Origin of the sequence: Pseudoduganella umbonata (genome assembly GCF_014192225.1) — a bacterium.
In the GTDB taxonomy this organism is placed as follows: Bacteria; Pseudomonadota; Gammaproteobacteria; order Burkholderiales; family Burkholderiaceae_D; genus Rugamonas; species Rugamonas umbonata.
Genome location: NZ_JACHXS010000002.1, coordinates 630665 through 861350 on the forward strand (window position 1 = coordinate 630665; position 230686 = coordinate 861350).

General features: G+C 66.4%; 185 protein-coding genes, 2 tRNA genes, 3 pseudogenes and 1 riboswitch (2 of these 191 cut by a window edge). Of the genes and pseudogenes, 103 read left to right on the plus strand and 87 right to left on the minus strand.

From position 1 onward, the window contains the following. Positions 1 to 997 carry the 3' portion of a tRNA epoxyqueuosine(34) reductase QueG gene (gene queG / locus FHS02_RS07830; protein WP_137314592.1) on the plus strand. It extends 92 nt beyond the left edge of the window, so the window shows 997 of its 1089 coding nt (coding positions 93–1089); its start codon lies beyond the left edge, outside the window; its stop codon occupies positions 995 to 997. Positions 998 to 1126: 129 nt separating this feature from the next. Here the strand turns inward: queG and FHS02_RS07835 are convergent, their stop codons facing one another. From FHS02_RS07835 to FHS02_RS07855, 5 genes are all read right to left on the minus strand, one after another. Then, complete coding sequence (locus FHS02_RS07835; RefSeq protein WP_137314591.1) at positions 1127 to 1981, minus strand: CPBP family intramembrane glutamic endopeptidase; 855 nt, start codon at positions 1979 to 1981, stop codon at positions 1127 to 1129. Next, on the minus strand, positions 1978 to 2478 hold the full coding sequence (locus tag FHS02_RS07840) for a MarR family winged helix-turn-helix transcriptional regulator (RefSeq protein WP_137314590.1): 501 nt from the start codon (positions 2476 to 2478) through the stop codon (positions 1978 to 1980). The genes FHS02_RS07835 and FHS02_RS07840 overlap by 4 nt, the downstream gene beginning before the upstream one ends. Positions 2479 to 2552: 74 nt before the next feature. Further along, a complete protein-coding gene (locus FHS02_RS07845; protein ID WP_229422225.1) occupies positions 2553 to 3287 on the minus strand; it encodes an AAA family ATPase in 735 nt (244 codons plus the stop codon). Positions 3288 to 3305: 18 nt separating this feature from the next. Next, positions 3306 to 3893, minus strand: coding sequence for a response regulator transcription factor (locus FHS02_RS07850; RefSeq protein ID WP_137314589.1), 588 nt, complete (start codon positions 3891 to 3893; stop codon positions 3306 to 3308). A gap of 1 nt (position 3894) precedes the next feature. Next, complete coding sequence (locus FHS02_RS07855) at positions 3895 to 5895, minus strand: sensor histidine kinase (RefSeq protein ID WP_137314588.1); 2001 nt, start codon at positions 5893 to 5895, stop codon at positions 3895 to 3897. Between the two features lie 124 nt (positions 5896 to 6019). Here FHS02_RS07855 and FHS02_RS07860 point away from each other — a divergent pair, with 124 nt between their 5' ends. The 7 genes from FHS02_RS07860 (at position 6020) to FHS02_RS07890 (ending at position 13875) form a co-directional block, all read left to right on the plus strand. Continuing rightward, entirely contained in the window at positions 6020 to 7009 is a 990-nt protein-coding gene (locus FHS02_RS07860) for a TRAP transporter substrate-binding protein (protein WP_137314587.1), read from the plus strand. Between the two features lie 124 nt (positions 7010 to 7133). Continuing rightward, positions 7134 to 7691, plus strand: coding sequence for a TRAP transporter small permease (locus FHS02_RS07865; protein WP_137314586.1), 558 nt, complete (start codon positions 7134 to 7136; stop codon positions 7689 to 7691). Beyond that, positions 7688 to 8974: a TRAP transporter large permease gene (locus tag FHS02_RS07870; protein ID WP_137314585.1), complete on the plus strand. Its 1287-nt coding sequence runs from the start codon at positions 7688 to 7690 to the stop codon at positions 8972 to 8974. Before FHS02_RS07865 ends, FHS02_RS07870 begins: the two co-directional genes overlap by 4 nt. Positions 8975 to 9507: 533 nt before the next feature. Continuing rightward, positions 9508 to 10032 carry a methylated-DNA--[protein]-cysteine S-methyltransferase gene (locus tag FHS02_RS07875; RefSeq protein ID WP_229422224.1) on the plus strand — a complete coding sequence of 175 codons (525 nt, stop codon included), beginning with the start codon at positions 9508 to 9510 and terminating at the stop codon, positions 10030 to 10032. Continuing rightward, on the plus strand, positions 10008 to 10907 hold the full coding sequence (xerD, locus tag FHS02_RS07880; protein WP_137314584.1) for a site-specific tyrosine recombinase XerD: 900 nt from the start codon (positions 10008 to 10010) through the stop codon (positions 10905 to 10907). Before FHS02_RS07875 ends, xerD begins: the two co-directional genes overlap by 25 nt. Before the next feature lie 50 nt (positions 10908 to 10957). Continuing rightward, positions 10958 to 11152, plus strand: coding sequence for a hypothetical protein (locus FHS02_RS07885; protein ID WP_137314583.1), 195 nt, complete (start codon positions 10958 to 10960; stop codon positions 11150 to 11152). A gap of 188 nt (positions 11153 to 11340) precedes the next feature. Then, positions 11341 to 13875: a sensor domain-containing protein gene (locus FHS02_RS07890; RefSeq protein WP_137314582.1), complete on the plus strand. Its 2535-nt coding sequence runs from the start codon at positions 11341 to 11343 to the stop codon at positions 13873 to 13875. 6 nt (positions 13876 to 13881) lie between these two features. Here the strand turns inward: FHS02_RS07890 and FHS02_RS07895 are convergent, their stop codons facing one another. Beyond that, positions 13882 to 14874: an endonuclease/exonuclease/phosphatase family protein gene (locus tag FHS02_RS07895; protein WP_137314581.1), complete on the minus strand. Its 993-nt coding sequence runs from the start codon at positions 14872 to 14874 to the stop codon at positions 13882 to 13884. Positions 14875 to 14912: 38 nt separating this feature from the next. Between FHS02_RS07895 and ybaK the strand changes: the two genes are divergently transcribed. The 7 genes from ybaK to FHS02_RS07930 all read left to right on the plus strand — a co-directional run bounded on the left by ybaK (position 14913) and on the right by FHS02_RS07930 (position 19846). Further along, complete coding sequence (gene ybaK, locus FHS02_RS07900; RefSeq protein ID WP_137314580.1) at positions 14913 to 15404, plus strand: Cys-tRNA(Pro) deacylase; 492 nt, start codon at positions 14913 to 14915, stop codon at positions 15402 to 15404. Positions 15405 to 15517: 113 nt separating this feature from the next. Then, complete coding sequence (plsY, locus tag FHS02_RS07905; RefSeq protein WP_137314579.1) at positions 15518 to 16150, plus strand: glycerol-3-phosphate 1-O-acyltransferase PlsY; 633 nt, start codon at positions 15518 to 15520, stop codon at positions 16148 to 16150. A 135-nt stretch (positions 16151 to 16285) separates the two neighbouring features. Then, entirely contained in the window at positions 16286 to 16945 is a 660-nt protein-coding gene (locus FHS02_RS07910; protein ID WP_137314578.1) for a DsbA family oxidoreductase, read from the plus strand. Positions 16946 to 17087: 142 nt separating this feature from the next. Beyond that, on the plus strand, positions 17088 to 17378 hold the full coding sequence (locus tag FHS02_RS07915) for a DUF427 domain-containing protein (RefSeq protein ID WP_137314577.1): 291 nt from the start codon (positions 17088 to 17090) through the stop codon (positions 17376 to 17378). Then, complete coding sequence (locus FHS02_RS07920; RefSeq protein ID WP_137314576.1) at positions 17379 to 18605, plus strand: metal-dependent hydrolase; 1227 nt, start codon at positions 17379 to 17381, stop codon at positions 18603 to 18605. It abuts the gene before it with no gap. Positions 18606 to 18644: 39 nt separating this feature from the next. Then, positions 18645 to 19538 (plus strand): ion transporter, encoded by an 894-nt coding sequence (locus tag FHS02_RS07925; protein WP_137314575.1) that lies wholly within the window; start codon positions 18645 to 18647, stop codon positions 19536 to 19538. A 131-nt stretch (positions 19539 to 19669) separates the two neighbouring features. Further along, the gene (locus FHS02_RS07930; protein WP_175424833.1) at positions 19670 to 19846 is read left to right on the plus strand and encodes a hypothetical protein; all 177 of its coding nucleotides are present in this window, start codon (positions 19670 to 19672) and stop codon (positions 19844 to 19846) included. A gap of 26 nt (positions 19847 to 19872) precedes the next feature. Here the strand turns inward: FHS02_RS07930 and tsaD are convergent, their stop codons facing one another. After that, positions 19873 to 20904: a tRNA (adenosine(37)-N6)-threonylcarbamoyltransferase complex transferase subunit TsaD gene (tsaD, locus tag FHS02_RS07935; protein WP_137314574.1), complete on the minus strand. Its 1032-nt coding sequence runs from the start codon at positions 20902 to 20904 to the stop codon at positions 19873 to 19875. Between the two features lie 310 nt (positions 20905 to 21214). Here tsaD and nirD point away from each other — a divergent pair, with 310 nt between their 5' ends. Beyond that, positions 21215 to 21625, plus strand: coding sequence for a nitrite reductase small subunit NirD (nirD, locus tag FHS02_RS07940; RefSeq protein WP_137314573.1), 411 nt, complete (start codon positions 21215 to 21217; stop codon positions 21623 to 21625). Positions 21626 to 21668: 43 nt separating this feature from the next. Here the strand turns inward: nirD and FHS02_RS07945 are convergent, their stop codons facing one another. Then, the gene (locus tag FHS02_RS07945; protein WP_137314572.1) at positions 21669 to 22727 is read right to left on the minus strand and encodes a 3-deoxy-7-phosphoheptulonate synthase; all 1059 of its coding nucleotides are present in this window, start codon (positions 22725 to 22727) and stop codon (positions 21669 to 21671) included. A gap of 219 nt (positions 22728 to 22946) precedes the next feature. On the opposite strand from FHS02_RS07945, the gene ybiB reads away from it, so the two are divergent. The 7 genes from ybiB to FHS02_RS07980 all read left to right on the plus strand — a co-directional run bounded on the left by ybiB (position 22947) and on the right by FHS02_RS07980 (position 31282). After that, the gene (ybiB, locus tag FHS02_RS07950) at positions 22947 to 23945 is read left to right on the plus strand and encodes a DNA-binding protein YbiB (protein WP_175424832.1); all 999 of its coding nucleotides are present in this window, start codon (positions 22947 to 22949) and stop codon (positions 23943 to 23945) included. Between the two features lie 188 nt (positions 23946 to 24133). After that, on the plus strand, positions 24134 to 25342 hold the full coding sequence (locus tag FHS02_RS07955; protein WP_137314571.1) for a BaiN/RdsA family NAD(P)/FAD-dependent oxidoreductase: 1209 nt from the start codon (positions 24134 to 24136) through the stop codon (positions 25340 to 25342). Positions 25343 to 25535: 193 nt separating this feature from the next. Continuing rightward, a complete protein-coding gene (gene rpsU / locus FHS02_RS07960) occupies positions 25536 to 25748 on the plus strand; it encodes a 30S ribosomal protein S21 (RefSeq protein WP_005665410.1) in 213 nt (70 codons plus the stop codon). Positions 25749 to 25894: 146 nt separating this feature from the next. Continuing rightward, positions 25895 to 26344: a GatB/YqeY domain-containing protein gene (locus tag FHS02_RS07965; protein WP_137314570.1), complete on the plus strand. Its 450-nt coding sequence runs from the start codon at positions 25895 to 25897 to the stop codon at positions 26342 to 26344. A gap of 101 nt (positions 26345 to 26445) precedes the next feature. After that, on the plus strand, positions 26446 to 28242 hold the full coding sequence (gene dnaG, locus FHS02_RS07970; RefSeq protein ID WP_137314569.1) for a DNA primase: 1797 nt from the start codon (positions 26446 to 26448) through the stop codon (positions 28240 to 28242). Positions 28243 to 28734: 492 nt separating this feature from the next. Then, complete coding sequence (rpoD, locus tag FHS02_RS07975) at positions 28735 to 31008, plus strand: RNA polymerase sigma factor RpoD (protein ID WP_137314568.1); 2274 nt, start codon at positions 28735 to 28737, stop codon at positions 31006 to 31008. 195 nt (positions 31009 to 31203) lie between these two features. Then, a tRNA-Ile gene (locus FHS02_RS07980) sits at positions 31204 to 31282 on the plus strand. A 122-nt stretch (positions 31283 to 31404) separates the two neighbouring features. Here the strand turns inward: FHS02_RS07980 and FHS02_RS07985 are convergent. Further along, complete coding sequence (locus tag FHS02_RS07985; RefSeq protein ID WP_137314567.1) at positions 31405 to 31974, minus strand: PEPxxWA-CTERM sorting domain-containing protein; 570 nt, start codon at positions 31972 to 31974, stop codon at positions 31405 to 31407. Positions 31975 to 32254: 280 nt separating this feature from the next. On the opposite strand from FHS02_RS07985, the gene FHS02_RS07990 reads away from it, so the two are divergent. Then, on the plus strand, positions 32255 to 33538 hold the full coding sequence (locus FHS02_RS07990) for a vanadium-dependent haloperoxidase (protein ID WP_137314566.1): 1284 nt from the start codon (positions 32255 to 32257) through the stop codon (positions 33536 to 33538). Here the strand turns inward: FHS02_RS07990 and FHS02_RS07995 are convergent. The 3 genes from FHS02_RS07995 to FHS02_RS08005 form a co-directional block, all read right to left on the minus strand. After that, positions 33519 to 34322 carry a class I SAM-dependent methyltransferase gene (locus tag FHS02_RS07995; protein WP_137314565.1) on the minus strand — a complete coding sequence of 268 codons (804 nt, stop codon included), beginning with the start codon at positions 34320 to 34322 and terminating at the stop codon, positions 33519 to 33521. The genes FHS02_RS07990 and FHS02_RS07995 overlap by 20 nt on opposite strands. 127 nt (positions 34323 to 34449) lie before the next feature. Beyond that, complete coding sequence (locus tag FHS02_RS08000) at positions 34450 to 34920, minus strand: hypothetical protein (protein WP_137314564.1); 471 nt, start codon at positions 34918 to 34920, stop codon at positions 34450 to 34452. 281 nt (positions 34921 to 35201) lie between these two features. Continuing rightward, entirely contained in the window at positions 35202 to 36026 is an 825-nt protein-coding gene (locus FHS02_RS08005) for a helix-turn-helix domain-containing protein (protein WP_137314563.1), read from the minus strand. A gap of 143 nt (positions 36027 to 36169) precedes the next feature. Between FHS02_RS08005 and FHS02_RS08010 the strand changes: the two genes are divergently transcribed. Next, entirely contained in the window at positions 36170 to 36940 is a 771-nt protein-coding gene (locus FHS02_RS08010; protein ID WP_137314562.1) for an isocitrate lyase/PEP mutase family protein, read from the plus strand. A gap of 51 nt (positions 36941 to 36991) precedes the next feature. Here the strand turns inward: FHS02_RS08010 and FHS02_RS08015 are convergent, their stop codons facing one another. Next, positions 36992 to 38656: a cation acetate symporter gene (locus FHS02_RS08015; RefSeq protein WP_137314561.1), complete on the minus strand. Its 1665-nt coding sequence runs from the start codon at positions 38654 to 38656 to the stop codon at positions 36992 to 36994. Next, positions 38653 to 39015 carry a DUF485 domain-containing protein gene (locus tag FHS02_RS08020; RefSeq protein ID WP_137314560.1) on the minus strand — a complete coding sequence of 121 codons (363 nt, stop codon included), beginning with the start codon at positions 39013 to 39015 and terminating at the stop codon, positions 38653 to 38655. The genes FHS02_RS08015 and FHS02_RS08020 overlap by 4 nt, the downstream gene beginning before the upstream one ends. Positions 39016 to 39231: 216 nt before the next feature. On the opposite strand from FHS02_RS08020, the gene FHS02_RS08025 reads away from it, so the two are divergent. The 4 genes from FHS02_RS08025 to FHS02_RS08040 all read left to right on the plus strand — a co-directional run bounded on the left by FHS02_RS08025 (position 39232) and on the right by FHS02_RS08040 (position 45552). Continuing rightward, positions 39232 to 40479, plus strand: coding sequence for a TerD family protein (locus FHS02_RS08025; protein WP_137314559.1), 1248 nt, complete (start codon positions 39232 to 39234; stop codon positions 40477 to 40479). A gap of 314 nt (positions 40480 to 40793) precedes the next feature. After that, on the plus strand, positions 40794 to 42230 hold the full coding sequence (gene guaD / locus FHS02_RS08030; RefSeq protein WP_229422223.1) for a guanine deaminase: 1437 nt from the start codon (positions 40794 to 40796) through the stop codon (positions 42228 to 42230). Positions 42231 to 42689: 459 nt separating this feature from the next. After that, on the plus strand, positions 42690 to 44042 hold the full coding sequence (locus tag FHS02_RS08035) for a uracil-xanthine permease family protein (protein WP_137314558.1): 1353 nt from the start codon (positions 42690 to 42692) through the stop codon (positions 44040 to 44042). 133 nt (positions 44043 to 44175) lie between these two features. Continuing rightward, positions 44176 to 45552, plus strand: a complete 1377-nt coding sequence (locus tag FHS02_RS08040) for an 8-oxoguanine deaminase (protein WP_137314557.1) — start codon at positions 44176 to 44178, stop codon at positions 45550 to 45552. 72 nt (positions 45553 to 45624) lie between these two features. On the opposite strand, the gene FHS02_RS08045 is transcribed toward FHS02_RS08040, so the two are convergent. Both FHS02_RS08045 and FHS02_RS08050 read right to left on the minus strand, forming a co-directional pair. Further along, on the minus strand, positions 45625 to 46329 hold the full coding sequence (locus FHS02_RS08045) for a GntR family transcriptional regulator (protein ID WP_137314556.1): 705 nt from the start codon (positions 46327 to 46329) through the stop codon (positions 45625 to 45627). Positions 46330 to 46476: 147 nt separating this feature from the next. Further along, positions 46477 to 46956 carry a DUF3016 domain-containing protein gene (locus FHS02_RS08050; RefSeq protein ID WP_175424831.1) on the minus strand — a complete coding sequence of 160 codons (480 nt, stop codon included), beginning with the start codon at positions 46954 to 46956 and terminating at the stop codon, positions 46477 to 46479. Positions 46957 to 47404: 448 nt separating this feature from the next. Here FHS02_RS08050 and FHS02_RS08055 point away from each other — a divergent pair, with 448 nt between their 5' ends. Beyond that, on the plus strand, positions 47405 to 48334 hold the full coding sequence (locus FHS02_RS08055) for a LysR family transcriptional regulator (protein WP_137314554.1): 930 nt from the start codon (positions 47405 to 47407) through the stop codon (positions 48332 to 48334). Between the two features lie 13 nt (positions 48335 to 48347). Here FHS02_RS08055 and FHS02_RS08060 read toward each other — a convergent pair whose 3' ends face one another. The 3 genes from FHS02_RS08060 to FHS02_RS08070 form a co-directional block, all read right to left on the minus strand. Further along, on the minus strand, positions 48348 to 48731 hold the full coding sequence (locus FHS02_RS08060; protein ID WP_137314553.1) for a c-type cytochrome: 384 nt from the start codon (positions 48729 to 48731) through the stop codon (positions 48348 to 48350). Continuing rightward, positions 48728 to 50347: an NAD(P)/FAD-dependent oxidoreductase gene (locus FHS02_RS08065; protein WP_137314552.1), complete on the minus strand. Its 1620-nt coding sequence runs from the start codon at positions 50345 to 50347 to the stop codon at positions 48728 to 48730. The genes FHS02_RS08060 and FHS02_RS08065 overlap by 4 nt, the downstream gene beginning before the upstream one ends. Positions 50348 to 50464: 117 nt before the next feature. Continuing rightward, positions 50465 to 50839 (minus strand): YbaN family protein, encoded by a 375-nt coding sequence (locus FHS02_RS08070; protein WP_229422222.1) that lies wholly within the window; start codon positions 50837 to 50839, stop codon positions 50465 to 50467. Positions 50840 to 51079: 240 nt separating this feature from the next. On the opposite strand from FHS02_RS08070, the gene paoA reads away from it, so the two are divergent. The 8 genes from paoA to FHS02_RS08110 all read left to right on the plus strand — a co-directional run bounded on the left by paoA (position 51080) and on the right by FHS02_RS08110 (position 60279). Continuing rightward, positions 51080 to 51724, plus strand: coding sequence for an aldehyde dehydrogenase iron-sulfur subunit PaoA (paoA, locus tag FHS02_RS08075; protein ID WP_137314551.1), 645 nt, complete (start codon positions 51080 to 51082; stop codon positions 51722 to 51724). Next, a complete protein-coding gene (locus FHS02_RS08080) occupies positions 51721 to 52674 on the plus strand; it encodes an FAD binding domain-containing protein (RefSeq protein ID WP_137314550.1) in 954 nt (317 codons plus the stop codon). The genes paoA and FHS02_RS08080 overlap by 4 nt, the downstream gene beginning before the upstream one ends. Positions 52675 to 52678: 4 nt before the next feature. Further along, complete coding sequence (gene paoC / locus FHS02_RS08085) at positions 52679 to 54877, plus strand: aldehyde oxidoreductase molybdenum-binding subunit PaoC (RefSeq protein ID WP_137314549.1); 2199 nt, start codon at positions 52679 to 52681, stop codon at positions 54875 to 54877. Between the two features lie 91 nt (positions 54878 to 54968). Beyond that, positions 54969 to 55391 carry a DUF4019 domain-containing protein gene (locus FHS02_RS08090; protein WP_137314548.1) on the plus strand — a complete coding sequence of 141 codons (423 nt, stop codon included), beginning with the start codon at positions 54969 to 54971 and terminating at the stop codon, positions 55389 to 55391. A 208-nt stretch (positions 55392 to 55599) separates the two neighbouring features. Beyond that, a complete protein-coding gene (gene coxB, locus FHS02_RS08095; protein ID WP_137314547.1) occupies positions 55600 to 56712 on the plus strand; it encodes a cytochrome c oxidase subunit II in 1113 nt (370 codons plus the stop codon). Then, positions 56709 to 58640 (plus strand): cytochrome c oxidase subunit I, encoded by a 1932-nt coding sequence (gene ctaD / locus FHS02_RS08100; RefSeq protein WP_137314546.1) that lies wholly within the window; start codon positions 56709 to 56711, stop codon positions 58638 to 58640. The genes coxB and ctaD overlap by 4 nt, the downstream gene beginning before the upstream one ends. Beyond that, positions 58637 to 59266, plus strand: coding sequence for a cytochrome c oxidase subunit 3 (locus FHS02_RS08105; RefSeq protein WP_229422221.1), 630 nt, complete (start codon positions 58637 to 58639; stop codon positions 59264 to 59266). The genes ctaD and FHS02_RS08105 overlap by 4 nt, the downstream gene beginning before the upstream one ends. A gap of 137 nt (positions 59267 to 59403) precedes the next feature. Next, positions 59404 to 60279 carry a cytochrome c oxidase assembly protein gene (locus FHS02_RS08110; RefSeq protein WP_137314545.1) on the plus strand — a complete coding sequence of 292 codons (876 nt, stop codon included), beginning with the start codon at positions 59404 to 59406 and terminating at the stop codon, positions 60277 to 60279. Here the strand turns inward: FHS02_RS08110 and FHS02_RS08115 are convergent. After that, on the minus strand, positions 60230 to 61165 hold the full coding sequence (locus FHS02_RS08115; protein WP_137314544.1) for a PLP-dependent cysteine synthase family protein: 936 nt from the start codon (positions 61163 to 61165) through the stop codon (positions 60230 to 60232). The two genes, FHS02_RS08110 and FHS02_RS08115, sit on opposite strands and share 50 nt — an antisense overlap. Positions 61166 to 61357: 192 nt before the next feature. Between FHS02_RS08115 and lpxO the strand changes: the two genes are divergently transcribed. After that, the gene (gene lpxO, locus FHS02_RS08120) at positions 61358 to 62257 is read left to right on the plus strand and encodes a lipid A hydroxylase LpxO (RefSeq protein ID WP_137314543.1); all 900 of its coding nucleotides are present in this window, start codon (positions 61358 to 61360) and stop codon (positions 62255 to 62257) included. A 105-nt stretch (positions 62258 to 62362) separates the two neighbouring features. Here lpxO and FHS02_RS08125 read toward each other — a convergent pair whose 3' ends face one another. The 5 genes and pseudogenes from FHS02_RS08125 to FHS02_RS08145 form a co-directional block, all read right to left on the minus strand. Further along, the gene (locus FHS02_RS08125; protein ID WP_137314542.1) at positions 62363 to 64651 is read right to left on the minus strand and encodes a xanthine dehydrogenase family protein molybdopterin-binding subunit; all 2289 of its coding nucleotides are present in this window, start codon (positions 64649 to 64651) and stop codon (positions 62363 to 62365) included. After that, complete coding sequence (locus tag FHS02_RS08130) at positions 64648 to 65706, minus strand: FAD binding domain-containing protein (protein WP_137314541.1); 1059 nt, start codon at positions 65704 to 65706, stop codon at positions 64648 to 64650. Before FHS02_RS08130 ends, FHS02_RS08125 begins: the two co-directional genes overlap by 4 nt. Beyond that, positions 65703 to 66230 carry a (2Fe-2S)-binding protein gene (locus FHS02_RS08135; RefSeq protein WP_137314540.1) on the minus strand — a complete coding sequence of 176 codons (528 nt, stop codon included), beginning with the start codon at positions 66228 to 66230 and terminating at the stop codon, positions 65703 to 65705. Before FHS02_RS08135 ends, FHS02_RS08130 begins: the two co-directional genes overlap by 4 nt. Before the next feature lie 140 nt (positions 66231 to 66370). After that, positions 66371 to 67337 (minus strand): annotated as a pseudogene (locus tag FHS02_RS08140) (IS1595 family transposase). Between the two features lie 254 nt (positions 67338 to 67591). Beyond that, positions 67592 to 68368 carry a PEP-CTERM sorting domain-containing protein gene (locus tag FHS02_RS08145; RefSeq protein ID WP_175424828.1) on the minus strand — a complete coding sequence of 259 codons (777 nt, stop codon included), beginning with the start codon at positions 68366 to 68368 and terminating at the stop codon, positions 67592 to 67594. 300 nt (positions 68369 to 68668) lie between these two features. Here FHS02_RS08145 and FHS02_RS08150 point away from each other — a divergent pair, with 300 nt between their 5' ends. Then, a complete protein-coding gene (locus FHS02_RS08150; RefSeq protein ID WP_137314538.1) occupies positions 68669 to 70327 on the plus strand; it encodes a methyl-accepting chemotaxis protein in 1659 nt (552 codons plus the stop codon). 18 nt (positions 70328 to 70345) lie between these two features. On the opposite strand, the gene FHS02_RS08155 is transcribed toward FHS02_RS08150, so the two are convergent. Further along, entirely contained in the window at positions 70346 to 73399 is a 3054-nt protein-coding gene (locus FHS02_RS08155; protein WP_137317490.1) for a ligand-binding sensor domain-containing diguanylate cyclase, read from the minus strand. Positions 73400 to 73713: 314 nt separating this feature from the next. Here FHS02_RS08155 and FHS02_RS08160 point away from each other — a divergent pair, with 314 nt between their 5' ends. Then, a complete protein-coding gene (locus FHS02_RS08160) occupies positions 73714 to 75240 on the plus strand; it encodes a DEAD/DEAH box helicase (protein WP_137314537.1) in 1527 nt (508 codons plus the stop codon). Positions 75241 to 75318: 78 nt separating this feature from the next. On the opposite strand, the gene rffA is transcribed toward FHS02_RS08160, so the two are convergent. The 14 genes from rffA to FHS02_RS08230 all read right to left on the minus strand — a co-directional run bounded on the left by rffA (position 75319) and on the right by FHS02_RS08230 (position 94779). After that, positions 75319 to 76449 (minus strand): dTDP-4-amino-4,6-dideoxygalactose transaminase, encoded by a 1131-nt coding sequence (rffA, locus tag FHS02_RS08165; RefSeq protein ID WP_137314536.1) that lies wholly within the window; start codon positions 76447 to 76449, stop codon positions 75319 to 75321. Between the two features lie 13 nt (positions 76450 to 76462). Beyond that, complete coding sequence (locus FHS02_RS08170; protein WP_137314535.1) at positions 76463 to 77167, minus strand: GNAT family N-acetyltransferase; 705 nt, start codon at positions 77165 to 77167, stop codon at positions 76463 to 76465. After that, positions 77160 to 78113: a glycosyltransferase family 2 protein gene (locus FHS02_RS08175; protein ID WP_137314534.1), complete on the minus strand. Its 954-nt coding sequence runs from the start codon at positions 78111 to 78113 to the stop codon at positions 77160 to 77162. The genes FHS02_RS08170 and FHS02_RS08175 overlap by 8 nt, the downstream gene beginning before the upstream one ends. Before the next feature lie 59 nt (positions 78114 to 78172). Beyond that, a complete protein-coding gene (locus tag FHS02_RS08180; RefSeq protein ID WP_137314533.1) occupies positions 78173 to 80167 on the minus strand; it encodes a hypothetical protein in 1995 nt (664 codons plus the stop codon). Between the two features lie 121 nt (positions 80168 to 80288). Then, the gene (locus FHS02_RS08185) at positions 80289 to 82295 is read right to left on the minus strand and encodes a hypothetical protein (RefSeq protein ID WP_137314532.1); all 2007 of its coding nucleotides are present in this window, start codon (positions 82293 to 82295) and stop codon (positions 80289 to 80291) included. 96 nt (positions 82296 to 82391) lie between these two features. After that, positions 82392 to 83642, minus strand: a complete 1251-nt coding sequence (locus FHS02_RS08190) for a glycosyltransferase family 4 protein (RefSeq protein WP_175424827.1) — start codon at positions 83640 to 83642, stop codon at positions 82392 to 82394. Beyond that, entirely contained in the window at positions 83632 to 86859 is a 3228-nt protein-coding gene (locus FHS02_RS08195) for a glycosyltransferase (RefSeq protein ID WP_137314530.1), read from the minus strand. The genes FHS02_RS08190 and FHS02_RS08195 overlap by 11 nt, the downstream gene beginning before the upstream one ends. A 10-nt stretch (positions 86860 to 86869) precedes the next feature. Beyond that, the gene (locus FHS02_RS08200) at positions 86870 to 88222 is read right to left on the minus strand and encodes an FkbM family methyltransferase (RefSeq protein ID WP_137314529.1); all 1353 of its coding nucleotides are present in this window, start codon (positions 88220 to 88222) and stop codon (positions 86870 to 86872) included. 4 nt (positions 88223 to 88226) lie between these two features. Then, complete coding sequence (locus tag FHS02_RS08205) at positions 88227 to 89459, minus strand: ABC transporter ATP-binding protein (protein ID WP_137314528.1); 1233 nt, start codon at positions 89457 to 89459, stop codon at positions 88227 to 88229. Next, the gene (locus tag FHS02_RS08210; protein ID WP_137314527.1) at positions 89456 to 90250 is read right to left on the minus strand and encodes an ABC transporter permease; all 795 of its coding nucleotides are present in this window, start codon (positions 90248 to 90250) and stop codon (positions 89456 to 89458) included. Before FHS02_RS08210 ends, FHS02_RS08205 begins: the two co-directional genes overlap by 4 nt. Before the next feature lie 189 nt (positions 90251 to 90439). Continuing rightward, the gene (locus FHS02_RS08215; RefSeq protein ID WP_137314526.1) at positions 90440 to 91213 is read right to left on the minus strand and encodes a Crp/Fnr family transcriptional regulator; all 774 of its coding nucleotides are present in this window, start codon (positions 91211 to 91213) and stop codon (positions 90440 to 90442) included. A 116-nt stretch (positions 91214 to 91329) separates the two neighbouring features. Continuing rightward, positions 91330 to 91650 (minus strand): VanZ family protein, encoded by a 321-nt coding sequence (locus FHS02_RS08220; protein WP_137314525.1) that lies wholly within the window; start codon positions 91648 to 91650, stop codon positions 91330 to 91332. A gap of 25 nt (positions 91651 to 91675) precedes the next feature. Next, positions 91676 to 92923, minus strand: a complete 1248-nt coding sequence (locus tag FHS02_RS08225) for a tetratricopeptide repeat protein (RefSeq protein WP_137314524.1) — start codon at positions 92921 to 92923, stop codon at positions 91676 to 91678. After that, on the minus strand, positions 92920 to 94779 hold the full coding sequence (locus tag FHS02_RS08230) for an adenylate/guanylate cyclase domain-containing protein (protein WP_175424826.1): 1860 nt from the start codon (positions 94777 to 94779) through the stop codon (positions 92920 to 92922). The genes FHS02_RS08225 and FHS02_RS08230 overlap by 4 nt, the downstream gene beginning before the upstream one ends. 453 nt (positions 94780 to 95232) lie before the next feature. Here FHS02_RS08230 and FHS02_RS08235 point away from each other — a divergent pair, with 453 nt between their 5' ends. The 5 genes from FHS02_RS08235 (at position 95233) to FHS02_RS08255 (ending at position 104643) form a co-directional block, all read left to right on the plus strand. Beyond that, positions 95233 to 96543, plus strand: a complete 1311-nt coding sequence (locus tag FHS02_RS08235) for a FecR family protein (protein ID WP_371870557.1) — start codon at positions 95233 to 95235, stop codon at positions 96541 to 96543. A gap of 289 nt (positions 96544 to 96832) precedes the next feature. Further along, positions 96833 to 99676 carry a DUF4214 domain-containing protein gene (locus FHS02_RS08240; RefSeq protein WP_137314521.1) on the plus strand — a complete coding sequence of 948 codons (2844 nt, stop codon included), beginning with the start codon at positions 96833 to 96835 and terminating at the stop codon, positions 99674 to 99676. A 295-nt stretch (positions 99677 to 99971) separates the two neighbouring features. Continuing rightward, complete coding sequence (locus tag FHS02_RS08245) at positions 99972 to 101945, plus strand: type I secretion system permease/ATPase (RefSeq protein ID WP_137314520.1); 1974 nt, start codon at positions 99972 to 99974, stop codon at positions 101943 to 101945. 2 nt (positions 101946 to 101947) lie between these two features. Then, positions 101948 to 103306: an HlyD family type I secretion periplasmic adaptor subunit gene (locus FHS02_RS08250; protein WP_137314519.1), complete on the plus strand. Its 1359-nt coding sequence runs from the start codon at positions 101948 to 101950 to the stop codon at positions 103304 to 103306. 2 nt (positions 103307 to 103308) lie between these two features. Beyond that, a complete protein-coding gene (locus FHS02_RS08255) occupies positions 103309 to 104643 on the plus strand; it encodes a TolC family outer membrane protein (protein WP_137314518.1) in 1335 nt (444 codons plus the stop codon). Between the two features lie 28 nt (positions 104644 to 104671). Here FHS02_RS08255 and FHS02_RS08260 read toward each other — a convergent pair whose 3' ends face one another. From FHS02_RS08260 to FHS02_RS31205, 3 genes are all read right to left on the minus strand, one after another. Then, a complete protein-coding gene (locus FHS02_RS08260; protein ID WP_137314517.1) occupies positions 104672 to 105076 on the minus strand; it encodes a GtrA family protein in 405 nt (134 codons plus the stop codon). A gap of 6 nt (positions 105077 to 105082) precedes the next feature. After that, a complete protein-coding gene (locus FHS02_RS08265; protein WP_137314516.1) occupies positions 105083 to 105994 on the minus strand; it encodes a sulfurtransferase in 912 nt (303 codons plus the stop codon). 86 nt (positions 105995 to 106080) lie between these two features. Continuing rightward, positions 106081 to 106656: a PEP-CTERM sorting domain-containing protein gene (locus tag FHS02_RS31205; RefSeq protein WP_217496833.1), complete on the minus strand. Its 576-nt coding sequence runs from the start codon at positions 106654 to 106656 to the stop codon at positions 106081 to 106083. 226 nt (positions 106657 to 106882) lie between these two features. On the opposite strand from FHS02_RS31205, the gene dnaE reads away from it, so the two are divergent. Continuing rightward, complete coding sequence (dnaE, locus tag FHS02_RS08275) at positions 106883 to 110422, plus strand: DNA polymerase III subunit alpha (protein WP_137314515.1); 3540 nt, start codon at positions 106883 to 106885, stop codon at positions 110420 to 110422. Between the two features lie 104 nt (positions 110423 to 110526). Here dnaE and FHS02_RS32055 read toward each other — a convergent pair whose 3' ends face one another. From FHS02_RS32055 to FHS02_RS08290, 3 genes are all read right to left on the minus strand, one after another. After that, positions 110527 to 111564: a glycosyltransferase family 4 protein gene (locus FHS02_RS32055; protein ID WP_137314514.1), complete on the minus strand. Its 1038-nt coding sequence runs from the start codon at positions 111562 to 111564 to the stop codon at positions 110527 to 110529. A gap of 179 nt (positions 111565 to 111743) precedes the next feature. Further along, entirely contained in the window at positions 111744 to 111974 is a 231-nt protein-coding gene (locus FHS02_RS08285) for a DUF6139 family protein (protein WP_137314513.1), read from the minus strand. A gap of 313 nt (positions 111975 to 112287) precedes the next feature. Continuing rightward, the gene (locus FHS02_RS08290; RefSeq protein WP_137314512.1) at positions 112288 to 113124 is read right to left on the minus strand and encodes a glycosyltransferase family 2 protein; all 837 of its coding nucleotides are present in this window, start codon (positions 113122 to 113124) and stop codon (positions 112288 to 112290) included. Positions 113125 to 113152: 28 nt separating this feature from the next. On the opposite strand from FHS02_RS08290, the gene FHS02_RS08295 reads away from it, so the two are divergent. From FHS02_RS08295 to FHS02_RS08305, 3 genes are read left to right on the plus strand one after another with little or no spacing between them, the layout of a single operon-like run. Then, complete coding sequence (locus FHS02_RS08295; protein WP_137314511.1) at positions 113153 to 114427, plus strand: O-antigen ligase family protein; 1275 nt, start codon at positions 113153 to 113155, stop codon at positions 114425 to 114427. Next, positions 114427 to 115491: a lipopolysaccharide heptosyltransferase II gene (gene waaF / locus FHS02_RS08300; RefSeq protein ID WP_229422219.1), complete on the plus strand. Its 1065-nt coding sequence runs from the start codon at positions 114427 to 114429 to the stop codon at positions 115489 to 115491. The genes FHS02_RS08295 and waaF overlap by 1 nt, the downstream gene beginning before the upstream one ends. A 16-nt stretch (positions 115492 to 115507) precedes the next feature. Continuing rightward, entirely contained in the window at positions 115508 to 117037 is a 1530-nt protein-coding gene (locus FHS02_RS08305; RefSeq protein WP_137314510.1) for a GGDEF domain-containing protein, read from the plus strand. A gap of 49 nt (positions 117038 to 117086) precedes the next feature. Here FHS02_RS08305 and FHS02_RS08310 read toward each other — a convergent pair whose 3' ends face one another. After that, positions 117087 to 118124 carry a tetratricopeptide repeat protein gene (locus tag FHS02_RS08310; protein ID WP_137314509.1) on the minus strand — a complete coding sequence of 346 codons (1038 nt, stop codon included), beginning with the start codon at positions 118122 to 118124 and terminating at the stop codon, positions 117087 to 117089. Positions 118125 to 118468: 344 nt separating this feature from the next. Between FHS02_RS08310 and FHS02_RS08315 the strand changes: the two genes are divergently transcribed. Beyond that, positions 118469 to 118993: an FxDxF family PEP-CTERM protein gene (locus FHS02_RS08315; protein ID WP_175424825.1), complete on the plus strand. Its 525-nt coding sequence runs from the start codon at positions 118469 to 118471 to the stop codon at positions 118991 to 118993. A gap of 81 nt (positions 118994 to 119074) precedes the next feature. On the opposite strand, the gene rng is transcribed toward FHS02_RS08315, so the two are convergent. The 9 genes from rng to FHS02_RS08360 form a co-directional block, all read right to left on the minus strand. Then, on the minus strand, positions 119075 to 120538 hold the full coding sequence (gene rng, locus FHS02_RS08320; protein WP_137314507.1) for a ribonuclease G: 1464 nt from the start codon (positions 120536 to 120538) through the stop codon (positions 119075 to 119077). Next, positions 120535 to 121155 carry a Maf family protein gene (locus FHS02_RS08325; protein ID WP_137314506.1) on the minus strand — a complete coding sequence of 207 codons (621 nt, stop codon included), beginning with the start codon at positions 121153 to 121155 and terminating at the stop codon, positions 120535 to 120537. The genes rng and FHS02_RS08325 overlap by 4 nt, the downstream gene beginning before the upstream one ends. A gap of 70 nt (positions 121156 to 121225) precedes the next feature. Beyond that, the gene (rlmH, locus tag FHS02_RS08330) at positions 121226 to 121696 is read right to left on the minus strand and encodes a 23S rRNA (pseudouridine(1915)-N(3))-methyltransferase RlmH (RefSeq protein WP_137314505.1); all 471 of its coding nucleotides are present in this window, start codon (positions 121694 to 121696) and stop codon (positions 121226 to 121228) included. 9 nt (positions 121697 to 121705) lie between these two features. Further along, positions 121706 to 122413, minus strand: a complete 708-nt coding sequence (rsfS, locus tag FHS02_RS08335; protein ID WP_137314504.1) for a ribosome silencing factor — start codon at positions 122411 to 122413, stop codon at positions 121706 to 121708. Positions 122414 to 122419: 6 nt separating this feature from the next. Further along, a complete protein-coding gene (locus FHS02_RS08340) occupies positions 122420 to 123100 on the minus strand; it encodes a nicotinate-nucleotide adenylyltransferase (RefSeq protein ID WP_229422218.1) in 681 nt (226 codons plus the stop codon). Next, the gene (gene hemF, locus FHS02_RS08345; protein WP_137314502.1) at positions 123097 to 124005 is read right to left on the minus strand and encodes an oxygen-dependent coproporphyrinogen oxidase; all 909 of its coding nucleotides are present in this window, start codon (positions 124003 to 124005) and stop codon (positions 123097 to 123099) included. The genes FHS02_RS08340 and hemF overlap by 4 nt, the downstream gene beginning before the upstream one ends. Before the next feature lie 19 nt (positions 124006 to 124024). Continuing rightward, positions 124025 to 125293 (minus strand): phosphoribosylamine--glycine ligase, encoded by a 1269-nt coding sequence (purD, locus tag FHS02_RS08350; RefSeq protein ID WP_137314501.1) that lies wholly within the window; start codon positions 125291 to 125293, stop codon positions 124025 to 124027. Between the two features lie 172 nt (positions 125294 to 125465). Next, the gene (locus FHS02_RS08355; protein ID WP_137314500.1) at positions 125466 to 126191 is read right to left on the minus strand and encodes a YebC/PmpR family DNA-binding transcriptional regulator; all 726 of its coding nucleotides are present in this window, start codon (positions 126189 to 126191) and stop codon (positions 125466 to 125468) included. 94 nt (positions 126192 to 126285) lie between these two features. Further along, on the minus strand, positions 126286 to 127104 hold the full coding sequence (locus tag FHS02_RS08360) for a DUF4214 domain-containing protein (RefSeq protein WP_175424824.1): 819 nt from the start codon (positions 127102 to 127104) through the stop codon (positions 126286 to 126288). A gap of 242 nt (positions 127105 to 127346) precedes the next feature. On the opposite strand from FHS02_RS08360, the gene FHS02_RS08365 reads away from it, so the two are divergent. From FHS02_RS08365 to FHS02_RS08380, 5 genes are read left to right on the plus strand one after another with little or no spacing between them, the layout of a single operon-like run. Then, complete coding sequence (locus FHS02_RS08365) at positions 127347 to 128273, plus strand: DMT family transporter (protein WP_137314498.1); 927 nt, start codon at positions 127347 to 127349, stop codon at positions 128271 to 128273. Position 128274: 1 nt separating this feature from the next. Next, positions 128275 to 128688, plus strand: a complete 414-nt coding sequence (locus FHS02_RS08370; protein WP_137314497.1) for a methylglyoxal synthase — start codon at positions 128275 to 128277, stop codon at positions 128686 to 128688. Then, complete coding sequence (locus FHS02_RS08375) at positions 128685 to 129662, plus strand: quinone oxidoreductase family protein (protein WP_137314496.1); 978 nt, start codon at positions 128685 to 128687, stop codon at positions 129660 to 129662. Before FHS02_RS08370 ends, FHS02_RS08375 begins: the two co-directional genes overlap by 4 nt. Position 129663: 1 nt before the next feature. Further along, positions 129664 to 129786, plus strand: a complete 123-nt coding sequence (locus FHS02_RS31830) for a hypothetical protein (protein WP_259772472.1) — start codon at positions 129664 to 129666, stop codon at positions 129784 to 129786. After that, a complete protein-coding gene (locus FHS02_RS08380; RefSeq protein ID WP_137314495.1) occupies positions 129783 to 131291 on the plus strand; it encodes a S41 family peptidase in 1509 nt (502 codons plus the stop codon). Before FHS02_RS31830 ends, FHS02_RS08380 begins: the two co-directional genes overlap by 4 nt. Positions 131292 to 131430: 139 nt before the next feature. Here FHS02_RS08380 and FHS02_RS08385 read toward each other — a convergent pair whose 3' ends face one another. After that, positions 131431 to 132099, minus strand: a complete 669-nt coding sequence (locus FHS02_RS08385) for a DUF4136 domain-containing protein (protein ID WP_137314494.1) — start codon at positions 132097 to 132099, stop codon at positions 131431 to 131433. A 195-nt stretch (positions 132100 to 132294) separates the two neighbouring features. Between FHS02_RS08385 and pepN the strand changes: the two genes are divergently transcribed. The 4 genes from pepN to FHS02_RS08405 all read left to right on the plus strand — a co-directional run bounded on the left by pepN (position 132295) and on the right by FHS02_RS08405 (position 137328). Beyond that, the gene (gene pepN, locus FHS02_RS08390) at positions 132295 to 134958 is read left to right on the plus strand and encodes an aminopeptidase N (RefSeq protein ID WP_137314493.1); all 2664 of its coding nucleotides are present in this window, start codon (positions 132295 to 132297) and stop codon (positions 134956 to 134958) included. A gap of 122 nt (positions 134959 to 135080) precedes the next feature. Next, positions 135081 to 136091: a class 1 fructose-bisphosphatase gene (locus FHS02_RS08395; protein ID WP_137314492.1), complete on the plus strand. Its 1011-nt coding sequence runs from the start codon at positions 135081 to 135083 to the stop codon at positions 136089 to 136091. 118 nt (positions 136092 to 136209) lie between these two features. Then, a tRNA-Thr gene (locus FHS02_RS08400) sits at positions 136210 to 136285 on the plus strand. Between the two features lie 407 nt (positions 136286 to 136692). Then, positions 136693 to 137328 (plus strand): PEP-CTERM sorting domain-containing protein, encoded by a 636-nt coding sequence (locus tag FHS02_RS08405; protein ID WP_175424823.1) that lies wholly within the window; start codon positions 136693 to 136695, stop codon positions 137326 to 137328. 106 nt (positions 137329 to 137434) lie between these two features. On the opposite strand, the pseudogene FHS02_RS08410 reads toward FHS02_RS08405, so the two are convergent. Further along, positions 137435 to 137732: pseudogene (locus FHS02_RS08410) on the minus strand (IS1595 family transposase); the annotation flags it as partial. Positions 137733 to 138338: 606 nt separating this feature from the next. Between FHS02_RS08410 and FHS02_RS08415 the strand changes: the two are divergent. The 15 genes from FHS02_RS08415 to FHS02_RS08480 all read left to right on the plus strand — a co-directional run bounded on the left by FHS02_RS08415 (position 138339) and on the right by FHS02_RS08480 (position 151101). After that, on the plus strand, positions 138339 to 139538 hold the full coding sequence (locus tag FHS02_RS08415) for a GGDEF domain-containing protein (RefSeq protein ID WP_229422217.1): 1200 nt from the start codon (positions 138339 to 138341) through the stop codon (positions 139536 to 139538). Positions 139539 to 139718: 180 nt separating this feature from the next. Then, positions 139719 to 139925, plus strand: a riboswitch (cobalamin riboswitch). Between the two features lie 122 nt (positions 139926 to 140047). Continuing rightward, positions 140048 to 140728, plus strand: coding sequence for an energy-coupling factor ABC transporter permease (locus FHS02_RS08420; RefSeq protein WP_137314489.1), 681 nt, complete (start codon positions 140048 to 140050; stop codon positions 140726 to 140728). Continuing rightward, positions 140725 to 141066, plus strand: a complete 342-nt coding sequence (locus tag FHS02_RS08425; protein WP_137314488.1) for an energy-coupling factor ABC transporter substrate-binding protein — start codon at positions 140725 to 140727, stop codon at positions 141064 to 141066. The genes FHS02_RS08420 and FHS02_RS08425 overlap by 4 nt, the downstream gene beginning before the upstream one ends. Continuing rightward, entirely contained in the window at positions 141056 to 141790 is a 735-nt protein-coding gene (gene cbiQ / locus FHS02_RS31435) for a cobalt ECF transporter T component CbiQ (protein WP_137314487.1), read from the plus strand. Before FHS02_RS08425 ends, cbiQ begins: the two co-directional genes overlap by 11 nt. Then, positions 141787 to 142692, plus strand: a complete 906-nt coding sequence (locus FHS02_RS08430) for an energy-coupling factor ABC transporter ATP-binding protein (protein ID WP_229422216.1) — start codon at positions 141787 to 141789, stop codon at positions 142690 to 142692. Before cbiQ ends, FHS02_RS08430 begins: the two co-directional genes overlap by 4 nt. Continuing rightward, positions 142689 to 143480, plus strand: a complete 792-nt coding sequence (cobM, locus tag FHS02_RS08435) for a precorrin-4 C(11)-methyltransferase (protein WP_137314485.1) — start codon at positions 142689 to 142691, stop codon at positions 143478 to 143480. The genes FHS02_RS08430 and cobM overlap by 4 nt, the downstream gene beginning before the upstream one ends. Next, the gene (locus FHS02_RS08440) at positions 143477 to 144511 is read left to right on the plus strand and encodes a sirohydrochlorin chelatase (RefSeq protein ID WP_229422215.1); all 1035 of its coding nucleotides are present in this window, start codon (positions 143477 to 143479) and stop codon (positions 144509 to 144511) included. The genes cobM and FHS02_RS08440 overlap by 4 nt, the downstream gene beginning before the upstream one ends. Beyond that, on the plus strand, positions 144508 to 145191 hold the full coding sequence (locus FHS02_RS08445; RefSeq protein WP_137314484.1) for a precorrin-8X methylmutase: 684 nt from the start codon (positions 144508 to 144510) through the stop codon (positions 145189 to 145191). The genes FHS02_RS08440 and FHS02_RS08445 overlap by 4 nt, the downstream gene beginning before the upstream one ends. Beyond that, positions 145188 to 146381 carry a cobalt-precorrin-5B (C(1))-methyltransferase gene (locus tag FHS02_RS08450; RefSeq protein WP_137314483.1) on the plus strand — a complete coding sequence of 398 codons (1194 nt, stop codon included), beginning with the start codon at positions 145188 to 145190 and terminating at the stop codon, positions 146379 to 146381. Before FHS02_RS08445 ends, FHS02_RS08450 begins: the two co-directional genes overlap by 4 nt. 24 nt (positions 146382 to 146405) lie before the next feature. Continuing rightward, positions 146406 to 147749 (plus strand): precorrin-6y C5,15-methyltransferase (decarboxylating) subunit CbiE, encoded by a 1344-nt coding sequence (gene cbiE, locus FHS02_RS08455; protein ID WP_137314482.1) that lies wholly within the window; start codon positions 146406 to 146408, stop codon positions 147747 to 147749. After that, positions 147746 to 148552: a precorrin-2 C(20)-methyltransferase gene (gene cobI / locus FHS02_RS08460; RefSeq protein WP_137314481.1), complete on the plus strand. Its 807-nt coding sequence runs from the start codon at positions 147746 to 147748 to the stop codon at positions 148550 to 148552. The genes cbiE and cobI overlap by 4 nt, the downstream gene beginning before the upstream one ends. Then, the gene (locus tag FHS02_RS08465) at positions 148549 to 149304 is read left to right on the plus strand and encodes a cobalamin biosynthesis central domain-containing protein (protein WP_137314480.1); all 756 of its coding nucleotides are present in this window, start codon (positions 148549 to 148551) and stop codon (positions 149302 to 149304) included. The genes cobI and FHS02_RS08465 overlap by 4 nt, the downstream gene beginning before the upstream one ends. Next, a complete protein-coding gene (locus FHS02_RS08470) occupies positions 149301 to 149705 on the plus strand; it encodes a cobalamin biosynthesis protein (protein ID WP_137314479.1) in 405 nt (134 codons plus the stop codon). The genes FHS02_RS08465 and FHS02_RS08470 overlap by 4 nt, the downstream gene beginning before the upstream one ends. A 41-nt stretch (positions 149706 to 149746) precedes the next feature. After that, on the plus strand, positions 149747 to 150745 hold the full coding sequence (gene cobJ / locus FHS02_RS08475; RefSeq protein WP_137317486.1) for a precorrin-3B C(17)-methyltransferase: 999 nt from the start codon (positions 149747 to 149749) through the stop codon (positions 150743 to 150745). Then, positions 150742 to 151101 carry a (2Fe-2S) ferredoxin domain-containing protein gene (locus tag FHS02_RS08480; protein WP_137314478.1) on the plus strand — a complete coding sequence of 120 codons (360 nt, stop codon included), beginning with the start codon at positions 150742 to 150744 and terminating at the stop codon, positions 151099 to 151101. The genes cobJ and FHS02_RS08480 overlap by 4 nt, the downstream gene beginning before the upstream one ends. Positions 151102 to 151149: 48 nt before the next feature. On the opposite strand, the gene FHS02_RS08485 is transcribed toward FHS02_RS08480, so the two are convergent. Together FHS02_RS08485 and FHS02_RS08490 are read right to left on the minus strand one after the other, a co-directional pair. Continuing rightward, positions 151150 to 152283 carry a branched-chain amino acid ABC transporter substrate-binding protein gene (locus FHS02_RS08485; RefSeq protein WP_137314477.1) on the minus strand — a complete coding sequence of 378 codons (1134 nt, stop codon included), beginning with the start codon at positions 152281 to 152283 and terminating at the stop codon, positions 151150 to 151152. Positions 152284 to 152451: 168 nt separating this feature from the next. Then, the gene (locus FHS02_RS08490) at positions 152452 to 154752 is read right to left on the minus strand and encodes a hypothetical protein (RefSeq protein WP_137314476.1); all 2301 of its coding nucleotides are present in this window, start codon (positions 154750 to 154752) and stop codon (positions 152452 to 152454) included. A gap of 187 nt (positions 154753 to 154939) precedes the next feature. On the opposite strand from FHS02_RS08490, the gene FHS02_RS08495 reads away from it, so the two are divergent. From FHS02_RS08495 to FHS02_RS08520, 6 genes are all read left to right on the plus strand, one after another. Continuing rightward, positions 154940 to 155422 (plus strand): hypothetical protein, encoded by a 483-nt coding sequence (locus FHS02_RS08495; protein WP_221403800.1) that lies wholly within the window; start codon positions 154940 to 154942, stop codon positions 155420 to 155422. A gap of 217 nt (positions 155423 to 155639) precedes the next feature. After that, a complete protein-coding gene (locus FHS02_RS08500) occupies positions 155640 to 158060 on the plus strand; it encodes a catalase (RefSeq protein ID WP_137314475.1) in 2421 nt (806 codons plus the stop codon). Between the two features lie 294 nt (positions 158061 to 158354). Continuing rightward, complete coding sequence (locus tag FHS02_RS08505) at positions 158355 to 159986, plus strand: MFS transporter (RefSeq protein ID WP_229422738.1); 1632 nt, start codon at positions 158355 to 158357, stop codon at positions 159984 to 159986. Then, the gene (locus FHS02_RS08510) at positions 159983 to 161131 is read left to right on the plus strand and encodes an HlyD family secretion protein (protein WP_137314473.1); all 1149 of its coding nucleotides are present in this window, start codon (positions 159983 to 159985) and stop codon (positions 161129 to 161131) included. The genes FHS02_RS08505 and FHS02_RS08510 overlap by 4 nt, the downstream gene beginning before the upstream one ends. Next, positions 161128 to 162546: an efflux transporter outer membrane subunit gene (locus FHS02_RS08515; RefSeq protein ID WP_137314472.1), complete on the plus strand. Its 1419-nt coding sequence runs from the start codon at positions 161128 to 161130 to the stop codon at positions 162544 to 162546. The genes FHS02_RS08510 and FHS02_RS08515 overlap by 4 nt, the downstream gene beginning before the upstream one ends. A 27-nt stretch (positions 162547 to 162573) precedes the next feature. Further along, positions 162574 to 163137 carry a GNAT family N-acetyltransferase gene (locus FHS02_RS08520; protein ID WP_137314471.1) on the plus strand — a complete coding sequence of 188 codons (564 nt, stop codon included), beginning with the start codon at positions 162574 to 162576 and terminating at the stop codon, positions 163135 to 163137. A gap of 74 nt (positions 163138 to 163211) precedes the next feature. On the opposite strand, the gene FHS02_RS31935 is transcribed toward FHS02_RS08520, so the two are convergent. Further along, a complete protein-coding gene (locus FHS02_RS31935) occupies positions 163212 to 164801 on the minus strand; it encodes a methyl-accepting chemotaxis protein (protein WP_137314470.1) in 1590 nt (529 codons plus the stop codon). A 161-nt stretch (positions 164802 to 164962) separates the two neighbouring features. Here FHS02_RS31935 and FHS02_RS08530 point away from each other — a divergent pair, with 161 nt between their 5' ends. After that, positions 164963 to 165706, plus strand: a complete 744-nt coding sequence (locus FHS02_RS08530) for a GAF domain-containing protein (protein WP_137314469.1) — start codon at positions 164963 to 164965, stop codon at positions 165704 to 165706. Between the two features lie 248 nt (positions 165707 to 165954). On the opposite strand, the gene FHS02_RS08535 is transcribed toward FHS02_RS08530, so the two are convergent. The 10 genes from FHS02_RS08535 to FHS02_RS08580 form a co-directional block, all read right to left on the minus strand. Beyond that, positions 165955 to 169119, minus strand: coding sequence for an efflux RND transporter permease subunit (locus tag FHS02_RS08535; RefSeq protein ID WP_137314468.1), 3165 nt, complete (start codon positions 169117 to 169119; stop codon positions 165955 to 165957). A 9-nt stretch (positions 169120 to 169128) separates the two neighbouring features. Continuing rightward, positions 169129 to 170403 carry an efflux RND transporter periplasmic adaptor subunit gene (locus FHS02_RS08540; protein ID WP_137314467.1) on the minus strand — a complete coding sequence of 425 codons (1275 nt, stop codon included), beginning with the start codon at positions 170401 to 170403 and terminating at the stop codon, positions 169129 to 169131. Then, positions 170400 to 171851, minus strand: a complete 1452-nt coding sequence (locus FHS02_RS08545; RefSeq protein WP_137314466.1) for an efflux transporter outer membrane subunit — start codon at positions 171849 to 171851, stop codon at positions 170400 to 170402. Before FHS02_RS08545 ends, FHS02_RS08540 begins: the two co-directional genes overlap by 4 nt. After that, entirely contained in the window at positions 171848 to 172510 is a 663-nt protein-coding gene (locus FHS02_RS08550; RefSeq protein WP_137314465.1) for a CerR family C-terminal domain-containing protein, read from the minus strand. The genes FHS02_RS08545 and FHS02_RS08550 overlap by 4 nt, the downstream gene beginning before the upstream one ends. Positions 172511 to 173040: 530 nt before the next feature. Beyond that, positions 173041 to 174396, minus strand: coding sequence for a hybrid sensor histidine kinase/response regulator (locus FHS02_RS08555; RefSeq protein ID WP_137314464.1), 1356 nt, complete (start codon positions 174394 to 174396; stop codon positions 173041 to 173043). A gap of 81 nt (positions 174397 to 174477) precedes the next feature. Continuing rightward, positions 174478 to 175278, minus strand: a complete 801-nt coding sequence (locus tag FHS02_RS08560) for a 2OG-Fe dioxygenase family protein (protein WP_137314463.1) — start codon at positions 175276 to 175278, stop codon at positions 174478 to 174480. A gap of 59 nt (positions 175279 to 175337) precedes the next feature. Then, the gene (locus FHS02_RS08565) at positions 175338 to 175880 is read right to left on the minus strand and encodes a GyrI-like domain-containing protein (protein ID WP_137314462.1); all 543 of its coding nucleotides are present in this window, start codon (positions 175878 to 175880) and stop codon (positions 175338 to 175340) included. Between the two features lie 207 nt (positions 175881 to 176087). Beyond that, a complete protein-coding gene (locus FHS02_RS08570) occupies positions 176088 to 176579 on the minus strand; it encodes a DUF6702 family protein (protein WP_137314461.1) in 492 nt (163 codons plus the stop codon). After that, on the minus strand, positions 176579 to 179167 hold the full coding sequence (locus FHS02_RS08575) for a M1 family metallopeptidase (protein WP_229422736.1): 2589 nt from the start codon (positions 179165 to 179167) through the stop codon (positions 176579 to 176581). Before FHS02_RS08575 ends, FHS02_RS08570 begins: the two co-directional genes overlap by 1 nt. Positions 179168 to 179510: 343 nt before the next feature. Next, complete coding sequence (locus FHS02_RS08580; protein WP_137314460.1) at positions 179511 to 179972, minus strand: MarR family winged helix-turn-helix transcriptional regulator; 462 nt, start codon at positions 179970 to 179972, stop codon at positions 179511 to 179513. Positions 179973 to 180103: 131 nt separating this feature from the next. On the opposite strand from FHS02_RS08580, the gene FHS02_RS08585 reads away from it, so the two are divergent. The 5 genes from FHS02_RS08585 to FHS02_RS08605 all read left to right on the plus strand — a co-directional run bounded on the left by FHS02_RS08585 (position 180104) and on the right by FHS02_RS08605 (position 187015). After that, positions 180104 to 180430, plus strand: a complete 327-nt coding sequence (locus FHS02_RS08585; RefSeq protein ID WP_137314459.1) for a hypothetical protein — start codon at positions 180104 to 180106, stop codon at positions 180428 to 180430. A 236-nt stretch (positions 180431 to 180666) separates the two neighbouring features. Further along, entirely contained in the window at positions 180667 to 182925 is a 2259-nt protein-coding gene (locus FHS02_RS08590; protein WP_137314458.1) for a CHASE domain-containing protein, read from the plus strand. A 120-nt stretch (positions 182926 to 183045) separates the two neighbouring features. After that, the gene (locus FHS02_RS08595; RefSeq protein ID WP_137314457.1) at positions 183046 to 184005 is read left to right on the plus strand and encodes an IS1595 family transposase; all 960 of its coding nucleotides are present in this window, start codon (positions 183046 to 183048) and stop codon (positions 184003 to 184005) included. Positions 184006 to 184403: 398 nt separating this feature from the next. Then, the gene (locus FHS02_RS08600) at positions 184404 to 185216 is read left to right on the plus strand and encodes a formate/nitrite transporter family protein (protein WP_137314456.1); all 813 of its coding nucleotides are present in this window, start codon (positions 184404 to 184406) and stop codon (positions 185214 to 185216) included. 56 nt (positions 185217 to 185272) lie between these two features. Then, entirely contained in the window at positions 185273 to 187015 is a 1743-nt protein-coding gene (locus tag FHS02_RS08605; RefSeq protein ID WP_137314455.1) for a bifunctional protein-serine/threonine kinase/phosphatase, read from the plus strand. Between the two features lie 22 nt (positions 187016 to 187037). Here the strand turns inward: FHS02_RS08605 and FHS02_RS08610 are convergent, their stop codons facing one another. Continuing rightward, complete coding sequence (locus FHS02_RS08610) at positions 187038 to 187256, minus strand: DUF7661 family protein (protein WP_137314454.1); 219 nt, start codon at positions 187254 to 187256, stop codon at positions 187038 to 187040. Positions 187257 to 187404: 148 nt separating this feature from the next. Between FHS02_RS08610 and FHS02_RS08615 the strand changes: the two genes are divergently transcribed. From FHS02_RS08615 to FHS02_RS08625, 3 genes are all read left to right on the plus strand, one after another. Further along, a complete protein-coding gene (locus tag FHS02_RS08615) occupies positions 187405 to 188667 on the plus strand; it encodes a sigma-70 family RNA polymerase sigma factor (protein WP_229422734.1) in 1263 nt (420 codons plus the stop codon). A gap of 89 nt (positions 188668 to 188756) precedes the next feature. Further along, complete coding sequence (locus tag FHS02_RS08620; RefSeq protein WP_229422732.1) at positions 188757 to 191162, plus strand: TonB-dependent siderophore receptor; 2406 nt, start codon at positions 188757 to 188759, stop codon at positions 191160 to 191162. Between the two features lie 112 nt (positions 191163 to 191274). After that, positions 191275 to 193368, plus strand: a complete 2094-nt coding sequence (locus FHS02_RS08625) for a putative bifunctional diguanylate cyclase/phosphodiesterase (protein WP_229422730.1) — start codon at positions 191275 to 191277, stop codon at positions 193366 to 193368. 27 nt (positions 193369 to 193395) lie between these two features. Here FHS02_RS08625 and FHS02_RS08630 read toward each other — a convergent pair whose 3' ends face one another. Beyond that, positions 193396 to 194214: a sugar phosphate isomerase/epimerase family protein gene (locus FHS02_RS08630; protein WP_137314452.1), complete on the minus strand. Its 819-nt coding sequence runs from the start codon at positions 194212 to 194214 to the stop codon at positions 193396 to 193398. Positions 194215 to 194234: 20 nt separating this feature from the next. Then, positions 194235 to 195074 (minus strand): phytanoyl-CoA dioxygenase family protein, encoded by an 840-nt coding sequence (locus FHS02_RS08635; RefSeq protein WP_137314451.1) that lies wholly within the window; start codon positions 195072 to 195074, stop codon positions 194235 to 194237. A 98-nt stretch (positions 195075 to 195172) separates the two neighbouring features. On the opposite strand from FHS02_RS08635, the gene FHS02_RS08640 reads away from it, so the two are divergent. Beyond that, positions 195173 to 196144 (plus strand): LysR family transcriptional regulator, encoded by a 972-nt coding sequence (locus tag FHS02_RS08640; protein ID WP_229422728.1) that lies wholly within the window; start codon positions 195173 to 195175, stop codon positions 196142 to 196144. Then, positions 196137 to 196793: a uridine kinase gene (gene udk / locus FHS02_RS08645; protein WP_137314450.1), complete on the plus strand. Its 657-nt coding sequence runs from the start codon at positions 196137 to 196139 to the stop codon at positions 196791 to 196793. The genes FHS02_RS08640 and udk overlap by 8 nt, the downstream gene beginning before the upstream one ends. A gap of 93 nt (positions 196794 to 196886) precedes the next feature. On the opposite strand, the gene FHS02_RS08650 is transcribed toward udk, so the two are convergent. Next, complete coding sequence (locus FHS02_RS08650; protein ID WP_137314449.1) at positions 196887 to 197873, minus strand: aldo/keto reductase; 987 nt, start codon at positions 197871 to 197873, stop codon at positions 196887 to 196889. 331 nt (positions 197874 to 198204) lie between these two features. On the opposite strand from FHS02_RS08650, the gene FHS02_RS08655 reads away from it, so the two are divergent. Next, complete coding sequence (locus FHS02_RS08655) at positions 198205 to 199098, plus strand: LysR family transcriptional regulator (protein WP_137314448.1); 894 nt, start codon at positions 198205 to 198207, stop codon at positions 199096 to 199098. 13 nt (positions 199099 to 199111) lie between these two features. On the opposite strand, the gene FHS02_RS08660 is transcribed toward FHS02_RS08655, so the two are convergent. Continuing rightward, complete coding sequence (locus FHS02_RS08660) at positions 199112 to 200452, minus strand: MFS transporter (RefSeq protein ID WP_137314447.1); 1341 nt, start codon at positions 200450 to 200452, stop codon at positions 199112 to 199114. A gap of 183 nt (positions 200453 to 200635) precedes the next feature. On the opposite strand from FHS02_RS08660, the gene FHS02_RS08665 reads away from it, so the two are divergent. Then, the gene (locus FHS02_RS08665; RefSeq protein ID WP_229422726.1) at positions 200636 to 202738 is read left to right on the plus strand and encodes a sensor histidine kinase; all 2103 of its coding nucleotides are present in this window, start codon (positions 200636 to 200638) and stop codon (positions 202736 to 202738) included. Further along, the gene (locus FHS02_RS08670) at positions 202735 to 203334 is read left to right on the plus strand and encodes a response regulator transcription factor (RefSeq protein ID WP_137314445.1); all 600 of its coding nucleotides are present in this window, start codon (positions 202735 to 202737) and stop codon (positions 203332 to 203334) included. Before FHS02_RS08665 ends, FHS02_RS08670 begins: the two co-directional genes overlap by 4 nt. A gap of 61 nt (positions 203335 to 203395) precedes the next feature. Here the strand turns inward: FHS02_RS08670 and FHS02_RS08675 are convergent, their stop codons facing one another. The 4 genes from FHS02_RS08675 to FHS02_RS08690 form a co-directional block, all read right to left on the minus strand. Continuing rightward, the gene (locus FHS02_RS08675; RefSeq protein WP_137317481.1) at positions 203396 to 205354 is read right to left on the minus strand and encodes a metallophosphoesterase family protein; all 1959 of its coding nucleotides are present in this window, start codon (positions 205352 to 205354) and stop codon (positions 203396 to 203398) included. Between the two features lie 226 nt (positions 205355 to 205580). Next, positions 205581 to 207827, minus strand: a complete 2247-nt coding sequence (locus FHS02_RS08680) for a TonB-dependent receptor domain-containing protein (RefSeq protein WP_137314444.1) — start codon at positions 207825 to 207827, stop codon at positions 205581 to 205583. A gap of 176 nt (positions 207828 to 208003) precedes the next feature. Further along, positions 208004 to 209092: a sensor histidine kinase gene (locus tag FHS02_RS08685; RefSeq protein WP_137314443.1), complete on the minus strand. Its 1089-nt coding sequence runs from the start codon at positions 209090 to 209092 to the stop codon at positions 208004 to 208006. 176 nt (positions 209093 to 209268) lie between these two features. Continuing rightward, on the minus strand, positions 209269 to 210300 hold the full coding sequence (locus FHS02_RS08690) for an AraC family transcriptional regulator (RefSeq protein WP_137314442.1): 1032 nt from the start codon (positions 210298 to 210300) through the stop codon (positions 209269 to 209271). Between the two features lie 204 nt (positions 210301 to 210504). On the opposite strand from FHS02_RS08690, the gene fabF reads away from it, so the two are divergent. Then, positions 210505 to 211776: a beta-ketoacyl-ACP synthase II gene (fabF, locus tag FHS02_RS08695; RefSeq protein ID WP_137314441.1), complete on the plus strand. Its 1272-nt coding sequence runs from the start codon at positions 210505 to 210507 to the stop codon at positions 211774 to 211776. Here the strand turns inward: fabF and FHS02_RS08700 are convergent. Next, positions 211773 to 212798: a M29 family metallopeptidase gene (locus FHS02_RS08700; protein ID WP_137314440.1), complete on the minus strand. Its 1026-nt coding sequence runs from the start codon at positions 212796 to 212798 to the stop codon at positions 211773 to 211775. The two genes, fabF and FHS02_RS08700, sit on opposite strands and share 4 nt — an antisense overlap. Positions 212799 to 212960: 162 nt before the next feature. Between FHS02_RS08700 and FHS02_RS08705 the strand changes: the two genes are divergently transcribed. The 5 genes from FHS02_RS08705 to FHS02_RS08725 all read left to right on the plus strand — a co-directional run bounded on the left by FHS02_RS08705 (position 212961) and on the right by FHS02_RS08725 (position 220767). Next, positions 212961 to 213422 carry a hypothetical protein gene (locus FHS02_RS08705; protein WP_137314439.1) on the plus strand — a complete coding sequence of 154 codons (462 nt, stop codon included), beginning with the start codon at positions 212961 to 212963 and terminating at the stop codon, positions 213420 to 213422. A gap of 160 nt (positions 213423 to 213582) precedes the next feature. Further along, the gene (locus FHS02_RS08710) at positions 213583 to 215118 is read left to right on the plus strand and encodes a hypothetical protein (RefSeq protein WP_137314438.1); all 1536 of its coding nucleotides are present in this window, start codon (positions 213583 to 213585) and stop codon (positions 215116 to 215118) included. Continuing rightward, complete coding sequence (locus FHS02_RS08715) at positions 215115 to 216614, plus strand: hypothetical protein (RefSeq protein WP_137314437.1); 1500 nt, start codon at positions 215115 to 215117, stop codon at positions 216612 to 216614. Before FHS02_RS08710 ends, FHS02_RS08715 begins: the two co-directional genes overlap by 4 nt. 22 nt (positions 216615 to 216636) lie before the next feature. Then, entirely contained in the window at positions 216637 to 217116 is a 480-nt protein-coding gene (locus FHS02_RS08720; RefSeq protein WP_137314436.1) for a hypothetical protein, read from the plus strand. A 3-nt stretch (positions 217117 to 217119) separates the two neighbouring features. Continuing rightward, a complete protein-coding gene (locus tag FHS02_RS08725; RefSeq protein ID WP_229422724.1) occupies positions 217120 to 220767 on the plus strand; it encodes a tubulin-like doman-containing protein in 3648 nt (1215 codons plus the stop codon). A 160-nt stretch (positions 220768 to 220927) separates the two neighbouring features. Here the strand turns inward: FHS02_RS08725 and FHS02_RS31835 are convergent, their stop codons facing one another. Then, positions 220928 to 221056, minus strand: a complete 129-nt coding sequence (locus tag FHS02_RS31835; RefSeq protein WP_260115639.1) for a hypothetical protein — start codon at positions 221054 to 221056, stop codon at positions 220928 to 220930. Between the two features lie 11 nt (positions 221057 to 221067). Between FHS02_RS31835 and FHS02_RS08730 the strand changes: the two genes are divergently transcribed. After that, entirely contained in the window at positions 221068 to 222120 is a 1053-nt protein-coding gene (locus tag FHS02_RS08730) for a hypothetical protein (protein ID WP_183444249.1), read from the plus strand. 71 nt (positions 222121 to 222191) lie between these two features. After that, entirely contained in the window at positions 222192 to 222632 is a 441-nt protein-coding gene (locus FHS02_RS08735; protein WP_137314434.1) for a hypothetical protein, read from the plus strand. A gap of 46 nt (positions 222633 to 222678) precedes the next feature. On the opposite strand, the pseudogene FHS02_RS31940 reads toward FHS02_RS08735, so the two are convergent. The 5 genes and pseudogenes from FHS02_RS31940 to FHS02_RS08760 form a co-directional block, all read right to left on the minus strand. Then, positions 222679 to 223751 (minus strand): annotated as a pseudogene (locus FHS02_RS31940) (IS1595 family transposase). A gap of 116 nt (positions 223752 to 223867) precedes the next feature. Then, positions 223868 to 225970, minus strand: a complete 2103-nt coding sequence (locus FHS02_RS08745) for a GGDEF domain-containing protein (protein ID WP_229422718.1) — start codon at positions 225968 to 225970, stop codon at positions 223868 to 223870. 162 nt (positions 225971 to 226132) lie between these two features. Continuing rightward, complete coding sequence (locus FHS02_RS08750) at positions 226133 to 228016, minus strand: ABC transporter ATP-binding protein (RefSeq protein WP_137314432.1); 1884 nt, start codon at positions 228014 to 228016, stop codon at positions 226133 to 226135. Further along, positions 228006 to 229757 carry an ABC transporter ATP-binding protein gene (locus tag FHS02_RS08755; protein ID WP_137314431.1) on the minus strand — a complete coding sequence of 584 codons (1752 nt, stop codon included), beginning with the start codon at positions 229755 to 229757 and terminating at the stop codon, positions 228006 to 228008. The genes FHS02_RS08750 and FHS02_RS08755 overlap by 11 nt, the downstream gene beginning before the upstream one ends. 106 nt (positions 229758 to 229863) lie before the next feature. Further along, positions 229864 to 230686, minus strand: the 3' portion of a protein-coding gene (locus FHS02_RS08760; protein WP_137314430.1) for a phasin family protein. Its footprint extends 155 nt past the window's final position; only the last 823 of its 978 coding nucleotides appear in the window; the start codon falls outside the window, past its right edge; the stop codon is at positions 229864 to 229866.

Genomic DNA, 230686 nt, shown 5'->3' on the forward strand with positions numbered 1-230686 from the left:
CATCGACCTGGCGGCGGCGGAGCCGGGCCTGCAGGCCTGGCTCGATGCGGGCATGCACGGCGAGATGGACTACATGGCGGCGCATGGCATGAAGCGCGCCCGCCCCGCCGAGCTGGTACCGGGCACTGTGCGCGTGATCACGGCGCGGATGGATTACCTGCCGCCCAGCCAGGATGCGGACTGGCGTGCGCGCGAACGCGCCCGTCTCGACGATCCGCAGGCCGCCGTCATTTCCGTGTATGCACGCGGCCGGGATTACCACAAGGTGCTGCGCGCGCGCCTGCAGCAACTGGCCGACCGTGTGCGCAACGAGATCGGCGAGTTCGGCTATCGGGTGTTCACCGATTCGGCACCCGTGATGGAATTGCCGCTGGCGGAAAAATCTGGCCTGGGCTGGCGCGGCAAGCACACGCTGCTGCTCAACCGCGATGCCGGCTCGATGTTCTTCATGGGCGAGATCCTGGTCGACCTGCCGCTGCCGGTCGACGCGCCCGCCGACGCGCACTGCGGCCAGTGCAGCGCCTGCATCACGGCGTGCCCGACCAATGCCATCCTGGGACCCGGCCGCCTCGACGCGCGCCGCTGCATTTCCTACCTGACGATCGAGCTGAAGGGCAGCATCCCGGAAGAGATGCGGCCGCTGCTGGGAAACCGCGTGTACGGCTGCGACGACTGCCAGACCGCCTGCCCCTGGAACAAGTTCGCCCAGCGTGCCACGCTGCCCGACTTCGACGAACGGCACGGCCTGGGCAGCGCCTCGATGGTCGCCCTGTTCGGCTGGACCGAAGAAGAGTTCAACCGCAACATGGAAGGCAGCCCGATCCGGCGCATCGGCCATGAACGGTGGCTGCGCAACCTGGCCGTCGGGCTCGGCAATGCCGCCACGCTCGGTGCCCGGGGCGATGCCGCCATCGTCGCCGCGCTGCGCTCGCGCCTCGACCATCCGTCGGACCTGGTGCGCGAACACGTCGGCTGGGCACTGGCACAACACGGCTGAAGCCGTGTCCACCGTGGGGTCAGCCCTGGAACTCGGACACGGGCTGAGCAGTTCCACACGAATCAAGGTCGAGCTCGTGTCCGGAAAATGGGGTTGACCCCAGGGTGGACACGAGCTCGGCGGTAACGGTCAGGGCTTGGGCAGCCACTGTCCCTTGCGCCGGGCGGCGAGCAGCAGCACGGTCGCGGTGGCGCCCCAGGCCAGCACGGCGACGATCGAGCCCTCAACGCCGTAGCCGCCGCCGCTGAGCCATTCAGGCCCGCTGGCGACGACCTGGATCCAGCCGCGCGCCGCGTGGCCCGAGACGGGAATCGAGAACACGGCATCGAACAGGTAGTTCCACGCGAAGTGCATGCCGATCGGCACCCACAGCCGGCGCGTGGCGATGTAGCCGGCCGACAGCGCGGCCGAGGCGGCGATCGTGGCCAGCACGCCCAGCACGCTGATGTGCTCGCTTGGCAGGTGGGCGGCGGCAAAGATCACGCTCGACAGCACCAGCGCGATCGAGGTGCCCCACGCTTTCTCCAGCAGCCGGTACAGCACGGCGCGGAACAGGATTTCTTCCATGAAGGCGACGAATACCTGTTCCGGCAGCGGCACCAGCAGCGCGGTCCAGTGCGCGGTGCCGGTGTACGTGTACACGCCGCCGGCCAGCAGCAGCACGCTGCAGGAGACCATCAGCGCGGCACCCAGGCCCAGGCCGGTGCCCAGTTCTCGCCCGGCACCGCGCAAGGCGAATTCCGGTACATCGCGCCGTTCGATCCTGCGCACGTACAGCCGGTAGCCGGCGACGATGGCGGCGGCCGCCAGCAGGAATGGCCAGCCGGTGCGCCACGGCTTCGGCACGATCTCGGACAGGGCCAGTACCACGCTCATCGGCACCAGCACGGCCAGGATGCCCAGCAGCGTGCGCACGAAGCCATTGGCCAGCAGGCGCTTGCCCAGCGAGGGACGCGGCGGGGCCGAAAACGATGCGGTACTCATGATATCTCCTTGTCGCCGTGCAGGGACCCGGTCTGCGAAAGCCGGTGGCGCGCGGCACGGATGCGCGCGCCGAATGATTGCTGTTCCAGCGCGGCGATCGCCTGCGCCAGCGTGGTGGACAACGGATACGGCAGGTCGGCATCGAGGCTGGCCGCGGCGGCACTCGTGGCGGCCCAGCACTGCTGCAGGCGGGGCAGCAGTGCACGGCCCCGCTCCGACAGATGTACCAGCTTCTGGCGCGCATCGGCCGGCGCGGCCGTCGTGGCTACCAGGTCTTCCTTCAGCATCAGCGCCACCGTCTGCGTGGCTGCCGGCTGCGTGATGCCGGCCGCCGCCGCGATCTGGCCGACGGTGCGCGGCGTGCCTTCGGCCAGCGCGCGCATCACCGGCGTATAGCGCGGCCGGTAGTCGATGCCCGCTTCCGCGTACGAAGCGGCCACGGCGCCGTCGAGCAATTCGATCAGGTGGCGCAACTGGGTTCCGAGTCCTTGTTTCATGGGACAATCATAACCTAATACATAAGCGCTTATGTATTTAATCCAAAAAAATATCCTGCCGGGCGAAAGACGGATCATTCGTCGTCGAGCAGCGTATCGAGCACCCGCCGCGGATTGCGCAGGAAGTCGAGCGTCACCTGGTAATGTTCGGTGTCTTCGTAATCCGTGCGCCGCAAGCCATCGGGAAGGCAGGAATAGATGCGCGCGTCCGGGTAAGCCATCAGGATCGGCGAATGGGTGGCGATGATGAACTGCGAGCCGGCCTTCACGAGGCGGTGGATCTGCTGCAGGGCGGCCAGCTGGCGCTGCGGCGAAAGCGCCGCTTCCGGCTCGTCGAGCACATACAGGCCCTGGCCGCCGAAGCGGTGCGTCAGCAGTGCCATGAACGATTCGCCGTGCGATTGCTCGTGCAGCGGACGGCCGCCGTAGGAAGGGAGTGGAATGCCGAGGCGTTCCACCTCGGAGGCGACATTGAAAAAGCTTTCCGCGCGCAGGAAATATCCGTCGCGCGGCCGCCGGTAGCCTTTGGCGATGCGCACGTGCTCGTGCAATGCCGAGTGGGAAGGGCGCGTGCCGAAATTGAAATTGCGACCGCCGCCCTCCGCGTTGTAGCCCAGCGCGACGGCAAGCGCTTCCAGCAGTGTGGACTTGCCGCTGCCGTTCTCGCCGACGATGAACGTGAGGGACGGATGAAAAGTCAGCTTGTCGAGGTGCCGCACCGCCGGCAGGGAGAACGGATAGCGGTCGAAGTCCGGCACGGTATCGCGCAGCAGCGTCATGCTGATCGCGAACGTGGGGGACAGGGCCATGCTACGACAGCGCCATGGCTACTTCAGCAGGCCAGCCAGCTCGACCGCCGTCTTGACCTGCATCTTGTCGAAGATGTGGGCGCGGTGGACCTCGACGGTGCGCATGCTGATGCCCAGCTCGTCCGCGACAACCTTGTTCATCTTGCCGGCCAGGATCAGGTCCAGCACTTCGCGTTCGCGCGAGGACAGCGTGGCCAGCCTGGCGTGCACGGCGGCGTGGGCGCTGGCCTGCTGCGAGCGCGCCAGGCCTTCCTGCACGCGGTCCATCAGGTCGTTGTCGTTGAACGGCTTTTCAAAGAAGTCGAACGCACCGCGTTTCAGGGTGTCCACCGCCATCGGCACGTCGCCATGGCCGGTCAGGAAGATCACGGGCAGGCGCTGTGCCAGGCCATGCGCGTGCAACTGGTCGAACACGGCCACGCCGTTCATGTCCGGCATCCGCACGTCCAGCAGCACGCAGTCGCCGGCCGGATCGAACTGGCCCGCTTCCACGTAGGCCAGGAACTTGGCGCCGCAGTCGTACGTGGTGGCGGGAATGGCGCGCGACGAGGCCAGCCACGACAGCGAGTCGCGCACCACCTCTTCATCATCGACGATATGTAACATCTTATATAGTCTCCTCAAGTACTTTCGACGCCGGCAGCGTGAAGGTGAATATGGTACCGCCTTGCGGGTTGTCCCGGTGCGTCAGCGTGCCGCCGTGGAATTCGATCGCCGTGCGGCAAATGTTCAGGCCCATGCCCATGCCCTGCGCCTTGGTGGAGAAGAACGGCGAGAACAGGCGTTCGGCCACCTCCTGCGGAATACCGTGGCCATTGTCGATCACGTTCACGACCACCTGCCCGGTCGCGGCATCGTGTTGCCCCTCGATGCGCAGCACGCGCCGCTGCAGCGGCACGGCGGCCATTGCCTCGATGCCGTTGCGCGCCAGGTTCAGCAGAACCTGTTCGATCAGGATGCGGTCGGCCCGCACCTGCGGCAAGTCGGCCGGCAGGTCCACCTGGAGCGACACCCGGTGGGGCCGCGCCTGCAGTTCGATCAGCGCGCGGATGCCGTCGATCATCGCCGCGATCGTCACGTCGAGCCGTTCGGTTTTCCGCTTGCGCACGAACTCATGCACGCTGCGGATGATCTGCCCGGCACGGCGCGCCTGGGTGCCGGCCTGTTCCAGCGCCGGCTTCAGCGTGGCCGGGTCCACGTCCGGCCGCGCCAGCAGGTTCAAGGCGCCGGTGGTGTAGCTGGAAATCGCCGCCAGCGGCTGGTTCAGTTCGTGCGCCAGCATCGAGGCGATCTCGCCCATCGTGGCCAGCCGGCTGGACGCCTGCAGTTTTTCCTGGTGTTCGCGGTTGAGTTCCTCGATGCGTTTCCGGTCGCTGATGTCGAGGATCGATCCCATCCAGCCGGTGTGGCGGCCGTCGTTGTCCACCAGCGGTGCCTCGAAAATCAGCACGGGAATGCGGGTGCCGTCCGGGCGCTGGAAGATCGTTTCGAACTCGGGCGTGACGCTGCCGGCCAGCACATTGGCCAGGCGGTGCTGGTACTCGGCCATCACTTCGGGGGCCCAGTACGGCATCGGCGGCGAGCGGCCCACCAGCTCCTCTTCCGTATAGCCGACCATCTGGCAGAACGCCGGGTTGACATAGGTGATGGTGCCTTCCAGGTCGCGCGCGCGCAGGCCCGTGACGAGCGAATTTTCCATGGCGGTACGAAACGCCATCTGCTGGCGCAGCGCCTCCTCGGCGGCCAGGCGCCGGGAAATATGGCCCCACAACGCCAGCAGGCTCCACAGCAGCGCCAGCGACAGCACGATGACCGAGCCCACCAGCAGGTTCGGCAGCAGCTTCGGCGCGGTTTTCACGCTGTCCGTCATCAGCGTGACGGTGGCGCCGGGCAGGTCGAGCGCGCGCTTGTGCGTGTAGACGCCGTGCCCCGGCCCGGCGGCGGCCCGGCGGGCAAGGATCTGATCGTCGCGGTCCAGCAGCGTGACCTGGTTATCCTGCGCGAACCACCATGGCACCATTTCTTCCAGGATGGCGGACAGCTGGTAGGTTGCCACCAGCGTGCCCAGGTAGGTGGCGCCGCGGTACAGCGGGTAGTGGTAATCCATCATCATGGCGCCCGGCGTGCCGGCCGGGTAGGCCGGCTGCGGGGCCGGCTCGCTGTAGACGCCGTTGCGGCTGAGCCGTGCGCGTTCGGCGGCTTCGCGCGACGGCGCCGACAGCACGGCGACAGGTGGCGGCGCTTCATCGCTCGATGCGGCCACGTCGCCCTCCGGCGTGATCCACATGACGCGTTTCAGTTCCAGCCCCGTCTTCAGCTCGCTGGCCATGCGCTCGTGCAGCCGCTTGGTCGAGGCGCCGGCCAGGATTTCGTTGGCCACGCCTTTCAGGTCTTCTTCATGGCGGCCGAGCTGGAAGCGGATGGTCTGCTCGACCCACAGCGTGTCGGCGATCAGCTGCTCCAGGCGCTCGTTGCTTTCCATCTGGCGCGCCTGCCACGGCAGCCAGATCAGGATGGCGAGAAACAGCAGGACCAGCACGACGGGCATCAGCCAGCGGGCGGAACTGGGGAACGGCAGGCGCGCCGCCATGGAACGTAGGGAGGTCATCGACGGAGGGTAACCATTCTGGGCCTGTCGGGTATTGTGGTTTTCCACAGTATCCCCTTGCCGGATGAGTATGCAGAATGTAATTGCAGGAATAATAAATGTAACTTCTATATTGGGGACACGCATGAAGCTCAAGACCATCCTGGTTGCGCTGGCCGCGACCGCCTGCTTCACCAGCGCATTCGCGCAATCGCCGATCGTCATCAAGTTCAGCCATGTCGTGGCGACCGATACGCCGAAAGGCCAGGCCGCCGCCCGCTTCAAGCAGCTGGCCGAGCGCGCCACCAACGGCCGCGTGAAGGTGGAGGTGTATCCGAACAGCCAGCTGTACAAGGACAAGGAAGAACTCGAAGCGCTGCAACTGGGCGCCGTGCAGATGCTGGCGCCGTCGCTGGCCAAGTTCGGGCCGCTGGGCGTGAAGGAATTCGAGCTGTTCGACCTGCCGTATGCGTTCCCTACCAAGCAGGCGCTGTACAACGTGACGGAAGGGCCGATCGGCAAGAGCCTGCTGAAAAAGCTCGAGAGCAAGGGGATTACCGGCCTGGCCTACTGGGATAACGGCTTCAAGATCATGTCGGCCAACAAGCCGCTGGCCCTGCCGAGCGATTTCCGCGGCCTGAAGTTGCGCATCCAGTCCTCGAAAGTGCTCGATGCGCAGATGCGCGCGCTGGGTGCCAACCCGCAGGTGCTGGCCTTCTCCGAGGTCTACCAGGCGTTGCAGACGGGTGTGGTGGATGGTACCGAGAATCCGCCGTCGAACATGTACACGCAGAAGATGCACGAGGTGCAGAAATACGCCACGCTGTCGAACCACGGCTACCTGGGCTACGCGGTCATCGTCAACAAGAAGTTCTGGGATGGCTTGCCGGCCGATATCCGCACCGCGCTCGAAGGGGCGATGCGCGAAGCCACCACGTATGAAAAGGCGATCGCCCAGCGCGACAACGACATGGCGCTGGATGCGATGAAGAAATCCGGCCGCACCCAGTTCATCACCCTCAACCAGCAGCAGCAGGAAGCTTGGAAGAAAGCGCTGCTGCCGGTGCACAAGCAGATGGAAGGCCGCATCGGCGCCGACCTCGTCAACGCGATCGCGAAGGAAGGCGCGAAGTAATCCGCGCCCGCAGCAGTCGAGAAAGCCGGGGTGGCGTCCTGCCACCCCTTGAGCCGGGGTAGCGCCGCCGCCCCTTGTTTTCCGCTGTGCCGGCCGCCCCGCTGCCGGAGATCCGAAAGTCACCATGAAATTCCTGGACCACCTGGAAGAGTGGCTCATCGCGTGCCTGATGGGCGCCGCCACCTTCATCATCTTCGTGGCGGTGGTGCACCGCTACCTGTCCGGCATGCCGATTCCCTGGCTGCAGGACGAACTTATCCAGATCAATACCAGTTGGGCGCAGGAACTGTGCATCTACATGTTCGTGTGGATGGCCAAGTTCGGCGCCGCGTACGGCGTGCGCACCGGCATCCACGTCGGCGTCGACGTCGTCATCAACCGCCTGTCCACCCCGTGGCGCAACAAGTTCATCGTGTTCGGCCTGCTGGCCGGTGCGCTCTTCACGGGCGTGGTGGGCGCGCTGGGCGCGTCGTTCGTGTGGGACATCGGCCACACCGACCAGACCTCGCCCGATCTCGAGGTGCCGATGTGGCTCGTCTACCTGGCCGTGCCGGCCGGTTCCTGGCTGATGTGCTTCCGCTTCCTGCAGGTGATGGTGCATTTCGTGCGCACCGGCGAGTTGCCCAAGCATGACCACGCGCACGTCGAAGGACTCGATGACGAACTGGGAGCGAAAGCATGAACGCATTGATCATCTTCTCCCTGCTGCTGGTGCTGATGCTGACCGGCATGCCCATCTCGATCTCGCTGGGCCTGACGGTGCTGACGTTCCTGTTTACGATGACGGAGGTGCCGATCGAGGCGGTGGCGCTGAAGCTGTTCACCGGCATCGAGAAATTCGAGATCATGGCGATCCCGTTCTTTATCCTGGCGGGCAATTTCCTGACCCATGGCGGCGTGGCGCGGCGGATGATCAACTTCGCCACGTCGATGGTCGGGCACTGGCACGGCGGGCTGGCGCTGGCCGGCGTGCTGGCCTGCGCGCTGTTCGCCGCCGTGTCGGGCTCCAGCCCGGCCACCGTGGTGGCGATCGGCTCGATCATCCTGCCGGCGATGGTGAAGCAGGGCTTTCCCAAGCGCTTCGGCGCCGGTGTGATCACCACCTCGGGCGCGCTGGGCATCCTGATTCCGCCGTCGATCGTGATGGTGATGTATTCGGTCACCACCAACACGTCGGTCGGCGCGCTGTTCATGGCCGGCGTGGTGCCGGGCATCATGCTGGCCTTCCTGCTGGGGCTGACGACGTGGGTACTGGCGAAAAAGCGTGGCTATCCACGCATGCGCAAGGCCACGTGGAGCGAACGGCTGACGGCATTTCGCAGGAGCGCGTGGGGGCTGCTGCTGATCCTGATCGTGATGGGCGGCATTTATACGGGCCTGTTCACGCCGACCGAGGCGGCGGCCATGGCGGCCGTGTATGCCTTCGTCATCGCCGTGTTCGTGTACAAGGACCTGAAGCTGCGGCAGGTCGGCAAGGTGCTGCTCGACTCGGCATCGATGTCGGCCATGCTGCTGTATATCATCACGAACGCCGTGCTGTTCTCGTTCCTGATGACGAGCGAGAACATCCCGCAGGAGATGGCGGCCTGGCTGACGGCACAGGGGCTGGGGCAGGTGGCCTTCCTGCTGGTGGTCAACCTGATCCTGCTGGCGGCAGGCAATTTCATGGAACCGTCGTCGATCGTGCTGATCATGGCGCCGATCCTGTTCCCCGTCGCGGTCGCGCTGGGCATCAACCCGATCCACTTCGGCATCCTCATCGTCGTCAACATGGAAGTGGGAATGTGCCATCCGCCTGTCGGCCTGAACCTCTACGTGGCCTCCGGAATCACCAAGATGGGGATTTCGGAGCTGACGGTGGCCGTGATGCCGTGGCTGCTGACGATGCTGGGTTTCCTGATGCTGGTGACCTATGTGCCGAAGATTTCACTGTGGCTGCCGACCCTCGTCTACGGACCGCTGTGACGTGCCTAGCAAACTTTTGCAGACATTGCCATAGCTAATTTAATTTCAACGCAAATATTTTCTTGCTACAAAAAAACAGGAGAAAAGGCGGATTGGATCAGTTATGATCGCTCCTGTTTGGTGCAGCAAATATCGATATGCACCAAGGTAGCAAGGACATGCAGGTTAGTGGGGAGTGGTAATAAAAACGGCATGCCGGAGACGGCGATAAATCGAGGAGACACGCGGTTCACAGTATGTTGTTGGCATCACTGCTGAAGGCGGCCAAAAGCCAGCCGCGGCGGGACCAAACAACCGGAATCGTGCCAAGCACTACTTAAAACGCACCAGAAGGTGCGTTTTTTTTCGCCTGTGCAGACGGTGCGGCATGCGCGTTTCATGAAACGCCGCGTGAAATCGCCGGCGCTGTTTTTCAAGGCACGTGGCAGCCAGTGCATCGTGAATGCGCAGCGACACAATCGTCGGCAACATGAAATCTGGTACGCCGGCCACCGTTCGTGTAGCATGTTTGCCACAGTAGTCTGGAGTTAATTGTGACGCAAATACAACAAGCAGCCGACCTGTTCGCGGCAATCGTTTCCACTCCCTTCGGGGCGCTCGGTATCCGCACCGGCGGCGCCGTCGTCAGCGAACTGGTTTACCTGCCGGCCAGCTTTGCCGAAAAGGCGCCTGCCGATGCGGTGGCCGAACGCGCCGCGGTGCAGGTGCAGCGCTATTGCGGGGATCCCGACTTCGCCTTCGACTTGCCGCTGGCGCAGGTGGGCAGCGCATTCCAGCGCAAGGTATGGGATGCGATCCAGGCGATTCCGCGCGGCGAGGCGCGCACCTATGGGGAGATCGCCAAATTCGTCGGCTCGATGCCGCGTGCTGTCGGCCAGGCTTGCGGTGCGAACTACTTCCCCCTGGTCATACCCTGCCACCGCGTGACGGGCGCGCAGGGCCTGGGCGGCTTTGCCGGCAGCGACGACCGCAACGGCTTCACGCTGGACGTCAAGCGCTGGCTGCTGGCGCACGAAGGGCACCGCGAGTACGCATGGCAGCAAACGACCCTGCTCTGATCGACGAGTTCTGCGACACGCTGTGGCTGGAGGATGGCCTGTCGAAAAACACGCTGGATGCCTACCGGCGCGACCTGAAGCTGTTTTCCGCCTGGCTGGGGCAGGCCCGCCCCGGAACCGGCCTGCTGGCCGCGCACGCCGGCGACATCGCCGGTTATTTCGCCGCCCGGCATGACGATACCAAGGCCAGTTCGTCGAACCGGCGGCTGTCGGTCCTGAAACGCTTCTACCAGCAGGCGCTGCGGCTGCAGCGCATTGCCGAGGACCCCTGCCTGCGGCTGGCCTCGGCAAAGCAACCTGCACGCTTCGTGCATACGCTGTCGGAAAGCCACGTCGAAGCCTTGCTGTCGGCACCGGACGTGCGCGAGCCGCTGGGCTTGCGCGACCGCACGATGCTGGAGCTGATGTATGCGAGCGGCTTGCGGGTCTCGGAACTGGTGGCGCTGAAGATCGCCGAGCTTGGCCTGAACGAGGGCGTGGTGCGCATTACCGGCAAGGGGGCAAAGACACGCCTGGTGCCGTTCGGCGGCGAGGCGCGGCAATGGATCGAACGCTACCTGCGCGAAGGGCGTGGCGCGATCCTGAACGGCCAGCAGGACGATGCGCTGTTCGTCACCGGCCGGGGCGGGCCGATGACGCGGCAGATGTTCTGGGTGGTCGTGAAGAAGTGCGCGCGCAAGGCCGACATCACCGCGCCGCTGTCGCCGCATACGCTGCGCCATGCATTCGCCACCCACCTGTTGAACCATGGTGCCGACCTGCGCGTGGTGCAGCTGCTGCTGGGCCATGCCGACATTTCGACGACCCAGATCTATACCCACGTGGCGCGCGAACGGCTGAAACAGCTGCATGCGCTACATCATCCGCGGGGTTGAGAAATCTGCGATGCTGAATCTGTCGCATAATGCGTGCAACGGAGGTAGTCATGGCAAAAACGAATTTTCAGTACGAGAAGCGGCAACGCGAGTTGGAAAAGAAGCGCAAGGCAGAGGAAAAGGCCCGGCGCAAGGAAGAGGCGAAGCACCGCCCGGCCGGCGAACAGGAGGCCGACACCGAGGGCCTCGAGACCGTCGAAGGCGACAATGCCGAGGAAGACACGACGGCGCTCAAGCAGGAATAAGCAACTATTCCGTCAAGCGGCTGTTCCGCCGCGCTGGACACCGGGAACGGCTACCGCATCGAGGGCAGGATTGCCTGGCAAAGCGGGAGCTGTTCCCGGTTTTGTATTTTGGAAACAAACGTGCCTCGTGCGCAGTCATTGTTGAGACAGCACAAGCGACCCCCGTGCAAGGCGGGAAGAATGGCACGATGGCCCCGCAAGAACACATTCTCCCTTCCGCAACGCACGCCTCGCCCAATCCGGCGCTGGCCGCGCCCGACCTCATTGCCCGGCTCGTCGCGGCGCTCGAACTGACGCCGCTGGTCGCGGTATGCAGCATCGACCGCGCGGGCAGGATCCGCTTCTGCAACCAGGCATGCGCCGACCTGTCCGGACTGGCGCCGGCCGCCGTTGTCGGCCAGCCACTGAATAGCCTGTTCTCGCGGGGCGACCGCGAAGCGGAACATGACGCGCTGGTGGCAGCGGCCTGGCGTACCGGCAAGCATTCGCCGATCGGCGACTGGCAGGTGCGCACCGCCGGCGGCAGCGAGCTGTGGCTGTATTCGACGCTGGTGCCGGTGTATCACGAGGGCGAGCTGACGCAGGTATTCTGCATGGATGTCGACATCACCTCGCGCAAGGTCGAGGAAGATGCCCTGGCCGTGGCTGGCGCCAATTTCCGCCAGCTGTTCCAGAAGTCGGGCGATGCGATCCTGCTGGTGCGCGCCGGCCTGGTCGAGGAAGCCAATCCCGCCGCGCTGCAGCTGTTCAAATGCCCCCATCCTGCCGCGTTCATCGGGCGCCGGCTTGCCGATTTCTCGCCGCTGCAGCAGCCCGGCGGCGCGTTGTCCGAAGCCGCCGCGCAGCGGCTCGAGGAACAGGCGCACCAGCACGGCAACTGCCGTTACGACTGGCGCTATCTCGACTGTGGCGGCAGGCTGTTCTGGGCCGAAGTGTTGATGACGTCCGTCACGCTGAACCATGAACACGTGTTCTATGTGCTGGTACGCGATATTTCGCTGCGCAAGAGCGCCGAGCGCACGCTGTACCTGGCGGCCCAGGTGTTCGAGAACAGCCGCGATGCCATCCTGCTGACGGACCATGACCGCCATGTCATCTCGATCAACCGCGCCTATGCCGAAATCACCGGGTTCGGCAGCGACGACATGCTGGGCAAGCCGTTGTCGGTGTACCGTTCCGGTGTCGAGGATGAGACCTTCTTCCGCGCCGTATGGGACCAGCTCGCCACCGATCACTGGCAGGGCGAGATCTGGTCGCGCCGCAAGGGCGGCGAACTGTTCCCCGCCTGGCTGGCGCTGACCGCTATCCGCGACAGCCACGACCAGATCTGCAACTACATGGCGATCCTTTCCGACATCACCGAACGCAAGCGCTCGGAGGAGCACACGCGCCACCTGGCCGAGCACGATTTCCTGACCGACCTGCCGAACCGCGTGCTGCTGCTGGACCGCCTGTCGCTCGCCCTGTCGGCCGCACGCCGCAACGACAGCATGCTGGCGATCCTGTTCCTCGACCTGGACCGCTTCAAGCAGATCAACGACACGCTGGGCCACCAGGTGGGTGACCAGTTGTTGAAAGAGGTGGCGGCACGCCTGCTGAAATGCGTGCGCAAGGTCGATACCGTCAGCCGCCAGGGCGGCGACGAGTTCGTCATCATCCTGGCCGATATCGGCGGCATCGACCACGCGGCCCACGTGGCAGGGGCGATCCGGCAGGCGATCTGCCAGCCGCATGTGATCGGCGAACACGAGTTGCACGTGTCCACGTCGATCGGCGTGTCGATCTTTCCCAGCGATGGCGACGACATCGACACGCTGGTCAAGAACGCCGATATCGCGATGTATCACGCCAAGCAGGGCGGCCGCAACAACTTCCAGTTCTTCAGCGACGAGATGAACGAGCGCATCGTCGAACGCGCATCGTTCGAGCAGGGCCTGCGCCGTGCACTGGCCGAAGGGCAATTCGAGCTGGCGTTCGAGCCGGAGCTGGACATCGCCACCGGCGCCCTGGTGGCGGCGGAAGCGCTGATCCGGTGGCGCCACCCCGAGCTGGGCCTGCTGCTGCCGGAGCGTTTCATCGGCGTGGCGGAGGAGGCCGGCCTGATGGTCCCGATCGGCGACTGGGTGTTGCGCGAAGCGTGCCGCCATGCGCGCCGCTGGCATGACGGGGGCCACGCGCTGACCGTGGCCGTCAACCTGTCGCTGACGCAGTTCGTCCGGCGCGACCTGGTCGACAGCGTGCGTGCCGCGCTGGATGCGGCGGGGCTCGAAGCGCGGTTCCTGGAACTGGAGCTGACCGAGTCGATCATCATGAAGGGCGGCGGCGCTACCGCCGCCACGCTGCACGGGCTGCGGGCGCTCGGTGTGCGCCTGTCGCTGGATGATTTCGGCACCGGCTGGTCCCGCGTCGGGCAACTGAAGGACTACCCGATCGACAAACTGAAGATCGCGCAAGCCTTCCTGCGCGGGGGCTGCGACGAAACGGTGATCCGCACCATCATCGCGATGGCGCGCAGCCTGCGCATGACAGTGATCGCGGAAGGCGTGGAAACGCCCGGCCAGCTCGCTTTCCTGCGCGACGAAGGGTGCGACCTGTACCAGGGGCGGCAGGCGAAAGCGGCATTGCGAAATGGTGACGCGGGTGACGTGGGTGACGTGGGCGACCTGGGCGACCTGGGCGACCCGGACGGGATAAATGGCTGGCTGCGCCGCCCCGCGTCGTGAAACCGCTCAGTACAGCCGCATCCGTACCAGTACCTGGCCGTGGTCGGATGCCTCTGGCCGGTCCAGCCGCAGGTGGTCGTTGAAATAGCTGACGTCGACCACCTCGCCGATCGCGCGCGGCGAATGCGGGTTGAATTCCTCCGACACCAGCACGTGGTCGATCGTCGAATAATGGCCCTCGTGGATGCTGGTATAGCCCACGTGGCGCAAGTGATCCTGGCGCAACTGGATCTGGTTGCTGTCGTACAGCCGGCCGCGGCGTTCCTCGACCAGGGCGCCGTCGACGCCCTGGGCGCCGCTGCCGTTACTGCGGGTGCCTCCCGTCCCCAGCACGATCGTGGTGGTGACGGCATCGGCGGTGTCGTTGAAGTCGCCGAGCACCACGCACGCCCGGCGCGTCTCGCGCATCATCTTCGACAGCAGCACGCGCAGGGCCACCGCCTCGGTGCCGCGCCAGACGAGCGAGCGCAGGCTGGCCATCGCATAGTGCAGCGGATCTTCGCCGCTGTCGCCCCTGCGGTAATCGGGACGGCGCGATTTCAGGTGCACCACCACCACGTCCACGATGCGCTCGCCAGGCAAGACCACCTGCACGTGCAGCGGCGCGCGGGCGAAGCGGTCGGCGTCCGGATTGCCGGAATCGCAGGGCACATCTTCCGGGAAACTGGCATAAATGGCGGGCTGGCCGGCGAACGGCAGGCGCGAAACGATGGCCACGCTGGGCGTCAGGCGGTGCGCCTGGGGATCCGGGTCGAAGCCGGCATGCAGCGCATTGCCGTACTTGCGCGTGCGGGACAGCACGTCGCGCAAGGCTGCCTGCGAGAAGATTTCCTGGAAGCCGATCACGTCCGCATCGAGTTGATCGAGTTGCTGCGCGATCCAGTTCGCCTTGGCGTCGTAGCCTTCGGGAGTCAGGGGCTCGAGGTTGTCGTACAATTTCACGCCCGGCGGGGCGAGGTTGCAGACGTTGAAGGTCGCAAAGCGAATTTCTTCCTGCATAATGAGGAACTCCTTTTTCAAAACGATCGTATCACGGCATGGCCAAGAAAGAGCACATTTCAGAGACCCCGGCAACCGCGCTTCTCAAGCAGCGCAAGGTCCCGTTCAGCGAACACCCGTACGAATACGAAGAACATGGCGGCACCTCGGTGTCGGCACGCGAACTGGGCGTCGACGAGCACCATGTGGTCAAGACCCTGGTGATGCAGGACGACGCCGCCAAACCATTGATTGTGCTGATGCATGGCGATCGCAAGGTGTCGACGAAAAATTTGGCGCGCAACATCGGCTGCAAGTCCGTCGAACCGTGCAAGCCTGACGTGGCGCAGCGCCATTCCGGCTACATGGTGGGGGGGACCTCGCCATTCGGCACGCGCAAGGCGATGCCGGTGTACGTCGAAGAGTCGATCCTGCAACTGGAAACAATTTATATCAATGGCGGACGCCGTGGTTTCCTGGTGGGCATCGCGCCGCGCGTGCTGACCGAGGTGCTGGGCGCGCGGCCGGTCGCCTGCGCGCTGGCCGACTGATCATCGCTTGGCGACATCGGCTTGCTGTATAGTCGCCGCGCGCCTGTTCGCCGCTCGCCCCTGCGCGTGCTATACCCATAAAACATAGCAATAACATAGGATAATTCCGGGAAATGACTACCATCCTGCTGGCAATTGCCGCCTACCTGATCGGCTCGATTTCTTTTGCCGTCGTCGTGAGCAAGGTCTATGGCCTGTCCGACCCGCGCACCTACGGTTCCGGCAATCCCGGCGCCACCAACGTGCTGCGCAGCGGCAACAAGGGCGCGGCTATCTGGACACTGATCGGAGACGCCTTCAAGGGCTGGCTCGCGGTCTGGCTGGTGATCCGCTTTGCCGGCCAGCTCGGCGTTGGCGACGGCGCCATCGCGCTGGTGGCCATTGCCGTGTTCATCGGCCACCTGTGGCCCGTGTTCTTCCGCTTCGAGGGCGGCAAGGGCGTGGCGACGGCGGCCGGCGTGCTGCTGGCGCTGGACATCTGGCTCGGCCTGGCCACCTTGGCCACCTGGCTGATCATCGCGTACGCGTTCCGCTATTCGTCGCTGGCCGCGCTGATCGCTGCCGTGTTCGCGCCGCTGTATTACGGCCTGCTGTTCGGCGTAGAGCCGCAGCTGTTCGCCGTGGTGGCAATGTGCGGCCTGCTGATCTGGCGTCACGCGAAGAACATCGGCAACCTGATGGCCGGCAAGGAAAGCCGCATCGGCAGCAAGAGCAAGGGCGCCACGGCCGGGGCGAAGAAAAAGTAAGGTGCGGGAAAAGCAAGCTGCAAGGAAGAAGCAGGTTGCAAAATCGGCTTGCAATCCCGGCTTGCAATCCCGGCAACGGCCCTCATCATCCGGCGATCGGCCGCCGCCGGCGGCCCCGCATCCGGAAAGAATGCCATGTCCACTCCCGCCGCAACCACGCCCGTCCGTATCGATTTCGTCTCCGATGTTTCCTGCCCCTGGTGCGCAATCGGGCTGAAGTCGCTGGAAACCGCGCTGTCCCGCATCCCCGAAGCGGCTGTCGAATTCCACGTCCAGCCGTTCGAACTGAATCCGGACATGGGCCGGGAGGGGCAGGATATCACCGAGCACATCGCCGAAAAATACGGCAGCACGCCGGAACAGCAGGAACAGTCGCGCGAGATGATCCGCCAGCGCGGCGCGGCGGTCGGCTTCACCTTCGCGATGGACAAGCGCGGCCGCATCTACAACACGTTCGATGCCCACCGCCTGCTGCACTGGGCCGAAGAGGCCGGACGCCAGAAGGAACTGAAGCACGCCCTGTTCGAAGCCTATTTCACCAACGGCGAGGACCCGAGTTCGCACGACGTGCTGTTGCGCGCGGCCGGGCAGGCTGGCCTGGATCGCCCGGCCGCCCAGCAGGTACTTGCTTCAGGCCAATTCGCCGACGAAGTACGCACGCTCGAACAGTACTGGCAGCAGGCCGGCATACGCTCGGTGCCGGCCGTCGTCATCAACCAGCGCCACCTGATTTCCGGCGGCCAGCCGCCCGACGTGTTCGAAGGCGCGCTGCGGCAAATCCTCGCAGGGGAGTGAGGGGCCGGCCACGGTTACCGCGCTCCGTCTTTTAGGCTACACTGCCGCGGCACGAAATATTGTTCTTCCCGCCATCCACAGTGGGGAAGCGTGCGCGCCGCCAGCACCGTATCATCGGACTACAGACATCAGGAGAACAGCCATGCCGAAAGCCATCTGGAACGGCGCCGTCATCGCCGAGGCCACCGCCGACGAGGTGGAAATCGTCGAGCAGAACGTGTATTTCCCGCCCGAGCGGGTCAACCGCGAATTCCTGAAGGACAGCAGCCACACCACGCTGTGCCCGTGGAAGGGCGTAGCCAGCTACTACGACGTCGAGGTGGACGGCCAGTTGAACCGCAATGCGGCCTGGTACTACCCGGCCGCGAAGGACGCGGCCAAGGCGATCGAAGGCCGCATCGCATTCTGGCACGGAGTCGAGGTCAGCCGCTGAGTGGATAACGTCACCCACACCTTCGTCGGCCTCGGCATCGGCGAACTGGTGCAACGCTCGCTGCCCGCCGAGCCCGATGAAGCGCGGCAGCGCACCCGCCACCGCCTGCTGCTGACCGCCTGCGCGGTGGCCAGCAATTTCCCCGACCTCGACCTGGTACTGACGGACCTGCTGCCGGCACCGCTGGGCTACCTGCTGCATCACCGCGGCCACACGCATACGCTGCTGTACGCATTGCCGCAGGCGCTATTGCTGCTGGCGGCGCTATGGCTGCTGTGGCCGAACGCGCGGCGCCTGCTGAAGGGCAGCGGCCAGGCGCGGCTGGGCCTCGGGCTGGCCATCGGCCTCGGCTTCCTGCTGCACATGTCGATGGATTTCCTCAATTCGTACGGCATCCATCCGCTGGCCCCGTTCGATCCGCGCTGGTTCTACGGCGACCTGGTATTCATCGTCGAACCGGTCTTCTGGGTCGCGTTCGGCGTGCCGCTGGCGCTGGCGATTCCGCGGCCCTTCCTGCGTGCGCTGGCGCTGGCCGCGCTGGCGGTGTTCCTGGGCTTCGTCACATGGCGCGGCTACCTGGATCCCGCCGCACTGGCGGGCCTGCTCGTGATCGGCGGCGTCATCGGGGCACTGCGCATCACGCGCATGGAGGGGCGGCGTGCCCTGGCCTTGTCGGCGCTGGTATCGGTGGCGTTCATTGCCGTGCAGGGCGGCGCTTCGTCGGCGGGGCGTGTGCGCGTGGAGGCGGCGCTGCAGACAGCCGATCCGGCATCCCGCGTGCTGGACGTGGCCATGACGGCTTTCCCGGCCCAGCCGCTGTGCTGGTCGTTCGTCGCCATCGAGGAAAATACCGGGCAGGGCAGCTACCGCATTCGCCGCGGCCTGCTGAACCTGGCGCCGGGCGTGCTCGCGCAGTGCCCGGCCGCGTTTGCCGATCCGGCCGCCCGTGACACAGCGTCGGCGGGTGTCAGCTTCGCTTCCGAATGGCAAGGCAGCCTGGCCACGCTGCGCACGCTGGCCCGGAGCGACTGCCACGTGAACGCATGGCTGCGTTTTGCGCGCATGCCGGCGGTGGATGCGGCCGTGGCCAGCGACCTGCGCTTCTCGGCCACGCCACGCGGCAATTTCACCACGATGGATATTGCACAGGCCGGTCGCACACCGTGCGGCAACGTGCCGCACTGGGCCTATCCGCGCGCCGACCTGCTGGGCCCCGCGCTAAAGTGACCACCCGTGACCAGCCCATGACCGCCGCATGACCTTCCCATGAGCGACCGTCCCAACAAGGCCCCGGCGCCGCCCGAGCGTTCGGCCGATCCGAACCAGCATTTCGGCAAGCCCGAGGGCGGCTGGCGCGAAGAACTGTACGAGGTCATCTTCGAGTCGCACACGCGCACGGGCCAGGTCTTCGACCTGGTGCTGATCGGCGCGATCGTGCTGTCGGTTGTCACCGTGGTGCTGACCTCGATCGCCCCGGTGGCCGACGCCTACGGGCAGTGGTTGCTGGCGGCCGAGTGGCTGTTCACGCTGCTGTTTACGGTCGAGTACATCGGCCGGCTGCTGTGCGTGAAGCGGCCGGACCGCTACGCGCGCAGTTTCTTCGGCGTGATCGACCTGATGTCCGTGGTGCCCAGCTACATATCGCTGTTCGTGCCGGGCTCGCACGTGCTGCTGGACGTGCGGATCCTGCGCCTGCTGCGTATTTTCCGCATCCTGAAGCTCACGCTGTACATCCAGGAATACAGCATGCTGGGCGATGCATTGCTGGCCAGCCGGCGCAAGATCCTGATCTTCCTGTCGGTCGTGTTCATGATCGTATTCCTGCTGGGCACGGTGATGTACGTCGTCGAGGGACCGCAACACGGCTACACCAGCATCCCGACCGCCGTCTACTGGGCCATCTCGACCGTGACGACGGTCGGCTTCGGCGACCTGGTGCCGAAAACCGACATCGGCCGCGCCATCGCCTCGTTCATGATGCTGCTGGGCTGGGGCATCCTGGCGGTGCCGACAGGAATCATCAGCTCTGAAATCACGCACCAGCGCGGCGTGCGTGCCCTCACGGAGCGCCGCTGCACACGCTGCATGGCGACGGGACACGAAGTGGGAGCGCGTTTCTGCAAGAGCTGTGGCGAGGCGTTACCCGAGGAGACGCCTTAGCCGGCCACGGTTCACCGGCCCAGCTCGCTCGGCTATTGTCACTCCAACCACGACCGTTTCATTTTCGTGGCCATGGCACGCCAATTGCTGCTACATTGTCTTGACTAGACAAATCCCCACAGGAGTGCATCATGAGCGAAACAGTTTCGACCTCCACCAAGCCGGCTCCGCGCGAGCGCGACTCATCCAGGCCACCGCGCAGCGAGCGCGTGGAAGATATGCGCAAGAAGCATGTGAAAACCGGTGCGGTCGCTGCCGGCGGCCTGCTGGCGCTGGTAGGCCTGGCAGCGGTGCTGCTGGGATCCTGAGGCGGTGCCCCAGGTTCAGATCACCGTCAGATTACCTTCAGCTCATCCAGCGGCCAGCGCGGCCGCACATTGAACGCATAGTCGCGCCGCGCGGCATCCGGATTGATCGACAGCCGCATCGCGCCGGCAAAGGCAATCATCGCGCCGTTATCGGTGCAGAACTCCAGCTCGGGGTAATACACGCGAAAGCGTTTCTTTGCCGCCGCCGCGTTCAGCGCGGCGCGCAGCTGGCTGTTCGCCCCGACGCCGCCCGCGATGACGAGCCGCTTCAGGCCCGTCTGCTTCAGCGCCGCCACGCATTTCGCCACCAGCACGTCGACGATCGCATCGACGAAGCCGCGGGCGATGTTCGCCTTGTCCTGTTCGCAGACATTGGCCGCCTCCTGCTTCTTCACCACCGTCAGCACGGCCGTCTTCAGGCCCGAAAAGCTGAAATTCAGGTCTTTCGAATGCAGCATCGGCCGCGGCAGCTTGTACGCGGCCGGATCGCCGAACTCGGCCAGGCGCGAAATCGCCGGCCCGCCCGGATAGCCCAGGCCCAGCAGCTTGGCGGACTTGTCGAACGCTTCGCCGGCGGCATCGTCCAGCGTTTCGCCCAGCAGTTCGTACTGGCCCACGCCGTCGACCCGCATCAGCTGCGTGTGGCCGCCGGACACCAGCAGCGCCACGAAGGGAAACTCGGGCGGATCGGACGCCAGCAGCGGCGACAGCAGGTGGCCTTCCAGGTGGTGGACGCCGAGCACCGGCTTGTCCAGCGCCAGGCCCAGGCTGCAGGCGATCGACGAACCGACCAGCAATGCGCCCGCCAGGCCAGGCCCCTGTGTATAGGCGATGGCGTCGATGTCGGCCGCCGCGATGCCCGCTTCCTCCAGCGTCTGCTGCAGCAGCGGAATCGCGCGGCGGATATGGTCGCGCGATGCCAGTTCGGGCACCACGCCGCCATATTCCTCGTGCATCGCCACCTGCGAGTGCAGCGCGTGCGAGAGCAGGCCCCGGCCGGTGTCATACAGGGCCAGGCCGGTTTCGTCACAGGAGGATTCAACGCCGAGAACGATCATAAGGGAGCTGTAGTAAGGGGAGCTGTAATAAGGGAGCTGTAATAACGGAGCTGCAGGAGCTGCAATAACGGCGATGCAACAAGGAGCCGCAACGAAAAAACAGCTGGAAATGCAGGGTAATCCGCCATTGTAAAGGAAAGCCGCGGCCGTTTCAGCCGTGCAACCGGCAGTAGCCCTGCCACAGCACGGGGCGCGGCCGCACCGCGGCAGTGCGGGTGCGCCGCGTGGCAGGCAGGTTTGCCGCCGTGCCGATGGCATCGCTCTTGCTACTTCATCGGGATTGCGGCCAGATGCCGTGGAAGGAGAAGTAATGCCGGAACATTGGAAAATGGTTTGCAAGGTCAAGGATATTGCGCCGGGAGGCGCGCGTCACGTGCCGCGCGGCCTGGCATGGCAGGAGCTGCCGGGCGTGGCAGTATTTCGCACGGTCGACGACCGCATTTATGCGCTGCTGGACAGTTGTCCGCACAAGGGAGCCCTGCTGTCGCAAGGCATGGTGCTGGGCGAGCACGTGGAGTGCCCGCAGCACCAGTGGAATATCGCGCTGGAAACCGGCTGCGCGGTGGCGCCGGAGCAGGGCTGCACGCGGCGCTACAGCGTCAAGGTGGAGGATGGCAAGATCTACCTGGACCTGCTGGAGCTGAACGCGCCGGCCAGCCGCGCGGAAGCGGCGCTGGCCGGCACGTACGGCGTGGCGCCGCTGGTCGGCACCTACTTATGACCTGTTCATGATGAACCTGCCGTGACGATGCGACCGGGATGACCTACGGCCGGCGGCGCAGTTCCGCGTCGGCCGATTTCAGCATCTGCACCGTGGTGTCCCAGTCGATGCAGGCGTCCGTCACCGAGCAGCCATACTTCAGTTCGGACAGGTCGGCCGGAATCTTCTGGTTGCCGGCGCACAGGTTCGATTCGATCATCACGCCCACCAGCGAACGGTTGCCATGCACGATCTGGTTGGTGACGTCCGTCATCACCAGCGGCTGCAGCTCCGGCTTCTTGTAGCTGTTGGCGTGCGAGCAGTCGACCACGATATTGGCCGGCAGCTTTGCTTTCGCCAGCGCCTGCTCGGCGATCGTCACGGACACGGAATCGTAGTTCGGGCGGCCATCGCCGCCGCGCAGCACCACGTGGCCGTAGGCATTGCCGCGCGTGCGCACGACGGAAACGTTGCCTTCGCCATTGATGCCCAGGAAGGCGTGCGGGTTGGCGGCGGACAGGATCGCATTGATCGCGATGCTGATGTCGCCATCGGTGCCGTTCTTGAAACCGACCGGCGTCGACAGGCCGGACGACATTTCGCGGTGCGTCTGCGATTCCGTCGTGCGGGCGCCGATCGCGGTCCAGGCGATCAGGTCACCCAGGTATTGCGGCGAGATCGGGTCGAGCGCCTCGGTCGCGGTCGGCAGGCCCAGTTCGCAGACGTCGAGCAGGAACTGGCGCGCCTTCTCCATGCCGATGTCCACGCAGAACGAATCGTCCATGAACGGATCGTTGATGTAGCCTTTCCAGCCGGTGGTGGTGCGCGGCTTCTCGAAATACACGCGCATCACCAGCAGCATCGTTTCCTTGACCTCTTCCTGCAGCGCCTTCAGGCGGCGCGCATAGTCCAGGCCGGCCACCGGATCGTGGATCGAGCAGGGCCCGACGACGACGAACAGGCGCTTGTCCTTGCGGTCGAGGATGTTGCGCAGGTCTTCGCGGCCCTTGGTGACGGTGGCGAATGCCGTTTCCGTCATGGGCAGCCTGGCGTGCAGTTCGGCCGGCGTGGGCATGGACGCGAACGAGGTAACGTTGATATTTTCGAGGTCGTGGGCAGTCATGGCTTCAGTTCTATGGCTATGCTTCTGTGCTTGGGGCCGGTCTTTCGCGGCTAATCTTGGGGCTGTGCTTTGAATGTTCTTGAGGCTGTTCCTGAGGCCATGCTTGGTGGCCACGCCTGGTGGCCATGCTTCGCGACGATGCTTCGGTAAGGCACTGCCAGCTTCAGGTTTTCTTATGGGTAGTCGATTAGTGTAGCCGAAATGCGGTAAGCTGTTTCCATGAGTATCGAAAACACATCTTCTTCCGTTTTGCCATCCGCATCGACCCGCTTCGCCGCCGCGCCTTTCATCAAGGAAATAGGCCGTGGCGTCAAGGGCGCGCGCAGCATGAGCCGTGCCGACGCCTTCACGCTGTATCAAGCCATGCTGGATGGCCGCGTTTCCGACCTGGAGCTGGGCGGCATCCTGCTGGCCATGCGCATCAAGGGCGAATCCGTCGACGAGCTGGCCGGCTTCCTCGATGCCGCCGAAGCGTCGTTCGCGCCGCTGCGGGCACCTGCCGGGCCATTTGCGCCGGTCCTGGTGCCCACCTATAACGGCGCACGCAAGATGGCCAACCTGACGGCGCTGCTGGCGCTGCTGCTGGCGCGCGAAGGCGTGCCGGTGCTGGTGCACGGCGTGGCGCATGACGTGGGCCGTATCGCCACCGCCGAAGTACTCGCCGAACTGGGCATCGCTGCCGCGGCCACGCCCGCGGAGGCGGAACAGGCGCTGGCCGACGGCCACGTCAGCTTCATCACCATCGATACGCTGGCGCCAAAGCTGGCCCATCAGCTGTCACTGCGGCGCATCCTCGGCGTGCGCAACTCCACCCACACGATCGTCAAGATCCTGCAGCCGTTTGCCGGCCCGGCACTGCGGCTGGTGTCGTACACCCACCCCGAATACCTGGAAACGCTGGGCGAATACTTCACCACCGCCGCCCCCCAGGCGCGCGGCGATGCGTTCCTGATGCGCGGCACCGAAGGGGAAACGGTCGCCAACGCCAACAAGGCGCAAAAGATCGACTGGTTCCACGATGGCGAACGCACCGTCCTGGTCGAGCGGCAGATGATCGCCGAAGCCGAGCCGGCACTGCCCGAGGACAAGAGCGCGGCGGCCACCGCCGCCTGGATCCAGTCCGTGCTGCGCGGCGAGGTGCCCGTCCCCGATCCGATCGCCCAGCAGGTCGGCCACATCGTCACCGTCGCCCGCGAACTGCGCATCCGCCACGGCTGAGCCTGTGTCCTCGTGCCAGGCACGGTGACACGAGCTCAGGCACGGGACACGAACTCAGGCATGGGGCGACAAGCCCGGCTGCCCGTGTCCTCGTGCCAGGCACGGAGACACGAACTCAGGCATGGGGCGACAAGCCCGGCTGTGCCCATTGCGGTAGAATGCCCGGTTTGACTGGCGGGACGGGTGCGATGGCGGAACAGTTTGACGTAGTGGTAATCGGCGCCGGTGCGGCCGGAATGATGTGCGCGGCGGCGGCGGGGCAGCGCGGCAAGCGCGTCGTGCTGGTCGACCATGCCGAGAAGCTGGCCGAGAAGATCCGCATTTCCGGCGGCGGCCGCTGCAATTTCACGAACATCCATGCCGGCCCGGCCAATTTCCTTTCGGAAAATCCGCATTTCGCCAAGAGCGCGCTGTCGCGCTACACGCCGCAGGATTTCCTCGCGCTGGTCAAGAAGTACCGCATCGCGTACCACGAAAAGCACAAGGGCCAGCTGTTCTGCGACGATTCGGCCGAGCAGATCATCGACATGCTTAAAGCCGAGTGCAACGCCGGCAACGTGCGCTGGCGCATGCCCGCCACCGTGCAAAGCATCGAAAAACAGGATGAACGCTTCCTCGTGCAGACCAGTGCGGGCCTGATCGATGCCGGCGCCGTCGTGATCGCCACGGGCGGCCTGTCGATTCCGAAAATCGGCGCCACCGATTTCGGCTACCGCATCGCCAAACAGTTCGGGCTGGGCATCGTCGAGCCCCGTCCGGCGCTGGTGCCGCTCACCTTCGATGCCCAGCAATGGCAGCCGTTCGTGCCGCTGGCCGGGGTGTCGCTGGAAGTCGACGTGGAGACGGGCACGCTGAAAGGCCGCAAGGCCACCGGGGCGCGCTTCCGCGAAGACCTGCTGTTTACCCACCGCGGCCTGTCCGGCCCGGCCATCCTGCAGATTTCCAGTTTCTGGCAACCCGGCACGCCGATCACGATCAACCTGCTGCCTGAGCTCGACGTCGCCGCCACCCTGCTGGAAGGGAAGGGCACCATCAAGAAGCACCTGGGCAACGTGCTGGCGCAATGGCTGCCGTCGCGCCTGGCCGAAGGCTTGCTGCAGGCCCATGGCTTCAATGCCGATGCCCGCCTGGCCGACCTGCCGGACGCGCAGCTGCGCCGCCTCGGCCAGGCCATCAACGGCTGGACCGTCACGCCGAACGGTTCCGAAGGCTATCGCAAGGCCGAGGTGACCCGCGGTGGCGTCGACACGAAAGAGCTGTCGCAGCAGACGATGATGGTCAACAGCGTGCCCGGCCTGTATTTCATCGGCGAATCCGTCGACGTCACGGGGTGGCTGGGAGGCTACAACTTCCAGTGGGCCTGGGCTTCGGGGATGGTCGCCGGGCTGTCAGTCTGATATGATGCCGGACCCGGTAACGCTGTAATGGCGCGGGTTCTGTTGTGTTCGGATGTGTATTGATGTGTGTTGTTGTATAAGCACGAGTAGGCACGAGTAGGCACGAGGGTAGGGACGAAGCCTCTTGTCTGTCTGGACAAAAGCTGATAATATCGCCGTCTTCCTAAAAACCCTCTAACGGTTTGAATTTTACATGACCACTATCCGCCTTAAAGAAAACGAGCCGTTCGAAGTTGCCATGCGCCGCTTCAAGCGCACCATCGAAAAAACCGGTCTGCTGACCGAACTGCGCGCACGCGAGTTCTACGAAAAGCCGACCGCAGAGCGCAAGCGCAAGCTGGCCGCTGCCGTGAAGCGTCACTACAAGCGCATCCGCAGCCAGCAACTGCCGAAGAAGCTGTACTAATTCTCGCCTTCGCAGACCGGGCCGTCGACGGCGCTTTTCGCCTCCGGTCCGTCGCGTGACGCGATCACCCGCTCCGGCATCGTCCGCAGCGGGTTTTCGTTTTTACCGCACCGTTTTTCAACGGTCACTTTTGCCCGAGGACACCCATGAGCCTGAAAGCCCAGATTTCCGATGACATGAAAGCCGCGATGCGTGCCAAGGAGGCCGGCAAGCTGGCCACCATCCGCCTGATCCTGGCGGACATCAAGCGCAAGGAAGTGGACGAACAGATCGAGCTGAACGACACCCAGGTGCTGGCCGTCGTCGAAAAGATGATCAAGCAGCGCAAGGATTCGATCACGCAATTCGAAGCCGGCGGCCGCGCCGACCTGGCCGATATCGAAAAGGCCGAACTGGTCGTGCTGGCCGCCTACATGCCTGCCGGCCTGTCGGACGATGAAGTGGCCGCCGAAGTCAAGGCCGCCGTGGCGGAATCCGGTGCCGCCGGCCCGCAGGACATGGGCAAGGTGATGGCCATCCTGAAGCCGAAGCTGGCTGGCCGTGCCGACATGACCGCCGTGTCCGGTCTCGTCAAGAAAGCGCTGGCGGGCGCCTGACCTGTTGGGTGAAGCCTGTGCCGTTGAGCTGGATCAAGCTCCAGCCAGGCACGGCGTTATAGCCTGATCTGTAACAATATGGAAGAACCGCGGTTGCCACAGTGATTCCACAATCCTTCATCTCCGACCTGCTGAACCGCGTCGACATCGTCGACGTGGTCGGGCGCTATGTCCAGCTGAAAAAGGCCGGCGCCAATTTCCAGGGCCTGTGCCCGTTCCACAACGAAAAATCGCCCAGTTTCACCGTCAGTCCGACCAAGCAGTTCTACCACTGCTTCGGCTGCCAGGCGCACGGTACCGCGATCGGCTTCCTGATCGAATACTCCGGCATGGGCTTCGTCGACGCCGTCAAGGACCTGGCCCAGAACGTGGGCATGATCGTGCCGGAAGCGGACGACAAGATCCCGCCGGCCCAGCGCGCGCAGATCCAGGCGCAGAGCCTGGCGCTGTCCGAGGCGATGACGCTGGCCGCCGATTTCTACAAGGGCGCGCTGCGCAAGGCGCCGTCCGCGATCGGCTACCTGAAGGGCCGCGGCCTGACGGGCGAGATCGCGGCCCGCTTCGCCTTGGGCTACGCACCGGAAGGCTGGGACAACCTGCGCGCCGTGTTTCCCCAATACGATGCACCGGTGCTGGCCGAAGCGGGTCTCGTCATCGACAAGGTCGACGAGGAAGGCCGCCACATCAAGCGCTATGACCGCTTCCGCGAGCGCGTGATGTTCCCGATCCGTAACACCAAGGGGCAAGTGATCGCCTTCGGCGGCCGGATCATGGAACAGGGCGAACCAAAGTACTTGAATTCTCCGGAAACGCCTTTATTTTCAAAGGGTTCGGAACTGTATGGCTTGTTCGAGGCACGCCAGGCGATTCGCGATGCGGGCTATGTGCTGGTAACCGAAGGCTACATGGACGTGGTGGCGCTGGCCCAGATGGGCTTCCCACAGGCGGTGGCCACGCTGGGCACTGCCTGTACCACGATCCACGTGCAGAAGCTGTTGCGCCAGACCGACAACGTGGTGTTCAGCTTCGATGGCGACCGGGCCGGCCGCAAGGCGGCGCGGCGCGCGCTGGAAGCCTGCCTGCCCTACGCGGCCGACGACAAGACGATCAAGTTCCTGTTCCTGCCGTCCGAACACGACCCGGACAGTTATATCCGCGAGTTCGGTGCCGAAGGGTTCGAGCAGCAGGTGCAGGAAGCCATGCCGCTGTCGCAATTCCTGCTGCGCGAAGCGGCGGGCGAGCACGACCTGGATGAGCCGGAAGGCCGCGCCCGCGCGCAGTTCGACGCGAAGCCGATGCTGCAGGCCATGGCGCCTTCGGCACTGCGCCTGCAGATCGTGCGCGGGCTGGCGTCGATGACGCAGAGCACGCCCGGCGAGATCGAGGCCTTGTTCGAGCTGAGCAAGCCGGTGGCCGCCAGCCGCCGGGCGCCGCCGAAATCGAAGCGCCAGGAGCCGGTGGGGCTGGAGTTGAAGATCATCCGCTGCCTCATCACGCACCCGTCGCTGTCGCTGCAGATCGACGAATCGGCGCTGGAGGCGTTCGGCCAGTTCGGTGCCGAGCAGCGCGAGTACCTGGTTCACCTGGTGCAAACGGCCCAGGCATTGGGCGAAGGCGCCACCTTTGCCGCGCTGGCCCAGCAAATGAAGGAAGAGGGCCCGGAATATGACGCGCTGATCGGTGAAATCGCCGCCGCGGAAGAACCGGATATCGAAGGCGAGCGCCTGTGGTTGAAAGCCACGGTGCGCCAGTTGAAGGAACAGGCCGTGAAGACGGAAATGGAGCGCATCCTTTCCGCGGGAAAGCTGACCGACGAGTTGCGCACCCGTTATCACGAATTAAAGGCCATGCAGGACATGTTATCGCGCGAAGAGCAATCGGCAATGAGTAACCGGTAATTCGCAATTCCGCCGGACGATGCGGCGCCAAGGCCGCACGTCTGGCGTGTAAAAAGTGGCGTGCTATAATAAAACGCTAAGTATTCAATACCTTGGCAAGGTTTCTTCAGTTCAGAATTTGTGTTTGTTTTCAGTTAGTTGGGCTCATGGCCGGTGCAGGAAGCATGGTAAATGCGGTGTGCCGGAGGCGGGGTCCGGACTTGGTTGAGACGGCGCGAGTTTCTTGTCGCCGCGCAGGTAAATCTGCCTGCACCCTCACACCATTCGTGCCCCTAGCCCCCACGCGCAGTCATACAGTAGAATTTCTGCCAAACATAGCCGTTCGTTAACATCGGGCGGTTGCCGGCAGCTTCAGGACTGTCGCCGGGAATGAGCAAGGAAGTTTTGTAGCAGTGCCGGATGGGAGTGCCGCAGGGTTATTTCGCGTGGGCTCCGGTGATTACGGCATCGTCCTAACCCGTAAAGCAAGTCGTTGTGACATCGAAAGCGCCTGTGCCAGCAAAGAAACCTGAAACCAAAGCGGCTGAAAAGCCCAGCAAAGTGACCGCCAAGGCAGCCAAGACGGCCGACAAGTCCGAAACCAGCACGGAGGCGGGCGTGGATCCGCGCGTGGCCGCGGCCAATCCGCCGGCGGTCAGCCAGACCACCGATGCGGCGACCCTCGCCGCCATCGACACGTCCGGCTACGTGCTCCCGTCCGTGAAGGTGCCGGGGCGGCGCGGCCGCAAGCCGAAGGAATTCCAGCCCGAGAACGACGAAGTCGCCGCGCTGAACGCCGTCGAGCGCGCCGAACTGAAGGCCGTGGACAAGGCAAAAGCCAAGGACCGCAAGGCCAAGGAAAAGGCGCTGCTGAAGGATGCGTTCTCGTCGGATACGGAAGCCACCGAGGAAGAGCTGGAACGCCGCCGCCAGAAGCTGAAAACGCTGATCAAGTTCGGCAAGGAACGCGGTTTCCTCACGTATGCCGAGATCAACGACCACCTGCCCGACAATATCGTCGACCCGGAAGCGATCGAAGGCATCATCGGCACGTTCAACGACATGGGCATTGCCGTGTACGAGCACGCGCCCGATGCCGAAACGCTGCTGCTGTCCGATAACGTTGCCACGGTCACCAGCGACGATGAAGCGGAAGCCGCGGCCGAGGCCGCGCTGTCCACCGTCGACTCCGACTTCGGCCGCACGACCGACCCGGTGCGCATGTACATGCGTGAAATGGGCTCCGTCGAGCTGCTGACGCGCGAGGGCGAGATCGAGATCGCCAAACGCATCGAGGATGGCCTGAAAGACATGATCCAGGCGATCTCCGCCTGCCCGGTCACGATCGCCGAGATCATCGCCACCTCCGACCGCATCCGCCACGACGAAATCAAGATCGACGAGATCGTCGACGGCCTCGTCGATGAAAACGAGGATGCGCCGGCTCCTGCCGCGCCGGTCGCCCCGTCCGAGGACGACGACGACGAGGAAGAAGACGAGGAAGAGGAAGAAGAGGAAGAAGAAGAGGCCGCCGGTTCCGGCGCGGCCGCGGGCTACTCGGCCGAGCAGCTTGAAACGCTGAAGAACAATGCGCTGGCCAAGTTCGATGAAATCGCCAACCAGTTCGACAAGATGCGCAAGGCCTTTGAAAAAGAAGGCTACAGCTCGAAGTCGTACACCAAGGCGCAGGATGCGATCTCGAACGAACTGCTGGGCATCCGCTTCACGGCCAAGGTCGTCGAAAAGCTGTGCGATACGCTGCGCGGCCAGGTCGACGAAGTGCGCCACATCGAGAAGCAGATCCTCGACGTGGCCGTGAACAAGTGCGGCATGCCGCGCGCCCACTTCATCAAGGTCTTCCCCGGCAACGAAACGAACCTGGAATGGGTCGACGGCGAAGTGGCCGCCGGCCATGCCTACAGCGCGATCCTGGGCCGCAACATTCCCACGATCAAGGAACTGCAGCAGCGGCTGATCGACCTGCAAGCCCGCGTCGTGCTGCCGCTGCCGGACCTGCGCAACATCAACCGCCAGATGGCGGCCGGGGAAATGAAGGCGCGCAAGGCCAAGCGCGAGATGACGGAAGCGAACTTGCGTCTGGTGATCTCGATCGCGAAGAAGTACACGAACCGCGGCCTGCAATTCCTCGACCTGATCCAGGAAGGCAATATCGGCCTGATGAAGGCGGTGGACAAGTTCGAGTACCGCCGCGGCTATAAATTCTCCACGTACGCCACGTGGTGGATCCGCCAGGCCATTACCCGCTCGATCGCCGACCAGGCGCGCACGATCCGTATTCCGGTGCACATGATCGAGACGATCAACAAGATGAACCGGATCAGCCGCCAGATTTTGCAGGAAACGGGTGCCGAGCCCGATCCGGCGACCCTGGCGATCAAGATGGAGATGCCGGAAGACAAGATCCGCAAGATCATGAAGATCGCCAAGGAACCGATCTCCATGGAAACGCCGATCGGCGACGACGACGATTCCCACCTGGGCGACTTCATCGAGGACAACAACACCCTCGCACCATCGGATGCCGCGCTGCATGCGTCGATGCGCGGCGTGGTGAAGGACGTGCTCGATTCCCTGACGCCGCGTGAAGCGAAAGTGCTGCGCATGCGCTTCGGTATCGAAATGTCGACCGACCACACGCTGGAAGAAGTGGGCAAGCAGTTCGACGTGACGCGCGAACGTATCCGCCAGATCGAAGCGAAGGCGCTGCGCAAGCTGCGGCATCCGTCGCGGTCGGACAAGCTGAAGAGCTTCCTGGAAGGGAATTGATCAGTAATTGATCGTTGGCTGGCGTGGTCAGCCAGCCAAGCCGGTCAGGCAACTAAGTCTTGACGGAAGCCGGTGCAGGCCCTATTCTGCCGAGTTCGTTTTGTAGATGTTTGCTTAACGAATTCGTGTCAGGGCAGGGCGCATCGGCTCCGACACATCCGCGCCAGCATTCGCCGGCGCATCCGCACTACCTCAGGGCCTCTAGCTCATGCCTGGTTAGAGCAGCGGACTCATAATCCGTTGGTGCCCGGTTCGACTCCGGGGAGGCCTACCAGTATTCACGCGGGTTTCGGGGCACTTGATAGCTTCCCGGGACTTCCGTAAATCCCCTATTGTTCCGCAATAATCGCTTCGCCGGCATTACCGGTTTTTCCGCGCGAACGCCTGATATCGCCTTCAGCGCTCCGTTCGCCCACGCACGGCAGCGCCGATCATCCCAAGCCCGCCCAATAGCATTGCCCAGGAGGCCGGCTCCGGTATCGCGGTAATGTGAAAAGTCGTTTCGCTCGTCCAGTAATACACCCTGGACGGCTGGGAAAAGTAACCGTAGGAATAGCGCTCCGGGGCCACGGCGCTCATTGTGCTATCTATTACGCCATTGGTCATTTCGGAAAATCCGGCTGCAAAGTACAAGTTACCGCCGATTTCGTAATCGAAGCGCTGTACGTAACAACCCATGATGCCGGAATAACCGGGCCCGCCATTGGAACAGCCGAGAACGAAATCGATCTCGGGGAAATAGCCAAGGCGAAGGCTGGAGATTTCGGCCAGCGCGATGACGCCGTCGTTGTCGGCATCTTCGCCGCGGAACGTTCCGCCGAAAGTCATATCGGGGCGCCACTGTTGTTGGATACCGTCGTATACCGACAGAAAACCCGTCCATCTGAAGTTGTAGTTGAGCTCGTCCGCATGTCCGGCAGCGGAGCTTGCAAGCAGGATGCCCGTAGCAATCAGTCTTTTGAACATGGATCCTCCTGATGGTTGACCATGATGAGCGCGCGCCGGAAGTTAACTTTTTGACACGCTGTCTGCACGATAGCATCCAAAAACTCTGCAGTTGCAGGCCGTCACGTAAAAGTGGCTAATTTTGAAAGGAAATGCAACAGCCATTCAAGCAGGCTGCGGCGTGTCAGGCGCGCCGATAATCCCTTACAGATTGACGACAAGTGGTGACACAGCGAGCCGTGCAACGGGTGCAATATCGTCGTTCACATTGCGGCGCCAGGTCATCGAAAGGGGAACCATCATGCGTACTGCCTTGTCTTGCTTTCTTGCCGGAATAATCTATGCAGTTGCCGTCTCTGCCGATGCACAGCCAGCCCAGGCCGCGCGCATCGTGCTGGTTGCGGACCAGAGCAACGCGATTGTCCACTGGCACGATATCGGCGCGGCCACCGTCACCGCAAAGGCGCAGGCGACGGCAACCGAAGCGGAAAAATATGCCGCTTTTCCCGCCGACATGGCCACGCTGCACCTGGCGATGTACGACGCGGCCATGGCGATCGACCGTCGCTACCGTCCTTTCCTGTTCAACCCAGCGGATCAGAACGGCGCCGCGTCGCTCGATGCGGCGGTCGGCAGCGCTGCCTATGAAGTACTGCGCGCGCTCTTTCCGAGCCGCGCCGGCGAGTATCAGCAGGCGTACGAGCGCTTCATGGCGGCACTACCGGAAAGCGCCGCCAAGAAGCAGGGCATCGCGCTGGGCGCTGCGGCCGCGGCGGCGCACCTGAAGGGCCGCACCACCGATGGACGGGCCACGGCGATGCCCGCCTATGCAGCGACGGAAACAGCTGGCCGCTTCCGAGGCGAGAACCCGATCAACCGCCACTGGCCAGGCATCCGGCCATTCACACTGCAGGCAATGGGGCAATTTCGTCCGCCGCCGCCACCTGCGCTCGACAGTGCCCACTATGCGGCGGACTTCAACGAGGTAAAGGAGCTGGGCGGCATGCGCAGCACACGGCGCACGGCGGAGCAGCTGGACACGGCCCGCTTCCATTCCGAGCCGCCGGCACCCTATTTCACCCGAAACTTCGGGCGTTTTGCCCGTACCACGGCCGACCCCGTGGAAGCGGCCCGGCTGATGGCGGCCATCTACGTGAACTATACCGACGCCATCGGCGCCTGCCTCGAAGCGAAGTACCACTACGATACGTGGCGTCCGCAGAGCGCGATCACGCTGGCGGAAAGCGACGGCAATCCTGCCACGATCGCCGATGCGGCATGGACACCCGTGCTGCCGACCCCGAACTATCCCGAATACCCTGCGGCGCATACCTGTTCTGTCGCCACGCTGGGCGAACTGCTGCGGCAGTACTTCGGCACCGATCAAGTCACCTTCACATGGGACAGCAAGGTCACCGGCACGGCACGCACTTACACCGATACCGGTGCGCTGGCCGAAGAAAGCAGGGTGGCGCGCATCCACGGCGGCATGCATTTCCGCTTTGCCACCACGGCCGGGGTGGAGCAGGGCAGGAAGGTCGCGGCCTGGACGATGAAGCACGCCTTCATGCCGCAACCGAAATGACATGGGCGCGCATGGCGCCTCGTACCGGCCCCTTGCCGTAACGTTGTTCGAGGTGCCTAGCTGCAAAAGCCGAGGCCGATTCCGGGCTGTGTCCGCGCGCTTCGATCTCGCTACGCAGCGGCGTGCCCTGGCAGAACCCTGCCGCCACATCGGCCGCACTGGCAGCGCTGCTCTGCAATGCCACGGTCTCGATGTCCGGCGGCGACGTGAATCCCGCGGCCGCCAGGTCGCGGACGATGGCAGCCTTGTCGTGGTAGCCGTGCGGCGTGCGGGCGAAGAAGCCTGGCGGATCGTCCGGGAACAGTTCCTCCATGGCCGCCTGCACCCCGGCGGCAAAGGCATTGGCAGGCAGCGGGTCCCACACATTGAACAGGAAGCGGCCGCCGGGACGAAGCACGCGGCGCGCCTGGGCGAACGCCTGCGGCCGGTCGGGAAAGAACATCGCGCCGAACTGGCACAGCACCAGGTCGAAGCCGGCATCGCTGAACGGCAGTTGCGCCGCATCCGCGAGTTGCCATGACACCTGCGGCAGAGCCGTGGCACTGCCTATCGCCAGCATGTCCGGATTCAGGTCTGTCGCCACGATACGCGCCGAGGGCAATGCCGCCGCAAGGTGGCGGGTAACGACGCCGGTGCCGGCCGCAATTTCAAGCACCTGCCGCGGCGCCAGGCCGGCGGCACGCCCGGCGAGATCGCGTGCGTACGGGTCGAAAAGCAGCGGCACCAGATAGAGTTCGTAGCAGTGCGGAAGCTGGCCCGCGAACTGCGCGTCAACGGTGGTCATGGCAGGTCCTTCTTCAGTGCGCGATAGCGTCAATGTCCGATGTCCGGAGGTGCCTGTCAAATGCTGCCGATCCAGCCCAGGCGGAAACTACATTGCCACAGTCTCTTGGCTACTGCGGGCGCCAGACTCAAAGCACCAGCTTTCGCATCTTCCTGATCAGCATTTGCGGTCCGGTGCAAATGACCGTGCCGTCGCGTTCCACGATGGTTACGTCACTGTCGGACCAGCGCAGGAAACGGGGCAGGTTCTGCCCGAATCTCCTTTCTTGCGTTGTAAAAGATCGCTGCACGTAATGCCATTCATCGAGCATATTTTCGCACTGAGCCTTTTCTAACGTTGTCGGGGCGCGAATGGAAAACTGGGCCTTGGTGGCGTCCATCACCGACCATACTCCGCCGAGCAATGCCGCGCCCATCAAATCCGTGAACATGTGTACATCGCCGGCCAGCCATAGCAGGAAAACCGTGATGGCCGCCACAATTGCCAACAACGCGACGCAAGAAAAAAACTGGGTCCAGGACTGGAACAGGATGAGGTAGCGCCAAACAGGGTCGGGAAGAACGACCGCTGAAATGCGGTCCGAAGCGTTACGTTTCATGTTGGCCTCTGCTGGAAAGAGCGGGCGGTCCACATGAGCGGACTCCCATTCAGGTTTGTTACATCGAAGAGTGCGTTCTTGACGGCAGATCACGCGCAGTGATGGCGCCCGGTATCGCCGACTTCGCATTGTCGAGCGACGGGCGGCTGACCAAGTTGGTTATGCGCAATATTTGCTGTGGAATGCAAGGGTGGGCTGAAAACACAACGCCCCTTGCTGGCTGGACGGTCAGCGTCGCCGATGGGAGGGCACTATCGCTACCTGCCCCCGGGCCCGATGAATCAACCGCCGTCCGCCTGCAACCGCCGGCAAAACGCCGCCGTCTCCGCATCCGCCGGAAAGCACGACTCGATGAACACCTCGTCCAGCGTGACGTCGCGTGGTGTGCCGAAGGTGGTGATGGTGGAGAAGAACGCCAGCCTTGCGCCATCGCGTTTGAAACGCGTGGTGAGCACCGGCGCCGGCGCGGTGCCCAGCTCCCGGTGGCGCCAGTGCGCTGGCACGCCGGGATAGGCGAGCATGTCGTCGAGCAGGCCGGCCGCCTTGGTATCGGCCCGCGAGGCGGCCACTTCGTTGTGCAGGTAGCGCAGCAGGCTGCCGGCGATTTCTTCCCAGTTCTCCACGGCGCCGCGCAGGTCGGCGGGATCGAAGAACTGGTGCAGCATGTTGGTGTGCGGGCTGTCGCGCCCGTCGAGCATGCAGCGGTTGAGGCGACCGGCGGCCTCGTTCTGCATCAGGATGTCCCAGTGGCGGTTGCACAGGTAGGCCGGATATGGCTCCTGCTGGGCAAGGATCGCCTCGACCGCATAGCGCATCTGCGCCAGGCGGGGCGTGTCCAGTCCGCTTTCCGGATACTTCGGTGCAAAACCGCCGGCAATGAACAGCGCATTGCGTTCCCGCAGCGGCACTGCCAGCGATTCGGCGAGCCGCACGATCATTTCCCGGCTCGGTTTCGACCTGCCGGTTTCCACATAGCTCAGGTGCCGCGCCGAGACGTCCGCCTGCAGCGCCAGGTCCAGCTGGGACAGGCGCCTGACCAGGCGCCATTCGCGCAGCATCGCACCCACGTCGGCACCGCTGTCAAAACTGATCGATTCGGTTTTCATCCCGGGATCTTAGCGAATTGCCCGGCGCCGTTCCATAACCTGCGAGGTCATGGCGCTGCGCAATGCCGAGTAATTGATCGCCAGCCGGCGCGGCGCGATGATCCGGTTACTGAATTAGAACCAACCATGAAGGAGCCCCGCCCATGAACCAGCACAACGCTTTCGCCCGCCACTTCGCCTCCCTGCATCGCAAAGGAGAGCCGCTGGTGCTGTACAACGCATGGGATACCGGCAGTGCCAGGGCGATCGCCGCCGCCGGTGCGCGGGCGATCGGCACCAGCAGCTGGGCCGTGGCTGCGGCGCACGGCTACGAGGATGGCGAGTCGATTCCGCTGGCGCTGGTGGAACAGGTCCTCGGCCGGATCGCGCGTTCCGTCCCGCTGCCCGTCACGGCCGATATCGAGGGCGGCTACAGCGCCGACCCGCAAGCCTGCGCCGGCTACGTATCCAGGCTGCTCGATCACGGCGTGGTCGGCATCAACCTCGAAGACCGGATCGTCAACGGAGCAGGGTTGTACGGGATCGATGCGCAGTGTGAACGCATCGCCGCGATTCGCGGCATGGCGGCCGGGCGCGGCATCGCGCTGTTCATCAATGCCCGCACCGACCTGTTCTTCGACGGGAAAACGTCACCGCAAGATGTGCTGGACCAGGCAAAACAGCGCGCAGCCGCCTACGCAAAAGCCGGTGCTTCCGGCTTCTTCGTACCAGGCCTGGTCGACCTGCCGGTCATCGCCGAACTGGCGGCAACCATCGCGCTGCCATTGAACGTGATGGTCATGCCGGGCATGGCGGATAGCCGCACCCTTGCCAAAGCGGGCGTGGCACGCATCAGCCACGGACCCGCGCCTTACCTGCAGGCGATGGAAGCCACGCGTGCGGCGGCGCAGCTTGTATTGGGCCAGCCGGAATGAAAAACGGCCCGGACGCTTGCACGCCCGGGCCGTCGCATTCAGCTTAAATCATCAGTGCGCGTGCGCGCCCGATGCACCGATACCGGTTTCCGAACGCACTTCCTGCGCCTCGAAGCCGGCCTTGTCGATGGCGGCACGCTTGCTCGAATCGGTGATCGAGAACAGCCAGATGCCGACGAAGCCGACGGTCATCGAGAACAGCGCCGGCGAGGTGTACGGGAAGATCGCTTCGGCGTTGTGGAACACGTCGACCCACACCGATTTCGACAGCACGGTCAGCGCCACGGCGGTGATCAGGCCGAGGAAGCCGCCCACGGTCGCGCCGCGCGTGGTGCACTTGCTCCACAGGACGGACATGAACAGCACCGGGAAGTTGGCCGAAGCGGCGATGGCGAAGGCCAGCGACACCATGAAGGCAACGTTCTGCTTCTCGAACACGATCCCCAGCAGCACGGCGATCACGCCCAGCACGATCGTCGTGAACTTCGACACGCGCAGTTCGCTGCCTGGAGCCGGCTTGCCCTTCTTCAGCACCGTGGCATACAGGTCATGCGACACGGCCGAGGCGCCGGACAGCGTCAGGCCGGCCACCACGGCCAGGATGGTGGCGAAGGCCACGGCCGAGATGAAGCCCAGGAAGATGTCGCCGCCGACGGCGTTCGCCAGGTGCACGGCCGCCATGTTGTTACCGCCCAGCAGTGCGCCGGCGGCATCCTTGAAGACCGGGTTGGTACCGACCAGCACGATGGCGCCGAAGCCGATGATGAACACCAGCACATAGAAGTAGCCGATCCAGGTGGTGGCCCACAGCACGGACTTGCGGGCTTCCTTGGCGCTCGGCACCGTGAAGAAGCGCATCAGGATGTGGGGCAGGCCGGCGGTGCCGAACATCAGCGCCATGCCGAACGAGATGCCGGAGATCGGGTCCTTGATGAAGCCGCCCGGGCCCATGATCGCATCGCCCTTGTCATGCACTTGCACGGCCTTGGCGAACAGCGCCGACGGGCTGAAGTCGTACAGGGCCAGCACCGCGAACGCCATGTAGGTGGTGGCGCCCAGCAGCATTACGGCCTTGATGATCTGCACCCAGGTCGTCGCCGTCATGCCGCCGAACAGCACGTACACCATCATCAGCACGCCCACCAGTACCACGGCGATCCAGTAATCCAGGCCGAACAGCAGCTTGATCAGCTGGCCGGCACCGACCATCTGGGCGATCAGGTAGAACAGCACCACGACCAGCGTGCCGGATGCCGCGAACAGGCGCACCGGCTTCTGGGCGAAGCGGTAGGCGGCCACGTCGGCGAAGGTGAAGCGGCCCAGGTTGCGCAGGCGCTCGGCCATCAGGAAGGTCAGCACCGGCCAGCCGACCAGGAAGCCGATCGCGTAGATCAGGCCATCGAAGCCGCTGATGAACACGGCGGCGGAAATACCGAGGAAGGACGCGGCCGACATGAAGTCGCCGGCGATCGCCAGGCCGTTCTGGAAGCCGGTGATGCCACCGCCGGCCGTGTAGAAGTCCGATGCCGAGCGGGTGCGCTTGGCGGCCCACTTGGTGATGAACAGTGTCAGCAGCACGAAGGCCGCGAACATGCTGATCGCGGTCCAGTTGGTGGCCTGCTTGGTGGCCTCGCCCAGGTCGGGCGCGGCCAGGGCAGCGCCGGCCACGGTCAGGGCAGCCAGCGCGGCGGCGGTACGGTTAACAAAACGGTTCATGCGCGCACCTCTTTCGGTGCGGCGTTGGCGGCGCCGGTCGAGGAGGGCTGGCCTGCGGCGGCGTTGGCGTGGATGGCGTCGGTCAGCGCATCGAATTCGCGGTTGGCGCGGCGCACGTAGATGGCCGTGACGGCCACCGTGAACAGGATCACGAACAGGCCGAGCGGCACGCCGCGCGACATGACGCCGTCGCCGATCTTGGCCGCCATGAATTCCTTGTCGAAGGCGTTCAGCGCCGTGAAGCCGTAGTAGGCGATCATCACGGCCCAGGTCAGCATCCAGCCGTAGCGGGAGCGGGTCTTGACCAGCTTCTGGTAGTTGGGGTCTTGCTTGACCCGGCGCACCATGTCTTGTTCCATTTTTGTCTCCAATAATTTTATGACGCACAGCTTATTGATATAAGTCGGCTAAGGTGGATCCTAAGTACCGTTGCTTACCATATGCTTACGCTCGCGATGACCGATGGTCACCCCGGATTTTCTCCTGATGGTTGCGCGCCATGGCAAGATCGAGCGGCCCGGCCGGGCATGGCTTACCATCGCCAATTCCAGTGATAACAAAACGGAACCGAACCAATGAAAACCTTCATCCGCGGCCAGAAAGCCAAACTGTCCGACCTCGGCCTGGGCTCCGCCTTCAGCGTGGCCATCGACCTGCCGGCCGGCGGCCTGTCGGTCGACCTGTCGTGCTTCGGCCTCGATGCGGCCGGCAAGCTGGCCGACGACCGCTACATGATCTTCTTCAACCAGCTGGCCAGCCCGGATGGCGCGATCCGCGTCAACCTGTCCGGTTCCCGGGCGGAGTTCCAGCTGAACCTCGATGCGCTGCCCGCGTCCATCGACAAGCTGGTCTTCACCGGGGCGATCGACGGCAACGGCACCATGCGCGGCATCGGCAGCGGCGCCATGGTGCTGGGTGGCGCGGCGACGTTCGCGCTGTCCGGCGCCGACTTCCAGGAAGAGAAGGCCGTCATGCTGGGCGAGCTGTATCGCAAGGACGGCGTGTGGCGCTTCGGCGCCGTGGGCCAGGGGTTCAATGGCGGCCTGTCGGCGCTGCTGGCGCATTTCGGCGGCACCGAGGCGGCCGCCGCCGCGGCGCCAGCCTCCGCACCGGCTCCCGCTCCATCCCCCGCACCAGCACCAGCACCCAAGATATCGCTGTCGAAAGTCACGCTGGAAAAACGCGGCGACAAGGTGTCGCTGGCCAAGGGCGCGGCCAAGCGCGGGTTCGGCCGCATCCGCGTCAACCTGAACTGGAACCGCAATCCGTCCGGCGCGGCGCCGGAGCAGAAGAGCGGCGGCCTGCTCGGCATGCTCGGCGGTGCCCTGCGGCCGAAAGGCGCCAACGGCGTCGACCTGGACCTGGGCTGCCTGTTCGAACTGGCTGACGGCACGGCGGGCGGCGTGCAGGCGCTGGGCGATTCGTGGGGCAGCTTCGACAGCCGGCCCTTCATCAAGCTCGACAGCGACGACCGCACCGGCACCAATACCGCCGGCGAGAACCTGTTCATCAACGGCGACCAGTTCGACCAGATCCGGCGCATCCTCGTGTTCACGTTCATCTACCAGGGCGTGCCGAACTGGGCGGCGACGGACGGCGTCGTCACGATCGAGGTGCCGGACAACGCGCCGGTCGAAGTCCGGCTCGACCATGGCGGCGCCGGCGGCATGTGCGCCATCGCATCGATCGAAAACCACAACGGGCAGCTGCAGGTCACCAAGCTGGTCGACTACATCGTCTCGGACGGCAAGATCAGCAACCACGAAGCGATGGACCGCAAATACGGGTTTGGCCTGCGCTGGGCCCGCGGCTCGAAGAGCTGACCGCCGCTTCCATTTCGCCTCTCCCAATTACCGCCAGAGGCCTGTGCTGATAAGCATGATATTCAGAAGCATATAAGCCGGCCGGCTTCTGGCGGTACATTGTCTTCCTGCGACTGTCGAATTCGACAACGCTCTTCCTCGCGCTGCGCACCGGCCGTCACGCCGGTTCAACAACAGTACAGATACTGATACCACGTTGGGACGACAGGCCATGGCCGCCAGAAGCGGCCATGCGGGTACGCCTGCGCGCAAGCATCACAAGGTGCGACAACAGCACCCGACAACAACACATACAACTCATCACTGGAGACTACATGAGCAAAGCACGCCTGTTACGCCTGTCCGCCGCGATCGCCGCCGCCATGGTGGCCGCCGCCGCCGCCGCTGCGCCGTCCGCGCAGGCCGGCCAGCAAAGCCAGCAAAGCCAGCAACAGCAACCAAGCAGCCCAGTGGCATACCGCGCCGCCGTGCTGCACTTCACCGGCGACCCGTCGGCCGGCGGCCAGTCGTACGAATACTACGAGGACGGCGTGCTGCTGGTGGGCGCGGACGGCAAGGTCAAGGCCGTCGGCCCGGCCGGCACCGTGCTGTCGAACCACCAGAACGTGCAGGTCGTCGATTACCGCGGCCGCCTGATCGTGCCGGGCTTCATCGACAGCCACGTGCACTACCCGCAGACGGAAATGATCGGCTCCTTCGGCGAGCAGTTGCTGGAGTGGCTGAACACGTACACGTTCCCGACCGAGAAGCAGTTCGGCAACAAGGACTATGCGAAGGGCGTCGCCAGGACCTTCGTGAACGAACTCGTGAAGAACGGCACCACGACCGCGCTGGTGATGGCCACCGTGCACCCGGAATCGGTCGACGCGCTGTTCGAGGAAGCGGCCAAGCGCAACATGCGCCTCATCGCCGGCAAGGTCATGATGGACCGCAATGCGCCCGATTACCTGCTCGATACGGCGCAAACCTCGTATGCCGATTCGAAAACGCTGATCAACCGCTGGCACAAGCGCGGCCGCGCGCTGTATGCGGTCACGCCGCGCTTCGCGCCCACGTCGACGCCGGAACAGCTGACGATGGCCGGCAAGCTGCTGCAGGAATACCCGGACGTGTACATGCACACCCACCTGTCCGAGAACAAAGGCGAGATCGCCTGGGTGCAGGAACTGTTCCCGTCCTCCACCGGCTACCTGAACGTGTATGACAGCTTCGGCCTGTCGCGCAAGCGTTCGGTGTATGCGCACGGCGTGCACCTGCGCGACGACGAATTCGCGTCGCTGGCGAAAACCGGCTCGGCCATCGCGTTCTGCCCCACCTCGAACCTGTTCCTGGGCAGCGGCTTGTTCGACCTGCAGGCGGCGGAGAAGCATGGCGTGAAAGTGGGCATGGGCACCGACGTGGGCGCCGGCACCAGCTTCTCGGCGCTGCGCACGATGGGCGAAGCCTACAAGGTGATCCAGCTGCACAAGGCCTTCACGGACAATCCGGCCGAGAAAAAGCCGCTGACCGCGCTGAAATCGTTCTACCTGTCGACGCTGGGTGCGGCCAGGGCGCTGGACCTGGATGACCGCATCGGCAGTTTTAAAGCCGGCAACGAGGCCGACTTCGTCGTGCTGAACCCGAACGCCACCGAGCTGCTGAAGTTCCGCTCGGCGCGGGCCACCTCGCTCGAGGAAAAACTGTTCGTGCTGCAGACGCTGGGCGACGACCGCACGGTGGAGCGCACCTACATCATGGGCAAGGGGCAGTAAGCCTTGCCCGCGGCCGGCTTTCGCGCCGGCCGGGGTCACTACTGTATACACGAAATTTCCATAGGCCAATAACAGCGGGCGCGCGCCGTGACTTTGCACGATGACTTTGCACCGTGGCTTTGCACCGTGGCTTTACACTGTCACCTACGCGCCATCCGATACCCATCATGCTCAAAATTGTATACAAAATCTGTTGACAACTTTTTCGCGACTGGGCACCATGACTTCCCATCAAAAGCTGCCAAAGAGTAGCGCCGAGGCATCCTCGGGAAACCGTCCAGGCAGTACAGCACCGATGAGCTCGGCCTGTACTGCCGCTGAAGCCTCCGCCCGACCAGGGCGCCGGCGGAGGCAGACCGGGACCTGATACGCCCAACCTCGATATTCCCAGCAGGCGAGACAATCTGCAGGCATGCCGAACAGGAACGCAACGTTCATACACAATATTTGGAGACACAGATGAACAACCTGCTCTACCAGGTGGACGACCGTCCACCGCTGCTCACCACCATCCTGCTGGCCGCCCAGCACATGCTCGCCGCGCTGGGAGGCATCATCGCCGTGCCGCTGGTCATCGGCGCCGTGCTGAAACTGCCGGCCGACCAGGTCGTCGCACTCGTCAACGCCGCGCTGCTCGGCTCCGGCGTCGTCACCATCATCCAGTGCAAGGGCGTAGGGCCGGTCGGCATCCGCCTGCCCTGCGTGATGGGCACCAGCTTCGCGTTCGTCGGCGCCGCCATCACGATCGGCTTCGAGTACGGCGTGCCCGGCATCCTCGGCTCGTCGCTGGCCGGTTCCGCGATCATGATCGTGGGCAGCTTCTTCATGCCGCAGATCCGCAAACTGTTTCCGCACACCGTCACGGCCGTCGTCGTCACGATGATCGGCCTGTCGCTGGTGCCGGTCGCGATCGACTGGGCCGCCGGCGGCAAGGGGGCGCCGAACTACGCCGCACCGATCAACCTGGGCATCGCGCTGTTCGTGCTGGTCACCGTGATCGGCCTGGTGCAGTTCGGCAAGGGCATCATTTCCGCCGCCGCCGTCGTGATCGGCATGGCCATCGGCTACGTGGTCTGCCTGGGCTTCGGCCTGGTCGACTTCAGCTCGGTTGCCACGGCCACCACGTTCGCACTGCCGCAACCGCTGCAATACGGCATGACGTTCCCGCTCAGCGGCATCCTTGCCATGGGCCTGGCCTACATCGTCACGATCGTGGAAACCACCGGCACCTTCATGGCGCTGGGCACCGCCACCAACACCAAAGTGCGCGGCAAGCACCTGTGCCGCGGCGTGCTGTGCGACGGCGTCGGTTCCGCCTTCGTCTCCATCCTGGGCAGCCCGGCCGTGTCGACCTTCGCACAGAACGTCGGCGTCATCTCGCTGACCGGCGTGGCCAGCCGCCACGTGGTGGCGCTGACCGGCGGGTTCCTGCTGCTGGCGGGCCTGTTCCCGGTATTGGGCGCCGTCGTGGTCACCATTCCGCAGCCCGTGCTGGGCGGTGCCGGCCTGATGATGTTCGCCATGATCCTCGCTGCCGGCGTGCAGATGCTGGCCAGCGTGGAACACAACAAGCGCAACGGCCTGATCATCGCCGTGTCGCTGGGTTGCGGCCTGGCCGTCAGCGCCCGTCCGGAACTGCTGGCGAAGATGCCGGCCATCGTGAAGGAAATCTTCGGTTCGGGCATCAGTACCGGTGCCATCGTCGCCATGGCGCTGAACCTGATCCTGCCGGGCCGCGAAGACGAGGTCCATGACGAAGAGGCCGAAGAGCCACCCCAGCCGCTGCTGGTAAAAAACGTCGAGGCGGCGTAAGCTTCCTCCGTGAGTGCCGCGCGGCCAACGAGAGGGCCGCGCGGTTTTTTTAACGACATTGTTTCCGCGGTGCCGTAGTGTGATTCACTAGCATTGTTTCCGCAGTGTCATCCTCCTTAATGGAATCAATGACATGACCAAAACACTGCTGATCAGGAATGCCCGCGTCGTCGTGACGATGGACGACGGGCGGCGCGAAATCGACGATGGCGCCGTCTTTGTGCGCGGCAACGTCATCGAAGCCGTGGGCCCCAGCGCCGACCTGCCGCAAACGGCCGACGAAGTGATCGACGCCACCGGCCAGGTCGTCATGCCCGGCCTCGTCAACACCCACCACCACATGTACCAGAGCCTGACCCGCGTGATCCCCGCCGCGCAGAACGGCGAGCTGTTCAACTGGCTGACGAACCTGTATCCGATCTGGGCCAACCTCACCGGCGAGATGGTGCACGTGTCCACGCTGACGGCGATGTCGGAACTGATCCTGTCCGGCTGTACCACCAGCAGCGACCACCTGTACATCTACCCGAACGACTGCCGGCTGGAAGACAGCATCGAAGCGGCGCAGGCCATCGGCATGCGCTTCCATGCCGCCCGCGGGTCGATGAGCGTGGGCCAGTCGAAGGGCGGCCTGCCGCCGGACGCCGTGGTGGAGGAGGAAGCGGCAATCCTGAAGGACACCCAGCGTCTGATCGAGACCTTCCACGACGCCGGCCGCTATGCGATGCAGCGCATCGTGGTGGCGCCTTGCTCGCCGTTTTCCGTGTCGCGCGAGCTGATGAAGGAAGCGGCCAGCCTGGCGCGCAGCTACGGTGTATCGCTGCACACGCACCTGGCGGAAAACGTCAACGACATCGCCTACAGCCGCGAGAAATTCAACATGACACCCGCCCAGTACGCGGAGGATTGCGGGTGGGTCGGCCACGACGTATGGCATGCCCACTGCGTGCAGCTGGACGACGACGGCGTCTACATGTTCGGCCGCACCGGCACGGGGATCGCGCATTGCCCGTGTTCGAACATGCGGCTGGCGTCCGGCATCGCGCCGATCCGCAAGATGATCGATGCCGGCGTGCCGGTCGGCCTGGGCGTGGACGGCTGCGCGTCGAACGACGCCGGCCACATGCTGGGCGAGGCGCGCCAGGCGATGCTGCTGCAGCGCGTGGGCTTCGGTCCGGATGCGATGACGGCGCGGCAGGCGCTGGAAATCGCCACGCTGGGCGGTGCCAAGGTGCTGAACCGGGACGACATCGGCGCTTTGATGCCGGGCATGGCGGCCGACATCGTCACGTTCCGCCTCGACCAGATCGGCTTTGCCGGTGCGCTGCACGACCCGGTCGCCGCGCTGGTGTTCTGCACGCCGTCGAACGTCACGCACAGCATCATCAACGGCAAGGTGGTGGTGCGCGACGGCCGGTTGCAGACGGTCGATCTGCCGGTGGTGATCGAGCGGCACAATGCGCTGGCCAGCGAGCTGGCGCTGAAGACGGGTACGCGCAAGGTCGCTTGACGTCGCGGAGTAAAGGGCAGGGGGGGCCGGAGCGATCCGGCTTGTCCGGGCGGGCCTCGGCCCGCCGCCGGATTATTTCAGCAATGCCGACACGAGGTCCTTCTCGTGGTTGGTACCGCTATCGAAACGCAGCGCCGCTTCCACGTGGGTCAGGTGTGCAAGCATTACCTGCGCGGCCAGGTCCGCATCGCCGGCGCGGGCCGCGGCGAGGAATTCGGCATGTTCGTCGGCGGAGCAGGCGGCATCGCGGTCGGACTGGTACAGCATCGTGATCAGCGAACTGCGGGCCACCAGCTCGTGCAGCATTTCGCGCACCACGTCGTTGCCCACCACCTCGGCCAGCACCACATGGAAATCGCCCAGCAGGCGCGAGCGCACCTTGTGGTCGCCTTCCAGCGAGCGGCGCTCCGCTTCCAGGTGTTTTTCCAGCTTGCGGTAGTCGGCCGCCGTGGCCTTGGCCACGAATTCGCGGGCCAGGGCGCCCTCGATGATGCGCCGGGCCGCGAAGATGTCGCGCGATTCCTTTTCGCTGGGCTGGCTGACGAACGCGCCCTTGTCCGGCACGATGCGAATCAGCTTGTCCTTCGACAGGATCAGCAGCGCCGCGCGGATCTTGGTACGGCTGACATGGTAGAGGCGCGACAATGCTTCCTCGCGCAACTTGGTGCCAGGGGGAAGTTTGCGCGCCGCGATGGCTGAAGCGATATCGTCGGCAATGTCGTTCGAGCTCGCGCCGCTGCTCTGCTTTTCTTCTGTGGCTGCGATGGACGCTGACATGGAAATCGGACAGTAAATGATCCGCAATCATACATGCGCGCGCATATATTGGCTATCTCGCAAGGTATCTGTTCATGCGCCCCTTGCCATGCTTGCCCATGCGCCTGTGCCCGTCCACCATTCCACCCGGCTGCAACGCCGCGTTGCCTACCGCGATTTGCCCAGCACATCCTTCCGGAACCAGTCTTCCAGCATCTGCTTTTCGTGGCTGTACTGCTCGTTGTTCCAGCGGTTCGTGCCCATCAGGTAATTCGGGTCGGCCAGCTTCGGCTCGCCGCTCTTGACCACCTTGCCGTCCTGCTCGATGGTGTAGCGGAAATGCATGCGTGGCCAGTCGGCACGGCCCTTCAGCACCCGCACGTCCTGCACCGCCACGCGGGGGAACTGGTCGCCGGCCAGGTCGATGTCGAGGAATTCCACGTTCAGCTGCTGGCCTGCCGGTAATTTCTTGGCGAGCAACTCCAGGTGCTCGCGGAAATGGATCTCCATCGATTCGCGGTCGCTGGCGAAGCGCGGCACATCCGTCATCTTTTCGGTATCCACATAGGTCACCTTGGCGCCTGCGCTGGCCATGCCCGACGCAGCCAGCAGCACGGCAACCCCTGCCATGCGTATGAATTTCTTCATGATAAAAGTCCTTGTCCACATTGTGTACCGAATATACGCCCATTCGGCCGCGCTTCAATCGCCGCTAAGTAGCGGGTGTAACACGATGTGACAGCCCGCGCCATTCACTCCAAAACCGGTGACAGACACCAGTTTTCTTGAAACATTTCCTCAAAACCGGTGACAGACACCAGTATTTTTGAAACTTTTCCCGGAGAGAAGATGTTCCGCCGCTGCGGCCTGCCAAAGGTCCTCAAACATTTCTCGGAAATAGGAGCCTGTCACTGGTTTTGAGGTTCGTGACTTTTTTCTGGATAGTCGGCACGGTCGCGGTGCTGGCGCACCAGCGCGAGGGACCGCTCGCACCGCTTTGACGCGGCGATGGCCGCGCGCGGCCCGGAACCGCCCGGAAACTTGTTGGCACGAAAATCGCATAAGGGAAGATGGGTTTCGTCTATCCGGGAGGAGCATGACACTGCAGCAATTGCGCGACTTCGTGGCCGTCATCGAGCATGGCGGCTTCCGCGCCGCGTCGCGGGCGCTGCGCGTTTCCCAGGCCGCGCTGACCAAAAGCGTGCTCAAGCTCGAGGCCGCGCATGGCGTGGAGCTGGTGCTGCGCATGCAGTCGGGCGTCCTGCTGACGGAGCCGGGCCGGCAACTGCTCAGCTACGCGCGGGCCATCCTGCGCGACGTCGAGGATGCGATGGCCATGCTCGATGCCAAACGGCTGGCCGAGCGCATGACGGTCGTCGTCGGCGCCAGCCTCGATCCGGCGCTGACGCTGGTGCCCCGCGTCGCCGAGGATTTCAAGCGCCGCAACCAGCAGGCCAACGTGCATATCCAGCAGGGCGCACCGGGCGACCTGGTCGACATGCTGCGCGAAGGGCGCCTGGACCTCGTCGTGTCCGAGCTGCATGACGGGCTGAACACGGGTAACCTGTGCATCGAACCGATCTACCGGGAAGCGCTGTACATCGCCAGCCGTGCCGGTCCCGGCGCGTCCGATGTGGATGACGTGGCCGATGGCGCCGCACTGGCCGGGCGGCCCTGGCTGGTGCTCGGCGAGACCAACAGCGCCAGGCAGCCGCAGGATGCGCTGCGCGAGATCTTCGGGCGCTGGGGCTGGCGGATGCCGGCCACCGTGTACTCGTCCAGCTCGCTGATCGCGGCGCTCGACCAGATAGCCGGCACCGAGACCTGCTGCCTGCTGCCCGAGCGCGTCTTCAGCCACCCGATCGCCGCGCGGCGCATCCGCAAGATGGCGGTGGCGGGGCAGCCGGTGGCCGAGCGCGAAGTGGCCATCATCACCAAGGGTTCGCGCCATCCGCATGGCGGCGTGGCCGAATTCGTGTCGATGACGAAGTCGCTGGCGCGCATCCGCGACCTTGCCTTCGCGTGAGCGCGCGCCACCGTCATTGCTGGCGCAGCTTGCGCACGTCTTCCACCGTCGTCGCCGGCGCGTCCGGCTTGGCGAACGACTGGCGAACGTAGGTGGTCACGGCGGCGATCTGCTCGTCGCTCATCATGCCGGCGAAGGCGGGCATGCCACGGTAGCCGTTCGCCACGCGGAAGACGATGTATTCCGGGCTCTGCACCAGCGGGTTGCCGGCCAGCTTCGGATAAAAGCCGGCGCCGCGCGCGCCTTCGCCTTTCGCCATGTGGCAACCCTGGCAGCTGGCCGCATACAGCGCCTTGCCGTCCTTCTGCGCGAACGTATAGCCGCTCGACATCTGCGGCACGTCCGCCGCGCCGGCCGCCGCCGAAAAGAGCGCGGCCATCCATAGCCATTTCCTCATGCCGCATTCCCCTTTCCCGTGGTGGCGCGGATCTTCGCGTGCAGGCGCGTGATCGCGTCGTGCGCCGACAGCACGGCGCCTTCCTGCCAGCCGCCGATGAACGACGCGTGTTCGCCGGCCAGCACCAGCCGGTTGTCGATCGCGCACAGCTTGTCGTAATGCTGCGCGCGCGCCTGTTCCGTCCACATGGCCATGCAGCCGTTAATCCACGGCACGCGATGCCAGCCGACCGTGACGCCGTTGTCGAACTCCTTTTCGTACTGCGCATGGATCATGCCGCCCTGGCGCACCACCTCGCGCAGCCGCTCTTCCGTCTCCATCGCCGAGAATTCAAACGCGTTCGGCCCGAACATGTAGGCGCCCAGCACCACGGCCGGTCCCTTGGCATTGAAGTTCGACGCCGGATAGCAGATCCGGTTGATCGGCTGGTCCGTGTACGTAATGCCGCCAAAGATGCCTTCGTCCTGTTCCCAGAAGCGGCGCCGGAACTGCAGGCCGGCCTTGAACGCGGCGGCATACGGCACCGCGCCGATCGCCGCCAGCATCTCCGGCCCGGCCGTCACGTCGACCTGGCTCAGGATCGACAGCGGAATCGTGCACACGCACCAGTCGGCCTTGACCTGCCGGACGCCCTGGCCCGGCTTGCGCGCATCGTCCACCGTCACGGTCACGCCGCGCGCATCCTGGTCGATCTTCGTCACCCTGGCGTGGAACTGCACGTGCTGCTTCACCTGGCGGTAGAGCGCCAGCGCGATCTGGTCCATGCCGTGCTTCGGCTGGAAGATGCTGGTCTGGAACTCGTATTCATGGGCGGTCGCCAGGCTTTCCCACAGGCCGGAGCGGATCAGCGTACTGCGGTCGCCCGGCGTGGAGTACTGCGCGCGCGCCATCAGGCCGCCGCCGGGCGGCACGTCGAAGCCGCGCCGCTCGCTGGAACGCAGGCCCTTGGCATACAGCAGGTCCTTGTTCAAGCCGCCGAACGAGGCCAGCGATTCGAGCAGCTTTTCCTTTTCCTCGCCGGTGATGTCGCCATCGAGCCGCCCCGCGTTGGTGGCCTTGGCCAGCAGTTCGGCCACGTGGCCGTTGTAGTCGGCCTGCACCGTGCGATAGCGCTGCGGCTTGCCGTCGAACGCCGTCGTGCTGTGCAGGTAAGCGTTGTAGTTGACCTGGATGAACGGTTCCAGCGGCACGTTCAGGCGGCGCGCGTAGTCGAGCATGCCGTGGTGGTGATAAGGCAGGCGCCAGGGGCCCGGGTTGACATATTCGCCCTTGGCGAAGCGGCACTCCTGCTCGGCTCCGCCCAGCTCGGTGTAGCGGTCGCCGCCGCGGATCGTCCAGCTGCGCCCGCCGGCGCGCCCGTTGTATTCGAGTACCGTGACGCGGTAGCCGGCGTTGCGCAACTCATAGGCGGCCGACAGGCCGGCTATGCCGGCGCCCAGCACCAGCACGTGGGTGCCCTGCGGCGCCCCGTCGAGCCGCAACGGCCCGGTAAATGTCGACTCCTGCGCGAAACCCAGCGACGTCATGCCGTGGTACATCGCCGCGCCGCCCAGCGTCTTGCCCAGCATGGCCAGCATCTGGCGCCGGCTGACGGGCCCTCCTGGAATGTCCTGCATCGTGCCCCTTTTATCGATGAACTCAACGGCTTCATCCTCGGGCATGGACGCCGCCGCGTCGACAGCAGGGTGGTGTTTGCGATTCCGTTCTGGAATCACCCCGGCGTTTTCTCCAGCTCAGCGCCTGGTCGGCACGAAGCGCAGCAGGAAAATGGTGACGCCCAGGCCGATCGCCGCCAGCAGCGCCACCAGCGCGGGAATGTGCGCCACGCGCGTGAACGAATATCCCATCGAGCCCCACATGAACAGCAGGATCACGACCTTGCCGCGCAGCGGCAGGCCGCGGCCGTCTTCCCAGTCGCGCAGGTACTTGCCGAACAGGGGATTGGTGCGCAGCCAGTTGTGGGCCCGCACCGAGCTGCGCGCGAAACAGGCCGAGGCCAGCAGCAGGAACGGCGTGGTCGGCAGCAGCGGCAGGAAGGCGCCGAGCACGGCGAGTACCACGGCGATCACGCCTATCACCTTCAGCAGGAATTTCATCGGACGATTCATGGCGGCATCGTACCATTCACGTGCAACACCGAAGGCGCCAGCGCGGTGCCGGCTTTTCCGCACCGTCGGGAACAGTCTTTAATTGTGTGCTATCGGCATGCTCCTACAGGCATCCCAACCGTGTGGAGCCATTTTCCATATTGCCATTACTATCATTGACGGTTCCCCGTCCGGCCACGAGCCCGCTTGCCCGCAGCGAACCATTCCGGCCATACCCCAACGCCCTAAGGATGCCAATACATGGATGATATCGACACGACCCGGCGCGACCTGCTGATCGCCGGCGCACTGACCGCCACGGCCGCCGCCGTGCCCTCGGTTGCAGGCGCCCAGCCTGCCGCCAACACAGCAGCGAACCCGCCCCAGACACCCGTTTCCTCGAAGGTCACGCTGAAGGTCAACGGCCAGCAGCACAGCGTTGCCGTGGATACCCGCACCACCTTGCTGGACCTGCTGCGCGAACAGCTGCACCTGACCGGCACCAAGAAAGGCTGCGACCAGGGCCAGTGCGGCGCCTGCACGGTGATCGCCGACGGCCGCCGCATCAATTCCTGCCTGACGCTGGCGGTGATGCATGAAAACTCGGAGATCACCACCATCGAAGGCCTCGGCACCCCCGAGAAGATGCACCCGATGCAGGCCGCCTTCGTCAAGCACGACGGCTACCAGTGCGGCTACTGTACGCCCGGCCAGATCTGTTCGGCCGTGTCGGTGCTCGACGAGATCAAAAAGGGCATTCCCAGCCACGTGACCGCCGACCTGACGAAACGCCCGCCGCTCACCGAGCTGGAAATCCGCGAACGGATGAGCGGGAACATCTGTCGCTGCGGCGCATATTCGAACATCGTCGATGCGATCGTCGAAGTGTCCGGGAGGCCGGCATGAAGGTATTTACCTATGAGAAGGCGCGTACCCCGGCGGAGGCTGCGGCCGCCGCCGCGCGCGTGCCTGGCGCACGCTTCATCGCCGGCGGCACCAACCTGCTGGACCTGATGAAGCTGGAAATCGAAACGCCGCCGCACCTGGTGGACGTCAACGGCCTGGACCTCGACAAGATCGAGCCCACGCGCGACGGCGGCCTGCGCGTGGGCGCGCTGGTGCGCAATACGGATCTCGCGGCGGACGAACGCGTGCGCCGTGACTACGGCGTGCTGTCGCGCGCATTGCTGGCCGGCGCCTCGGCCCAGTTGCGCAACAAGGCGACCACGGCCGGCAACCTGCTGCAGCGCACGCGCTGCCCGTATTTCTACGATACCGCGCAGCCGTGCAACAAGCGCAAGCCGGGCAGCGGCTGTTCGGCGATCGGCGGTTTCACGCGCCACCATGCGATCGTCGGCACCAGCGATGCCTGCATCGCCACGCACCCGAGCGACATGGCGGTGGCGATGGCGGTGCTCGATGCCAGCGTGGAGACGGTACAGCCGAACGGCGCGACGCGCACGATCCCGATTGCCGACTTCCATAAACTGCCGGGCAACACGCCGCACATCGAAAACGCCCTCGCCCCCGGCGAGCTGATTACCGCGGTAACGCTACCGAGACCGGCCGGCGGCCGGCAGCTGTACCACAAGGTACGCGACCGCGCTTCCTACGCATTCGCCCTGGTGTCGGTGGCCGCCATCGTGCAGCCGGACGGCACGGGCCGCGTGGCGGTAGGCGGCATCGCCCACAAGCCGTGGCGCGTGCCGGCGGCGGACCAGGGCCTGCCACGCGGCGGCCGTGCCGTGGCCGAGCAGCTGCTGGCCGGCGCCAAACCGATGCACGACAACGCGTTCAAGGTTCCCCTCGTCCAGCGCACCATCGATGCGGTGCTGGCGGAAGCGAAGAAAGGTTAATGCGATGAAATTCACCACTCCCGCCACCACCAACCCGATCGACCAGCTGAAGGTGGTCGGCAAGCCGGTCGACCGGATCGACGGCCCCTATAAAACCACCGGCACCGCGCGTTACGCGTACGAGCGGCACGACGTGGTGCCGAACGCCGCCTACGGCTACGTGGTCGGCGCCACGATCGCGAAAGGGCGCATCACGTCGATCGATGCCGCCGCCGCACGCCGCGCGCCCGGCGTGATCGCCGTCGTCACCCACGAGAATGCCGGCAAGCTGGAAAAGGGCGACTACAACACGGCCAAGCTGCTGGCCGGACCGCTGGTCGAGCATTACCACCAGGCCGTGGCGCTGGTGGTCGCGGAAACGTTCGAGCAGGCGCGTGCCGCCGCGGGCCTGGTGCGCGTCGAATATTCGCCGATCAAGGGCGAGTACGACCTGGCCAAGGCAAAGGATTCGGCCAAGGTGCCGAAGAAGGAAGAAGACCCTGAAACGAAAACCGGCAATTTCCAGTCGGCGTTCGACAGCGCGCCGGTGAAGCTCGACGCCACCTACACCACGCCGGACCAGTCGCACGCGATGATGGAGCCGCATGCGTCGATCGCCGCATGGGAGGGCGACAAGCTCACCGTGTGGACGTCGAACCAGATGATCGACTGGGGCAAGGGCGACCTGGCGAAAACCCTCGGCATCCCGAAGGACAAGGTGCGGCTGGTGTCGCCGTACATCGGCGGCGGTTTCGGCGGCAAGCTGTTCGTGCGCGCCGAAGCGCTGCTGGCCGCGCTGGGCGCGAAGCAGGCGAACAGGCCCGTCAAGGTGGCCTTGCAGCGTGCGCTGATGATCAACAACACCACGCACCGTCCCGCCACGATCCAGCGCATCCGCATCGGTGCCACGCGCGAAGGCCGCATCACGGCGATCGCCCACGAAAGCTGGTCCGGCGACCTGCCTGATGGCAAGCCGGAAACGGCCGTCCAGCAAACCCGCCTGCTGTACGCGGGCGCGCACCGGCTGACGCGGCTGAATCTCGCCGTGCTCGACCTGCCCGAGGGGAATGCGATGCGCGCGCCGGGCGAGGCGCCGGGCCTGATGGCGCTGGAAATCGCCGTCGACGAACTGGCGGAAAAACTGAAGATGGACCCGGTCACGCTGCGCATCGTCAACGACACCACTGTCGATCCGGAAAAGCGCACGCGCAAGTTCTCGCAGCGGCGCTTCGTCGAATGCCTGCGCACCGGCGCGGAAAAATTCGGCTGGAACAAGCGCAATGCGCAGCCGGCCCAGGTGCGCGAAGGGCGCTGGCTGATCGGCCTGGGCGTGGCCTCGGCGTTCCGCAACAACCTCGTGCAGAAGTCAGCCGCGCGCGTGCGGCTGGACGGCAAGGGCGTCGTCACCGTCGAAACGGACATGACGGACATCGGCACCGGCAGCTACACGATCATCGCGCAGACCGCCGCTGAAATGATGGGCGTGGGGCTGGAGCAGGTGGTGGTGAAACTGGGCGATTCCGATTTCCCCGTCTCGGCCGGTTCGGGCGGGCAGTGGGGCGGCAACAGTTCCACCGCCGGCGTGTATGCGGCCTGCGTGAAGCTGCGCGAGGCGGTCGCGGCGAAACTGGGCCTGGCCGCGGATGCGCAATTCGCCGACGGCGCCGTGCGTGCCGGCGGCAAGTCGGTGCCCCTGCGGGAGGCGGCCGCCGGCGGCGAACTGGTGGCCGAGGACAAGATGGAGTACGGCGACCTCGACAAGAAGTTCCAGCAATCGACGTTCGGCGCCCATTTCGTCGAAGTGGCCGTCGATGCCTACACGGGCGAAGTACGCATCCGGCGCATGCTGGCCGTCTGCGCGGCCGGCCGCATCCTGAATCCGAAATCGGCGCGCAGCCAGGTGATCGGCGCGATGACGATGGGCGCCGGCGCGGCATTGATGGAAGAGCTGGCCGTCGACAAGCGCATCGGCTTCTTCGTCAACCACGACCTGGCCACGTATGAGGTGCCGGTGCATGCCGACATCCCGCACCAGGAAGTGATCTTCCTCGACGAGACGGACCCGATGTCGTCGCCGATGAAGGCCAAGGGCGTGGGCGAGCTGGGTATCTGCGGCGTGGCGGCGGCGGTCGCCAATGCGATCTACAACGCCACCGGCGTGCGGGTCCGCGAGTATCCGGTCACGCTGGACAAGCTGCTCGACAAGCTGCCGCAGGTGGCATAGCACGCGGCGTCTTCATGCGGCGCTTGCCGTAAGATCGTGGTCGGCGCGGGCACAGTGCCCGCGCCGTTCAACCCACCATGAAAGGATCGCCATGAAGCCTTTTGCCGCCGCACTGTTCTCCTCGATATTGTTGACCGCCGCCGCCTGCTCCCATGCGCAGGACCGGCAGGCCATCGATGAAGCGAAGCGCGCGGCCGAAGAATGGCTGGCGCTGGTGGATGCCGGCCAGTACAAGGCATCGTGGGAGCAGGCCGCCGAGCCGCTGCGCAAGGCGGTCAGCATCGCGCAATGGGAGCAGGGCGGCCGCGCCGCGCGCATGCCGGTCGGCGCCTTCCAGGAACGCAGCCTGGCCTCGTCCACCTACACGACCACGCTGCCCGGCGCACCGCAGGGCCAGTACGTGGTGCTGCAATACACCACACGCTTCGCCGACCGCGCCAACGCCGTGGAAACCGTGACGCCGATGCTGGAAGCCGACGGCAAATGGCGCGTGTCGGGATACTTCCTCAAGTAGAAAACCGGTGACAGACACCAGTTAATTTGAAATGTTTCAAGCAAAACCGGTGACAGACACCAGTTGATTTGAAATGTTTCAAAAAACTGGACGGTCCGCCGCTGCGGACTGTCACCGGTTTTCGGGGTGTGGTGGAGCTGCCACAGCCGTGCGTCGCGGTGCCGGGATTTTTGGCAGAGTCGAACTACCGCGTTATAAAAATGCAAACATGCCCTGCCTGCGCTCCCTGGCTTCCCTGCTGCCGACCGCTTTGCTGCCGATTTCTTGGCTGCCATCCCGCGCCGCGGCCCAGGTAGCGCGGCAGAGCGCGCTGCAGCCGGCCGGCGTGCAGGCCGAAACGATCTTCAGCCTGTGGAACTTTACGCTGGCGCTGTGCGCGGCGGTATTCGCGGCGATCGTGCTGGCGCTGCTGGTGGCGTTGCTGGTGGCTTTCCGGCGCGCCCGCGAGGCACGGCAGGCGGCGGCTGATTCGACAAGCCTGTCGTCACGCCCGTCGTCAAGCCTGTCCTCAAGCCTGCCATCAAGCCTGCCGCCGGACCTGGCACCGCTGCACCAGCCCGAGCGCCGCGTGCACCGCACGGTGCTGTTGGCCACCGCGATCGCCACCGTGGGCCTGGTCATGCTGCTGGTGGCGGACGTGTGGACCGGCCGCATGCTGGCCCGGCTGCCGCTGAACGAGGCCGTGAAAATCGAGCTGACCGGCCACCAGTTCTGGTGGGAAGTGCGCTACCCGGACGAAGGCGTGACCACCGCCAACGAGCTGCACGTGCCGGTCGGCCGGCCGGTCGTCGTCACGTTGAAGAGCCGCGACGTGATCCATACCTTGTGGGTGCCGAACCTGGCCGGCAAGCGCGACATGATTCCCGGCCGCACCGCGACGATCTCGCTGCGGGCCGACAAGCCCGGCGTCTATCGCGCCCAGTGCGCCGAATTCTGCGGCCTGCAGCACGCGCTGATGGCCTTGCCGGTAACGGCCGTGGCGCCGGCGCAGTACGAGCGCTGGGCGCAGGCGCGCGGCAGGGCCGCGCCGGAACCGGCCAGCGACAGCCGGCGGCTCGGGCGCGAGGTGTTCGTGCGCGCCGCCTGCGCGGCCTGCCACACGATCGCCGGCACCATGGCCAACGGCACGCTGGGGCCGGACCTGACCCACCTGGCCAGCCGGCCCACGCTGGCCGCCGGCATGCTGCCGAACGACCGCGCCAACCTGCAGGCCTGGATCGTCGACCCGCACCGCTTCAAGCTGGGCGCGAACATGCCGCCCAGCCCTTTGCCGGCGCGCGACATGCACGCGCTGCTCGATTACCTGGAGAGCCTGGAATGAGCGACACCGCTCCCGCCATTCCCGCCGGTTCCACCGCACCCGGTGCCGATCCCGCCGGCCTGCTGGAACAGACCTGGCGCGACCCGCCCGGACTGCGGGGCTGGCTGAGCGCCGTCAACCACAAGACCATCGCCGCGCGCTTCATCTACACCGCCTTTGCCTTTTTCGTCCTCGGCGGGATCCTGGCACTGATGATGCGCCTGCAGCTGGCGCGGCCGGACAGCCGGCTGATCGGGCCGGACCTGTACAACCAGCTGTTCACGATGCACGGCACCACGATGATGTTCCTGTTCGCCGTGCCGGTCATGCAGGCCATCGGCATCTGGCTGCTGCCGCTGATGCTGGGCACGCGCACGGTCGCCTTCCCGCGCATGAACGCGTTCGCGTTCTGGATCTTCCTGTTCGGCGGCGTGATGCTGTACGCGGCATTCCTGATCGGCATGGGTCCCGATGCCGGCTGGTTTGCCTACGTGCCGCTGGCAAATGGCGACTACTCGCCCGGCAAGCGGGTCGACATCTGGGCACAGATGATCACGTTCACCGAAACGTCGGCGCTGATGGAAGCCATCGTCATCATCGTCACGATCTTCAAGATGCGCGCGCCGGGCATGACGCTGGACCGCATGCCGCTGTTCGCATGGGCCATGCTGGTCACCTCGTTCATCGTGCTGTTCGCGATGCCGGCCGTGATGCTGGCCAGTACCGCCCTGATCACCGACCGGCTGGTGGACACCCATTTCTACGACCCGGAGCTGGGCGGCGACGCGCTGCTGTGGCAGCACCTGTTCTGGTTCTTCGGCCACCCCGAGGTGTACCTGATCTTCATCCCGCCGCTGGGCGTGATCTCGGCCATCGTTGCCACGTTTTCGCGGCGGCCGATGGTGGGCTACCGCGTCATGGTGCTGGCGCTGATCGCCACCGGCTTCCTGTCGTTCGGCCTGTGGGTGCACCACATGTTCGCCACCAACCTGCCGGAACTGGGCAAGGTGTTCTTCACGGCCGCCAGCCTGATGATCGCGATCCCGACGGCGGCGCAGATCTTCTGCTGGCTGGCCACGCTGTGGACCGGGCGCCTGGACCTGCGCACGCCGCTGCTGTTCGTGCTGGCGTTTTTCGTCATCCTGCTGGCGGGCGGCCTGACGGGGCTGATGCTGGCCTCGGTCTCGCTCGACACGCAGCTGCACGACACGTATTTCGTCGTCGCCCACCTGCACTACGTGCTGATGGGCGGCGCCGTGTTCCCGCTGTTCGGCGCGTTTTATTACTGGTACCCGAAGTTCACCGGGCGGATGATGAGCGAGAAGCTGGGCAAGTGGCAGTTCTGGCTGTTCTTCACCGGCTTCAACGTGACGTTTTTCCCGATGCACGTGCTGGGCCTGGAAGGCATGCCCCGCCGCGTATACACCTACCCGGACGGCATGGGCTGGAACGCGATCAACCTGGGTGCCACCGCCGGGGCGTTCATGATCGCCACCAGCGTGCTGCTGTTCATCGTCAACGCGTGGCGCAGCCGGCGCCACGGCGCACCGGCCGGCGCCGATCCGTGGGGCGCCGGCACGCTCGAGTGGCGCGCAGCATCGCCGCCGCCGGCCGCCAACTTCGACATGCTGCCGGTGGTACACGGCCGTTATCCATTGTGGCAGCCGGCCGCGCTGCCGGACCGGGTGGCGGGCATCGATCCGGGCTTGCGCGAAGTGCTGCTGACGAGCGTGACGGCGGCCGAGCCGGATCACCGGATGCTGATGCCGACGCCATCGCCGTGGCCATTCGTCACGGCGCTGGCCACCACCGTGTTCTTCGTCGGCTCGATCTTCACGCCATGGGCCGTGGTGTGGGCCTCGCTGCCGGTGGCGATCACCGCCACGTTCTGGTTCTGGCCGAGGAAAAGCGAGAGCGAGATCCGGCACCGGCGCGAGGTGCGGCCGTGAAGAACGACGCATCCGGCAAGGGTGGGGACGATCCCCGCGCGCTGCACGTGGGCCACCTGCCCACGTTCGCGTTCGGGCACCGCAGCCCGATGTGGTGGGGCACGCTGGGCCTGGTGGCGATCGAATCGACCGTCTTTGCACTGATTATCGTCACCTACTTCTACCTGCGCGGGCTGGCCGATGCATGGCCGCTGTCGGGCAGCCTGCCGCCGGACCTGCTGTGGGGCACGCTCAACACGGCCGTGCTGCTGCTCAGCATGATCCCCAACGAGATGGCCCGGCGCGCCGCAGAACGGCTGGACCTGCGCGGCGTGCGCATCGGCCTGCTCTGGTGCATGGTGTTCTCCGCCGCTTTCCTGGCCGTGCGCGCGCTGGAATTCACCGCCCTGAACTGTGCATGGGACGACGACGCCTACGGCTCCGTCGTCTGGATGATGATCGGCCTGCACACGATGCACCTGATCACCGACATGTGGGATTCGGCCGTGCTGACGGTGCTGATGCACACCGGGCCGCTGGACGGCAAGCGCTTCGTCGACGTCAGCGAAAACGCCGGGTACTGGTACTTCGTGGTGGGCAGCTGGCTGCCGATCTATGCCACCGTCTACTTCGGCGCGCGGATGTAATGGGACAGCACCTGCAGTGCACAGAAAGTTGCTTGAAAAATGGGGCGGTCCGGCGTCCCGGCGAACCCCATTTTCCGAGCAACTTTCCGCTGCTGGTGCCGGACACCAGATGCTTCTACGTTGCCGGTTTCCTGCTCATGCCGGCAGTCGCGTCGGCACACATCGTGCCGGGCACCGGACCCGCGCCGCTGGCCTGGGGTGCCGACTGGTGGGTGCTGGCCAGCCTGGTGCTGTCGCTGCTGCTGTACGCGGCCGGCGTGGCGAAACTGTGGCCGCGGCTGGGGCAGGGCAGGCGGGCGGTGCTGGGCCGCGCCGCGTATTTCGCCGCCGGCTGGCTGGCCATGGCCGCGGCGCTGGCGTCGCCGCTCGATCCGGCCGGCGGCATGCTGTTCGCGGCGCACATGGTGCAGCACGAGCTGCTGATGATCGTGGCGGCGCCGCTGCTGGTACTGGGGCGGCCGTTCGGACCGTGGCTGTGGGGGCTGCCGGCGTCGTGGCGCCGCGCCGTCGGCCACGGCGTGCACTGGCGTCCCTGGGCTGTCGCATGGCAAGCCATTACCCGGCCCCTGGCCGCCTGGCTGATCCACTTCGCCGCGCTGTGGGTATGGCACGCGCCGCCGCTGTTCCAGCTGGCCCTTGCCGACGACACCGTGCACGCCTGGCAGCATGCCAGCTTCCTGTTTCCCGCACTGCTGTTCTGGTGGGCGGTGCTGGGGGCGCGCGGCCCGGCGCCCGGGCCGGCCATGCTGTACCTGTTCACGACGATGATGCACACGGGCGCGCTCGGCGCGCTGTTCGCGCTGTCGAACACGGTGTGGTACCCGGCCTATGGCGACGGGCCGCTGGCGTTCGGCCTGATGCCGCTGGAAGACCAGCAGCTGGGCGGCCTGATCATGTGGATCCCGGGCGGGCTGGCCTACGTGATCGCCGGCCTGGCGCTGTGCCTGCGCTGGCTGGCCCCGGTCAGAAATACTTGGACAGGTAGTTCGCGCCCGAATCCGGGAAAACCGTGACCACCCGGCCGGACAGCCTGGGCAGCAGGCGTGCAATGCCGGCGGCCACGCAGCCGGACGAACCGCCGGCCAGGATGCCTTCCTCGCGCGCAAGGCGGTGGCAGAAGTCGACGGCCACGTCGTCCGGCACCTGGATCACGTCGTCGACCACGGCCGCGTCGAACGTGCCGGACGGCGCGCGCTTGCCGACTCCCTCGATCACGGTGCCGAACGTGCCGTCTTCGTCGGGCGCCGCGCCGGTGACCGCCTCCCGGTACGACGAGTGCAGCGGCTCGACGCCGATCACGGTGATGCGGCGGTCGCGTTCCTTCAGGAAGCGGCCGATGCCGGAAATGGTGCCGCCCGAGCCGATGCCGCACACGAAGCAGTCGATCCGCCCGTCGAGCTGGAACCACAGTTCGGGCGCCGTATCCGTATAGTGGGCCTGGCGGTTCAGTGCCGAGCGATACTGGTCGAGGTGGAAGGCGCCATGCTCGGCGGCGATGCTCTCGGCCATGCTGTAGTAACTGTGTTCGTGCGCCTCCGCCAGGCTCGACGCGCACATGTGCACCTGGGCGCCGTAGGCCTCGATGCGCCGGATTTTTTCCGTGCTGGTACGGTCCGGCACCGTGACGTCGCAGCGCAAGCCGCGCACCGCGGCCGCCATCGCCAGCGCCGCACCGGTATTGCCCGACGAGCTTTCCACCACGTGCTCGACGCCGGCCGGCAGGTAGCGCAGCATGTAGCGCACCATCCGATCCTTGATGCTGCCGCCGGGGTTCATGAACTCGAGCTTGGCCACCACGTCGTGGTCGCGGAACAGCCGCTGCAGGCGCACCACCGGCGTATTGCCGATGGCATCGAGCACGGAACCATGGACCTGCGACGTGCGTTCGGACACAGACATGCTTGTACCTTGCAATGTTTTCCTGTGGGAAATTTTAACATCGTTATCTTGCCGGCAGCGCGCGCCTGGATGGAAACCGCATAATCTATTGCCAAAAAGGCATAACGCCGGCAGTGCCGCGGCCGCGCCGCGAACCCGCCGTGGAAAGCTGCGTTAGAATGGCCGGTTTCGGCAATACTCGAGGTAAGCGCAATGAAATGGGCCCTGGTCGGTTTTTATATCCTGTCCGTTCTGCACATCCACTTCCGCGGCAAGGTGCGGCTGCCGATCGGCCGCCAGCTGTTCGACCACTCGTCGTTCATGGCACCGATCAATATCTTCATGCACTTCTTCTCGCGCGTGCCGTCCACGCCCTACCTGCCCGTGGCGGACTTCAAGGAGCTGGCGCCGCTGCAGGAGAACTGGCAGGTGATCCGTGAAGAAGCGGAAAACCTGATCCGGCTGCAAAAGATCAAGGCTTCCGAAAAGAACGACGACGCCGGCTTCAACTCCTTCTTCAAGGCGGGCTGGAAGCGCTTCTACCTGAAGTGGTACAACGCCAGCCACCCGTCGGCGGCCGAGCTGTGCCCGAAGACGCATGCGCTGCTGCAGGGTATTCCATCGGTAAAGGCGGCCATGTTCGCGGAACTGCCGCCGGGCGGCAAGCTGAACCCGCACCGCGACCCGTTCGCCGGCTCGCTGCGCTATCACCTGGGCCTGGCCACGCCGAACGACGACCGCTGCTTCATCGACGTCGACGGTGTGCGCCACAGCTGGCGCGACGGCCAGGGCGTGATGTTCGACGAGACCTACATCCACTGGGCCATCAACGGCAGCGAGAGCGACCGCATCATCCTGTTCTGCGACGTGGAACGCCCGATGCGCTTCCGCTGGGCGCAAGCCGTCAACCGCTTCCTGGGCCGCACGATGATGACGGCGGCCGCCTCGCCGAACGAAACGGGCGACCAGGTGGGCATGGTGTCGAAGCTGTTCCGCATTTCCCACTACGCCGGCATCTACCGCCGGCGCTACAAGGCGTGGAACAAGACCGCGTACAAGCTCACCAAGGTGGCGCTGATCGTCGGCCTGGGTGCGCTGATCTATTACATCTGACCCGCCATCAAAAGTTGCTCGGAAAATGGGGACGTACCCCATTTTCCGAGAAACATTGCGTGAAAAATGGGGTACGTCCCCATTTTGTTTTTACGCCACAGACTGTTACGGCCCCCCGCCGAGCACCTTGTCCGGCGTCATCGGCGTGCTGCGCAGCCGCTTGCCGGTGGCGTGCCAGATGGCGTTGCTGATCGCGGCGGCCACGCCGACCAGGCCGATTTCCCCCACGCCCTTGGCGCCCAGCCGGCTGACGATCCGGTCGTCTTCCTCGACGAAGATCACGTCCATCGCATGGATGTCGGCATTCACCGGCACGTGGTATTCGGCATAGTTGTGGTTCATGAAGCGGCCCAGCCGGTGGTCGGCATACGACTCTTCGTGCAGCGCCTGGCTGATGCCCCACACGATGCCGCCGGTGATCTGGCTGGTTGCCGTCTTCGTGTTCATGATGCGGCCGGCGGCGATCGCGCTGGTGACACGCGTCACGCGCACCATGCCGGTCTGCTCGTCGACACGCACTTCGACGAATACTGCGGAGTGCACCAGCCGGCGGAACTTGCGCTGCTTGAGCATGTTGGGCAGCATCAGGTATTTTTCTTCCAGCTTGACCAGCCCGCTGTCGTTCATGATCGCGCTCAAAGGCAGCGCCGCTTCTTGCCGGTGCTTCAGCCGCAGCGTGCCGCCAACGAATTCCACGTCCTTCAGTTTCACGTCGGCGAACGGCGAGCCGCGCAGCTTCTGTGCGTGCTTGAACAGGGTCTTCTGCAGCTTTTCGCAGACGCCGGCGACGGCCGATCCCACCGTGGTCACGTGCGACGAGCCGCCCTCGATCGGTGCCACCGGCAGCGTGGAGTCGCCCAGCTGGAACGTTACGTCTTCCAGCGGCAGGCCCATCGCTTCGGCGGCGATCATCGCCATCACGGTGTAGGTGCCGGTACCGATGTCGGTGGCGGCGCTGGAGACCACCAGCTTGCCGTCCGCATGCAGCACCGCGCTGGCGCGGGCGAACATCTGCATCGCATCCCAGACGCCGGTCGCCATGCCCCAGCCGACGAGCTCCGTGCCTTCGCGCCGCGAACGCGGTTCCAGCGGCCGCTGGTCCCAGCCGAACTGCTTCGCGCCCAGCTCGTAGCAGGCGCGCAGTTCCTTGCTGGAGTAGGGCTTGTCCTCGATCGGCACGCGCTCGGCGTAGTTCTTCAGGCGCAGTGCCAGCGGGTCCATCTTCAGCGCGTACGCCAGTTCGTCCATCGCCACTTCGAGCGCATGCACGCCATGCGCCGCGCCGGGAGCGCGCATGTCGATCGGCGTGTACTGGTCGAGTTTCACCAGTTTGTAGTCGAGCTTGATGTTGTCGCAGGCGTACAGCAGGCCCGACCAGTTGACGACCACTTCCACGTAATCCTCGATCGGCGAGGTTTCGGCGATCGCCTGGTGCCAGATCGCGCGCAGCGTGCCATCGCGCTCGGCGGCCAGCTTGACCCGCTGCACGGTTTCCGGCCGGTGGCCGAAGGTGAACATCTGCTGGCGCGTCAGCACCACCCGCACGGAGCGCTTCAGGTGCAGCGCAGCCATCACGGCCAGCGTGAGCTGGTACTGCGGCCGCAGGCCGGAACCGAACGCGCCGCCCACGTAGGTATTGCGCACGGTGACCTTGTTCTTCGACAGGCCGAACACGTGCGACACGTACCAGCGGCTGTTCTGCGAACTCTGCGTCTTGTCGTAGATGGTGAGGTGGCCGTCCTCACCGCGGATCACGGTGGAGGCGAACAGTTCCATCGGATTGTGGTGCTCCACGCCGCTGTAGAATTCCGCGTCGATCTTCACGGGGGCGGCATCGAAGGCGGCGTCGGTATCGCCTTTCTCGTCCGGCGGCGGCTCGAAGCCCGCCTTCAGCGGCTTCGGCTTGTAGGCGCGGTCAAGGTTGGCCGAGAGCTTGGTGCCGTGCGGCTCGGCGGCGATCTCGAACGTCACCAGCGACGCCGCATACCGCGCCGCCTCGAACGTTTCCGCCACCACCAGGGCCAGCGGCTGGCCGCTGTACATCACATGGTCGTCGTACAGCGGGCGGAACGGCGAGCCGGCCGGCGCCGTCATGTCCTTGTAGGCGATGTCGAACGAGCGGATCTTCGGGCGGTTCTTGTGCGTTAAAACCTCCACCACGCCGGCGACCGCCAGCGCGGCGCGCGTGTCGATCGACACGATCCTGCCCTTGGCGGCCGGCGAGCTGACGACCACGCCGTACGCCAGGTCCGGTGCCGGATGTTCGGCGGCGTATTTCGCCTGGCCCGTCACCTTGGCGCGGCCATCCACCCGCGAGACCGGCGTGCCGGTGCGGACGGCGCCCGTGCCGCGGTCCGCCGTCGGCGCCTGCAATGCTTCGATCAGATCCGTCATTGGCCTTCTCCTGCGTCGATATCCTGGTTTGTCACCGTTCCCCGGCTGGCCACGTGCAGCGCGCGCACGATGGCGTTGCGGGCCAGCGGAATCTTGAAGTCGTTGGCGCCGCGTCCCACGGCGCCGTGCAGCAGCGCGTCGGCCACGCGGCCGAACACTTCGTCGCCCGGCACGGCGCCTTCCAGCAGCTGCTCCGCTTCCGGCAGGCGCCATGGCTTGTGGGCCACGCCGCCCAGCGCGATGCGGGCGCCGGCGATCCTGCCGTCGTCGCCTATGTCCAGCGCGGCCGCCACCGACACCAGCGCGAAGGCGTACGACAGCCGTTCGCGCAGCTTCAGGTAAGCGGAATGCGCGACGAACCTCGACGCATCGGGCAATGCAATGCCGGTGATCAGTTCATCGGGCTCCAGCGTGGTGTCGATGTCGGGCCGGTCGCCGGGCAGCCGGTGGAACTCGGCGAACGGGATCTCGCGCTTGCCGCGCACCGACTCCACGCGCACCACCGCTTCCAGCGCGGCCAGCGCCACGCACATGTCGGAAGGGTGGGTGGCGATGCATTGTTCGCTGGCACCCAGGATCGCGTGCTGGCGCGTGATGCCGCCGTTGGCGGAACAGCCGGTGCCTGGCGTGCGCTTGTTGCAGGGCGTCGCCACGTCGTAGAAATACCAGCAGCGGGTGCGCTGCAGCAGGTTGCCGCCGTTGCTGGCCATGTTGCGCAACTGCGGCGAGGCGCCGGCCAGGATCGCGGCCGACAGCAGCGGATAGCGCGCTTCCACCAGCGGGTGGTACGCGGTGTCGGCGTTACGGGCGAGGGCGCCCAGCAGCAGGCCGCCATCCGGGGTTTCCTCGATGGCGTCCAGTGGCAGCCGGTTGATGTCGACCAGGTGCGGCGCGATCGTCACGCCTTCCTTCATCAGGTCGAGCAGGTTGGTGCCGCCGGCAACGAAGCGGATCTCATGTTGATTGGCGGTCCTGTCGCGGGCATTGGCGTTCGCGGCAATGTCTTGCAGTGCGGCCTCCACGGTGGCCGGGCGGTCGTAGGCGAACGGGTTCATGCCGGCACCGTTCCGGTAATGACGGGGCCTTCGGCATTGTCGCTGTCCTCCGGCACCCCGGCCGCCTGGGACACGGCGCGCAGGATCTGCGGATAGGCGCCGCAGCGGCAGATGTTCCCGCTCATCAGCTCGCGCACCTGGGCCGAACTGGTGGCGCGGCCCTCGTGGATCAGGCCGACCGCCGAACAGATCTGCCCCGGCGTACAGTAGCCGCACTGGAAGGCATCGTGCTCGATGAATGCCTGCTGCACCGGATGCAGCGCCGCGCCCTGTGCCAGGCCCTCGATCGTGGTGACCTCGCGGCCGTCGTTCATTACGGCCAGCGTCAGGCAGGAATTGATGCGGCGGCCGTCGACCAGCACCGTGCAGGCGCCGCACTGGCCGTGGTCGCAGCCCTTTTTCGTGCCTGTCAAACCCAGGCGCTCGCGCAACAGATCGAGCAGGGTGACCCAGGTTTCGATGTCCATCGTGTGCTGTTGCCCGTTGACGGTGATCGTCAGCGGGCAGCGCGGGGAAGCTCCCATGGCGTGCCCTTTCAGTCTATTTCATGAAAGGCATCACGGTAGCGCGCACATCGGCCGCGCTTGGTGCGCGCACACACACAGATATTTCGCGAAAAGAAAAAAGCGCTGTCACCTGAACCTGTGGAAGTTTCGCCAGGTCATCAAGAAACGGAGCAATTGCCGCACAGCGCGGCGATCAGGCAGTCAGCCGGAGCCAGCCAGCGCTGCCCGTCGAGGCCATGGCGCCAGCCCAGGTAGTTCGGCAGGTATTTGCTCGCCACGCCATTGAACCGCGACAGCCAGCCATGAAAGCGGCTGTGATAGCCGTTCACATGTTGCAGGTGGATGGCGCCGCGGGTGCGCATGCCTGCCCTCAAATTGACAGCTTCATGCACGATGCCGGCACGGCGCGCGAACGTGCGGTACGCGGCAGCGCTGTCCGACACCAGCAGGACATCGGCGGCAAGGACTGGCGACAGGTGGCTCTCGAGCTGCCGCGCCGTGACCAGGCCGCGGCCGCAGACGAAATCCCGGGTTTTCCCGTCACGGTCGCGTGCCACGAGAATGCAGTCGAGTTCGTTGGAGATGCCGCGCCGCCTGGCCTTGCCGCCACGCCGGCCGGTCCAGGTGCCGGCTGCCTTTTTGCGATTCGAGCAAATAGGTCTCATCCGCCTCGACGATGCCTTGCAGCCGGGGTGGCCGGTCGTGCCGTGCGCTGCCCATGAAACGATGGCGCCAGCGAAAGCTGGTATTGCGGTGGATACCGGTGGTTTTGGCGGCGCCCCGGACGGTGCGCGAATCGAGCACCGCCTGCAGGAACGGCAGCCATTTTCCGCGCAGGCGCAGAAAAGCGAACGGTGTACCGGTCAAGGCATTGAAAGTACGGCGGCACGTCAGGCAGCGGTAGCGTTGCAGGCCGCCAGTGCTGCCGTGACGGTGGATGCAAGTAGCTGCGCAATGCGGACAACGGTCGCAGGGCCGGCCGAACTTTTCGATCAGTTCCAGGCAGGCCGCCAGTGACGAGGCCGACTCGAGCAGGGCGCGCAATGTCGCCAGCTGGACGCCGGAGAACCCGTCGAGTTGCCCGCGCAATCGTTCCAGCAAGCTGTTGAAAACGCCGTCATGCATCGCCGCCTCCATCGTTAATACGATCTGAGACAGCGATTGCAGCGAATGGTTCAGCTCACCCCACAGGCTCGGGTGACAGCGCCAAGAAAAAAGCCCGCAGTTCGCACTGCGGGCCCGAGGGTACAACGAGGTGTTCTTGATTGTTATTCCGGCACTCCGGGAGAACCGAAGCGTTGAAATCTGTTACTGATAATAGACAGGATTTTTCAAAATTTCAAGAAGGAAATCCGCACTTCAAGTGGGAAATGTCCCATTCATGCAACAACGCCACCGGTGCGCTTGCCGCGGCGGCGCCATGCGGCGGTGCCCACGACGGCAAGGCCGGCCAGCACCATCGGCAGCGTTGCCGGCTCCGGTACTGGCAGCAGCGCCACGTTACCGGCCGACTCGCGGCCGAAGAACACCAGGTTCGAGAAGCCGGGTACATTGCCGCCGGTGTTCTGCCATTCGATCTGCCAGGTACCGTTCAGCGTCTGGCCGCCGGCCACCGTCTGGTTTTCAAACAGGAAGGCGGTGCTGGCATTGGACGCATGGATCGCCACGGTCAGGTCGAGGACGGCGTCAGTGGCCTTGCTGGTATTCGTGATCGTCCAGGTGCCGCTGGTGCTGCCCGCGCCGGTGAAGGAAAAAGCGAACAGGTCGTTCTTGTCCTTGTCCACCAGATTGCCCGTGCCTTCCACGGTGCCCAGCACGCTCCACGCGCCGGTGCCGAACGCGCCCGCGAAGCCGGCCGTGTTACCGCCATGCTGCATCGGGTTTTCGGCGGAAAAGGCGAACCTGTCCGCGCCGACTTTTTCCAGTTTCACATCGTCCGCGCTGGCGTTGCCGATCGACGGTGCCTTCTCTTCTTGCACGGTATTGCCGGTACCCTGGCCAGCATTGCTGCTGCCGTGGCTGTTATTGCTGCTGCCGTGGCTGCTGCTGCTGCTGCTGCTGCTGTTATTGCTGCTGTTGTTCTTGGCATGCGCGGCCGCGCCAACCGCCAGCGCCGTGCACAGCAGCAGCGTTTTCGTCATCGTCGTGTAGTTCATAACATCCTGGAAGGGTGCTCTGTCGGGGCGGGGGCAGAGGTGGAAGGATGGCAACCATTGGGCCATGTCCAGCAGTCTACCCAAAGTTAAATCTTATTTCAACAAGGAATTAATAGTTGCCTGCTTAAAACACAATTTAAAACACAATCTAAAACACAATCCAAAACACAAACCTGTGCGGTCCGTCCGGGATCGCCTGCCAGCGTGGCTCCCCGCTTGCGCCATGCATGGCATGCTTGCCGTGTCGCGACGCCGGCCAGCCGGACCGGCGCCCGCCATCCCTTGGATGAGGAGTAGGCCATGCAATGGTTTCGTGACCTGAAGATCGCCCGCAAGCTGCTGATCGCGTTTGCCGTCGTGCAGTTGATGATGCTGGTGCTCGGCATCGCATGCCTTCAGTCGATGTCGCGCATCAACCAGGCGTCCGACGACCTGGCGGAGAACTGGCTGCCGAGCGTGCGTGCCGTGATGCAGGTGCGCGCCGACGTGGGCGACCTGCGGCGCCAGGAGCTGGCGTTCCTGATGGCCGAGGATCCGGAGGAAAGGAACCGCATCGTCCAGCAGATGGAAACCCTGATGGCGGCGTCGCGAACCAACCTGGATAACTACGCAAAGCTGATCTCCAGCGCCGAGGAGCGCGCGCTGTTCGACAGTTTTCGCGGCAGCTGGCAATCGTTTCTGGTCGAGCACGGCAATCTGATGGCACTGGCCCGCGCCGGCAACGGCGACGAAGCCAGGGCCGTCTCCAACGGTCCCGCGTCGCGCATGCTGCGCGAAATCAACGGTACGCTCGAGCAGCTCGTGCGCCTGAACGTGGAAGGCGGCGACCGTGCCAGCGCGGCGGCCACGCAGCTGTACGAGAACACGCGGATGTGGACGATCGTGCTGCTGGCGGGCGCGGTCACGGCCGGCATCGCCCTGGCGCTGTGGGTGGCCGGCATCGTCGCGAAGCCCTTGCGCGAAGCGGTCGACGTGGCGCGCACCGTGGCCGGTGGCGACCTGACACGGTCGATCCACGTGCGTTCGCGCGACGAGACGGGCGAATTGATGGCGGCGCTGCAGGACATGACGGCCAGCCTGCAAAGCCTGGTGGCACAGGTGCGTGCCGGCACCGAGACGATTTCCACCGCGTCCGGCCAGATCGCGGCCGGCAACCAGGACTTGTCGTCGCGCACCGAGCAGCAGGCCAGCTCGCTGGAGGAAACGGCGTCGTCGATGGAGGAGCTGACGTCGACGGTGCGCCAGAACGCCGACAACGCGCGGCAGGCCAACCAGCTGGCGCAGTCGGCATCCGGCATCGCCGTGCGCGGCGGGCAGGTGGTGGGCGAAGTGGTCGGCACGATGGCGTCGATCAATGCGGCGTCGCAGCGCATCGTGGAGATCATCGGCACCATCGACAGCATCGCGTTCCAGACCAATATCCTGGCGCTGAACGCGGCCGTGGAAGCGGCCCGTGCCGGCGAGCAGGGCAGGGGCTTCGCCGTCGTCGCTACCGAGGTGCGCAACCTGGCGCACCGCTCGGCCGCCGCGGCGAAGGACATCAAGCAGCTGATCGGCGATTCGGTCGAGAAGGTCGATGCGGGTGCGCGCCTCGTCGACGAAGCCGGCAATACGATGCGCGACATCGTGGCCAGCATCGCGCGGGTATCGGATATCGTCAGCGAGATCAGCGCCGCCAGCAACGAACAGAGCGCCGGTATCGAGCAGGTCAACGAGGCGGTGGTGCAGATGGACCAGGCCACGCAGCAGAATGCCGCGCTGGTCGAAGAGTCGGCCGCCGCCGCCGAGGCGATGCAGCGGCAGGCCACGCGGCTGGCCGAACTGGTCGCCACGTTCCGCGTCAACGCCGATGCGATGGCGGGGGTTGCCGCCCAGGCGGTCGTGGCGCCGGTACGGGCCGCGGCCGCGCGTCCGGCGCTGCCCCGGATGGGCGGGAAAGACGAGTGGGAGACGTACTAGCTGAACCCCGGCCGGCCCTCAGGCCTCCGCCGCCGCGACCACCACGCCGTTCTTGCCCCGCAGCTTGGCCTTCGCCAGCGCCTCCTCGGCGCGCCGCAACAGTTCCTCGCGGCCTTCGGACAGCGGCCGCAGCGCGGCCACGCCGATGCTGACGGTGAGCTTGCCCAGCGGCGAGTCCTCGTGCGGCATGGCGAGCGCGGCCACGTCGGCGCAGATCGCCTGCGCTTCGTTCTGCGCGGCGGCCGCGTCGCCGGCCACCCACAGCAGCACGAATTCCTCGCCGCCGTGGCGGGCCAGGAAGTCGGTGGTGCGCCGCGCGTGCCGCGCCAGCACCTCGGCCACCGCGCGCAGTGCGGCATCGCCGGCGGCATGCCCGTAGCGCTCGTTGTATTGACGGAACCAGTCCAGGTCCACCATCGCCAGCGCCAGCACCTGGCCGGTGCGCGCCGCGCGGCGCCACTCGGCATCGAGCCGGGCATCGAAGGCGCGGCGGTTGGTCACGCCCGTCAGCCCGTCCGTCGTCGATTGCGCCGCCAGTTTCAGGTGCGACTCTTCGAGCGCGGCGGTGCGCGCCCGCACCAGGTCTTCCAGCGAACGGTTGACGCGCTTGAGCCGGCGCACGCGCCAGTGCCAGGCGGCCCACAGCAGCAGCAGCGCCAGCGCGGCGGCCAGCATGCGGAACCACCATGTTTCCCAGAACGGCGGCGTGATCGTCACCGTCAGCGTGACCGGCTCCGAGCTCCACTGGCCGCGGTGGTTCGCCGCCTTCACGCGGAACACATAGCGCCCCGGATCGAGGTTGGTGTAGGTGGCGGCACGGCGCGAGGCATCCGTTTCCACCCAGTCGCGGTCGAAGCCTTCGAGCCGGTACGCGTAGCGGTTCAGTCCCGGTTCCGTGTAATGCAGCGCCGCGAATTCGATCGAGAATGCCGGCGTGCGGGAGGACAGCGTCAGCGCGCGCGGTGCCGTGACCGTGCCGTCCAGCGTCACGCCGGCGTGCGGGCCCGGTTCGGCCAGCGAGCGGTTGTAGACCTTGATGTCGGTAATGGACAGCTGCGGCGGAACCGACTGGCTGCGCACGTCGCGCGGCGACACCGCCGTCAGGCCGTGCACGCCGCCGAAGTACAGGATGCCGTCCGGTCCCGGCGTCGACGAATTGACGGTGAAGCCGTCGGTCATGCCGTCTGCCGCCGTGTACAGCGTGGCCTTCGCCGTCGCGGGATCGATGCGGAACAGGCCGACGATCGTGCTGGCCCACAGCTGGTCGTCCAGGTCGCTGCGGATCGACAGGATCTTGGCACCGCGGGTCGCTTCGGTGTACGAGCGGAACGTGATCGAATCGCCGGACTGTACCACCTGCTGCAAGCCTTTCGCGGTGCCGATCCAGATACGGCCCAGCGAATCCTCGTGCAGCGACGAGATGTTGTCGTCGGCCAGGCTGCCGGGCGCGTCGGCGCGGGTGAAGTGGCGGAACTTGCCGGTCTTCGGATCGAGCAGGTCGAGGCCGCCGCCATTCCACTCGGAACCCATCCATACCCGGCCGGCCCGGTCTTCCAGCACGGACGAGGTGCCGTTGACGGCGCGGCTGGCCGGGTCGGCCGGGTCGTTCTGGAACATCCGGTGCTGGCCGGTGGCCGGTTCGTAGCGGATCAGGCTGTTGCCGGTGGCCAGCCACAGGATACCGCCGCGGCCCGGCGCGATCGCGTTGATGTAATTGCTGGCCGGATTGCCGAACTGGATCACCTTGAACGGCCCGGCCGGGTTGTCCAGGCGGTTCAGGCCATTCGAGGTGCCGGCCCACAGCGGTCCGTCGGCACCCTGGTACAGGCTGTAGACGATATTTTGCGACAGCGAGCCCGGCTGGCGCGGATCGGAGGTGTAGCGCCGCACCACGGTATTGGCGGCCGGGTCGAACAGGCTGATGCCCACATTGCCGCCCAGCCAGAGCTTGCCGTCCGGCGCGCGCGCCACGGCCAGCACCTCGTTACTGACCGCGACACCGCTGGGCGCGCCATGCTGCGGCACGTAGCGGGCGAAGCCGCTGCTGTTCAGGTTGACGAGACTGATGCCGTCGGTGAACGTGGCCACCCACAGCATGCCGCTGCGGTCCTGCAGCATTGCCCGCGTGCTGTCGCCCGGCAGCGAATACGGGTCGTTCGGCGTGTGGCGGTATTGCGTGAACGTGCCCGCTGCCGCGTTCCAGCGCAACAGGCCGGCGGAAAGCGTAGTGGCCCACAGCGTGCCGCTGCGGTCGATATAGAAGCTGGTCACGCGGCTGTTCGGCGCCGGCACCTGCTTGCGGGTGCTCCAGTCCCCCTTGCCATCCCAGCGCAGTACGCCGCTCTCGGTGCCGATCCACAATGCGCCGCCGGCATCGAAGTGCAGCGCACGGACGATGTTGGTGCGCGGATCGGCCGACCCGGCGGGGTCGACATGGTGATGGACGAATTCGGTACCGCCCGGCGGCAGGTAATCGAGGCCGCCCGGCCACGTGGCGACCCACAGCCCGCCTTGCGCATCGCGGGCGAGGGCATTCACGTCGTTGCTGGCCAGGCTGCCCGGCCGCTGCGCATCGTGCTGGTAGACCGTGAACTTGCCGGTGGCGGGATCGAAGTGCTGCAGGCCGCCCCAGCTGGCGAGCCACATGCCATCCCTGCCGTCGGCAACGATCTGCTTGATGATGCCGCGGTTCTTCGGGCCCTGCGGCGCCGCGTACACGGTGAAATCGTTGCTTGCCGGATTGAACAGCGCGAGGCCGTCCTGCGTGCCGGCCCAGATGCGGCCCTGCCGGTCTTCGAAGAGCGTGGAGACACGGTCGTGCGGCAGGCTTTTCGGATCGTTGGCCCGGCTCTGGTAGCGCACCACGCCGTAGCCGTTGTAGCGGTACAGGCCGTTCACGTGGGTGCCGATCCACATGAAGCCCTGGCGGTCCTGCAGCAGCGACAGCATGGACGGCTCGTCGTGGCCGAGCGGCCCCAGTTTCTTGAAACGCAGCGTCGGCGGTGCGGCCGTTTCGGCCAGCGCCGCCGGAGGCGGGGACGCCAGCATCACGAGCACGGTGAGGGCTGACATTGCGGCGGCCCGCAGCGGCCGCGCGAGGTAGAGGATGGGAGCGCGCATCTGGCGATTATGCCAGTATTTGTTTTCCTTTCATGCAATAAAATGCCGCTCTGTACGGCTATTCTGTGCGTATCCCGCTTGAAACAGGTATTATTCGGGGTTGTCCGTCCAGCCCGCGGGGTTGGCCTTCCAGCCAGCAAGGCCGGCCGCCCAAGCCCCCCAGGCTGGCCGCCAGGGCCCTGCGAGCTTGAGCCTCAGCGGGGTTGGCAGTCCCGGTCACAGCAGTAGTTTTTTATCGGAAAGCACGGTCGCACGACCAATCATTTATGTCTGACATCGAAACAACCGCCCAGCCTGCGGCGCCCGCCCAGGTGCGTTTCTCCGACTTCGGCCTCTCTCCCGACATCCAGCGTGCCCTGACCGAACAGGGCTATGAGCACCCGACGCCGATCCAGGCGCAGGCGATTCCCGTGGTGTTGCAGGGGCGCGACGTCATGGGTGCGGCCCAGACCGGTACCGGTAAAACCGCCGGCTTTTCGCTGCCGATCATCCAGCTGCTCCTGGCGCATGCGAACGCGAGCATGAGCCCGGCGCGCCATCCGGTGCGCGCGCTGGTGCTGGCGCCGACCCGCGAACTGGCCGTGCAGGTGGCCGAGAACGTCGCGAACTATTGCAAGCACACGCCGCTGCGCTCGACCGTGGTATACGGCGGCGTCGACATCAAGCCGCAGGCCGCCATCATGCGCGGCGGCGTCGAGATCGTGATCGCCACGCCGGGCCGCCTGCTGGACCACGTGGAACAGAAAAACATCTCGCTGTCGCAGGTGCAGATGCTGGTGATGGACGAGGCGGACCGCATGCTCGACATGGGCTTCCTGCCGGACCTGCAGCGCATCATCAACCTGCTGCCGAAACAGCGCCAGAACCTGATGTTCTCGGCCACGTTCTCGCCCGAGATCAGGAAGCTGGCATCGACCTTCCTGAACGACCCGGTCACCATCGAAGTCGCGCGCAGCAATGCCACGGCCGACAAGGTCACCCAGGTGGTCTACAAGGTCACCGAGGAAAACAAGCGCGAAGCCGTCGCCCATATCCTGCGCCAGCGCGAGCTGAAACAGGTGATCGTGTTCTCGAACACGAAGATCGGCGCATCGCGCCTGGCGCGCGGCCTGGAGCAGGAGGGCATGAAGGCTTCCGCGATCCACGGCGACAAGACGCAGCAGGAACGCATGGCCGCGCTGGATGCGTTCAAGCGCGGCGAAGTGGACGTGCTGGTGGCCACCGACGTGGCGGCGCGCGGCCTCGACATCTCCGACCTGCCGTGCGTGATCAACTACGACCTGCCGTACAACGCGGAAGACTATGTGCACCGGATCGGCCGTACCGGCCGCGCCGGCGCCTCGGGCGATGCGATCTCGATCTACTCCGACAAGGACGAGCGCCTGCTGGCCGACATCGAAAAGCTGATCAAGCAGACCATCAAGCGCGGCGAACTGGAAGGCTTCCGTCCGGGCGCGCGCGCCGGCGGGGAACGGGGCGGCGAATATAATGGTGAAAGAAGCGGTGAAAGAAGCGGTGAACGAAGCGCTGAACGCCGTCCGCCGCGCCGCGGTGCCGAGGGCGAGCGCCCGCCGGCCGCCAGCTATGCCGGCAACGGCCGCCCGGGCCCCGGCGCCGACCGCGGCCCGCGCCCGTCCGGTCCGCGCCGCGACAAGGTCGACCCATGGTTCCTGAAACCGTACGAGCCGAGCCGTCCGAACGCCGCCACGACCACATCCACGCCGTCGTCCTCGTCGCCAGCGAAACCCAAGCCGAGGCTGGCAGCGCTGCTCGGCGGCCTGCGCAAGGAATGAGTTGCAGGCAATAAGTTACAAGGCATGAAAAAAGCGGGCAAAGCCCGCTTTTTTTTCGGCATGCCGGCGGGCACTTGGCTACAGCGCTTCCTTCAACGCCGTCACCACGCGCGGCAGGTGCTCTTCCAGTCCCACCCACAGCGGCAGCCGCAGCAGGCGGTCCGACAGGTCGCTGGTCAGCGGAAGTTCGCCGTGCGAACGGCCCAGGCGCAGGCCGGCCGGCGCGCTGTGCAGCGGCACGTAGTGGAACACGCTGAGGATGCCCTGCGCCTTCAGGCTGGCGATCACGCGGGTCCGGTGTTCCAGCGAGTCGAGCAGGATGTAGTACATGTGGGCGTTGTGCACGCAGCCTTCCGGCACGCGCGGGCGCCGCAGCAGTCCTTCCGCTTCCATCGGCGCCAGTGCCGCGTCGTACTGGTTCCACAGCGCCAGCCGCCGTGCCGTGATCGAATCGGCTTCCTCCATCTGCGCCCACAGGAACGCGGCGATCACCTCGCCGGGCAGGTAGGACGAGCCGATGTCGACCCAGGTGTACTTGTCCACCTGGCCGCGGAAGAACTGGCTGCGGTTGGTGCCTTTTTCCCGGATGATCTCGGCGCGCTCGGCGTACAGCGGATCGTTGACCAGCAGGGCGCCGCCTTCGCCGGCGATGATGTTCTTGGTTTCATGGAACGAATACGCGCCCATGTGCCCGATCGAGCCGAGCGGCCGGCCCTTGTAGGTGGACATGATGCCCTGTGCCGCGTCCTCGACCACGACCAGGCCGTGGCGGCCTGCGATGTCCATGATCGTGTCCATTTCGCAGGCTACCCCGGCGTAGTGCACCGGCACGATCATGCGCGTGCGCGGCGTGATCGCCGCTTCGATCTTCGTTTCGTCGATGTTCAGCGTGTCGGCCCGCACGTCGACGAACACCGGCACCGCACCGCGCAGCGCGAACGCGTTGGCGGTCGACACGAACGTATACGACGGCATGATGACCTCGTCGCCTTCCTTCAGGTCCGCCAGCAGGGCCGCCATCTCGAGGGCCGCAGTGCACGAGTGGGTCAGCAGCGCGCGCCGCGCGCCGGTGGTCTGCTCCAGCCACGCGTGGCACTTCTTGGTGAACACGCCATCGCCGGACAGGTGGCCGTTGGTGTGTGCCTGGGCAATGTGCCACAGTTCCCGGCCCGTCATGAAAGGCTTGTTGAAGGGGATTTGCGGTTGCATGTTGGTCCTTGGGTCAGGTGACGATTCGGTGGTAGACATCCTGCGGCGCGTCGAAGGCGAAGCCCAGCGACGCATACAGGTTGAGGACGGCCACGTTGGCCGCCGAGATGGAACTGGTGACTTCTGCATGGCCGGCGTCGAACAGCGCCATCGCGGCGAGGTGCCACCAGTGCTTCGCCAGGCCCTTGCCGCGGCATTCGGGCGCCACCGCGTGCAGCACCAGCGAGGCGCCGCTGACGGCGATGAAGCCGGACAGCACGCCGTCGGCATACAGGCCCCAGGCATTGCCCGCGGCGAGCAGCTGGCGCAGCCAGTCGTCGTAGCGGCGGTCCGCGCCGGCGCGTTCGAGCAGGAAGTCGCGGTGGAAGCGGCCGTGCGCGAAAGCGCCATGGCAGACCGCCAGCGCCGCCTGCGCATCGGGGTGGTCCGCGCCGATGCGCGCGATCGCCAGGCCGGCGCGCGGCGGCACGTCGCGCAGCCGGGCGCGCGTGGCGCGCGTGGCCAGCAGCGTATCGCAGTAGTGGAAGCCGTGGCGCTGCAACAGCGCCTTGTCGGCCAGCGGGTCGACCTTGATCGTCTGCAGGCCGGGCTGGCCGTCGGCCGCCGCCAGCGCCGCCGCGGAGTATTCGGTCAGCTCCCAGGCCGGCATGGCGAAGGCGGCCGCGTCGTAGGGGGCGGCCTTGCAATAAACCGTGCTGCCAGCAGCCGCATCAGTCATCGGATCCTCCCGCGTTCGGCGTCAGGCGCCGCACCACGTACAGCGGCCGCTTCTTGGCTTCATCGAACGCCTTGCCGAGGTAGATGCCGATGATGCCGAGAATGCCGATGATCAGGCCGCCGATGAAGTACAGCGAGACGATCAGGCTGCTCCAGCCGGGCACGGCCGAGCCCTGCAGCAGTGCGCGGCCGAGGATGAAGCTGCCGAACAGGAAGGACACGCCGGCCATCGTCAGGCCCAGCCGCGCCGCCATGCGCAGCGGCTTGTCCGAATAGGCGATGATCGTATCGGCGGCCAGCTTGAACAGCTTGGAGAACGTGTAGCTGGATGTGCCTTCCAGCCGTTCGGCATGCTGGACGCGGATGCCGGTGGTGGGGAAACCCAGCCACTGCACGTGGCCGCCGAAGAAGCGCAGCTGCTCGCGCATCTTCGTGAAGTTCTTCACGACCTTGCGCGACATGATGCGGAAGTTGCCGCTGTCGCCGTCGAAATCGATATCGGCCAGGTAGCTGAAGATGCGGTAGAACAGCCAGGACGTGGCACGCTTGAGCAGCGGATCCTGCCGCTCGCCGCGCAGCGCCAGTACCACGTCATAGCCTTCCTGCGCCTTGGCATACAGGCGCGGGATCTCTTCCGGCGCATCCTGCAGGTCGCAGTCCATCACTACCACCCAGTCGCCGCGGCAGATGTCGAGGCCGGCCGTGATGCCGTAGTGCTGGCCGAAATTGCGCGAGAACTGCAGCCCGACCACGCGGGGATCGGCGGCGGCGAGCCGCTCGATCACGTCCCACGAGCGGTCCGGGCCGCAATCCTCCACCAGCACGATCTCGAAGTGGGGCGACACCGTCTCGATGGCATCGCGCAGCCGGCGGTACAGTTCGTCGAGCATCTTTTCCGCCCGGTAGACGGGGATGACGACGGATATCAGGGGGGTGTTCGCTTGCATTGTCTCTCCATGGCCGCACTGCGCGGCCGGCTCTCTGTCTTGTTGATGCTCTCGCCGGTTCATCTGGCGCTCTGCAGCGTGATGCCGTGCAGCGTAACCTGCCCGCTGCCGTTGCTGATGGCGCGCAGTTCCAGGTCTCTCGTGGCGCGCTTCACGTGCACGGGAACCGCCAGCCGGTGCCGCCCGGCGGCGCCCAGCGGCAGCGCGCCGTGTTCGATCGTGCCGGCGGCGGACACCACGTCGGCCGTGCCGAACGCGGTGCCGCTGCCTGCCACCTCGATGTCGAAGGTGGCGATGTAGCGCCCCGGCGCGACTGCCAGGTTCTGGCCGAACGCGAGCACGCCCGCTTCGCCGGCGCCGGCAACGATGCCGCCAGCCTGCACACGGCCGGCGAGATGGGGCATCGCGTCGTCGGCGACGAAGTGGCGCGGCTTGTCGTACCGGGTATCCCAGGCGGGCAGGTCGGCGGCGATATTGTGATCGTAGACGACGATGCGCCAGCCTTCGAAATCGAGCGTGGCGGCCGGCGCGCCGGCCCGCACCGCCATCAGGTCGGGGCGGAACGTCTTCTGTTCGTCGGTATTGAGCAACAGGAAGGTACGGCCGCGCCACGTTTCGGGTTCATACCAGCGGTCCGAACTCAGGTGCCGCATCGGCAGGGGCAGGCCGTCCTTGATCGTGATCTGGCGCAGCCGCACGCCATGGTTGGCGAGCACGGTGATCCGCCCGGCATCCCAGAATGGCGCATAGCCGTATTCCAGGCCGTGCTGGTGGAAGAACGCGATCATGCGATCCACCTGTTGCGTGTGCACGCGCCTGAAATCGGCCGCGCTCACGGGGCCATAAGTGGCCAGCGAACGGGCCGGCAGCAATGCCAGCACGACGATGGCCGCAACGCCCAGCGGCGTCACATTGCCACGCTGTTCCACGGCCATGCCGACGAAGATCACCAGCAGCACCATCAGGTGCGGTACCAGGTAGCGGATCGCGCCATCGCTGGAGCTGTACGACGTCAGCGTCGTGGCCAGCGCGAAGAAAACGGACACGGCCAGGCCGGCCAGTGCGAACCCGAGCGCGGCATCGAGGTTGGCCGCCTGCCGGCGCCAGGCGCGGCTGACCGTCCACGGCAGCAGCACGAACAGGAAGACCGCCGCCGTCACCAGGTAGATGGAGGCAACGATGCCGCGCCCGTTGATCACACGGTCGCCCGGCACCGGCAAGCCGCCAAGCAGCAGGAACAGGCCTTCGAGCAGCCGCGCGGCATTCTGCCGCATGCCTTGGGCGGTGGCGAAATAGATTGGCGCGACGTTGCCGGCGCTGTTGACCTGGCCGCGGGTGTACACGTACAGCAGCGTTCCCGCCACGGCGCCGGCCAGCAGCGCCGCGGCCAGCCAGGCATCGGCCGGGCGTGGCAGCGCACGGCGGCGCAACAGCGTCACCACGGCGGCGGCCAGCAGCGGCGCCAGGTAGTACGCCGCGGCGCGCTGCGGATTGGCCCAGAAGACGAACAGCAGGATCGCGGCCGCGGCGGCCGTCCACGCAGTGCGGCGCCGGCCCTGCGCCTGCACCGCCCGCATGCCGCAGACCAGCAGCCACACGCCCATGCAATACAGCAGGCCATATGCGGCCTGGCCATACAGGTTCTCCGCCAGGTTGGCCGACAGACCGGCACTGACGACCAGTACCGCTGCCAGCCGGGCCGTGCGCGACTGGCTCGCCAGTCCGGCCAGCAGCCAGGTCGCATGCAGCACCAGGGCCGATGCGGCCATGTCCGCCGCGGCATGGGCGGCAAAGCCGTTCGGCAGCACGAGCAGGAAGGGCAGCACCAGCGTCTGCGTGAACAGCACCCACAGGTCGCCGTTGACGTAGTTCCACTGCGCCGGGAAGTAGCTTGCCGTATCGAGCATTTCCTGCGCGAGGATGTTCTTCACCGCCGAATCGGAGTGCAGGTAGGCGCGGTAATCGACACCCAGGTACCACGCCAGCAGCAGTACGTTGCACGCGATGGCGATGTACAGCAGGCGGTTCAGGAAGGCGCGGTCGGAGAGGTGCATGCAGAATGTAAAATTTCGTAAAGGAAAATTGTAGGGGTGTTACGACACCGTGGCAAACAGTTCGTGCCACCGCCGTGGTAAGTGTTTGTAACGACCAGCTAGCGATCCGATAGGCAGGTACTCATGGCCGTGCCTTCTGCAGGGTGATGCGGTGCAGCGTCAGCCTTCCCTGTCCGGTGCTGCGTACCCGCAGTTCGACATCGCCAAGCACACGGTCCAGCGTGAACGGCACGGCGATTTGCTGCCGGCCGGCGCGGCCGATGGATGCGGCGCCATGCGTCACCGTGCCCTGGCCCGAGACCACGTCGACGCCGCCGAAATCGTTCCCGGCGCCTGCCGTGTCGAGATCGAACGTGGCGACGTAGCTGCCCCGCTGCACAGTCAGCCAGGGACCGAATGCCAGCATGCCCGCCTCGCCCTGCCGGGCAACCAGCGTGGCATCCACCGCCTGGCCGATCAGCCGCGCCGTGCCGGCGCCCGGCGTGATGGCCAGCGGGCGCCGGTACGAGATATCCCAGCCGGGCATGTCGCGGGCCAGGTTGTGCGGGTAGACGAAGATGCGCCAGTTTTCAAAGCGCAGCTCCGCTTCGGGCGCGCCGACCAGCCTGGCCAGCGCGTCCGGCTGGAACGCCGGCAGCTCGCTCTCGTCGAGCAGCAGGAAGCTGCGGCCCTGCCATGCCTCGGGGCGGTACCAGCGGTCCGAACTCAGGTGCCGTTTCGGCATCGGCAGGCCTTTGACCAGGTCGACCTGTCGGATCCGCACGGCGCCGGAGGACAGCACGGTGAACCGGCTGGCATTCCAGAACGTGGCGTAGCCGTATTCGAGGCGGTGCTGGCGCAGGAATGCCAGCAGCGCATCGGTCCGGGCCGGTACCCCCACGGCGAACAGTTTCGCGTCGGGCACGCTGTAGGCCACCGGCGCGCTGCAGGCCAGCAGTACCAGCGTGCCCGCCGCCAGGACGAGGATCGGCCGGGCGGGACCCGGCCGGTCGACGACCAGGCCCGTCGTCATGACCACCAGGCACAGCAGCGGCAGCACGAGGTAGCGGATCGAACCGTCCGGGATATTCGGATCGGACAGCGACGACGTCAGCATCAGGAACAGCGTGATGGCCAGCGCGCTCAGCGAAAATGCCAGCAGCGCCGCCAGTACCGGTTCGCGCGTGTTCCATGCGCGCCGTATCGCCCAGGGCAGGATCACGAACGTCAGCGCCAGTGCGCCAACCAGGCGGGCGGCGACACCGATGCCATACGCGGTCGTCGGTACGCTGCCCACGCGCGGCACGGCGTCGAACAGCATCAGCAGGCCCCGGAGGGTGCGGCCGGCATTGTCGATCATGCCGGGAAGGTCGAGATAGCGAACCTGGGTCAGGCCGGTGGTGGCCGTGGTGGTCGCCAGCGTGAACTGGTGCAGCGCGATGCCGGCGGCGGCAAAGGCCAACAATGCCAGGCCGGTCTTCCAGGCATCGCGTCCCGGCCGCCGGCGGGCGCGCAGCGACGGCAACAGTGCGGCAGCCAGCAGCGGTACCGCATACTGCACCACCGCGCGCTGCGGATTGCCCCAGAACGCCAGCAGCAGCACGAAGCCTGCCGCGGCGGCATAGCGCCAGCGGCGGGTGCCGCCGCTGTTCCCGGCGGCGACGGTGAAGGCGAACAGGTAGGCGCCCATGGCATACAGCAGGCCATAGGCCGCCTGGCCATACAGCGTTTCCGTCATCGTGGCCGACCAGCCAGCCGTCGCGATGACGAGCGTGACCGTGCGGGCCAGGCGCGACTGCCCGAGTGCGCCGCTCAGCATCCACGTCGCATGCAGCACCACGGCGCTGGCCAGCAAGCAGCCGCCGGCATGCACCGCCATGCCGTTCGGCAGGAACGCGGCGAAGGGCAAGGCCATGGTCTGCAGGAACAGCACCCACAGGTCCTTGTTAACGTAGTTCCACTCGGAGGGGAAATACTTGCCGGTTTCGAGGATCTCCTGCGCCAGCAGGTTCATCGCCGCCGCATCGGAATGCAGCAGGTGGCGATAGCCGAAGCACACGTACCAGACGAGCAGTGCGAGGTTGCACAGCAGGACAACACGCAGCAGTGGCAACGCCCACGGCGCGGCCGTGGTTCGGGGAGACTTCATGGCTTGAGCGGACGCAAGGAAACCGGAGATTGTATCCGGGAAATGTCTCTCTGCCAATTTCCCCGCTGTCCGGGTCAGTAACTACTCACTTGCAAGTTACTGTGGTGCGCTCAACAATGTCGGTGCCGTGCGGTACCACGCGCCATCGAGCAGTACCCGCAGCAGCGCCGCGGCGCTGCCGTTCCAGTCGAGCCAGGGCATGGCGCCGGACCGGGGCGCCTGTCCGGCCGCGTGCAGCTCGAGCCAGCAGGCCAGCGCATCGGCCAGCTGGGTGCCGTTGCCGGCTTCGAAGTACCAGGCGTGGTCGCCGGCCACTTCGCGGAACACCGGCAAATCGCGCGCGATGACGGGCAGGCCATGGTGCGCCGCCTCGATCAGCGGCAGGCCGAAGCCTTCGCCCGCGGATGCGGCCAGCAGCGCCGAACTGCACGCATACAGTTGCAGCAGCGTGGCATCGTCGGCGCGCGGCAGCCAGAACAGGCGCTTGCCCGCTTCCGGATGCTGGCGCAGGCGTTCGGCCAGCCGTTCCGTCATCCAGCCGGTCTTGCCGACGATGACGAAGTTGGCGTCGATGCCGCGGCGCCACAGCTGTTCGAACGCATCCAGCGCCTGGGAGTGCATCTTGCGCGGCTCCAGCGTGCCGACCATCAGCAGCGACGGGCGGGCACGCACGTGCGCCAGCAGGGCCTCGTCGGCCGGCGCAGTATCGGCAACTCCGACATCGCTGCCGCCGGCGGGAATGTCGGCGCCCAGGTGGAACCATCCCACCGGCAGCGGTGTCGGCCGCCGCACGTCGTTCTCGCCGATCCAGTCCAGCAGCTCGTCGGCCACGGCGCGCGAGATGCACACCAGGCCATCGGCCGTTTCCGCCACGGTGCGGACCCAGTTGGCGAACCATGGCGCCGCGCCGGGGTTGAACATCTGCGGCTGCGTGATCGGCAGCAGGTCGTAGACGACGAAGTACAGCAGCACGCCGTGGCGGCGCATGTCGGCATACAGCGCGCGGTTGCCGGGCACGTGGTTGGGAGCCAGGTCGAGGCCGAGGAAGATGTCGTCGGCGCGCAGTACCACGGGCTGCGGCGGCTCGGTATCGTCTGCCGTCAGTGGCGCAGAATCAGTATCGCCGCGCAGTGGCGCAGCAGCGGCGCCGCCACGCGCGCCGAAGCCGTGCGCGTAGGCGTAATAGCCGCCGGCGTCGTACACCGGCTCCACCACGCAGCCCGCCGGCGGCGATTTCAGCAGTGCGGCGAGCACGTTGCGCACCACGCGCTGGATGCCGGACTTGTCGTCCGTCTGCACCAGCACGGACAGGTCCACCAGCAACTGGGGCCGCGGATCAGGCCGCATGGCGACGATCCACCATGTTGTCCACGGCTTCGGCGGCGATGAAGGCAGGCAGCCCGCTGGCCAGCGCGGCGAACAGGATGGCCGGGTCGCCGGTGCCCCGGTCCAGCACCAGCGAGGCGCCGGCCAGCGGCGCCAGCGCATCCGCCCCGGCCGGCAGCTGGTCCGCCAGCATCGGCGTGCCGGCGCTGCCGTGGGCCCGCGGCGGCACCGCGCCGGCCCACGGCAGGTCGGCGGCGCCGGCCAGTTCGGCGCGCAGCACGGTGGCATTGCCGGCCAGGCCGGACGGCATGGCGCCTTCGTCCGGCAGCAGCCGCACGGTGGCGCAATGCAGGCCGCGGTTCGACTGGGCCTGCGGCGGCGTGCCGTCGTCGGCGGCGCCGCAGAACATCAGGAAGCTGTCGTGCGGGTGGAATTCGATCACGCTGTCGTCCAGCACCAGTTCCGGGCGGTCGATCAGCCGGTCCAGCGTGTAGCGGCGGGCGTAGCGGAACACGCCGCGCTCGTCGCGCCGTACCGGTTCGACCCGGTAGCCGGGCGGCGGCGCCTGCAGCAGGCGCCGCACCAGGCTGCGCTGGGCGGCGGCCTGGGCTTCCGGGCGGGTGCCGGCGATCAGGTCGTCCACGTCGATCAGCAACTGGCGCTTGCCGCGCACCAGCCGGTTGGTGGCGATGCACAGGGCGGTCTGCGCGAGGTCGTCCTCGGACGGTTCGGCGGCCGTGCCGATCGCGCCCAGCGACGCCATCAGCTCGCGGTAGCGCGCGCCGGCGCTGTCGTGCGCGAAGCGCTCGATCGTGTCGCGGTACATCGCGCCGATGTGGGCCGGGTGGTGCACCTTGCGCATATAGGCGCCGGCACGCTGCGACAGGTCCTGCGCCATCTGCCGGTCATGCCGCAGGCGCAGGATCGCGTCGGCCAGTTCCTGCTCGGTGAACTGGTCCGGCAGCTTGATCGCCACGTCGTCGGCCACTTCGGCGGCGGAACCGTGCGCGTTGATGACCGTCGGCAGCCGGTAGGCCAGGCAGTCGAGCACCGTGGCCGAGGTTTCGCCGCGCGAGCGGCTGCGCAGCTGCACGGCGCAATCGGCCGCGGCCAGGTACAGACGGTACAGTTCCTGCGACGCGAAGCCGGTGATCCTGATGCGCGGATGGTCGCCGATGCGCGCCACCAGGTCGCGGCCGAACTGCAGGATGTTGTTCTCGCCGACGAATACCAGGTGGCAGCGCTCGTCGCTGCCCAGGCTGCTGTTCAGCCACGCTTCGAGCAGCTTGTCGTTGCACTTGGTCAGGCCGAGCAGGCCGAAGGTGCAGACCACGAAATCGCCGTCGGCGATGCCCAGCTTGCGGCGCGCGCCGTCGCGGTCGATGTGGCCGGGCAGCACGCGCAGCAGCGGGATCATCTGCCAGTCGGCGGCCGTGCCGGCGCCGTACCAGGCATCGGCCAGTTCGCGCGAATGCTCGGAGTGCACGATCATGCCGGAAGCCTGCGACAGCACCGCTTGGTTCGCCGGGCACTGGTACAGCGAGTATTCGCGGCCGTGCACGATCTCGTCGGTCAGCGCGTAATAGCCGTGCGATTCGTAGATGGCGCGGCAGTAGGCGTTCGGATACGGCGCCGCCGGTTCCAGGTAGTTGACGATCCCGGACAGGAAGAAGTCGTGCAGCACGACGATGCCGGGGTGGCGTTCCAGCAGGCCGAACATATGGCTGTGGAACGAGGAATTGCCGAAGTGGTAGAGGATGCGGTCGAACTCGTGCGCATGGTCGTCGAACCAGGCCACGCTGCGTTGCGGGAAGTTGGCGGCAACCCACGTGTCGGTCAGCGTGTCCTGAGCGAGGATCACGTCGATGTCGTAGTAGCGGGCCAGTTCCGGCAACAGCTCGGCGCTGTAGTCGGCGATGCCGGAGCGCTCCGGCGGCAGCGGCGACACATAGGCCAGGCGGCGGCGGCGCGCCGGCGCGGCCGGCTCCAGTGCCGCCACGGCCTGGCGCGCAGGCGCGGCGCGCCGGTGCACGTCCTCGAACGCTTCCAGCGTGCGGCGGGCGCTTTCGTCCCACGAGAACAGCTTCGCCTGCCGCAGGCCGTGTTCGCGCAGGCTCTGCGCGAACTGCTCGTCGCCCAGCACCGCCTGCATGTGCGCCGCGATGTCGTCCACCCGTCCTGGGTCGAACAGGGCATCGGGGCGGCCGATCACTTCCGGGATGCTGGTGGTGTTCGAGCCGATCACCGGCGCGCCGCACGCCATCGCTTCCAGCGCCGGCAGGCCGAAGCCTTCCTGCAGCGAAGGGAACACGAACAGCGCGGTGCTGTTGTACAGCGCCACCAGGTCGGCATCGGGCACGAAGCCGGTCAGCACCAGGTCGCCGCGCGGCACGCCCGCGGCCTCGGCATGGCGCTGCAGGCGGATGCGGTCGCCTTCGTGCACGTTGCAGACGATCGCCAGCTGGTAGCGCCGGCGCGTGTCGGCCGGCAGCGCGGCGTAGGCCGTGATCAGCCCCTCGATGTTCTTGCGGTAGTCGATGCCGCCGGTGTACATGATGAATTCGCGGTGCAGCCCGTAGCGCTGGCGCAGCGCCTCGCGCTCGGCCGGTGCCAGCGGCTGCGGCTGGAAGATGTCGTCCACGGCCGAGGAAATGTTGACCACCCGGTCCTGCGGCAACTGCAGCACCGAAACCGCTTCGTCGGCCGTGTAGCCGGAAATCCCCAGCAGCAGTTCAGCATTCTTCAGGCCCTGCAGCTTGCGGTAGTACCAGTTCGCCACGTGCGGCTCGGCCAGGTATTTTTCCTTGGCCTGAAGGGGAATCAGGTCGTACAGCGTGACCGCCGTGTCGAAGCGCCCGGTGCCGTGCGCCACCGAGGCCACGGCGTTGTCGCCCAGGCCTTCGAACAGGCTGGCCACGTGCACCACGTCCGGCTTCAGGCTGGCGATGAAGTGCTCGCGCAGCTGCTCGGCGGCGCGGATGCGCCAGGCATTGGCCTTGTCGTATTCGGCGATCGGCGCCGGCACGTCGAAGGTGTGGATGCGGGAGGCGGGCAGCAGGCCGTCGAATGCGCGGCGCAGGCTCGCGATGCTGTCCGGGAAATGGTTGTTCAGGACGAGGTGCAGCTCATGGGGTCCGGCGCGCCGGGCCATGGCGGTGGCCAGCGCCAGCGAATAGCGGCCGATGCCGCGGTTGGCGGAAGAAGCCTGGCTGGCCTGCAGGTCGATGACGATGCGCATGGTGATTCCGTTACAGGTTGCGTTGGCCGCGCACGGAGCGGCGCAAATGGTCGAGGGCCTGGCGTGCCGGCGCCGGCATGGCGCTGGTGTCGGCCATGGCCACGGCGGCCGGCGTGCCCGCCTTGTCCTTGGTGCGCAGTGCCACGGTGCGCGCCAGCACCATCAGGCGGGGATAGCGGGCGATCGCGCTGCGCAGGTAGAACGACAGCTTCGGGCGTGCCACCACGAAGGCCAGGCCGGCCTTCAGCACGCGCACCACCGAGCCGCGCACCACGCGCACCGCGCTGCCTGCGGCGTTGCCGGCCAGCGCCGTGCCGCGCCGGCGCACCTTGCCGGCGATGCGGCGGGCGCGGCGCACCGCACCGCGCGCCAGCCGGTTGCCGTCGCGCAGTGGCCGCGTGACGCGCCATGACAGGCTGGCCTGGGTGGCATGCAGGATGGCATTCACCTGCATGCCCCATTCCGCATTGGCGCGCAGCTGTTCGTCGAGGGCTCGCAGCTGCGCGTTTTTCGCGGCCAGTTCCTCCGCGTCGCGCGCGGCCTGCGCGGCGAGGCGCTGCGCATTGGCGAGCGCGTCGTCGTGCTCGCGGCGCCGCGCATCGACCCATGCCATGGTTTCCTGCAGGCGGGCGGCCGCCTCGGCGGCCTGCTGCCGCGCATCGGCAACCGTGGCGCGCATCGCGGCCAGCGGGTGGGAAAGCGGGTGGTCCTCGCACAGCACGAAGCCGTCGCCGGCATTGGCCGGCGTGGCCAGCAGCGGTGCCAGGCCGATGTGTTCCTCGGCCACGAAATAGTGATTGACGCCGTCGTCGAACGCCAGCGCATAGCGCGCGCCGGCCAGCACCGCCGCCGGCGCGCGGCCATGGTGGCGCAGCACCACGACCAGCGGGCGCCAGCGCGCCCAGTCCATCGCCGCGGCAACCTCGTCCTCGGTACCGCCGGCGCTGATGCGCAGCAGGTGCACGGGGCCGCTCGCATGCTGCTCGCACAGTTGCGCCAGCGTGGCGGCCGGGGTCTGGCGCATGCGCACGCGCAGGCCCTGCGCCGCCAGTTGCGCGGCGCGTGCCGCATCCAGGCCGGATGGGCCGCCTTCGGCCTCGTAGAACAGCACGTCGCCCGCGGTGGCCGCGGCGGCCACCTGCAGGTTGATGTCGGCAGGGCGCGCGCGGCGCAATGCGGCCTGGTGCGCCTGGCCCGGCTCGACGTTGATGCCGCGCCAGCCCCGTTCGTACAGCGCGCGGGTGACGGAGCCGGTCAGCGGGTCGCCCGCGCCGACGTCGATGTAGAAGCCGCTGTCGACATGGTGCAGCACACGCCGCAGCAGCACGTCTTCCAGGTTGCCGGCATACGAGGTAAAAGTCATGTTCTCACGCTCCGGTGCGTTGCAGGGTGATCCGCGGTTCCAGCCAGGCCACGCCCTCGAAGTACTTGCGGCTCATGTTCAGCACGGTGAACACGAGCGCCAGGTCGCGCCATTCGTAGTTGTCGGTCAGGTGGGTGTCGTTGCTGTGCAGCGAGGTGGCCACCGAGTAGTGGCCCAGGCCCACGTTCAGCGGGAAGCGGAAGTCGAACACCAGCTCGGCGCCCGGCACCAGGTCTTCGACGGGCACGCCCATGTGGAACGTGTTGGTGCCGAACACGTTCTGGCCCAGCCGGTCCTTGATGCGGTAGCCCAGCGTGAGGTTCGGCAGCGGTGCGTGGATCGCCACCGTGATGCGCAGCGTGACGTCGGTGCCCACGTCGTGCACCTCGGCCCGTTCGCCGGCGGCATTGAGCAGCGCGATGTCGCGCACCGTCGCTTCGCCAGTGCCGGAAATCGTCTGCACCTTGCCGCTTTCATGGGTTTCCTGGCGCACCGTGCTGCTTTCGCGTTCGGCGATCATGGCGTTGTAGTAATCCATGATCTCTTCCGGCTTGCCTTCCTTGCTGATGCGGCCGCCGTCGAGCAGGATGGCGCGGTCGCACACGGACTGGATCGCGCTCTTGTCGTGCGAGACGATCAGCAGCGTGGTGCCCTGTTCGCGGAAGGCGCGGATGCGCTCGAAGCTCTTGTGCTGGAAGTAGGCGTCGCCCACCGACAGTGCCTCGTCGACGATCAGGATGTCCGGCCGCTTGGCCGTGGCCACGCTGAACGCGAGCCGCATCTGCATGCCGCTCGAATACACGCGCACCGGCTGGTCGATGTATTCGCCGATCTCGGCGAACGCCTCGATCTCGGGCATCGCGCGGGTCAGTTCGTCCACGGTCAGGCCGATCAGCTGGCCGGCCATGAACACGTTCTGGCGGCCCGTGAAATCGGGGTGGAAGCCCATGCCCAGTTCCAGCATCGCCGCCACCCGGCCATGCATCGCCACGTGGCCCATGGTCGGCACGGCGGTGCCCGTGATCAGCTTCAGCAGCGTGCTCTTGCCGGCGCCGTTGATGCCGATGATGCCCAGCGCTTCGCCGGGGTGCAGCGTGAAGCCGATATCGCGCAGCACCCAGACTTCCTGGTGGCGCGGTTTGCCGAACGGGACGATCCATTCGAGCAGCCGCGCGCGGTGGCTGGGATAACGCTTGAAGGCCTTGCCCAGGCCGAGTACTTCGAGGGTGCCGTTCACAGCTGATCCACCATTTCTCCCGCGCGCTTGCGGAACAGGTGCATGGCAAGCATGCACAGCAACAGCGCCACCAGCGCCACCGGCCACAGCGTGGACCAGTCGGGCCAGCGGTGGCGTACCAGGATGTCCTGCGCCGCGCCGATCACCGGCGCCATCGGGTTCCAGCGCAGCAGGTCGCGGATGTGCTCGGGCAGCACGGTGACCGGGTACACCACGGGCGTGAACCAGAACCAGAACTGCAGCAGGATCGCGAAGAACTGGCCGACGTCGCGGAAGAACACGTTGAGTACGCCGAGGATGATGCCCAGGCCGATCGCGAACGCGACCATGACAAGGTACACGGGCACCAGCGCCACGTAGGGCAGGCCGGGGAAGTTGCCGGAGAGGACGAGGAAGACGGTGAACAGCCCGAAGATGATGCCGAAATTGATGCCGGCGTTGGCCACCACGATGATCGGCAGGCAGATGCGCGGGAAGCTGATCTTCTTGATCAGCCCCGCGTTCTCGATGAACATCGTCTGCGCCCGGCTGGCGATCTCGGAGAACAGGCCCCAGCTCAGCACGCCCGCGCACAGGTAGATGCTGTAGGCGAATTCGGCATTGGTGTCCGGCAGCCGCGAGCGCATCACCTGGGAAAAGATCACCGTGTAGACGACGATCATGGCCAGCGGATTAAGCACGGTCCAGGCCGCGCCGAGGATGGAATTGCGGTACTTGGTCTGGAATTCGCGCTGGACGCTGCCGGCGATGAAACCGCGGTAGCGGGATATGAGTTGCAGCCTGGCGTTCATGGGCGGGTCGGCGCGGCGCGGAACGAGGCTGGCATAGGCTGGTTCGATGTCATCGTCGCAATAGTCGAAAGGCGGGAATTATACCCGACAGGCAACGCTGGCCGAACCGCAACAATTGTAAGAAGTGTAAACAGGAAGAGTCTGCAGGGCCTGGTACAAGCGCAGTATGAATGTACTGCAGGCGTGCGCTCAGGCGCCGTCCACCAGCTTTTGCAGGCCCTGCGGATCGAGGATCAGCAGCCGGTTCGCTTCCTTTTGCACGATGCCTTTTTGCGCCAGCGTCAGCAGCGCGCGGGTGACCGTTTCGCGGCTGGTGTTGATCATGTTGGCGATATCCTGGTGGGTGGGCAGGTTTTCCACCACGTCCGGCGCGCCGTTCGGCTGGCTCTTCTTCAGCACCGACAGGAAGGTGAAGATCCGGCGCGAGGTATTGTTAATGGAGAGCAGGGTGCGGAATTCCGAGTCGCGCTGGATCTTCTCGGCCAGGTGGCGCAGCATCATGTTGGCGACCGGCGGCGAGTGCGAGAACAGGTGCAGCGCCACGGGTGCCGGCAGGAACGCCACCAGCACGTCCGACATGGCCACCACCGACGCGGTGCGGGTGGAATTGTTGATGACGGCGATCTCGCCGAAGAAGTCGCCGGGATTGAGCATGCGCAGGCCCACCGCCCGGCCGTCCTCGGTCACGTCGATCACCTGCATCTGGCCCAGCAGCAGGAACAGCAGGCCATCGCCGCTGCCGCCCTTGTGCAGTACCACGTCACGCTTGCTGTAATGGCGCAGGCGCAGGTTGGCCTTGACCATGCTCATTTCGTCTTCGCTGAGCTCGGCCAGCAGGGGAATCTTGCGGAGGTAGACAAAGCCCTTCCCGCCGGCAGCGTCTTTCTCGCCACGCCGGACCCGGACCGGCGTGCCGGTGGCCTGCTGCGTCGGGTCAATAATGTCGTCGTTGGAGCTGCTCATCGGTACCCGTCACCGTATCTTTTGCCGTATCTGTTGCCGTATTTGTTGCCGTATTTGTGCGGTACTTGTTGCCGTCTCTGTCACCGTCTCTGTTACCGTATTTCTTGCCGAATCCATTACATCATCCATAGCGCCAGTACGGCGGCCACGGCGATGCCGGCCGCGTTGGCCGCCATGTCGCGCCAGCAAAAACTGCGGTCCGGCAGCCACTGCTGCAATACCTCGATCAGCCAGCCCGCCAGCAGCAGGCCGCCGATCCACCACAGCAGCGCCGTCTTCGTCCCGGCCACGCGCGACGCCAGCAGCGTGAGCACGGCAAATGCGGTGAAGTGCATCACCTTGTCGTTCGGCAGCGGCGGCAGCCAGCGGTTCGGCACCAGGCAACCCAGCAACACCGCCGCTGCGGCCGCGCCGAACAGCCACCATTCCAACCCCATCGATTCTCCGCTTTCCCTGACGATTCTAGTTCCCGCCGTACCACTGCCAGCTCAGGTGCAGTTGGCGCGCATCATACTGGAAAATCGAAATGTTCTCGCGATCGAAGGCGCCGCGCCACTCCAGCTGCAGCACGGAGCGCTGGCTGACCGGCCACGTCAGCGCCATGCGCGCCGTGCGCGTGCGCTGCCGCCGGACGATGTCGATCAGCCCGGGGGAATAGGCGTCATCGCCATGCCAGCGCTGGTCGACCAGGTCCAGTTCGCCGCCCAGCTTGTCATACAGCGGCGAGCGCAGGAACAGCGCGGCGTTGTAGCCGCGGCGGTCGCCCCCCGGGCGCTCGCCGATCGCGTGGTCGCGCAGCGTGCCGATGCTGAACTGGGCCGACCGGCCACGGTCGCGCCATCCGGCGATGGCGCGCAATTCCATCGTGTTCGAATCGAAGTTGCTGATGGTCTTGAAGCTCGAATGGCCAATGCCGCCCAGCACGGACAGTTCCCAGCCCTTCGGCAGCGGCAGCGGCGGCGTCACACGCAGCTGGGCCTGGCCCAGTGTCTGGTACAGTTTTCCGCCCAGGCTTTGCAGGCCGGCGGTGCCGATCGCGCGGAAGCGCCAGCGCGCCATCCGCCACGGGTGTTCCAGGCCCACGAACAGCGACGCCGTATCGTAGTCGCGCACACTGTCGTGCCGGCGCGCCGCGCCCAGCACGTACAGCATGTCGCCGGCCGAGGACAGGTCGCGCATGTAGTCGCCGGACAGCGTGGTGTAGCCATCGCGCCTTGGCAGGTATTCCGGCAGCAGCTCCAGGGAGCCGCCCGTGCTTTCGAAATACGGGTTGCTGGCACCCTGGTTCACGTTGCTGTCGTGGCCGCGCCCGCCCGCCAGGCGCCACTGCACGCGCGGCTGCCAGCCCGCGCATCCCTGCTGGCGCTGCTGGTTGATGACGTCGCGCACGGAGGCCGGCGGATCGAAGCGTTCCTCGATCTCCAGGTACAGCTGCTCGGCCGTTTCCTTGCGGCCCAGCACGCAGTTCAGGTGGGCCAGGTCGAGCCAGTCGCCCGGCTGCTGCGGGCCGCGGCGCGTCATCTCGGCCAGTGCCGCCTCGGCTTCGTCCTGCCGGCCGGCGGCAATCGCGCCCATCGCTTCGGCATACAGGTCGCTCGGCGCAGCCGCGGGCGGGGCCGCCATGCCGGCCGGCGGCGCCAGCGATGCCAGCAATGCCAGCAATGCCGCGCCAGGCGAAATCCTTGCAAACAGCCTGGAGGCGAGCGTCATGACGCCTCCCTTGCCACACGATCGGCGGACGCGGAGCCGGCGAGCACCGCCAGCGTATGCAGTGCCGTGTGCTCATGGCGCCCGCGCAGCAGCATGTCGCCGATCGGCACGAGCCGGTGCCGGCGCGCGCGGCTGGCCGTACCGGGGCCGATGATCACGTCGTGCGGCAGGTCGCGCGCCGCTGTTTCCAGCCGCGACGCCACGTTCACGCTGTCGCCCACCGCCGTATAGATGCTGCGGGCGCTCGAGCCGAAGTCGCCCGCCATGGCTTCGCCGCTCTCGATGCCGATCCGCACGCGCACCGGCGCGTGGCCGTGGCGGCGCCGGACGGCGTTGAACGCGGCGACTTCGCGCACGATCGCCAGCGCGGCATCCAGCGCCAGGTCGGCATGGTCGTCGACCGGCAGTGGCGCGCCCCAGAAGGTGACGAGGCCGTCGCCGGTAAACTTGTCGAGCGTGCCGCGGTGCGCCAGCACCGGGCGGGTCAGGCAGTCGAGAAAGTCGCGGGTCAGTTCGGCTGCCTGTTCCACCGGCAGCGATTCCACGTGGCCGGTATAGCCTTCCATGTCGGCAATCAGTGTCGTCACGTCCTGCCGCGATGGCGCCAGTGTCGTGTCCAGGTCGCGCTTGAGCAGTTCGTTGACGACCGCGTCCGCCACGTATTGGCGCAACGTGCCCAGCAGGCGGTGCGAATGGCGCTGCGCGAACTGCCAGGCCAGCGGCACGGCCACGGCCAGCAGGAACAGGTTGGTGAACAGCGGGCCGGTGACCGAGAATGCGGCATCGCGCGGTACCAGCCACCAGGCCGCCGCCAGCCACAGTGCCGACGCGCCCAGCAGCAGCGCCACGTTGGCCAGCGCCGACAGCCGGGGCAGCGTCAGCAGCGTGGCGCCCGCCACGACCGCACTGAACAGCATGGCGATGATGGCGCCGGGCAGCGGCGCGGGTGCCTGGCCATCGCGGATGTCGAGCTGCTCGGTCAACGCTGCCGCGTGCACCAGCATGCCGCTGGTCGATGGCGAAAGGGGCGTGGCGACGCGGTCGGACAGGCCCAGCGACGACGAGCCGATCAGCACCAGCGTGTGGCGCAGCAGGTCGGCCGGCGCGCTGCCGTCGAGCACCATCGCGGCGGGTATCACCGTGTAGGCTTCCCAGGCCTTGCGGTACGCGAGGCGCTGCAGGCCGGTGCCATCGCCCAGCCCGCCCCGGGGACCGCCCGCCAGCCGGGGCGCGGCCACGCCGCCGCAGCAGCGCAGCAGCGCAAGCGACAGGGTAGGGTAGTCCTGGCCGCCGAAGCGGGTCAGCACGGGCAGGTGCCGGATCATGCCGTCGCGGTCCGGCACGAAGCCGATATTGCCCACGTGGGCGGCCTGCGCCAGCGCGGCATGGTTGGCGATGTAGCCGCTGGCGGCCACTGCCGGGCGCGCCGGCACGGCCGGCATGCCGGCGCCGGGCACGCCCACGCGCAGCGGCAGGTTGCCCCGGTAGTCGAACGCGTGCGGCACCACCAGCGGCGAGAAGCGTGCCAGTGCCGCCAGGCGGGCATCGCCGCCGGCGTCGGCCGGCTCGGGCAGCACCAGGTCGAGCGCCACGCCGCGCACTTCATATTGGGACGACAGCAGCTCCAGCAGGCTGGCCAGCCGTTCGCGCGGCCACGGCCACGGGCCCAGGGCAGCCAGGCTGCGCTCGTCGATGTCGACGATGGCCAGCCGGGTCTCCGGTGCGGTGGAGGCCTGCGCCCGCAATATTCCGTCGCGCAGCCATTCGTCCGCCGGCAGTGCATCGGTGCCTTCCGCGCGCCACTGTGCGCCAACGCTCAGCAGTACCGCGAGCGTGGCGGTCAGTACCCGCAGCATCGAAGCGGCTGGCACATGGCGGATCGGGGCAAACTTCATACGGACAGGGTGGCGAGGTGAAGACGGTAATATGCAGGGTTGGGAAATCACGAACCGGCGACATCGTGTAACCGGTATCGGGACCGGCGAGTATAGGGCAAGCGTTCGCGTGGGTCAGCATGTTTGCCCCGCAAATCCTCGTATTGGCCCCATAAACCTTTGTATTGTGGCACGAAGTGAAATTCCGTGTGGCAATTTTTATATCGGGTTGTTGCCAAAACGCTATTCGTTAGCATTGGTAACAGGCTTTGCATCGGCATTGGTTTATCGTTACTTTACGACACTGAGCCAAGTTACCATGGAAATTGTGATGACCGTCACAAATCATGTGAGGTTGCTGGCGCAGAATACCCAAGAAGGAGTTTGCCTATGTCGTTCTACCCACAGTCGCCGGTTTGTCGCCCCGCGTCCGCCGTGCTGGCGGTGGCGGCGTTTGTCTTGAGTGCCGGCGCCTGGGCGGCCGAAGCGGGCCGCGTCGTCTTTGTGTCCGGCGAAGCGGGCACCGTGGGCAAGCCGCTGGCTGTCGGCGATGCGGTGCAGGAAGGTGATGAACTCGTCACCGGCAAGAACGGCTATGTCTATGTGCGCACCGTCGACCAGGGCCTGCTGATCCTGCGTCCCTCGAGCAAGGCACGCATCGTGCAATACCATGTGGATACGCAGGTGCCGGAAAATACCCGCGTCAAGCTGGAGCTGGTGACGGGCGTGGCGCGTGCCGTCTCCGGTGAGGCGGTCAAGAAAGCCCGCCAGAATTTCCGCTTCAATACGCCAGTCGCCGCCATCGGCGTGCGGGGCACGGACTTCACTGTCTTTACCGACCAGGAAACGTCGAGCGTGGCGGTGACCGCCGGCGCCGTCGTCGTCAGCGGTTTCGGCGGCAATTGCGCGCCGGGCGGCACGGGGCCCTGCGAACATGCCGCCAGCCGCGAGCTGGCCGCCGGGCAGCCGGGCCAGATGCTGCAGGTGCGTCGCGGCCAGACCCAGCCGCGCCTGACCGTGGGCGGCAGTACGCCAAATACCGTGGCGCCGCCGCGTAACGACGAGCCGGTAGCGAAAGCCGACGGTGTCCAGGGCGTCCCCGTGCTCGATCCGTTGAAGGCGGACCTGCTCAACCAGAGCGTGGTGCGGCAAAACAATGTGCCCCAGCAGCCTGAGCCGCAGCCGCTGCCTCCGCAGATCGGTCCGTCGACGCCGATCGTCGAGGTGCCGCCGGAGCTGCCGCAGGCGCAGCTGCTGTGGGGCCGCTGGGAAGCCGTCAACGGCAAGGCGCCCACGCTGGCAGCTGCCGATACCGCTGCGGCCACGCCAGTGGCGCGCAGCGGTTCGTATGCCATTTACCGCACGCCAGGCACCACGTTCCAGTCGCCCGAGCAGGGCAGTATTGGTTTCTCGCTGGCCCAGAGCGAGGCCATCGTGCGCAACGAGGCGACGTCCGCCGTCACCATGGCGACGCTGCAGAACGGTAAATTGAATGTTGATTTTGGCAAGGCGACATTCGCCACGTCTTTTGACCTGATTGATAATCAGCAAACTTTTGCTTTGCAAGCTGAAGGCAAGGTTTCCCGCGATGGGCAGTTGAGCGGTAATAGCCAGTTCAATAAGCCTACTAATATGAATGTCACCGGCGCAATAGCCGGGCCCGATGGCAGCAGCGCCGCGTATATATTCTCTTCGCGGCTCGACCCGGCGCGCGTTGCCAATGGTGTAACACAGTGGGTTAAATGATTTCCGAGTTTTAATATTCGGATTAAGCGCGGCAGTCAGCCGCGTTTTTTTTGATGGGTGTTACGAATGGGACGAGTATTGATTTCCCAACGTTGATCTCCCATAATGCGCTGCGGTGAAAAATTGTGGTTTATTTTATGATTTTCGAAGAATTCCGTTGTTCGGTGTGACGCTCGTCACATTTCGCGTCTGGGTCTTCTGCCATTATGGCGACCGTAGCACTGCAAGCAAGAGAGTTCGAACTACTGCAGTTTTGAATCTTATTGATTACCCCCTAGGAGTTTTCTGAATGTCTATCCAATCCGATATCCAAGCACTGTACATCGCTTACTTCAACCGCCCTGCCGATTTCCTGGGTCTGCAGTATTGGGAAGAGCAAGTCGCCAAAGCTGGCGGCAACGTTGCTGCAGTGGCTGACGCATTCGCCGCATCGCCCGAGTACACGTCCCTGTACGAAGACAAGTCGTCCGCCGAGATCATCGACACGATCTACGACAACCTGTTCGGCCGTCCTGCGGAACCGGACGCGATTTCGTACTGGGGTACGCGCCTGGACAACGGCACGTTCACCATTGGTAACATCGCCAACTCGATCCTGGTAGGCGCGCAGAACGCCGACAAGGAAGCCATCGAAAACAAGAAAGTGGCTGCCCAGGCCTTCTACGACTCCCTGGATACCACCGCTGAAATCAAGGCCTACGAGGCAAATAGCGCCGCCGTGCGTGACTGGCTGAAAGGCATCACCACCGACGAATCGCTGACGGCCGCTACGACCGCTACCGCCCTGGCAGCCCTGACGCAAGAAGTCATCGCTGGCGGCGCAGGCACCGGCACGACCTTCGACCTGACCATTGGCGTCGACACGCTGCCGGGCACCGCTGCGAACGACACGTTCAACGCAACCGTGACCGCTGACGGCTTCACGCTGGGCAGCCTGGATTCGATCGACGGCGGCAGCGGCAACGACGCGCTGGTCATCACCGACCAGAAAGGCGGCTCGATCGTTCTGGGCAGCGCAACCGTCAAGAACGTTGAATCGCTGACGATCCGCTCGGGTGGCGACTTCGCCGTGTCTGAAGACGTCGTTAACAATGAGCTGGATATCACTGGCTGGACCGGCCTGACCCGCGCATCGATCGAGCTGACCTCCACCGACGACGTGAAAATCACGGCAGGTACCGACACGGCCATCACCCTGACCGACAAGGGCGATGCCAACACCACTATCGAAGGCGGCGGCGGTGCCATCGTTGTCAACACGAAAGGCAATGCAACCGTCGGTGGTACCGACGCCAATGCCTACACCTCCGTGACGATCACCGGCGCGGCAGAAGTCAACGTCACCGACAACAGCGGCGCAAGCAAGGCCGTTGGCACGAAGCTGACCACCGTTACCCTGGACGGCATTACCGCCGCCTCGACGGTTACCGGCAAAGGCGTGACCACGCTGAACCTGGCAAACATCGCAGGCCAGGACGTTACCCTGGTCAACGAAACCGCCAAGCATGCCCTGACGCTGAACCTGGATGCAGTGGTTGTTGATGATAACGACACCGACGAAGTTACGACCGACGACGTGTACGGCATCGTGACCGATGCAGCTGCTACGTCCGTAACGATCAATGCAACCGACGACAGCGCGATCGTCCTGGCAGCTGAGAAGGCCACCACGCTGACCGTAGCTGGCGCAGGTGACCTGACCTTGGTCGCTGATGCTAATGCGGATGCGACGGCTGATGCAGACTACTCGGCACTGACCACCGTAACCTTCACCGGTTCCGGCAAGTTCACCGCCGACCTGTCGGGCGCTACTGAACTGGCGTCCGTCAACTCGTCGACCGGCACCGGCACGCTGGACGTGACGATTGCCGGCACGAACGGCGCTGAAACCCCTGCCGCACAGTCCGTAACGGGTGGCGCAGGCGACGATAAAGTCACCATCACCGGCACGCTGGGCAAGGGCTCGACCCTGTCGCTGGGCGCTGGTTCCGACACCGTTGCATTCTCCGGTGATGACGCCCAGATCCTCGCAGCAGCAGTGGTCGATGCTGGCGCCGGCGTCGATACGCTGAGCCTGACCGTGGTGGATGCTTCCAACGTGGGCGCGTTCAAGAACTTCGAACAGTTCGACGTGGCTGGTGCTGCCGGCCAGTTCGACCAGGACATCCTGGATGCGAAAAACAACGTGACCGGCTTCGTCGGCACCGCTGCAGCAGCAGCCGGCGCTGAGCTGTTGAACCTGGGCGCGAATGTCGGCTTCACCGTGCTGGGCACCATGGGCACCGAAGAGCTGACGCTGACCCAGGCAACCGCTGGCGCGATTACCATCACGTCGAACGTGGATGCGGAAGAAGATGATGGCCTGATGGAAACCACCGCTGCGTTCATCACGAATGCAACGTCGGCAACGCTGGTCTTCAACAACGACAACGTCGATGAAGAAGACAACACCGCTGCCCTGAGCCTGACCGGCACGGCACTGAAGACGGTGGCAATCACCTCCGGCGGTTCCGAAGTGGTCAACTCGGCAACCGTGTCCGGCGATGACACGCTGACCGGCATCACCGTGACCGGCGCCCAGCACCTCGAGCTGACCGCAACGATCACCGGCGACACCAACAAGCTGACGTCGGTCGACGCTTCGGCAGCAACCGGCGGCGTGACCGTCACGCTGAACGAGCTGGCTGCTTCGGCAACCGTCAAGCTGGGTTCGGGCGACGACATCATCAACCTGGACGACTCCGTGACGTCGACGACGTTCGCTACGGTGAACGCGGCTGAAAAAGCTGCCAACAACGAGCAGACCGAGCAGTCGAACTTCGACGTGTTCGCCCTGGCCAGTGCAGTGGTCGCTGAAAATCACGAAGCTGAAGTGGCTGGCGCCTACTCGATCGAAGACGGCCTTTACACGCTGGGAACTGGCGCAACCACGCTGGGTGAAGTTCTGACCCAGCTGGCCACGAACGTGGAAGTCAACGGCGCTGTCGTGTTCACCTTCGGCACGGGTACCTACCTGTACGCCGCTGGTGAGACGACCGAGCAAGGCGATGACGCAATCATCAAGCTGACCGGCACCACCGGTATCGACGGCCTGGGCGCACTGGCCGACGGCCAGCTGTACTTGGTTGGCTAATAGCTGATCTCAGGGGCCGGCTTGCCGGTTCCTGGCTGATCCAGAGCCCCGCTTTCGCGAGAAAGCGGGGCTTTTTTCATGTTCGGTCGAATAGGTCAGGCATTGCCGCCCCGAAACGCTCCGCTACCCAGTTTGTTGCTTCATGCAACGATATGTGATTTGCGTCACAAATCTGACGCGTTTTGGTTCATAATAGCGCAGCCCGGCGATATGCCGCGCTGCGCTATTGCTTTTTAAGTAAGTAAAGCGCATCCACCGCGCGCAGCGGTTCCCATGCATGACTTTGCGTGATTACATGAAAAACAAATTCTCCAAACCACTCAACGAGATCGAACAGGTCTTGTACTCGCTGAAGCGCACGTTCCTGACGGTCGGTGCCTTCAGCGCCATCAGCAACCTGCTGATGCTGGCCCCGTCGCTGTACATGCTGCAGGTCTATGACCGCGTGCTGACCAGCCGTAACGAATACACGCTGCTGATGCTGACCCTGCTGATGCTGGGCGCCTACATGGTGATCGCCCTGCTGGAACTGATCCGCAGCTTCGTGCTGATCCGCGTCGGCGCGAAATTCGACATGGAAATCAACAAGCGCGTGTATTCCGCCGCGTTCGAACAGAACCTGAAGCGGGTTGGCACCAATGCCGGCCAGGCGCTGAGCGACCTGACCAATATCCGCCAGTTCCTCACCGGGAACGGCTTGTTCGCATTCTTCGATGCGCCGTGGGCGCCGATCTACCTGATCGTCATTTTCATCTTCTCGCCCTGGCTGGGCCTGTTCGCGCTGTGCGGCACCCTCGTGCTCGTGGCGCTCGCCTTCCTCAACGAGAAAGTCGTGCGCAAGCCGCTGTCCGATGCGAATAGCCTGGCCATCGCGTCCAGCACGACCGCCACGAACAACCTGCGCAATGCCGAAGTGATCGAATCGATGGGCATGCTGCCCAACCTGATGGGCCGCTGGTTCAAGACCCATGGCAAGTTCCTGCATGCGCAGGCGGACGCCAGCGAGAAAGCCGGCCGTATCCAGGCCGTGACGAAGTTCGTGCAGCTGTCGTTGCAATCGCTGGTGCTGGGCGTCGGTGCGCTGCTGGTGCTGGAAAACCAGATGACGGCTGGCATGATGATTGCCGCGTCGATCCTGGTCGGCCGCGCGCTGGGTCCTACGCAGCAGGTGATCGGCGTGTGGAAAACCTGGAGCACCACCCGCAGTGCCTACGGCCGCCTGGTCGAACTGCTGGCGCTGAACCCGAAACGCGAAGTGGGCATGGAACTGCCGCCGCCGACCGGCGCGCTGGCTGTCGAACACGTGACGGCCGGGCCGCCGGGCATTCCGGTGCCGGTGCTGCGCAATGTCAGTTTCGCCATCGCACCCGGCGACGTGCTGGGCGTGATCGGCCCGAGCGGTTGCGGCAAATCGACGCTGGCGCGGCTGCTGGTCGGCGTGTGGGGCACGGCCGCCGGCAAGGTGCGCCTGGATGGCGCCGACATCTACCAGTGGAACAAGGCCCAGCTGGGCCCGCACCTCGGCTACCTGCCGCAGGATATTGAGCTGTTTGCCGGTTCCGTCAGCGAGAACATTGCCCGTTTCGGCGAAGTGGATGCGGAAAAAGTGGTACTGGCCGCCAAGCGCGCCGGCGTGCACGACATGATCCTGCACCTGCCGAAGGGTTACGACACGATGCTGGGCGACAGCGGCGCCGGCCTTTCCGGCGGGCAGAAGCAGCGCCTGGGCCTGGCCCGCGCGATGTATGGCGACCCGGCGCTGATCGTGCTGGACGAGCCGAACTCGAACCTGGACGACGTGGGCGAACAGGCACTGCTGGCCGCCATCAACGACCTGCGCCAGCGCGGCAAGACGATCGTGCTGATCACGCACCGCACCAGCGCGATCGCGATCACGACCAAGCTGCTGTTGCTGCGTGACGGCGGCGTGGAATTGTTCGGCCCAACGAACCAGGTATTGCAGGCGCTGCAGCAGAAGCAGCAGCAGGCAACGCAAAAACTCCAGGCGGCGCAGGGCAAGGCGCCCGGTGCGGCGCAGGCACAGCCTCCAGCGCAGCCGCAAACGCCGGCCCAGGCACAGGCAGCCCAGGCACAAGCACAGGCAGCCCAGGCACAGGCAGCAGCAAAAGCACAAGCTGCACAAGTAGCACAAGCACAGCCACAGGCGCAGCCGGCACCGGCACCAACGCCGGCCCAGGCCGCATCGGCACCGGCTACGCAGGCAACGCCGGCCAGCGCAGCCACCGCGGCAACCCCGAATCAGGAATGAGCATGAAAGCGCTAACCAATCAGACTTCGCCGACGGACGTCGTCACGCATGACGTCGAACCCCTGACCGTTCATACCGATCCCCGCTCCTACAGCCGCTTCGGCTGGCTGGTGGTGCTGCTCGGTGTCGGCGGCTTCCTGCTGTGGGCGCTGCTGGCGCCGCTGGACAAGGGCGTGCCGTTGTCGGGCAAGGTCACCAAGGAAGGCAACCGCAAGGCCATTCAGCACCAGACAGGTGGCACGATCAAGCGCATCCTGGTGCAGGAAGGCACGCCCGTGAAGGCGGGCCAGGTGCTCATCGAGATGAACGACGTGCAGGCGCGCTCCCAGCTGGACGTGGGCCGCGCCCAGTACATCACCATGCTCGCCACCGAAGCGCGGCTGCTGGCCGAGCGCGATGGCTTGTCGGAGGTCACCTTCCCGGCCATTCTCGAGAAAATGAAATCGGATACGCGCGTGGCCGAAACCATGGCGCTGCAGCGCCAGCTGTTCGTCACGCGCCAGACGTCGCTGAAAAACGAGCTGGCGGCGGTGGACGAGAACATCGCCGGCATCAAGATGCAAACCGTGGGCCTGGAACAGTCGCGCGACAGCAAAAAGGAACAGATGGAATTCCTGAAGGAGCAGCTGGCCGGCATGCGCGACCTTGCCAGGGAAGGCTACATCGCCCGCAACCGCCTGCTCGACCTGGAGCGGACGTATGCCCAGCTGTCCGGCGCGGTGTCCGAGGACATCGGCAATATCGGTCGCGGCAAGCGCCAAGTCGTGGAGCTGACGCTGCGCCGCGCCCAGCGCATGCAGGATTACCAGAAAGAAGTGCGCACCCAGTTGGCGGACGTGCAGAAGGAAGTGGAAGGCCTGACCGGCCGCATGGGCGCGCTCGAGTACGACGTGGCCAATACGCTGGTGCGGGCGCCCGTCGACGGCGTGGTGGTAGGCCTGAGTGTGTTCACCAATGGCGGCGTGGTCGCCGCTGGCGCGAAGATGATGGACCTGGTGCCGGCGGACGACCCGCTGATCGTCGACGGCCAGTTGCCGGTGCACCTGATCGACCGCGTGCATGAAGGCTTGCCGGTGGAGCTGATCTTCTCGGCGTTCAACACCAACAAGACGCCGCACCTGCCTGGCGTGCTGACGTCGATCGCGGCCGACAGCACGGTCGATGAAAAGACCGGCGCCGCCTATTACCACGTGAAAGCGAAGGTTACGCCGGAAGGCGCGCGGGAAATTGCCGCCAAGAAGCTCGAAGTGTTGCCCGGCATGCCAGTCGAGGTATTCGTGAAAACGGGCGAACGTTCGATGATGAGCTACCTGCTCAAGCCGGTCTTCGACCGCGCCCGCACGTCGATGTCGGAGGAGTGACGATGCGCCAGTTCTGTTTCACGCTGCGCGGCGTTGCCGCGGCGATCGCATTGCTCGCGGCCGGCCAGGCCGGCGCGCTGACGCTGACCCAGGCCTACGAGGCCGCGCTGCGCAACGATCCGCAATACCGCTCCGCCCTGGCCGAGAATGCCCAGGGCGTGGAGTACCGCAAGGTCGGCCGCTCGGCGCTGCTGCCATCCGTGTCGGCCAGCTACAGCCGCTACAAGAACCGCTCCGACCTGACGCGCCATATCGGCACGCAGGAACAGATTACCCATCCGGAATACCTGTCGGGTTCCAGCACGGTGCAGTTGCGCCAGCCCCTGTTCAGTCTCGATGCGTGGGCCCGCTACAAGCAGGGCCAGGCGCAGAGCGACTCGTCCGCCGCCCAGTTTTCCGTGCGCACGCAGGAGCTGGTGCTGCGCGTGATCGCCGCGTACACCGAGGCGCTGTTCGCGACCGAGCAGGTGCGGCTGGCGAAGATCCAGCGCGACGCGCTGGCCGAGCAGCGCAAGGTCAACGACCGCCTGTTCCAGAAAGGCGAGGGCACCCGCACCGACATGCTGGAAACGCAGGCCCGCCTGGACGTTTCCGAAGCCGCGCTGCTGGAGGCGGAAGACAACCTGGTGACCGCACGGGCAACGCTGGCCGGCGTGATCGGCGGCGAGCCGGGCGAACTCGATGCGCTGGCACCGAATTTCCGCATCGTTCCCAGCACGGCGGGCGGCTTCGAGGCCTGGAAGGACATTGCACTGTCCAGCAACCCCACGCTGCAGGCGCGCACCTTCGCGGTGGAAGTGGCGCGGCAGGAAGTGAACAAGGCGCGCGCCGGGCACACGCCCCGGGTCGATTTCGTTGCCACCTACAGCAAGGCCAATGCGGAAACGCTGAATACCTATGACCAGGATTCGACGGCACGCGTGGTGGGCGTGCAGATCAACATCCCGCTGTACCAGGGCGGTTATGTCAGCGCCATCACGCGCCAGGCGGCGGCGGGGGCGGAAAAAGCACGGGCCGACCTGCAGGCCGAGAAGGACAAGGTGCTGGTCGACCTGCGCAAGCAGTACAGCGCCGTGGTCAGCGGCGTGTCGCGCATCCGCGCGCTGGAGAAAGCCGTGGAATCGGGGCGCCTGCTGGTCCAGGCCACCGAGCAGAGCATCAAGGGCGGCGTGCGCATCAACCTCGACCTGCTGAACGCGCAGCAGCAGCAGTTCACCAGCGAGCGCGACCTGGCGCAGGCGCGCTACAACTACCTGAACGCCCTGCTGCGCCTGCGCGCCGCCGCCGGCGTGCTGGGGCCGGACGACGTGCACGAGATCGGGTTGTACTTCCGCTGACGGCCCGCGGCCGCCGGCGGCATCGTCCTCAGGGCGCGATGTCGCCGGCGCGCTGGCCGCGCACCAGCATGAACCGGTTCAGCAGGAACGACACCGGGATCATCGCCACGCTGACGATCAGCGGCGCGATGGTGGACGGCACGTCCAGCCATTCGACCAGCACGGCCAGCATCGGCGCCGAGATCGCATACTGCGCCACGTAGATCATCGGATAGGCCAGGAAGGTGCGCCACGACAGCCGGGTGCGGAACACGAACAGCGTGTTCAGGCAATAGGCACAGACCACGCCGGCGACGAACGCGAGGAAGTAGGCGGCCTGGTAGGGCAGCACCAGCTGCAGCAGCAGGTACAGCAGGTAGCCGCCCAGCGTATTGGCCGTGCCGGCGACGAGAAAGCGCAACTGCGGCGCGTACTGGATGGCGAGGCGCCGCATGCGTGCTCAGGCCTGCTCTTTGCCGTGGCAGTGCGGGCAGGAGACGCCGTAGACGTATTCCGGCGCCAGTTGCTGGCGCGGCGTGACGATGGCGCGGCAGGCGAAGCATTGCACGGTTTCGGTCGGCTGCAGCTGCGGATTGAGCGCGGTACGGTAGTCGAACACGAAGCAGTCGCCCGTGTAATGGGCGCCGCCCACTTCCTCGAAATATTTCAGGATGCCGCCTTCGAGCTGGTAGACGTTGTCGTAGCCGATGTTCTGCATGTGGATCGCCGCCTTCTCGCAGCGGATGCCGCCGGTGCAGAACGTGACCACCGTCTTGCCCTCGAAGTCCGCCTTGTGCTCCTCGATCACTTGCGGGAACTCGGTGAACTTGCCGATGCGGTAGTCGACGGTGTTGTCGAACGTGCCCACGTCCACTTCGAAATCGTTGCGGGTGTCGACCATGACCACCGGCTTGCCATGGTCGTCATGGCCCTGGTCCAGCCAGCGCTTCAGGGTTTTCGCGTCGACGAACGGCGCGCGGCCTTCTTCCGGCTTGATCAGCGGCATGCGCATCGTGATGATTTCCGCCTTGATCTTCACCAGCATGCGCTTGTGCGACTGCTCGGCGGACAGGCTTTCCTTCACTTCCAGGTCGGCCAGGCGCGCATCGGCGCGTACCCAGGCGAGGTACCCGTCGATGTTTTCCCGCGTACCGGACAGGAACATGTTGATGCCCTCCGGCGTCAGCAGGATGGTGCCCTTCAGGCCGAGACGCTGCGTGATCTCCTGGTATTGCGGCCGGAGCTCCTCGAGGTTTTCCAGCGTGATGAATTTGTAGGCGGCGATATTGACGAACGGCGCGGCGGAAAGCGCCGCCGCATGTGACGAACCAGCGCCGGCCTGGACGGGGGCGCCGAGAGTGCTAGCTTGCATATGGAGTCAGAAAGGGAAAAGCGGAACAGCCGACATTATAAGCGTATCGGCAGCCAATCCCTGACGTTGCCGCGGTTTCCCGTTCTTTATGCAACGGCGCGGGAGCGGTGCCTGCGCCGTGCGAGCAATGCAGCCAGGCCAGCACCGGCCAGCAGCAGCGACGAAGGTTCGGGAACGGCCTGCTGCTGTTCTTCCGGCAGGCGCAGCGACCAGTTCGCATACGTGATGAGTGCCGAATTGGCACTGTTGCCGAGCCCGATATAGGGCGCGATCAGGTCCAGGTACTGGGTCGCCGTGTTGGTGAATGCCGTGCCGGTCACGGAAACGGCGCCGACGTCGAATGCGGTCACGATGGCGCAGGAGATCGGGTTCGAGCACCCGTTGGTGCGGCGCGGCGAGGTGTCGTAGATGCCCTGGAACACCAGCCGGTCCAGCGCGTCGGAGGCGGCCCAGCTGTCGTCGAACGAGTCGAACACCAGCCGGCTTTCGGCCTGGCGCGCGTCCGAGAACAGCACGTCGTATTGCCGGCCGCCGATCTCGATGCCTTCGGCTCCCATCAGCACGCCGTCCTGGACGAGCAGGATGGGACTCGCATGGGCAGCGGCTTGCGTGCCCAGCAGCAGGGCGGCTTGAAGCAGGGAGTTTTTGACAAAGGTTCGCACGATGGCTCCTTGTGGTGGATACCGACAGTTAAGCAAGCGCGATGCCAGATCAATAATTGTGAGAAGAATCAACAGCGTGCTTGAGTTGGCTCAAATGCGCGGCCTTGAAATGTAAAATTTCTCGACAGTGCCAGGTTGGCCGGTAGTACCTCAACGGCGGTAAAATAGCGCCTTCGCCGCACCAAGCCATCGCCCAATCGACCCCATGAGCACCGAAATCCTAGACATGCCCGCTGATCAGTCCGTTATTCAGCCCGACGAACCCGCAGGGCCCCCCGGCCCCGATTTCGTCCACCTGCGGGTCCATTCGGAGTACTCGATCGTCGACGGCCTGGTGCGCATCGACGACCTGGTCAAGGCCGCCGTCAAGGACAGGCAGGGTGCGCTGGCCGTGACCGACCTGTCGAACCTGTTCGGCATGGTCAAGTTCTACAAGAGCGCGCGCGGCAAGGGCGTCAAGCCGGTGATCGGCTGCGATGTGTGGATCACCAACGATGACAACCGCGAAAAACCCTGCCGCCTGCTGCTGCTGGCGAAAAACCGCGTGGGCTACCTGCAGCTGTGCGAACTGCTGTCGATGGCGTGGCTGACCAACCAGTACAAGGGCCGCGCCGAGCTGCGCACCGAATGGCTGGAAGCACTGAAGGACCAGACCTATGACGTGATGCCCGGCGAGAGCGGTGCCAACGGGCTGATCGCGCTGTCCGGCGCGCAGTTCGGCGACATCGGCTGCGCGATCGACAACGGCAACCTGGAGCTGGCCGAGAAGAACGCGCGCAAGTGGTCTGCCATCTTCCCGGGGCATTTCTACATCGAGATCCAGCGCGCCGGCCAGCCGAACCAGGAAGCGCAGGTGCGCCATTCGGTGGCGCTGGCCGCCAGGCTGCGCCTGCCGGTGGTGGCCACCCACCCGGTGCAGTTCATGTCCGAGCAGGAATTCATCGCGCACGAGGCGCGCATCTGTATCGCCGAAGGCGAGATGATCGCCAATGCAAAGCGGCCGAAACGCTTCAACGAGCAGATGCGCTTCCTGACGCAGCAGGAGATGGCGATCCTGTTCGAGGATCTGCCGGCCGCATTGCAGAACTCGGTGGAAATCGCGAAACGCTGCAACGTCACGCTCACGCTGGGCAAGCCGCAGCTGCCGAATTTCCCCACGCCGGGCATGACGATCGACGAATTCCTCATCGCCGAAACGAAGAAGGGCCTGGAAGAGCGCCTGGTGCAGCTGTTCCCCGACCCGGCGGTGCGGGAAAGGAACCGCCAGCGCTACGAGGAGCGGCTCGAGTTCGAGAACAAGACGATCATCAACATGAAGTTCCCCGGCTACTTCCTGATCGTGGCCGAGTTCATCCAGTGGGGCAAGAACAACGGCGTGCCGATCGGCCCGGGCCGCGGTTCGGGCGCCGGTTCGCTGGTGGCGTATGCGCTGAAGATCACCGACCTCGATCCGCTGAAGTACAACCTGCTGTTCGAGCGCTTCCTGAACCCGGAACGGGTCTCGATGCCCGACTTCGACATCGACTTCTGCCAGGAAAAGCGCGAACTGGTGATCCAGCACGTGAAGGACCTGTATGGCCGCGACGCCGTGTCGCAGATCGCCACCTTCGGCACGATGGCCGCGAAAGGCGCGATCCGCGACGTGGGCCGGGTGCTCGATTTCGGCTACAACTTCTGCGACGGCATTTCGAAGCTGATTCCGTTCAAGCCGGGCAAGCCGGTGTCGATCGCCGAGGCGATCGAGGAAGAACCGCTGCTGAAGGAGCGCCTCGAGAACGAGGAGGAAGTACGCCAGCTGCTGGACCTGGCGCAGCAGGTGGAAGGCATTACCCGCGGCATCGGCATGCACGCGGGCGGCGTGCTGATCGCGCCGGGCAAGCTGACCGATTTCTGCCCGCTGTACACGCAGTCCGGCGATTCGGGCGTGGTCTCGCAGTACGACAAGGACGACGTGGAAGCCGTGGGCCTGGTGAAGTTCGACTTCCTGGGCCTGACGACGCTGACGATCCTCGACCGCGCGGTGAACTACATCCGCGAGCTCGATCCGGCGATGAAGGACTTCAACCTGGAGACGCTGCCGCTGGACGACAGGGCCTCGTACGACCTGCTGACCAAGGCCAAGACGGTGGCCGTGTTCCAGCTGGAGTCGCGCGGCATGCAGGGCATGCTGAAGGATGCGCGCCCCGACCGCTTCGAGGACATCATTGCGCTGGTGGCGCTGTACCGCCCGGGCCCGATGGACCTGATTCCCGACTTCTGCAAGCGCAAGCACGGCGAGAAGTTCGAGTATCCGGACCCGCGCACCGAGGGCATCCTGTCCGAGACCTACGGCATCATGGTCTACCAGGAGCAGGTGATGCAGATGGCGCAGATCATCGGCGGCTACTCGCTGGGCGGCGCCGACATGCTGCGCCGCGCGATGGGCAAGAAGAAGGCCGAGGAAATGGCCGAGCACCGCGAGATCTTCCGCAAGGGTGCCGGCGAGCGCGGGCTGACCACCGAGAAGGCCGACGAGATCTTCGACCTGATGGAGAAGTTCGCCGGCTACGGTTTCAACAAGTCGCACGCCGCCGCGTACGCGCTGCTGTCGTATCACACGGCTTACCTGAAGCAGCACCATACGGCCGCGTTCATGGCGGCCAACATGTCGCTGACGATGGACGACACCGAAAAGGTCAAGATCCTCGTCGAGGACTCGATCGAGGTGTGCGGCCTGACGATCCTGCCGCCGGACATCAACCTGTCGGCCTACCGCTTCCGCCCGGACGGCCCGCCGCCGTCCGTCACCGGCAAGAAGGTGACCAACATCCGCTACGGCCTGGGCGGCGTGAAGGGCGCCGGCCAGAACGCGATCGAGGCGATCATTGCCGCGCGCGAGGCCGATGGCCCGTTCGTCAGCCTGTTCGATTTCTGCAAGCGGGTGGACAAGCGCCAGATCAATCGCCGCACCATCGAGGCGCTGATCCGCTCCGGCGCATTCGACTGTTTCAAGGTCGACCGTTCCGTGCTGTTCGCCTCGGTAGCCTTCGCGATGGAATGCGCCGAGCAGGAGCTGAAGGCGGCCAACCAGGTGAGCCTGTTCGGCGGCGACGACAGCGACCTGGTCGCCCCGCCCGAATACGTGCAGGCCACGCCGTGGACCGACCGCCAGAAGCTGGCCGAGGAAAAGATCGCGCTGGGCTTTTACCTGTCCGGCCACATGTTCGACTCGTATGCGCAGGAAGCGCGGCGCTTTGCCCGCACCAAGCTGTCGGAACTGGAGCCGTCGCGCGAGCCGCGCATGATGTGCGGCGTGATCACCGGCATCCGCACGCAGATGACGCAGCGCGGCAAGATCCTCATCGTCAGCCTCGACGACAAGAGCGCCGTGGTGGAAGTGACGGTCTACAACGAGATCTTCGAAGCCAACAAGAAGGCCTTCAAGGAAGACGAATTCCTGGCCGTAACCGGCAAGGTGTCGGAAGACCGCTTCACCGGCGGCCTGCGCATCTCGGCCGAGAAGGTGTACGACATCGTCTCCGCGCGCCTGCAGTTCGGCCGCCAGATGGGCTGGCTGCTGCCGGCCGCCGTGGCACCGGCCAAGCTGCACGAAGTGCTGGCCCCGCACCGCGACGACTACGGCCTGCCCGTGCAGATGCGCATCAAGCCGCAGGGCATCGACTGCACACTGCAGCTGGGCGACAACTGGCACGTGTTGCCCTCCGACGAACTCACGCTGGCGCTGGAGCAGGTGCTGGGCGCGAAGGACGTGGCGGTGGAGTACTAGGAAAGTTGCCGGAAAAATGGGGTACGTCCCCATTTTTCAGGAAATGTTTCTCTAAAAATGGGGTGATACGGCAACCCGGCGTACCCCATTTTTAGAGCAACTTTTTAGCGGGTGCGCGGGGCGCGCACGGCGGCGACGAGGTTGCGGACGAATGCCTTCATGTCGAACCGGTCGTCGAACGCATGCAGGGCCCGGTCGGCCATCTGCGCGGTGTAGGGCGCATCGCCGAGCAGTTGCACGATGGCGGCGCGCATCGCGGCAACGTCGCCCTGCGGCACCAGCAGCGCCTCGTTGCCGTCGCTGACATAGTCCTCGACCGTCAGCGTGCGCGTGATGACGGTGGCCTTGTTGAAGGCCATCGCCTGCAGGAGCACCATCTGGCCGGCCGAGATGTCGGCCACGCCCAGCGGCACCACCACGAAACGCGCGTTTTTCAGCTGTTCGACATAGTCGCCGTCGTAGCAGTTGCGCAGCACCTTCACGTTGGGCGGAATCGCCAGGCCGGCGAGCGGCTTGTCGTTGTCGCAGACCACGTGCAGGTCGATCGGCAGGCCGGCCATCGCGGCGAACAGCGTGCCGTAGTCGCGGCCGGAGCGGCCGGCGGTCAGGATGTACGGCGAATCCGCCGCTTCCGGCAATTCCTCGCGCCCGTAGATGTGGGTGCCGTGCGGGATATAGAACACTTCGGTGCGGCCGTTCGCGAACAGCTCGCTGTAGCGTTCGCGCTCCTTCTTCGAGTGGCAGATTACCTTGTCGACAAACGACATCACAAAGCGGAAGTACAGCAGGCGCAGGCGGTTCAGCAGCGGATGACTGCGCGGTGTGAGGATGAAACCCAGCAGCACGATCTGCGTGCGGCGCGAGAACAGGGCACGCAGCGGCGCGAAGATCAGCACTTCGATATCCGAACCCAGCACCACCGCTTCCGGATGCGTGCGGCTCGTGATCAGCGAACGGATGGCGGCGCGCAGCGCGAACCACGCCAGTTTCGGCCAGCCGACGAACAGCAGCTTGAGCCGCGAGTGATAGCGAAAGCGCACATCGTCCGCGAACAGCCGGTAATCGACGCCAAGTTCTTTCAGGCCGAGCGCGAACGGCGAACGCGTACCGTCCTTCGTATAGGTGGGGAAAAAGTGGATCACGGCGGGCCCTGTGACGGTTGGGGAATTAACAAAGACGCATTACCAATTTGTTAATTGTAACCCGTTGAAACCGCCAGCGAACGCCGCGGCGGCGCGCGGCGGAGGCCCGGCGTTGCGCCAGCACAGCGCAAGCACTTCTGCAAGGCATCCGGCACCGGCCGGATACCCCGTGGGCCAGCTTACATGTCTTTCAGGCCGGTGATCGCATAGCCCTTGGTGCCGATCTGTTCGGGCAGATGTTCGATATGGAAGTCGGGCAGTGTGTCGGCGTCGTCGTCGACTTCCAGCGCTTTGGCTTCCGGTTCCCAGTCAGTATTGATTGCTTCCTGCGGGATCGGCTTTCCTTCCGGCACAGCCAGATAGGAAAAGATGCCATCGTGTTCGGGTCGTCGGTAAATATCCAGGCGCATTGCGGTTCCTCCTCGTTGGGTTGCTCTTGCGTTTTCCGATGCGTGCGCTGATGAGTTCGCTGATGAGCTCGCTCACGAGTTTGCTCAAAAGTTTGCTCACGAGTTTGCTCACAAGCTTGCTCAAATTCACGCATGTTGAATGAGTAGCCAGCTTGGCAGTACCCGCATGCAAGATCAGTTCGGTACCGCACACGCCGCCGTTACCCGTTCGATTGTACTCCGCACCCGATGGGCCGCCGTTCCGGATGGCCGAGCGGCCCGGGATGGGCATCGCGGCGCCGCGCCATGCCGGTCCGAGGCGCATTTTGCCTGCTCATTTTGCCAGTTCGGCCGCCAGTTCATGCAGGCCCGCGGTGGCCAGCATGGTGCCGTCCGCGGCGCGCTGCAGCACCACCTTGCGGTTCGAGCTTTCCTGGTCGCGCTGGTTTTCGCGGTGCCACAGGTGATACACCTCGGTGGCGAAGGCGCCGTCCTTGCGCAGCACGCCGGCATTGAACAGCCGCACCACCAGGTCGGAATCCTCGTGGCCCCAGCCCGTGAAGCTCTCATCGAAGCCGTTGACGCGATCCAGGTCGCGGCGCCAGACCGCCAGGTTGCAGCTCTTGATGCGCCGCCAGCTGAACTTGCGCCGCTCGCGGCCGGCGTCCGGCAGCACCAGCACCGTTTGCAGGAACTTGTTGAAGTCGCCGGCCAGCCTGAGCTTCAGCCGGTCGATCGCGCCGAGCCGGTGCAAGTCGATGTGCGCATCGAGCAGCGTGCGGGTGTACCGCTCGGACAGCAGCACGCGGCTGCCGGAAACGAGGAATCCGGGGCGCGCCAGCTTGCGGTGCTGCGATACGAAGTTCTTTTCGGGGATGCAGTCGCCGTCCAGGAACACGATGTAGTCGCCACTGGCGGCCAGCGTGCCCAGGTTGCGCACGCGCGCCGCGCGGAAGCCCTGGTCCGCCTGCCATACGTGCTGCAACGGCACCGGCGCGCGCCGGCGCAGCGCTTCCACGCAGTCCCGTGTGTTGTTCGTGGAGCCGTCATCAGCGATAATGATTTCGAAATGCGGGTCATCCTGTGCAAAGCAGGCTTCGATCACGGCCGCCAGCGCGTCCGGGCGGTTATAGGTCGTGACAATGACAGAGATTTTTGACGCTGGTTGCATGAAGTCGGCGCGCCCCACAAGAACATTGATGAATAAAAATATTGCAAGGCAAGCCGACGACGTTACACCTGTAGCCGCTGTTTCCACTGTTGCCGCCATTACCGTCAATTGCCTGGTCTTCCTCCTGCCCTTCCTGACCCTGATCACCAATGCCGGCGTTGGCCTGTGCAGCTTCGGGTTCCTGCTGGCGGCGATCTGGTGCCACAGGCAGGGCCTGCCGGAGTTCCGGCGTCATCTTAACGACATCCGCGGCGTTTTGACAGCTTTCGCCGCAGCCTGCCTGTTTGCCGGCCTGACCGTGCTGCTGCACGCCGAGGTCTACCTGCGCAACTTCGAGAAGCCCAGCCGCATGCTGCTTGCCGCCACCGCGATTATGGCCGTGCTCGCTTGCCGGCCGAGCCGCATGGCCTTGTGGTGGGGCCTGATCGGCGGCGCCGTCGGCGGCGCCTGCCTGGCCGGCTACCAGCGCTGGGTCCTCCACATCGACCGGCCCGGCGGCTTGATGAATGCGATCACGTTCGGCGACATCGTGCTGTGCATGGGCCTGATGTGCCTGGCCGCGGTACTGGATTTCCGCGGCCGGCAACGCCTCTGGCCCGCGCTTGGCGTGGTGGCCGGCCTGATCGGTACGCTTGCCACCGGCACGCGCGGCGGCTGGGTGGCCATCGTGTTCGCGGCACTGCTGTTCCTCAAGTATGGCCACTACCTGCGCGGCCGGTTCGCCAAGGGCGCCGCCGCGCTGGTGGCGGTGCTGATGATCGGCGCCTATTTCGTGCCCCAGAGCGGCATGAGCGAACGGCTGGAGCAGGGCGTCAGCGACGTGCAAACGTATTTCAGCGGCGGCAGCGCGTTCACCAACGTGGGCGTGCGGCTGGAATTGTGGAAGGGCGCCGTGCTGCTGGCCGCGCGCGATCCGTGGATGCCGAACAGCCAGGAACAGGTGAAAGCCGAACTCGGCGAACTGGTGGCCGCCGGCACGCTGCAGCCGTTCGTGCTGGAGGCCGAGCATTTTCACAACGATGCATTGCAGGCCCTCGTGTTCGGCGGCGTGCTGGGCCTGATGTGCTGGTTCGGCACGCTGCTGCTGCCGTTCCTGTTCTTCCTGCGCATGCTGCACTCGCATGAATCGGCACCGCCCGCACTGGTGTCGGCGGCGCTGGCCGGACTGCTTCTGGTGCTGAGCTACTTCAGTTTCGGCCTGACGGAAGTGATCTTCTGGTCCATGCGCAGCGCGATGTTCTATGCGCTGATGCTGTTCATGCTGGTGGGCCTGTGCCTGAATGCCCGTGAAGGAAAGCAGTGATGTCCCCGAATCTGACCCCGGATTTGTCCCGTATCCTCGTCATCTCCCCGAACTGGATCGGCGATGCCGTGATGGCGCAGCCCTTGCTGCAACGGCTGCGTGCCATGCATCCGGAACGGCCGATCGACGTGCTGGCACCGCCCGCCGTAGCCCCCGTGTGGCGCCAGATGCGCGAAGTCGACGAGGTGCTGCAGACGCCGTTCCGCCATGGCCCGCTGCAGTTGCGCGAGCGCTGGCGCTATGCGCGCCTGCTGAAGGCGCGCGGCTATGCCGAGGCCTACGTGCTGCCGAATACGCTGAAGTATGCGCTGATCCCGTGGCTGGCGGGGATCCGGCGCCGGGTCGGCTACAAGGGCGAAAGCCGTTACGGCCTGATCAACGTGATGCACCATGACGACGTGCCGCCCCGCCCGATGGTGCCGTTCTACGCGGCGCTGGCCAACGCGCCCGATGCGCCACTGGTACCCGCGCCGAAACCGGTGCTGCAGGTGACGGCGGAGCAGGTGGCCGCCGCCTGCGCGAAGGCCGGGCTGGCGCCGCAGCATCCGCTGGTGGTGTTCGCTCCCGGCGCCGAGTTCGGTTCCGCCAAACGCTGGCCGCCGGCCCATTTCGCCGCGCTGGCCCAGGCCATCGTGGCGCAGGTACCGCGCGCGCAGGTGGCGCTGCTGGGCTCGCCAAAAGACCGTCCCGTGTGCGATGAGATCCTTGCCGCCCTCGCCGGCACACCCGCCGCATCGGCCGTGCTGAACATCGCTGGCCAGACCAGCCTGGCGGAGGCGGTGGCGCTGGTCGGCCACAGCGATGCCGTCGTCAGCAACGATTCCGGCCTGCTGCACGTGGCATCGAGCCTGGACCGGCCGGTCGTGGCCATCTACGGCCCCACCGACCCGGATCATGCGCCGCCATTCTCGACGGTGGCGGCGGCGCTGTCGCTGCGGCTCGACTGCTCGCCATGCCGGCAGCGCGAGTGCCCGCTGGGGCACCACGACTGCATGCGCAAGCTCGATGCCGGCACCGTCTGGCACACCCTGCAGCCGATGCTGCCGGCAGCCGTTACGGCCTGAGCGGGAGGCACCGGCGATGAAGCGCCTGCCGGTCACGTTCTGGACCACGTTGTTCGTGACCCTGGTTTGCGTGGCGCTGGTGGCGCTGGATTTCGAACGCAGCTGGGTCGCCCGCACGGTCCTGCTGGAACACACCGAGCGCAACGCCACCAACCTGGCACGGGCGATGAGCGGCCATGCCGACGATACGCTGCGCGCCGCCGACAACAGCCTGGCCGACCTGGAAGAGCGCATCGAAGTCGACGGCACCGGCCCGCGCCAGCTGGAACGGCTGCATCGGCTGATGGTACTGCACGTGCGCATGCTGCCACAGCTGAACGGCATGTTCTTCTATGACGAAACGGGGCGCTGGATCGCCAATTCCCGGCCCCGGCTGGACAGTGACGCCAACAACGCCGACCGCGAATATTTCCGCCATCACCGCGAGAACAAGGACACGGGCGCCCATATCGGCAAGCCGGTCACCAGCCGGTCGACCGGCAGGTGGGTGATCCCGCTGTCGCGCCGCATCGACAAGCCGGACGGCAGCTTCGGCGGCGTGGTGCTGGCGACCATCGATATCGAGTATTTCCGCCGTTTCTATGCCAGCTTCGACATCGGCCGCGACGGTGCCGTGGGCCTGCTGTCCGACGACGGCACGTTGCTGGTGCGCCGGCCGTTCAGGTCGGAAGCCGTCGGCAGCAGCATCGCCCGCACACCGCTGTACGATGCCTATACGCAGGTGGCCAGGACCGGCACCGGCATATTCCGCTCGACGCAGGATGGCCAGGTACGGCTGAACAGCTACCGCCCGCTGGCGAACTATCCGCTGTTCGTCACGGCCGCGCTGTCCAAGGATGAAGTGCTGGCCCACTGGTGGCACGACACGCTGATGCGCACGGCGGGCGTGCTGCTGCTGGCGGGCCTGGTGGCGCTGTTCGGGCAGCGGCTGGTACGGCTGATGCGCCAGCGCCTGCAGGCGGAAACGGAGTTGCGCGCAGCGCGCGATGCACTGGCCAGCGTGAACGTCACGCTGGAAAAACTGGCGCTGCAGGATGGCCTGACGGGCCTGGCGAACCGCCGTCAGTTCGATGTATCCCTCGGCAACGAGTTCAGCCGCGCAACCCGGCATGGCGCACCGCTGGGGCTGGCGATGATCGATGTCGATAACTTCAAGGCCTACAACGACCACTACGGCCACAGCGCGGGCGACGACTGCCTGCGCGCGGTGGCGCGCGCGATCCGCCAGCAGACGCCGAAACGGGCCGGCGATCTGGCGGCCCGCTATGGGGGCGAGGAACTGGCCGTGCTGCTGCCGAACACCGATGCCGCCGGTGCCGAAGCGGTGGCCGAGCGGATGCGCGCGGCGGTGCAGGATCTGAAGTTGCCCCATGCGGGCAGCCCGCTGGGTATCGTGACGATCAGCGGCGGCGTCGCATCCATGGTGCCGCGCCGCGGCGTGGATCATGCCGCCACGCTGGTGGAACGGGCCGATGGGGCGCTGTATGCGGCCAAGGGCGCGGGCCGCAACCGGATCTGCCGGCAGGACGACGCCGCCGCTACCTGAGGTTTCCCCCCGCGGTCCGGCTCAGTCGAGCAGGGTCAGTCGAGCAGGGTCAGTCGAGCAGGGTCAGTTGCAGTTCCCAGGGCCACACCAGGCGCCGGCCCACCGTTTCCCTTTGCACGACGATCGCGGCGGACAGGCTGTCGTCGATGCGCGCCGTCAGCTCGTCCACGCGCACCAGGATTTCGCCGCGCTTGCCGGGATCGGTTTCCCACAGCAGCGCTTCCCGGCATGCCATGACCGATGCGCGCTCGACGAGTACCTCAGGGTGGTTGAACAGCCAGTGCACGAAAAGTATGTGGGCAGGGTGGCAACCCCACAATGCGCCATAGCTGGCAACGTAGTCTTTCGCAGCATCGGGCAGCGTCGTGTCGTCCGGATGCCAGGCCATGTGCGGCATGGGTTCGGGATTGCCGCCAAGGATTTCGGCAACGTAGGGATTGGTGACGAAACCGCGGCGCAGGGCTGTCGCGGCGGCTACCCAGCGCTCGCGATGGAGGTGGGCGAGGGCCAGTTCATACCAGTAGGGCGGGTAGGTGCCGGCATGCTCGGCGCATACCGCGATCACGCGTTCGCGCTGTTCCAGCGTGCCCCCATATGGATCGATGCGCTGCAACTCGGAGCCCAGCAGGAAGCGCACGCCCTGGTTGTCGTTCGGATTTCGCAGCAGCATCTGCTCGATCAGCGCCGCCGCATCCCTGTGGCGGCGCAGCCGCACGTACGCGAGCACCGCGACATGCATCATGCGCAGGTACGCGCGGTTGTCGATGTTGAGCCATTCGATGCGGCCGGTGAAGCCCGGCGGGATCTGCCGGTTGGCCATCGCCAGGCCGGCCAGCGCGGCGTCGAGCGCCTTCTTCGGCTTGCCCTGCCGGTGCCAGTGGAAGGCGATCTGCGTATGCGCATCGATAAAGTCCGGCGCCTGGGCCAGCAGCTCCTGCAGCGCGGCCAGGTATTTCGCATCGCTCAGTTCACCGGTTTCATGGTGGTCGAGAATGTCGTTGAACCGGCCCAGCAGGGGGCCGTACTTGTCTTCGGTATAGCCGAATTCGCCCGATTCGGCATCGATGGCTTCAAATTCCAGTGGCATGTCGTGCGGCTAGCTTTGTTGATGAAGATGCATGATAACAGCAAGAATCGTGTATTTCCCGCGACGTACGCTAGCCGACGATGTCGCCAATCGACGACGTGTCATCGAATCGCCTGTTGATGTAGGCGCTCTCCTACATTGGCGTGCGTAAAGCTCCTATGCAGTTTGCAAGTCACTGTTTATGAGGGGTTTTCTGGTAGCGCGGCGTCGTATGGCCGATTGCGGGCCTGGCACAGCAGGAAGTGAAAGCGATCACATCCTCGTTTGCCGAAAACACAATTTTTGCTACTTTGTACGCTCTTCGACAACCTCATCCATTCATTCAAGGAGCAACTATGACGAACATGAAGAAAATCGCTGTATCGCTGGCGCTCGCGTGCACGGCCATGGGCGCACAGGCTGACGACATCAGCCTGCCGGCCGGCAACGTTGAAGTCATCGATGGCGCAGGTGCCTTCAGCCGTCTGATTACCGGTAACCATTCCGGCGACACGTTCACCGACACGTACGCGTTCGACCTGTCGGGTATCTCGTCCTTCACGGCCAGCCTGTACTCGAGCGCTGGCAATGCCAAGGTGGGCCTGGACATCACGGGCTTCGGCCTGTACGCGAACGACGGCACGCTGGTGCGCGCCGGTAGCCAACTGCTGACCGGCAAGTATGACGAGTGGAGCCTGGACCTGTCCAACGTGGCATCCGGTACCGGCTACTACGTGGCGGTAACGGGTTCGGTGGTTTCGCAGGCCGCGGGTGCCTACAGCGGCCTGGTGTCGGTCTCGGCGGTGCCGGAACCGGCCACCTACGGCATGCTGCTGGGCGGCATGGCCCTGCTGGGCGTGGCGGCACGCCGCCGTTCGCAAGCGAAGTAAGGATTTTGCCAGCCGCACAGGCTGGTAAAGCCACCCGCGCGCCGCACCGTTATCGGGGTTGCCGAAGACGGCGCGCGGGGGTTACATCAGGATCACGTCGTACTGCTCCTGGTGGTACGACGTTTCCACCTGCAGCGAGATCTTCTTGCCGATGAAGTCGCCCAGCATGGCGAGATGCTGCGATTCCTCCTCGAGGAACAGATCGACCACTTCCTGCGAGGCGAGGATGCGGAATTCGCGCGGGTTGAACTGCTTGGCTTCGCGCAGCAGTTCGCGCAGGATCTCGTAGCAGATCGTGCGCGATGTCTTGACCTGCCCCTTGCCGCTGCAGGCAGGGCAGGGCTCGCACAGGATGTGGGCCAGCGACTCGCGCGTGCGCTTCCTCGTCATTTCCACCAGGCCCAGTGCCGAAAAGCCGCTGACCGAGACTTTCGTGCGGTCGCGCGCCAGTGCCTTCTTCAGCTCCGTCAGCACGGCGCTGCGGTGCTCGGCGTTTTCCATGTCGATGAAATCGAGGATGATGATGCCGCCCAGGTTGCGCAGCCGCAGCTGGCGCGCGATCGCGTGCGCCGCTTCCAGGTTGGTCTTGAAGATCGTGTCGGCGAAATTGCGCCCGCCCACGTAGCCGCCCGTGTTGACGTCGATCGTCGTCATCGCCTCGGTCTGGTCGACGATCAGGTAACCGCCCGATTTCAGGTCCACGCGCCGGCCCAGCGCGCGCTGGATTTCCTCTTCCACGCCGTACAGGTCGAACAGCGGGCGCTCGCCCGTGTAATGGTGCATGCGCGGCAGCACGCTGGGCGTGTAGGTCTTGCCGAATTCGGTGAGGCTGACGAAGTTCTCGCGCGAGTCGACCTGGATGGTGGCCGTTTCATCGTGCACGAAGTCGCGCAGCACGCGCTGGGCCAGCGACAGGTCCTGGTGCAGCAGCGAGGTCGGCGGCCGCGTGCGCGCGCCGTGCGTGATCGCGGCCCAGGTCTTGCGCAGGTATTCGATATCCGCGGCCAGGTCGCCGTCGCCGGCATCCTCGGCCTGCGTGCGCACGATGTAGCCGCCTTTTTCTTCCTTCGGCAGCAGGCCCTGCATGCGCGTGCGCAGCGCCTCGCGTTCGCTTTCCTTCTCGATCTTCTGCGAGATGCCGATGTGCGAGTCCTGCGGCAGGTAGACCAGCATGCGGCCGGCAATCGAGATCTGCGTCGACAGGCGGGCGCCCTTGGTGCCGATCGGGTCCTTGATCACCTGCACCGTCAGCACCTGGCCGTCGAACAGCAGTTTCTCGATCGGCGTCGGCGTCGCATTGGTGCCGTCGTGCGGGCGCGCTTCCCAGATGTCGGCCACGTGCAGGAACGCGGCGCGTTCCAGGCCGATGTCGATGAACGCCGACTGCATGCCGGGCAGCACGCGCACCACCTTGCCCGAATAGACGTTGCCGGCCAGGCCGCGCGTGAGCGTGCGCTCGATGTGCAGTTCCTGCACGGCGCCCTGCAGCACCAGGGCGACGCGCGTTTCCTGCGGCGTGATGTTGATGAGGATGTCTTCGCTCATGGCAGCCTCAGGCCGGCACGGCGCAGCAGGTCCGCCGTCTCGAACAGCGGCAGGCCCATGATGCCCGAATGGCTGCCATCGATATGTTCGATGAACATCGCGGCCAGGCCCTGGATGCCGTAGCCGCCGGCCTTGTCGTAAGGTTCGCTGGTGGCGCAGTAAGCCTGGATATCGCTATCCTTCAGTGCCGCGAAGCGCACCTGCGACACTTGCGTGAAGCTGTCCGAAAAATCGTGCGTGCGCACCGCCACGGTGGTCAGCACCTGGTGCGTGCGGCCCGACAACTGGCGCAGCATCGCCTGCGCCTCGTCCTTGCCGGCCGGCTTGCCGAGGATGGCGCCATCGATCGCCACCGTGGTATCGGCCGTCAGCACGGGGCGCGGCCGCAGGTGGCGGCGGCGCGACAGGTCGAACGCGAAGTCGGCCTTCTCGTTCGCGACGCGGCGCACGTAGACATCGGCCGGCTCGTCCGGCAGCACTTCCTCCGTCACGTCGGCCCCGCGCGGGCCATCGCTGCGCAACAGCAGCAATTCGAAATCGACGCTGATCTGGCGCAGCAGTTCGCGGCGGCGCGGGCTTTTCGACGCCAGGTAGATTTTTCGTTCGACCGGTTTCATCGTTGTTGTTGTATTTGAGCCAGGGCCCGGCCAGGGCCGGGATGCATCCATCGGGATCAACCCATCGGGATCAAACCCGATGATAGGGGTGGTTTTGCGTGATCGTCCAGGCGCGGTAGAGTTGTTCGGCCAGCATCACCCGCACGACGCCATGCGGCAGCGTCATGCTGGAAATCCGGATCAGCCCTTCGGCCTTTGCCTTCAGGCCGGGATCGAGGCCGTCGGCACCGCCGATCAGGAAAGCCGTGTCGCGACCATCCTGCTGCCACAGTTCGAGCTGCTGCGACAGGCCCACGCTGGTGAGATCCTTGCCGCGTTCGTCGAGCGCGATGATGCGCACCGATTTCGGCAGCGCCGCTTCGATGCGCTCGCGCTCGAGCGCCATCGCGGTGGCGGCGGTCTTGCTGCCGGACCGCTCGACGGGCTTGATTTCCTTCAGCACGATGCGCAGCTCGGGCGGCATCCGTTTTACGTATTCGGTAAAACCGGTCTCGATCCAGCCGGGCATCTTGTGCCCGACGGCAGCGATGATCAGCTGCATCGGCGACCCTTACTCTTCCGCGGCAGGCTTGCGGATCCGCTTGATCACGGTCTTGGCGGGAGCTGCCGGTTCCTTGGCCTTGGCTTCCTTGGCGGCTTTTGCCGATGCCACGGCGGCCTTCGGTGCGGCAACCTTGACCTTCTTGCCTTCCGGGACCTCGAGCTTCGGCGCGGCCTTCTTCGCGGCGGCTTTCTTTGCCACGGCGCCCGCGGCGGCAGCCGCTTTCACCGTACCGGGCTTGCGTGCCGGGGCTTTCTTTTCGATCACCGGTTCGGCTTCCTTGGCAACCTTGTTGGCGGCCAGGTGGCCGGCCTTTTTCTTCGGCACGGCGTCAAGCGCTTCGGCGGCCTTGCCTTCGGCGGAGGTCTTGCGCTTTGCGGCGCCCAGCTTGACCGGCTTCTCGCCCCAGATTTCCTCGAGGCGGTAGTAGGCGCGGATCGGGGCCTGCATGATGTGGACGATCATGTCGCCCAGGTCGACCAGCACCCATTCGCCGGTGTCTTCGCCTTCGACGCCGATGACGTCGCCGCCGGCTTCCTTGACCTTGTCACGCACCGAAGCGGCCAGCGCGCGTGTCTGGCGGTTCGAGGTACCGGAGGCGATGCAGATGCGGTCGAACAGGCTGGTCAGGCCGGTGGTGTCGAACAGGACGATGTCCTGGCCCTTGACATCTTCCAGGGCGTCGACGACGAGGGCTTGCAGTTTTTTGATATCCATTCAGTTTTACTTCTTATAAAGATTATGTTGTTCGATATAGTCTAGCACCGGCGCCGGAATCGGCGAGCCGCTATCGTATTCATAGTTTCCACCGGCCAGCTGCTGCCGGATGCGGGTGGATGAGATGTCCACCGCCAGGTCGGCCGCGATACAGGTATTGCCGGCTGGCCGGCCGCACAGCAGCTGCGGCGCCACCAGCCGGTTGCGGAACTCGGCGGCCACGGCCGCCGGGATGCCGGGCCCGTCGAGCGTGAAGCCTGGACGCGCCGCCACGCACAGGTGTGCCAGCGCGAACAGCGCCTGCCAGTCGTGCCAGGTATCCAGGCGCTGCAGCTGGTCGGCGCCCATCAGGAAGCACAGGGCGGTATCCGGACCGACCTCGGCGCGGATGGCACGCAAGGTCTCGACCGTATAAGTGGGGCGGCCCCGGTCGATCTCCTGGCGGTCGACGACCACGCGATACGGCTGGCCGGCAAACGCCAGCGCGGCCATGTCCGCACGCTGTTCCGGGGTCGCCACCAGGCTGCTCTTCTGCCACGGCACGGTGGGGATCACGCGCAGCTCGGCGGCGCCGAGCAGGTGCACGAACGTGGCGCCGAGCGCCACGTGGCCATTGTGGATCGGATCGAAGCTGCCGCCCAGCAGCAGGATGCAATGGAAGGCGGCAGGACAATGCGGCGCGGTCACGCCAGCCAGTCGCGGTGCGGCAGGAAATCGGTGTACAGCGCCGCTTCCGGCGTGCCGTCCGCCGGGTGCCAGTCGTAGCGCCATTTGACGACGGGCGGCATCGACATCAGGATTGCCTCGGTGCGCCCGCCCGACTGCAGCCCGAACAGCGTGCCGCGGTCGAACACGAGATTGAATTCCACGTAGCGGCCGCGCCGGTATGCCTGGAAGTCGCGCTCACGCTCGCCGTACGGCGTGTCCTGCCGGTTGCGCAGGATCGGCAGGTAGGCGCCCAGGAAGCCGTCGCCCACGCTTTGCACCATCGCGAAGCTGGTGTCGAAATCGCGCTCGTTGAAGTCATCGAAGAAGATGCCGCCGACGCCGCGCGCTTCCTGGCGGTGCTTCAGGTAGAAATACTCGTCGCACCATTGCTTGAAGCGCGGATGCAGGTCGTCGCCGAACGGCGCCAGCATTTCGCGGCAGCTGCGATGGAAGTGGCGCGTGTCCGCTTCGTTGCCGTAGTAGGGCGTCAGGTCCATGCCGCCGCCGAACCACCAGACCGGCGTGCCGTCCTCGGTGGAGGTCGAGAAGAAGCGCACGTTCATGTGCACCGTGGGCGCATACGGGTTGCGCGGGTGCAGTACCAGCGACACGCCCATCGCTTCCCAGGCGCGCCCGCCGATGCCGGGGCGGTGCGCCGCGGCCGACGGCGGCAGCTTCGCGCCCGTCACGTGCGAGAAGTTGCAGCCGCCCCGTTCCAGCACATTGCCTTCCTCGACGAGGCGCGAGATGCCGCCGCCGCCTTCGGGGCGCTGCCAGGCGTCGCGCAGGAACGGCTTGCCGTCGGCTTCCTCGAGGGCGGAGACAATGCGCTCCTGCAGGCCGATCAGCCAGGCCTTGACGGCTTCGGGGTTGGGTGTCGTCATCTTTCTCGAGTCCCGGCGATCAGTGCTTCAGGCCGCGCCAGCCGATGTCGCGGCGGCACTGCATGCCGTCGAAGCGGATCTCGCCGACCGTTTCATAGGCCTGCTTCTGCGCCAGCTTGATCGAGTCGCCCAGGCCGACCACGCACAGCACGCGGCCGCCGGAAGTGACCAGCTGGCCGTCGACCTCGGCGGTGCCGGCGTGGAACGTGACCGATTCCGGCGTTTCGGCCGGAATGCCTTCGATGACATTGCCTTTCACCGGATCGTCCGGATAGCCGGCCGCGGCCAGCACGACGCCGACGGCGGTGCGGCGGTCCCACTCCAGGCCCACGGCGTCCAGCGTGCCGTTGACCGCGTGTTCCATCACGGTCACCAGGTCCGTCTTCAGGCGCGCCATGATCGGCTGGGTTTCCGGATCGCCCATGCGGCAGTTGAATTCCAGCGTTTTCGGATTGCCGGCCGCGTCGATCATCAGGCCCGCGTACAGGAAACCGGAGAACGGGATGCCGTCCTTGGCCATGCCGGCGATCGTCGGGTTGATGATCTCGCGCATCACGCGCGCATGCATCGCCGGCGTCACGATCGGCGCGGGCGAGTAGGCGCCCATGCCGCCCGTGTTCGGGCCCTGGTCGTTGTCCAGCAGGCGCTTGTGGTCCTGGCTGGTGGCCAGCGGCAACACGTTCTTGCCATCGCACATGACGATGAACGAGGCTTCTTCGCCTGCCAGGAATTGCTCGATGACGATGCGCGCGCCGGCATCGCCGAAGCGGTTGTCCGACAGCATGTGCTCGACCGCCTGGTGCGCTTCATCGAGCGTCATCGCCACGACAACGCCCTTGCCGGCGGCCAGGCCGTCGGCCTTGATGACGATCGGTGCGCCCTTGGCGTCGATATAGGCGTGCGCCTGGGCGGCATCGCTGAACGTTTCGTACTCGGCGGTAGGAATGCCATGCCGCTTCATGAATGCCTTGGCGAAATCCTTCGACGACTCCAGTTGTGCCGCTTCCTTCGTGGGACCGAAGACCTTCAGGCCGCGCGCGCGGAACAGGTTGACGATACCGCCGGCCAGCGGCGTTTCCGGACCCACCACGGTCAGCGCGATGTGTTCCCGCGTGACGAACTCGGCCAGTGCGCCCAGGTCCGTGATCGGCAGGTTCTGCAGGCGCGGGTCGCGGGCCGTGCCGCCGTTGCCGGGCGCGACGTAGACGATCTGCACCCGTTCCGATTGGGCCAATTTCCAAGCCAGCGCATGCTCGCGGCCGCCGGAGCCGACTACCAGAATTTTCATAGGGATCTTCGGTTGGTTTTTTAGAAGCTGTTTCCGCCTGCGCGCATCGTGGTGCACGCAGGCGGAAAGAACCTCGGAGACTGAAACAGCGGCCCGCGGGCCGCTGCTGCATCATGCGATTGCTTCTTCGCCCGATTTCCGGGCACCGCCTGGGTAGTACCTGGTCTTCGACTTAGTCTTCAATTACGGCGTTGGTATAGACTTCCTGGGTATCGTCCAGGTTTTCCAGCGCGTCCAGCAATTTCTGCATTTTCACCGCGTCGTCGCCCGTAAACACGGTCTCGGTGGCGGGCTTCATCACGATCTCGGCCACCTCGGCCTTGAACCCGGCCTTGTCCAGCGCATCCTTGACGGCGGCGAAATCGTTCGGCGCGCACAGTACTTCGAAGCCGCCTTCCTCGTCCGCGACCACGTCTTCGGCGCCCGCCTCGAGCGCCGCATCCATCAGCGTCGCTTCATCGGTGCCGGGCGCGAACAGGAACTGGCCGCAATGCTTGAACAGGAACGACACGGAGTTTTCCGTGCCCATGTTACCGCCGTATTTGCTGAATGCGTGGCGCACTTCGGCCACGGTGCGCACGCGGTTGTCGGTCATGCAGTCAACGATGACCGCCGCACCACCGATGCCGTAGCCTTCGTAGCGGACTTCCTCGTAGTTTGCGCCGTCTTCGCCGCCGGTGCCGCGCGTGATCGCGCGTTGCACGTTGTCTTTGGGCATGTTGGCATCGGCTGCCTTGTCCACCGCCAGGCGCAGGCGCGGATTGGTCGAGATGTCGCCGCCGCCCATGCGCGCGGCAACGGTGATTTCCTTGATGAGGCGGGTCCAGATCTTGCCGCGTTTCGCGTCCGTTGCAGCCTTTTTATGCTTGATATTGGCCCATTTGCTGTGTCCAGCCATGTTCAATTTTCCTTAGACGGTATGCAATCGAGGGCGGTATTCTAGCATACCGCCCCTTGCCGATTACGCCGCCAGGGGCCGTGGCGGGGAGCCGTCAGCCGGTGAACAATTCGTACTCGATGCCGTTCCTGATCTGGCCGATGACGGCCGCCTGGTTCTCCGGGCTTTCGGAGAACCAGACGAGCAACTGCGCGCGCGTGGCGCCGTTGTCCAGTTTGTCCAGGTAATAATCCATGCCGCCCTGGTCGAATTCCCGGTGCAGCGCGTTGCGGTACAGCGACGCGATGAACGCGCTGTCGCTCGGGTCGGCGCCATACAGTTTCGCCCATTCGGGACTTTGCATGAAGCCCGCGGCGATGTTTTCCCAGCCCAGTCCATGGTCCGCATGGTTGAGCCACCAGCCCAGGCCCTGGTCGTCCGGTTCGCGGTTCAGCGCCGCCTGGTACAGCCGGAACGTGCGCCCGGCGTTGCCATCGATGTCGTAGGCGATCGAGATGTCCGAAAAGCTCAGGCGCTCGACGGTATTGAACGTATCGGTCGGGCCGGCAGTCGAGGCAACGCCGACCGGCGCGCCGTTGCTCATCGCCACGGTATAGTCACCGCGCGCACCGGCATAGATGGCGGTATCGTAGCCGCCGTTCCCGATCAGGTAGTTGGTACCGGCGCCGCCGATCAGCAGGTCGTTACCGGAGCCGCCGTTCAGTTCGTCGTTGCCGTCGCCGCCGTCGAGACGGTCGCCGATGTAGTCGGGCCGCGCGCCCTGGTCGTATTCGCCGCTGTCCAGGCGGTCGCTGCCGGCACCGCCGATCAGCGTGTCGGCGCCGCCCTGGCCCCAGATGAAGTCTTGCTCGGCGGTACCGGTCAGGGTCTCGCTGGCGGCCGTGCCGCCCTGGATGGTGGGTGAGTCTGCCATGATTTTTCCTTGTTTCTCGGGGTTTCCTGTTCGCTGCGGGGCTGCAATGCCGATCGTGTCGGCCGCGGCGCCCGCACTCCTGCGGCACACTTGCCTTATTTGCATAACAATAATGCAATATGAAGGCTACAACTAAAAGGCTGAGTTGTCGATGATGGCTTTCAATCGTGCGGTGGCGGCGGAGCGCCTGGTGTATAAGGCAGAGGCCGGCATTGAAGGCGGTTTGCCCTTACAATGGCCCGATGGACAAAACCATAACGACTCCATCCACGTCCTATCTTGGCGGGCTGGCGCTGGCCGTCGGCGGCGCCATGCTGTTTTCCGCCAAGGCCGTCATTGCCAAGCTGCTGTACCGCTACCAGATCGATGCCGTCACGCTGATCGCCTTTCGCATGCTGTTTTCGCTGCCCGTGTTTGCCGCGGTGGCGCTGTGGCAGATGCGCGGCGCCGCGCCGCTGTCCACCGCCGACCGCTGGCGCATCGTCGGGCTCGGGCTGGTCGGCTATTACCTGTCCAGCTTTCTCGATTTCCTCGGCCTGCAGTACATCACCGTCGGTCTCGAACGCCTGATCCTGTTTCTCACGCCCACGCTCGTGCTGCTGATCTCGGCTACCTGGCTGCGCCAGCACATCGGCCGCCTGCAGTGGCTGGCGCTGGCCGTCTCCTATGCCGGCATCGTCTTCGTGTTCGTCCACGACCTGCAGGGTGGCGGCCCGAACGTGCTGCTGGGTTCCGCGCTCGTGCTGGGCTCGGCCGCCGCGTACGCGGCCTACCTGTTGCTGTCCGGTGAAATGGTCAAGCGCCTGGGCGCGCTGCGGCTGGTGGCGTACGCGATGTGCGTGTCCAGCGCCGCCTGCATCGGCCAGTACTTCCTGCTGCGGCCGGCGGCGGGCCTGCTCCAGCCGATGCCGGTTTATGGCCTGTCGCTGGTGAACGGCCTGCTGTGCACGGTGGCGCCGGTGTTCATGACGATGACCGCCGTGCAGCGCATCGGCGCCGGCGCGGCCTCGCAGGCCGGCATGATCGGCCCCGTCTCCACGCTGTTCCTCGGCGCCGTCATCCTTGCCGAGCCCGTTACGAGCTGGCAGCTGGCCGGCACCGCGCTGGTGCTGGCCGGCGTCTACCTGCTCTCGCATGCCAATCCCGCCAAACCCAAGACCGGAAACTGAGATGAATGCCACCGCAGCCCCCCGCATCGCCCTGATCGCCCACGACAAGAAGAAAGACGACATGATCGCCCTGGCCGGCGAATACCTGGCGTTCCTGCGCAACTGCACGCTGACCGCCACCGGCACCACGGGCGGCCGGCTGGCCGGCGAGCTGGGCTTGACGGTCGACCGCAAGCATTCCGGCCCATTGGGCGGCGACCTGCAGATCGGCGCGCTGCTGGTGGAGGACCGGATCGACGCGGTGATCTTCCTGCGCGATCCGATGACGCCGCAGCCGCACGAGCCGGACATCAACGCGCTGGTGCGGGCCTGCGACGTGCACAACGTGGCATGTGCCACCAACATGGCGACGGCGCACCTGGTGCTGTCGCAACTGCAAGCGGCAACCGCCGCATCGTACGGGGAGGCGCAATGAGCAAGGCAATCAGGATGAGCCGCACCGGCGGCCCGGAAGTGATGGAGTACGTGGATGTCGAGGTCGGCCCGCCCGGCCCCGGCGAAGCCACCGTGAAGCATGCGGCGATCGGCATCAACTTCATCGACGTGTACTTCCGCACCGGCCTGTATCCGCAAGACCTGCCGAACGGCCTGGGCATGGAAGGCGCGGGCACGGTGGAGGCGGTGGGCGAGGGCGTCACGCACGTGAAAGTGGGCGATCGCGTGGCCTACGCCGGCCGCCCGAACGGTGCCTATGCGCAGGAACGCAACCTGCCGGCCAGCCTGCTGGTGGTGCTGCCCGACCATATCGCGTTCGAGACGGCGGCGGCCATGATGCTGCAGGGGATGACGGCGCAGTACCTGCTGCACCGCACCGCGCGCCTGAAGCCGGGCGACACGGTGCTGTGGCACGCGGCCGCCGGCGGCGTCGGCCTGATCGCCTGCCAGTGGGCCAGGGTGCTGGGCGTGAACCTGATCGGCACCGTGGGGTCGGATGAAAAGGCCGCGCTGGCGATCGAGCACGGCGCGGCGCACGTGATCAATTACAAGCGCGACGACTTCGTGGCGAAAGTGAAGGAACTGACCAACGGCGAGGGCGTGTCGGTGGTCTACGATTCGATCGGGCAGGACACCTTCCACGGCTCGCTCGATTGCCTGGCGCCGCTGGGCCTAATGGTCAGCTTCGGCAACGCTTCCGGGCCGGTGCCGGCGTTCGCGCCGTCCGAATTGCAGTCGCGCGGTTCGCTGTTCCTGACGCGGCCCACGATGATGCATTACACCGCCAAGCGCGAAGACCTGGAAGCCACGGCCCGCTCGCTGTTCGGCGTGGTCGCCAGCGGCGAAGTGAAGATCGCCATCCACCAGCGCTACCACCTGCCGGACGTGGCGCAGGCGCACATCGACCTGGAATCGCGCAAGACCACCGGCTCGTCGATCCTGATCCCGCACTGATATGGCCAACCCGAACGAAGAAGACGACGGCAACCCGAAATTCGGCCGCCTGCTGGTCGCACTGCTGCTGGCGCTGGTGCTGGTGGTGCTGATCACTTTCGCCAGCGAGGCCTTGTTCACATGAAGCGGCTGCTCCCGATCCTGATGCTGGCCGCTGCTACCGCTACTGCTGCCGCCCCCGGCCCTGCACCTGTACTGCCGGATGCGCCGGCCGGCTGGCAGGCGGCCGCGGCGCGCGACATCGCGGCCGCCTACGACATCACCATGGCGAACCATGCGGGCGCGCTCGATCCGCACAACCCGTCCTTCGTCGGCAATCTCGAAGCTGCGCGCGACCATGGCCTGGCGCTGGCGTCGCGGGTGACGGATGCCGATGGCTACCTGGCGGCGGTGCAGGGCTTCACGGCCCGCATCCACGATGGCCACGCCGGCATGTATGTCAAATTCGACCGCGGCGCACTGGCCTCGCGGCAATGGCCCGGCTTCGTGGCGGCCTGGCGCGGCGATCTCTACGTCCATGCCGCCGAGGAAGGCGCCGCGCGGCAGGGCGAGCGGATCGTTTCCTGTGATGGCAAGCCGGCCCGGCAATTGATGGAGGAGAACGTGTTCGCGTTCCAGGGCCGCAGTGACGAGGAGGGGCAGTGGTGGAGCCTGGCGCCGCGGCTGTTCGTCGATTCGCACAATCCTTTCCTGCGCCGGCCGGAGCGCTGCGTGTTCGAATGGGGCGGCGAACGCATCGAACGGGAGCTGTCCTGGCGGCCGGTGACGGACCAGGCGTCCGCCTGGCACGTGGACGACATGGCGCCCGACACGCTGCCGGTCGGGCTGACCGAGCCGCGCCCGAAGCTGTTCTGGATGGCGATGCCGACCTTCCACCCATCGGATGCCGAGCGGGCCGCCTACCATGCCGTCTATCGCCAGGTGGAGACGCAGCGGGACCGCTTCCTGAACGCGGACGCGGTGGTGATCGACCTGCGCCGCAACGGCGGCGGCAACTCGGTGTGGAGCGCCCGCTTCGCCGCCGCGCTGTGGGGTGCCGACCGGGTACGGCGCCGTGCCGAGGCGCGTACGGCCCGCGAGCGCGTCTGGTATCGCGCGTCGCCCGGCAATATCGCCCACTTCAGGAACATCGTGGAGACCTTCACCGCGAAGAAGGAAACCGCGATCGCGAGCTGGGCCGCCGCGCACGAGGCGGGCATGCGCGTAGCGCTGGCGGCCGGCAAGCCGTACTACGTCGCCAACGAAAATGCGCCGGCGCCCGCTGCCAATCCGCAGGCCGACCGGCCAGGCGAGCCGCCGGCCTTTTCCCGCCCCGTGTATGTGATCGTGCCCGGCTATTGCGCCAGCTCCTGCCTCGACGCGGTGGACGTGTTCAAGCTGTTCCCGAACACGAAGCTGATCGGCGCACCCAGTTCGGCCGATTCAACCTATATGGAAGTGCGTTCGGAAGACCTGCCGGGCGGTCTCGCCCGCGTGATCGTGCCCGTCAAGCTGTATGTCGACCGGCCGCGCGGCAACGGCGAGTTCTACCGGCCGGACATTACCGTGACCGCCCTGCAGTGGACCACCGCCGAGTTCCGGGCCGTGGTCGAGCGCGACCTGGCACCTGCCGCCACGCTCGGAAAATAAATAGGGACGGACCCTGTTTTTAAGGAAATTTCCCAGAAAACAGGCGGTCCGGCGTCCCGGTCCGTCCCCATTTTTGTTTCAAGCAATGTTTCTGGAAAAATGGGGACGTACCCCATTTTTGCAGCAATGTTTCCCGAAGTTACTGCAGCTCGAGATCGATCTGCCTGGCCTTGCCGTTTTCGCCCGGGAAGCCGGTGAACGCACTCTGCACGAGCAGCGGCATCACGGCGGGCGTCGACTGGCGGCGGCTGGTGTTCTGCACCGTGACGTCGTACAGCTTCTTGCCGGTGTTGTCGGCGATCGACACATTCAGCTTGCGCTCGTAGTTGTGCCGGATGACTTCGCGGTATTCGGTCGGGCCGAACATCCACGGGTCGTAATACGGCCGGAACGCCCAGTGGCGGTAGCGGTAACGCGAAGGATAGAAACCGCCGCGGTACGGCCAGCCGCCGTACATGCCCCCGTACATTCCCCAATGTGGCCCGGCGCCGGTCCAGAACGGATCGTAGGCCTGCAGCACGCGGGTCGGCCGGTCGATGGTCGAGAACGCCATATCGACGCGCAGTTTCGCCTGTTCCGGCGCGCCGGCCTGGGCAAAGCCCAGCTTCGACAGTTCATTGGCCACCAGCCCCTGGTAGCTGCGGTATTCCAGCGTGTCCTCGCTCGGCGCCGGCGTATCGAACACATAGGTTTTCTCCTGCAGCTGGGCTGGCCACTGGTGGAATACCGTGACGTCGCTGCGGATGGTGGTTGCGCACCCGCCGAGCAGCAGGCTGCCTGCTGCGACGAGGATGGCGAAGGATTTCATGATCTACTCCCAGAAAAAGGTATTTCCCCACATACAGTGTATGACTGCCCCGCTTGCACTCCTCAATTATTACAGAATGTTACGGCGGCACGGAAAGCTGAAACGATCGCAACCGGCACGGCAGCAAATCGCGGGCATGCAAGGCGCCGGTGTTGGTAAAATAATCTTTTGTCCGCAATGAAGGTGAAGGCCCCCATGAGAACCGACAGCCCGCAGACGATCTACCGCAAGGATTACACACCGCCCAGCTACCTCGTCGAAACGGTGGAACTGGGATTCGACCTCGACCCCGCCCGCACGATCGTCGCCAACCGCATCACGCTGCGCCACAATCCGGCCAGCAAAGGCGGCAAGGGCGGTAAGGGCGAGCGCGGCGAGCGCGACATCGTCCTCCATGGCGAAGACATCGACCTCGTCGCGATCCGGCTGAACGGTACCGAGCTGAACCCCGGCCAGTACATATTGGGGGCGAACACGCTGACCATCAAGAAGGCGCCTTTGAATGTGGTGCTGGAAATCGAGACCGTCTGCGCCCCTGAAAAGAACACCACGCTGTCCGGGCTCTACGTCTCGAACGGCAGTTTCTACACGCAGTGCGAGGCGGAGGGTTTCCGCCGCATCACCTATTTCCCGGACCGGCCGGACGTGATGGCCGTGTTCACCGTGATGCTGCGTGCGGACAAGGAAAAGTACCCGGTGCTGCTGTCGAACGGCAACCTGGTGGAAGCGGGCGACCTCGATGACGGCCGCCATTTCGCCAAATGGCACGATCCGTTCAAGAAGCCGTCGTACCTGTTTGCGCTGGTGGCCGCGAAGCTGGTCTGCCAGGAAGAAACGTTCAGGCTGGCCGACGGGCGCGATGCGCTGCTGCAGGTCTGGGTCGAGGAGGGCAATCTCGACAAGACCGACTATGCCATGCAGTCGCTGAAGAACTCGATCCGCTGGGACGAGGAACGCTGGGGCCTCGAGCTGGACCTGGACCGCTTCATGATCGTCGCCGTCGGCGACTTCAACATGGGCGCGATGGAAAACAAGGGCCTGAACATCTTCAACACCAAGTTCGTGCTGGCCAATCCCGCCACCGCCACGGACACCGACTACGCCGGCATCGAAGCGGTGGTCGGCCACGAATACTTCCACAACTGGACCGGCAACCGCGTCACGTGCCGCGACTGGTTCCAGCTGTCGCTGAAGGAAGGCCTGACGGTGTTCCGCGACCAGGAATTCTCGGCCGACATGATCGGCACCGCGAGCGGCCGCGCCGTCACGCGCATCGACCAGGTGCGCACGCTGCGCCAGGCGCAGTATCCGGAAGATGCCGGGCCGATGGCGCACCCGGTGCGCCCGGATTCCTTCGTGGAGATCAATAATTTCTACACGGTCACCGTGTACGAGAAAGGCGCCGAGGTCGTGCGCATGTACCAGACCCTGCTGGGCCGCGAAGGCTTCCGCAAGGGCATGGACCTGTACTTCGCGCGGCATGACGAGCAGGCCGTCACGTGCGACGATTTCCGCGCCGCGATGGCATCGGCGAACGAGCGCGACCTGACGCAGTTCGAGCGCTGGTACAGCCAGGCCGGCACGCCGGTCGTCACCGCCAGCGGAGAATACGACGCCGGCGCGCAGCGCTATGTGCTGACGCTTTCGCAGCACTGCCCGCCGACCCCGGGCCAGCCGGACAAGCTGCCCTTCCACATTCCGGTCGCCGTCGGCCTGCTGGCCGGCAGCGGCCGCGACCTGCCGCTGAACCCGAACGGCGACACCACGGTGGTGCTGGAGCTGACCGAAGCGCAGCAGGAGTTTACGTTCGACGGCATTCCGGAAGCGCCGACCCCGTCGCTGCTGCGCGACTTCTCGGCACCGGTGATCCTCGAGTATCCCTACACCGACGACGAATTGCTGCACCTGTTCCGCCATGACAGCGACCCGGTGAACCGCTGGGAAGCGGGCCAGCGCCTTGCCATGACGCGCCTGCTCAAGCTGACCGCCGCCGTGCAGGCGGGCGACAAGCTCGAACTCGATTACACGTTCGTCTCCGCCCAGCGCGCGCTCCTGCTCGACGATACGCTGGAGGCAGCCTTCCGCGAGCAGGCGCTGATCCTGCCGTCCGAATCCGTGATCGCCGACCAGATGGAAGTGGTCGATCCACAGGCGATCCACCACGCGCGCCAGTTCATGCGCCGCACGATCGCCGAAGTGATGCGCACCGAACTGTTGAATGCCATTGCCGCGAACGAAACGCCGGGCGACTACAGCCCGGACGCCGTCTCGGCCGGCAAGCGCGGCCTGAAGAACCTGGCGCTGGCCTACCTGCTGGCCGCGCCGGACCTGCATGCGATCAACCTCGGGCGCCGCCAGTTCAACAACGCGACCAACATGACCGACCGCGCGGCGGCGCTGACGGCGCTGATCCACAGCGGTGCCGACGTGGAAGAGCAGCTGCAGGCTTTCTACGACCAGTTCAAGGGCGAGGCGCTAGTGGTCGACAAGTGGTTCGCCATGCAGGCCAGCGCACCGACCACGAACGTGGCGCGCGTGCGCGAACTGATGGGGCACCCGGCATTCACGCTGCGCACGCCGAACCGCGCACGCAGCCTGCTGTTCAGCTTCGCCAACAGCAACCCGTCGCAGTTCCACGCGAAGGACGGCAGCGGCTACGAATTCTGGGCCGAGCACGTCGTCAAGCTCGATGCGCTGAATCCGCAGGTGGCGGCCCGCTTCGCGCGCAGCATGGACCGCTGGCGCCGCTACGCCCCGGAGCTGCAGGCGCACATGCGCCGCGCGCTGGAAAAAGTGGCGGGTGCACCGAAGCTGTCCAACGACGTGATGGAAGTCATCTCCAAAGCGCTGGCGAACTGAGGGAACCTCGATAAACCTGCTGCGCAACGCCAGCCGCTGGTCTTCGATGTTCCGCTGCGGCGGACCGGACGTACGAAAAAGCGCTCGCGAACCAAAAGAATCGTAATCAACCAAGGGAATCCATGAAACGAATCAGCCTTACCCAATACCTCGTCGAGGAGCAGCGCGAGCACCACAATATCCCGGCCGAGCTGCGCCTGCTGATCGAAGTGGTCTCGCGCGCCTGCAAGACCATCGCCCACTCGGTGGGCAAGGGTGCCCTCGGCGACGTGCTGGGCGCGCTCGAAAGCGAGAACGTGCAGGGCGAAGTGCAGAAAAAGCTCGACGTGATCTCGAACGAGATCCTGCTGGAAGCGAACGAGTGGGGCGGCCACCTGGCCGCGATGGCTTCCGAAGAGATGGAGACGATCCACCTGATCCCGAACCGCTATCCGAAGGGCGAGTACATGCTGGTGTTCGATCCGCTGGACGGCTCGTCGAACATCGACGTGAACGTGTCGATCGGTACCATCTTCTCGGTGATCAAGGCGCCGGAAGGCATGGCCACCCCGACCGAGACGGATTTCCTGCAGCCGGGCGCCAAGCAGGTCGCCGCCGGCTACGCGGTCTACGGCCCGCAGACCATGCTCGTGCTGACCACCGGCCATGGCGTGAACTGCTTCACGCTGGACCGCGAAATGGGTTCCTGGGTGCTCACGCAGCGCAATATGCAGATCCCGACCAAGACAAAGGAATTCGCGATCAACATGTCGAACCAGCGCCACTGGCATCCGCCGGTGCAGCGCTACATCAACGAACTGCTGGCCGGCAGCACCGGCCCGCGCGGTACCGACTTCAACATGCGCTGGATTGCCTCGATGGTGGCCGACGTGCACCGCATCCTGAACCGCGGCGGCATCTTCATGTACCCGGCGGACGTGCGCGATCCAAGCAAGCCAGGCAAGCTGCGCCTGATGTACGAAGCAAACCCGATGGCCTTCATCGTCGAGCAGGCCGGCGGCATGGCCACCGACGGCAAGCACCGCATCCTGGACATCCAGCCGACCACGCTGCATCAGCGCGTGCCGGTGTTCCTCGGCTCGCGCGATGAGGTGGCCGTGGTCACCGGTTACCACCATGAAGGCGCCGCGTAAGATTTCGAAAAGAGACCCTAGTCAACTGTAAAACCTGTTGCTATAATGTGGCCTCTTTCGCAGCGCTTCATGTGCGGAAGGCAAGGTTAAGCAAGGTAACTTCACGTTGCCAAGTTTGGCCGCTGTAGCTCAGTCGGTAGAGCAGCGCATTCGTAATGCGAAGGTCACCAGTTCGATTCCGGTCAGCGGCACCAAGATTCAATGCAAAAAGCCTCACGCATCTGCGTGGGGCTTTTTGCTTTCTGTCGTTGCACCGTGCGTGCAGTGCGTCGGCTGGCGTCCCTTTGTCGGGATTATTGACAGTCACCGAAACCGCCGGTGCCTGATCGGCCACCAATCATTCATCTCAACAGGCATTTTCAGTTGAAATGCAGCCTGGCGCTGGAAATACTGAAACGAAACGGGCGAAGGCTATTCCCGAATGTTCCGGTAACAATACAGCGTTACTGTCGGAAAATTTTACACAAGCATCTATCTTTGGCGCCAATTAAATCTAAGTGTTTGATTTTCATCAAACAGTGTGCATTTGGCATGAATATTGCATTGATGAACCAGTCACTTCACCTGGGCCATAAATATGTTCAATCCAAAGAAAACGTTGTTGAAAGTCATTGCCGGCTCCGTGTTGATCTCAGCAGCATTCGGCGCACACGCTACCGTGATCACCAGCACCGTGACCGGCAAGATCGGTTCAATCAACAATACCGCCAGCGGCCTGGCCACCGCGCTGGGATTCCAGCCGATCGCCGGCCAGGCGTATTCGCTCAGCATTACCCAGGACCTGAGCGGGCCAACGAGCTCGGCAACGAACAGCCTGCTGATCGACACCGTCGGTTCTGTCGATATTGCGCTGACGATCGGCGGCAACACCAAGCTGTTCAACGCGGCCTCTACGCGGCAGTACAACTCCCTGATCGATGGCTCGCCGGACAGCCTGACGACGCTGTCTGAAATCGTCGTCGGCAACCAGAAACTGAGCTTCTCGCATTCGGTGACGGGCAACCTGTGGAGCACGGCGGACCTCGGCCAGTCGCTGGCCCTGTCCAAGGGGCAGTTCACCTCCTTGTATTCCAAGCTGTCCATCAGCAGCCTGACGGGCGCCTACCAGGGCGGTTTCACCGGCGTCGGCTCTTCGCTCGTCGCAGCGAATGCGGTGCCGGAGCCTGGCACCATGGCACTGATGGGCCTGGGCCTGATGGGACTGGTCTACTCGCGCCGCCGCGCCGCCAAGCGCTGAACGCCAGCGCCGGCAGGCGCAGCCTCATCAGCCCGCTCGCCTTCCGGCCAGCGGGCTTTTTTTTCATGGCGCTGTCACCCGAACCTGTGGAAGTTTCGCCAGGTCATCAAGAAAGAGCGCAATTGCCGCGCAGCGCGGCGATCAGGCAGTCTGCCGGCGCGGACCAGCGCCGCCCGTCAAGGCCATGGCGCCAGCCCAGGTAGTTCGGCAGGTATTTGCTTGCCACGCCGTTGAAGCGCGACAGCCAGCCGTGGAAGCGGCTGTGATAGCCGTTTACGTGCTGCAGGAGGACGGCGCCGCGGGTGCGCACGCCTGCCCTGAGATTGACTGCTTGATGCAGGATGCCGGCGCGGCGCGCGAACGTGCGGTAAGCGGGCAGCGCTGTCCGACACCAGCAAGACGTCGGCGGGTCGCCGCGCAATGCGGACAGCGATCGGACGGCCGGCCGAACTTCTCGATCAGTTCCAGACAGTTCGCTAGTGACGAAGCCGACTCGAGCAGGGCACGCAGTGTCGCCGGTTGGGCGCCGGAGAGCCCGTCGAGTTGCCGCGCAATCGTTCCAGCAAACTGTTGAAAACGCCGTCATGCATCGCCGCCTCCATCGTCAATAAGGATGAGACTGCGATGGCGTGAATGGTTCAGTTCATCCCACAGGCTCGGGTGACAGCGCCTCTTATATGGCGCCGATATTTCCTTGCCAGATGCCTGCACATCCGGCTTTCTGTAAATGAAACCTTCCAGGGCTGGCCATCGTTGCTGCCGGTCATGATGCAACACTACAACTGTTCTTATAGTAATTGCATAGGATAAATTTCCATAAAAGCATTAACTTTGCTAAAATGCAAATTACTGCTCTGAAATATACTCCCATGTACAAGGCTGGCGGTTGGACTGTAAATTCATTACAAATAATGGTCGCGAGTGACTTTTAGTGAGAAATGTCCTAAGGGATAGGTTTACAATACCTTTCGTTTACCCGTTAAGCGGGCTCATCAGTATCAGGAGGCGACGTGTCACCCCCGGTTCATGACGCGGCGTTCGCGATCTCCCGGCTGTCGGCGGAATTTGCCGACAGGACGATCGAAGCGCATTTCAGCCATCACTTGCTGCCGCAGACCAAGGAACAGTTGCGCACCACGCTGCTGTTCTGCTCCGCCGTTTACCTGATCTTTGCCGTTACCGATATCCTGGCGCTGGGGCTCACGCCGCTGTCGCTTGCGCTGTTCGGCTGCCGGCTCGGTGTGGCCGTGGTGGCCATCGCCAGTTGCGTCACCAATCACCTGCACCCGCATTCCGTCGGGCGCGTCTATCTCACGGCGAGTATCACCGAGATTGCCGGCATGCTGGCATTCGTGCCGATCGTGCTGGCGCGGCCCGCCGAGCTGGCCTGGCACGCCATGTCGATGGGCCTGATGGTGCTGGTCGTGTACCTGTATATTCCCAACCGGCTGCTGTATTCGCTCGCCATCTCGGCGATTTCCACGCTCGTGTTCATCGTCATCGCGCTCATCGCCGGCAGCCTGACCGCGCAGGAGCAGCTGACGATGGTCATGCTGCTGGCACTGGCCAACTGCTTCGGCTACATTTCCGCGCGCCGCTACCACCTGATCCGGCGCGAGGAATTCCGCGTGCAGTCGGTACTGAAGAACCTTTCCGAACGCGATCCGCTGACAGGTTGCCACAACCGGCGCTACCTGCAGCAGGAGCTGCTGAACATGGAGCTGTCGCGGGCGCGCCGCTTCCGCCTCAGCGTGGCCGTCATCGCCTGCGACATCGACTACTTCAAATCCGTCAACGATACGTACGGCCACGCGGCGGGCGACCGGGTACTGGTGGCATTCGCGGCGCTGCTGCGCGGGCTGATCCGAGAAAAGGTGGATAACCTGATCCGCTTCGGCGGCGAGGAATTCCTCCTGGTGCTGCCGGAAACCGACCTGTCCGGCGCGATGCACCTGGCCGAGCGCATGCGCGCCGCGCTGTCCGCCATGACCACCGAGATCGCGCCCGGCAAGACCGTCGGCGTCACCGCCAGTTTCGGCGTCACTTCCGTCAATTTCGCCAGCGTGACCACCCGCTTCCCGCAGGAAGCCGTGATCGAGCTGGCCGACCAGCTGCTGTACGCCGCCAAGCGCGACGGCCGCAACACCGTCAAGGCGCTGGAATTCTACGGCCGTCCCGGCCTGCACGTGGCGGCGCGCGCGGCCGGCTGAACCCTGCCTGCGCCGCACCCGGCCAGCGCGCGCCGGCGATTCCTGCATACCGTCTGTCACGACGATGGCCTGCGAGTGCCGGCCAATGAGTGCCGGCCGCGGCACCGGTGATGCCGATCCCCCGCCCGGCATTCCAGCACCGGGCGCACGGTAAAGTGCTGTACCTTTCCAGCCCCGATGGGTTACCATGCGCGCTTGGGTGCGCTCTTCCTGTTCGGGAAGCGCGTTAAACGGGAAACCGGTGAAGCCGCCATGCGGCCATTCCGGTGCAGCCCCCGCTGCTGTAAGCCTGACGGACTCCGCCAACAAGCCACTGCGAATCTCGCGGGAAGGCGCGGAAGAAGAATGACGGCGAGCCAGAATACCGGCCCAAGCAAGTCAGCACCATTCCCCGGGGTGACGGGAAGCCGCTGTCGAAGCGGCTTGCCGTCCGTGCTCCGCTTCGACCGTCTTCTCCATTTTCGATCCCCGCCCGGTGCTCTTATCGACCATTCGACGGGAGGTTTCGAATGCACATCATGGAAGGTTTCCTGCCGCCCGCGCACGCGCTGGGCTGGTCGGCCGTATCCGTTTCGTTCCTGGCCTGGGGCCTGCGTTCCATGGGGCGCGACCTGGGCCGGCATCCCGAGCATCGCATGCTGTTCGGGGTCGCCGCCGCGTTCGCGTTCCTGTTGTCCGCGCTGAAGCTTCCTTCGGTCACCGGCAGTTGCTCGCATCCCACCGGCGTGGGCCTTGGCGCCTTGCTGTTCGGTCCCGCTTCGATGGTGCCGGTAGGCTTCGTGGTGCTGCTGTTCCAGGCACTGCTGCTGGCCCATGGCGGCATCACGACGCTGGGCGCCAATGTCTTCTCGATGGCGGTGGTCGGCCCCTTCGTTGCCTATGGCGTGTTCCGCTTGGTGGCCGCGGCCGGCATGTCGCGTTCCATCGCCGTGTTCGCGGCGGCCTGCCTCGGCGACCTCGCCACGTATGCCACCACGTCGCTGCAGCTGGCCTGGGCCTTTCCCGACCCGCTGGGCGGCGTACCGGCTTCGCTCCTCAGGTTCGGCGGCATCTTCGCCCTGACCCAGGTGCCGATCGCGATCAGCGAAGGCGTGCTGACGGTGCTGGTGGTGAACGCGGTCGCCAGGATCCATGGCCACGAGCTGGCCGCCGCGCCCGTGTTCGCGCACGCCGGAAGGAAGCCGGCATGAAGGCCCGTTCCTGGATGTTGTGGACCGCGCTCGCCCTGTCGACGGTGCTGCCGCTGTGGATCGCCGGCGATGCCGATTTCGGCGGTGCAGACGATCTCGCGCGGCAGGCCATCGAAAAGATCGCGCCGGATTACCGGCCCTGGTTCCAGCCCGTGTTCGAGCCGGCCAGCGGCGAGATCGCATCGCTGCTGTTCGCCGTGCAGGCGGCGCTCGGCGCCGGCGTGATCGGTTACTGGCTCGGCCTGTCGGCGGGCATCGAACGCGCAAGGGAGAGATCAAGGCAGGGGAAAGATCAAGGCAAGGGAGAGATCAAGGCAAGGGAGCCGCATGCTGATTGACACGGCTGCCTACGCGAGCCGCTGGCGCGGCATCGCGCCTTCCGCCAAGGCACTGTTCGCGCTCGCCGGCGTTGCCGCGGCCTGGATCGCCCGCAGCCCCGCCGTGCTGGCCGTGCTGGCCGCGCTGCTGGTGCTGAGCGCCGTCGTGGGGGCGCGCGTGCCGCCGCGTGCCTTGCTGGCGGCGGCGCTGGCACCGCTCGGCTTCCTGCTGCTGGCCTGCCTGGCGATGCTGGCCGGGCCCGATCGGCAGGGCGACTGGCACTGGCGCCTGGACATGCTGCCGGTGGCCGCCTGCACCGCGTTGCGGGCGCTGGCCGTCCTGGCCGCGCTGCTCGGCTTTGTCCTGACCACGCCGCTGCCCGACCTGCTGGCGCTGTTGCGCCGCCTGCGCGTGCCCGAACTGCTGCTCGACCTGATGGCGCTGTGCTACCGCATGCTTGCCGTGCTGCGCCAGGCCTGGGCCGACGGCGTCGAGGCGCAGCGCGCCCGGCAGGGCTACCGGGGCTGGTCCCAGGCATGGCGTTCGACGGGGATGCTGGCCGGTCACATGGCATTGCAGGTATGGCAGCGCGCCGCCGCGTTGCAGATGGCGGCGGATGCGCGCTCGTACACCGGCACGCTGCGCTTCCTGCCGGCCAGCCATCCGCGGGCGGGGCGCCAGAATGCGCAAGCCATCCTGGCCGGCACGCTGCTCGTCGCGCTGGCCGTGGGGGATCGCTGGTGACCGTGCCTGCCGTACTCGAACTGGCCGGCGTCCACTTTGCCTACCCCGACGGCAGTCCCGGACTGCGCGACTGCAGCCTGGCGCTGGGGCGCGGGCGGCGCCACGCGCTGCTGGGCGCGAACGGCGCCGGCAAATCCACCGTGCTGCGGCACCTGAACGGCCTGCTGCGGCCGGCCGCCGGATTACTGCGCCATCACGGGCAGGCCGTCGGCCATGGCCGGGAGGACTTGCATGCGCTGCGGCGCGACGTCGGCCTCGTGTTCCAGGATCCGGACCGCCAGCTGTTCGCCGCCCACGTCGACGAGGACGTGTCGTTCGGCCCCCTCAACCTGGGCCTCGATGCCGCCACCGTGCGCGCGCGGGTGGCCACCGCGCTCGATGCCGTCGGCATGTCCGCTCACGCCGGCCGCGCCGTGCATCACCTGAGCTTTGGCCAGAAGAAGCGGGTCTGCATCGCCGGCGTGCTGGCCATGGAACCGCAGGTCCTTTTGCTGGACGAGCCGATGGCGGGACTCGATGCACCGATGCAGGCCGCCCTGGCGGCGCTGCTCGACCGGCTTGCCGCGCGCGGCATCACGGTGATGCTGTCGACCCATGACGCCGACTTCGCGTTCGGCTGGGCCGACGACGTCCACCTGATGGCGGCGGGATGCTGCATTGCGTCCGGCCCGGCGATGCAGCTGGCGGAACGCGCCGACCTGCTGCGGCAAGCCGGGCACGAGGTGCCGCCGGCGATCGCACTGCATCGGGAGCTGGTTGCGCTCGGCGTCCTCGGCGCCGAGCCACCGCCGCGCAGCGTTCCCGAGCTCCTTGCCGCACTGCGTGCCGTGCGCGCCGCGCCGGCCCCGGAACATTTCGCACATCCCGCACATTTCGCACAACCTGGAAGGACAATGGCATGACGATCGCAACTCCCGGCAAGGTCTGGTTCGTGGGCGCCGGCCCCGGCGATCCCGAACTCGTCACCGTGAAGGGGCGCAGGCTGCTGGGCGAGGCCGGCGCCGTGCTGTTCGCCGGCTCGCTCGTCGACCGCGCGGTAACGCTGTATGCGCCGGCCGGCTGCGTCATCCGCGACTCGAAGGACATGACGCTCGAGGAGATGACCGCCTGGCTGATCGCCCAGGCCGCGGTGCACGGCACGGTGGTGCGCCTGCAAACGGGCGACCCGGGCCTGTATGGTGCGCTGATCGAGCTGGCCCGGCCACTCGCCGCCGCCGGCATCGAGTGGGCGGTCGTGCCGGGCGTCTCGTCGGCGATGGCGTCGATGGCGGCGGCCGGGGAATCGCTGACGCTGCCGGAAGTCACCCAGAGCGTCATCTTTACGCGCGTCGAGGGACGCACGCCGATGCCGGCCGGCGAAGACCTGGCCAGCCTGGCCGCGCACCGCACCACCTTGTGCATCTTCCTGTCGATCACCTTGCTGCACAAGGTGGAAACGGCGCTGCGCGCCGCCGGCTGGCCGGACGACTCGCCAATACTGGTGGTGCACAAGGCCAGCTGGCCCGGCGAGGAAAAGATCCTGCGCGGCACGCTGGCCGACATCAAGGCGCGTTGCCGCGAAGCCGGCGTGGCCAGCCAGGCGATGATCGTGGCAAGCCCCACGCTGGGCGCACTCCACTGGGAAACGCTGGCCCGATCGAAATTGTACGACCCTACCTTCACCCATCGTTTCAGAAAGGCGAGCGCATGAACGCACCCATCATGATGCAGGCGGCCGGTATGCCGGCCCGCGCGAACATCGACGATACCATCCTCATCGTCGGCCACGGTTCGCGAGAGGACTCGGGCAACCGCGAGATCCGCGATTTCACCGATGCATGGCGGGCGCGCCGGCCGGACTGGCGCATCGAGCTGTGCTTCATCGAATTCGCCGCGCCGGAACTGAATGCCGCGCTATTGGCCGCGGCGCGCGGCAGCCGCCGGGTGCTGGTGGTACCCCTGATCCTGAATGCGGCAGGCCACGTCAAGATGGAAATCCCGGAGGCCGTTGAGCAGGCGCGGGCCGCCAATCCGCAGGCGGAAATACTGCTGGCGCCGCACCTGGGTGCCAGCGACCCCGTGCTGGCCGTGCTGCGGCGCCGCCTGCGCGGTGCGATGGCGGAGCTCGACATGCCCGACCCGACGACCACCGGCGTGGTACTGCTGGGGCGCGGCTCGTCCGACCGCGGCGCCAACGGCGAGATGGCGAAGATGGCGCGCTGGCTGCTGGAAGAGGGCGACCATGAACTGGTCGACCTGGCCTTCACCGGCATCACCTGGCCGCGCCTGGAAAAAGTGGTGCAGCGCCAGGTCCTGCTGGGCATGCGGCAGGTCGTCGTGCTGCCGTATTACCTGTACACCGGCACGCTGATGCAGCGCATCCACCGGCAGGTCGAGCACCTGCGCGGCCAGTATCCGCAGGTGCGGTTCGCCTGCACCGCGCATTTCGGCTTCGAGAAGGAAATCTTCGCATTGATGGACGAGCGCGTCGAGAACCTGCGCGCGGGCGTGCCGGACAGCCGCCTGGTATGCGACGGCTGCACGTTCCGGGAGATCGCGCACGACCTGGGCCATGGGCATTCGCACGCGCATACCCACGACCATGCGCCCGCGCAGGCCGGCGACCATGCCCATGGCCACCCCCATGAACACGGCCACTCCCATGAACAGGGCCACTCCCATGAACACGGCCACTCCCATGAACCCGGCCACGATCACGGCCACGCGGGCGTGCCGGCATGAGCACCGTAAACACCGTCACCGAGCAGCTGACGCGCGCCGGCCAGGCCATCGAGCACGACAGTTTCGCCATCATCGATGCCGAGGCCGGCCCGCATGCGTACACACAAGAGCAGTGGCCGGTGGTGCGCCGCATGATCCATGCGAACGCCGATTTCGATTTCAACGGGGCGACCGCCTTCCACCCGGACGCGGTGGAGGCGGGCATCCGCGCCATGCTGGCCGGCGCCACGCCGGTGGTGGCCGACGTGGAAATGATCTGCTCCGGCCTGTCGCAGCCGCGCCTGGCGCATTTCGGCATGCGCACGCACCAGTTCATCAGCGATGCGGACGTGATCGACGCCGCCAGGCGCGAGGACACCACGCGCGCCGTGCAGGCGATGCGCAAGGCCCACGGGGCGGGATTGCTCGATGGCGCGATCGTCGGCATCGGCAATGCGCCCACCGCGCTGATCGAAGTCGTGCGCCTGATCCGCGAGGAGGGCGCGCGCCCGGCGCTGGTGGTCGGCATGCCGGTCGGTTTCGTGTCGGCGGCCGAGTCGAAGGACCTGATGGCCGGAGTCGACGAGGTGCCGTGGATCGTGATCCGCGGCCGCAAGGGCGGCTCGACGCTGGTGGTGTCGGCCCTGCACGCGTTGCTGGCGCTGGCCGAGGCGCGCCAGAAATCGGCGGAGCGCGGGTGAAGGAGAAGGCTGCCGAAAAGGGCACGCGCACCGGTTTCACGACCGGCGCATGCGCCGCCGCGGCGGCGCGCGCGGCCATGCTGGGACTCGCCACCGGGCAGGTGCCGGAGCACGTCGAGGCACTGCTGCCGAATGGCAGCCGGGTGGGCTTCGCCGTGCACGACGGCCGTTGCGACGCGGCGCATGCGCATGCGATGGTGGTCAAGTTCGCCGGCGACGACCCGGACTGTACCGATGGCGCGCACCTGACGGTCGACCTGCGCCTGCTGCCCGGCCAGGCCGGCGCCGTGGCCTGGGTGGCCGGCGACGGCGTCGGCACGGTCACGATGAAGGGCCTCGGCCTGGAGGTGGGCGGCCCGGCGATCAATCCGGTACCGCGCAGGAATATCGCCGACAACCTGCGCGAGGCGGCGCCCGGGCTGCTGGCCGAACATGGCATCGAAGTGACGATCAGCGTGCCGGACGGCCAGGCGATGGCGAAGAAGACCACCAATGCGCGGCTGGGCATCCTGGGCGGCATCAGCATCCTCGGCACCACCGGCATCGTCAAGCCCTATTCCACCGCGGCGTGGCGGGCCAGCGTGGTGCAGGGCGTGCAGGTCGCGGCCACGGCGGGCCACGGCATGGTGGCGCTGACCACCGGCGGCCGCACCGAGACCTTTGCCATGGCAGCGCTGCGTGCCGAGCGGCCGGAGCTGCCGTCCGCCTGCTTCGTGCAGATGGGCGACTTCCTGCGCTATGCGCTCGACGAGGCGGCGGCGCAGGGGATCGGCCTGGTGGTGCTGGCGGTCATGGTCGGCAAGCTGACCAAGATCGCCCAGGGCGAGACCATCACCCACGCCAACCGCAGCGAAGTCGATACCGACCTGGTGGCGGCGGTCGCGCGGCGCATCGGCGCCACCGACGAAGACTGCGCGGCGATGGCCGCCGCCGAAACGGCGCGATTCGGCGCCGAGCTGATGGTCGAGCGCGGCCTGGGGGAAGCCTTCCACCGCGCCCTGGCGCAGGCGGCCATCGATACGCTGACCGCGCCGGCGCGCTACGGCCAGGCGTTCCGGCTGCGCGTGCTGGTATGCGACTTCAGCGGCCAGCAGGTGGCCGACGTGTGGTCCGACCCGGTGCCGCCGCCGCCGGTGCCGGCCAGCGCCGGCCGCACCAGCATTGCCCACATCCTCGATGTCGACCCCTGAACCGAAGTTCCCTTGAGCCCAACCATGGATATCCCTTTCAAAGACAGCAGTGACAAAGACCCGAATCCGTGCCGCGTGATCGGCGTGCTCGACGACGGCGCGGCAAGCCTGGCCGCCACGGCGCTGGCCTGCCTGCGCAGCGCCGACGTGGTGATCGGCGGCGCGCGCACGCTGGCCCTGCTGGCGCACGAACTCAAGCCCGGTGCCGTGCGTCACGACCTGACCGGGCGCCTGGCGGACGTGCCGGGGTGGGTCAAGGCTGCCCGCGCCGACCACCTGGCCTGCGTGGTGCTGGCCACCGGTGACCCGCTGTGCCATGGCATCGCACCCTACCTGGCGCGGCACCTGTGCGTGCAGGCGCTCGACATCCTGCCCAACCTGTCGACGCTGCAGGTGGCATGCGCCCGCGTCGGACTGGCATGGCACGATGCGCGCATCGTCTCCGTGCACGCGAAGGACGCCGGCGAGTGGCAGCGCGGCGCCACGCCGGAGCATGGGCTGTACGCACTGGCCCAGGCGCTGCGTGCGCACTCGCGGCTGCTCATCCTGACCAGTCCCGACAACAGTCCGGACCGCATCGCCAGGCTGCTGGAAGCCGAAGGCCTCGGCGGCGACTTCCTGATGGCGGTGGCGGAAAACCTGCTGCAGCCGGAAGAGCGGGTGCTGGCCGAACTCGCGCCGCGCGATGCCGCGGGCATGCGTTTCGCCGCGCTGAACGTGGTGCTGCTGTGGCGCGTGACGCCGCCGCCGCGCCCGGTGCGCTTCGGCCTGGCCGACAGCGAATTCGTGCAGCGCCAGCCCGACAAGGGCCTGATCACCAAGCAGGAAGTGCGCGCCGTCAGCCTGGCGCGCCTGCAATTGCGCGAGGACAGCGTGATGTGGGATATCGGTGCCGGTTCCGGCTCGGTAGGCCTGGAAGCGGCGCGCCTGTGCCCGCGGGGCCATGTTTATGCCATCGAAAAGAATGAAGCCGATCACGCGATCGCTGCGCAAAACCACGCGGCCTTCGGCGTCGGCAACTACAGCCTGGTGCTGGGCAAGGCGCCGGACGGCCTGGACGCCTGGCCCGATCCCGATGCGGTGTTCATCGGCGGCTCGGGCGGCGAACTGGCCGCCCTGATAACGGGCGTGATGCGGCGCCTTCGGCCCGGCGGCACGCTGGTGATGAACTTCGTCACGCTGGAAAACCTGGCTACCGCTACCGCGGCATTGCAGGCGCTGGAAGGCGAGGGCACGGAACCATGCCTGCGCTGGGACGTGGTGCAACTGCAGGCCGCCCGCAGCAAGCCGATCCTGCACATGCACCGCATGGCGGCCGAGAATCCCGTGTGGATCGTCTGCGCGCGCCGCACCGGAGGCAGGCCATGAGCGGCGCGGGTACCTTCGGCACGCTGTGGGGTGTCTCGCTGGGGCCTGGCGATCCGGGCCTGATCACGCGCGCCGCGTGGGAAGCGCTGCAGCGGCGCGACGCGGCCTGGGTCTACCCGGCGCGCAGCGGCAAGACGCCCAGCTACGCGCTGGACATCGTGCAGCGTGCCGGCCTGGCGCCGCCGGACGAGCATGCGCTGCTGCTGTTCCCGATGACGCACGACGGCGAAAAGCTGGCGCGCGCCTGGCTGCGCGCGGCCGAAAGGGTATTGCCCTGGCTGCGCGCGGGCCGCGACGTGCTGTTCCTCGTCGAGGGCGACGCCAGCACCTATGCCACGTTCGGCCACCTGGCGCGCACCGTGCGCGCGCTCGACGCCGGCGTGCCGGTACGGATCATCGCCGGCGTCAACGCCTTCACGGCCGCCTGCGCGGCGGTCGACGTGCCCTTCGCGGAACAGGACGACACGGTGGCGATCGTGCCGGCCGCGTATGGCGTGAGCGCCGTCGACCGGCTGCTGCCCGACTTCGATACGCTGGTGCTGATGAAGGTGAAGCCGCTGCTCGATGAGCTGATCGGCTGGCTCGAGCGCCGCGGCCTGCTGGCCGGCGCCCATTTCATCGAACGGGTCGGCGCGCCGGACCAGCGGCAGGTCAGCGGCGCCGCGATATCCGCGCTGCGCGGCAGCAAGGTCAGTTACCTGTCGCTGCTGATCGTCAAGCACCCGCACCGCATCCGCGGCGAACGCATCAAGGGCTGCCTCAGGAAGGACAGCCCCAACCCCTCACTCACGGAGACCGCATGACCGATACCGCCAACACCACGCCGCGCGTTTGCCTGGTGGCGATCACGAAGCACGGCGCCGCGCAGGCCGCGCGCCTGGCCGCCGACCTGCCCGAGGCCGACATCTGCACGGCTGCCAAATTCGCCACCGCGTTCGGCGGCCTGCCGAACCGCGTGCACCCTTACGGCGGCGCGATGCGCGACGAGATCGGCCCGCTGTTCGCCGGGTACGACCAGATCGTGTTCTTTGTTTCGCTGGGCGCGGTGGTGCGCCTGATCGCCCCGCACCTGCGCAGCAAGGAGGAAGACCCCGGCGTGATCGTCGTCGACGATGCCGGCCAGTACGTGATCCCGGTGCTGTCTGGCCATGTGGGCGGCGCCAACGAATGGAGCGAGCGCATCGCCGTGCTGCTCGGCGCGGCGCCGGTGCTGACCACCGCGTCCGATGTCGGCCGCACGATTCCCGTCGACATCCTGGGCCGCCACCTGGGCTGGCGCGTCGAGGCGCCGAAGATCAATGTCACGCGCGTGTCCGCCCATGTGGTGAACGGCGAGCCGATCGCCTTCGTCCAGGAGGCCGGCAGTCCCGACTGGTGGACCCGGCCCACGCCGCTGCCGGACAATATCCACCGGTTCGACCGTTTCGCCGACGTGCCGCTGGACCGCTACGCCGCGCTGCTGTGGGTCACGCATGCCGAGGTGCCGGCCGGGCGCTGGGAGGCGTTGCACGAACGCCTGGTGGTCTACCGCCCGCCCGTGGAGAGCGCGGCTTGAGCGGCTACACCATCGGCCTCGGGTGCGACCGCGGCGCTGCGTTGCAGACCGTGCGCGAAGCCGTGCAGGCTGCGCTGGCCGCGGCGGGCATCGGGCCGGAGCAGGTGAGCGCTGCCGCATCGATCACCTTGAAACAGGATGAAGCGGCATTGCTCGCCCTGGCGCACGAACATGGCTGGCCGCTGCATTTCTACCCGCCCGACGCGCTGGCGGCCGTGCCGGTGCCGCATCCGTCCGCGACGGTGTTGCGCCATACCGGCACGCCCTCCGTCAGCGAGGCCGCCGCGCTGCTGGCGGCGGGGCCGGATACGCCGATGACGGCGCTCGTCGTCGAGAAACACAAACACCGGGGCGCCGATGGCCGGCATGCCACCGTTTCGATCGCAAGGAAAAACACATGAACGAGATTGACATGATAGACGCTGACATGAGCGGCGCTGGCATGAGCGGCATTGAACAGGGCGCGCAGCGCGCCGGCAAGATCATGCTGGTGGGGATCGGCCCCGGCAGCGTGGAGCACATGACCGGGCGTGCCCGCGCGGCGATCGCCGAAGCCGATGTCGTGATCGGCTACGTCACCTACATCAAGCTGGTGGCGGACCTCATCGAAGGCAAGGAAATCATCCGCAAGTCGATGACCGAGGAACTGGACCGCGCCGTCAGCGCGCTGGAAGCGGCGCGCGCCGGCAAGAAGGTGGCGCTGATCTCGTCGGGCGACGCCGGCGTGTACGGCATGGCCGGCCCCACGTATGAGGTGCTGTTCCAGTCTGGCTGGACGCCGGACGATCCGGTACAGGTCGAGATCGTCCCGGGAGCATCGGCGCTGAACAGCTGCGCCGCCCTGGTCGGTGCGCCGCTGACGCACGACTTCTGCGCCATTTCGCTGTCGGACCTGCTGACGCCATGGCCGACCATCGCGCGGCGGCTGGACGCGGTGGCGATGGCCGATTTCGTGGTGGCGCTGTACAACCCGAAAAGCGGGCGGCGTACGCGCCAGATCGTCGAGGCGCAGCGCCTGTTCCTGCGCCACCGCCGCGCCGATACGCCGGTGGCGATCGTCAAGAGCGCCTACCGCCGGCGCGAGAACATCGTGTTCACCACGCTCGACCGCATGGCCGATGCCGACATCGGCATGCTCAGCACTGTCCTGGTCGGCAACAGCAACACCTTCGTGCGCAACGGCCTGATGGTGACGCCGCGCGGCTACGCGAACAAGTACGACATGGAAGAGGGTGGCGCCACCCGCGACGGCGAACGCGCCGGCCGTTCGCTGTCCACCGGCCTGCTGGGCTGGCTGGACACGCTGCAGGCCGAGCATGCCGGCGGCGCCAGCATCGAGGCGCTTGCGGCCCGCTACCGGCTGCCGGCCGACTACATCGGCGCCACGCTGGCCGAGCCGTGGCAAGACGAATCCGTGGCGATCGGGGAGGGCGAGGCATGAGCGACAGCGATTCCAGCGCGCCGATGGTGGTGAAACCGAAGATCGGCAGTTATCACCGGCACCTGCTGGTGTGCACCGGCCCGCGCTGCAGCGCCGATGGCCAGTCGCAGGCGCTGTTCGACAGCCTGGGGGAAAAGCTCAAGGCGGCCGGCCTGACCACGGGCGAGCTGCGCGTCAAGCGCAGCCGCGTCAGCTGTTTTGCCGCCTGCAAGGGCGGTCCCATCGCGTGCGTGCAGCCGGACGGCACTTGGTACTACAACGTCACGCCGGAAAACATGGACCGCATCATCGACGAACACCTGTGCAACGGCCGGCGCGTGGACGACCTGGTGTTTCACCAGGCCGGCGAGGAATAGTGCCAGCGCCGCCGTCCGGTGCCCGGTTGCGATGGGCGCCGGTAACGCTCAATAGCTCGTCAACGCGCTCGGCTGCCCGCCCTTGAACGTGAAGATCGTCACCGGCGAGGCTTTCATGTCGCCCTTGCCGTCGAACGCATAGGTACCGGCCACGCCCTGGTACGAGCCGGCCGAGATGGCGGCGCCGACCTTCGCGGGTTCGACGGAACCGGTCTGCTGCATCGCCTGGGCGAACAGGTGGACGGCGTCGTAATACGAAGCGGCATACACGTCCGGCTCGGCGTTGAAGCGCTTCTTGAATTTCGCCTTGAAGCCCGCGCCGCTGGCAGCCTTGTCGAGCAGGGCGCCGCCCTGCGAGCACAGCACGTTGGCACCGACGGCGTCGCCGCCCAGCTTGCCCATCTCGGAGGTGCAGATGGTGTCGCCGCCCAGCAGCTTCGCCTTGATGCCCAGCTGGCGGATCTGGCGCGCCATCGGGCCGCCCTGCGGTGCGTAGCCGCCGAAGAAGATCGCTTCCACGTTCTTCGGCCGCAGCTTGGTGAGGATGGACGTGAAATCGACCGCCTTGTCGGTCGTGTACTCATGGCCGGCCACCGTCATGCCGGCGGACCGGGCGGCACGCTTGAATTCCTCGGCCAGGCCCTGGCCGAACGCGGTGCGGTCGTCGATCACGGCCACCGTCTTCACCTTCAGTTCCCTGGCCGCGTACAGCGCCATCCGCGAGCCGAGCTGCGTGTCGCTGGCGTTGACCCTGTACAGGTTTTTATAGCCTTGCTGCGTGAGTTTCGGATTCGACGCGACACTGGCCACCACCACGCCGGCGTTCGCATAGACCCGCGAAGCGGGGATCGCCACGCCCGAGTTGTAAGGGCCGACCACGTAGCGCACGCCGCCGTCGGCAAGCTTTTGCGCGACGTTGACGCCGGCCTTCGGATCGCCCTGGTCGTCCTCGGACACCAGCTCGAAGCGCAGCTTCTTGCCGCCGACGGCGACGGGCTTCGCGTTCAGCTCCTCGATCGCCAGCCGCGCGCCGTTTTCATTGTCCTTGCCGGAGAAAGCCTGCGCGCCCGACAGCGGCCCGCTGTGGCCGATGCGAACCACGGTTTCCTGCGCGGCCGCGCCGGCCGCCATTGCCGACATGGCCGCCAGCGCGAGCGCGCCGGCCATTTGCGTGTATCTCATCGGATCTCCCGTCGTTATTCTTGAGTAGCGTGAATTATCCACGTTCTCGCGGCGGGAGCAAGCAGCAAAGTGAAGAACCCAAAGTGAAGAACCCTCCGCCATCGGCGGGCGCACGGGCGCAGGCGCCGGCGCCTGCGCCGGAAACCATGTCCGCAACGATGCCGCCAACTACACTGGCGGCACGGTGCCCGTGCGGGTAACCGGGCGGACCGCCGGGTTGATCTCGTTGCGTGGCGGCGCGGCGGCCGCGTTGGGGCCGCCGGCAATGCCGCCGGCCAGGTACTGCGCGGCGATTGCGGCAGCGGTGGACGGGTCGGCCGCATTCGGCGCGCGCGGGGCATTGTTGGCGTTCGCACCGCCAGCCGCGGCGTTCGCGCCCGGCGTTCCCGCTGCGCCCGGAGCTGTGCCGGCCGGCGCGCCCGTGGCCGATGGCGTGCCGCCTGCCGTGGTGCCCGCCGCCGGATTGGCCGGCGTGCCCAGCGAAGCCTGCGCCGCAGCCGCCGCGTCGGCCGCCGCCTGGGCAGTGGCGGCGCTGGTTGCCGCCGAGGCGGCGATCCGCGCGTCCGCCGCCGCACCGGCCACGGCCTGCTCGTTCGGTGTACCGGCCAGCGCCGTTGCGCCGGCTGCAGTGCCGGCGCCGGCTGCGCCCGCGGCCTGCTGGGTACGCAGCGCGATCCGCTCCCGGTCCAGGATGGCCTGCGCGCGCTCCGCTCCCTGTTCCTGCAATACCCGCAGCGCATCGCGCTGCCGCGCCGTTTCGGCCTCGGCAAGCGCCGCGGCCTGGCGCGCATCCCCGGCCTGCTGCGTGGCCGCCAGGCGCACCTGGGCAAGCCGCTGTTCGACCAGCGCGTCTTCCTGCGTGGCCAGCGTTTGCCCGGCCGCGGCGCGGCGTGCCGCCAGCAGGCGATCCTGCGCCAGCCGGTCGGCCTGCGTCAGCTCATTCTGCCGAACTTCTTGCCGATTCTCTTGCCGCGCCTCGTCGAGGCGATCGGCAAGCTGCTGCGCCGCCGTGTCTTCCTCGCGGGTGGTGGTCAGCTGGCGCAGCGCCGCGGCGCGCACTTCCTGCAGCCGCTGGTCCTGCGTCACGATGTCCTGCCGTTCGGCCAGCGCCTGGTTCGCGGTCTGCCGCGCCAGCGCAAGCCGGCCGGCGGCCGCGCGTTCCTGCTGCGTCAGCGTGGCGAGGTCCCGGTCGAGCCGCGCCGCATCGTCGCGCTGCACCTGCTGGCGGCGTGCTTCGGCGTTCTCCGCCACGGCCGCCCGCTCGGCGGCGAAGCGTTCCGCTGCCAGCTGCCGTGCCAGCGCCTCGGCGTTGGCCTGGTCGGGCGACGTCGTCGGTGCCGGCGGAGTCTGCACCGGGTTGGCCTGTGCCTCGCCAGGGGCGCCGGTTACGCGGGTGGGTGGCGGCTGCACCGTGTCGCGCACCGCCTGCTGGACGGCGGCCGTATCGGCCGCGGTCGACGGCAACCGGTCGGGGGCCCGTTGCGGCACCGGGCTGGTGGTCGCCGGCTGCGCATAATTTGGAAACTGCGTCGGAATCTGCTGCGCCGGCACCTGCGGCGCGGGCACCTGGGCCGGGCTGCCGGAGGGCAGCGCATCGCTCGACGGCTGCGCTCCCTGCTGCGGGGCGTTGGCGGGACCGAGCGCGCCACTGGCGCTGTTGTCGGCCTGCGCGGCCGTCAGTTCGGCGGCCTGGTTGTTCAGCATGGCGGCCGGCGTGCCGGAGCCGGCGATCTGGGGCGCTTCAGGCTGGCGTGCATCGCCGGTGGCGCCGTCGTCCGCGGCATCGGCGGGGGGCGCCGGGTTCTGCTGGTTCGGCTGCACGGCCGTATCGCGCAGCGCATTGCGGAACGCCGCGTCGCTGACCTCGCTCGGCGGCAGGTTGGCCGTGGCGGGCGCCTGCAGCGAATTGCCGTCCGGGCCGATGGCATCGCGTTCGCGCGCCAGGGCGCTGGCCACCTCGTCGAAACTGCCGGCGGCGCGCGCCAGCGTGTCCAGCGTGCCCTGGCGGTCGGCCTCGAACGCGGCCAGCAGGCGGCGGTTGTCCACCGCCAGCATGTCGCCATCGTCGCCCAGCAGCGATGGCGCCAGGTCGATACCCAGCTGCGCCAGGCCGGCGCGCTGGTCGGCGAACGCCTGCGCCAGGCGCCCGGCCAATGCGCTGGACGGCAGTGCTTCGCCGGAAGGCGGCGCCAGCGTGTCGACGGCGCGGCCCACGTTGAACGCTTCCACCAGTTCGCCGGCGGCAGTGCCCAGCTGTTCCAGGTCCGCATCGGTGATGCGCGCGCCGCTGGCGGCGGCCAGTTCGCCCAGCCGTTTCTGCGACAGCGCCAGCGTGCCCATGAACTGGCCCAGCGACGATACATCCACGTCGGAACTCGGCGGCACCTCGTCGCGCGTGGGCGCCGCGCCCACGCCGGCTGCGGCGAACAGCGGGGCCATGCCGGACGACACTGAAGAGACAGGAAACATGATGCACCTCCGAGGCCTGGATCCGGGCAAGCTTGCCACAAAGCGCCCGGCGGCGGCGCACCGGCCCGGCCCGGCAGTGCTTCCGCCGCCCTCGCGTGTCTTTCCACTTTGTTATGCACCGCACTGTGCGGCCGCGCCGATCGGCCTATCGTTGGACCTGCATACCAACCAAAAGAGGATACCGATCATGGACAACGAAAAATCGACCATCAACGCGACCGGCACCGTGACGCCGATCGGCAATACCAACACCACCGGCACGGCCAACCGTACCGACGTTCACAACACGATCGACAAGGCCGCTGACAAGGTGCAGCCGGCTGCCGACAAGGCCGCTACCGCTGCGCATAGCGCCGTCGACAAGGTTGCCGAGAAAGTGCCGGCTGCCGCCGAGAAAGTGCACAGCACCGTCGAGAAGCTGGCCGAGAAGGTGCCGGCCTCCACCGAACGGCTGGTCGGCAAGGCCCACGAGACCGTGGACAAGGTAACGGAGAAGGCCGGCGCCGTCTCCGAAACGCTGAGCCGGAAAGCGGCCGACCTGAACGTGGCCTATGGCCGCCTGGCCGAAACGGGCCGCAGCTATGTGCGCAACAGCCCGGGTACGTCGGTGCTGGTCGCCCTGGCCGCCGGCTATGCCGTCTCGAAGCTGCTGGGCTCGCGCCGCCATTAATTGAATCACCATTAATCGCGTCGCCATCGACATCTACCGCGCCACCATTCGCACGGCAACTGCAGCGCAGTTGCCGCCTTGATGGCACGTCGTCCGCCGCCCCTTGCGGACGGCAGCGCCCGGCCGTGCTTCCTCGCGATGCACGGCCGGGCGTCTTTGCGCCCGGTCTTCCCGAACGGCGGCCCGGGCGCCGCTTACAGTCAATCCTAGGACATTAATGACCACGAAATCCACTACGCAGTCCTCCGGCGTCGACGGTGCCGGCTCCATTCTCTCCACTGTTTCAGGACCTTCCACCGCGGCGCCGCCGCAATCGCTGGGCAACAACAATCCGCAAGGCGACGTGCTGCTGGAAAAGCAGGCCGGCGGCATGGACCTGGCTGCGCAGACCCCGTACAACGCCAACAAGCCGAACGAATACGGCGATGTGGCGCGCACGCCCCAGCAGGGACAGACGGCCAAGCCGTCCAGCGACATCGTCACCGCCAGCAGCGCCGCCGAGAACATCGCCTCGCCGAAGACCGGCAGCGGCCAGCCGCCGATCGGCGTCAACAACACCAATGCGCCGCTGGACCGCGTGCGCGCCGATTCGAACGACCGGGTGCTGACCACCAACCAGGGCGTGCCGGTGGCGAACAACCAGGATTCGCTGAAGGCGGGCCTGCGCGGCCCCACGCTGATGGAAGACTTCATCCTGCGCGAGAAGATCACGCACTTCGACCATGAGCGCATCCCCGAGCGCATCGTGCATGCGCGCGGCTCGGCCGCGCACGGCTACTTCGAAAGCTACGAAGACCTGTCGGACATCACGCGTGCCGCGCCGTTCGCGCAGGCCGGCAAGAAAACGCCGGTCTTCGTGCGCTTCTCCACCGTGGCCGGCGAGCGGGGCTCCACCGACACGGCGCGCGACGTGCGTGGCTTTGCCGTCAAGTTCTATACGGACGAGGGCAACTGGGACCTGGTGGGCAACAACATTCCCGTGTTCTTCATCCAGGACGCGATGAAGTTCCCCGACCTGGTGCATGCGCTGAAACCCGAGCCGCACAACGCCATGCCGCAGGCGGCCAGCGCGCACGACACGTTCTGGGATTTCGTGTCGCTGATGCCGGAATCGACGCACATGCTGATGTGGGCGATGTCCGACCGCGCCATTCCGCGCAGCTACCGCATGATGCAGGGCTTCGGCGTGCACACCTTCCGCCTGGTGAACGCCGCCGGCGAATCCGTGTTCGTCAAGTTCCACTGGACGCCGCTGCAGGGCACCCATTCGCTGGTGTGGGACGAGGCGGTGAAGATCAGCGGCGCCGATCCCGACTTCCACCGCCGCGACCTGTGGGAAGCCATCGAGGCCGGCGAATTCCCGGAATGGGAGCTGGGCCTGCAGATCTTCACCGAGGAACAGGCCGACAGTTTCGAGTTCGACGTGCTCGACGCCACCAAGCTCGTGCCGGAAGAGCTGGTGCCGGTCAGGCCGGTGGGCAAGCTGGTGCTGAACCGGAATCCGGACAACTTCTTTGCCGAGACCGAGCAGGTGGCGTTCTGCACCGCCCACGTCATTCCCGGCATCGACTTCACCAACGATCCGCTGCTGCATGGCCGCATCCACTCCTATGTGGACACGCAGCTGTCGCGCCTGGGCGGGCCGAACTTCCATGAGATCCCCATCAATGCGCCGGTCACGCAGGTGCACAACAACCAGCGCGACGGCATGCATCGCCAGACGATCAATCGCGGCCGCGTGTCGTATGAGCCGAATTCGCTGGGCGGCGGCTGTCCGTTCCAGGGCGGCCGCATGGGCTTCACGAGCTTCCCGCAGCAAACCTTCGTGGAAGACAAGGTGCGCGGCAAGCCCGAACTGTTCGCCGACCACTATTCGCAGGCCCGCCTGTTCTGGCAAAGCCAGACGCCGGTCGAGCGCGCGCACATCATCGGCGGCTTCCGTTTCGAGCTGACGCGCGTGACGGTGCCGGCGATCCGCCAGCGCACGCTGTCGATGCTGGCCAATGTGGACGCATCGCTGGTCAACGCCGTGGCTTCCGGGCTGGGCATGCCGGTGCCCGATCCGCAGCCGATGGCCACGACGCGGCCGCTGCCCACTTACCGCACGTCGCCGGCGCTGTCGCTGCTGGCGCGGCCAGGGCAGACGGGCATCCATACCCGCCGCGTCGCGATCCTGGTGGCCGATGGCGTCGACGTGGCGGGCGTGCGCACGATCTACGAAGCGCTGCTGGCCGACGGCGCCGTGCCGCGCGTGGTTTCCTCCCGTCTCGGCCAGGTCGCAGGTGCCGACGGCGCCACGCTGGACGTGGAAATCACGCTGGAAGCCGGACCTTCAGTGATCTATGACGCGATGGTGGTGCCGGCCGGCGAGCAGTCCGCGCAGACGCTGGCGGCCGACGCGAACGCGCTGGAATTCGTGCGCCTGCAATACCGCCACTGCAAGCCGATCATGGTGGTCGACGCAGGCGTGCAACTGCTGGCCAAGGCCGGCATCCCGGCCACGCTGCGCGACGGTTCGGCCGATCCGGGCATCATCGGCGCGCAGCCGGTCGATGCCGCCGCCGCGCTGGCCGCGTTCAAGGAAGCACTGGCGCAGCACCGCGTCTGGATCCGCGAGAGCGATCCGCCGGCGGTATGACGCCAGCATAGCCGCCCCGGCAGGGCACCAGCTCTGCCATAGGTGGTGACCGGCCCGGTTGCATGCGCCACGCGCGGCAGCCGGGCTTTATCATCTCATCCAGCCAAAAAAACATTTCTCGAAAACCGGTGACAGACACCAGGTTTTTTGAAACATTTCCCGAAAACCGGTGACAGACACCAGGTTTTTTGAAACATTTCCCGAAAACCGGTGACAGACACCAGGTTTTTTGAAACATTTCTTTACTACATGGACGTTTACGCCCCGCAGACCTGGAAGCCCCATGAACGGCCGATGTTGCCGGGATCGCCGTCGTCGCCGCTGCACTCCACGCCGAGGCGCCTGGCCTACCTGCTGGTCGGCTTCATCGTCGCGCTGACGGGCGGCCTGGGCAACGCGCTCGTGACCGTCAACCTCGTGTATGCGCAAGGCTCGCTGGGCGTCTATGCGGCCGAGATCCAGTGGCTGCCCGCCGTCTACGTGATGGCCAGCGTGTCGATGAATCTGCTGCTGGTGAAGTTCCGCCAGCAGTTCGGCCTGCGGCTGTTCACCGAACTGTTCCTGGTGCTGTACGCGCTGGCCACGCTGGCCCACCTGTTCGTCCACGGTCTCGGCTCCGCGATCCTGGTGCGCGCGGCCAGCGGCATGTCAGGGGCCGCCCTCACCACACTGGGCCTGTATTACACGCTGCAGGGTTTTCCCGCGCAGCACCGGCTGAAGGGCGTGGTGCTGGGCATCGGCTTCTCGCAGCTGGCGATGCCGATCGCGCGCATCTTCTCGACCGAACTGCTCGAGATTGCCGAATGGCGCGGCCTGTACTTCTTCGAGCTGGGCATGTGCCTGCTGTCGCTGGGCTGCGTGCTGCTGCTGAAACTGCCGCCGGGCGACCGCATCCGGGTGTTCGAAAAGCTCGATTTCGTCACCTTCGCGCTGTTCGCGCCCGGCGTGGCGCTGCTGTGCGCCGTGCTGGGCCTGGGCCGCACCGTGTGGTGGTTCGAGGCGCCCTGGCTGGGCTGGTGCCTGGCCGGCTCGATCGTGCTGGTGACGGCGGCGGTGGCGATCGAGCACAATCGCGCCAGGCCGCTGCTGAACATCCGCTGGCTGACGACGTCGAACATGGTGCGCCTGGCCCTGTCGGTGCTGCTGATCCGCATCGTGCAGTCGGAAGCCACCGGCACCGTCGGCTTCCTGCAGGCGCTGGGCCTGCAGAACGACCAGATGCGCGAGCTGTGGATGGTCACGCTGGTGGCCAGCATCGCCGGCATGGCGGCCAGCGCGCTGACGATCTCGCCCAGCCGCATCCAGACTTCGCTGATGTTCGCGCTGCTGCTGATGGCGCTGGGCGCCTGGATGGATTCGCATGCCACCAACCTGACCCGCCCGGCGCAGATGTACCTCAGCCAGGGCCTGCTGGCGTTTGCCGGCGTGTTCTTCATCGGCCCGGTGTTCGTTTCCGGCTTCGGCGCGATCATCGCCCAGCCGAGCAACCTGATCAGTTTTTCGCTGATGTTCTCGATGACGCAGAACCTGGGCGGCCTGCTGGGTTCCGCGCTGGTGGGCACCGTGCAGGTACTGCGCGAGAAATACCATTCCAGCCAGCTGGTCGAGCACCTGACCCTGATCGACCCGCTGGTGGCCAGCCGCGTGCAGGGCAGTGGCGCCGCGCTGGCCGGCACGCTGGGCGATCCGGCGCTGCGCAGCGCGCAGGGCGTGGCGTCGCTCGGCGCGGCGGCCACCCGCGAAGCCAACATCCTGGCCTACAACGACGTTTTCCTGCTGATCAGCATCGTCGCCATCGCCACGCTGGCATGGATGCTGGCGCACTATCTCTGGCAACTGTGCACCGCCTGCCGTCCCGCCGCGCCGGCGCAGAATGCCCAGACGGGCATGGCCAAGGTCTCCCTCGACAACTCCGGATCGAAATGAGCGCAAACGACACCACTCCACCACCGTCCACGCCAACCCCCGCACCCGCTCCGGCACCCGCGCCGCCGGCACCGGGCCAGCCGGACCGGCCGCACCAGTGGCTGGCCATCGCCGGCTTTGCGCTGATCGCGCTGGTCGGCGTGCTGGTCGTGCTGTACGCGTGGCGGCTGCCCCCGTTCACCAGCCCGATCGTCTCGACCGAGAACGCGCTGGTGCGCGGTCAGGTGACGGTGATCGGTACCCAGCTGTCCGGCTATGTCACGCAGGTGCACGTGCAGGATTTCCAGCACGTCAAGGCGGGCGACCTGCTGGTCGAAATCGACCGCCGCGTCTACGAGCAGCGCTACGAGCAGGCCGAGGCGCAACTGGCGGCGCAGCGGGCGGCACTGGAAAACTGGGCCCAGTCGCGCCGCAGCGCCGCCGCCACCATCGCGCTGCAGGAAGCGGCGCTGGCCAATGCGCGGGCGCAGGCCACCCGCGCCACGGCCGACCTGGCCCGCGTGGAGGAACTGGTGCAGGACGGCTCGTTGTCCCAGCGCGAAAGGGATGCGCAGCGCGCCGCGCATGCCCAGGCCCGCGCGGCCGTCGCGCAGGCGCAGGCCAATGTCGAGATCTCGCGGCAGCAGTCGCAATCCGTGACCGTCAACCGCGCCGCGCTGGAAGCGGCGGTCGCCAATGCGGCGGCGGCGCTGAAAGCGGCGAAGGTCGACCTGGACAATACCCGCATCCTTGCGCCGTCCGACGGCCAGCTGGGCCAGGTGGGCGTGCGGCGCGGCGCGTTCGTCAACTCGGGTGCGCAGCTGATGGGGCTCGTGCCGCGCCAGATGTGGGTGATCGCCAACCTGAAGGAAACCCAGATGAACGGCATCCGGGTCGGGCAGAGCGCCACGTTCAAGGTCGATGCGCTCGACGGCGCCTTGCTGACCGGGCAGGTGGAGCGCATCTCGCCGGCCACCGGCTCCGAGTTTTCCGTGCTGCCGGCCGATAACGCCACCGGCAACTACGTCAAGATCGCCCAGCGCATCCCGGTGCGGATCCGCATCGATCCCGGCCAGCAGCTGGCGGACCGGCTGCGGCCCGGCATGTCGGTGATCGTCAGCATCGACACGTCGGCTGTGCTCGACGATACGGAGGTGCGGCGATGAGGCGTGCGGTGCTGATGCTGGCCGCCGTGGCGCTGGGCGGCTGCGCCGCGAAGGTGGCCGAACCGCCGGCGTCGCGGCTGCAGGTACCCGCGCAGTGGCGCGCGCCGCTGCCGGAAGGCGCGCCGGGACTGGCGGTGGATGCGCAGTGGTGGCAGGGCTTCGGCGATCCGGCGCTCACGGCGCTGGTCACGGGGGCGCTGGCGAACAACGGCGACCTGCGCGTGGCGCGCGAGCGTATCGAGGACTATCGCGCCCGCGTGCGCGCCGCCGCCGCCGCGCAGCAGCCCACGCTGTCGTTCGACACGTCGCCCACGCGGGCGCGGGCGCTGTCGCCCGCCACGGGGCGGCCCTACGTGGCCAATGCGTTCCAGGCTGAATTCCAGGCCGCCTACGAGATCGACGTGTGGGGCCGGCTGGCCAATGCCACCGAGGCCGCCGCCGCCACCTTGCGGGGCGAGCAGGCCAACTTCGACGCGGTGGCGCTGTCGATCGCGGCCAACGTGGCCACCGGCTACCTCAACTTGCGCGGACTCGACGCGCAGCTTGAACTGGCGCAGGCCACCCTGCAGCTGCGCGAGCGTTCGCGCGACCTGGCGCGGCGCCAGTTCGAGGTGGGCTACAGCTCGCGCCTCGAATGGCTGCAGGCGCAGGCTGAATACGACACGGCGGCCGAACAGATCCCGCAACTGCAACGGCAGATCTTCGAACAGGAAAACGCGCTGTCGCTGCTGGCGGGGAACTCGCCCGGGTCCATCGCCCGGGGCAGGACGCTGGCCGAACTGGCACCGCCGCCGGTGCCGGGCGGCCTGCCGTCGGACCTGCTGCGCCGCCGCCCGGACATCGCGCGCGCCGAACAGGCCATCGCCGCCGCCAGCGCGCAGCTGGCCGCCACGCGCGACCAGCTGCTGCCCACCTTCCGCCTGACGGCCGCCGGCGGCATCCAGTCCACCGAACTGTCCGACCTGCTGCACGGGCCCACGCGGCTGTGGCGGTTGTCCGGCGCGCTGGTGGCGCCGCTGTTCGACGGCGGGCGCGTGCAGGCCGCCACCGATTCCGCCGCCGCCCAGCGCAACCAGGCGCTGATCGCGTACGAGAACACAGTGCGGCAGGCATTCGCCGAAACGGAAAACGGCCTCGATGCGATCACGCGGCTGCGCGAGCAGGTGGTGCAGAACGACGCGCGGCGCGCCACCGCCGCCGAAACGCTGCGCATCGCGCACAACCGCTATGCCAATGGCTACGCGGCCTACCTGGAAGAACTGGACGCGCAGCGCAATCTGTACGCCGCCGACGTGGCGCGGCTGCAGCTGCGCGCGCGGCTGCTGGCCGCGTCGGTCGACCTGTACCGGGCGATGGGGGGAGGGTGGACGGCGCCGCCTTCGCCGCCTTCGGCCCCATTACCGCCTTTGCGATAGGCTGCCGCGCTCGGGTAAGATGGGCGGATGGACTATCACAAGACCTTGACCACCGAACGCCTGACGCTGCGCCCGCCGCGTCCCGGCGACGAAGCCGACCTGCAGGCCATTCACGGCGATCCCGAAGTGATGCGCTATTTCAGCGAGCCGGCATGGACCGACCCGGAACGCCCGGCCCGGCAGATCGCCGCGGATGCCGCCGACTTCGCGGCGCGCGAGCAATTCCGCTTTGCCATCGTCCTCAACGACACGGGCCGGCAGATCGGCAACTGCGGGCTGTGCCGGCTGCACTGGCCAAACCGCCGCGGCGAAGTCGGCTATGCGCTGAACCGTGCATACTGGGGCAAGGGCTACATGAACGAGGCGCTGCACGCGCTGCTGCGATTCGCCTTCGTCGACCTGGACATGCACCGGCTGGAGGCCGACATCGATCCGCGCAACACCGCCTCCACCGGTGCGCTCGAGCGCCTCGGCTTCCAGCGCGAAGGCTTGCTGCGCGAGCGGTGGATCGTCGGCGGCGAGATCTGCGATTCGGTGCTGTACGGCCTGCTGCGGCGGGAATGGGCAGCGCACCCCGGCGAAAACCGGTGACGAAAACCGGTGACAGGCTCCGTTTTTTTCGAAACATTTCCTGGGAACCGGTGCCTGTCACCGGTTTTCTATGATCAGGCCCCGAGCAGGACTCGCTCCGGCGTGCCGGCCTGCGCCGGTTCGAGCTGGAACGTGTCGACCACGCCGGCCAGCTGATCGGCCTGCAGCTGGAGTGCCTGCGCGGCGGCCGCCGCCTGCTCGACCAGCGCGGCGTTCTGCAGCGTCATGTCGTCCAGCGTGCCGATCGCCTTGCCGACCGATTCGATGTCGGCACCCTGCGTGCGGGTCACCTGCGAAATGTCCTGCATGATCGCCGACACGCGGGCGATGCCGTCGACCACGTCCTTCATGGTCGTGCCGGCGGCGCCGACGAGCACCGTGCCGGTATCGACCTTGGCGACCGAATCCTCGATCAGCTGCTTGACTTCCTTCGCCGCGGCGGCCGAGCGGTGGGCCAGGTTGCGCACCTCGGTGGCGACGACGGCGAATCCGCGTCCCTGCTCGCCGGCGCGCGCCGCTTCCACGGCCGCATTCAGCGCCAGGATATTGGTCTGGAACGCGATGCCGTCGATGACGGCGATGATGTCGACGATCTTCTTCGACGATGCGCCGATCAGGTTCATCGTGGCGACGATGCTGTCCACCGCCTCGCCGCCCTGGCGAGACACGTCCGACGCCTGCCGCGACAGGGCGCTGGCTGCTTCCGCGTGGGCGGCATTGGTGCGTACCGAGTCGACCAGCTGCCGCATCGACGCCGTGACCTGCGCCAGGGCCTCGGCCTGCGCCTCGGTACGGTCCGACAGGTTGGCGTTGCCGGCGGCGATTTCGGCCGACGCCGCGGCGATTGCCACGGTACCGCTGCGCACGTCGGTGACGATGCCGGCCAGGCCGTCGCGCATCGTTCCCATCGCATGCAGCAGGCTGCGTTCGTGGGCGCGGCCGGTGTTCACCGGGCGGTGCAGCTCGCCGCGGGCGATGGCGCGCGCCACGCCGGCGGCGTAGCCGGGTTCGCCGCCCAGCTGGCGCAGCAGGCCGCGCACGATGGCGGTACCGATCACCACGCACAGCAGCGCGCTGACGAGGGCCATCGCGCCGATCCACCAGCCGGCCGTGTCGGCCTTCTCCGCGGCGGCATCGGTGGCCACGCGGCTTTGATGCTTCAGCTCATTCATCAGCACGTCGATGTCGGCCACGATGGCGCGGCGCAGCGGGCTGCATTCTTCCACCAGGAAGATGCCGTACTGCTCCATCTCGCCGGCCGCGCGGTACTTGCGCGGGCGCTCCAGTTCGCGCGCCATCTGCAGCATGCCGTCGCGCACCTTGGCGAACTTCGGGTTGTCGCGCAGCATAGGTTCCAGCTTGCCCAGTTCCGCCAGGTACAGCGCCTTCTGGCGATCAAGGATGTCGAGCTCGCGCATTGCCGCGTCGCTGTCATGGAAGATGTAGGCATTACGCGCGGCCATGCCGGTCTGCGCCAGCGCCTCGCGCGCTTCCACCAGCGGATCGAGCTGCAGATGCCGCAAATGGTTGGCATTGTCGAGTGCCGTGTCGATCTGGCTGACGCGCGAGATGGAGAACAGCGCAAGCATGGCGGTAAACAGCATGACCAGAGCGAACGATGCGTAGAGCTTGGTGGCGATGCTGACGTGGCGGCAGGGTTTCATGGCGGTTGTCTCGATTGATTTGACGAATTCGAGCGCGATGATGCCAGTATTATTTCCATCAATCAACATAAATTGCTGAATTTGACGATTGGTTGTAAAAACCCGTCAAATTCGTCAAATTTCTTCGAACCACGTATACTGTTGCCGAAGAAAGTTCAAACATGAGCAACGACGAAGATCCTATCCTGACCACCACCGCCGCCGCGCGCCTGCTCGGCGTGGCCACCAGCACCGTCCAGATGTGGATGGAGAGCGGCGCCATCGCTTCCTGGAAGACGCCGGGCGGGCACCGCCGCACCCACCTCTCCGCGATCCAGGGCCTGATGGAGTCGCCGCCCGGGCAGGCGTCCGCCACCCTGGGCCAGGCCATCGAGGCGGCGCTGTCGCCCGTGTCGCCGGACGAATTCGCGCCGCGCGAGGAACCCGGCTACCCGGTCGCGCGCGATGAGGCGACGCGCCTCGTCGCGCTGTCCGCCTCCGGCCTGGTCGACACGCCGGCCGAGGCCCGCTTCGACCGCATCGTGCGCTTGGCGGCGCACGTGACGGGCTCGCCGATCGCGCTGGTGTCGCTGTTGACGTCCACCCGGCAGTGGTTCAAGGCGCGCGTGGGGCTGGAGGCGCAGGAGACGCCGCGCGAATGGGCGTTCTGCTCGCACGCCGTCATCGACGGCAATCCGTTCGTCGTGGAAGATGCCGCCGCCGATCCGCGCTTCCGCGACAACCCGCTGGTGCAGGGCGATCCGAAGATCCGCTTTTATGCGGGGGTGCCGCTGAGGGACCGCGGCGGCCAGGCGCTCGGCACGCTGTGCGTGATCGACCGCGAACCGCGCCGGCTGCGCGGCGCGGAACTGCAGGCGCTGATCGACCTCGCCGACATCGCGTCGGAAGAAATCGCGAAGAAGTAAACCACGGCAAACCGCCATACAAAACCGGTGACAGACACCGGTTTTTTTGAAACATTTGAGCAAAACCGGTGGTGTAGCAGGGGATTCAACGAGCCCTGCTATTTGCCTGTGGAACGGAGATGGCCTGCTGGCCCTCTCTTCGTCCAACCTCCAATTAATGAGAATGTTGCAAAAAAACCGGTGACAGACACCGGTTTTTTTGAAACATTTCTAATTAAACCGGTGACAGACACCGGTTTTGCTTGCTGTCAGTGCCCGCCCGCCTTGCCGGGCTCGGCTGCCTGCGGCAGGTTGGCCGCTTCGCCATGCGGCGGCTGGCCATGCGCATGATCCTTGTGCCGCAGCTTGCGCACCATGCGCCCGAGCCAGTGCTCGAGGTCGTCCACATACGTGAACACGGCCGGCACCACCAGCAGGCTCAGCAGGGTTGAAGTGATCAGGCCGCCGATCACCGTGATCGCCATCGGCGCGCGGAAGCTGGGGTCGGCGCCCAGGCCCAGCGCCAGCGGCATCATGCCGGCGCCCATCGCGATCGTCGTCATCAGGATCGGGCGGCTGCGCTTGTGGCAGGCATCCACCAGCGCCTCGGTGCGCGTCATGCCGGCATCGCGCGCCAGGATGGCGTAGTCGACCAGCAGGATCGAGTTCTTTGTCACGATCCCCATCAGCATGATCAGGCCGATCATCGACGGCATCGACAGTGCATTGCCGGTAACGAGCAGCAGGACGATGGCGCCGCCGATGGACAAGGGCAGGGCGGCCAGGATCGTCATCGGCTGCATGAAGTCCTTGAACAGCAGTACCAGCACGCCATAGATGCACAGCACGCCGATCGCCATCGCGATGCCGAAGCTGGCGAACAGCGAGGCCATTTCCTGCGCGTCGCCCAGTTCGGCGATGCGCACGTTCGGCGGCAGGTTGGCCAGCGCCGGCAACTGGCGCGCCTCGGCGTTCAGCTCGCCCAGCGAGCGGTTGCCCAGTTCCACGTCCAGCGTCACGTTGCGGCTGCGGTTCAGGCGGTCGATCTGGGCCGGGCCCGATTCCATCGTGATCGCCGCCACGCTGGCCAGCAGCACGGGGCCGTTCCGTCCCGGCACCGTCAGGCGGCCGATGGCGTCGAGGTCGGCGCGCACGTAGTCCGGCAGCTTTACCCGGATCGGCACCTGCCGCTCGGGCAGGTTCATCTTCGTGAGGTCGAAGTCGTAGTCGCCGGCGGTTGCCACGCGCACCGTCTCGCCGATCGACGCGGCCGTCACGCCCAGGTCGGCGGCGCGGGCGAAGTCGGGCCGCACGATGATTTCCGGCCGCACCAGCGATGCCGACGACGTGACATTGCCGATGCCGGACAGCGTGCGCAGCTCGCGTTCGGCGCGGCGCGCGGCGGCGATCAGCGCATCCGGGTCTTCCGACTGCAGCACCAGCTGCATCTTCACGCCCGTATCCGGCGGGCCGACGGTAAAGCGCGCGCCGGCAATGCCGGCCAGCTGGCGGCGCAGCAGCGAATCGATCTCCGGCATCGTTTCATCGCGGTCGGTGCGGTGTACCGTGGTGATCGTCAGCACCGCGCGGCGCGCTTCGGCCGCGGCGCCGGGCGCGAACGCATCGCCGGAAGAGCCGCCGCCGATCGAGCTGAACACGCCGGTCACGCCGGGCACGCGCATCGCAGCCTGGCGCGCCTGCTCGGCCACTTCGCGCGTCTGCGCCAGCGTGGAGCCGGGGGGCAGTTCGGCATTGACCTGCGTCTGGGCGCGGTCGGCGGGCGGCACGAAGCCGGTCGGCAGCAGGCCCACCAGCATGATCGAGCAGATAAAGAAGATCGCCGAGGCCAGCGCGGTGAACAGGCGGTGCTTCAGGCACCACTTCATGGTGCGCATGTAGCGCGACATGATCGGACCGTCTTCCTCCACGTGGCCCGGGTGCTTCGGCTTGTGCGGCTTGAGCAGGTAGGCCGCCATCATCGGCGTCAGCAGCCGCGCCACCACCAGCGATGCCAGCACCGCCAGCACGGCGGTCCAGCCGAACTGCTTGAAGAACTTGCCGGGGATGCCGCCCATGAACGCGGTCGGCAGGAACACCGCCACCAGCGCGAACGTGGTGGCGATCACCGCCATACCGATCTCGTCGGCCGCTTCCAGCGCCGCCTGCATCGGCGTCTTGCCCATCTGCAGGTGGCGCTCGATGTTCTCGATTTCCACGATCGCATCGTCGACCAGCACGCCGACCACCAGCGCCAGCGACAGCAGCGTCACGGTATTGAGCGTGTAGCCGAACCAGTAGATGCCGAGGAAGGCGGGCAGCACGGACAACGGCAATGCCGCCGATGCCACCAGCGTGGCGCGCCAGTCGCGCAGGAACCAGAACACCACGATCACGGCCAGGATCGCGCCTTCGTACAGCAGCTCCATCGAGCCTTCGAAGTTCTCCTCGACAGGGAAGGCGTTGTCGATCACCTGCTTCAGTTCCAGGTTCGGGTGATCCTTGCGCAACTGCTCCACCGCTTCGCGTACGCCGTCGGCCACCGCCGTTTCGCTGGCGCCCTTGGTGCGGAACACCTCGAAGGCCACCACCGGCTTGCCGTCCTGCGTGGCGATCGCGCGCGGTTCGGCGATCGTGTCGGTGACCCTGGCGATCTGGTCGAGGCGGATGTGGCGGCCATCGCCGAGCGGGATGTCCATGCGCGACAGTTCCTGGGCCGACTGCACGGTGCCGATCGTGCGCACCGACTGCTCCGCGCCTGACACGTCGCCGCGCCCGCCCGGCGCCTCGCGCTGCACCAGCCGCAGCTGGCGCGACACATCGAGTGCCGAGACGCGCAATGCGGCCATCTGGGCGTCGTCCAGCTCGACGCGGATCTCGCGGTCCACGCCGCCCACGCGGTTGACGGAGCCGACACCCGGCACGGTCAGCAGGCGCTTCGCCACCGTGTTGTCGACAAACCACGACAGGTCGGCATCGTCGACCGGCGTTGCGCCGGGCTTGACCGCGGCGACATACGTCGTGATCACGCGCCCGGCGGTGGACACCTTGCTGACGACCGGTTCGCGCAGTTCGGCCGGCATGTCGGCACGCACCTGCGAGACCGCGTCGCGCACTTCGTTGACGCCATCCGAGATGTTCTTCTCGAGGATGAACTCGACGGTGACCGTGGCCACGCCGTCGAGCACCTTGGTGTAGATGTTCTTCACGCCTTGCAGCGTGGCGACCGAATCCTCGATCTTGCGCGCGACCTCGGTTTCCAATTGGGCCGGCGCGGCGCCCGGCAGCGAGGCGCTGACGGTCACGATCGGCAGTTCGATGTCGGGGAAATCCTGCACCGGGTTGGCCTTGTAGGCCATCAGCCCGGCCAGCGTGAGCAGCACGAACAGCATGATCGCCGGAATGGGATTCCGGATCGACAGGGCGGAAAAGTTCATTGCATGTCCTTAACGTTGCACGGGTGCTTGCGCCGGCGCTGCCGCCGCCGATCCCGCGGGCGTTCGTGCCTGCGCATTGGCCACCCGTACCAGGTCGCCGTCGTTCAGGAAGCCGGCGCCGCTCAGCACCACCGGCATGTCGGCCTTCACGCCGGACAGGATCTCGATCCGCTCGCCGACGCGCCGGCCGGTCTGCACCTTCAGCTGGCTGACGCGCGAATCGGCGTTCAGCCGGAACACGTAGGGGAAGCCGTCGCGCACCACCACGGCCTGCTGCGGCAGGGTCAGTGCACCCGAGGTGCCCAGTTCGAAATGGCCGCTGGCGAACATGCCGGCCTTGAACGGCGCGTTGCTGCGCGTATCCGGCGGCAGGTCGACGTACACCAGCGCCGAGCGGGTCTGCGGGTCGATGGTCGGCGCGATCATGCGCACCTTGCCTTGCAGTTCGCTGCCGTTGGCCGCCTTCACGGTGGCGGTGGAACCGACGCGGATGTTCTTCAGCTCCGCCGCCGTCACCTCGGCGCGCCATTCGAGCCGGCCCTGGCGGATCATGCGGAACAGTTCCGTGCCGGTGCCCACCACCGAGCCCACCGTCGCGCTGCGCGCCGAGATCACGCCGCTGTCGGGTGCCACCACCTGCGTGTATTTCAGCCGCAGTTGCTGGGAAGCCAGCGATGCCCGCGCCGATTCGATGCGCGCGTTGGCGGTCTGCTCGGCCGTCAGGTATTGCGAGACCTGCTGTTCGGACAGCGCGCCGGAGGCCTGCACCGCGCGGGCCCGCTTCGCATTGGCCTGCGCCTCGGCCGCGTTGGCCTGTGCCTCGGCCAGCGCCGCCCTTGCCTGCGCCACGTCGGCGTTCACGGTGTCGGCGGAGAACACGGCCAGCACCTGGCCCTTCTTCACGACGTCACCCACGTTGACACGCACTTCCGTCAGCCGCAGGCCATTCGATTCGCTGCCCAGCGACGCTTCCTGCCACGCCGCCACGTTGCCGTTCGCGGTCAGCCGCAGCGGCAGGGTGGCCGATTGCGGCCGCGTGGTGGAGACGGTCAGCGCCGGCGTCGCCGCCGCCGGCTTCTTCTCGTCGGCGGCACTGGAGGCGGGGCTGTACAGCGTAACGCCGGCGGTACCGACGGCAATCGCGGCCAGCAGGACCAGTGCGAGCGGCTTCCTGCTCGCCTGCTTGCCCGATGGACTGGCCGATCGCCTGTTCGATGTCTTGACGGATGTTCTGGTCAATGCATTGCCCGGCTTCGTTTTCTGATTGGTGATCGTTGTTTTCATGGATTGCTCGCGGTGGTCATCACGGAGGTGTTCGTGTTGTCGCGGTTCCAGCCGCCGCCGGCGGCGCGGTACAGCGCGATCCAGGCCGCGCTGCGTTCGCGCTGCACGGCGATCATCGCGTTCTCGGCGGCGAGGCGCGTGCGGCGCGAATCCTCCAGCTGCAGCAGGCTGCCCATGCCGTTCCTGTACAGGTCCTCGGCGGCCGCGAACGATGCCCGGTAGCCTTCCAGCGCGGCCTGCGCCTGCACGGTGCGCTGGTCGGTTCCCTGCAGGTTGACGAGGGCCTGCTCGACTTCGCTGACGGCTTGCCGCACGCTGCCGCGGTAGGTCGTCACGGCCGCTTCGTAGCGCTCCTGCGCCGCTTCGACCGAGGCCCTGCGGCGGCCGGCATCGAAGATGGGCAGCGTCACCTGTACCGGGCCGATGGTCCACGTGTTCGCCGTCACGCTTTCTCCGGCAGCGTGGATCTGGCCGCGGCCGATGGAACCGGCAATGCCCAGCCGCGGGTAGCGCCGGGCGCGCGTGCCGGCCACCTCGAAGCTGGCGGCGGCGACTTCCCGCTCGGCGTTGAACACGTCCGGCCGCTGGGCCAGCGTCTGCGCGGGCAGCGAATCGATGGCGATGCCGCGCGCCGGCGACAGCCCGGCGGTGCCGGCCGCCAGCCGGCTGCGCAGCTCGGGTTCGGCAATGGCCGTCAGTGCGACCAGCGTCTTCACGTCCACCTCGCACTGGGCGCGCTGGGCGATCTCCCGGTTGGCGCCGTCCGCCGCGCTGGCGCGGGCCAGCGCCAGGCTGGCCGGCGCCTCGAACCCCGCCTGCGCCGTGAGTTCCGTCAGCCGCGCGGTATCGGCGCGCGAGGCGGCATCCTGCCGCGCCACGTCCAGCAGTTTTTCGCACGCGCGGAACTGGTAATAGGTGTTCGCGGTATCGGCCGCCACGGAAACGCGGGCATCGTGCCAGCCCGCCTGCGCACCTTCATAGCGGGCTTGCGCCGCATCGCGGGCCGCGCGGTTGGCGCCGAAGATGTCGATCTCCCACGACGCCTGCAGGTAGCCCTGCGACGTGGTGTTGCTGGGCAGGTCGGCGCTCTGCTGGCTGGCGCGGGTCGACGTCAGCGCCGCGTCGACCGTGGGCGCCAGCGCGGCGCCGGCTGCCACGCGCCCTTCGCGTGCCTGCGCCAGCCGGCTGCGCGCCGCGGCCACGGTGGGGCTCGCGGCCTGCGCCGCCGCCACCAGCTCGGCCAGCAGCGGGTCGCCCTGGCTGCGCCACCAGCCGGACAGGCCGTCGACCGTGCCGCCGTGCGGCAGCGGCGCGTGCCATTGCGCCGGGCCCTGGGCGTCCACCGCGGCCGGCGGGCCGGACAGCGCACAGCCGCCCAGCGCCAGCGCAATGGCGACCGCCAGCGCGACCGGCCTGATGAAGTTGAAATGCCGTGCTGCTGCCTTCATGCTGCTCCTTTCCTTCTCTTTTCCTGTTCGGCGGTGACGATCGCCTCGGCGTAGTCGACCAGCCGCGGTATCCATTCGTGCAGCGCATCCGGCCCCGCCATCAGTTGCGGCGTGACGGCGGCCACGATGTCCTGCGAGATCATCAGGTGCGCACCCAGCGCGGCCACGCCGTGCACCAGGCGGCGCACTTCGTCGTCCACCGGCACGTCAAGGTGGCGGGCCAGCACGGCGGCCAGGGCCTCGAACTCGGGGCGGATGCCGTTGTCGATCTCGTTTTGCCAGATGCCGGTGGGTTCCAATACTTCGCGCAGCCACATGCGCAGCCGCAGCTGGGCCACATCGTCTTCCATCAGCGGTGCCAGCATCTGCGTGTAATAGCCGTGCAGGACCTGCTGCAGCGTGAAGCCGGGCTGGTCGAACTGGGCGATGTTCTTTTCCGGCGGCGGCATGAAGTCCGTCAGCGCCGCGCGGTACAGGCCCGCCTTGTCGCCGAAGTAATAGGCGATCGCCGCCACGTTGGCACCGGCGGCCAGCGCGATCTCGCGCGTCGAGGTGGCATTGAATCCCTGTGCGGCGAACAGGCGCATCGCCGCCTGCTTCAGGCGCTCGCGCGACTGTTCGCCATCGGAACGGGGTTTGCGGGTTTGTTTTTCTGACATGCGACGATTAAATCATAGATTTAAAACGATTGATATAAGTAAGTCATTCGTTTAAGTAATTTATGACGGGTAGGGATGCAGCCTCGTGTCCGCTCTTTTCCGCCTCCGCGCCAGGGCGATAGCTCAGGAATGTTTTTTTAAACAACTCCAGCGGCAAAAAAAATGCCCGCGAGCCAGAGGCTGCGGGCGAGGTCCAATTGTTCGGAGAACGCTTGGAGGAGACGGTTCCAATATAGCTTGGTATATGTTGCGGTGCAATACCGTAAAACTACCGTGCGCACGCCTGCGCCGCATCGGAAGCGTTTCCATGGGTAATGTGCACTGCAACAAAATTCGGTGGCGGCGTAGCCCGGCGAATATCCCGAAGCCGATAGCGAAAATGGCCGAGACTTCTTCAGCTGAGTAAAAACCTGCATGCGCGACAGGCGCAACAGTGCTCACCGCAAAAATATTTTGCGGTTGCGTAAAACATACGCGGCTATTGCACTGGGAGTTGCTGTGCCTCAGTTATGGCACTGGGAGAGAGGACTTCAGATATTGCGCCTGAGTTGCAGCGTGAAGTTGCTGCCCTGGCCGAACTCGCTGTTGAAGAACAGCGTGCCGCCGAGCACGTTGGCAAGGTTCTGGCACAGGTAGAGGCCGAGACCGGCGCCCTCGGCATGGCGGGTGGACGTGGAATCGAGTTGCGAGAATGCCTGGAACAGCTTGGCCTGGTCTTCCTCGCGAATGCCGGCGCCCGTGTCGGCGACGGAAAACTCGGTGGCTGTCGTGCCGTCGTCGAGCGTGCGGCGCGCCAGCGTCACGCGCACGGTGCCCTTCTCGGTAAACTTGATGGCATTGTTGGCAAGATTGATCAGGATTTGCGCCAGCGCCCGGCGATCGGTGTCGAGCGTGATCGGCTGCTCGTCCAGCACGACGTCGAGCGCCAGTCCTTTTTGCGCGGCGAGCGGGCGCAGCGTTTCCGCCACTTCGCGCACCAGGTCCTGGCATTGCACGCGCTCGATCGACAGCGTGACCTTGCCGGCCTCGATCTTCGCCACGTCGAGAATGTCGTTGATCAGCGAGAGCAGGTGGCGCGCCGATCCGCGAATGGTGTTCAGCTGCTTTTCCTGCTCGTCCGTCAGCGGGCCGGGCAGTTTCATCAGCAGCGCGCCGGTAAAGCCGATGATGGCGTTCAGCGGCGTGCGCAGTTCATGCGACATATTGGCGATGAACGCGGACTTCATCCGGCTCGCCTCGCCCAGCTCGACGTTCTTCAGCGCGATCTCGCGGTTGATCGTTTCCAGCTGGCCCGCATGGTGGGCCAGGCGCATGTTCAGTTCGATCACCTGCCGCTCGCGCGCCTGCAGCTCGCTGTTGACCTGTACCGCCTGCTCGTACGTGGAGATCAGCAGGTCGAGGATCTGCTGGCGCTCGGCGTTGATGAAGTGTTTCTGCTCGCCCAGGTAGAGGGCGATGCCCACTCCCATGTTCTGGTCCTTGCGCAGCTTCTGGTTGACCAGCATGTGGCCGATGCGGTTCAGCAGGTAATCTTCGGCGTAGGGCTTGCGGATGAAATTGTCGGCACCGCATTCGATGCCGCGGATGATGTCCTTCGGGTCGTTCAGCGACGTGACGAGGATGACGGGGATGTCGCGCATCGCCGCATCGGCCTTGATCGCCCGGCACAGTTCATAGCCGTCCATTTCCGGCATCACGATATCGGACAGCACCAGGTGCGGCTTGCGCGCCGCGATCGCTTCCAGCGCCAGGCGGCCATTGCCGGCCACCCGCGCCTTGTAGCGCACCGACTGGATCAGGCGCCGCAGCCGTTCGGCCTGCGTCGGGCTGTCCTCGACGATCAGGATCTCGATTTCATCTGGTTCGATTTCGTAGGTGGAATCCACGCGCCTGCCCTGAACTTTCATCGGGTTATACCATGTTCGACTATAAATGAATTGCGGGCGCCACGGCGCCCCTCCAGTGTGCTACCGACCGGCCGGGGATTGCCCGTCCTGCGTTGCTTCCTGCATCGCGTCCCCGGTCGCATCCCGTGCCCCCTGCTGGATTTCGCCCTGGAAGTTGCCGGCGCGGTACGTGATCACCAGCGTATCGCGGTGGCCGTGCGCGCCCAGCGGCTGGATCGGCGTCGATTCATGGATCACGGTCGCATCGTCGAGCAGCAGCATCGTCCATGGCTCGGTCATCGTGAAGCGCTTGCCGTTCGGTCCGTCCGCCTCGAAGATGCGCGTTTCGCCGCCCTTGATGCCATGCCGGCCAACGAGGATCACGGCCACGTAGTCGACGCCGTCGCGGTGCGCGCCTTCCGGCGTCGGCCGGCCGATGCCGTCGGCCGTGTCGATGCGGAACTGGTGCGCTTCCACGTACCAGGTGGGCTCGCCGCGCACGGCGCCGAACAGCCGGCCCAGCGCCGTCAGCAGCCCCTGCCAGCCCGGTGCCGCCACCGTTTCCGGCAGCACGGGTTCGAACATCCGGTGCATGCCGCCGTGCAGCGCGTTGTACTCCACGCTTTGCCAGTGCGCGCGGTGCGCGGTCTGCGCCAGTTCCTGATCGTGTTGCACGAAGCACGAATGCCGGCGGCGCCGGTAGCGGCCACCGTCCTTCAGGTAATTGTCGAGCTCCAGGCTGTCCCAGGCCGGCGCCAGCGCGTCGAGCTGCGCCAGCGGTGTGCCGGCGAGTGCCGCCACGTCGGCGGGCGGCAGCAGCGCCCAGCCTTGCGTGCGCAGCGCCTGCGTGACGTGATCGAGGGATGTGAACTCCGGCATCATGGCGGACCTTCGTTGAATTATAAGTATTGTCGTATTGTACGACTTCAACTGGTGTTGTGTCAGGGGAGCAATTCAGAAGGTACCGATCCGAAGGTACGGGAGCCGGAATGCCAGTCCGCCAGCTTGAACAGCAGCGTAGTCTGGAGCTTGGCCGGATCAGGCTCGATGGAGGGGTTATTGTCATGAACCTCCAGGCGGCAAGCGAATTTTTCTCCGTCCGGCGTCTCGTGACTGTCCCACCTCAAGCCCTTTTCCCTGGCCCAGCCGACCAGCATGGCAGTGACATCCATCAGGTCTGCGTAAGGTCCTGTGTAGGTGAGGCTGGCATAGCGGCCGGCGGGAAGTTCGCCTTCGATCAGCCGCCCCGATGGCGGTATGGCCGCGTCGCTGGTCATGCCGACCTCGATCTCGAGGCGGGGCATGTCGATCAGGTTGAATTTGATGAACTCCATGCCGTCCGGCGCTGCGCCGGCACGCGCGAATGCTGAAAAAAGTTCATCGAAAGCAGGATCCATCGCATCGTCGAATGGAATGGAAACGGGAAGGCGGACGGCGATGTAGCGTTGGGCGGTCCGGTGGATGATGCGAGGGATGGTGAGCATCGGGCAATCTCCAGTTGGCTATCCAGTTGTCTGTATAGACGGACAGCGGTGCCGGAAATCGACACGAGTGCCGGTTTTTTTGCCGGAGCGGAGGATGCCGGCAGCAGGGGGCCGCGGCCGCTGGATGCCCCTGGTGTCAGGCACTTTTTCCGGACGAATCACCCGGAAAAGGTGCCTGGCACCGGTTTGCACGCATGACGCTACAGCTCAAGGCAGCCGCTGCTCTTCCTTTGCAGCGGTAAATGTCAGCGTGGCGGCGGCCCGCCCGGCACTGCCGCCGACGTTGACGGTGTTGATCTGCGCGGGCAGGAAATCGGTCAGCACACCGTTTTTCAGCACCGCACCCGCCGGCACGGCGGTGTTGTCGACCTGCTGGTACACGGTGATCGTATCGGCGCTGGCCTTGATGCCCACCCATTGCAGCGGCACGCGCCGGCCCTTCACGGTCAGCACGAAGCGCCTGTCCAGGTAGCGCCGCAGCGCTTCCTGGTCTCCGTCGAGGCCCAGGTCGATCTGGCGGCCGTGCAGCCGGGTCAGCAGCGCTTCCACGTCGTGCGCGGTGTACGTGTGCACGATTTCCGTGTTGCCGGTGTCGGCGTTGTAGCCGATGTCCGCCAGGCCCATGTGGTAATTGTGGGCCGCGGCGGCGCCGGAGAGCAGTGCCGCCGCGAGGGCGGCCTTCCTGAGCCAGTGCAGCATTATTTTCGCGGCTCCGGCGCCTGGCCCTGCGGCTTAGTCTGCGGCTGAGTCTGCGGCTGATCTTGTGGCTCACCCTGCGGCTGGTTCTGGGACTGTTCCTGCGCGGCAGGACGCAGTTGCTGCGTTTCCGCCTGCTGCTTGGCCGCGGCGCCGTTGGCGGGAGTGCCGTTGGCGGGGGCAGCCGAGCCGGCAGGCTTCGCCTCGGCCTTCTCCTTCTCGTCACCCTTCAGCGGCGCGTTGAAATCCTTCATCATGTCGTTCGGCTTGCGCTCCATCTTGAACAGTTCCAGGCGCGAAGGCGTGGCCCTGCGCGGCCACGCATTGTTGCTGGTGTCGATGTCGGCGGTTTCCCAGTACGGGTCCTGTGCCAGCGCCGTTACCGGCTCGTCCGTCACCAGCAGCTTGGTGACCTTCTTCGGCGAGAAGCGCCACACTTCGGCCGGTACCCGTTCGATGTACTTCTTGCCCGACTTCAGCGTGACTTCCAGGATCAGCGGCATCACCAGGCCGCCCTTGTTGGTGAAGTCGACCAGGTAGATGTATTTGCCCTCCTTCAGCAGGTCCTTCTGCCATGGCTCCAGGCCTTCCAGCGCCTCGCGATACTTGTTGCGGTCGGCGTTGGTCACCGTGAACTGGTCGTGCTCGTTGTAGAAATCCTTCAGCTCCGGATGGCGGTCGATGCGGCGCTCCATGCCTTCGTTGCGCTGGTCCGTGATCGACACGGGTTCCTCGGCCTTGCGGGCGCGCGCCCACGCCTTCTCGATTTCCGGATCCTTCGTGCTGATATTGAACTCGGTGATGTTGTCCAGGCTGATGTCGACCGCATCCGTCGTGTAGAACCAGCCGCGCCAGAACCAGTCGAGGTCCGTGCCGGAGGCGTCTTCCATGGTGCGGAAGAAGTCGGCCGGGGTGGGGCGCTTGAACTTCCAGCGGCGCGCATATTCGCGGAACGCATGGTCGAACAGTTCGCGGCCCAGGATGGTTTCGCGCAGGATGTTCAGCGCGGTGGCCGGCTTGGCGTAGGCGTTGTTGCCGAACTGGAGCAGCGACTCCGAGTTCGTCATGATCGGTACCTGGTTAGCCGAGCGCATGTAGGCGGTGATGTCGCGCGGGTCGCCGCGGCCGATCGGGAAGTCCTTTTCCCACGCCTGCACCGCCAGGTATTCGACGAACGAGTTCAGGCCCTCGTCCATCCAGGTCCACTGGCGCTCGTCCGAATTGACGATCATCGGGAAGTAGTTGTGGCCCACTTCGTGGATGATCACCGCGATCAGGCCATACTTGGTGCGCTGCGAGTAAGTCAGTTCGCCGGTCTTCTTGTCCTTCGTCGGGCGCGGACCGTTGAACGAGATCATCGGGTATTCCATGCCGCCCACCGGGCCGTTCACCGAAATGGCGATCGGGTATGGATAGTCGAAGCTGTACTTGTTGTACTGCTCGATGGTGTGGATGATCGATGGCGTGGAATAGCGTTCCCACAGCGGGTTGCCTTCCTTCGGGTAGTACGACATGGCCAGCACGTTGGTGCCATCCTTCTTGTAGCCCTGCGCATCCCAGATGAACTTGCGCGACGAGGCAAACGCGAAATCGCGCACGTTCTTCGCCTTGAAGTGCCAGGTCTTGGTGGCTTTGCTGACCGCGCCGTTTCCACCTTTCTCCGCCGCTTCCGCTTCCGCCTGCGTGACGATCAGCACCGGCTTGCTCGCCGTGCGCGCCTTCGCCAGGCGGTCGCGCTGGGCCGCCGTCAGCACGTCGCCGGGATTCTGCAGTTCGCCGGTCGAGGCCACGATATGGTCGGCCGGCACCGTGATCTTCACGTCGTAGTCGCCGAATTCAAGCGTGAATTCGCCGGAGCCGAGGAATTGCTTGTGCTGCCAGCCCGCCACGTCGTAGTACGCCGCCATGCGCGGGAACCACTGGGCGATCTCGAACAGCGCGTTCTTGTCGTCTTCAAAATATTCGTAGCCGGAGCGGCCGCCGAGCACCTTCTGCTCGTTGATCTTGTACGACCAGTCGATGCCGAAGCTCACCTTGTCGCCCGGTTTCAGCGGCGACGGCAGGTCGATGCGCATCATGGTGCCGTTGACAACATACTTCAGCGGCGCGCCGCCGGCGGTGCGGATGTTCGACAGCTTGAAGCCGCCGTCGAATTCGCGGCCCGTCAGCACGCTGCGCAAGCCTTCGAACTTGGCGCCGCCTTCCTCGCCCTGCGGCTTCATCCACGCTTCGCGCGACGGCGCGGTCTGCACGCGGCGCGCATCCGAATCGGGCTTGTAGATGTTCTGGTCCAGCTGGAGCCACAGGTAAGTCAGCGTGTCCGGCGAATTATTGTGGTACGTGACCTGTTCCGTGCCCGAGATCGAGCGGTTGGCTTCGTCCAGCGTGGCGCGGATGGTGTAGTCGGCGCGTTGTTGCCAGTACTGGTGGCCGGGCGCGCCGGAAGCGGTGCGGTACGGCGTGGCGGTGGGCAGCAGCTCGTCGAGCTGGCGGAACTTGTCGTCGAACTTGCCGGCAGGCGGCTCGGCGGCGATGACGGAGGCAGCCAGGCTGGCGGCGATGACAGTAGTGACGATACGCAGGCGCTTCATTGATACCCCAGGGCAGTGAGGGTGCCGCGCCGTGCCGGGTCTGGCCGGGCGATACTCCTTCGTGTTTTTGTGGAAACAGCCGAGGTATTCTAAGCGCGCTCGTCAGTTCATGCAGGCGGCCTGTTTGTAACAAACATGAAACATTGCGGAAGAAGAGATGCCGCGCGGGACAGGGGGCGGACGTCCGTGCCGGACAGTGTGCGCGGGAAGCGGCGCCACTGCCGGGCTGGCGCCGGACGTCCGCTGTCCGGCCGGGTATCAGGGGCAGGGCGGGGAACGCAGGGCCGGGCCGGCAGCGGATCGCGAGAAAGCCGCCGCGGTGTCGTTTTGCCGCGACGTCTGCTCAGCTCGCGTCGGCCAGGCTGGAGCGCAACGAATCGAGCCGTGCCTTCAAATCCTTTACCTGGTCCAGGTTGCACTGGCTGGCCGCCAGCACGCAGGCGGGAATTTCCTTTGCCCCTTCGCGCAGCGTATCGCCCTTCGGCGTCAGCGCGATGATGACCTGGCGTTCGTCGTTCGCGCAGCGCGTGCGCGTGATCAGTTCGGCCAGTTCCATGCGCTTCAGCAGCGGAGTCAGCGTGGCCGAGTCGAGGAACAGCTTGTCGCCGAGCTCGCTCACGGTCTGCTCGTTCCGTTCCCACAGCACCATCATGACCAGGTACTGCGAGTACGTAAGGTCGAGCTTGCGCAGCAATTTTCGGTAAACCTTGTTCATCGCCAGCGAAGTGGAGTACAGCGCAAAGCACAGCTGGTCGTCCAGTTGCGGAACGTGCGGCGGGAATGGCGGGGGAGTCGGCGTTTTCATGTCGCCAGTATAGATAGTGTGCGATCTAATTGCAACCTACTTTTGAGCGGACGAATGTGCTTGCAAGCGGGCGCCGATTTGGCTATGGTGTTCAGGCCCGTCTTTCCCCCTGGCGGGCCAGGAGGCTCACAATGAATCGTGCAAGCAACCATGCAGAATTGCGAGGAAACTCGCACCAGGCGCAGCCGTCCGACCAACGGCACGACGCGGCCCATTTGTACCTCGTTCAACTCGACCCGCAGACCGTGGTCGATGGGGTGCGTTACGACGACACCTATCTCGCGGACGAAATCCGTACCTGCGGCACCATGCGTGAAACCTGCCCCGTATGTGCCGAAGGCCATCTGCAGCTGGTATTGCGGCAGAAGAGCGTGCGGGTTCCGCACCTGTTCTGCCTGGAATGCACACGCTGCTTTGGCGCCTTTCTCGCAGATGGCACTCCCGCACTGATCGAGTAAGCACACTGATCGAGTAAGCCATTATGCAGGTGTAATACCCCAGGGGTAATACCGCAGCAGTACTACCTCCGGGGTAACAGCTCAAGGCGCTTTGTATTTCCTGCTTTCAGGCAGAGCGCCGTTTCCCCGCTGCTTCCCGCCGCCGGATACAGCCCCGCTGTTCCGGCGCGCACCTGTTCGCGTGCAACCCCCATGCTATAGTCACTTGCAGCATATAAGCACAAGCAGGGGAAGCAATGCGTGCACAAGGTTACCTTGCCTTCGCCGTCGGGATCTGCCTGACCGCGTGGGCATGCCTGTTCGCGATGGAAACGCAGGACCGGCAGATCGCCGACCGCTTCAGCCATGACACGGACAAGGTGGCGCGCGATACCGAGGCGCGCCTGAAGACCTATTTCGACACGCTGCTGGCGATCCGCGGCACGTTCGCCGTGCACGGGCCGGTCAGCCGCGGCGACTTCCACCGCTACGTCAACGAACTGCACCTGGCCGACCGCTATCCGGGCTTCCAGGCGATCCAGTGGGTCCTGCGCGTGCCGGACGATGAACTGGCCCGGCACCTGGCCGCCGTGCGCGCCGATACCGACGTCGAGCCGGCCGGCTATCCAGCCTACCGCGTGCATCCCACCATCGTGCGCGGCGACCATTTCCCGGTCGTCTATACCGAGCCGATGGCCGGTAACGAAAACGCGTTCGGGCTGGACCTGGCCGCACTGCCGGCCCACCTGCGCGCGCTGGAACTGGGCCGCGATACCGGCGAAGTGGTGGCCACCGAACGCATCACGCTGGTGCAGGATGCCAGTGGCCAGCCCGGCTTCATCGCCCGCCTGCCGGTCTACCGCAAGAATGCGCCGCTGGGCACGGTGGAGCAGCGCCGCGCGGCACTGGTGGGCTTCGTGGCGATCGTGTTCCGTGTCAACGACCTGATGCGCGAAGTGCTCGACCCGCAGATCCTGGGCCACCTTCACGTGGTCATCCATGATACCGGCTACATGCTGGACGCCACCCCGCCCGCGCCGGGGATCGACGGCCTGCTGTTCGACAGCGCCGGCAAGCTGGGCGGCCGGCGTGCGGCGCGTGCCGTCGTGCCGGGGCTGGTGTCGAAGGCGGTGCTGAACGTGGGCCAGCGCCGCTGGCTGGTCCAGGTGGCGGGCTACGACGGCGTGCGCTACGGGCGCGACCGCGGCACGATCTGGCTGATCGGCGGCTGCGGTTTCCTCATCAGCGCGCTGATCGGCGTGCTGCTGGTCACGCTGCAGCGCCGCCGCGCACTGGCGCAAACGCTGCGCGCCGCGCTGCAGGAGCAGGGCGCGCTGCAGGACAGCGCGGTGGTCGGCATCGGCCTGTTCTCGGATGGCCGCGTGGTGCGCTGCAACCGCGGCCTGGAAGAAATGCTGGGTTATCCGCAGGGCGCACTGGCGGGGCTTTCGACGGCGCGGCTGATACAGGAAGCGCCGGAAGCCCCGGACCCGTTCGTGTGCGGCCCGGCCGGCCAGCGGATGCACCGCGAGCTGGAGCTGACCCGGCGCGATGGCGGCACCATGTGGTGCATCGTCAACGGGCGTATGCTGGACCGGCAGGCGCCCGACAAGGGCTGCGTCTGGGTGCTGTGCGATATCAGCGACCGCCGCCGTACCGAGGCCGCGCTGGCGCAGCAGAAGGAGCAGGTCGAACAGGCGCACCGCGAGCTGTCCGACGTGCTGGACCGGCTGCGGCAGGCGCAGGATACGCTCGTCACATCCGAGAAGATGGCATCGCTGGGGGCGCTGGTGGCCGGCATCGCGCACGAGCTGAACACGCCCATCGGCAACAGCCTGCTGACGGCCACCGCGCTGGGCGACATGGTGACGGACTTCCAGCGCCAGCTCGATGGGCCGGGCATCCGGCGCTCGGCGCTGGAAGCGCACCTGGACGATGCGAAGACCGCCTGCGACATCATCGCCGGCTCGCTCGGCAAGGCGGCCGACCTGATCACGTCGTTCAAGCAGGTGGCGGTGGACCAGGCATCCGACCAGCGGCGCCGCTTCGACCTGGCCGGCGTGGTCCGCGATACGCTGGCGACCTTCGCGGCCCAGCTGCGGCGCGCCGGCTGCGCGACCCGGGTGGAGGTGCCGGACAACCTCGACTTCGACTCCTACCCCGGCGGCGTCAGCCAGGTGCTCAGCAACCTGATCAACAACGCCCTGCTGCACGCCTTCGATGGCCGCCCGCAAGGCCTGGTCACCATCGCCGCCCGGCCGCTGGCCGACGGCATGGCCGAGCTGCGTTTCAGCGACGACGGCGTGGGCATGAGCGGCCGCACGCTGCACCAGATCTACGATCCGTTCTTCACCACCAAGATGGGGCAGGGCGGGTCCGGGCTGGGCATGAACATCGTCTACAACATCGTCACCGGCGTCCTGAAAGGCAGCATTCGCGTGGAGTCGATGCCGGGCAGCGGCACGACCGTCGTCATCACGCTGCCGCGCACGGTGCCGAGCGCCGCCGCTGCCTGAGTTCGCCGTTACGGGTGCGCCCCACAGGGAAAGGCGCTGTTCGCTTTAACTGAGGGAACTTCGCCCCGGAACCACTGTCTGATCTCCTGTTGAGATACTTCATGTATATCAGGAGGCCGTATGGGTGCAGCAGAGCTCGGCGCCGTCATCGCGGCGCTCGCGAAACTCCAGCTTTCCGAGGATGAGATCGCCTTGCTGCAAGGCGCGCTCGCCACTTTCATGCAACCGGGCCAGTGCCTGCGCCTGATCGAGGAAGGCGCCGGCAGACCTGCATGTCCGGTGTGCGGCAATCCACGGTGCCACCGCTGCGGCCATGCCAATGGTTTGCAACGTTATCGCTGCGTGGTGTGCCGGCGCAGCTTCAACGCCCTGACCGGCACGCCGCTGGCGCGCCTGCGGCTGCGCGACAAATGGCTGCCGTACCTGCAATGCCTGATCGACTCGACCACCGTGCGCGCCGCGGCGGAACGGGTCGCGGTCGCCAGGTCCACCAGCTTCCGGTGGCGCCACCGCTTCATTGCCGGCGTGCGCCGGGAACCGCGGCCACAGTTATCGGGCGTCGTCGAAGCAGATGAAACCTATCATCTCGAATCGCAAAAGGGCTCGCGCCACATGGGCCGCCCACCCCGCCAGCGCGGCGGTAAAGCCAGCCGGCGCGGCATCAGCAAGCAGTTCGACTGCATCCTTGTCGCCCGCGACCGCAATCGGCAAACCTGCGACTTCGTCACCGGCCGCGGCCCGGTCAGTGCCAGCCAGCTGGCGCAGCACCTGCGACCGGTGCTGGCGCCGGACGTGTTACTCGTCACCGATTCCGCCAGGTCATACCAGGCCTTCGCGCAGCGAGCAGGGATCACGCACGAAACCGTGAATGTGAAGGCGGGCATCCGGGCGCGCGGCGCGATCCATATCCAGAACGTGAACGGATGGCACAGTCGCTTCAAGACCTGGCTGCGGCGCTTCAATGGTGTCGCGAGCCGCTACCTGGCCAACTACACAGGCTGGCAACGCGTGCTTGATGCGGCGGTATTAACAACGCCGAGGCAGTGGCTCGGCGTTGCCGTGGAAAAATTCAGCGGATGAGTCCGGCACTTCGAGACAACAGAACGGGTAAAAAGTTCCGTACCGACAGGAAATGTCGAGCCAACGCGAACAGCGCCCAGGGAAAATGCTCCCGGATGGGGCAGGGCGTTGTGCTGGGAAAATAGTGCTGCACGGCTACGCATAGGCGAAACAACTCTATTCGACAGTACGCTCCGCAATCGCACAGCGCGGTCCCGGCTGGTGCGTGGCTGCACCATCGCATGGCGTGGTGTGCCAAGGCCGTGCACCGCAGGCATGAACGCCAGCCCTGTCGAGCTCGGACGCTTGCAGGCCCCACAGTAGGCACCGCAGTAGCCCCCGCGGGCAGGCCCACTTCTTGCTCTCCTTCAAATAAAGAGCGCTCAGCTCACTGACCAAAACCAAACAAGGGGAAAAACATGGCGTACCTGGTACCGACCGAATTCGTGACCAAGATGGTGGATGCGGGCGAATCGAAAATCTACATGGCCACGCGCGACGCGCTGATCCGCGCCTACATGGCCGGCGCGATCCTGGCCCTGGCGGCCGTGTTCGCCGTCAGCTGCACGGTCGCCACCGGCATTCCGCTGGTGGGCGCCATGCTGTTCCCCGTCGGCTTCTGCATGCTGTACCTGATGGGCTTCGACCTGCTGACCGGCGTGTTCGTGCTGACGCCGCTGGCCTGGATCGACCGCCGTCCCGGCGTGACGATTCCGCGCATCCTGAAGCACTGGGGCGTGGTCTTCCTCGGCAACTTCCTCGGCGCCCTCACGGTGGCCGTGCTGATGGCCTACATGTTCACGTACGGCTTCAACACCGATGGCGGCAAGATCGCCCAGACCGTCGCCCACATCGGCGAAAACCGCACCACCGGCTATGCCCAGTACGGCGCGGCCGGCATGCTGACCCTGTTCATCCGCGGCATGCTGTGCAACTGGATGGTGTCGATGGGCGTGGTCGGCGCGATGGTATCGACCACCGTGGGCGGCAAGGTGCTGGCGATGTGGATGCCGATCATGCTGTTCTTCTTCATGGCGTTCGAGCACTCGGTGGTGAACATGTTCCTGTTCCCGTTCGGGATGATGATGGGCGGTAACTTCACCGTCATGGATTACCTGATCTGGAACGAGATCCCGACCGTGCTGGGCAACCTGGTGGGCGGCCTGGCCTTCACCGGCCTCACGCTGTACTCCACGCACGTGAAGACCGGCGCCAAGCGCAAGTTCAACTGATCGCGGTTCAACCGATCAGGTCCATGCCGGCCCGCGCGGCCGGCGTTCTCCCCACCATGACCGCCCGACTGACGCTGTCCATCGGCCAGCACACGGACGCCGGCCGCAAGGCCGTCAACCAGGACTTCCACGGCAGCTGTGTGCCGCGCGAACCGCAACTGTCGGTCAAGGGCGCGGCGCTGGCGGTGGCCGACGGCATCGGCAGCAGCGACGTCAGCCACATCGCCAGCGAAACCGCGGTGTCCGCCTTCCTCGAGGATTATTACTGCACCTCCGATGCGTGGTCGGTGAAGACCTCGGTGGAGCGCGTGCTGGCGGCCACCAATTCCTGGCTGTATGCGCAGACCCAGCAGGGCCAGGGCCGCTACGACAAGGACCGCGGCTACGTGTGCACGCTGTCGGCGATGGTCATCAAGTCGAACACGGCGCACCTGTTCCATGTGGGCGACACGCGCATCAGCCGCGTGCACGCGGGGGCGGATTCCTGCGCGCTCGAACCGCTGACGACCGACCACCGCGTGTGGGTGTCGCCCGGGCAGAGCTACCTCGCACGCGCGCTGGGCGTCGACGTGCACCTCGAGATCGACTACCGCACGGTCACCGTGCAGCCGGGCGACCTGTTCCTGCTGGCCAGCGATGGCGTCCATGAATACGTGAGCGCGGCCGACGTCGGCGAGGCGCTGTCCGCCGGCGGCGACCTGAACGAGGCGGCCCGGCTGCTGGTGGCGCGCGCGCTGGCCAACGGCAGCGACGACAATCTCACCGTGCAGCTGGTGCGCGTGGAAACGCTGCAGGCGCACGATGCCGGCGAACTGCTGCAGCAGATGGCCGAACTGCCGTTCCCGCCGCAATTCGAACCGCGCAGCGAATTCGACGGCTACCGCATCATGCGCGCGCTGCACGGCAGCAGCCGCAGCCACATCTACCTGGCGCTCGACGTGGCCAGCGGCGCATCCGTGGCGATCAAGGCACCCTCGATCGACCTGCGCGACGACCCGGCCTACCTGGAGCGCTTCCTGATGGAGGAATGGATCGCGCGGCGCATCGTCAGCCCGCACGTGATCGAGCCGGTCGTGCACGAGGGCCGGCGCAGCTACGTCTACCTGGTGACCGAGTACATCGAAGGCGTCACGCTGGCCCAATGGCTGCGCGACCGCGGCAAGCCGGACCTGGATGCCGTGCGCGGCATCGTTGCCCAGGTGGCGAAGGGCCTGCGTGCCTTCCACCGGCTGGAGATGCTGCACCAGGATATCCGCCCTGAAAACGTGATGATCGACCGCACCGGCACGGCGAAGATCATCGACTTCGGCTCGGCCAGCGTGGCCGGGGTGCGGGAGATGGCGCCGGCGCCGTCGGGCGAGCAATTCACGCTGGCCGGCGCGGCGCTGTTCGCCGCTCCCGAATACTTCCTCGGCGAGGCGGGCACGGTGCGCTCGGACGTGTTTTCGCTGGGCGTGCTGACGTACCACATGCTGACCGGGCAGCTGCCGTACGGCGTGCGGGTCCCGCAGGCACAGAGCCGCGCCGCGCAGCGCAAGCTGGTGTATGCGCCGGCGCGCGAGCATGACCCGTCGATCCCCGCCTGGGTCGACGCCGCCATCGAGAAGGCCGTGCACCCCGATCCGTCGAAGCGCTACGAAGACGTCGACGAATTCGTGTTCGACCTGCACCAGCCGAACCGCGCCTTCCTGGCACGCACCAGCCCGCCGCTGATCGAGCGCAGCCCGGTAGCGTTCTGGAAAGGGGTGTCGTTCGTGCTGCTGGTGGCGCTGGTCATCGACCTGGCGCTGCGCCGCTGACCGGCCGCCGGCATCGCCCGGCTCAGCCCAGCCTTTCCACGAAGTCGTAGCGCGGTGTGGCATCCTCGTGGAACAGGTCGCCGAGGTAGTCGGCCAGCCCGTCATCGGCGATATCGCCTGGAATGACGAAATCGGCCGGCCGCCGCTTGCCTTCCGGCCCCAGGTAGAACACCTGCCGCGCGCCCGCCCGGCCGGTCACGGCGACCAGTTTGCCGAACACCCTGAAGCGAAACTCCTGCATTGCGACCTCCATCGACACCCCGCCGACTTCCCGCCCGAGGCTGCTGGTTTGACATCGATATGTGATAATGAGAATAATTCTCATTCCGAAGGCGTCGTTACGCCATCGCTGTAGATATAACTATAAGCCCAGGTACAAGGTCCAAGCCATGATTGCCCGCTATTACCAGGAACTGTTGAGTTATTTCACCCGCATGGTCCAGGACCGGGACAGCGCGGCCGATATCGTCCAGGAGGCCTACGCCCGCGTACTGGCGCAGCGCGGCGAAATCGTCCAGCCGCGCGCGCTGCTTTACCACACGGCGCGCAACCTGGTCATCGACCGCCACCGGCGCAGCGTGACGCGGGGCGAGACGGAAGCGATGGCCGCTGCGGGCGACGACGCGGGCGACGACATGGCCAACCTGCCCGCGCCGGCCGTGTACGAGCCCGAAGCCGCGCTGGCGTCGGCCCAGGCGGTCAGCGCCATGCTGCAGGCGATCGAGGACTTGCCGTCGCGCTGCCGGGAAGCCTTCATCCTGCACCGCTTCGATGGCCTGCCGCATGCCGAGGTGGCCGAGCGCATGGGCATCTCGCGCAAGATGGTGGAGCAGCACATCGCGCTGGCCATGGCCGCGTGCCGGCGCTGCAAGGCCGGGCTCGATGCCCCCGGCAGCGTGCCGGCACGGGACGCCGTGCGGCGGCGGCGCGCGATCGTGGCCAGCCTGGCGCTGGTGTTGCCGGGCGGGGTGGCGGGAGCACTGTGGTGGCGCCCGGTAGCCACTTCCGTGCATGCCACCGCGCGCGGCGAACGGATCGATACGATGCTGGCGGACGGCAGCCGCCTGCAACTCGCACCGGACAGCCGCGCGGCGGTCGGCATCTACCGCAACCGCCGCGAGATCGAACTGGCGCGCGGCCAGGCAAGATTCGAGATCAGCCGTGATGCCGGGCGGCCGCTCACTGTGCTGGCCGGGGCGTTGCGCATCACGGTCGTCGGTACCCGTTTCAGCGTGCACCACGCAGCCGGGCCGCACGGCGGCGTGCGCGTCGCCGTGGAGGAAGGGCGGGTCCGGGTGGCGCGCGGCGGCTGGTTCGCGGACAGCGGGAGCGTCGAGCTGGTTGCCGGCCAGGCCGTCGCCGGCGATGCCAATGGAACACTCGGCACCGTGGGTGCCGTGCTTGCCGCCGATCTGTCGCCGTGGCACGCGCGGCGCATGAGTTTCGACAACGCCACGCTGGGCCGGGTGCTGGCCGCTTTCGAACGCTATGGCGACAGCGGCCTGCGCGTGCGCGACCCGGCCGTGGCCGCGCTGCGCCTGACGGGCACCTTCGACCTGCTGCGGCCGGACAGGTTCGCACAGCTGCTGCCCCATGCGCTGCCGGTACGCCTGTCGAGTGCCGGCGGGCTGACCGAAATCCGCGCCAGGTGAAATTTTTTTCGAATGACACCTCGGGTATTGCAGGTCCGGTGCGTCTACTGGGAAGGATTCTTGTTCAGCCTTCTCGTGGAGACCCTTGCATGACCCGTAAAAGCATTACCCCCGGTTTGCGTCCTGCCCCGTTCGCGATGCCCCTGTTAGCCCCGGTCGCACTGGCCGCCGCCCTGGCGGCCGCGGCGCCCGCCTTTGCACAGCCCGGCACCGCGCCGGCAGTGCCGATCACCCTGGCGGCCCAGCCGCTGGCCTCGGCCTTGAACGAACTGGCGCGGCAGGCGGGGCTGGAACTGATCGTGCAGCCCGCGCTGGTCGCCAACCGCACCGCGCCCGCCGTCACGGGAACCCTGACCGCACGCCAGGCCCTGGACAGGCTGCTGGCCGGCAGCGGCCTGGTGGCGCGGGTCGATGGCAATACTGTCGTCGTAAGCCGCGCCCCCGAGGTCACGGCCGAGCAGGCCATGGCGCCGGTAACGGTCACCGCCACCGCGCAGCCGGAATCGGCCGGCGCCCCCGCCACGCGCACGGCTTCCGCCAGCAAGACCGATACGCCGATCGTCGAGACGCCGCAGTCGGTATCGGTCATCACCGCCGGGCAGCTCGAGGCGCAGAAGCCGCGCAGCCTCGGCGAGGTGCTGACCTACACCGCCGGCGCCTTTGCCGGCCTGGCGGGGTCGTCGAACCGTTACGACTACGTGGCCCTGCGCGGCTTTGCCGACAGCAGCGTGGACAGCACCGTGCTGGACGGCCAGCGCCTGCTGAGCGACCAGGGCAGCTACAGCTCGATGCAGATCGATCCGTTCTTCCTCGAAAGGATCGACGTGCTGCGCGGCCCCGCTTCGGTGCTGTACGGCCGCGCCTCGCCGGGCGGCCTGGTGGCGCTGACCAGCAAGGCGGCGCAATTCGCGCCGCAGCGCAGCATCGGGCTGACCGTGGGCAACCGCAACCGGCGCGAGGGGTCCCTCGACCTGACCGGACCGCTCGGCGACAGCGGCACGATGGCCTGGCGGCTGACCGCGCTGGCCCGCCAGCTCGATTCGCAGTTCACCGGCGTGAAGGAAGAACGGCTGGCGCTGGCGCCGTCGCTGACCATCCGCCCGTCGAAGGCCACCAGCCTGCGCCTGCATGCCTACCTGCAGCGCGATCCCGAAGGCAGCTATCACAGCGGCGTGCCGGCCGATGCGAGCGTGGGCACCGCGCACAACGGCCAGCGCATCTCGCGCACCTTCTTCGATGGCGACCCCAGTGTCGAGAAATACCGCCGCGACCAGCGCATCGTGGGCTACCAGTTCGAGCATGCGTTCAACGACAGCTGGACGTTCCGGCAGAACCTGCGCTACGTCTCGGCCGATACCACGCTGCGCCAGGTCTACGGCGACGGCTGGGCCGGCCCGCGCACGCTGGCGCGCTACTACTCCGGTGCCGACGAGTCGACGCGCGGCCATGCCATCGACAACCAGCTGGAAGGGCGCTTCCAGGCGGGCGCGGCGAGGCACACCGTGCTGGCTGGCCTGGACTGGCAGAAGCGCCATGTCGACGGCCGCTGGGACTGGGGCAGCGCCGACCCCATCGACGTGTTCGCGCCCGTCTATGGCGCGCCCAATATGCAGGTCACGGGCGGCGCGCCGATCGACCGGCACCTGCGGCAGACCGGGGTGTACCTGCAGGACCAGGTCGCCATCGAGCGCTGGCGCTTCACCGTCGGCGGGCGCGACGACCGGGTCGAGGCATCGAACCAGATGGCGCCGGCGGCGCCCGCGCGCTGGAGCGGCAGCCGGTTCACCAAGCGTGCCGGCGCCGTCTACCTGTTCGACAACGGCCTGGCGCCCTATGCTTCCTGGTCGGACGGCTTCAACCCGAGCCTGCGCAACGACCAGCAGGGCAACAACCTGCCGCCGACCGAAACCGAACAGGTGGAACTGGGCCTCCGCTATCAGCCCGCGGGCGAGGCCACGCTGCTGTCGGCGGCCGTGTACGAGCTAAAGCAGAGCAACGTCGCCACGCAGCCGACCGGCTTCTATTACTTCGTGCCTGCCGGCCAGGTGCGGGCAAGGGGACTTGAGCTGGAAGCGCGCTCGCAACTGTCGGACAGCGTATCGGTGCTGGCCAGCTACACCTTCAACGACATGACGTTCCGGACATCGCCGGCCGGCTACGCGGGCAATACGCCGTACCAGGCGCCGCGCCACATGGCGTCCGCCTGGGGCGACTGGAATTTCCTGCCGGGATACTCGCTGGGGGCCGGCGTGCGTTACGTCGGCACCAGCTGGGGCGACAACGCCAACAGCTTCAAGGTGCCATCGTATGTGCTGGCCGACCTGAGCCTGAACGTCGAGCTGGGGCGGCTCGGCGCGGCGTTCAGGGGCGCCAGCCTGCGGCTGCACGCCGCCAACCTGTTCGACAAGACCTATATCGCGTCGTGCATGAGCGGGAACTACTGCTACTGGGGCGATGCGCGCAACGTGAGTGCCACCCTGAACTACCAGTGGTGACGTAACTGGGCGGGCGGCGCTCGCCTGCGCGCCGGGAAGCTGATAGCATGTTCCATCGTTGGCCGACTACCAGTCCAGACCCGCCATGCATCCCCCGCTTCCAGCAGATGTCGTGTTCTCCGTCGCCGCGCTGCATGACAACCTGCCGGCCGGCGTGGTGGTGCATGCGGCGGACGGCCGCATCGTGTCCGCCAACCGGCTTGCGCAGGAACTGCTGGGCCGCAGCGAAGCTCAGCTGATCGGCGCCGAAACCGGCGCGGGCGACTGGAACTTCGTGCGTGAAGACGGCTCGCCGCTACCCGCCGACGAGTTTCCGGCGAATGTCGTGCTGAACACGGGCCGCAAGCTGTCCGGCTTTGTGGCCGGCGTGGCCGGCCCGGAGGGCATCTGCTGGCTGCTGTGCAACGCCTATCCCGAAGTCGACCAGGCCGGTTCGGTACGGCAGGTGGTCGTCTGTTTCACCGATTGCACGGCACTCAAGAATACCCAGCAATCGCTGGAGAAGTCGGAAAAACGGCTGCGGCTGGTACTGAAGGGTTCCACCGATGCGCCATGGGACTGGGACCTGCTCGCCGACGAGGTGTATTACTCGGAGCGCTGGTGGAACATGCTCGGCTACCCCAGCGGCGACGGGCTGGAAGATTCGGGCGCCTGGCGCCGCATGCTGCATCCGGATGACCAGCCGATGATCCAGGAATACCTTGCCGACCTGCTGCCCAGCCAGCGCGACGGCTTCAGCCTGGAGTTCCGGCTGCACCACAAGGATGGCCACTACGTGTCCGTCCTGTCGCGTGGCTACGTGCTGCGCGATGGCGCCGGCAAGGCATTGCGCATCTCGGGCGTGAACACCGATCTCACCGAGCGCAAGCAGACCGAACGCCACATCTACGAGCTGGCGTACTTCGATCACCTGACGGGCCTGCCGAACCGGCGCTTCCTGATCGGCGAACTGGATCATGTGCTGGCGCGCGGCCGGCGCTCGGGCCAGTACTGCGCGCTGCTCTACCTCGACCTGGACAACTTCAAGCTGCTGAACGACACGATGGGGCACGACCTGGGCGACCGGCTGCTGCGCCAGACCGCGCAGCAGCTGCGCTGCACGGTGCGGCACAGCGACCAGCTTGCCCGGCTCGGCGGCGACGAATTCGTCGTCGTGCTGGAGGGCCTGGGCCCATCGGCACGCGGCGCCGCCGCCGAGGCCGACCGCGTCGTCGCCAAGATCCTGTCGGCAGTGGGGCAGCCCTGCCAGCTCGGCGCGCTGCTGTTCAAGACCACGGCCAGCATCGGCATCACGCTGTTCGACAGCAACGACACGAACATCGAAAAGCTGCTCAAGCAGGCGGACCTCGCCATGTACCGCGCCAAGGCCGACGGGCGCAATTGCGCACGTTTCTTCGACCCCAGCATGCAGGATGCGGCGGACCGCCGCGCCGCTTTCGAGGCCGCCATGCGCGACGGCCTGTCGCTGGGGCAGTTCCGCCTGTACTGCCAGCCGCAATTCGATTCGCTGGGGCGCGTCGTGGGTGCCGAGGTGCTGGTGCGCTGGCAGCGCGGCGACCGCGAGCTGATCGGTCCGGACCAGTTCATCGGTTTCGCCGAAGAGTCGGGCCTGATTCTTCCGCTGGGCGAGCACATTTTGCGGGAAAGCTGCCGTGCGCTCGCGCGCTGGCATCTGGACGCCAACCTGGGGCGCCTGAAGCTGGCCGTCAACGTGAGCGTGCACCAGATGCGCGATCCCCGCTTCCCGGCGGCGGTGGCGAACATCCTGGGCGGCACCGGCGCTCCTCCGGAACGGCTGTACCTGGAACTGACCGAAAGCGTGTTCGCGGAAGACATGCAGGAGATCACCGGACGCATGCACGAACTATGCTCCCAGGGCATCCGCTTTTCGCTCGACGACTTCGGCACCGGCTATTCGTCGCTGGCCTACCTGAAGCGCTTTCCGCTCTCGGCGCTGAAGATCGACCGCTCCTTCGTGCGCGACATCGGTGTCGATGCCGGCGCGGCATCGATCGTCGAGGCCATCATCGCGCTGGCCCGCAAGTTCAAGCTGGAGATCGTCGCCGAGGGTGTCGAGTTCGAAGCCCAGCGCGCCTTCCTGTTCGACGGCGGGTGCTCGTCGATGCAGGGTTTCCTGCTGGGCCGCCCGATGCCGATCGCCGACTTCGAGCATGCCTACGGCACGGCGGGCATCGGCCACGCCTGAGGGCCCCAGGTTGCCCGGCTGGCGCCGTTACCTGTACCGTTCCCGCAGCAGCGCGGCCATCGCCACGTTCAGCTGCCACGCATCGGCCACCAGCTCCTGAGAGTACGGCAGCCGGAACGTGTAGGGCGCGGGCCCGAATTCCGGCGTGATGGTCAGCACCGGATCGCCGGCCGCGCGGCGCAGTGCCACGATGCGATCCCACCAGGCCAGGTGCGCGGCCAGTTCGACCCCGTATTCGGGAGCGCGGAAGTCCGGCACCTGCGGGCCTTGCGCGTGGCCGACGCGGGCGTGGATGTGCCGCACGCGCGGCAGCACGTTGTCGAGCATGGCGCCCTGGTCTTCCAGCAGCGATTCGCAGGCGGTGCACCAGTGCGACAGGTCGGCCGTCAGCCGCAGGTCCGGCAGGCGCTCCAGGTAGGGGCGCAGCAGCATCGGATGCCCGGAAAAACGGCTGCGGTGGATTTCGTGGACGATCGGCACGCCATGCTCGCGAGAGATCGCATCGGCCAGCGCGATCAATTCCTCGTTCTGCCCGGCCGTGTAGAAATCCTTTCCCGTATGCGAGTTCACCAGCAGCGGCCGGGCGGCGCAGGCTTGCGCCAGCAGCGATTGCAGTGCGGTTCGATGCGCATGGAACTCCGTGTGGAACACGGTCTGCCATTGCGACACGACGAGGTCCAGCCCCGCATCGGCGATGCGGCGCAGCCAGTCTTCCCGCTCGGCGCCGTCATCCGGCAGCGACATCTCGATGCCGTCGAACCCGGCTTCCACGACGCGCGCGACGAACTCCGCGGCGGGCACCTCGTTGTTGCCCCACTGCGGGGCCAGGATGCGGATATCTGTCATATGCGCCGTCACACGCGCCGTCATATAAATCCTCGCACCGGCAACGAGGCATCGCGCTGGATCCAGTTCTGCGGCGAATACGCGGTGCGCCCATCCGTCACGTGCAGCGTGTACGCATGGCGCGACACCGGCGAGCGGTTCGGTGCGCTGTAGTGGGGCAGCAGGCCGTGGAACAGCACCAGTGCGCCCGCCTTGCATTCGAGCGGCACGGCGGTGCTGTCGTCCGGCCACGGCGTGGCATCGAGTTTTTCCACCCCGATGTCGTCGCCATTGCGCACGAAGCGCTCGCGCAGCGGCGTGCGGTGGCCGCCCGGTTCGGCCCACAGGCAGCCGTTTTCCAGCGTCGCGTCCTCCAGCGCGAACCAGAACGTGGTCACGCTGATCGGGTCGGTCTCGAAATACGTCGCGTCCTGGTGCCAGCGCACTTCACCGCCGATGCCGGGCTGCTTGAAGATGTACATCGATTGCCACACCCGCGGGTCGGCCAGGCCGAGATCGTGGGCCACCTGCTGCAGGCGCGCATCGCTGGAAAACGCCCGGAACGCGGGGTCCAGGTCGTGCATCGCATGGCCGATCTTGTTGATCGACAGTTCCTTCGCCTGGCGCAGCTGGCCGTCCGGGCCGAACGCTTCTTCCTCGAAGAAGCAGCGGATCGTGTTGTCGGAGCGGAGGAAATACTCGTCCGCCTTCTTTTCCTGGTCCTTCGTCGTGAAGATGCCGCTGGCGGCAGCGGGATCGAACGCGTCGACGATGCGCGCGGCGCCGGCGCGCAGCGCGGCGATTTCCTCCGGCGATTTGAACCCTGGAAGGACGAGGAACCCGTCGCGTTGGTATTGCTCTTTCTGCGCTGCGCTCAGCATGGCCATGCTCCTGTTGGATGATGCAGGCGATTGTACGGAACGTTGCCATCCACTGAAAGGTGGACAATGGTTGACACATTGTCGCCAGAATGCCGACAATGACCGTCATGGACCAGTTGCGCGCAATGGAAATCTTTGTCGAGGTGGCCCGGCAGCGCAGCTTTTCCGCGGCGGCGCGCCGGCTGGGCCTGTCGCGCGCGATGGTGTCGAAACACATCCTGCAGCTGGAAGAAAAGCTGAACGTGCGGCTGCTGCACCGCTCCACGCGCGAAGTGAGCCTGACCGATGCCGGCCAGGCCTACCTTGCCCCGTGCGACGCCGCGGTAAGGCAGGCGCAGGAGGCGGCCCGCATCGTCACGCAGACCGGCGACACGCTGGCCGGCCCGCTGCGCATCCAGGCACCGTCCAGTTTCGGCGTAACGTGGCTGGCCGACGCGCTGGCCCGCTTCAGCCAGCCGCACCCGCAATTGCGGCCGCTGCTGCACGTCGACGATGCGCTGCTCGACCCGATCGCCCACGGCTTCGACCTGACGATCCGCGTGGGCGGCATCCCCGACAGCCGCGCGCTGGCGATCCGTCCGCTGGCGCCGTGCCGCGCGGTGCTGTGCGCATCGCCCGATTACCTGCATGCGCACGGCACGCCGGCGGTCCCGGAAGAGCTCCGGCATCACCGTTGCCTGCACTTTTCCCATCTGACCGACGGCACCGCCTGGCACTTCGAGCGGTCGGGGGAGCGCCGCACCGTCCACGTGGATGCCGCGTTCACGTCGAACAACGGCCTGGTGCTGCACCAGGCGGCGCTGCAGGGCAGCGGCATCGTCTACAGCACCACCTTCCTGGCCTGGCGCGCGTTGCAGGCAGGCACGCTGGTGGCGGTGCTGCCGGACTGGCAGCTGCCGCTCAACCACCTGTCGGCGCTGTATCCGGCCAGCGGGCGGCCGTCGCCCAAGGTGCGCAAGCTGATCGATTTCCTGGTCGATGAGTACCAGCCGGTGCCGCCGTGGGACGTGGCGCTGGGCGCCGCGGCCGCCACGCCGGCAGCCAGTCCGGTATCATTCGGGGATGAATGAGATTTCTTTCCAGCCGTTCGTGATCGGTGTCGCCGGCGGCAGCGGCAGCGGCAAGTCGACGGTGTCCCAACAAGTGCTGGCGTCGTTCGGCGCCGACATGGTCTCGGTCGTGATGCAGGATGACTACTACCGCGACCAGTCCGACCTCGCCCCGGACGTGCGCCGCCGCCAGAATTACGACCATCCCGATGCCTTCGACTGGCCGCTGCTGATCCAGCACGTCCAGGCGCTGCGCAATGGCGAAACGATCGCGATGCCCGTGTACGATTTCACGATCGACAACCGTTCCGACCGGACCATCGCCGTCAAGCCGGCGCCGGTCATCGTGATCGAAGGCCTGTTCGCCCTGTACGACGCGGACTTGCGCGACCTGATGTCGCTGAAGATCTTCGTCGACACCGCGTCCGACGTGCGCTTCATCCGCCGCATGCAAAGGGATATTGCCGAGCGCGGCCGCACGGTCGAGAGCATTGTCGGCCAGTACTTGGAAACGGTACGCCCGATGCACAAGCAGTTCATCGAGCCGACCAAGCGCCATGCCGATGTCATCCTGCCGCACGGCGCGAATATGCCGGCGGTCGATGTCATCACCACCAAGGTGGCAAGCGTGATCGGGCAGTTGCAGCGCGGGCAGTTGCAGCCGCCCTGATCCCTCGACGGGGCATCCGCCGGGGATTACCAGCGGATGCACGCACCATCGGCGCGCCGTCCATGCGGCATGCCGGCCGTTGCCGGTAACGGGTCACACGGAATAGTCGATGCTGCTCATGTGGTCCTTGCCCATCCTGTCGCCATACACAGGATACCTGGACAGCCTGGTGTCGATCTCCTGCACGTCGGCCACCGTCAGCCGCAAACGCTGCGCGCCCAGGTTTTCCAGCAGGTGCGCCTCGCTGCGCGTACCGGGAATCGGCACGATGTCCGGACCCTTTGCCAGCAGCCACGCCAGCGCGACCTGCGTGGGCGTCGCGCCCTTGCCGGCGGCGTACACCTTGAGCCACTCCACGATCGGCATATTGAGCTTCAGGAATTCTTTCGACAGGCGCGGGAAGCCGGCGCGGAAGTCGAGCTTCGGATCGAATGTCGTGTTCGTATCGATCGTGCCGGTCAGGAATCCCGCGCCCAGCGGAGACCATGGCACGAAGCCGATCCCCAGCTCCCTGCAGGTGGCCAGTACGCCGTTCAGTTCGACGTGGCGGGTCCACAGCGAATATTCCGACTGGACTGCCGCGACCGGCTGCACCGCATGCGCGCGCCGGATCGTGCCGGCACTTGCCTCGGACAGGCCGAAATGCCGCACCTTGCCCTGCGCGATCAGGTCCTTCAGCACGCCGGCGACGTCCTCGATCGGCACGGCTGGATCGACACGGTGCTGGTAGTACAGGTCGATGTAATCGGTGCGCAGACGCCTGAGCGATTGCTCGACCACCTTGCGGATGTGCGCTGGGCGGCTGTTCAGGGCGATCGTGCCGTCGATGGCAAAGCCGAACTTGGTAGCGATCTGCACCTTGTCCCGGAACGGCGCGACCGCCTCGCCGACGAATTCCTCGCTGGTGTAGGGCCCGTAGACCTCGGCGGTATCGAAGAACGTGACGCCGTTCTCGAATGCCGTGCGGATGGTCCTGATCGCCTGCGCCTTCGGGACCGGCGCGTTGTAGTTGCCGGCGAAGTTCATGCATCCGAGGCCCGTTTCGGAGACCTGCATCGTTCCCAATCTGCGCTGTTGCATGCTGGTTGTTCCCTTGGGTACTGGTTGAATGGCTGGGGTGCCCTGTGCGCCCTGGGCGGACGCCGGGCCGGTGCGAAGGACCGAACCGGCAGCGACGGCGGCGCCGAGCAATACCGAGTCCTTGATGAATGCGCGCCGTGCGCGGGTGCCGCTCTCCGCGCGACCGGACAATGGTGTGGTCGATACGGCATTTTTGTCGTTGGGTGTCATGGGCCTGTTCCGTGGTGGTGATGGAAGTACGTGCTGCCGACTGCGTACCGACAATGTACGCGTCCCCGATCCATATGATTAGATGCTTTAATCTTCTTGTTCTTATAGGGAGAGGTTATTAATGTCGAAAGAAAGCCTGGATGATCTTGCCGCTTTCCTGGTGGTAGCCGCGACGCGCAGCTTTACACGCGCGGCGGCGCAGCTGGGCATTTCGCAACCCGCGTTGAGTGCCAAGATCACCGCGCTCGAAGAGCGGCTGGGCGTTCGGCTGCTGACCCGCACGACGCGCAGCGTTTCGACGACCGAGGCGGGCGAGCGGCTGTCCAGGTCGATCGGGCCGCACTTCGACGGCATCGCATCGGGATTGGCCGAACTGGGAGAATTGCGTGGCAAGCCGGCGGGGAGCCTGCGGATAACGTCCGTCGAACATGCGTCGCAGGCGATCATCCTGCCGGCCCTGGCCAGGCTGCTGCCCGACTATCCCGACATCGTGGTCGAGGTGATCGACGACTACAGCCTTGCCGACATTGTCGCGGAGCGTTTCGACGCGGGCATCCGCCTGGGGGAACAGGTCGCGCAGGACATGATCGCGGTGCGCATCGGGCCGGACTTCACGCAGTGCGTGGTCGGCGCGCCATCGTATTTCGCGCGCCATGGTGTACCGGGGACGCCGCATGACCTCACCCGGCACTCGTGCATTGCGCTGCGGCTACCGACGTCGGGGGGCGTCTGGTCGTGGCCGTTCGTGAAGGACGGGCGCGAACTGCGGGTGCGCCCGGGAGGCCAGCTGTCGTTCAACACGATGGCGCTGCAACTCGACGGAGCACTCGCCGGGCTGGGATTGGGCTACCTGCCCGAGGATGTCGTCGGCGGACACATCGCGGCGGGCAGGCTGGTGCGGGTGCTGGCGGACTGGTCCGCATTGCTGTCAGGCTATCACCTGTACTATCCGAGCCGCCGGCAACCCACCGCGGCGTTCTCGCTGCTGGTCGAGGCGCTGCGGTTCCGGGGATGAGCCGATGGGCTCCTCAGTGGCTGCGCGCCTCTTCATCGATCTTCGAACTGGCCGCCGTGTCGCGCATGAACCAGCAGACCACCAGCGTGCACGCGATGACGGCGGTGACGTACCAGTAGAAGCCGCTTTCCATGCCGATCGACTTGAACCACAGGCCCAGGTACTCGGCCGTTCCACCGAAGATCGAGACCGCAAAGGCATACGGCACGCCGACGCCGGTGGCACGAATGCTGGCCGGGAACATCTCGGCCTTGACGAGCGCGTTGATCGACGTATAGCCGGAGACGATGATCCAGGCGCACGCGATCAGGGCGAACGCTTCCCACGGGCCGCTGGCGTTGCGGATGGCGGTCAGCAGCGGCACGGTGAAGATCGTGCCGAGCAGCGCGAAGCCCACCAGCAGCGGACGGCGGCCGATCCGGTCGGAGAGGGCGCCATACAGCGGCTGCAGGCACATCGCGAACAGCAGCGACGCGGCGGAGACGGCCGTGGTCTGCGCATCGGTCAGGCCCACCGACAGGCGCAGGAACTTCTGCATGTACACGGTGTAGACATAGAACGCCAGCGTGCCGCCCATGGTCAGTCCGACCACCAGCAGCACTTCCTTCGGATGCTGGGCCAGCTGCTTCAGGCCGCCCATCGGCTTGGCCTTCTTGCGGGCGGATTCGAACGACTGGGTTTCCGGCATGTCATGCCGCATCAGCAGCGCCACCAGGGCAAGCAGTGCACCGATGACGAACGGAATGCGCCAGCCCCACTCGCGCAGCTGCTGGTCGTCGAGGAAGAAGTGCTGCAGCGCGAGCAGCAGGAGCAGCGCCAGCAGCTGGCCGCCGATCAGCGTGACGTACTGGAAGCTGGCATAGAAGCCGCGCCTTTTCGAATCGGCCATTTCCGACAGGTAGGTCGCGCTGGCGCCATATTCGCCACCCAGGCTGAGACCCTGCAGCAGGCGCGCCAGCAGCAGGATGCACGGTGACAGGATGCCCGCCGTGGCGTACGTGGGCGCGCAGGCGATCAGCAGGGAGCCGACGCACATCAGCAGCACGGACGCCATCAGCGCGACCTTGCGGCCGTGCCGGTCGCCCAGGTGGCCGAACAGGATGCCGCCGAGGGGGCGCACGAAGAAGCCCAGCGCGAAGATGCCCGCGGTCGACATCATCTGGGCGGTGGGGTCCTGGGCAGGGAAGAACGAGCTGGCAAAGTACAGCGCGAATGCCGCGTAGCAGTAGAAGTCGAACCATTCGACCAGGTTGCCCGCCGATCCAACGAAGATGGCGCGCAGCCGCGCGCCGGAGATGCGTTCGTCGGCCTGCGGGCGAGCGCCGCCGACTGCCGTGCCGGTCACTGTATTCATGGGTTGTCTCCTCATTGTCAAGGGTCCCATTGTGGCCACCCGCAAGGTACCCGGCATCCGCAACTCCAGCGCCGGCTTCTCCGTAAAACTACGGAGGCGGTTCCCTGCCGGCTGTGCAACTGTTATCGTCTGCTGCCCGGACTCTCCTGCATTGCAATGCCAACCTGGTTCAACCGACGTCGAATGTTTCGCCTGGCCGCGGCTGCGGGCGCGCTCGTGCTGATCGCCGCCGCGGGGAACTGGGCTGCGCGGTACGAACTGGAAGCCAAGACGGACGCGCTGCGGCAGGCCGCCGCGGCGCATGCGCTGGGCCTGCGCGGGCTGGTCGAGAGACATGACTTCCTGCCGCATGCCGCCGCGCGCCATCCCGACGTGCGCGACTTGCTGCGCGCGCCCGGCGACGCAGCGCTGGAAGCGCGTGTCAACGACTACTTCGCCGACCTGCAGGCGACCACCGGCGCCACCGCCCTGTTCCTGGTCGACCGGGCCGGGCTGACGCTTGCCGCCAGCAACTGGAACCTGCCGTCCAGTTTCATGGGGCACGCCTATCGCCAGCGGCCTTATTTCGAGGACGCGATACGGGGCAAGCGGGGCATCTTCTACGGCCTGGGCCTGACTACCGGCCAGTCCGGCCTGTTCATCGCCGAGCCGGTACGCGCGGACGGCGAGATCCTCGGCGTGGTGGTCGTCAAGATCAGCCTGGAGCCGCTGCAGGCCAGCTGGAGGCGCGGCAGCGAACCCGTGGTCCTGCGCGACAGCCGCGGCATCGTCTTCCTGAGCAGCGTGCCGGAATGGCTGTTTCGCGGTATCCGGCCCGTTTCCGCCGCCGATGCGCGCTGGATCGCCGAGCATGCCCAGTACGGCAAGCGGCAACGCTTCGATGTCCTGCCATGGAGCGTCGAGTCGCCGCAAGGCGTTGACAGTTTCGTGCTGCGCACCACGCTGGACGGGCAGCGCGCCAGCCTGCTGGCGCTGGACACGCCCTTGCCGGAGCTGGGCTGGACGCTGACCGTCACGTCCGGGATGAAGGAGGTGGTCCAGGCGCGCCGGGCCGCGCTGGCGCTGACGGCGCTTGCCGTCGCGCTGGTATGCGTCGGGGCCCTGTACTGGCGCCTGCGTGAAAAGCGCTTCGCGGAACAGCAGTCGGCGCGCCTGGAGCTCGAACGCCGCGTCGAAGAGCGCACCCGCGACCTGCAGAAGGCCCACGCATTCCAGAAGGCGATGGAAGATTCCCTGCTCGTCGGCATGCGCGCGCGCGATCCTGACGGCCGGATCATCTACGTCAATCCTTCGCTGTGCGCGATGGTGGGCTACAGCGCGGAAGAACTGCTCGGCTGCGTTCCGCCGTACCCTTACTGGCATCCCGACGACATGGAGAAGCTGGCACGCGACAGCGAAGCCGCACTGCAGGGGCGCGCGGCGCCGCACGGCTTCGAATCGCGCATCCGGCACAAGGATGGCCGCGACGTGATCACGATGGTCTACACCGCGCCGCTGGTCGATGCGCAGGGGCAGCACTGCGGGTGGATGAGTTCCGTGGTCGATATCACCGCGCAGAAGCAGGCCGAAGCCCGGCAGCGCGAGCAGGAGCTGCGGCTGCAGCGCAGCGCCCGGCTGGCCAGCGTCGGCGAGATGGCTTCCACGCTGGCGCATGAACTGAACCAGCCGCTGATGGCCCTGTCCAATTTCGCCGTCGCGGCACAGGCGCTCGCCGCGCGCGGCTCGTCCGACATGCTGGCCGGTGCGCTCGAAGAAATCGTCGGGCAGTCGAAACGCGCCAGCGAGATCGTCAAGCGGGTGCGCTCGCTGATCAACCCGCAGCGCGCGCTGTACGAAAGCGTGGCCGTGGCCAGCGTGATCGCCCATGCGGAAGCGCTGGCAAGGCCCGAGCTGCAACGCGACGGTGTGCGCCTGCGCGTGTCGCCGGACGATGGCGGCGCGACGGTGCGCGGCGACCGGGTGCTGCTGGAACAGGTACTCGTCAACCTGATCCACAATGCCGTGCAGGCGGTGCAGGACCTGCCGGCGCAGCGGCGGTGCATCGAGCTGGCCAGCGCCCGGGCCGGGCAGGGCGTGCGCATCACCGTCGCCGACCACGGCCCCGGCATCCCGGCCGAGCGGCTGGACCAGGTGTTTGCGCCGTTCTACACCAGCAAGCCCGACGGCCTGGGACTGGGATTGAGTATCTGCCGTACCATCGTCGAGGCCCACGGCGGCGCCATCGCCGTCGACAACCGCGCCGGCGGCGGTGCCGCCTTTACTGTTACGTTGCCTACCGTGCCATGAAAGACATTCCACTGACCCTGTACGTCGTCGACGACGACGAGGCGCTGCGCCGTTCGCTGCTCCTGCTGCTGTTCTCGCAAGGCCTCGCGGTGCAGGCATTCGACTCGGGCGAGGCGTTCCTCGATGCGGTCGACATGCGCCAGCCGGGCTGCGTGATCCTCGACCTGCGGATGGGCGGCATGAGCGGCCTGTCCGTCTTCGAACGCCTGCTCGCCGAGCACAGCCCCCTCGTGACACTGTTCCTGTCGGCCCACGGGGATATCCCGACCGCGCTCGAGGCGGTGCGCCGCGGCGCCTACGACTGGGTGGAGAAACCGGACACCCAGCAGCTGCTCGACAAGCTTCCGCACGCGGTGGCGCTGGCGCGCTCGCGCGCCCAGGCGCTATGGCAATGGGCGCAGCTGACGCCGCGCGAGCGCGAAGTCGCCCGCCTGGTCGGCGTCGGCCAGCAGAACAAGGAGATCGCCCGCATCCTCGTGCCGCCCTGCGGCCCCCGGTCGGTGGAAACCCACCGCGCCAATATCTTCAGCAAGCTGCAGTGCGCGAACGACAATGAGCTGGGGCGCTGGCTGGCGGCGCACCCGTGGCTGGATTAAGATCGGCGGCGTCGGGTTCCGCCGCCGCCATGCATCGACAGGTGCTTGCGACCAGTGCTTGCTACCGGTGCTTTCCCACCGGCTGTTCGGCCGCCGCGGCAACGTGCGGTTTATGCGCGGGCGGCAGGAAACGGGTCGACGGCCGGCCATCGGCGTTGTGCTGCACGATGCGCACGGGCCGCCCCTGCGCGTCGAGCCATACCTGGCCGATGCCGGCGCCGTTCCACACCCGCTCGCCATGCTTGCGCGCGTCCGGCAGGCGCGGCGTGATGGCGAGATCGCGGCGCTGGGTAAACAGGTTCAGCGGCGAGCGCGGCGAATACAGCCAGCGGTTGAGGCGATCGAGCCAGTCGAGCAGGCCGTCCGGGAATTCGTTCTTGATGCCGCTGCTGGTGATCTGCCAGATATGCGGCACGTCGTCCGATTCGCGCACCTCGACATCGTAGGCGAACGAGTAGTGCACGTCGCCCGACAGGATCACGTAATTGCCCGGGGTGCGCGAATGGCGGAAGATATTGATCATGCTGCTGGCCGCGCCGCGGTGCGCCATCCAGTTCTCGGCGTCGACAATCAGGGCCTGCCCGGCGAACGTGGCGATCCTCTGCACCACTTCGATCAGCTTGACCCCGAACATGGGCGCCGCCGAAACGATGACGGCGGCCTTTTCGTCCAGCAGCTCGTGCTGCAGCTCGGTCAGCGCTTCCCAGTCCATCAGGCCCGAAGGGTGGCCCGGCCGGCGCCGGTTGCGCCAGCGCCGGGTGCGGGTATCGAGCACGATCACCGTGGGCTGTGTCCGCAGGACGAAATGCCACTGGCGGAAAGACAGCAGGCGCCCGATCAGCGCGTCCTGGACCGGCGCATCCAGCCTGTCGTCGGCGTCGGCCGTGGCGGTCAGTGCCGCCAGGTCGTCCAGCAGCGTTCCGAACACTTCGGGGCGGTTGCCCCAGCCCTGGCACAGCAGATACGAGGTCAGCGCATTGCCCACGATGCGGCGCGAGAACGGGTGCCCGTAGACGGCGGCTTCCCACTTGGCCGACAGGTTCCAGTCGTCGGTGACGTCATGGTCGTCGAAGATCATCAGCGTCTGCACGTGCGCCAGCAGCCGCGCGGCCTGCGGCAGGGCATCGCAGAAGCCCGCCAGCGCCTTCGACTCGCGCTCCCAGCGCTCGGCATAACCGGGATCCAGCGCTGGTGCCGGCGCATCCGCCACCAGCTGCCACGGTACCGGCGACCAGGCCAGCAGGTACATGGCCATCATCTCGGCCAGGGTCATCAGGTGGTTGTGCGCATTGGCCGTGGTGAAGATCGGCTTTCCCTTGCCGGCAAAGAAGCGGTAGCGCAGCGCTTCGTTGGAATCGAACGCGGGCAGCAGCTCTTCACGCCGGTAGTAGCTGGCCGGATGGCGGTACAGTGCCTCGCTGTCGGCGACATCCGCGCCTTCCAGGCATTCCGCGTACAGGCCCAGGCGCCGGATCAGCGCGTGGATCGCCGCCAGCATCGGGCCCGCCACGTCGTCGACATACACCTGGTCGCCGCACAGCAGGAGCATGGCGGGCCGCTCGTCGGCCCTGTCAATCTGATCGGCCAGCAGGGCGTCGCCGCGCGCCAGGCCGTCGGGCGCGGGATAATGCGGTTTGCGGCACGAGCCGAACAGGATATTGTCGCTGCGGCTGCGCAGCACCATGTTCGGTCGCGCCGCGCCGGCATGCAGGAGGTGCGGCGCCCAATGGGCGATGCCGGCCTCGTTGCCGTCCCCAATGCCGCCAAAGCGCGTGACCAGCAGGTCGTACTCGATGATCGTGTCTTGCGGCAGCGGCTCGGCCAGCGCGACATCGATCAGGTGCAGGAAGGCGTGCCGGCCGACGCGGATGACGCGGCAGCTGCCCGCATCCAGCGGCACGCGCCGGACAGCACCGCCGCTGGGCGCCAGCACCAAGGTCAGGTCGAGCGGCGCGCTGCCGGCCAGCCACAGCACCAGGCGGCCCGGCTCGATGCGCCGAACCACGGGACCGGAAAGCACGGGCGGCAAGCCCTCGGAGGCAGGAATCTGGATCAATCTGTTGCATTGTCTGGGTGGATGAACAGATCAGTGTAGCAGACACGCGCCGTACTGCTCAGCCAATGGAGCAGCTCATCCGTTCGCACTGGCCGGTAGCCCCGCCCCGATGAAACCGCTGCCGGCCAGCCTGGCCGTTTTTCCCGTTTTTTGGGCGCTTTCGGCCAGGATCGGCCGATGCCGGCCCGTGTCAGAACACGTGCCGCATGCCGAAGGCGATGCTGCGGCCCCGCAGCGGCGACTGGTTCTTCACGAAGGACGTATGGGCATAGGCAAGTTCGTTGGTGAGATTGGTGCCCCGCGCGTAGAACTCCACCGGCTTGGGCAGGCCCATGTCGATCCGGTACGCCACGGTCGCGTTGACCATGTTGTAGCCGGCCGTTTCGGTTTCGTAGGAAGCGATGCGGCCCTGGCCGAACGTGCGCGACACTTCGAGGTCAGCCGACAGCGGCCCCCAGCTTCGCTCGTAGCGGGCGCCGAGACGGCCGCGCGGAATACGCGGCAGGTGGTCGGCCCCGCTCTTCATCCGGGCATGGACATGGTCGCCGGACACCGTGATGCGCGAAGCGGGCGTGACCTGGTAGCTCACCTGCCCGTCGATGCCGGCGAAACGCACGTCGGCTGCCGTGTACGCCAGGAAGTTGTGTGCGACACCGGTCGCTCTTTCGGTCTCGATCAGCCGCGCGAAAATATAATCGCCGACATCCTGGTAGAACACACCGATTTCGGCCTCCAGCGGGCCCCCTGTCTTGCGAAGGGTCAGGTCGATCGAGTCGGTGGACTCGAGCACATCCTCGACTGGACGCCTGCTCTGCTGGAAGACCGGATTGTTCACCGCCAGCCCCAGTTCGTAGCTGTTGGTCGAGAGATTGTTACCGCGGGCGTAGAGCTCGCGGACGTTCGGCGCGCGCTCGGTATGGCCGAACGACAGCCCGACCGAGTAGCCCTGTCCTGCATTCCAGATGGCCCCCAGCGACGCCGAGACCGGATTGTGCCTGGTGGCGGGATTCTTCCTGAAAAAATCGTCGACATAATCGGCCTCGAGGATCTGCCGCCAGTCGCTTCCAAGCTCCTCCGTGAACATCGCTTCATACTCGGGTGTCATGGTGGCAAGGAACGTGGGCGCCGCCACGCGCATCTCGCGCCAGTCCTTGCGCACGGCGAAGTCGAGATCGACCGCGCCGAAGGAACGGCGCTCGCTCAGGAACAGGCCGACGTTCCTGGTGAGGTGGTGGAAGGGTGGGACCAGCCCGTAGGCATTGTCCGGAAACGGCACGTGCAGGTCCTCGACATTGATGCCGCTGAAGGTGCCGTCCGTGTACTGTGCTCCCAGCGTGCCGGTGAAGCCCAGCAATGGCCGATGGGTCAGTTCGAGGCGCCCATCCGAGACCTTGTTGGTATAGCGCGTGAACAGCATGGCGCCATCGATCTCGTCATGCGCATAGTCCGTGTGGGACAGGCGCAGTCGCGTATGGGAGATTCCCGGCAGCAGGTCCGCATAATCCGCGCGGACATCGAACCGGTCGCTGCGCAGTTCGATCGACGCGGTATGGCTGTCGGGGGAGCCGAATGGATCGTCGAACCCCCCGTGGGCCGTGCAATGCAGATCCAGGTCGTGCGTATGGCACACGCCGTTCAGGTGGCTATGGCCTGGTAGTCCATAGCTGCTTTTCATGCGTGTAAAGGCGGCGCCGAGGTAGCCCTTCGACGTGATCCACGACGCGCCGACCGAATAGCTCGTGTTCGCGGCGAAGGAATCGGGCAGCTTGTCCGTGCCATGGGCACCCGGCACCTTGTAGTTGCCGGCATGCCGGCGCACGCCCTCGGCGTGGATCGCCAGCCGGCCCATGCCGGCGGTGACGCGGCCAACGGCCGTCTTCTCGTCGTCGCCGGTACCGTAGCGCACTTCGGTGGCTCCGCTCAGGCCACCGGCCGGCAGCCTGGTCGGCACTTTGCTGTCGATCAGGTTGATCGCTCCATTGACGGCGTTCCCGCCGTAGCGGATGGCGGCCGGACCACGGATGATTTCGATGGCGTCGAGCAGCAGCGGGTCGGTCGTCACCGCATGATCCGGGGACACCGACGAAACGTCGAACAGGGCGGCGCCATCGCTGAGGATCTCGATGCGCGGCAGGGTCTGCCCGCGAATGACGGGCCGCGACGCGCCGCCGCCGAAGCTGTCCAGGTGGACGCCCGGCAAGCCGGCGAGCGTCTCGCCCAGCCCGCCCTGGCGCCGGTGTACCAGCTCGGCGCCGGACAAGGTCTGTGAAGGCGTGATCGCCGGCCGGACTTCGATGCCCCGGCTTGCCACGATGGTGACCGTGTTGCCGGTATCGCTCGCGGCCTGCGCATCGGCCTCCATTGCCTGGGCCCACAAGACAGTCGGCATCACTGCAAGCACGGCGGCGGCATCCCTGAGCGCGGGTCTCTTCTTCATATTTCTCCTGTTAACGATCGGTGCTGTGGCCAACGCAGCTTCGTCCCGGCACCGGGCCGGTGCGCATGCGTCGTTCTCATTGATAATGAGAGGGCATTATCATTAAAAGATGTGTGGCTGGCAAGTCATTGTTATGGGATCACCGGCAGGTATCTGGAGAAGTGGCGGCGCCGGCGCTATCCCGCTGCACGGGCCGAAAGAATCGCTCTCGGATCGATCGGGGTGTCGAGGATGAAGGTCGTGAAGCCATGCCGGCACTCGACGGCGATGCTGCCGGCATGCTGCTCGGCCACGCTGCGCACGAAAGGCAAGCCGATCTGCCAGCCGCTTTCGCCTTTCGCGGCGGTTCTTTTGTAGAGCTGGAAAATGGCTTCGAGCCTTTCCGGGCGTATCGGCGGTCCCTCGTTGGTGATCGACAGCGCCACGCGGCCACCGTAGCAACGCAGGGTTGCCTTGACAGGTGACCCTGCATCGCTGTATTCGACGGCGTTGGCGAGGAGATTGTCGATCGCCTTCGAGATCGAATCCCGATGCCAGTATCCGTGGACGGGGACGGCGGCGACCTCCGTGCGGGATGCGGCTGTCGAGCGGGAAACCACGTCGGCGAGCACTTCACGAAGATCGAGGAACTGCAACTCGGGCGTGGCGGATGCCGGTGGCGTCACCATCGACATGTCCAGCATTTCCGACAGCATCGACGCGATACGCGCCTGGTGGGTCGAGGCCAGCGCCGCAAGCGTGCGGACGGTCTCCGGGTCGCGGGTCTCCAGCAGATGATCGACCGCCATCGATGCCGCCGACAGTTGCGCACGGATGTCGTGTACGGCGGCCGCGCTGAACTGCTCGCGGGCGGCGGCCTTGCACAGGATGAAACCCGTGATCGACTCGCGAATGGCTTCGTCGAGCAGGGAGTTGAGCCGCGCCGACTGTTCCAGGGAAAAGGAAAATCCGGCGTTTCCCCAGGTCGTGAACAGCACGCTCCTGAACAGCTGGAGCTCGTGGGCGACAGTCTCCACATCGTAGGATGTCAGGCGCGCACGTTCGCCGCCATGCTCGGACGCCAGCGTCGACTGGCGATAATCGAAGTTCTCGCCCGAGGCAACCGAGCATAGATGCTCGTAGAAGATGGGTAACGTATCGAGGAGCAATGGTGCCGGCAACGCGTGGGCAAAGCGCACCTGTTCGCGTACGGCTTTCAGCCATGCCGCGAACACGGTATCGCGCAACAACATCAGGCGCTGGTGCAGATCGAGCGTATGAACCATGACTGGGCACCCTGGAAAAAGGCAGGCTTCGATTTCCCGGCATCGCTGGCACCGGGTTGGCGCCAGGGTCGACAGGCATCGGTGCCCCGCGCCAGCTAATGTTAGCACTGTTAATCTCGCGGAATTCCCGGGGCGATGAGCTGTGCTCAGCACGGCCACTGTCACTCGCCCGTTCTTTACTCGCCCTGGCGGTTGCCCTTCCTGTAATCGGAAGGGGTGCTGCCCGTCCACTGCCTGAACGCGCGGCAAAACCCCGTGGCATCGGCAAAGCCCAGGTCGAACGCCAGCACCGCCACGGCCGTGTTGGAGTTCGCCAGCCGGTGCACGGCGATATCGCGGCGCAAGCCATCCTTCACCGCCTGGAAATGCGTGCCTTCCCCGGCGAACCGGCGGTTCAGCGTGCGGACGGAAACGTGCAATGCCCGCGCGAGATCCTGGATCGTCACCGGCTCGCCGATGCGCTGTTCAAGATACCCGCGCGTCCGGGCCGCGATGGAGGCGCGGTGGAATGCGGTGAAGGTCCAGTCCTCCGGCGCGCGTTTCAGGAATGCCCACAGCTCGTGCTTTTCACGTTTGAACGGTTCCGCGCAATCCGCGTAGGAGAAGCAGACGCTCGTCATGGCGGCATCGAAACGCACGTCGCCAGGGAACAGGAAGGCATAGTCGTCCACATGCCTGGGCCTGGCGAAGGCGAAATCGACCCGGTGCAGGGCGATCTCCCGGCCGAGCAGCCAGGAAGCGATGCCGTGCGCCAGCTTGATCATCATCTCGTGGCCGAGCGGCCGGGCCTGCGTACCCGGTATCCTGGCCACGAGTGCCAGCCGTACCAGCGCGTTTTTGGTGGAAATCTGCAGCCGGTAATCGTCCAGCAGCAGGTTCCAGAAGCGCACGAACCGGTTCAGCGCGACCAGCACGGTCGGCGCATCGAGCAGGCTGAGCATCAGGTACTTCAGCGTGCCCGTGCGGATCGGCCGCGACCACAGCCCGAGCATCTCGTCATCGAGCGTTGCCGCGACCGTCCGGTACAGCGCGACGTATTGCTGGCGCGTCAGCCGGGCATCGGGCTGGTCGAGCAGGGACGGCGGAATGGCCGCACCCGCAAGCACCTGTGCCGCGACCTGTTCGCCGCGATGGGTGCGCACGAACTCCAGCATCCCGTGCAGGAAGTGGGCGGAGACGGTGAGGGCGGTTTGCCAGGGGATATTCATGGTCCGGAATTATCGGGCATATTTCATTGCGCCTATTTCATTGCACATTTTCTTTGGCGTGTATTGCATATTCGTTGGCGCGATGTGCCAACCCGTCGCGCGTTGCATCCCTATACTGGGCCATGATTTTGACGGCGCCTGATCTGCGTGTCAGCCGCCGCATGGCGTATTTTGCCAACCGCATAATGCCGAGAGGAGCATGAAATGAGTACAAGAAGAATCGTCGTGACCGGCATGGGCATCGTGTCGCCGCTGGGCTGTGGAGTCGAGGCCGTATGGCGCCGCCTGCTGGACGGGCATTCCGGACTGGCCATGCTGCCCGCGGAGATCACGGAATCGATCGCAGCCAAGGTGGCCGGCGTCGTGCCGGAACTGGCGCCCGATCGGCCATGGGGATTCGATCCCGCCGCGGCCGTGGAACCGAAAGACCAGAAAAAGATGGACCGCTTCAGCGTCTTCGCACTGGCCGCGGCGCAGGAAGCCCTGGACCAGGCGCGCTGGCAGCCCGATACCGACAGCGCCCGCGAACGCACGGCAACCATCGTTGGTTCCGGCGTCGGCGGCTTCGGCGCCATCGTGGAGGCCGTGAGGACCACCGACGGCCGCGGGCCAAGACGGCTGTCGCCGTTCACCGTGCCGGGCTTCCTGGCCAATATGGCGGCTGGCCACATTTCCATTCGCCACGGCTTTCGCGGTCCGCTCGGCGCGCCGGTCACGGCATGCGCCGCCAGTGCCCAGGCGATCGGCGATGCGATGCGGCTGATCCGTGCCGGCGAGGCCGATATTGCCGTGTGCGGCGGTGCCGAAGCCTGCATCGACCGCGTCAGCTTCGGCGCGTTCGCCGCCGCACGGACGATGTCCACCGGCTTCAACGACCATCCGTCGCAGGCATCGCGTCCCTTCGATAGGGATCGGGACGGCTTCGTCATGGGCGAGGGTGCCGGCATGCTGGTCATCGAGGAACTGGAGCACGCATTACGCCGCGGCGCCGTACCGATCGTGGAACTGCTGGGGTATGGCACCAGCGCCGATGCGTACCACATGACCTCTCCGCCCGAGGACGGCGCAGGTGGCCGGCGCGCGATGGAGCTGGCGATCCGGCAGGCCAACCTGGCACCGGGCCAGATCGGGCATGTCAACGCCCACGCGACGTCGACGCCGGTCGGCGATGCCAGCGAACTGGCGGCCATCAAGGCGATTTTCGGCGCGGGCCGCGGCCCCGCCGTTTCCGCCACCAAGTCCTCGACAGGCCACCTGCTCGGCGCGGCCGGCGGCGTGGAAGCCATCTTCACCGTTCTCGCGCTGCGCGACCAGGTGGCGCCACCCACGCTGAACCTGGCGCGGCCCGACCCGGCGGCCGAAGGTATCGACATCGTTGGCGGGGCGGCGCGGAAGATCGCGACGGACTACGCCATCTCGAACGGCTTCGGGTTCGGCGGCGTCAACGCCAGCCTCGTGTTCGGCCGGCCGGCTTAAGCCGTCCACGCTCCGTCGGCATAAATCCGCTCGCCGTCGAGATACACGCCCTCGGTCACGGCGAACACGTCCACGTGATAGCGCGCATCCTTGCGCTTCAGCTGCGACTTCTGGTATTGCCCGTGCTTGGCGCCCAGCGACAGGTGCACGCCGCACATCCGTTCATAGGTGCCGATGTCGTCCACCGTGCGCGCAAAGGAAAACGCGCGGTTCATGCCGAAGCCCAGCTCGCGCACCCACACATCCCCCTCGTGGGCGCGGATGATGGCCAGCATCTCGTCAAACGCCGGCGTGCTGTTCTCCGCGCCCGTCACGCGGCCCCGCTCGACGATCATCGTGATCGGTGCATCGGGGCGGTTGACGCGGAACGACGTGTCGCCGAACACGAACACGCGCACGCGGCCGTTGACCGCTTCCAGGTCGCGCGCCTCGGTAAACACTTCGCCGATGGGGAACAGGCCGCCGACGTTCTTCATTGCCGAGTAATCGCCGATGTTCAGCTTGGCTTCCTCGAACGGCGACGCGTAGACGAGTTCGCATCCGCCGCCGCTGTCGACCACGCCGCCCTGCGCGCGGTCGAGCCGCGCCTTCAGCGCATGGCCCGTGCCGCGGAAGTAGGCCGGGTCGTAGGCCAGCGCATCGATGTAGACCAGCCCCTGTTCGCCCGGCATGCGCGACAGGTGCAGGTGCTCGATCACCTTCAGGCCGCGCTGGAACAGTTCCATGCGGATGCGGTATTCGTTCAGGCGGAAGCTGGTGGTCTGGATCAGTACCACCAGGTCGCGCGGCGCCAGGTCCGCGAAGGCGGCCAGTACCTCGTCGGCGGCCACCGCGTCGAAGTCGATGAACACCCCTTCGGGCAGCGCGCGCCGGTATGCTTCCGTCAACACGGCGTTCAGTTCGCTGCGGCGGTCGAACACCACCAGCGCCCGGTGCGCCGGGCCGTGCTCGAGCGCATGGGCCAGCAGGTCGGCGACATTGCGGGCGGCAGCGTCGCGGGCGGAAGGTGAAAAAGTCGTCATGGTTGCAGGGCGGGAAAGAAAAGCGCGAAAGTGTTGCGGCGAGCACATTATAAATCGCGTGGCCCCGTATCTTTCTTGTGGCGGCCGGGAACCCCAAGTAGAATCGCCGAATATATATCCACTCGGCAACACTGATAGGGCCGACGCAAACACGGAGCAAAGATGAGCATTACGTTTGGCCAGGATCTGCCGCTGGAGCGCCCCGATGCGGATGGCCGCGCCGCCGTGTTCGTTCCCAAGGCGGACATCAAGGACGATGTGCTGCAGCTGGTGCGCAAGGGTGCCGCCGTGGTCGGCTTCGGCAACCACGACCGCAGCGTGACGATTTATTTCGAAAGCAACCGCTTCAACGAACCGACGCTGGCCAAGTGGGAGCTGAAGGCCCGCAAGGCCTATGCGCGGCTGGTCGACGACCTGCCGACCACGTCGAAGATGACGACCAAGCTGGAATACTTCGAGCAGGTCGGCTACATCAGCGGCAAGGGCATCACCATCCGCCGCATGGACAGCCTGAAGCGCTGGCTGGAATTTTCCGAGGCGCTGGACACGGCGCCGGCCAGCGAAAGCGTGACCTGGGCACTGCCGCCGCCGCCGAAAAAATCGTCCATCGACACCGAACGCTGAGAAAAACCGCATATTCGCCGCGATCCCGCGGGAAACCGATGCAATTGAACGCCCCGCCACCGTGCGGGGCGTTTGTTTTGCGTCGTGTCCCGCTCCTATAGCGGGGAGCAAATGCGTTATGATTGACGCAACAGATTGCAATCGTGCGGATGGGGGATCGATGGATGAATGGTGGCGGGCCGGGGACAGCGTATGGCGCGAGGATGCCGCCGCGTCCACGCGCTTCGTGCTCGAGGCGGTGCAGGGCGTGCCACGCATCGACTGGGAGCTGGCGCGTGGCCGGCTGACGGACGTGGCGCTGCTGGTCGGCGCGGCGCTGCCCACCACGTGCGCGCACGCGGCGATCTTTCCTCCCGAATTCGCTTTTTGCCCCGAATGCGGCGCACCGCTGCATCGCGCCGCGCAGGCACGGTTCCCGGCATGGTGGGGGCCCGTCACCGGCGCCGTGCCGCCCGGTGCCGCGGCACTGCCGCGCCACGTACCCCATGGCCTGCCGCAAACGGCGCTGGCGCTCGGCGATGCGATCGAGGAACGCGAGCCGGAACCGTTCGTCGGCCGGGCGGACTGGCGCATGCCGGCGCCGCCGAATGCCGTGTGCGTATTCGCGGCCGCCGATTTCGGGTTTTCCGCCCAGCGGCTGGTAGCGCTGGCCTACACCCGCAACGTGGTGCAGTACTGGGATCCGCCCGGCGCCCGCTGGCACGTCTTCACCGCCGACGAAAGCGCGGCGGACCTGCATTTCACCGCCTCGGCTTACGCGTGGCTGCCGCCGGCGGAAGCGCAGGGGGACGCAAAACGCGGCGAGTTCGGCATCGTGCCGACCGCGCGCGGCCTGTTCCGGCTGGTCATCAATCCACTTGCCGAAAGCTGGCACACGGAACCGGTATTCCAGGCGCCGCTGGCCGCCAGCCCGGGCGGCATCGGCCGGCGCATCGCGTGCCCGTTCGTCACGCCCGATGGCGTGCGCCTGTGGAGCGCGGCCGCCGACGGCGCCGATCCGGAAGTGCTCGATGTCGCATCGCCCGATCCGTCGGTGCCGGTGCCGCAGGCCGGCTGGTCGCGTCCGTTCAGCTATGACGGCCGGCTCTACTGGCTGCACGAGGAAGGCCAGTTGCTGTGGCGCCCCGGCCATCCGCCGCGCTGGCTGCCGTGGCCGTTTCCGTGGACGCCGCGCCTGCAGTTCGGCGGCCCCGTGCGCAGCCGCGACGGCCGCCTGTGGCAGATCGGGAACGATGGCGCCGGCTATTCGTTCCGCGCGCTGGACGATGGCGCGGGCCTGGGCGCGCCGCAGGTCGAACCCATCGACGGCGCGCGGCTCGGCTTCGGCACGCTGCTGTTCCGCCGCGGCCACCAGGTGAAGGACGATCCGTGGTCGGTCGAGGATGTGGAAGACCAGGCCAGCGGCGACGCGCTCGTGCTGCCGCTGCTCGAAGCGGTATCGGCCACGCGCGGCCAGCCTTCCGGCCTGGTGCTGCGTTTTCCCGGCTTTACCGGCCGCGCCGAAGCCGCGCTGGCGGGCGAGGTGCTGCCGCGCACCCTCGTCGAATGGGTCGGCCGCCAGAACGTGATCCTCGACGAGATCGCCCGGCTGAAGAACCCGGGCGACTGCGTGCCCTTCGTCTGGCACGGCAGCCTGTGGCTGCACCATCCATCGTGGAACGAGATCCGCGGCTGGAAGCTGGAGGGCTTCGCATGACGGGTTTGCTGCGCTTGCAGCGCTGGTCCATGCTCCTCCTCGCGTCATGCGCCAGCGTCGGCGCCCAGGCGGCGTCGCATGTATTCCTGGTGCAGAACTCGGGCTGGATGGAGCCGTTCTATGCCGATCCGACATCGCCCTACAAGGCGCTGGTGACGGAAGTGGTGCAGGCCGCGATGGCACCCGGCGATGCGCTGGTGCTGGCCGCGTTCAACCAAAGCCTGCCGGGTGCGCCGTCGCCGCGCGCGCTGCTGGCGCAGCAGGGCAAGCCGGACCGGGCAAAGCTGCGCGGCGTGCTGGATCCGCTGGAAGTGGGCCGCAAGCCGGGTGGCAAGGCGATGGCCGATACCGACCTGGGCGAAGCGGTCGGCAGCGCGATCGACGGTGCGCTGGGCGGCAAGCCCGGCCTCGTATGGCTGTTCACGAACAACCGCAACAGCCCGAACAACGACCAGGCCACGGCGCGCCGCAACCGCGAGTTCTACCAGCTGATCCACGAAGGCGCGGCGATCCGCAAGGCGCTGGCGTTCCCGTTGAAGATGCCGGTGCAGGGCGCCCAGTACAGCGCGGGCGGCCTGATGGTCTACGTGTTCGCCGTGCAGGAACAGGGCGCGCGCGAGCTCGACGCGCTGCTGGCCAGCGGCCGCCTGAAACAGGTGATCACGGAAATGCCCGCGCGGCTGAAACCGCTGGACCAGGATACCGTGCGCCTCGTGCCGGCCCGCGTGGAGAATACGCCCGGCGTGCGCTATGCGGTGCTGCCGGATGGCCGGCTGCGCGCCGAACTGGATGCCGGCAAGTCCGCATCCGCCACGCCCGATGCCCGCATCACATGGCGCCTGGAAAACACCATGTACCCGTACACCATCACGGCGGCCGACATCAGCGCGCAGGCCGCGCTGGCCGGCGAAGTGAAGCCGGTCGCGCTGCAGACGGACTCGGTGCGCAACCTCGCGCCGGGCAGGCCGCAGCCGCTGGCTTCGTCGCTGAGCCTGCCGGTGGCGAACCTGCCCGGCAAGTGGTCGATGGCGGCGCTGTCCACGGCCGGTTCGGCGCAGGTGATTCCGGGCCGGATCGAAGTGCGCCTCGCTAACCAGCGGCTGGAACTGTCGCAGGCATTCCGGCAGCGCATGGCCGAACTGTTCCCCGGCGACCCGCTGCCGGACATCTTCACGCCGCCGGCACGGATCCAGCATTCGCGCGCCGTGCTGCCCGTCGAGGTGAGGCTGCAATATGGCGCCGGCCCGCTGCTGGCGGCGATCGGCGGCCTGTTCGCGGTGCTGGCGGCGGCCGGCGCGCTGGCGGTGGCCGCCACGCGCGGGCGCAAGGTCCTCGTCACCGTCGACGGCGAACCGCGCACGATACGCACGAAGGCCGGCGCCAGGACCCCGCTCTACAACACGGCCGGCGAGCAGGTCGCCGAGCTGCATGCATCACTGTTCGGCCAGCGGCTGGCGAACGTGCGCGAAGGCGCCAGCGTCAGGCTTGGCAAGTAAGAAAACCAGAGGAAAACCAACCATGCAAGCCAACGAACCCCAGCGCGATCCCGGTTTCCGGATCCCGGAAGACAAACCTGCCCAGGCACCGGCGGGCGACGGCACGCTGTCGACCACGCCGCCCGGCGATACCGGCAGCGCCACGCCAGGCGCAGGAACCGCCGGAAGCACAGGCATCGAAGTCGCACCCGAAGGGCAGGTGCCGGCCACCGACACGTCCACACGCGACATCGCCATCGGCGGCGCCGTGTTCCTGTTCCTGCTGGTGATCTTCTTCTTTGCCCGCAATGCCTTCGCCAACCACCTGGTGCGCCGCCGCGTGGCGCCGTCGTCGGCCGATACCGCCGGCTGGCTGCTGTTCTTCGGGCTGGCCTTCCTGTCCGCCGCGGTGGTGCTGGGCTTCGTCAATTCCACCAAGTTCCTCAGCCTGGCCATCACCGGCACGCTGCTGGTGTTCGGTATCGCCGCGATTGCCGGCGCACTCTTCACCGGGCGGAGGTAGGCCGTGGACCCGATCGGGAAAAAGACCGAACTGAAAGTCGACCTGCGGCCGACGCTGTTCATCGGCGCCGGCGGCACCGGCATGGAAGTCATGATGCGGATCCGGCGGCGCATCCTGTCGGCCGTGTGGAACCGCCACCATCCCGCGCGGGTGGAATCGATCGGCGAGTTCCCGGTCGCGCGCTTCCTGCACATCGACCTCGATAGCGGCGCCGTCATCGACGAGGGCAAATCGCAGCGCACCGACCCGTGGTACGAACTGGTCAAGCTGGGCGACGAGGAACGGCTGGTCGAACCGATCGACCTGCAGCAGTACCACGAATCCGACGATAGCCTGGCGCGCTTCCCGCTGATCGAAAGCTGGATGCCGCTGCGGCCGAAGAAGCTGCGTTCGCTCGGCATCGACCCGTCGCTGGGCGCCGGCCAGATCCGCGCGGTGGCGCGGCTGTACCTGTTCGACAAGTACCCGAAGCTGCGCGGCCGCATCAAGGGCGCATTGAACTTCCTGGCATCGAACGCCGGCATCGAGCGCAAGGACAATTACCAGCGGCTCGGCCTGCAGGTCGATACGTCGAAGTTCCGCATCGTCGTCATCGCGTCGAACGCGGGCGGCACCGGTGCCGGCACGGCACTGGACCTGGGCTGGCTGGCCAAGGCGATCGCCCGGCAGGAAGTGTCGGACAGCCAGGTCGACCTGGTGATGTTCATGCCCACCGGCTATGCGCGCGCCAACAAGGAGCGCACCGAGGCCAACGCGTATGCCACGCTGATGGAGATGGAAACGGCGATGCGCGACATGAACGCGCAGGTGCGCTGGGCCGATCCGGACAGCCTGACGGGCCGCGGCGCGCCGTACGACGACGTGTATTTCGTCGATACCGCGAACCTGGCGAACAAGGCTACGCAGGACGTCAAGGACGTGTACCAGATGGTGGCCGATTCGCTGTTCGAGGATTTCGCCTCGGCCGATTTCGCCAACAGGAAGCGCTCGGTCGCCGTCAACCAGCAGCAGCACAAGCTGGGGCCATTCAATCCGAAGGTGCCGGAGGCGCGCTTCGGCGACATGCGGCTGTCGTATTCGAAGGTGTATTCGGCGTTCGGCCAGTCCGTGCTCGACACGCAGCAGGGCCTGCGCGAGGATATCCGCGCCTACGAACTGGCCGCGCTGATGGTGAAGGCATTCTTTGGCATCATCGGCAAGGACGGTGCGCCGGCCCGCCGCGCCGGCGACGGCGAGCGTGACGTGTTCATGCGCGAGCACATGTGGCTGGCCGAGCGCCCGTTCGACGAATTCCCGGACTTCAAGAAGGGCACGGTGGAGGTGACGCCGTTCCAGGAATACGCGCTGACCGACCAGCTGTTGATGGACAAGGACCAGCGCTCGCTGCTGGAACGCGTGGAAGCGAAGGTGCAGGCCGAGATCGACCGCATCACCAACGGCTACGACCTGAAGGAATGGCGCGCCAAGCTCGCCGAGCTGCTGCCGCACCTGGAACGCGATGCGATCCGCGAGGCCGGCGCCATCGCCGAAACCAGCGAGGACCGCCTGAAGCGCCACACGCAGGAACTGGCGACGCGGCTGAAGGGCCGCGTGCGCGAGCGGCTGTATGCGCTGCTGGACGACCGCCGCCAGGGCGGCCTGGAATTCGTGCTGTCGCTGCTGGAACAGATCAAGGCCCGCGTGGCCCAGCGCGACATCCCGCGCATGGAGCACAACGAGCGCCGCTACCGCGAGATGCGCGATGCGCTGCGCACCCGGCAGGTCGAGGAATCGCTGAACAACCTGGCGCAGGCCGCCGGCAAGTGGATCAACGCGGGCGCCCAGGCGCGCGAGGTGATCGTCCACCTGAAACGCGACATTGCCGACTACCTGCGCTTCCACCTGCTGGCCGTCACCGCCGGGCAGTCGGCCGAGGTGCTGCGGCAGGTGTCGGCGTGGCTGGGCGAGCCGCAGTCGGTCGACGAGAAGGGCCAGGCCGTATGGTCCGGCATCGCCGGCGAATTCCAGGAAGGGCGCCGCTGCGTGGAAGCGATGCTGGGCGCCGTCGACCAGCGCGTGGCGCAGCTGCGCGCCGATGCGCAGCACGACCATGCCACCTACATGAAGCTGGCCAGCGACGAGCCGGCGCCGCCGGTGAAGCTGACCGGCGACGTGTCGGCATGGAGCGAGGAAGTGCTGCTCGAATTCGGCGGCTCGGCGCGGCTGTTCCCGCAACTGGGCGACGAGAAGCTGCGTTCGTCGCTGCTGCTGAAACTGTTCCGGCGCGCGCAGACGCAGCTGTCCACCGAGGAGGCGGGGATGGAACCTGCCGACCCGCTGCTGGAACGGCTGCTGGCGATGTCCGTGCAGGAACGGCAACGCGTATTCGCCGAATGGCTGAAGAGCGCGATGCCGTGGGTGAATGCGCGCTTCTCGGCCGAGTTCACGCCGGGCGCCGACCAGTTCAAGTGCTTCGTCGGCGTCGGCGACGTCAATGCGTGGAAGCGGCTGGAGGGCGAGATCCGCGCCGCCGCTCCCACCGGCTATTTCCACGGCGAGCTGGTCAACATCGTCAACACCGGCGTCAAGGGCCGGGCCGTGTGCTACATCGAACTGTCCGGCTACCCGATGACGGTGCTGCGCGGCCTGCCTACCTGGCGCACGTCGTACCAGATCGAGAATCCGAAGATCCCCACGCACCTGCACTTCGATGCGACGCGTTTCCGCCACCCGATCGCGCCCGGCATGGATGAACTGAACCGGCTGGCCGACGACTACGAGCGCTTCCTGCAGGCCGTGGCCCTCGGCGTACTGAAACGCAAGGCCGATATCGCCGACCGCGAGGCCACGTTCCAGCCGCGCGGCCAGTACCTGTTCGAGGTGGAGCAGGGCTCCGGCGAATGGCTGCAGGTGGGTAACGAGTATGCGATCCGTTCGAATGGCCTGCCGTCGTACTACCGCGAGCAGATCGTGGCCACCGTGCTGCAGCGCCTGGCGCGCATGGGGCCGCACCAGTTCCTGCTGCTGGCGGCGCTGATGCGCTATTACCAGCACCGTGTCTACCAGCCGCGCCTGGAAGTGGACGAGACCGGGGCCGAGCTGCCGTCGCCGTCGCTGCCGAACATCACGGCCAAGCGCCTGCACGACGAGTGGCTGCGGCGCGCGGTGGCAGCCGAGCCGTCGCTGGCGCAATCGTTCGACCGCGCGCTGGACCTGCTGCCGCAGTGGAGCGAGCCGGTGCCGGGCTCGGCGTACGACGCCTACCAGTGGGAAGTGCAGCACAGCGTCGACAAGCGGGTGCCGCGCGCCGAATACCTGGCCGGCGACGCGGCCGCGAAGGCGCTGCTGGGCGGCGGCGTGTCGATCGCCAAGACGGTGGATGCGCCGGCCGGCGCCATTTCTCCGGCGGCTTCGCCTGCTTCGTTGTCCACTGCGCCGTCCTCCGCGTTGTTCAAGGTGTTCGTCAACCGCATGCAGCAGGGACCGTACACGGTGGCCGAGCTGGCCGAGCGGATCGCGCGCGGCGAGGTGAGTGCGGCCACCAAGGCCTGGAACATGCGCTGGGTGCCGCACGTGGATCAATGGCAGCCGGCCGGCACGGTGGCGGAACTGGCGCCGCTGTTCGCCCAGGCGATCCCCGATCCGGTGGACGACATTCCCGACCCGGAGTAAACGGTGGCCGAATATCGCTGTATCAACGAAGGCTGCGGCCGGACGTTCCCGCGCACCGTGCGGTTTTGCCCGTACTGCGGCACCGGCCAGTCGGCCGGTGTGCCACGGACCGCCGCGCCCGCGCCGCAGCCGGCGGCGCCGCCGCCCGCTACGCCCCCCGCTACGCCGCCGATTGCTCCGCCACGCCCTGCGGCGCCGCCGGTTGCCGTGCCGCCGCCCGCGGTATCGCCGGCTCCATCGCCAGCCCCAGCGCCGGCCGCATCCGCACCGGCCCGTCCGCCCGCGGCACCAGCTGCTCCGGTGCCGCCGCCGGCCCAGCCGCCGCGCTACCAGCAACCGCAGCCCGCGGCCGGCGTGCCACGGCCGCCCGGCGCAGTGCCCGGCGGGCCGTCGCTGCCGCCGGTGCGCAAGCCGGTCGGCAAGAGCACGTGGTTCTTCGTGGCGCTGCTGCTGCTGGCGATCTGGTTCCTCGTCAAGCCGGGCGATCCGTCGAAGCAGTTGAACAGGAAGATCGACGACGCCATCGCGCTGACGGAAAGCTGCGACATCGCCGATGCGCGCGCGGTGCTGGCCGATCTGCGCAAGGAGAAGGCCGACCCGGCCGCGCTGGCGCGCCTGCAGAAGGCGATTTCCGCCACCGCCCCGGCCTGCGAGAAGAAAAGCCAGCGCGCCAAGGCATGGTCCGATACCCGGGCCGCGCTGGAAACGGCCTTGTCGGGCAACGCGCTGGAGAAGGCATCGGCGCGGCTGACGGCGTTCGTCAAGCGCTGGAGCGACGACGAGCGGACCCGCGAGATGCGTGGCCGCATCGATGCGCGCCGTGCCGAGAAGCTGCTGGACGAAGCCGAGGGCTGCCTGGCGAAGAAGGATCGCGCCTGCGTGGAGGCAAAGCTGGACGCGGCCGAAAAACTGCGCAGGCCGGAATCGCGGCAGCGCATCGAAGCGCTGCGCGAATCGCTGTCGCGGATGCTGGAATCGACGCTGCTCGAGGGCGCCGGACAGGGTAGCAGCCAAGGTAGCAGTCAGGGCAGCATTCAGGGCAGCGGGCAGGGCACCGCGGCCAGCCGGGCCGGCCTGTCCGGTTATCCGCCTCCGCTGTCGACGACACCGCCACGCGTGGCCGCCGCCGCGGTGACGGCGCCCGGCAGCGCCGAAGCCCGGCGCCTGCAGGGCGAAGCCGAACGCGAACTCGCGCAAGGCAACTACCGCAGTGCGATCGGCCTGGCCGGGCAGTGCGCGGCGGCCGGCGGCGGCGACTGCACCGCGCTGCGCGACAGGGCCATCCGGCTGGAGCGCGAACTGCACCTGTGCATGCAGTCCGGCCGCGAATGGGTGGGCCAGCGCTGCGAATAGTCCAGTACCCGCCGGCAGGCGAACGGCGGCACGCCGCCGAATTTTGTTAAGCTGCCGCCAAGGAGGACATCATGCGACACACATCACGATTCACCGCCGCCGGCACGCTGGCGCTGCTGCTGGCACTGGCCGGCTGCCAGAAGGAAGACGACCGCCGCGTCGAGGACGCCGCCGAGCGCACGGCCAGCGAGGTCGACGCGGCTGCCCACAAGGCCGCCGGCCAGCTCGAACGGGCACGCGACGACCTGCACGACGCGGCAAAGGAAACGGGCCGCGAGCTGGACCAGGCGGCCGACAAGACCGCCGTGCACCTGGAGAAGGCGCGCGAAGACTTCCAGGATGCGGCAAAGGAAACCACCCGCGGGCTGGGCGAGGTGGCCGAAAAGGCCGGCGAGGGGCTGAACAAGGCAGCCGCGGTGGTGGGCGAGAAGCTCGAGCGGGCCGGCGAGAAGATGCAGGCCAGTGCCGAGGCGGCGCGGCAGGAGCAGCAGGAGAAGAGCAAGGAGAAGTAAGGCGCTGTTCGCGTTAGCTCGACATTTCCTGTCGGTATGGAACTTTTTACCTGTTCTGTTGTCCGTTCTTTTGTCTCAATGTGCCGGACTCATCCGCTAAATTTTTCACAGCAACGCCGAGCCACTGCCTTGGCGTTGTCAATACGGCCGCATCGAGCACCCGTTGCCAGCCTGCGTAGTTGGCCAGGTAGCGGCTCGCGACACCATTGAAGCGTCGCAGCCAGGTCTTGAAGCGACTGTGCCATCCGTTCACGTTCTGGATATGGATCGCGCCGCGCGCCCGGATGCCCGCCTTCACGTTCACGGTTTCGTGCGTGATCCCGGCGCGCTGCGCGAAGGCCTGGTACGACCTGGCGGCATCGGTGACGAGTAACACGTCCGGCGCCAGCACCGGTCGCAGGTGCTGCGCCAGCTGGCTGGCACTGACCGGGCCGCGGCCGGTGACGAAGTCGCAGGTTTGCCGATTGCGGTCGCGGGCGACAAGGATGCAGTCGAACTGCTTGCTGATGCCGGGCCGGCTGGCTTTGCCGCCGCGCTTGCGGGGCGGACGGTCCATGTGGCGCGAGCCCTTTTGCGATTCGAGATGATAAGGCGTAGTAGGGGTTTCGGCGAGCACCACTCGCCGCCTACGCAGCGGTGCTCGCATGCAAGCGAGCACTCCTCCTTCGTCATATCGACGACGCCGGATAACTGCGGCCGCGGTTCCCGGCGCACGCTGGCAATGAAGCGGTGGCGCCACCGGAAGCTGGTGGACCTGGCGACCGCGACCCGTTCCGCCGCGGCGCGCACGGTGGTCGAGTCGATCAGGCATTGCAGGTATGGCAGCCATTTGTCGCGCAGCCGCAGGCGGGCCAGCGGCGTGCCGGTCAGGGCGTTGAAGCTGCGCCGGCACACCACGCAGCGATAACGTTGCAAACCATTGGCATGGCCGCAGCGGTGGCACTGCGGACTGCCGCACAACGGACATGCAGGTCTGCCGGCGGCTTCCTCGATCAGGCGCAGGCACTGGCCCGCTTGCACGAACGTGGCGAGCGCGCCTTGCAGCAAGGCGATCTCATTCTCGGAAAGCTGGAGTTTCGCGAGCGCCGCGATGACGGCGCCGAGCTCTGCTGCACCCATACAGCCTCCTGATATACATGAAGTATCTCAACAGGAGATCAGACAGCGGTTCCGGGGAGAAGTTCCCTCAGCTAAAGCGAACAGCGCCAGAAGTAAGGGAGGGCATGGCGGCCGCGTCAGGCCGCCATGCCCGGCAGTTCCGCTACCGGCGCGCTCTGCGCTTCCGCCGCCGCCGCCTCGTCCTGGACCACGGCCATGTCCACGAAGCCGTTGCGCCATGCACCCTCGAGATCCTGCTCGATCGCTTCCAGCGTGGTGCGTTCGAGGCCGTTGAAACCATGGATGCCATAGGCGCGGTTGCGGCCGTGCGACTTGGCCATGTACAGCGCCATGTCGACGAGGTTGACGGCGCGCTCCCACGACAGCGGCGTGCCGCCCGGCGCCAGCGGATACGGCGCGAAGCCCACCGACACGTTGACCCGCAGCGTCTTGTCCCCATAGGCGATCGCCTGCGACGAAACGCCGCGCAGGATGCGGCGCGCCACCTCGTCGAGGCCGCAGCGCGGCACCGCCGGCAGGAAGGCGAGGAATTCCTCGCCGCCCCAGCGCACGATCATGTCCGTTTCGCGCAGCGTGTCGCGCAGGCCGGCGGCGATCGTCTTCAGTACCGCGTCGCCGGCCGCGTGGCCATGGCTGTCGTTGATGTGCTTGAAGTGGTCGACGTCGAGCAGGAACAGCGCGCCCACCAGCTCGTCGCCGGCGGCGGCCTGCTGGCGGCGTTCCGCCAGTGCGTGGGTACGCATGAAGTCCTGGAAATGCCGGCGGTTGTACAGCGAGGTCAGCGGATCGAGGGTGCTCTGCTGTTTCAGTTCCAGGTTCTTCACCTCGAGCTGGGCGTTGGCCTGGCGCACCTTGCGGTACAGCAGGCCCACGATCACGGCGGCCAGCGCGAACACGACCGCCAGCAGCCACCAGATGCGCTGCTGCAGGCGCCGGTTGTCCAGTTCCGCGCCCTTCACGCGGTTTTCCTGGCGCAGTGCCTCGATCTGCCGCTGCTTTTTTTCGGTGTCGTACTTGTGCTGCAGTTCCAGCATGGCCTTCTGGCGCTGCGCGGCAAACAGCTCGTTCGAGATGGCGCGCTCGCGGTGGTAGGCGGAGATGGCGTTCCGGTAATCGCCGGCCCGTTCCAGCGCGTTGCCGTATTCGGCCAGCACGACCTGCAGTTGCGGCAGGTTGCGGCCTTTCTCGTACAGCGCCAGGCCGGCCTCGAATTGCTGCCGGCCTTCGGCCACGCGGCCCATGTTGAGGTAAGCCTGCCCCAGGTTGATGCGGGCCACGGCGAGGTACTTCGTTTCGTTGACGGCGGTGGCCGCCGCCACGGCCTGCTGCGCGTAGTCGGCGGCGCGGGGATACTCCCGGTCCTTCAGGTAGCTGTCAGCCAGGTTGGCCAGCGTGGCCGCTTCCATCTGCCGTGCGCCCAGCTGGCGGACCACCTTCAGCGTCTCCAGCAGCGCGGCGCGCGCGCGGTCGTATTGCGCCGAGTCCATCGCCAGGCCATATTCGGACAACAGCGCGATCGCCTGGCGGCCGCGCGAGCGCATGCGCTTGGCCAGCGCCATCGATTCGGCCTGCACCTCCCAGCCTTTGTCGTACTGGCGCATGTCGGTCAACAGCAGCACCAGTCCGTTCAGCGCCATCGACAGCGGCACCTGGTCGTCCTCGATCGTGCGGGCAAGGTCCACGGCCGCCTGGAACTTCGGCAGCGCCGCGGGATAGTTGCCCTGTTCCTGGAAGGCCTGGCCGGCCGTGATGATGGTCTGCACCCGCAGCGCGATATCGGCAATGCCCGCCGCCCGGCGTTCTGATTCGAAGGCTGCCACGTGTGCGCCGGGCAGGTCGTTCAGCGCGGTCAGCGCATAGCTGCGTGCCAGCTCTCCCTTGGCCAGGACGGTATCGTTTCCCTGGCTGCGGCCATGGCCCACCAGCTCGTCGGCCAGGGCCAGGGCCTGGCGCGGGTCGCCGGCGCGCCGGAAGGCGTCGCTGTACAGGAACAGGAACTCGGCGCGGGTTGCGACAGGCGCGCGGCGGGCGGCGGCTTCGATGCCGCCCAGCCGGCGCAGCGCCTCGCCAGGCACGAAGCGCACCATCTCGCGCGTGGCCGCGAGCTCCGCGTCGACGGACGGCTGGCCGAATGCCAGCATGGGAACGAAGGCCAGCGCGGCAGCGAGCCGGCGGCAGGCAAGACTGAATGATAAGGAAGAGGGCGGTCGGGCGGCCACGTAAGGTCCTTGCAGGCGCCACGCATCGGCTGGGCGCGGCGATGAATCCATTATAGGCCTGTTGCTATAAGGAATGATCAACAGTACCGCATTCGATGCCGATTTTGCGTCATTCCTGTCCAGGACGGGCTTTTATGCAACAACCGCCTGCCGCCGGCGCCGTCAGGCCGCGAGCTGTTGCAATAAATACAGGCGCTGGTACAGGCCGCCTTCGATGCGCATCAGCGCATCGTGCGAACCGGATTCCTCGATGCGGCCGTGGTTCAGCACCACGATGCGGTCGGCGTCGCGGATCGTCGACAGGCGGTGGGCGATCGCGATGATCGTCACCTGCCCGCGCAGTTCGTCCAGCGCCTGCTGCACGACCTGTTCGGTGGCGCTGTCGATGCGCGACGTGGCTTCGTCCAGCATCAGCACGCGCGGCTCGCCGGCCAGCGCGCGGGCGATCGCGATCAGCTGCTTCTGGCCGGACGACAGGCGCGAGCCGCCTTCTCCCAGCAGCGTGTCGTAGCCGTCTTCCAGCGCCATGATGAAGTCGTGCGCATGCGCTGCCCGGGCGGCCCGCTCGATCCGCTCGACAGGCAGGTTGCGGCCCATGTCGATGTTGTCGCGCGCCGAGGCGGCCAGCAGGAACGGATCCTGCGGCACCAGGCCCATGCTGGCACGGAACGCATCGTGGCCGATATCGTCCAGCGGCACGCCGTTCATCAGGATGCTGCCCCGCGGCGCCGGGTAGTAGCGCAGCAGCAGCGACAGCAGCGTCGACTTGCCGCTGCCGGTGTGCCCGACGATGCCGTAGAACGCGCCCTGCGGGATCTGCAGGGACAGGTCGTGCAGCACCTTCTGGTTGTCCACGTAGGCAAAGTCCAGGTGGCGGATGTCGATCGCCGGCGTGCCGGGCGCGGCGGTTTCATTGGCGGCATCGGGGGCACCCTTGCCATGCTCCGGTGCGCCCGCCTCGTCGAGCAGCGTGGCCACGCGCGCGGTGGCCACCACCGACTGCTGCAACTGGGAAAACTGCATGGTGATCTGGATCAGCGGTTCGATCACCCGGGCGATGTAGCTGATGAACGCATACAGCACGCCCACCTCGGCCACGCCGAGCACGGTGCCGTCGGCGCGCTGGCCGAACAGCCAGATGACCGAGGCGAGCAGCACCACGTTCAGCATGTCCAGCGCGGGCCGCAGCAGCCAGGCATTGGCGCGGATCTCGGCCACCCGCTGCGTGTACTGGTCTTCGTTGGTGCGGCTGAACCGTTCGGCGAAGCGCGCCTGGGCATTGTTCGCCTGCAGCACGCTCATGCCGCCGATCGATTCCGCCACCTGGGCGTTGATGTCGCTGCGCAGCTGGCGTGCCTTCGCCACGGCCGGCGCGGACAGCCGCTGGTACAGCCACACGATCAGCAGCACGCACGGCATCAGCGCCACCACCAGCGACATCAACCGCCAGTCGAGCCACGCCATCGCCAGGATGGTACCGGCCAGCACGATGGTACTGTCGAGGATCACGAACAGCACCTGGATATACAGGCCCTTGACCGCCTCGGTGTCGTTGGTCACGCGCGAGACCAGCTGGCCGGTGATGGCGCGGTCGAAGAACGCCATCGGCAGGCGCAGCACGTGGCCATAGACGCGTTCGCGCAGGCGTTGCACCGAGCGCATCGCCAGGCCGGAAAGGCGCACCAGCTGGAGGTAGCGCAGCCAGGTCGAGGCGCACCCCGTCGCCACCACGGCGCCCAGCAGCAGCGCCATCGCCGGCCAGTCCAGCACGCGCGGCAGCAGGTGCTCGTCGATCAGCCGCTTGCCCAGCAGCGGTCCCACCACTTCCAGCCCGGCGGCGATCGCCAGCCACAGCACGGCCCACCACAGGTGATGGCGATCCGGCGCTGCGGCTTCCTTCAGCAGGCCATAGGCGCGGCGGGCCGATTCCGCATGGCTGCTTTCCGCGCCTTTCTCCACGTTTTTTCCCTCGACCTTTTCCACGCCTTTTTCCGCGCCTTTTTCCGCCCTGGTTCGCGCCCTGTTTTCAGTATCTTCAGCTTGCATCGAGGCTCGCCTCCAGTTGTTGGTAGCGCCACTGGCTGGCATACCACCCATCCCGCGCCAGCAGTTCGTCGTGCGTGCCCTGTTCGACGATGCGGCCATGGTGCAGTACGACGATCCAGTCGGCGTTGACCACCGCCGACAGCCGGTGGCTGGCGATGATGGCGCTGCGCACCGGCCGCTCGCGGCGCAATGCTTCCAGGTGTTCGAGGATGCGCGTTTCCGTGCCGGTATCGACGGCCGACAGCGCATCGTCGAGCAGCAGCAGGTCGTTATCGGACAGCAGCGCGCGGGCGATCGCCACGCGCTGGCGCTGCCCGCCGGACAGGGTGATGCCGCGCTCGCCCACCTCGGTTTCATACCCGTGCGGGAACAGCAGAATGTCGTCGTGGATCGCGGCCAGGTCGGCCGCGTGTTCCACCTCGGCCCGTGTCGCGCCGGGCCTGGCCAGCGCGATGTTCTCGGCGATCGACGATGAGAACAGGAACGACTCCTGCGGCACCCAGCTGATTGCGCCGCGCAAGGCATCGAGCTTGTACTCATCCAGCGCATGGCCGTTCCAGCGCACGGTCCCCGACTGCGGCGCCATCTGCCGCAGCAGCACGCGCAGCAGCGTGGTCTTGCCGGAGCCGGTCGGCCCCACCAGGCCCAGCGTCTGGCCGGGGCGCAGGTGCAGCGATACATCCACCAGCGCCGGCTCGGCCTGGCCGGGATAGCATGCCGTCAGGTGCTCGACCACCAGCTCGCCCGGCTGCAGCGCGGCCACCGTGCCGTGGTCGGCGATCGTCAGCGGCGCGTCGAGCATCGGCTGCAGGCGCTGCCACGCGGCGCGGCCCCGTTCCAGCAGCGACAGGACCCAGCCGGCCGCGAACATCGGCCAGATCAGTTGCCCCAGGTACATCGTGAAACTGGTCAGCGCGCCGATCGTCAGCTGGTCCGTCCACACCAGGTAGCCGCCCAGGCCCAGCGTCAGGCCGGTGGCGGCCGTCAGCGTCAGGCCGACCGCCGGTTCGTAGGCCGCTTCCCAGCGCTGCGCGGTGAGCGCCGCGTTGGCCGCCTTGCCGGCCAGGTCGGAGAAGGTGGCGGCGCTGCGCCCCTCCAGGCCGAGCGTGCGCAGCGTGCGCACACCGGTCAGGGTTTCCTGCACGTGGTCGTTCAGCGCCGAAAAACGTTTCAGCGAATCGGCGGCGGCCGTATGGATCTGCGTCGAGATCCGCCAGAACGCATAGGCCATCAGCGGGAACGGCAGCAGGGCGACCAGCGCCAGGCGCCAGTCGACGCCCAGCGTCATGATGCCGATCACCAGCACCAGCGTCAGCGCACCGTCGAAGCCGGCCAGCATCGCTTCGCCGGCCGCCTGTTCGATCGAATCGATGTCGTTGGTGGCCAGCGCCATCAGGTCGCCGGTGCGCTGTTTCTGGTAGAACGCCGGACCCTGCAAGGTGAGGCGGCGGTAGAAGCGGGTGCGCAACTGCACGCCGAGCCGGTACGCGGTCGAGTACAGCCGGATGCGCCATGCCACGCGCAGGCCGTAGTTGGCCACGCCGACCAGCAGCAGCAGGCCCACGCCTTCGAGCAGTTCGGTGTGCGGCAGGCGCTGCGCGGCGAGCGCGTCGACCAGCTGGCCGATCTTGCGGGGAATCCAGACGCCGATGACGGCAACCAGGGCCAGCATCGCGCCGGCGCCTACATAGGCCCGCCAATGCTCGCGCACGAAGCCGGTGATTAGCCTCGATAAACTCATGACATATCCTTCGGTGAAGCCCGCAAGGATACATCAGGCTGGCAGAGCGCGTTGCCGGGTCCGTGCGGACCCGGCGGCCCGGGGAGGGCGCTTGGCTTTACTGGCCTTACTTGCGCGACTTGCCCGGCGCCGAGCGGGCCGGCTTGTTGTCGGCCAGCGCGGCCAGCGCTTCGGCAACGGGTTTCGCGGCCGGCTTGCGCGAGCTTTTCGATGCCGACGGCTCGGCGTCGAACAGCGGCGCGGCCGCTTCGGCGGCTTCGGCGGCGGCGGCGATCGGTGCCGCGACCGGTGCCGGGATTGGTGCCACGACCGGCGTTGCCGCGGCGGCTGCACCGGCGACGCGTTCCACCGCTTCGCTGACCGCATCCGTGGCGGCAGCCGTTTGTTCGGCCCCCGCGTCGGCTGCCTTGGCGATGCTGTCGCTGGCCGCTTCCACCGCGTCGCCGCCTGCCTTGGCGGCCGTTTCGGCGGCATCCTGCGTTGCCTTCGCGGCGGCCCCGGCCGTATCATGGATCGTCGTGGTCGCCTGTGCCGCGGTGTCGTTCGCCGCGCGGGCGGCCGCCACCGTGCCGGTCGTGGCCGCGCGCGCCGCGTCGCCTGCCGCATGTGCCGCCCGGGACGCCGTTTCGGTGGCGCCGGTGGCGGCCGATTGCGCGGCCTCGGAGGCGGCATTGGCCGCTGCCGTCGCCGCGTTGACCGCGGATTCGGACACTTGCGACGCTACCGGCGCGGCCAGTGCCAGCGCCTTGGCCGGCACGGCGCGCAGGCGGTCCGTCGCGGTCTGCAGGAAGGCCTGCTGGGTCTGGCTTGCGATGGAAAACAGTTCGCGCTGGTAGGCCACCAGGCTTTCGAGGGCGGAAGCGGGCTTGGCCAGGTCGAGTACGGCGCGCGAATCCCTTGCTTCGATCAGCTGGCGCGCCGCGGCGGTG

Coding starts and splice junctions, on each gene's coding strand:
- FHS02_RS07835 (WP_137314591.1), bottom strand. CDS start 1,981: ATGAGTACCGCATCGTTTTCGGCCCCGCCGCGTCCCTCGCTGGGCAAG.
- FHS02_RS07840 (WP_137314590.1), bottom strand. CDS start 2,478: ATGAAACAAGGACTCGGAACCCAGTTGCGCCACCTGATCGAATTGCTC.
- FHS02_RS07845 (WP_229422225.1), bottom strand. CDS start 3,287: ATGGCCCTGTCCCCCACGTTCGCGATCAGCATGACGCTGCTGCGCGAT.
- FHS02_RS07850 (WP_137314589.1), bottom strand. CDS start 3,893: ATGTTACATATCGTCGATGATGAAGAGGTGGTGCGCGACTCGCTGTCG.
- FHS02_RS07855 (WP_137314588.1), bottom strand. CDS start 5,895: ATGACCTCCCTACGTTCCATGGCGGCGCGCCTGCCGTTCCCCAGTTCC.
- FHS02_RS07860 (WP_137314587.1), top strand. CDS start 6,020: ATGAAGCTCAAGACCATCCTGGTTGCGCTGGCCGCGACCGCCTGCTTC.
- FHS02_RS07865 (WP_137314586.1), top strand. CDS start 7,134: ATGAAATTCCTGGACCACCTGGAAGAGTGGCTCATCGCGTGCCTGATG.
- FHS02_RS07870 (WP_137314585.1), top strand. CDS start 7,688: ATGAACGCATTGATCATCTTCTCCCTGCTGCTGGTGCTGATGCTGACC.
- xerD (WP_137314584.1), top strand. CDS start 10,008: ATGGCAGCAAACGACCCTGCTCTGATCGACGAGTTCTGCGACACGCTG.
- FHS02_RS07885 (WP_137314583.1), top strand. CDS start 10,958: ATGGCAAAAACGAATTTTCAGTACGAGAAGCGGCAACGCGAGTTGGAA.
- FHS02_RS07890 (WP_137314582.1), top strand. CDS start 11,341: ATGGCCCCGCAAGAACACATTCTCCCTTCCGCAACGCACGCCTCGCCC.
- FHS02_RS07895 (WP_137314581.1), bottom strand. CDS start 14,874: ATGCAGGAAGAAATTCGCTTTGCGACCTTCAACGTCTGCAACCTCGCC.
- ybaK (WP_137314580.1), top strand. CDS start 14,913: ATGGCCAAGAAAGAGCACATTTCAGAGACCCCGGCAACCGCGCTTCTC.
- plsY (WP_137314579.1), top strand. CDS start 15,518: ATGACTACCATCCTGCTGGCAATTGCCGCCTACCTGATCGGCTCGATT.
- FHS02_RS07910 (WP_137314578.1), top strand. CDS start 16,286: ATGTCCACTCCCGCCGCAACCACGCCCGTCCGTATCGATTTCGTCTCC.
- FHS02_RS07915 (WP_137314577.1), top strand. CDS start 17,088: ATGCCGAAAGCCATCTGGAACGGCGCCGTCATCGCCGAGGCCACCGCC.
- FHS02_RS07925 (WP_137314575.1), top strand. CDS start 18,645: ATGAGCGACCGTCCCAACAAGGCCCCGGCGCCGCCCGAGCGTTCGGCC.
- FHS02_RS07930 (WP_175424833.1), top strand. CDS start 19,670: ATGAGCGAAACAGTTTCGACCTCCACCAAGCCGGCTCCGCGCGAGCGC.
- tsaD (WP_137314574.1), bottom strand. CDS start 20,904: ATGATCGTTCTCGGCGTTGAATCCTCCTGTGACGAAACCGGCCTGGCC.
- nirD (WP_137314573.1), top strand. CDS start 21,215: ATGCCGGAACATTGGAAAATGGTTTGCAAGGTCAAGGATATTGCGCCG.
- FHS02_RS07945 (WP_137314572.1), bottom strand. CDS start 22,727: ATGACTGCCCACGACCTCGAAAATATCAACGTTACCTCGTTCGCGTCC.
- ybiB (WP_175424832.1), top strand. CDS start 22,947: ATGAGTATCGAAAACACATCTTCTTCCGTTTTGCCATCCGCATCGACC.
- FHS02_RS07955 (WP_137314571.1), top strand. CDS start 24,134: ATGGCGGAACAGTTTGACGTAGTGGTAATCGGCGCCGGTGCGGCCGGA.
- rpsU (WP_005665410.1), top strand. CDS start 25,536: ATGACCACTATCCGCCTTAAAGAAAACGAGCCGTTCGAAGTTGCCATG.
- FHS02_RS07965 (WP_137314570.1), top strand. CDS start 25,895: ATGAGCCTGAAAGCCCAGATTTCCGATGACATGAAAGCCGCGATGCGT.
- FHS02_RS07985 (WP_137314567.1), bottom strand. CDS start 31,974: ATGTTCAAAAGACTGATTGCTACGGGCATCCTGCTTGCAAGCTCCGCT.
- FHS02_RS07990 (WP_137314566.1), top strand. CDS start 32,255: ATGCGTACTGCCTTGTCTTGCTTTCTTGCCGGAATAATCTATGCAGTT.
- FHS02_RS07995 (WP_137314565.1), bottom strand. CDS start 34,322: ATGACCACCGTTGACGCGCAGTTCGCGGGCCAGCTTCCGCACTGCTAC.
- FHS02_RS08000 (WP_137314564.1), bottom strand. CDS start 34,920: ATGAAACGTAACGCTTCGGACCGCATTTCAGCGGTCGTTCTTCCCGAC.
- FHS02_RS08005 (WP_137314563.1), bottom strand. CDS start 36,026: ATGAAAACCGAATCGATCAGTTTTGACAGCGGTGCCGACGTGGGTGCG.
- FHS02_RS08010 (WP_137314562.1), top strand. CDS start 36,170: ATGAACCAGCACAACGCTTTCGCCCGCCACTTCGCCTCCCTGCATCGC.
- FHS02_RS08015 (WP_137314561.1), bottom strand. CDS start 38,656: ATGAACCGTTTTGTTAACCGTACCGCCGCCGCGCTGGCTGCCCTGACC.
- FHS02_RS08020 (WP_137314560.1), bottom strand. CDS start 39,015: ATGGAACAAGACATGGTGCGCCGGGTCAAGCAAGACCCCAACTACCAG.
- FHS02_RS08025 (WP_137314559.1), top strand. CDS start 39,232: ATGAAAACCTTCATCCGCGGCCAGAAAGCCAAACTGTCCGACCTCGGC.
- guaD (WP_229422223.1), top strand. CDS start 40,794: ATGAGCAAAGCACGCCTGTTACGCCTGTCCGCCGCGATCGCCGCCGCC.
- FHS02_RS08035 (WP_137314558.1), top strand. CDS start 42,690: ATGAACAACCTGCTCTACCAGGTGGACGACCGTCCACCGCTGCTCACC.
- FHS02_RS08040 (WP_137314557.1), top strand. CDS start 44,176: ATGACCAAAACACTGCTGATCAGGAATGCCCGCGTCGTCGTGACGATG.
- FHS02_RS08045 (WP_137314556.1), bottom strand. CDS start 46,329: ATGTCAGCGTCCATCGCAGCCACAGAAGAAAAGCAGAGCAGCGGCGCG.
- FHS02_RS08050 (WP_175424831.1), bottom strand. CDS start 46,956: ATGAAGAAATTCATACGCATGGCAGGGGTTGCCGTGCTGCTGGCTGCG.
- FHS02_RS08055 (WP_137314554.1), top strand. CDS start 47,405: ATGACACTGCAGCAATTGCGCGACTTCGTGGCCGTCATCGAGCATGGC.
- FHS02_RS08060 (WP_137314553.1), bottom strand. CDS start 48,731: ATGAGGAAATGGCTATGGATGGCCGCGCTCTTTTCGGCGGCGGCCGGC.
- FHS02_RS08065 (WP_137314552.1), bottom strand. CDS start 50,347: ATGCAGGACATTCCAGGAGGGCCCGTCAGCCGGCGCCAGATGCTGGCC.
- FHS02_RS08070 (WP_229422222.1), bottom strand. CDS start 50,839: ATGAATCGTCCGATGAAATTCCTGCTGAAGGTGATAGGCGTGATCGCC.
- paoA (WP_137314551.1), top strand. CDS start 51,080: ATGGATGATATCGACACGACCCGGCGCGACCTGCTGATCGCCGGCGCA.
- FHS02_RS08080 (WP_137314550.1), top strand. CDS start 51,721: ATGAAGGTATTTACCTATGAGAAGGCGCGTACCCCGGCGGAGGCTGCG.
- paoC (WP_137314549.1), top strand. CDS start 52,679: ATGAAATTCACCACTCCCGCCACCACCAACCCGATCGACCAGCTGAAG.
- FHS02_RS08090 (WP_137314548.1), top strand. CDS start 54,969: ATGAAGCCTTTTGCCGCCGCACTGTTCTCCTCGATATTGTTGACCGCC.
- coxB (WP_137314547.1), top strand. CDS start 55,600: ATGCCCTGCCTGCGCTCCCTGGCTTCCCTGCTGCCGACCGCTTTGCTG.
- ctaD (WP_137314546.1), top strand. CDS start 56,709: ATGAGCGACACCGCTCCCGCCATTCCCGCCGGTTCCACCGCACCCGGT.
- FHS02_RS08110 (WP_137314545.1), top strand. CDS start 59,404: ATGCCGGCAGTCGCGTCGGCACACATCGTGCCGGGCACCGGACCCGCG.
- FHS02_RS08115 (WP_137314544.1), bottom strand. CDS start 61,165: ATGTCTGTGTCCGAACGCACGTCGCAGGTCCATGGTTCCGTGCTCGAT.
- lpxO (WP_137314543.1), top strand. CDS start 61,358: ATGAAATGGGCCCTGGTCGGTTTTTATATCCTGTCCGTTCTGCACATC.
- FHS02_RS08125 (WP_137314542.1), bottom strand. CDS start 64,651: ATGACGGATCTGATCGAAGCATTGCAGGCGCCGACGGCGGACCGCGGC.
- FHS02_RS08130 (WP_137314541.1), bottom strand. CDS start 65,706: ATGAACCCGTTCGCCTACGACCGCCCGGCCACCGTGGAGGCCGCACTG.
- FHS02_RS08135 (WP_137314540.1), bottom strand. CDS start 66,230: ATGGGAGCTTCCCCGCGCTGCCCGCTGACGATCACCGTCAACGGGCAA.
- FHS02_RS08145 (WP_175424828.1), bottom strand. CDS start 68,368: ATGAACTACACGACGATGACGAAAACGCTGCTGCTGTGCACGGCGCTG.
- FHS02_RS08150 (WP_137314538.1), top strand. CDS start 68,669: ATGCAATGGTTTCGTGACCTGAAGATCGCCCGCAAGCTGCTGATCGCG.
- FHS02_RS08155 (WP_137317490.1), bottom strand. CDS start 73,399: ATGTCAGCCCTCACCGTGCTCGTGATGCTGGCGTCCCCGCCTCCGGCG.
- FHS02_RS08160 (WP_137314537.1), top strand. CDS start 73,714: ATGTCTGACATCGAAACAACCGCCCAGCCTGCGGCGCCCGCCCAGGTG.
- rffA (WP_137314536.1), bottom strand. CDS start 76,449: ATGCAACCGCAAATCCCCTTCAACAAGCCTTTCATGACGGGCCGGGAA.
- FHS02_RS08170 (WP_137314535.1), bottom strand. CDS start 77,167: ATGACTGATGCGGCTGCTGGCAGCACGGTTTATTGCAAGGCCGCCCCC.
- FHS02_RS08175 (WP_137314534.1), bottom strand. CDS start 78,113: ATGCAAGCGAACACCCCCCTGATATCCGTCGTCATCCCCGTCTACCGG.
- FHS02_RS08180 (WP_137314533.1), bottom strand. CDS start 80,167: ATGCACCTCTCCGACCGCGCCTTCCTGAACCGCCTGCTGTACATCGCC.
- FHS02_RS08185 (WP_137314532.1), bottom strand. CDS start 82,295: ATGAAGTCTCCCCGAACCACGGCCGCGCCGTGGGCGTTGCCACTGCTG.
- FHS02_RS08190 (WP_175424827.1), bottom strand. CDS start 83,642: ATGCGGCCTGATCCGCGGCCCCAGTTGCTGGTGGACCTGTCCGTGCTG.
- FHS02_RS08195 (WP_137314530.1), bottom strand. CDS start 86,859: ATGCGCATCGTCATCGACCTGCAGGCCAGCCAGGCTTCTTCCGCCAAC.
- FHS02_RS08200 (WP_137314529.1), bottom strand. CDS start 88,222: ATGACTTTTACCTCGTATGCCGGCAACCTGGAAGACGTGCTGCTGCGG.
- FHS02_RS08210 (WP_137314527.1), bottom strand. CDS start 90,250: ATGAACGCCAGGCTGCAACTCATATCCCGCTACCGCGGTTTCATCGCC.
- FHS02_RS08215 (WP_137314526.1), bottom strand. CDS start 91,213: ATGAGCAGCTCCAACGACGACATTATTGACCCGACGCAGCAGGCCACC.
- FHS02_RS08220 (WP_137314525.1), bottom strand. CDS start 91,650: ATGGGGTTGGAATGGTGGCTGTTCGGCGCGGCCGCAGCGGCGGTGTTG.
- FHS02_RS08225 (WP_137314524.1), bottom strand. CDS start 92,923: ATGACGCTCGCCTCCAGGCTGTTTGCAAGGATTTCGCCTGGCGCGGCA.
- FHS02_RS08230 (WP_175424826.1), bottom strand. CDS start 94,779: ATGCTGCGGGTACTGACCGCCACGCTCGCGGTACTGCTGAGCGTTGGC.
- FHS02_RS08240 (WP_137314521.1), top strand. CDS start 96,833: ATGTCTATCCAATCCGATATCCAAGCACTGTACATCGCTTACTTCAAC.
- FHS02_RS08245 (WP_137314520.1), top strand. CDS start 99,972: ATGAAAAACAAATTCTCCAAACCACTCAACGAGATCGAACAGGTCTTG.
- FHS02_RS08250 (WP_137314519.1), top strand. CDS start 101,948: ATGAAAGCGCTAACCAATCAGACTTCGCCGACGGACGTCGTCACGCAT.
- FHS02_RS08255 (WP_137314518.1), top strand. CDS start 103,309: ATGCGCCAGTTCTGTTTCACGCTGCGCGGCGTTGCCGCGGCGATCGCA.
- FHS02_RS08260 (WP_137314517.1), bottom strand. CDS start 105,076: ATGCGGCGCCTCGCCATCCAGTACGCGCCGCAGTTGCGCTTTCTCGTC.
- FHS02_RS08265 (WP_137314516.1), bottom strand. CDS start 105,994: ATGCAAGCTAGCACTCTCGGCGCCCCCGTCCAGGCCGGCGCTGGTTCG.
- dnaE (WP_137314515.1), top strand. CDS start 106,883: ATGCCCGCTGATCAGTCCGTTATTCAGCCCGACGAACCCGCAGGGCCC.
- FHS02_RS08285 (WP_137314513.1), bottom strand. CDS start 111,974: ATGCGCCTGGATATTTACCGACGACCCGAACACGATGGCATCTTTTCC.
- FHS02_RS08290 (WP_137314512.1), bottom strand. CDS start 113,124: ATGCAACCAGCGTCAAAAATCTCTGTCATTGTCACGACCTATAACCGC.
- FHS02_RS08295 (WP_137314511.1), top strand. CDS start 113,153: ATGAATAAAAATATTGCAAGGCAAGCCGACGACGTTACACCTGTAGCC.
- waaF (WP_229422219.1), top strand. CDS start 114,427: ATGTCCCCGAATCTGACCCCGGATTTGTCCCGTATCCTCGTCATCTCC.
- FHS02_RS08305 (WP_137314510.1), top strand. CDS start 115,508: ATGAAGCGCCTGCCGGTCACGTTCTGGACCACGTTGTTCGTGACCCTG.
- FHS02_RS08310 (WP_137314509.1), bottom strand. CDS start 118,124: ATGCCACTGGAATTTGAAGCCATCGATGCCGAATCGGGCGAATTCGGC.
- FHS02_RS08315 (WP_175424825.1), top strand. CDS start 118,469: ATGAAGAAAATCGCTGTATCGCTGGCGCTCGCGTGCACGGCCATGGGC.
- rng (WP_137314507.1), bottom strand. CDS start 120,538: ATGAGCGAAGACATCCTCATCAACATCACGCCGCAGGAAACGCGCGTC.
- FHS02_RS08325 (WP_137314506.1), bottom strand. CDS start 121,155: ATGAAACCGGTCGAACGAAAAATCTACCTGGCGTCGAAAAGCCCGCGC.
- rlmH (WP_137314505.1), bottom strand. CDS start 121,696: ATGCAGCTGATCATCGCTGCCGTCGGGCACAAGATGCCCGGCTGGATC.
- rsfS (WP_137314504.1), bottom strand. CDS start 122,413: ATGGATATCAAAAAACTGCAAGCCCTCGTCGTCGACGCCCTGGAAGAT.
- hemF (WP_137314502.1), bottom strand. CDS start 124,005: ATGACGACACCCAACCCCGAAGCCGTCAAGGCCTGGCTGATCGGCCTG.
- purD (WP_137314501.1), bottom strand. CDS start 125,293: ATGAAAATTCTGGTAGTCGGCTCCGGCGGCCGCGAGCATGCGCTGGCT.
- FHS02_RS08355 (WP_137314500.1), bottom strand. CDS start 126,191: ATGGCTGGACACAGCAAATGGGCCAATATCAAGCATAAAAAGGCTGCA.
- FHS02_RS08360 (WP_175424824.1), bottom strand. CDS start 127,104: ATGGCAGACTCACCCACCATCCAGGGCGGCACGGCCGCCAGCGAGACC.
- FHS02_RS08365 (WP_137314498.1), top strand. CDS start 127,347: ATGGACAAAACCATAACGACTCCATCCACGTCCTATCTTGGCGGGCTG.
- FHS02_RS08370 (WP_137314497.1), top strand. CDS start 128,275: ATGAATGCCACCGCAGCCCCCCGCATCGCCCTGATCGCCCACGACAAG.
- FHS02_RS08375 (WP_137314496.1), top strand. CDS start 128,685: ATGAGCAAGGCAATCAGGATGAGCCGCACCGGCGGCCCGGAAGTGATG.
- FHS02_RS31830 (WP_259772472.1), top strand. CDS start 129,664: ATGGCCAACCCGAACGAAGAAGACGACGGCAACCCGAAATTCGGCCGC.
- FHS02_RS08380 (WP_137314495.1), top strand. CDS start 129,783: ATGAAGCGGCTGCTCCCGATCCTGATGCTGGCCGCTGCTACCGCTACT.
- FHS02_RS08385 (WP_137314494.1), bottom strand. CDS start 132,099: ATGAAATCCTTCGCCATCCTCGTCGCAGCAGGCAGCCTGCTGCTCGGC.
- pepN (WP_137314493.1), top strand. CDS start 132,295: ATGAGAACCGACAGCCCGCAGACGATCTACCGCAAGGATTACACACCG.
- FHS02_RS08395 (WP_137314492.1), top strand. CDS start 135,081: ATGAAACGAATCAGCCTTACCCAATACCTCGTCGAGGAGCAGCGCGAG.
- FHS02_RS08420 (WP_137314489.1), top strand. CDS start 140,048: ATGCACATCATGGAAGGTTTCCTGCCGCCCGCGCACGCGCTGGGCTGG.
- FHS02_RS08425 (WP_137314488.1), top strand. CDS start 140,725: ATGAAGGCCCGTTCCTGGATGTTGTGGACCGCGCTCGCCCTGTCGACG.
- cbiQ (WP_137314487.1), top strand. CDS start 141,056: ATGCTGATTGACACGGCTGCCTACGCGAGCCGCTGGCGCGGCATCGCG.
- cobM (WP_137314485.1), top strand. CDS start 142,689: ATGACGATCGCAACTCCCGGCAAGGTCTGGTTCGTGGGCGCCGGCCCC.
- FHS02_RS08440 (WP_229422215.1), top strand. CDS start 143,477: ATGAACGCACCCATCATGATGCAGGCGGCCGGTATGCCGGCCCGCGCG.
- FHS02_RS08445 (WP_137314484.1), top strand. CDS start 144,508: ATGAGCACCGTAAACACCGTCACCGAGCAGCTGACGCGCGCCGGCCAG.
- cbiE (WP_137314482.1), top strand. CDS start 146,406: ATGGATATCCCTTTCAAAGACAGCAGTGACAAAGACCCGAATCCGTGC.
- cobI (WP_137314481.1), top strand. CDS start 147,746: ATGAGCGGCGCGGGTACCTTCGGCACGCTGTGGGGTGTCTCGCTGGGG.
- FHS02_RS08465 (WP_137314480.1), top strand. CDS start 148,549: ATGACCGATACCGCCAACACCACGCCGCGCGTTTGCCTGGTGGCGATC.
- cobJ (WP_137317486.1), top strand. CDS start 149,747: ATGAGCGGCATTGAACAGGGCGCGCAGCGCGCCGGCAAGATCATGCTG.
- FHS02_RS08480 (WP_137314478.1), top strand. CDS start 150,742: ATGAGCGACAGCGATTCCAGCGCGCCGATGGTGGTGAAACCGAAGATC.
- FHS02_RS08485 (WP_137314477.1), bottom strand. CDS start 152,283: ATGAGATACACGCAAATGGCCGGCGCGCTCGCGCTGGCGGCCATGTCG.
- FHS02_RS08490 (WP_137314476.1), bottom strand. CDS start 154,752: ATGTTTCCTGTCTCTTCAGTGTCGTCCGGCATGGCCCCGCTGTTCGCC.
- FHS02_RS08495 (WP_221403800.1), top strand. CDS start 154,940: ATGGACAACGAAAAATCGACCATCAACGCGACCGGCACCGTGACGCCG.
- FHS02_RS08500 (WP_137314475.1), top strand. CDS start 155,640: ATGACCACGAAATCCACTACGCAGTCCTCCGGCGTCGACGGTGCCGGC.
- FHS02_RS08505 (WP_229422738.1), top strand. CDS start 158,355: ATGTTGCCGGGATCGCCGTCGTCGCCGCTGCACTCCACGCCGAGGCGC.
- FHS02_RS08510 (WP_137314473.1), top strand. CDS start 159,983: ATGAGCGCAAACGACACCACTCCACCACCGTCCACGCCAACCCCCGCA.
- FHS02_RS08515 (WP_137314472.1), top strand. CDS start 161,128: ATGAGGCGTGCGGTGCTGATGCTGGCCGCCGTGGCGCTGGGCGGCTGC.
- FHS02_RS08520 (WP_137314471.1), top strand. CDS start 162,574: ATGGACTATCACAAGACCTTGACCACCGAACGCCTGACGCTGCGCCCG.
- FHS02_RS31935 (WP_137314470.1), bottom strand. CDS start 164,801: ATGAAACCCTGCCGCCACGTCAGCATCGCCACCAAGCTCTACGCATCG.
- FHS02_RS08530 (WP_137314469.1), top strand. CDS start 164,963: ATGAGCAACGACGAAGATCCTATCCTGACCACCACCGCCGCCGCGCGC.
- FHS02_RS08535 (WP_137314468.1), bottom strand. CDS start 169,119: ATGAACTTTTCCGCCCTGTCGATCCGGAATCCCATTCCGGCGATCATG.
- FHS02_RS08540 (WP_137314467.1), bottom strand. CDS start 170,403: ATGAAAACAACGATCACCAATCAGAAAACGAAGCCGGGCAATGCATTG.
- FHS02_RS08545 (WP_137314466.1), bottom strand. CDS start 171,851: ATGAAGGCAGCAGCACGGCATTTCAACTTCATCAGGCCGGTCGCGCTG.
- FHS02_RS08550 (WP_137314465.1), bottom strand. CDS start 172,510: ATGTCAGAAAAACAAACCCGCAAACCCCGTTCCGATGGCGAACAGTCG.
- FHS02_RS08560 (WP_137314463.1), bottom strand. CDS start 175,278: ATGATGCCGGAGTTCACATCCCTCGATCACGTCACGCAGGCGCTGCGC.
- FHS02_RS08565 (WP_137314462.1), bottom strand. CDS start 175,880: ATGCTCACCATCCCTCGCATCATCCACCGGACCGCCCAACGCTACATC.
- FHS02_RS08570 (WP_137314461.1), bottom strand. CDS start 176,579: ATGCTGCACTGGCTCAGGAAGGCCGCCCTCGCGGCGGCACTGCTCTCC.
- FHS02_RS08575 (WP_229422736.1), bottom strand. CDS start 179,167: ATGAAGCGCCTGCGTATCGTCACTACTGTCATCGCCGCCAGCCTGGCT.
- FHS02_RS08580 (WP_137314460.1), bottom strand. CDS start 179,972: ATGAAAACGCCGACTCCCCCGCCATTCCCGCCGCACGTTCCGCAACTG.
- FHS02_RS08585 (WP_137314459.1), top strand. CDS start 180,104: ATGAATCGTGCAAGCAACCATGCAGAATTGCGAGGAAACTCGCACCAG.
- FHS02_RS08590 (WP_137314458.1), top strand. CDS start 180,667: ATGCGTGCACAAGGTTACCTTGCCTTCGCCGTCGGGATCTGCCTGACC.
- FHS02_RS08595 (WP_137314457.1), top strand. CDS start 183,046: ATGGGTGCAGCAGAGCTCGGCGCCGTCATCGCGGCGCTCGCGAAACTC.
- FHS02_RS08600 (WP_137314456.1), top strand. CDS start 184,404: ATGGCGTACCTGGTACCGACCGAATTCGTGACCAAGATGGTGGATGCG.
- FHS02_RS08605 (WP_137314455.1), top strand. CDS start 185,273: ATGACCGCCCGACTGACGCTGTCCATCGGCCAGCACACGGACGCCGGC.
- FHS02_RS08610 (WP_137314454.1), bottom strand. CDS start 187,256: ATGCAGGAGTTTCGCTTCAGGGTGTTCGGCAAACTGGTCGCCGTGACC.
- FHS02_RS08615 (WP_229422734.1), top strand. CDS start 187,405: ATGATTGCCCGCTATTACCAGGAACTGTTGAGTTATTTCACCCGCATG.
- FHS02_RS08620 (WP_229422732.1), top strand. CDS start 188,757: ATGACCCGTAAAAGCATTACCCCCGGTTTGCGTCCTGCCCCGTTCGCG.
- FHS02_RS08630 (WP_137314452.1), bottom strand. CDS start 194,214: ATGACAGATATCCGCATCCTGGCCCCGCAGTGGGGCAACAACGAGGTG.
- FHS02_RS08635 (WP_137314451.1), bottom strand. CDS start 195,074: ATGCTGAGCGCAGCGCAGAAAGAGCAATACCAACGCGACGGGTTCCTC.
- FHS02_RS08640 (WP_229422728.1), top strand. CDS start 195,173: ATGACCGTCATGGACCAGTTGCGCGCAATGGAAATCTTTGTCGAGGTG.
- udk (WP_137314450.1), top strand. CDS start 196,137: ATGAATGAGATTTCTTTCCAGCCGTTCGTGATCGGTGTCGCCGGCGGC.
- FHS02_RS08650 (WP_137314449.1), bottom strand. CDS start 197,873: ATGCAACAGCGCAGATTGGGAACGATGCAGGTCTCCGAAACGGGCCTC.
- FHS02_RS08655 (WP_137314448.1), top strand. CDS start 198,205: ATGTCGAAAGAAAGCCTGGATGATCTTGCCGCTTTCCTGGTGGTAGCC.
- FHS02_RS08660 (WP_137314447.1), bottom strand. CDS start 200,452: ATGAATACAGTGACCGGCACGGCAGTCGGCGGCGCTCGCCCGCAGGCC.
- FHS02_RS08665 (WP_229422726.1), top strand. CDS start 200,636: ATGTTTCGCCTGGCCGCGGCTGCGGGCGCGCTCGTGCTGATCGCCGCC.
- FHS02_RS08670 (WP_137314445.1), top strand. CDS start 202,735: ATGAAAGACATTCCACTGACCCTGTACGTCGTCGACGACGACGAGGCG.
- FHS02_RS08680 (WP_137314444.1), bottom strand. CDS start 207,827: ATGAAGAAGAGACCCGCGCTCAGGGATGCCGCCGCCGTGCTTGCAGTG.
- FHS02_RS08685 (WP_137314443.1), bottom strand. CDS start 209,092: ATGGTTCATACGCTCGATCTGCACCAGCGCCTGATGTTGTTGCGCGAT.
- FHS02_RS08690 (WP_137314442.1), bottom strand. CDS start 210,300: ATGAATATCCCCTGGCAAACCGCCCTCACCGTCTCCGCCCACTTCCTG.
- fabF (WP_137314441.1), top strand. CDS start 210,505: ATGAGTACAAGAAGAATCGTCGTGACCGGCATGGGCATCGTGTCGCCG.
- FHS02_RS08700 (WP_137314440.1), bottom strand. CDS start 212,798: ATGACGACTTTTTCACCTTCCGCCCGCGACGCTGCCGCCCGCAATGTC.
- FHS02_RS08705 (WP_137314439.1), top strand. CDS start 212,961: ATGAGCATTACGTTTGGCCAGGATCTGCCGCTGGAGCGCCCCGATGCG.
- FHS02_RS08710 (WP_137314438.1), top strand. CDS start 213,583: ATGGATGAATGGTGGCGGGCCGGGGACAGCGTATGGCGCGAGGATGCC.
- FHS02_RS08715 (WP_137314437.1), top strand. CDS start 215,115: ATGACGGGTTTGCTGCGCTTGCAGCGCTGGTCCATGCTCCTCCTCGCG.
- FHS02_RS08720 (WP_137314436.1), top strand. CDS start 216,637: ATGCAAGCCAACGAACCCCAGCGCGATCCCGGTTTCCGGATCCCGGAA.
- FHS02_RS08735 (WP_137314434.1), top strand. CDS start 222,192: ATGCGACACACATCACGATTCACCGCCGCCGGCACGCTGGCGCTGCTG.
- FHS02_RS08750 (WP_137314432.1), bottom strand. CDS start 228,016: ATGCAAGCTGAAGATACTGAAAACAGGGCGCGAACCAGGGCGGAAAAA.
- FHS02_RS08755 (WP_137314431.1), bottom strand. CDS start 229,757: ATGAGTTTATCGAGGCTAATCACCGGCTTCGTGCGCGAGCATTGGCGG.